The sequence below is a fragment of the Phyllobacterium lublinensis genome, from assembly GCF_020164435.1.
GTDB classification, from domain to species: domain Bacteria; phylum Pseudomonadota; class Alphaproteobacteria; order Rhizobiales; family Rhizobiaceae; genus Phyllobacterium; species Phyllobacterium lublinensis.
The window spans coordinates 57,672-284,759 of sequence record NZ_JAIUDQ010000005.1 but is presented as its reverse complement, the minus strand read 5'-3'; the positions used below and the strand labels follow the sequence as shown (position 1 = coordinate 284,759).

Annotated in this window: 231 protein-coding genes, 2 tRNA genes and 2 pseudogenes (2 of these 235 running past the window's edge); 119 read left to right on the top strand and 116 right to left on the bottom strand. The window is 56.9% G+C overall.

What is annotated here, in order from left to right:
• From tuf to K9U38_RS09285, 29 genes are all read left to right on the top strand, one after another.
• On the top strand, positions 1-1,103 hold the 3' portion of the coding sequence (gene tuf / locus K9U38_RS09425; RefSeq protein ID WP_224494063.1) for an elongation factor Tu. 73 nt of this gene lie to the left of the window's left edge; the window shows 1,103 of its 1,176 coding nt (coding positions 74-1,176); the start codon falls outside the window, past its left edge; it ends in the stop codon at positions 1,101-1,103.
• A gap of 63 nt (positions 1,104-1,166) precedes the next feature.
• Positions 1,167-1,475, top strand: coding sequence for a 30S ribosomal protein S10 (gene rpsJ / locus K9U38_RS09420; protein ID WP_008124902.1), 309 nt, complete (start codon positions 1,167-1,169; stop codon positions 1,473-1,475).
• A gap of 25 nt (positions 1,476-1,500) precedes the next feature.
• Positions 1,501-2,238 carry a 50S ribosomal protein L3 gene (gene rplC / locus K9U38_RS09415; RefSeq protein ID WP_224494062.1) on the top strand — a complete coding sequence of 246 codons (738 nt, stop codon included), beginning with the start codon at positions 1,501-1,503 and terminating at the stop codon, positions 2,236-2,238.
• The gene (gene rplD, locus K9U38_RS09410; RefSeq protein WP_224494061.1) at positions 2,238-2,858 is read left to right on the top strand and encodes a 50S ribosomal protein L4; all 621 of its coding nucleotides are present in this window, start codon (positions 2,238-2,240) and stop codon (positions 2,856-2,858) included. Before rplC ends, rplD begins: the two co-directional genes overlap by 1 nt.
• Complete coding sequence (locus K9U38_RS09405) at positions 2,855-3,148, top strand: 50S ribosomal protein L23 (RefSeq protein WP_106710752.1); 294 nt, start codon at positions 2,855-2,857, stop codon at positions 3,146-3,148. Before rplD ends, K9U38_RS09405 begins: the two co-directional genes overlap by 4 nt.
• Before the next feature lie 20 nt (positions 3,149-3,168).
• The gene (gene rplB, locus K9U38_RS09400) at positions 3,169-4,002 is read left to right on the top strand and encodes a 50S ribosomal protein L2 (RefSeq protein WP_106710751.1); all 834 of its coding nucleotides are present in this window, start codon (positions 3,169-3,171) and stop codon (positions 4,000-4,002) included.
• Between the two features lie 15 nt (positions 4,003-4,017).
• The gene (rpsS, locus tag K9U38_RS09395; RefSeq protein ID WP_008124912.1) at positions 4,018-4,296 is read left to right on the top strand and encodes a 30S ribosomal protein S19; all 279 of its coding nucleotides are present in this window, start codon (positions 4,018-4,020) and stop codon (positions 4,294-4,296) included.
• Between the two features lie 2 nt (positions 4,297-4,298).
• Complete coding sequence (gene rplV, locus K9U38_RS09390; protein WP_106710750.1) at positions 4,299-4,688, top strand: 50S ribosomal protein L22; 390 nt, start codon at positions 4,299-4,301, stop codon at positions 4,686-4,688.
• A complete protein-coding gene (gene rpsC, locus K9U38_RS09385; RefSeq protein ID WP_106710749.1) occupies positions 4,688-5,395 on the top strand; it encodes a 30S ribosomal protein S3 in 708 nt (235 codons plus the stop codon). The genes rplV and rpsC overlap by 1 nt, the downstream gene beginning before the upstream one ends.
• Before the next feature lie 41 nt (positions 5,396-5,436).
• A complete protein-coding gene (gene rplP / locus K9U38_RS09380) occupies positions 5,437-5,850 on the top strand; it encodes a 50S ribosomal protein L16 (RefSeq protein WP_106710748.1) in 414 nt (137 codons plus the stop codon).
• Positions 5,851-5,862: 12 nt separating this feature from the next.
• Positions 5,863-6,063, top strand: coding sequence for a 50S ribosomal protein L29 (gene rpmC / locus K9U38_RS09375; RefSeq protein ID WP_027233168.1), 201 nt, complete (start codon positions 5,863-5,865; stop codon positions 6,061-6,063).
• A gap of 11 nt (positions 6,064-6,074) precedes the next feature.
• Positions 6,075-6,317, top strand: a complete 243-nt coding sequence (gene rpsQ, locus K9U38_RS09370) for a 30S ribosomal protein S17 (protein ID WP_099999158.1) — start codon at positions 6,075-6,077, stop codon at positions 6,315-6,317.
• 79 nt (positions 6,318-6,396) lie between these two features.
• Positions 6,397-6,765 carry a 50S ribosomal protein L14 gene (rplN, locus tag K9U38_RS09365; protein WP_008124924.1) on the top strand — a complete coding sequence of 123 codons (369 nt, stop codon included), beginning with the start codon at positions 6,397-6,399 and terminating at the stop codon, positions 6,763-6,765.
• Positions 6,766-6,775: 10 nt separating this feature from the next.
• Positions 6,776-7,090, top strand: coding sequence for a 50S ribosomal protein L24 (gene rplX / locus K9U38_RS09360; RefSeq protein WP_027233171.1), 315 nt, complete (start codon positions 6,776-6,778; stop codon positions 7,088-7,090).
• Entirely contained in the window at positions 7,083-7,640 is a 558-nt protein-coding gene (gene rplE, locus K9U38_RS09355) for a 50S ribosomal protein L5 (RefSeq protein ID WP_106710746.1), read from the top strand. Before rplX ends, rplE begins: the two co-directional genes overlap by 8 nt.
• A gap of 25 nt (positions 7,641-7,665) precedes the next feature.
• On the top strand, positions 7,666-7,971 hold the full coding sequence (rpsN, locus tag K9U38_RS09350) for a 30S ribosomal protein S14 (protein WP_106710745.1): 306 nt from the start codon (positions 7,666-7,668) through the stop codon (positions 7,969-7,971).
• A 12-nt stretch (positions 7,972-7,983) separates the two neighbouring features.
• A complete protein-coding gene (gene rpsH / locus K9U38_RS09345) occupies positions 7,984-8,382 on the top strand; it encodes a 30S ribosomal protein S8 (RefSeq protein ID WP_099999154.1) in 399 nt (132 codons plus the stop codon).
• Positions 8,383-8,407: 25 nt separating this feature from the next.
• Positions 8,408-8,941 (top strand): 50S ribosomal protein L6, encoded by a 534-nt coding sequence (gene rplF / locus K9U38_RS09340; RefSeq protein ID WP_224494060.1) that lies wholly within the window; start codon positions 8,408-8,410, stop codon positions 8,939-8,941.
• A gap of 12 nt (positions 8,942-8,953) precedes the next feature.
• A complete protein-coding gene (gene rplR / locus K9U38_RS09335) occupies positions 8,954-9,316 on the top strand; it encodes a 50S ribosomal protein L18 (protein WP_106710743.1) in 363 nt (120 codons plus the stop codon).
• 55 nt (positions 9,317-9,371) lie between these two features.
• Positions 9,372-9,935 carry a 30S ribosomal protein S5 gene (gene rpsE / locus K9U38_RS09330; RefSeq protein ID WP_224494059.1) on the top strand — a complete coding sequence of 188 codons (564 nt, stop codon included), beginning with the start codon at positions 9,372-9,374 and terminating at the stop codon, positions 9,933-9,935.
• Positions 9,936-10,000: 65 nt separating this feature from the next.
• Positions 10,001-10,201: a 50S ribosomal protein L30 gene (gene rpmD / locus K9U38_RS09325; RefSeq protein WP_106710741.1), complete on the top strand. Its 201-nt coding sequence runs from the start codon at positions 10,001-10,003 to the stop codon at positions 10,199-10,201.
• A 17-nt stretch (positions 10,202-10,218) separates the two neighbouring features.
• The gene (gene rplO, locus K9U38_RS09320; protein WP_224494058.1) at positions 10,219-10,695 is read left to right on the top strand and encodes a 50S ribosomal protein L15; all 477 of its coding nucleotides are present in this window, start codon (positions 10,219-10,221) and stop codon (positions 10,693-10,695) included.
• A 130-nt stretch (positions 10,696-10,825) separates the two neighbouring features.
• Positions 10,826-12,166, top strand: a complete 1,341-nt coding sequence (gene secY / locus K9U38_RS09315; RefSeq protein ID WP_224494057.1) for a preprotein translocase subunit SecY — start codon at positions 10,826-10,828, stop codon at positions 12,164-12,166.
• Positions 12,163-12,813, top strand: a complete 651-nt coding sequence (locus K9U38_RS09310) for an adenylate kinase (RefSeq protein WP_224494056.1) — start codon at positions 12,163-12,165, stop codon at positions 12,811-12,813. The genes secY and K9U38_RS09310 overlap by 4 nt, the downstream gene beginning before the upstream one ends.
• A gap of 209 nt (positions 12,814-13,022) precedes the next feature.
• Positions 13,023-13,391 carry a 30S ribosomal protein S13 gene (gene rpsM, locus K9U38_RS09305; protein WP_224494055.1) on the top strand — a complete coding sequence of 123 codons (369 nt, stop codon included), beginning with the start codon at positions 13,023-13,025 and terminating at the stop codon, positions 13,389-13,391.
• Positions 13,392-13,521: 130 nt separating this feature from the next.
• Positions 13,522-13,911 carry a 30S ribosomal protein S11 gene (gene rpsK, locus K9U38_RS09300; protein WP_008124952.1) on the top strand — a complete coding sequence of 130 codons (390 nt, stop codon included), beginning with the start codon at positions 13,522-13,524 and terminating at the stop codon, positions 13,909-13,911.
• 110 nt (positions 13,912-14,021) lie between these two features.
• On the top strand, positions 14,022-15,035 hold the full coding sequence (locus tag K9U38_RS09295; RefSeq protein ID WP_099999147.1) for a DNA-directed RNA polymerase subunit alpha: 1,014 nt from the start codon (positions 14,022-14,024) through the stop codon (positions 15,033-15,035).
• A gap of 71 nt (positions 15,036-15,106) precedes the next feature.
• The gene (gene rplQ, locus K9U38_RS09290) at positions 15,107-15,535 is read left to right on the top strand and encodes a 50S ribosomal protein L17 (RefSeq protein WP_027233184.1); all 429 of its coding nucleotides are present in this window, start codon (positions 15,107-15,109) and stop codon (positions 15,533-15,535) included.
• Positions 15,536-15,710: 175 nt separating this feature from the next.
• The gene (locus tag K9U38_RS09285) at positions 15,711-16,247 is read left to right on the top strand and encodes a hypothetical protein (protein ID WP_224494054.1); all 537 of its coding nucleotides are present in this window, start codon (positions 15,711-15,713) and stop codon (positions 16,245-16,247) included.
• 40 nt (positions 16,248-16,287) lie between these two features.
• On the opposite strand, the gene K9U38_RS09280 is transcribed toward K9U38_RS09285, so the two are convergent.
• Together K9U38_RS09280 and K9U38_RS09275 are read right to left on the bottom strand one after the other, a co-directional pair.
• A complete protein-coding gene (locus K9U38_RS09280) occupies positions 16,288-16,899 on the bottom strand; it encodes a LysE family translocator (protein WP_224494053.1) in 612 nt (203 codons plus the stop codon).
• A gap of 152 nt (positions 16,900-17,051) precedes the next feature.
• Positions 17,052-17,855 (bottom strand): AraC family transcriptional regulator, encoded by an 804-nt coding sequence (locus K9U38_RS09275; RefSeq protein ID WP_224494052.1) that lies wholly within the window; start codon positions 17,853-17,855, stop codon positions 17,052-17,054.
• Between the two features lie 183 nt (positions 17,856-18,038).
• On the opposite strand from K9U38_RS09275, the gene K9U38_RS09270 reads away from it, so the two are divergent.
• Together K9U38_RS09270 and K9U38_RS09265 are read left to right on the top strand one after the other, a co-directional pair.
• A complete protein-coding gene (locus tag K9U38_RS09270) occupies positions 18,039-19,463 on the top strand; it encodes a DegQ family serine endoprotease (RefSeq protein ID WP_370631875.1) in 1,425 nt (474 codons plus the stop codon).
• Between the two features lie 157 nt (positions 19,464-19,620).
• Positions 19,621-20,934, top strand: coding sequence for a replication-associated recombination protein A (locus K9U38_RS09265; protein WP_224494051.1), 1,314 nt, complete (start codon positions 19,621-19,623; stop codon positions 20,932-20,934).
• Positions 20,935-21,208: 274 nt separating this feature from the next.
• Here the strand turns inward: K9U38_RS09265 and K9U38_RS09260 are convergent, their stop codons facing one another.
• On the bottom strand, positions 21,209-22,984 hold the full coding sequence (locus tag K9U38_RS09260; RefSeq protein ID WP_224494050.1) for a glucan ABC transporter ATP-binding protein/ permease: 1,776 nt from the start codon (positions 22,982-22,984) through the stop codon (positions 21,209-21,211).
• Between the two features lie 198 nt (positions 22,985-23,182).
• On the opposite strand from K9U38_RS09260, the gene crcB reads away from it, so the two are divergent.
• The 5 genes from crcB to K9U38_RS09235 all read left to right on the top strand — a co-directional run bounded on the left by crcB (position 23,183) and on the right by K9U38_RS09235 (position 28,290).
• A complete protein-coding gene (crcB, locus tag K9U38_RS09255) occupies positions 23,183-23,560 on the top strand; it encodes a fluoride efflux transporter CrcB (protein WP_224494049.1) in 378 nt (125 codons plus the stop codon).
• 36 nt (positions 23,561-23,596) lie between these two features.
• Positions 23,597-24,583: an RluA family pseudouridine synthase gene (locus tag K9U38_RS09250; RefSeq protein WP_224494048.1), complete on the top strand. Its 987-nt coding sequence runs from the start codon at positions 23,597-23,599 to the stop codon at positions 24,581-24,583.
• 41 nt (positions 24,584-24,624) lie between these two features.
• Positions 24,625-25,419, top strand: coding sequence for an ATP12 family chaperone protein (locus K9U38_RS09245; RefSeq protein ID WP_224494047.1), 795 nt, complete (start codon positions 24,625-24,627; stop codon positions 25,417-25,419).
• Between the two features lie 301 nt (positions 25,420-25,720).
• Positions 25,721-26,014: a hypothetical protein gene (locus tag K9U38_RS09240; protein ID WP_224494046.1), complete on the top strand. Its 294-nt coding sequence runs from the start codon at positions 25,721-25,723 to the stop codon at positions 26,012-26,014.
• A gap of 80 nt (positions 26,015-26,094) precedes the next feature.
• Complete coding sequence (locus tag K9U38_RS09235) at positions 26,095-28,290, top strand: M10 family metallopeptidase C-terminal domain-containing protein (protein ID WP_224494045.1); 2,196 nt, start codon at positions 26,095-26,097, stop codon at positions 28,288-28,290.
• Between the two features lie 66 nt (positions 28,291-28,356).
• On the opposite strand, the gene glnA is transcribed toward K9U38_RS09235, so the two are convergent.
• The 4 genes from glnA to uvrA form a co-directional block, all read right to left on the bottom strand.
• On the bottom strand, positions 28,357-29,766 hold the full coding sequence (gene glnA / locus K9U38_RS09230) for a type I glutamate--ammonia ligase (RefSeq protein WP_224494044.1): 1,410 nt from the start codon (positions 29,764-29,766) through the stop codon (positions 28,357-28,359).
• A 76-nt stretch (positions 29,767-29,842) separates the two neighbouring features.
• Positions 29,843-30,181 (bottom strand): P-II family nitrogen regulator, encoded by a 339-nt coding sequence (locus tag K9U38_RS09225; RefSeq protein ID WP_008123000.1) that lies wholly within the window; start codon positions 30,179-30,181, stop codon positions 29,843-29,845.
• 250 nt (positions 30,182-30,431) lie between these two features.
• On the bottom strand, positions 30,432-31,238 hold the full coding sequence (locus tag K9U38_RS09220; RefSeq protein WP_224494043.1) for a DUF72 domain-containing protein: 807 nt from the start codon (positions 31,236-31,238) through the stop codon (positions 30,432-30,434).
• 53 nt (positions 31,239-31,291) lie between these two features.
• Positions 31,292-34,213 (bottom strand): excinuclease ABC subunit UvrA, encoded by a 2,922-nt coding sequence (uvrA, locus tag K9U38_RS09215; RefSeq protein WP_224494042.1) that lies wholly within the window; start codon positions 34,211-34,213, stop codon positions 31,292-31,294.
• A gap of 449 nt (positions 34,214-34,662) precedes the next feature.
• Here uvrA and K9U38_RS09210 point away from each other — a divergent pair, with 449 nt between their 5' ends.
• The 3 genes from K9U38_RS09210 to K9U38_RS09200 all read left to right on the top strand — a co-directional run bounded on the left by K9U38_RS09210 (position 34,663) and on the right by K9U38_RS09200 (position 36,393).
• The gene (locus K9U38_RS09210) at positions 34,663-35,181 is read left to right on the top strand and encodes a single-stranded DNA-binding protein (protein WP_255607076.1); all 519 of its coding nucleotides are present in this window, start codon (positions 34,663-34,665) and stop codon (positions 35,179-35,181) included.
• Positions 35,182-35,230: 49 nt separating this feature from the next.
• On the top strand, positions 35,231-35,674 hold the full coding sequence (locus tag K9U38_RS09205; RefSeq protein ID WP_224494095.1) for a YqaA family protein: 444 nt from the start codon (positions 35,231-35,233) through the stop codon (positions 35,672-35,674).
• 86 nt (positions 35,675-35,760) lie between these two features.
• Positions 35,761-36,393 (top strand): Vat family streptogramin A O-acetyltransferase, encoded by a 633-nt coding sequence (locus K9U38_RS09200; protein ID WP_224494041.1) that lies wholly within the window; start codon positions 35,761-35,763, stop codon positions 36,391-36,393.
• A gap of 11 nt (positions 36,394-36,404) precedes the next feature.
• Here the strand turns inward: K9U38_RS09200 and K9U38_RS09195 are convergent, their stop codons facing one another.
• Entirely contained in the window at positions 36,405-36,812 is a 408-nt protein-coding gene (locus tag K9U38_RS09195) for a DUF2000 family protein (protein WP_224494040.1), read from the bottom strand.
• A 37-nt stretch (positions 36,813-36,849) separates the two neighbouring features.
• Between K9U38_RS09195 and K9U38_RS09190 the strand changes: the two genes are divergently transcribed.
• The 3 genes from K9U38_RS09190 to K9U38_RS09180 all read left to right on the top strand — a co-directional run bounded on the left by K9U38_RS09190 (position 36,850) and on the right by K9U38_RS09180 (position 39,576).
• A complete protein-coding gene (locus tag K9U38_RS09190; RefSeq protein WP_224494039.1) occupies positions 36,850-37,749 on the top strand; it encodes an AraC family transcriptional regulator in 900 nt (299 codons plus the stop codon).
• A 36-nt stretch (positions 37,750-37,785) separates the two neighbouring features.
• Positions 37,786-39,075, top strand: a complete 1,290-nt coding sequence (locus K9U38_RS09185) for an NAD(P)/FAD-dependent oxidoreductase (RefSeq protein ID WP_224494038.1) — start codon at positions 37,786-37,788, stop codon at positions 39,073-39,075.
• Positions 39,076-39,162: 87 nt separating this feature from the next.
• Positions 39,163-39,576, top strand: coding sequence for a UCP034077 family protein (locus K9U38_RS09180; RefSeq protein ID WP_224494037.1), 414 nt, complete (start codon positions 39,163-39,165; stop codon positions 39,574-39,576).
• Positions 39,577-39,599: 23 nt separating this feature from the next.
• Here the strand turns inward: K9U38_RS09180 and K9U38_RS09175 are convergent, their stop codons facing one another.
• A complete protein-coding gene (locus K9U38_RS09175; protein ID WP_370631879.1) occupies positions 39,600-40,187 on the bottom strand; it encodes a MarC family protein in 588 nt (195 codons plus the stop codon).
• Positions 40,188-40,569: 382 nt separating this feature from the next.
• Here K9U38_RS09175 and gyrA point away from each other — a divergent pair, with 382 nt between their 5' ends.
• Positions 40,570-43,287 carry a DNA gyrase subunit A gene (gene gyrA / locus K9U38_RS09170; RefSeq protein ID WP_370631878.1) on the top strand — a complete coding sequence of 906 codons (2,718 nt, stop codon included), beginning with the start codon at positions 40,570-40,572 and terminating at the stop codon, positions 43,285-43,287.
• Between the two features lie 18 nt (positions 43,288-43,305).
• Here gyrA and K9U38_RS09165 read toward each other — a convergent pair whose 3' ends face one another.
• Positions 43,306-43,446 carry a hypothetical protein gene (locus K9U38_RS09165; RefSeq protein WP_224494034.1) on the bottom strand — a complete coding sequence of 47 codons (141 nt, stop codon included), beginning with the start codon at positions 43,444-43,446 and terminating at the stop codon, positions 43,306-43,308.
• Positions 43,447-43,642: 196 nt separating this feature from the next.
• Between K9U38_RS09165 and coaD the strand changes: the two genes are divergently transcribed.
• The 5 genes from coaD to tgt all read left to right on the top strand — a co-directional run bounded on the left by coaD (position 43,643) and on the right by tgt (position 47,548).
• On the top strand, positions 43,643-44,137 hold the full coding sequence (gene coaD / locus K9U38_RS09160; RefSeq protein WP_224494033.1) for a pantetheine-phosphate adenylyltransferase: 495 nt from the start codon (positions 43,643-43,645) through the stop codon (positions 44,135-44,137).
• Between the two features lie 14 nt (positions 44,138-44,151).
• A complete protein-coding gene (locus K9U38_RS09155) occupies positions 44,152-44,730 on the top strand; it encodes a peptidylprolyl isomerase (RefSeq protein ID WP_224494032.1) in 579 nt (192 codons plus the stop codon).
• Between the two features lie 81 nt (positions 44,731-44,811).
• Complete coding sequence (locus K9U38_RS09150) at positions 44,812-45,321, top strand: peptidylprolyl isomerase (protein ID WP_224494031.1); 510 nt, start codon at positions 44,812-44,814, stop codon at positions 45,319-45,321.
• 14 nt (positions 45,322-45,335) lie between these two features.
• Entirely contained in the window at positions 45,336-46,415 is a 1,080-nt protein-coding gene (gene queA / locus K9U38_RS09145) for a tRNA preQ1(34) S-adenosylmethionine ribosyltransferase-isomerase QueA (RefSeq protein ID WP_224494030.1), read from the top strand.
• Complete coding sequence (tgt, locus tag K9U38_RS09140) at positions 46,412-47,548, top strand: tRNA guanosine(34) transglycosylase Tgt (RefSeq protein ID WP_224494029.1); 1,137 nt, start codon at positions 46,412-46,414, stop codon at positions 47,546-47,548. Before queA ends, tgt begins: the two co-directional genes overlap by 4 nt.
• A 6-nt stretch (positions 47,549-47,554) precedes the next feature.
• Here tgt and K9U38_RS09135 read toward each other — a convergent pair whose 3' ends face one another.
• Entirely contained in the window at positions 47,555-48,133 is a 579-nt protein-coding gene (locus K9U38_RS09135) for a TetR/AcrR family transcriptional regulator (protein WP_224494028.1), read from the bottom strand.
• Between the two features lie 167 nt (positions 48,134-48,300).
• Between K9U38_RS09135 and K9U38_RS09130 the strand changes: the two genes are divergently transcribed.
• Both K9U38_RS09130 and K9U38_RS09125 read left to right on the top strand, forming a co-directional pair.
• A complete protein-coding gene (locus K9U38_RS09130) occupies positions 48,301-49,530 on the top strand; it encodes an efflux RND transporter periplasmic adaptor subunit (protein WP_224494027.1) in 1,230 nt (409 codons plus the stop codon).
• On the top strand, positions 49,527-52,616 hold the full coding sequence (locus K9U38_RS09125) for an efflux RND transporter permease subunit (protein ID WP_224494026.1): 3,090 nt from the start codon (positions 49,527-49,529) through the stop codon (positions 52,614-52,616). Before K9U38_RS09130 ends, K9U38_RS09125 begins: the two co-directional genes overlap by 4 nt.
• Before the next feature lie 79 nt (positions 52,617-52,695).
• Here K9U38_RS09125 and K9U38_RS09120 read toward each other — a convergent pair whose 3' ends face one another.
• The 3 genes from K9U38_RS09120 to K9U38_RS09110 all read right to left on the bottom strand — a co-directional run bounded on the left by K9U38_RS09120 (position 52,696) and on the right by K9U38_RS09110 (position 53,738).
• A complete protein-coding gene (locus K9U38_RS09120; RefSeq protein WP_224494025.1) occupies positions 52,696-52,950 on the bottom strand; it encodes a GlsB/YeaQ/YmgE family stress response membrane protein in 255 nt (84 codons plus the stop codon).
• A gap of 230 nt (positions 52,951-53,180) precedes the next feature.
• A complete protein-coding gene (locus K9U38_RS09115; RefSeq protein WP_224494024.1) occupies positions 53,181-53,390 on the bottom strand; it encodes a hypothetical protein in 210 nt (69 codons plus the stop codon).
• 42 nt (positions 53,391-53,432) lie between these two features.
• Positions 53,433-53,738, bottom strand: coding sequence for a hypothetical protein (locus K9U38_RS09110; RefSeq protein WP_224494094.1), 306 nt, complete (start codon positions 53,736-53,738; stop codon positions 53,433-53,435).
• Between the two features lie 228 nt (positions 53,739-53,966).
• On the opposite strand from K9U38_RS09110, the gene K9U38_RS09105 reads away from it, so the two are divergent.
• From K9U38_RS09105 to K9U38_RS09095, 3 genes are all read left to right on the top strand, one after another.
• Entirely contained in the window at positions 53,967-54,683 is a 717-nt protein-coding gene (locus K9U38_RS09105) for a response regulator (protein WP_224494023.1), read from the top strand.
• The gene (locus K9U38_RS09100) at positions 54,680-56,095 is read left to right on the top strand and encodes an ATP-binding protein (RefSeq protein WP_224494022.1); all 1,416 of its coding nucleotides are present in this window, start codon (positions 54,680-54,682) and stop codon (positions 56,093-56,095) included. The genes K9U38_RS09105 and K9U38_RS09100 overlap by 4 nt, the downstream gene beginning before the upstream one ends.
• Positions 56,096-56,352: 257 nt before the next feature.
• Positions 56,353-57,087 carry an MSCRAMM family adhesin SdrC gene (locus K9U38_RS09095; RefSeq protein WP_224494021.1) on the top strand — a complete coding sequence of 245 codons (735 nt, stop codon included), beginning with the start codon at positions 56,353-56,355 and terminating at the stop codon, positions 57,085-57,087.
• Between the two features lie 299 nt (positions 57,088-57,386).
• On the opposite strand, the gene K9U38_RS09090 is transcribed toward K9U38_RS09095, so the two are convergent.
• On the bottom strand, positions 57,387-57,887 hold the full coding sequence (locus K9U38_RS09090; protein ID WP_224494020.1) for a hypothetical protein: 501 nt from the start codon (positions 57,885-57,887) through the stop codon (positions 57,387-57,389).
• Between the two features lie 113 nt (positions 57,888-58,000).
• Here K9U38_RS09090 and K9U38_RS09085 point away from each other — a divergent pair, with 113 nt between their 5' ends.
• The 4 genes from K9U38_RS09085 to K9U38_RS09070 all read left to right on the top strand — a co-directional run bounded on the left by K9U38_RS09085 (position 58,001) and on the right by K9U38_RS09070 (position 63,733).
• Entirely contained in the window at positions 58,001-59,779 is a 1,779-nt protein-coding gene (locus K9U38_RS09085) for a type I secretion system permease/ATPase (protein WP_224494019.1), read from the top strand.
• Positions 59,776-61,557, top strand: a complete 1,782-nt coding sequence (locus tag K9U38_RS09080; protein ID WP_224494018.1) for an HlyD family type I secretion periplasmic adaptor subunit — start codon at positions 59,776-59,778, stop codon at positions 61,555-61,557. Before K9U38_RS09085 ends, K9U38_RS09080 begins: the two co-directional genes overlap by 4 nt.
• Before the next feature lie 70 nt (positions 61,558-61,627).
• A complete protein-coding gene (locus K9U38_RS09075) occupies positions 61,628-62,674 on the top strand; it encodes a hypothetical protein (RefSeq protein ID WP_224494017.1) in 1,047 nt (348 codons plus the stop codon).
• 141 nt (positions 62,675-62,815) lie between these two features.
• Positions 62,816-63,733 carry a helix-turn-helix transcriptional regulator gene (locus K9U38_RS09070; protein ID WP_224494016.1) on the top strand — a complete coding sequence of 306 codons (918 nt, stop codon included), beginning with the start codon at positions 62,816-62,818 and terminating at the stop codon, positions 63,731-63,733.
• Between the two features lie 13 nt (positions 63,734-63,746).
• Here K9U38_RS09070 and K9U38_RS09065 read toward each other — a convergent pair whose 3' ends face one another.
• Positions 63,747-64,466, bottom strand: coding sequence for a DUF2270 domain-containing protein (locus K9U38_RS09065; RefSeq protein ID WP_224494015.1), 720 nt, complete (start codon positions 64,464-64,466; stop codon positions 63,747-63,749).
• Positions 64,467-64,658: 192 nt separating this feature from the next.
• Here K9U38_RS09065 and K9U38_RS09060 point away from each other — a divergent pair, with 192 nt between their 5' ends.
• Entirely contained in the window at positions 64,659-65,597 is a 939-nt protein-coding gene (locus K9U38_RS09060) for a lipid kinase (RefSeq protein ID WP_224494014.1), read from the top strand.
• Positions 65,598-65,974: 377 nt separating this feature from the next.
• Positions 65,975-66,610, top strand: a complete 636-nt coding sequence (locus K9U38_RS09055; RefSeq protein WP_224494013.1) for a class I SAM-dependent methyltransferase — start codon at positions 65,975-65,977, stop codon at positions 66,608-66,610.
• A gap of 30 nt (positions 66,611-66,640) precedes the next feature.
• On the opposite strand, the gene K9U38_RS09050 is transcribed toward K9U38_RS09055, so the two are convergent.
• Entirely contained in the window at positions 66,641-66,850 is a 210-nt protein-coding gene (locus K9U38_RS09050; protein WP_224494012.1) for a hypothetical protein, read from the bottom strand.
• A 673-nt stretch (positions 66,851-67,523) separates the two neighbouring features.
• Here K9U38_RS09050 and K9U38_RS09045 point away from each other — a divergent pair.
• Positions 67,524-67,754 carry a hypothetical protein gene (locus K9U38_RS09045; protein ID WP_224494011.1) on the top strand — a complete coding sequence of 77 codons (231 nt, stop codon included), beginning with the start codon at positions 67,524-67,526 and terminating at the stop codon, positions 67,752-67,754.
• 345 nt (positions 67,755-68,099) lie between these two features.
• On the opposite strand, the gene K9U38_RS09040 is transcribed toward K9U38_RS09045, so the two are convergent.
• Entirely contained in the window at positions 68,100-69,329 is a 1,230-nt protein-coding gene (locus K9U38_RS09040) for an epoxide hydrolase family protein (RefSeq protein WP_370631873.1), read from the bottom strand.
• A 577-nt stretch (positions 69,330-69,906) separates the two neighbouring features.
• Positions 69,907-69,982: transfer RNA gene (locus K9U38_RS09035), tRNA-Lys, on the bottom strand.
• Between the two features lie 279 nt (positions 69,983-70,261).
• Here K9U38_RS09035 and K9U38_RS09030 point away from each other — a divergent pair.
• The 3 genes from K9U38_RS09030 to glmS all read left to right on the top strand — a co-directional run bounded on the left by K9U38_RS09030 (position 70,262) and on the right by glmS (position 74,440).
• Positions 70,262-71,008 carry a cytochrome c biogenesis CcdA family protein gene (locus K9U38_RS09030; RefSeq protein WP_224494009.1) on the top strand — a complete coding sequence of 249 codons (747 nt, stop codon included), beginning with the start codon at positions 70,262-70,264 and terminating at the stop codon, positions 71,006-71,008.
• A gap of 137 nt (positions 71,009-71,145) precedes the next feature.
• The gene (gene glmU, locus K9U38_RS09025) at positions 71,146-72,507 is read left to right on the top strand and encodes a bifunctional UDP-N-acetylglucosamine diphosphorylase/glucosamine-1-phosphate N-acetyltransferase GlmU (RefSeq protein WP_224494008.1); all 1,362 of its coding nucleotides are present in this window, start codon (positions 71,146-71,148) and stop codon (positions 72,505-72,507) included.
• A gap of 109 nt (positions 72,508-72,616) precedes the next feature.
• Positions 72,617-74,440, top strand: a complete 1,824-nt coding sequence (gene glmS, locus K9U38_RS09020; RefSeq protein WP_224494007.1) for a glutamine--fructose-6-phosphate transaminase (isomerizing) — start codon at positions 72,617-72,619, stop codon at positions 74,438-74,440.
• Positions 74,441-74,494: 54 nt separating this feature from the next.
• Here the strand turns inward: glmS and recG are convergent, their stop codons facing one another.
• On the bottom strand, positions 74,495-76,603 hold the full coding sequence (gene recG, locus K9U38_RS09015; RefSeq protein ID WP_224494006.1) for an ATP-dependent DNA helicase RecG: 2,109 nt from the start codon (positions 76,601-76,603) through the stop codon (positions 74,495-74,497).
• A gap of 109 nt (positions 76,604-76,712) precedes the next feature.
• Here recG and K9U38_RS09010 point away from each other — a divergent pair, with 109 nt between their 5' ends.
• Both K9U38_RS09010 and mfd read left to right on the top strand, forming a co-directional pair.
• A complete protein-coding gene (locus tag K9U38_RS09010) occupies positions 76,713-77,000 on the top strand; it encodes a succinate dehydrogenase assembly factor 2 (protein ID WP_224494005.1) in 288 nt (95 codons plus the stop codon).
• Positions 77,001-77,041: 41 nt separating this feature from the next.
• Complete coding sequence (gene mfd, locus K9U38_RS09005; RefSeq protein ID WP_224494004.1) at positions 77,042-80,542, top strand: transcription-repair coupling factor; 3,501 nt, start codon at positions 77,042-77,044, stop codon at positions 80,540-80,542.
• 75 nt (positions 80,543-80,617) lie between these two features.
• Here mfd and K9U38_RS09000 read toward each other — a convergent pair whose 3' ends face one another.
• Both K9U38_RS09000 and K9U38_RS08995 read right to left on the bottom strand, forming a co-directional pair.
• Complete coding sequence (locus K9U38_RS09000; RefSeq protein WP_224494003.1) at positions 80,618-81,283, bottom strand: DsbA family oxidoreductase; 666 nt, start codon at positions 81,281-81,283, stop codon at positions 80,618-80,620.
• A gap of 18 nt (positions 81,284-81,301) precedes the next feature.
• Positions 81,302-83,119: an extracellular solute-binding protein gene (locus K9U38_RS08995; protein WP_370631872.1), complete on the bottom strand. Its 1,818-nt coding sequence runs from the start codon at positions 83,117-83,119 to the stop codon at positions 81,302-81,304.
• Between the two features lie 274 nt (positions 83,120-83,393).
• On the opposite strand from K9U38_RS08995, the gene K9U38_RS08990 reads away from it, so the two are divergent.
• Complete coding sequence (locus K9U38_RS08990; RefSeq protein WP_224494002.1) at positions 83,394-84,014, top strand: invasion associated locus B family protein; 621 nt, start codon at positions 83,394-83,396, stop codon at positions 84,012-84,014.
• 51 nt (positions 84,015-84,065) lie between these two features.
• On the opposite strand, the gene hspQ is transcribed toward K9U38_RS08990, so the two are convergent.
• On the bottom strand, positions 84,066-84,398 hold the full coding sequence (gene hspQ, locus K9U38_RS08985; protein WP_106710689.1) for a heat shock protein HspQ: 333 nt from the start codon (positions 84,396-84,398) through the stop codon (positions 84,066-84,068).
• Between the two features lie 99 nt (positions 84,399-84,497).
• On the opposite strand from hspQ, the gene K9U38_RS08980 reads away from it, so the two are divergent.
• A complete protein-coding gene (locus K9U38_RS08980; RefSeq protein ID WP_224494001.1) occupies positions 84,498-85,442 on the top strand; it encodes an AEC family transporter in 945 nt (314 codons plus the stop codon).
• A gap of 132 nt (positions 85,443-85,574) precedes the next feature.
• Positions 85,575-86,921 carry an Nramp family divalent metal transporter gene (locus K9U38_RS08975; RefSeq protein WP_224494000.1) on the top strand — a complete coding sequence of 449 codons (1,347 nt, stop codon included), beginning with the start codon at positions 85,575-85,577 and terminating at the stop codon, positions 86,919-86,921.
• A 20-nt stretch (positions 86,922-86,941) separates the two neighbouring features.
• On the opposite strand, the gene K9U38_RS08970 is transcribed toward K9U38_RS08975, so the two are convergent.
• The gene (locus tag K9U38_RS08970) at positions 86,942-88,138 is read right to left on the bottom strand and encodes a UbiH/UbiF family hydroxylase (protein WP_224493999.1); all 1,197 of its coding nucleotides are present in this window, start codon (positions 88,136-88,138) and stop codon (positions 86,942-86,944) included.
• A gap of 191 nt (positions 88,139-88,329) precedes the next feature.
• On the opposite strand from K9U38_RS08970, the gene pcsA reads away from it, so the two are divergent.
• The 6 genes from pcsA (at position 88,330) to K9U38_RS08940 (ending at position 94,878) form a co-directional block, all read left to right on the top strand.
• Positions 88,330-89,052, top strand: coding sequence for a phosphatidylcholine synthase (gene pcsA / locus K9U38_RS08965; RefSeq protein WP_224494092.1), 723 nt, complete (start codon positions 88,330-88,332; stop codon positions 89,050-89,052).
• Positions 89,052-90,029, top strand: a complete 978-nt coding sequence (locus K9U38_RS08960; protein WP_224493998.1) for a quinone oxidoreductase family protein — start codon at positions 89,052-89,054, stop codon at positions 90,027-90,029. The genes pcsA and K9U38_RS08960 overlap by 1 nt, the downstream gene beginning before the upstream one ends.
• A gap of 116 nt (positions 90,030-90,145) precedes the next feature.
• Entirely contained in the window at positions 90,146-91,732 is a 1,587-nt protein-coding gene (locus K9U38_RS08955; RefSeq protein ID WP_224493997.1) for an ABC transporter ATP-binding protein, read from the top strand.
• Positions 91,732-92,823 carry an ABC transporter permease gene (locus K9U38_RS08950; protein WP_224493996.1) on the top strand — a complete coding sequence of 364 codons (1,092 nt, stop codon included), beginning with the start codon at positions 91,732-91,734 and terminating at the stop codon, positions 92,821-92,823. The genes K9U38_RS08955 and K9U38_RS08950 overlap by 1 nt, the downstream gene beginning before the upstream one ends.
• Before the next feature lies 1 nt (position 92,824).
• On the top strand, positions 92,825-93,745 hold the full coding sequence (locus tag K9U38_RS08945) for an ABC transporter permease (RefSeq protein WP_224493995.1): 921 nt from the start codon (positions 92,825-92,827) through the stop codon (positions 93,743-93,745).
• A gap of 65 nt (positions 93,746-93,810) precedes the next feature.
• Positions 93,811-94,878, top strand: a complete 1,068-nt coding sequence (locus tag K9U38_RS08940) for a BMP family ABC transporter substrate-binding protein (protein ID WP_224493994.1) — start codon at positions 93,811-93,813, stop codon at positions 94,876-94,878.
• Between the two features lie 63 nt (positions 94,879-94,941).
• Here the strand turns inward: K9U38_RS08940 and bfr are convergent, their stop codons facing one another.
• The 8 genes from bfr to K9U38_RS08900 form a co-directional block, all read right to left on the bottom strand.
• The gene (gene bfr, locus K9U38_RS08935; protein WP_224493993.1) at positions 94,942-95,427 is read right to left on the bottom strand and encodes a bacterioferritin; all 486 of its coding nucleotides are present in this window, start codon (positions 95,425-95,427) and stop codon (positions 94,942-94,944) included.
• Entirely contained in the window at positions 95,393-95,704 is a 312-nt protein-coding gene (locus K9U38_RS08930; protein WP_224493992.1) for a (2Fe-2S)-binding protein, read from the bottom strand. The genes bfr and K9U38_RS08930 overlap by 35 nt, the downstream gene beginning before the upstream one ends.
• A 653-nt stretch (positions 95,705-96,357) precedes the next feature.
• Positions 96,358-96,819: an iron-responsive transcriptional regulator RirA gene (gene rirA / locus K9U38_RS08925; RefSeq protein ID WP_224493991.1), complete on the bottom strand. Its 462-nt coding sequence runs from the start codon at positions 96,817-96,819 to the stop codon at positions 96,358-96,360.
• Between the two features lie 141 nt (positions 96,820-96,960).
• Positions 96,961-97,206, bottom strand: coding sequence for a hypothetical protein (locus tag K9U38_RS08920; protein ID WP_224493990.1), 246 nt, complete (start codon positions 97,204-97,206; stop codon positions 96,961-96,963).
• Between the two features lie 305 nt (positions 97,207-97,511).
• Positions 97,512-97,820, bottom strand: a complete 309-nt coding sequence (locus tag K9U38_RS08915) for a hypothetical protein (protein WP_224493989.1) — start codon at positions 97,818-97,820, stop codon at positions 97,512-97,514.
• A 78-nt stretch (positions 97,821-97,898) separates the two neighbouring features.
• Complete coding sequence (locus K9U38_RS08910) at positions 97,899-98,057, bottom strand: hypothetical protein (protein ID WP_224493988.1); 159 nt, start codon at positions 98,055-98,057, stop codon at positions 97,899-97,901.
• 91 nt (positions 98,058-98,148) lie between these two features.
• Positions 98,149-98,511 (bottom strand): putative quinol monooxygenase, encoded by a 363-nt coding sequence (locus K9U38_RS08905; protein ID WP_224493987.1) that lies wholly within the window; start codon positions 98,509-98,511, stop codon positions 98,149-98,151.
• Between the two features lie 102 nt (positions 98,512-98,613).
• The gene (locus K9U38_RS08900; RefSeq protein ID WP_224493986.1) at positions 98,614-98,790 is read right to left on the bottom strand and encodes a hypothetical protein; all 177 of its coding nucleotides are present in this window, start codon (positions 98,788-98,790) and stop codon (positions 98,614-98,616) included.
• 213 nt (positions 98,791-99,003) lie between these two features.
• Between K9U38_RS08900 and K9U38_RS08895 the strand changes: the two genes are divergently transcribed.
• Complete coding sequence (locus K9U38_RS08895) at positions 99,004-99,480, top strand: host attachment family protein (protein ID WP_224493985.1); 477 nt, start codon at positions 99,004-99,006, stop codon at positions 99,478-99,480.
• Between the two features lie 228 nt (positions 99,481-99,708).
• Here the strand turns inward: K9U38_RS08895 and K9U38_RS08890 are convergent, their stop codons facing one another.
• Positions 99,709-99,861 (bottom strand): hypothetical protein, encoded by a 153-nt coding sequence (locus K9U38_RS08890; protein WP_224493984.1) that lies wholly within the window; start codon positions 99,859-99,861, stop codon positions 99,709-99,711.
• A gap of 817 nt (positions 99,862-100,678) precedes the next feature.
• Between K9U38_RS08890 and K9U38_RS08885 the strand changes: the two genes are divergently transcribed.
• Positions 100,679-101,140, top strand: a complete 462-nt coding sequence (locus tag K9U38_RS08885) for a flavin reductase family protein (RefSeq protein WP_370631877.1) — start codon at positions 100,679-100,681, stop codon at positions 101,138-101,140.
• A 9-nt stretch (positions 101,141-101,149) separates the two neighbouring features.
• Here K9U38_RS08885 and K9U38_RS08880 read toward each other — a convergent pair whose 3' ends face one another.
• Positions 101,150-101,395, bottom strand: a complete 246-nt coding sequence (locus K9U38_RS08880) for a hypothetical protein (protein ID WP_224493982.1) — start codon at positions 101,393-101,395, stop codon at positions 101,150-101,152.
• 531 nt (positions 101,396-101,926) lie between these two features.
• Between K9U38_RS08880 and K9U38_RS08875 the strand changes: the two genes are divergently transcribed.
• Together K9U38_RS08875 and K9U38_RS08870 are read left to right on the top strand one after the other, a co-directional pair.
• Positions 101,927-104,341: an autotransporter family protein gene (locus K9U38_RS08875; RefSeq protein ID WP_224493981.1), complete on the top strand. Its 2,415-nt coding sequence runs from the start codon at positions 101,927-101,929 to the stop codon at positions 104,339-104,341.
• An 82-nt stretch (positions 104,342-104,423) separates the two neighbouring features.
• Positions 104,424-105,272 (top strand): alpha/beta fold hydrolase, encoded by an 849-nt coding sequence (locus tag K9U38_RS08870; RefSeq protein WP_370631869.1) that lies wholly within the window; start codon positions 104,424-104,426, stop codon positions 105,270-105,272.
• Between the two features lie 30 nt (positions 105,273-105,302).
• Here K9U38_RS08870 and K9U38_RS08865 read toward each other — a convergent pair whose 3' ends face one another.
• From K9U38_RS08865 to K9U38_RS08855, 3 genes are read right to left on the bottom strand one after another with little or no spacing between them, the layout of a single operon-like run.
• Positions 105,303-106,103, bottom strand: coding sequence for an anti-sigma factor family protein (locus tag K9U38_RS08865; RefSeq protein WP_224493980.1), 801 nt, complete (start codon positions 106,101-106,103; stop codon positions 105,303-105,305).
• On the bottom strand, positions 106,103-106,729 hold the full coding sequence (locus tag K9U38_RS08860; RefSeq protein WP_224494090.1) for an RNA polymerase sigma factor: 627 nt from the start codon (positions 106,727-106,729) through the stop codon (positions 106,103-106,105). Before K9U38_RS08860 ends, K9U38_RS08865 begins: the two co-directional genes overlap by 1 nt.
• Positions 106,730-106,782: 53 nt before the next feature.
• Complete coding sequence (locus K9U38_RS08855; RefSeq protein WP_224493979.1) at positions 106,783-107,334, bottom strand: tetratricopeptide repeat protein; 552 nt, start codon at positions 107,332-107,334, stop codon at positions 106,783-106,785.
• Between the two features lie 232 nt (positions 107,335-107,566).
• Here K9U38_RS08855 and K9U38_RS08850 point away from each other — a divergent pair, with 232 nt between their 5' ends.
• A complete protein-coding gene (locus K9U38_RS08850; RefSeq protein ID WP_224493978.1) occupies positions 107,567-107,905 on the top strand; it encodes a hypothetical protein in 339 nt (112 codons plus the stop codon).
• A gap of 132 nt (positions 107,906-108,037) precedes the next feature.
• Positions 108,038-108,463, top strand: coding sequence for an OsmC family protein (locus K9U38_RS08845; RefSeq protein WP_224493977.1), 426 nt, complete (start codon positions 108,038-108,040; stop codon positions 108,461-108,463).
• 12 nt (positions 108,464-108,475) lie between these two features.
• Here K9U38_RS08845 and K9U38_RS08840 read toward each other — a convergent pair whose 3' ends face one another.
• The 9 genes from K9U38_RS08840 to K9U38_RS21985 form a co-directional block, all read right to left on the bottom strand.
• Complete coding sequence (locus tag K9U38_RS08840; protein WP_224494089.1) at positions 108,476-109,009, bottom strand: carboxymuconolactone decarboxylase family protein; 534 nt, start codon at positions 109,007-109,009, stop codon at positions 108,476-108,478.
• A gap of 100 nt (positions 109,010-109,109) precedes the next feature.
• On the bottom strand, positions 109,110-109,352 hold the full coding sequence (locus tag K9U38_RS08835) for a DUF6894 family protein (protein WP_224493976.1): 243 nt from the start codon (positions 109,350-109,352) through the stop codon (positions 109,110-109,112).
• Positions 109,353-109,720: 368 nt separating this feature from the next.
• Entirely contained in the window at positions 109,721-110,296 is a 576-nt protein-coding gene (locus tag K9U38_RS08830) for a transglycosylase SLT domain-containing protein (RefSeq protein ID WP_224493975.1), read from the bottom strand.
• Positions 110,297-110,393: 97 nt separating this feature from the next.
• Positions 110,394-110,624: a hypothetical protein gene (locus tag K9U38_RS08825; RefSeq protein WP_224493974.1), complete on the bottom strand. Its 231-nt coding sequence runs from the start codon at positions 110,622-110,624 to the stop codon at positions 110,394-110,396.
• Between the two features lie 334 nt (positions 110,625-110,958).
• Complete coding sequence (locus K9U38_RS08820) at positions 110,959-111,213, bottom strand: hypothetical protein (protein WP_224493973.1); 255 nt, start codon at positions 111,211-111,213, stop codon at positions 110,959-110,961.
• Between the two features lie 228 nt (positions 111,214-111,441).
• A complete protein-coding gene (locus K9U38_RS08815) occupies positions 111,442-111,654 on the bottom strand; it encodes a hypothetical protein (RefSeq protein WP_224493972.1) in 213 nt (70 codons plus the stop codon).
• Between the two features lie 207 nt (positions 111,655-111,861).
• Entirely contained in the window at positions 111,862-112,494 is a 633-nt protein-coding gene (locus tag K9U38_RS08810) for a sulfotransferase family 2 domain-containing protein (RefSeq protein WP_224493971.1), read from the bottom strand.
• 186 nt (positions 112,495-112,680) lie between these two features.
• Complete coding sequence (locus K9U38_RS08805; protein ID WP_224493970.1) at positions 112,681-113,361, bottom strand: hypothetical protein; 681 nt, start codon at positions 113,359-113,361, stop codon at positions 112,681-112,683.
• A gap of 204 nt (positions 113,362-113,565) precedes the next feature.
• The gene (locus K9U38_RS21985; RefSeq protein ID WP_255607071.1) at positions 113,566-113,694 is read right to left on the bottom strand and encodes a hypothetical protein; all 129 of its coding nucleotides are present in this window, start codon (positions 113,692-113,694) and stop codon (positions 113,566-113,568) included.
• A gap of 419 nt (positions 113,695-114,113) precedes the next feature.
• Here K9U38_RS21985 and K9U38_RS08800 point away from each other — a divergent pair, with 419 nt between their 5' ends.
• Together K9U38_RS08800 and K9U38_RS08795 are read left to right on the top strand one after the other, a co-directional pair.
• Positions 114,114-115,211 (top strand): porin, encoded by a 1,098-nt coding sequence (locus tag K9U38_RS08800; protein WP_224493969.1) that lies wholly within the window; start codon positions 114,114-114,116, stop codon positions 115,209-115,211.
• A 96-nt stretch (positions 115,212-115,307) separates the two neighbouring features.
• On the top strand, positions 115,308-115,997 hold the full coding sequence (locus tag K9U38_RS08795; protein WP_224493968.1) for a MarC family protein: 690 nt from the start codon (positions 115,308-115,310) through the stop codon (positions 115,995-115,997).
• A gap of 17 nt (positions 115,998-116,014) precedes the next feature.
• On the opposite strand, the gene aspT (K9U38_RS08790) is transcribed toward K9U38_RS08795, so the two are convergent.
• From aspT (K9U38_RS08790) to aspT (K9U38_RS08780), 3 genes are all read right to left on the bottom strand, one after another.
• Positions 116,015-117,706: an aspartate-alanine antiporter gene (aspT, locus tag K9U38_RS08790; protein ID WP_224493967.1), complete on the bottom strand. Its 1,692-nt coding sequence runs from the start codon at positions 117,704-117,706 to the stop codon at positions 116,015-116,017.
• Positions 117,707-117,772: 66 nt separating this feature from the next.
• On the bottom strand, positions 117,773-120,484 hold the full coding sequence (locus K9U38_RS08785; protein WP_224493966.1) for a decarboxylase: 2,712 nt from the start codon (positions 120,482-120,484) through the stop codon (positions 117,773-117,775).
• A 127-nt stretch (positions 120,485-120,611) separates the two neighbouring features.
• Positions 120,612-122,303, bottom strand: coding sequence for an aspartate-alanine antiporter (gene aspT, locus K9U38_RS08780; RefSeq protein WP_224493965.1), 1,692 nt, complete (start codon positions 122,301-122,303; stop codon positions 120,612-120,614).
• 401 nt (positions 122,304-122,704) lie between these two features.
• Between aspT (K9U38_RS08780) and K9U38_RS08775 the strand changes: the two genes are divergently transcribed.
• A complete protein-coding gene (locus K9U38_RS08775) occupies positions 122,705-124,318 on the top strand; it encodes a bifunctional aspartate transaminase/aspartate 4-decarboxylase (RefSeq protein ID WP_224493964.1) in 1,614 nt (537 codons plus the stop codon).
• Between the two features lie 252 nt (positions 124,319-124,570).
• Here K9U38_RS08775 and K9U38_RS08770 read toward each other — a convergent pair.
• Positions 124,571-124,660 (bottom strand) — tRNA-Ser (locus tag K9U38_RS08770).
• Between the two features lie 326 nt (positions 124,661-124,986).
• On the opposite strand from K9U38_RS08770, the gene K9U38_RS08765 reads away from it, so the two are divergent.
• From K9U38_RS08765 to K9U38_RS08720, 10 genes and pseudogenes are all read left to right on the top strand, one after another.
• Positions 124,987-126,303: a septal ring lytic transglycosylase RlpA family protein gene (locus tag K9U38_RS08765; RefSeq protein WP_224493963.1), complete on the top strand. Its 1,317-nt coding sequence runs from the start codon at positions 124,987-124,989 to the stop codon at positions 126,301-126,303.
• Positions 126,272-127,501 carry a D-alanyl-D-alanine carboxypeptidase family protein gene (locus K9U38_RS08760; RefSeq protein ID WP_255607070.1) on the top strand — a complete coding sequence of 410 codons (1,230 nt, stop codon included), beginning with the start codon at positions 126,272-126,274 and terminating at the stop codon, positions 127,499-127,501. The genes K9U38_RS08765 and K9U38_RS08760 overlap by 32 nt, the downstream gene beginning before the upstream one ends.
• Positions 127,502-127,699: 198 nt before the next feature.
• On the top strand, positions 127,700-128,371 hold the full coding sequence (gene tmk / locus K9U38_RS08755) for a dTMP kinase (protein WP_224493962.1): 672 nt from the start codon (positions 127,700-127,702) through the stop codon (positions 128,369-128,371).
• The gene (locus tag K9U38_RS08750) at positions 128,368-129,411 is read left to right on the top strand and encodes a DNA polymerase III subunit delta' (RefSeq protein ID WP_224493961.1); all 1,044 of its coding nucleotides are present in this window, start codon (positions 128,368-128,370) and stop codon (positions 129,409-129,411) included. The genes tmk and K9U38_RS08750 overlap by 4 nt, the downstream gene beginning before the upstream one ends.
• Before the next feature lie 61 nt (positions 129,412-129,472).
• Positions 129,473-129,700, top strand: a complete 228-nt coding sequence (locus tag K9U38_RS08745) for a type II toxin-antitoxin system Phd/YefM family antitoxin (RefSeq protein ID WP_224493960.1) — start codon at positions 129,473-129,475, stop codon at positions 129,698-129,700.
• A 3-nt stretch (positions 129,701-129,703) separates the two neighbouring features.
• Complete coding sequence (locus tag K9U38_RS08740) at positions 129,704-130,087, top strand: type II toxin-antitoxin system VapC family toxin (RefSeq protein WP_224493959.1); 384 nt, start codon at positions 129,704-129,706, stop codon at positions 130,085-130,087.
• A gap of 85 nt (positions 130,088-130,172) precedes the next feature.
• Positions 130,173-131,738 (top strand): annotated as a pseudogene (gene metG, locus K9U38_RS08735) (methionine--tRNA ligase); the annotation flags it as partial.
• 6 nt (positions 131,739-131,744) lie between these two features.
• A complete protein-coding gene (locus K9U38_RS08730) occupies positions 131,745-132,545 on the top strand; it encodes a TatD family hydrolase (RefSeq protein WP_224493958.1) in 801 nt (266 codons plus the stop codon).
• The gene (locus K9U38_RS08725) at positions 132,538-133,347 is read left to right on the top strand and encodes an MBL fold metallo-hydrolase (RefSeq protein WP_224493957.1); all 810 of its coding nucleotides are present in this window, start codon (positions 132,538-132,540) and stop codon (positions 133,345-133,347) included. The genes K9U38_RS08730 and K9U38_RS08725 overlap by 8 nt, the downstream gene beginning before the upstream one ends.
• Positions 133,344-133,814: a YbaK/EbsC family protein gene (locus K9U38_RS08720; protein ID WP_224493956.1), complete on the top strand. Its 471-nt coding sequence runs from the start codon at positions 133,344-133,346 to the stop codon at positions 133,812-133,814. The genes K9U38_RS08725 and K9U38_RS08720 overlap by 4 nt, the downstream gene beginning before the upstream one ends.
• A 140-nt stretch (positions 133,815-133,954) precedes the next feature.
• Here K9U38_RS08720 and K9U38_RS08715 read toward each other — a convergent pair whose 3' ends face one another.
• Complete coding sequence (locus tag K9U38_RS08715) at positions 133,955-134,542, bottom strand: TetR/AcrR family transcriptional regulator (RefSeq protein ID WP_255607068.1); 588 nt, start codon at positions 134,540-134,542, stop codon at positions 133,955-133,957.
• Between the two features lie 175 nt (positions 134,543-134,717).
• Here K9U38_RS08715 and K9U38_RS08710 point away from each other — a divergent pair, with 175 nt between their 5' ends.
• Positions 134,718-135,116, top strand: coding sequence for a RidA family protein (locus tag K9U38_RS08710; protein ID WP_224493955.1), 399 nt, complete (start codon positions 134,718-134,720; stop codon positions 135,114-135,116).
• A 124-nt stretch (positions 135,117-135,240) separates the two neighbouring features.
• Positions 135,241-136,062: a nucleoside triphosphate pyrophosphohydrolase gene (gene mazG, locus K9U38_RS08705; RefSeq protein WP_224493954.1), complete on the top strand. Its 822-nt coding sequence runs from the start codon at positions 135,241-135,243 to the stop codon at positions 136,060-136,062.
• A gap of 169 nt (positions 136,063-136,231) precedes the next feature.
• Here mazG and hflX read toward each other — a convergent pair whose 3' ends face one another.
• From hflX to K9U38_RS08670, 7 genes are all read right to left on the bottom strand, one after another.
• Positions 136,232-137,644, bottom strand: coding sequence for a GTPase HflX (hflX, locus tag K9U38_RS08700; protein WP_255607067.1), 1,413 nt, complete (start codon positions 137,642-137,644; stop codon positions 136,232-136,234).
• Positions 137,645-137,652: 8 nt separating this feature from the next.
• Positions 137,653-137,892, bottom strand: coding sequence for an RNA chaperone Hfq (gene hfq, locus K9U38_RS08695; RefSeq protein WP_106710642.1), 240 nt, complete (start codon positions 137,890-137,892; stop codon positions 137,653-137,655).
• Between the two features lie 120 nt (positions 137,893-138,012).
• A complete protein-coding gene (locus K9U38_RS08690) occupies positions 138,013-138,879 on the bottom strand; it encodes a D-amino-acid transaminase (protein WP_224493953.1) in 867 nt (288 codons plus the stop codon).
• A gap of 10 nt (positions 138,880-138,889) precedes the next feature.
• A complete protein-coding gene (locus K9U38_RS08685) occupies positions 138,890-139,993 on the bottom strand; it encodes a lactonase family protein (RefSeq protein ID WP_224493952.1) in 1,104 nt (367 codons plus the stop codon).
• A gap of 8 nt (positions 139,994-140,001) precedes the next feature.
• A complete protein-coding gene (locus tag K9U38_RS08680; protein WP_224493951.1) occupies positions 140,002-140,766 on the bottom strand; it encodes an MBL fold metallo-hydrolase in 765 nt (254 codons plus the stop codon).
• A gap of 105 nt (positions 140,767-140,871) precedes the next feature.
• Positions 140,872-142,233 (bottom strand): nitrogen assimilation response regulator NtrX, encoded by a 1,362-nt coding sequence (gene ntrX / locus K9U38_RS08675; protein WP_224493950.1) that lies wholly within the window; start codon positions 142,231-142,233, stop codon positions 140,872-140,874.
• Positions 142,223-144,487 carry a sensor histidine kinase NtrY-like gene (locus K9U38_RS08670; protein WP_224493949.1) on the bottom strand — a complete coding sequence of 755 codons (2,265 nt, stop codon included), beginning with the start codon at positions 144,485-144,487 and terminating at the stop codon, positions 142,223-142,225. The genes ntrX and K9U38_RS08670 overlap by 11 nt, the downstream gene beginning before the upstream one ends.
• A gap of 310 nt (positions 144,488-144,797) precedes the next feature.
• Here K9U38_RS08670 and K9U38_RS08665 point away from each other — a divergent pair, with 310 nt between their 5' ends.
• Complete coding sequence (locus K9U38_RS08665; protein ID WP_224493948.1) at positions 144,798-145,586, top strand: GGDEF domain-containing protein; 789 nt, start codon at positions 144,798-144,800, stop codon at positions 145,584-145,586.
• Between the two features lie 173 nt (positions 145,587-145,759).
• Positions 145,760-146,269 (top strand): DUF1993 domain-containing protein, encoded by a 510-nt coding sequence (locus tag K9U38_RS08660; protein WP_224493947.1) that lies wholly within the window; start codon positions 145,760-145,762, stop codon positions 146,267-146,269.
• Between the two features lie 77 nt (positions 146,270-146,346).
• On the opposite strand, the gene K9U38_RS08655 is transcribed toward K9U38_RS08660, so the two are convergent.
• The 4 genes from K9U38_RS08655 to dusB all read right to left on the bottom strand — a co-directional run bounded on the left by K9U38_RS08655 (position 146,347) and on the right by dusB (position 150,634).
• Complete coding sequence (locus K9U38_RS08655) at positions 146,347-146,820, bottom strand: YfbU family protein (protein WP_224493946.1); 474 nt, start codon at positions 146,818-146,820, stop codon at positions 146,347-146,349.
• 204 nt (positions 146,821-147,024) lie between these two features.
• Positions 147,025-148,485 carry a nitrogen regulation protein NR(I) gene (gene ntrC, locus K9U38_RS08650; protein ID WP_224493945.1) on the bottom strand — a complete coding sequence of 487 codons (1,461 nt, stop codon included), beginning with the start codon at positions 148,483-148,485 and terminating at the stop codon, positions 147,025-147,027.
• Positions 148,486-148,487: 2 nt separating this feature from the next.
• Entirely contained in the window at positions 148,488-149,639 is a 1,152-nt protein-coding gene (locus tag K9U38_RS08645) for a two-component system sensor histidine kinase NtrB (RefSeq protein WP_224493944.1), read from the bottom strand.
• Positions 149,639-150,634, bottom strand: a complete 996-nt coding sequence (gene dusB, locus K9U38_RS08640; RefSeq protein WP_224493943.1) for a tRNA dihydrouridine synthase DusB — start codon at positions 150,632-150,634, stop codon at positions 149,639-149,641. The genes K9U38_RS08645 and dusB overlap by 1 nt, the downstream gene beginning before the upstream one ends.
• A 209-nt stretch (positions 150,635-150,843) precedes the next feature.
• Between dusB and K9U38_RS08635 the strand changes: the two genes are divergently transcribed.
• Both K9U38_RS08635 and K9U38_RS08630 read left to right on the top strand, forming a co-directional pair.
• On the top strand, positions 150,844-152,037 hold the full coding sequence (locus K9U38_RS08635; RefSeq protein ID WP_224494084.1) for a bifunctional 2-C-methyl-D-erythritol 4-phosphate cytidylyltransferase/2-C-methyl-D-erythritol 2,4-cyclodiphosphate synthase: 1,194 nt from the start codon (positions 150,844-150,846) through the stop codon (positions 152,035-152,037).
• Complete coding sequence (locus K9U38_RS08630) at positions 152,034-152,540, top strand: CinA family protein (protein ID WP_224493942.1); 507 nt, start codon at positions 152,034-152,036, stop codon at positions 152,538-152,540. The genes K9U38_RS08635 and K9U38_RS08630 overlap by 4 nt, the downstream gene beginning before the upstream one ends.
• Here K9U38_RS08630 and K9U38_RS08625 read toward each other — a convergent pair.
• The 15 genes from K9U38_RS08625 to K9U38_RS08555 form a co-directional block, all read right to left on the bottom strand.
• On the bottom strand, positions 152,528-152,953 hold the full coding sequence (locus K9U38_RS08625) for a GNAT family N-acetyltransferase (protein ID WP_224493941.1): 426 nt from the start codon (positions 152,951-152,953) through the stop codon (positions 152,528-152,530). The genes K9U38_RS08630 and K9U38_RS08625 overlap by 13 nt on opposite strands.
• Before the next feature lie 14 nt (positions 152,954-152,967).
• Positions 152,968-153,441, bottom strand: coding sequence for a type II toxin-antitoxin system RatA family toxin (locus tag K9U38_RS08620; RefSeq protein WP_224493940.1), 474 nt, complete (start codon positions 153,439-153,441; stop codon positions 152,968-152,970).
• A 3-nt stretch (positions 153,442-153,444) separates the two neighbouring features.
• Positions 153,445-154,410, bottom strand: a complete 966-nt coding sequence (gene lipA / locus K9U38_RS08615; protein WP_224493939.1) for a lipoyl synthase — start codon at positions 154,408-154,410, stop codon at positions 153,445-153,447.
• A 9-nt stretch (positions 154,411-154,419) separates the two neighbouring features.
• Positions 154,420-154,698 (bottom strand): GlsB/YeaQ/YmgE family stress response membrane protein, encoded by a 279-nt coding sequence (locus K9U38_RS08610; protein ID WP_224493938.1) that lies wholly within the window; start codon positions 154,696-154,698, stop codon positions 154,420-154,422.
• A 28-nt stretch (positions 154,699-154,726) separates the two neighbouring features.
• The gene (locus K9U38_RS08605) at positions 154,727-154,990 is read right to left on the bottom strand and encodes a hypothetical protein (protein ID WP_224494098.1); all 264 of its coding nucleotides are present in this window, start codon (positions 154,988-154,990) and stop codon (positions 154,727-154,729) included.
• A gap of 22 nt (positions 154,991-155,012) precedes the next feature.
• Entirely contained in the window at positions 155,013-156,458 is a 1,446-nt protein-coding gene (gene lpdA, locus K9U38_RS08600; RefSeq protein ID WP_224493937.1) for a dihydrolipoyl dehydrogenase, read from the bottom strand.
• An 18-nt stretch (positions 156,459-156,476) separates the two neighbouring features.
• The gene (locus tag K9U38_RS08595) at positions 156,477-157,115 is read right to left on the bottom strand and encodes an SGNH/GDSL hydrolase family protein (protein WP_224493936.1); all 639 of its coding nucleotides are present in this window, start codon (positions 157,113-157,115) and stop codon (positions 156,477-156,479) included.
• Between the two features lie 10 nt (positions 157,116-157,125).
• Positions 157,126-158,472, bottom strand: coding sequence for a pyruvate dehydrogenase complex dihydrolipoamide acetyltransferase (locus K9U38_RS08590; protein WP_224493935.1), 1,347 nt, complete (start codon positions 158,470-158,472; stop codon positions 157,126-157,128).
• Between the two features lie 15 nt (positions 158,473-158,487).
• Complete coding sequence (locus K9U38_RS08585) at positions 158,488-159,879, bottom strand: pyruvate dehydrogenase complex E1 component subunit beta (RefSeq protein WP_224493934.1); 1,392 nt, start codon at positions 159,877-159,879, stop codon at positions 158,488-158,490.
• A gap of 11 nt (positions 159,880-159,890) precedes the next feature.
• On the bottom strand, positions 159,891-160,922 hold the full coding sequence (gene pdhA, locus K9U38_RS08580) for a pyruvate dehydrogenase (acetyl-transferring) E1 component subunit alpha (RefSeq protein WP_224493933.1): 1,032 nt from the start codon (positions 160,920-160,922) through the stop codon (positions 159,891-159,893).
• Positions 160,923-161,050: 128 nt separating this feature from the next.
• Positions 161,051-161,383 (bottom strand): FtsB family cell division protein, encoded by a 333-nt coding sequence (locus tag K9U38_RS08575; RefSeq protein ID WP_224493932.1) that lies wholly within the window; start codon positions 161,381-161,383, stop codon positions 161,051-161,053.
• 159 nt (positions 161,384-161,542) lie between these two features.
• The gene (eno, locus tag K9U38_RS08570) at positions 161,543-162,820 is read right to left on the bottom strand and encodes a phosphopyruvate hydratase (RefSeq protein WP_224493931.1); all 1,278 of its coding nucleotides are present in this window, start codon (positions 162,818-162,820) and stop codon (positions 161,543-161,545) included.
• Between the two features lie 158 nt (positions 162,821-162,978).
• The gene (locus tag K9U38_RS08565) at positions 162,979-163,353 is read right to left on the bottom strand and encodes a PRC-barrel domain-containing protein (RefSeq protein WP_224493930.1); all 375 of its coding nucleotides are present in this window, start codon (positions 163,351-163,353) and stop codon (positions 162,979-162,981) included.
• A 105-nt stretch (positions 163,354-163,458) separates the two neighbouring features.
• Complete coding sequence (gene kdsA / locus K9U38_RS08560; protein WP_224493929.1) at positions 163,459-164,289, bottom strand: 3-deoxy-8-phosphooctulonate synthase; 831 nt, start codon at positions 164,287-164,289, stop codon at positions 163,459-163,461.
• Positions 164,289-165,182, bottom strand: coding sequence for a VOC family protein (locus K9U38_RS08555; protein ID WP_224493928.1), 894 nt, complete (start codon positions 165,180-165,182; stop codon positions 164,289-164,291). The genes kdsA and K9U38_RS08555 overlap by 1 nt, the downstream gene beginning before the upstream one ends.
• Before the next feature lie 297 nt (positions 165,183-165,479).
• Here K9U38_RS08555 and K9U38_RS08550 point away from each other — a divergent pair, with 297 nt between their 5' ends.
• The gene (locus K9U38_RS08550) at positions 165,480-166,013 is read left to right on the top strand and encodes a hypothetical protein (protein WP_224493927.1); all 534 of its coding nucleotides are present in this window, start codon (positions 165,480-165,482) and stop codon (positions 166,011-166,013) included.
• Between the two features lie 103 nt (positions 166,014-166,116).
• Here the strand turns inward: K9U38_RS08550 and K9U38_RS08545 are convergent, their stop codons facing one another.
• On the bottom strand, positions 166,117-166,275 hold the full coding sequence (locus K9U38_RS08545) for a hypothetical protein (RefSeq protein ID WP_224493926.1): 159 nt from the start codon (positions 166,273-166,275) through the stop codon (positions 166,117-166,119).
• Between K9U38_RS08545 and K9U38_RS08540 the strand changes: the two genes are divergently transcribed.
• On the top strand, positions 166,274-166,606 hold the full coding sequence (locus tag K9U38_RS08540; protein ID WP_224493925.1) for a glycosyl hydrolase family 65 domain-containing protein: 333 nt from the start codon (positions 166,274-166,276) through the stop codon (positions 166,604-166,606). The two genes, K9U38_RS08545 and K9U38_RS08540, sit on opposite strands and share 2 nt — an antisense overlap.
• A gap of 65 nt (positions 166,607-166,671) precedes the next feature.
• On the opposite strand, the gene pyrG is transcribed toward K9U38_RS08540, so the two are convergent.
• The 4 genes from pyrG to tpiA all read right to left on the bottom strand — a co-directional run bounded on the left by pyrG (position 166,672) and on the right by tpiA (position 170,714).
• Positions 166,672-168,300, bottom strand: coding sequence for a CTP synthase (gene pyrG / locus K9U38_RS08535; RefSeq protein WP_224493924.1), 1,629 nt, complete (start codon positions 168,298-168,300; stop codon positions 166,672-166,674).
• Between the two features lie 145 nt (positions 168,301-168,445).
• Positions 168,446-169,129 carry a L,D-transpeptidase gene (locus tag K9U38_RS08530; protein ID WP_224493923.1) on the bottom strand — a complete coding sequence of 228 codons (684 nt, stop codon included), beginning with the start codon at positions 169,127-169,129 and terminating at the stop codon, positions 168,446-168,448.
• A 212-nt stretch (positions 169,130-169,341) separates the two neighbouring features.
• A complete protein-coding gene (gene secG / locus K9U38_RS08525) occupies positions 169,342-169,836 on the bottom strand; it encodes a preprotein translocase subunit SecG (RefSeq protein ID WP_224493922.1) in 495 nt (164 codons plus the stop codon).
• Positions 169,837-169,949: 113 nt separating this feature from the next.
• Positions 169,950-170,714, bottom strand: a complete 765-nt coding sequence (gene tpiA / locus K9U38_RS08520; protein ID WP_224493921.1) for a triose-phosphate isomerase — start codon at positions 170,712-170,714, stop codon at positions 169,950-169,952.
• Positions 170,715-170,868: 154 nt separating this feature from the next.
• On the opposite strand from tpiA, the gene K9U38_RS08515 reads away from it, so the two are divergent.
• From K9U38_RS08515 to K9U38_RS08495, 5 genes are read left to right on the top strand one after another with little or no spacing between them, the layout of a single operon-like run.
• Complete coding sequence (locus K9U38_RS08515) at positions 170,869-172,758, top strand: peptidyl-prolyl cis-trans isomerase (RefSeq protein ID WP_224493920.1); 1,890 nt, start codon at positions 170,869-170,871, stop codon at positions 172,756-172,758.
• 15 nt (positions 172,759-172,773) lie between these two features.
• Positions 172,774-173,793 (top strand): anthranilate phosphoribosyltransferase, encoded by a 1,020-nt coding sequence (trpD, locus tag K9U38_RS08510; RefSeq protein ID WP_224493919.1) that lies wholly within the window; start codon positions 172,774-172,776, stop codon positions 173,791-173,793.
• Positions 173,794-173,795: 2 nt separating this feature from the next.
• The gene (gene trpC, locus K9U38_RS08505) at positions 173,796-174,614 is read left to right on the top strand and encodes an indole-3-glycerol phosphate synthase TrpC (RefSeq protein ID WP_224493918.1); all 819 of its coding nucleotides are present in this window, start codon (positions 173,796-173,798) and stop codon (positions 174,612-174,614) included.
• A complete protein-coding gene (moaC, locus tag K9U38_RS08500; RefSeq protein ID WP_224493917.1) occupies positions 174,611-175,096 on the top strand; it encodes a cyclic pyranopterin monophosphate synthase MoaC in 486 nt (161 codons plus the stop codon). The genes trpC and moaC overlap by 4 nt, the downstream gene beginning before the upstream one ends.
• A gap of 2 nt (positions 175,097-175,098) precedes the next feature.
• Positions 175,099-176,307, top strand: a complete 1,209-nt coding sequence (locus K9U38_RS08495) for a molybdopterin molybdotransferase MoeA (RefSeq protein WP_224493916.1) — start codon at positions 175,099-175,101, stop codon at positions 176,305-176,307.
• Positions 176,308-176,343: 36 nt separating this feature from the next.
• Here the strand turns inward: K9U38_RS08495 and K9U38_RS08490 are convergent, their stop codons facing one another.
• The 6 genes from K9U38_RS08490 to K9U38_RS08465 all read right to left on the bottom strand — a co-directional run bounded on the left by K9U38_RS08490 (position 176,344) and on the right by K9U38_RS08465 (position 182,545).
• A complete protein-coding gene (locus K9U38_RS08490; RefSeq protein WP_224493915.1) occupies positions 176,344-177,393 on the bottom strand; it encodes a Gfo/Idh/MocA family protein in 1,050 nt (349 codons plus the stop codon).
• Positions 177,394-177,502: 109 nt separating this feature from the next.
• Entirely contained in the window at positions 177,503-178,285 is a 783-nt protein-coding gene (locus tag K9U38_RS08485; protein ID WP_224493914.1) for a ThuA domain-containing protein, read from the bottom strand.
• Positions 178,286-178,371: 86 nt separating this feature from the next.
• Positions 178,372-179,382 carry an ABC transporter ATP-binding protein gene (locus tag K9U38_RS08480; RefSeq protein WP_224493913.1) on the bottom strand — a complete coding sequence of 337 codons (1,011 nt, stop codon included), beginning with the start codon at positions 179,380-179,382 and terminating at the stop codon, positions 178,372-178,374.
• Positions 179,383-179,393: 11 nt separating this feature from the next.
• Positions 179,394-180,224 (bottom strand): carbohydrate ABC transporter permease, encoded by an 831-nt coding sequence (locus tag K9U38_RS08475; protein ID WP_224493912.1) that lies wholly within the window; start codon positions 180,222-180,224, stop codon positions 179,394-179,396.
• Complete coding sequence (locus K9U38_RS08470) at positions 180,224-181,171, bottom strand: carbohydrate ABC transporter permease (protein ID WP_224493911.1); 948 nt, start codon at positions 181,169-181,171, stop codon at positions 180,224-180,226. The genes K9U38_RS08475 and K9U38_RS08470 overlap by 1 nt, the downstream gene beginning before the upstream one ends.
• Positions 181,172-181,282: 111 nt before the next feature.
• Positions 181,283-182,545, bottom strand: coding sequence for an ABC transporter substrate-binding protein (locus K9U38_RS08465; RefSeq protein WP_224493910.1), 1,263 nt, complete (start codon positions 182,543-182,545; stop codon positions 181,283-181,285).
• A 430-nt stretch (positions 182,546-182,975) separates the two neighbouring features.
• On the opposite strand from K9U38_RS08465, the gene K9U38_RS08460 reads away from it, so the two are divergent.
• The 3 genes from K9U38_RS08460 (at position 182,976) to lexA (ending at position 186,522) form a co-directional block, all read left to right on the top strand.
• Positions 182,976-184,007, top strand: a complete 1,032-nt coding sequence (locus K9U38_RS08460; protein ID WP_224493909.1) for a substrate-binding domain-containing protein — start codon at positions 182,976-182,978, stop codon at positions 184,005-184,007.
• Between the two features lie 253 nt (positions 184,008-184,260).
• Positions 184,261-185,613: an epoxide hydrolase family protein gene (locus K9U38_RS08455; protein ID WP_224493908.1), complete on the top strand. Its 1,353-nt coding sequence runs from the start codon at positions 184,261-184,263 to the stop codon at positions 185,611-185,613.
• 189 nt (positions 185,614-185,802) lie between these two features.
• Positions 185,803-186,522: a transcriptional repressor LexA gene (gene lexA, locus K9U38_RS08450; RefSeq protein WP_224493907.1), complete on the top strand. Its 720-nt coding sequence runs from the start codon at positions 185,803-185,805 to the stop codon at positions 186,520-186,522.
• Here lexA and K9U38_RS08445 read toward each other — a convergent pair.
• Positions 186,516-188,984, bottom strand: a complete 2,469-nt coding sequence (locus K9U38_RS08445) for a ComEC/Rec2 family competence protein (protein WP_224493906.1) — start codon at positions 188,982-188,984, stop codon at positions 186,516-186,518. The genes lexA and K9U38_RS08445 overlap by 7 nt on opposite strands.
• 113 nt (positions 188,985-189,097) lie before the next feature.
• On the opposite strand from K9U38_RS08445, the gene gltX reads away from it, so the two are divergent.
• Both gltX and gltA read left to right on the top strand, forming a co-directional pair.
• Positions 189,098-190,522 (top strand): glutamate--tRNA ligase, encoded by a 1,425-nt coding sequence (gltX, locus tag K9U38_RS08440; protein ID WP_224493905.1) that lies wholly within the window; start codon positions 189,098-189,100, stop codon positions 190,520-190,522.
• 148 nt (positions 190,523-190,670) lie between these two features.
• A complete protein-coding gene (gene gltA / locus K9U38_RS08435) occupies positions 190,671-191,963 on the top strand; it encodes a citrate synthase (protein WP_224493904.1) in 1,293 nt (430 codons plus the stop codon).
• A gap of 56 nt (positions 191,964-192,019) precedes the next feature.
• Here the strand turns inward: gltA and lpxB are convergent, their stop codons facing one another.
• The 14 genes from lpxB to K9U38_RS08365 form a co-directional block, all read right to left on the bottom strand.
• Positions 192,020-193,195: a lipid-A-disaccharide synthase gene (gene lpxB, locus K9U38_RS08430; protein ID WP_224493903.1), complete on the bottom strand. Its 1,176-nt coding sequence runs from the start codon at positions 193,193-193,195 to the stop codon at positions 192,020-192,022.
• Entirely contained in the window at positions 193,185-194,084 is a 900-nt protein-coding gene (locus tag K9U38_RS08425; RefSeq protein ID WP_224493902.1) for an LpxI family protein, read from the bottom strand. The genes lpxB and K9U38_RS08425 overlap by 11 nt, the downstream gene beginning before the upstream one ends.
• On the bottom strand, positions 194,068-194,901 hold the full coding sequence (gene lpxA, locus K9U38_RS08420) for an acyl-ACP--UDP-N-acetylglucosamine O-acyltransferase (RefSeq protein WP_224493901.1): 834 nt from the start codon (positions 194,899-194,901) through the stop codon (positions 194,068-194,070). The genes K9U38_RS08425 and lpxA overlap by 17 nt, the downstream gene beginning before the upstream one ends.
• The gene (fabZ, locus tag K9U38_RS08415; protein WP_224493900.1) at positions 194,901-195,386 is read right to left on the bottom strand and encodes a 3-hydroxyacyl-ACP dehydratase FabZ; all 486 of its coding nucleotides are present in this window, start codon (positions 195,384-195,386) and stop codon (positions 194,901-194,903) included. The genes lpxA and fabZ overlap by 1 nt, the downstream gene beginning before the upstream one ends.
• Positions 195,379-196,434 (bottom strand): UDP-3-O-(3-hydroxymyristoyl)glucosamine N-acyltransferase, encoded by a 1,056-nt coding sequence (gene lpxD, locus K9U38_RS08410; RefSeq protein ID WP_224493899.1) that lies wholly within the window; start codon positions 196,432-196,434, stop codon positions 195,379-195,381. The genes fabZ and lpxD overlap by 8 nt, the downstream gene beginning before the upstream one ends.
• A gap of 54 nt (positions 196,435-196,488) precedes the next feature.
• A complete protein-coding gene (bamA, locus tag K9U38_RS08405; RefSeq protein ID WP_224493898.1) occupies positions 196,489-198,858 on the bottom strand; it encodes an outer membrane protein assembly factor BamA in 2,370 nt (789 codons plus the stop codon).
• Positions 198,859-199,087: 229 nt separating this feature from the next.
• A complete protein-coding gene (gene rseP / locus K9U38_RS08400; protein WP_370631864.1) occupies positions 199,088-200,227 on the bottom strand; it encodes an RIP metalloprotease RseP in 1,140 nt (379 codons plus the stop codon).
• A gap of 51 nt (positions 200,228-200,278) precedes the next feature.
• Positions 200,279-201,085 (bottom strand): phosphatidate cytidylyltransferase, encoded by an 807-nt coding sequence (locus K9U38_RS08395; RefSeq protein ID WP_224494082.1) that lies wholly within the window; start codon positions 201,083-201,085, stop codon positions 200,279-200,281.
• A 17-nt stretch (positions 201,086-201,102) separates the two neighbouring features.
• Entirely contained in the window at positions 201,103-201,822 is a 720-nt protein-coding gene (locus K9U38_RS08390; RefSeq protein ID WP_224493897.1) for an isoprenyl transferase, read from the bottom strand.
• Positions 201,823-201,865: 43 nt separating this feature from the next.
• A complete protein-coding gene (gene frr / locus K9U38_RS08385) occupies positions 201,866-202,426 on the bottom strand; it encodes a ribosome recycling factor (protein WP_224493896.1) in 561 nt (186 codons plus the stop codon).
• A 45-nt stretch (positions 202,427-202,471) separates the two neighbouring features.
• Entirely contained in the window at positions 202,472-203,194 is a 723-nt protein-coding gene (gene pyrH, locus K9U38_RS08380) for a UMP kinase (RefSeq protein ID WP_224493895.1), read from the bottom strand.
• 100 nt (positions 203,195-203,294) lie between these two features.
• Complete coding sequence (gene tsf / locus K9U38_RS08375) at positions 203,295-204,218, bottom strand: translation elongation factor Ts (protein ID WP_224493894.1); 924 nt, start codon at positions 204,216-204,218, stop codon at positions 203,295-203,297.
• 116 nt (positions 204,219-204,334) lie between these two features.
• Positions 204,335-205,129 (bottom strand): 30S ribosomal protein S2, encoded by a 795-nt coding sequence (gene rpsB, locus K9U38_RS08370; protein ID WP_224493893.1) that lies wholly within the window; start codon positions 205,127-205,129, stop codon positions 204,335-204,337.
• Between the two features lie 197 nt (positions 205,130-205,326).
• Positions 205,327-206,151, bottom strand: coding sequence for a cell envelope integrity EipB family protein (locus K9U38_RS08365; RefSeq protein WP_224493892.1), 825 nt, complete (start codon positions 206,149-206,151; stop codon positions 205,327-205,329).
• 118 nt (positions 206,152-206,269) lie between these two features.
• Here K9U38_RS08365 and K9U38_RS08360 point away from each other — a divergent pair, with 118 nt between their 5' ends.
• From K9U38_RS08360 to K9U38_RS08345, 4 genes are all read left to right on the top strand, one after another.
• Positions 206,270-206,734, top strand: coding sequence for a RidA family protein (locus tag K9U38_RS08360; protein WP_224493891.1), 465 nt, complete (start codon positions 206,270-206,272; stop codon positions 206,732-206,734).
• A 3-nt stretch (positions 206,735-206,737) separates the two neighbouring features.
• Positions 206,738-207,457 (top strand): glycerophosphodiester phosphodiesterase, encoded by a 720-nt coding sequence (locus tag K9U38_RS08355; protein WP_224493890.1) that lies wholly within the window; start codon positions 206,738-206,740, stop codon positions 207,455-207,457.
• A gap of 114 nt (positions 207,458-207,571) precedes the next feature.
• Positions 207,572-208,756, top strand: coding sequence for a GNAT family N-acetyltransferase (locus K9U38_RS08350; RefSeq protein ID WP_224493889.1), 1,185 nt, complete (start codon positions 207,572-207,574; stop codon positions 208,754-208,756).
• An 83-nt stretch (positions 208,757-208,839) separates the two neighbouring features.
• A complete protein-coding gene (locus K9U38_RS08345) occupies positions 208,840-209,274 on the top strand; it encodes an HIT family protein (protein WP_224493888.1) in 435 nt (144 codons plus the stop codon).
• Here K9U38_RS08345 and K9U38_RS08340 read toward each other — a convergent pair.
• From K9U38_RS08340 to K9U38_RS08315, 6 genes are all read right to left on the bottom strand, one after another.
• Positions 209,271-210,200, bottom strand: coding sequence for a phosphatase PAP2 family protein (locus K9U38_RS08340; protein ID WP_224493887.1), 930 nt, complete (start codon positions 210,198-210,200; stop codon positions 209,271-209,273). The two genes, K9U38_RS08345 and K9U38_RS08340, sit on opposite strands and share 4 nt — an antisense overlap.
• Positions 210,201-210,279: 79 nt before the next feature.
• A complete protein-coding gene (locus K9U38_RS08335) occupies positions 210,280-210,630 on the bottom strand; it encodes an AzlD domain-containing protein (RefSeq protein WP_224493886.1) in 351 nt (116 codons plus the stop codon).
• Positions 210,627-211,388: an AzlC family ABC transporter permease gene (locus K9U38_RS08330; RefSeq protein WP_224493885.1), complete on the bottom strand. Its 762-nt coding sequence runs from the start codon at positions 211,386-211,388 to the stop codon at positions 210,627-210,629. Before K9U38_RS08330 ends, K9U38_RS08335 begins: the two co-directional genes overlap by 4 nt.
• 66 nt (positions 211,389-211,454) lie before the next feature.
• On the bottom strand, positions 211,455-213,923 hold the full coding sequence (gene clpA / locus K9U38_RS08325; RefSeq protein ID WP_224493884.1) for an ATP-dependent Clp protease ATP-binding subunit ClpA: 2,469 nt from the start codon (positions 213,921-213,923) through the stop codon (positions 211,455-211,457).
• A 6-nt stretch (positions 213,924-213,929) separates the two neighbouring features.
• Complete coding sequence (clpS, locus tag K9U38_RS08320) at positions 213,930-214,283, bottom strand: ATP-dependent Clp protease adapter ClpS (RefSeq protein WP_224494081.1); 354 nt, start codon at positions 214,281-214,283, stop codon at positions 213,930-213,932.
• A gap of 198 nt (positions 214,284-214,481) precedes the next feature.
• Entirely contained in the window at positions 214,482-214,814 is a 333-nt protein-coding gene (locus K9U38_RS08315) for a phasin family protein (RefSeq protein ID WP_224493883.1), read from the bottom strand.
• Positions 214,815-215,059: 245 nt separating this feature from the next.
• Here K9U38_RS08315 and K9U38_RS08310 point away from each other — a divergent pair, with 245 nt between their 5' ends.
• Both K9U38_RS08310 and K9U38_RS08305 read left to right on the top strand, forming a co-directional pair.
• On the top strand, positions 215,060-216,430 hold the full coding sequence (locus tag K9U38_RS08310) for an SPOR domain-containing protein (RefSeq protein ID WP_370631862.1): 1,371 nt from the start codon (positions 215,060-215,062) through the stop codon (positions 216,428-216,430).
• A 49-nt stretch (positions 216,431-216,479) separates the two neighbouring features.
• Positions 216,480-216,749, top strand: a complete 270-nt coding sequence (locus tag K9U38_RS08305) for a hypothetical protein (protein WP_224493881.1) — start codon at positions 216,480-216,482, stop codon at positions 216,747-216,749.
• Between the two features lie 4 nt (positions 216,750-216,753).
• Here K9U38_RS08305 and K9U38_RS08300 read toward each other — a convergent pair whose 3' ends face one another.
• The 3 genes and pseudogenes from K9U38_RS08300 to K9U38_RS08290 form a co-directional block, all read right to left on the bottom strand.
• Entirely contained in the window at positions 216,754-217,191 is a 438-nt protein-coding gene (locus K9U38_RS08300; RefSeq protein WP_224493880.1) for a DUF1489 family protein, read from the bottom strand.
• 161 nt (positions 217,192-217,352) lie between these two features.
• Positions 217,353-218,822: pseudogene (locus K9U38_RS08295) on the bottom strand (nucleobase:cation symporter-2 family protein); the annotation flags it as partial.
• Between the two features lie 154 nt (positions 218,823-218,976).
• The gene (locus K9U38_RS08290) at positions 218,977-220,377 is read right to left on the bottom strand and encodes an L-serine ammonia-lyase (RefSeq protein WP_224493879.1); all 1,401 of its coding nucleotides are present in this window, start codon (positions 220,375-220,377) and stop codon (positions 218,977-218,979) included.
• A 214-nt stretch (positions 220,378-220,591) separates the two neighbouring features.
• Between K9U38_RS08290 and K9U38_RS08285 the strand changes: the two genes are divergently transcribed.
• Positions 220,592-221,311 carry a DUF599 domain-containing protein gene (locus K9U38_RS08285; RefSeq protein ID WP_224493878.1) on the top strand — a complete coding sequence of 240 codons (720 nt, stop codon included), beginning with the start codon at positions 220,592-220,594 and terminating at the stop codon, positions 221,309-221,311.
• Here the strand turns inward: K9U38_RS08285 and K9U38_RS08280 are convergent.
• Positions 221,306-222,505, bottom strand: a complete 1,200-nt coding sequence (locus K9U38_RS08280; protein WP_224493877.1) for an MFS transporter — start codon at positions 222,503-222,505, stop codon at positions 221,306-221,308. The two genes, K9U38_RS08285 and K9U38_RS08280, sit on opposite strands and share 6 nt — an antisense overlap.
• Positions 222,506-222,717: 212 nt before the next feature.
• Here K9U38_RS08280 and K9U38_RS08275 point away from each other — a divergent pair, with 212 nt between their 5' ends.
• A complete protein-coding gene (locus K9U38_RS08275; protein WP_224493876.1) occupies positions 222,718-223,689 on the top strand; it encodes a heparan-alpha-glucosaminide N-acetyltransferase in 972 nt (323 codons plus the stop codon).
• A gap of 3 nt (positions 223,690-223,692) precedes the next feature.
• Here the strand turns inward: K9U38_RS08275 and K9U38_RS08270 are convergent, their stop codons facing one another.
• From K9U38_RS08270 to K9U38_RS08260, 3 genes are all read right to left on the bottom strand, one after another.
• Positions 223,693-224,079 (bottom strand): MerR family transcriptional regulator, encoded by a 387-nt coding sequence (locus tag K9U38_RS08270; RefSeq protein ID WP_224494080.1) that lies wholly within the window; start codon positions 224,077-224,079, stop codon positions 223,693-223,695.
• 123 nt (positions 224,080-224,202) lie between these two features.
• Entirely contained in the window at positions 224,203-225,615 is a 1,413-nt protein-coding gene (gene mgtE / locus K9U38_RS08265; RefSeq protein WP_224493875.1) for a magnesium transporter, read from the bottom strand.
• 107 nt (positions 225,616-225,722) lie between these two features.
• Positions 225,723-227,088: the 3' portion of an aldehyde dehydrogenase family protein gene (locus K9U38_RS08260; RefSeq protein ID WP_224493874.1), read on the bottom strand. Its footprint extends 83 nt past the window's final position; the window shows 1,366 of its 1,449 coding nt (coding positions 84-1,449); the start codon falls outside the window, past its right edge — the gene reads right to left on this strand; the stop codon is at positions 225,723-225,725.

Genomic DNA, 227,088 nt, shown 5'->3' with positions numbered 1-227,088 from the left:
AGACGTCGTTGACGGCCGCGATTACGAAGTATTTTGGTGAGTACAAGGCGTACGACCAGATCGACGCGGCACCGGAAGAAAAGGCGCGCGGCATCACGATCTCGACGGCGCACGTTGAATATGAGACGCCAGCGCGTCACTACGCGCACGTCGATTGCCCCGGCCACGCCGACTATGTGAAGAACATGATCACCGGTGCTGCGCAGATGGACGGCGCGATCCTGGTTGTTTCGGCAGCCGACGGCCCGATGCCGCAGACGCGCGAGCACATCCTGCTTGCCCGTCAGGTTGGCGTTCCGGCGATCGTGGTTTTCCTGAACAAGGTTGACCAGGTTGACGATGCCGAGCTTCTCGAGCTGGTTGAGCTTGAGGTTCGCGAGCTTCTGTCGAAGTACGATTTCCCGGGCGACGACATTCCGATCGTCAAGGGTTCGGCTTTGGCTGCGCTGGAAGACAGCAACAAGGAAATCGGCGAAGACGCGGTTCGTGCGCTGATGGCGGAAGTCGACAAGTACATTCCGACGCCGGAGCGTCCGGTTGACCAGCCGTTCCTGATGCCGATCGAAGACGTTTTCTCGATTTCCGGCCGTGGTACGGTTGTGACGGGCCGCGTCGAGCGCGGGATCGTCAAGGTTGGTGAAGAAGTCGAAATCATCGGCATCAAGCCGACGACGAAGACGACGGTTACCGGCGTTGAAATGTTCCGCAAGCTGCTCGATCAGGGCCAGGCTGGCGACAACATCGGTGCGCTGATCCGCGGCGTTGGCCGTGAAGACGTCGAGCGCGGCCAGATCCTGGCCAAGCCGGGTTCGGTCAAGCCGCACACGAAGTTCAAGGCGGAAGCCTATATCCTGACCAAGGACGAGGGTGGCCGTCATACGCCATTCTTCTCCAACTACCGTCCGCAGTTCTACTTCCGCACGACCGACGTGACGGGTGTTGTGACGCTGCCGGAAGGCACGGAAATGGTCATGCCCGGCGACAACATCGCAGTTGATGTGACGCTGATCGTGCCGATCGCGATGGAAGAGAAGCTGCGCTTCGCTATCCGTGAAGGTGGCCGCACCGTCGGTGCAGGCATCGTATCGTCGATCATTGAGTAATATTAAGGTTTTATGCAGAGGCGCCTGTTATGAGGCGTCTCCGCTAAACAAGGAAAAGATGAAATGAACGGTCAAAACATCCGCATTCGCCTCAAGGCGTTTGATCATCGGATCCTTGACGATTCGACGCGGGAAATCGTGTCGACTGCCAAGCGTACCGGTGCCAACGTGCGCGGACCGATCCCACTTCCCACACGGATCGAGAAGTTCACTGTCAACCGGTCGCCGCACATCGACAAGAAGAGCCGCGAGCAGTTCGAGATGCGCACACATAAGCGTCTTCTCGATATCGTAGACCCAACCCCGCAGACTGTAGACGCGCTGATGAAGCTCGATCTTTCCGCTGGTGTTGATGTCGAGATCAAGCTGTAAAGCTTGAGGACGGAAGGACGAACCGATGCGTTCAGGTGTAATTGCACAGAAGCTGGGCATGACTCGCGTCTACAACGACGCAGGTGAGCATGTGCCGGTGACAGTACTCCGGATGGAGAATTGTCAGGTTGTGGCTCAGCGTACAGTCGAGAAGAATGGCTACACTGCCGTTCAGCTCGGTGTTGGTCTGGCCAAGGTAAAGAATACAACGAAGGGCTTGCGCGGTCATTTCGCGACGGCTTCCGTTGAACCAAAGGCGAAAGTCGCGGAATTCCGCGTCTCTGCCGACAATCTACTTGATGTCGGTGTTGAGATCACAGCCGAACATTACGTTGCCGGCCAGAAGGTCGATGTGACTGGTACTTCAATCGGTAAGGGTTTTGCCGGTTCGATGAAGCGCCACAACTTCGGCGGTCACCGCGCTTCGCACGGTAACTCGGTTACCCACCGCGCACACGGTTCGACCGGTCAGCGTCAGGATCCGGGCAAGGTGTTCAAGGGCAAGAAGATGGCCGGTCACATGGGTCAGACCCGCGTGACGACACAGAACATCGAAGTCGTTTCGACCGACATCGATCGTGGCCTCATTCTGGTTCGTGGTGCGGTTCCCGGTTCAAAGGGTGCTTGGATCCTGGTGCGCGATGCCGTCAAGGTAGCGCTGCCGGAAAATGCTCCCAAGCCAGCCGGTTTGCGCCAGGCAGCTAACGGTACAGCCGCTGTGTCTGATGCAGAAGTGGCGCAGACAACTGAGGGAGCCGAATAATGGAGCTTTCGATTACAACACTTGAAGGCGTCGATGCCGGCAAGGTGAAACTCTCCGAGGAGATTTTCGGTCTTGAGCCGCGCGACGATATCCTTCAGCGCATGGTCCGTTACCAGCTTGCCCGCAAGCAGCAGGGAACGCACAAGGCAAAGGGCCGTTCGGAAATCGCACGTACCGGCGCCAAGATGTACAAGCAGAAGGGTACGGGCCGCGCCCGTCACCATTCGGCCCGTGCACCGCAGTTCCGCGGCGGCGGCAAGGCCCATGGTCCGGTTGTTCACAGCCACGATCATGACCTTCCGAAGAAGGTTCGCGCCCTCGCGCTTCGTCATGCCCTGTCTGCAAAGGTCAAGGCTTCCGACCTGATCATCGTCGATGATCTGGCCGCAGCCGATGCCAAGACAAAGGTACTTGTTTCGCAGTTCGCCAAGCTTGGCCTCGAAAATGCGCTTCTCATCGGCGGTGCCGAGATCGATGCGAATTTCCGTCGCGCAGCGTCGAACATTCCGAACATCGACGTCCTGCCGATCCAGGGCATCAATGTTTACGACATTCTGCGTCGTGGCAAGCTCGTGCTTTCCAAGGCAGCAGTTGAAGCTCTCGAGGAGCGTTTCAAATGACTGATCTTCGCCACTACGACGTGATCGTCAGCCCGGTTATTACGGAAAAGTCGACCCTGGTTTCTGAAAATAACCAGGTCGTCTTCAACGTAGCCAAGAAGGCAACGAAGCCTGAAATCAAGGCCGCAGTCGAAGCGCTGTTCCGCGTGAAGGTTACGGCAGTCAATACAGCTGTGCGCAAGGGCAAGGTGAAGCGGTTCCGCGGCATCGTCGGGCGCCAGAGTGATGTCAAGAAAGCAGTCGTGACGCTCGCCGAAGGGCAGTCGATCGATGTTTCGACTGGTCTCTGAGGGGCCGTGGAGTAAAGACAATGGCACTCAAAAGTTATAATCCAACCACACCAAGCCAGCGCCAGCTGGTGATCGTGGATCGTTCGGAGCTCTACAAGGGCAAGCCCGTCAAGGCTCTCACCGAAGGTCTGACATCCAAGGGTGGTCGCAACAACTCCGGTCGCGTCACTGCACGCTACCAGGGTGGCGGACACAAGCGCACATACCGCTTCGTCGACTTCAAGCGTCGCAAGCATGATGTTGCTGCCAAGGTTGAACGCCTTGAATACGATCCGAACCGGACCGCATTCATTGCGCTCATCCGCTACGAAGATGGCGAACTGAGCTACATCCTGGCTCCCCAGCGTCTGGCCGTTGGCGACAGCGTTATTGCTGGCGCGCAGACAGACGTGAAGCCGGGCAATGCAATGCCATTGGCTTCGATCCCGGTCGGCACCATCATCCACAATGTGGAGATGAAGCCAGGCAAGGGCGGTCAGATCGCTCGCTCCGCCGGTACCTATGCGCAGCTCGTCGGCCGCGATCAGGGCATGGCAATCCTTCGCCTGAATTCAGGTGAACAGCGCCTCGTCCACGGTTCGTGCTTTGCCACGGTCGGTGCAGTGTCCAACCCTGACCATGGCAATATCAGCCTTGGCAAGGCAGGTCGCAGCCGCTGGCTCGGCAAGCGCCCGCACGTTCGCGGTGTTGCCATGAACCCGGTCGATCACCCCCATGGTGGTGGTGAAGGCCGTACGTCTGGTGGACGTCATCCGGTTTCTCCGTGGGGCAAGCCCACGAAGGGCAAGAAGACGCGCTCCAACAAGTCGACGGACAAGTTCATCGCTCGTTCGCGTCATCAGCGCAAGAAGTAAGAGAGGTAGTCTGAAATGGCTCGTTCAGTTTGGAAAGGCCCGTTCATCGATGGCTATCTTCTCAAGAAGGCTGAGAAGGTACGTGAGGGCGGTCGCAGTGAAGTTATCAAGATCTGGAGCCGTCGCTCCACGATCCTGCCGCAGTTCGTCGGTCTGACCTTCGGCGTGTACAACGGCAACAAGCACGTTCCTGTTTCGGTCAACGAAGAGATGATCGGACACAAGTTTGGTGAATTCGCTCCGACGCGTACCTATTACGGGCACGGCGCGGACAAGAAGGCGAAGAGGAAATAAAGATGGGCAAGGCTAAGGCTCCGCGCCAGCTTAAGGACAACGAGGCGAAAGCCGTTGCCCGTACGCTCCGCATCAGCCCTCAGAAGCTTAATCTGGTGGCTGCCATGATCCGTGGCAAGAAGGTCAACGCCGCTCTTGCCGATCTGGAATTTTCGCGCAAGCGGATTGCAGGAACGGTGAAAAAGACACTCGAATCAGCTATCGCCAACGCGGAAAACAACCATGACCTGGATGTTGATGCTCTGGTTGTTGCTGAAGCCTATGTAGGCAAGTCAGTCGTGATGAAGCGTTTCCATGTTCGTGGCCGCGGTCGTGCAAGCCGGATCGAGAAGCCATTCTCGCATCTGACGATCGTTGTTCGCGAAGGTCAGGAAAAAGGGGAGGCCGCATAATGGGCCAGAAGATTAATCCGATTGGCTTCCGCCTCGGCATCAATCGGACCTGGGATTCGCGTTGGTACGCGAACACAGGTGAATACGGCAAGCTGCTGCACGAAGACCTGAAGATCCGCAAGTATCTGATGGACGAACTGAAGCAGGCTGCCATCTCCAAGGTGGTGATCGAGCGTCCGCACAAGAAGTGCCGCGTCACGATCCATGCTGCACGTCCGGGTCTGATCATCGGCAAGAAGGGCGCCGATATCGAGAAGCTGCGCCGCAAGCTGTCAGAAATGACGAATGCCGATGCTGCACTCAATATCGTTGAGGTCCGCAAGCCGGAAACCGACGCGACCCTGGTTGCTCAGTCGATTGCTCAGCAGCTGGAACGCCGTGTCGCATTCCGCCGCGCCATGAAGCGCGCCGTTCAGTCGGCCATGCGTCTTGGTGCAGAAGGCATTCGTATCAATTGCTCGGGCCGTCTCGGCGGTGCGGAAATTGCGCGTATGGAATGGTACCGTGAAGGCCGCGTGCCTCTGCATACCCTTCGTGCCGATATCGATTACGGAACTGCTGAAGCACAAACCGCTTACGGCATTTGCGGCGTCAAAGTCTGGGTCTTCAAGGGCGAAATCCTTGAGCATGATCCAATGGCTTCCGAGCGTCGTGCTGTTGAAGGCGATAGCCATCAGGGTTCGAACCGTCGCCGCGAAAACGCTTAAAATAGCGTCTTTCCGGATCGTGAATTTTGGAGTAGAGAACAATGCTGCAGCCTAAGCGCACAAAGTTCCGCAAGCAGTTCAAGGGTCGCATCAGCGGCGCGTCGAAGGGCGGTACGGATCTTAATTTTGGTGCTTTCGGCCTGAAGGCCCTCGAGCCGAACCGCGTTACGGCGCGTGAGATCGAAGCCGCTCGCCGTGCAATTACCCGTCACATGAAGCGTGCCGGTCGTGTGTGGATCCGGATTTTCCCGGATGTGCCGGTAACATCGAAGCCTACCGAAGTCCGCATGGGTAAAGGTAAGGGTTCAGTTGATTACTGGGCTTCCCGCGTCGCGCCAGGCCGCATCATGTTCGAGCTCGACGGCGTTTCGGAAGAAATCGCTCGTGAGGCACTTCGCCTTGGAGCTGCGAAACTTTCGGTCAGGACGCGCTTTATTCAGCGCATCGCAGAATAAGGGGTGGATGTTATGAAATCCGCAGAAGTCCGGGCGATGAGCCTCGATCAGTTGAATGAAGAATTGGGTTCCCTGAAGAAAGAGCAGTTCAACCTGCGCTTCCAGAAGGCAACCGGCCAGTTGGAAAAAACCGCTCGCGTCCGGCAGATCCGCCGTGATATTGCGCGCATCAAGACTGTCGCCCGCCAGAAAGCGGTCGAGAGCAAGGCTTAAGGAAGAAAACCATGCCTAAACGCATTCTGCAGGGCGTTGTCGTAAGCGACAAAAACGACAAGACCGTTGTGGTCAAGGTCGAGCGGCGCTATTCGCACCCGCTCCTCCAGAAGACCGTGCGCCAGTCCAAAAAGTACAAGGCGCATGATGAGAATAACCAGTTCAAGGTCGGCGATGCCGTTTCCATCCAGGAATCGAAGCCGATCTCGAAAGACAAGCGTTGGGTTGTCGTAACAGACGCCCCGGCGAGCTAAATATCTGTAGGTAAGTACGCAGCAATCGCGAGGGGCAAGGAAAGCCCAGTCCGGTTGAACAAGAAGAAGGCGGCTAGTCATGATTCAGATGCAAACAAACCTCGACGTGGCGGATAATTCCGGCGCACGTCGTGTCATGTGCATCAAGGTGCTGGGCGGTTCGAAGCGGAAATATGCTTCGGTCGGCGACATCATTGTCGTTTCGATCAAGGAAGCAATTCCGCGCGGCCGCGTGAAAAAAGGTGACGTGATGAAGGCAGTGGTTGTTCGCACTGCCAAGGACATCCGTCGCGCGGACGGGAGCGTTATTCGTTTCGACAAGAACGCCGCCGTTTTGATCGACAATAAGAAAGAGCCTATCGGCACGCGTATCTTCGGACCGGTTCCGCGCGAACTTCGCGCAAAGAGCCACATGAAGATCATCTCGCTGGCTCCAGAAGTTTTGTAAGGAGCTGACGATGCAGAAGATCCGTAAAGGCGACCGCGTTGTCGTTCTGGCTGGTAAGGACAAGGGCCGTACCGGCGAAGTAATCAAAGTTTTGCCGAAGGATGAGCAGGCGCTCGTTCGCGGCGTCAATGTTGTCAAGCGTCACCAGAAGCAGACACAGAATCAGGAAGCCGGCATCATTTCGAAAGAAGCGCCGCTCCATCTGTCGAACCTCGCGATCGCCGACCCAAAGGATGGCAAGCCGACCCGTGTTGGCTTCAAAGTCCTCGAAGACGGCAAGAAGGTACGTGTAGCAAAGCGTTCAGGAGATCTGATCGATGGCTGATGCAAAGATCGAACCACGCTTGAAGAAGCAGTACCAGGAAGTGGTACGTAAGGCTCTTCTCGAGCAGTTCAAATATGACAACGAGATGCAGATCCCGCGCATCACCAAAGTTGTTCTCAACATGGGCGTCGGCGAAGCAACCGCTGACTCGAAGAAGCCAACTGTCGCAGCTGAAGATCTGGCATTGATTGCCGGTCAGAAGCCGGTTATTACCCGTGCGCGCAATTCGATCGCTACCTTCAAGGTTCGTGAGAATATGCCGATCGGAACGAAGGTCACCCTTCGTAAAGAGCGCATGTATGAATTCATTGACCGTCTGATCACGATCGCGCTGCCGCGGGTTCGAGATTTCCGCGGTCTGAACCCAAAGAGCTTTGACGGCCGTGGCAATTTCGCCATGGGTATCAAGGAACACATCGTGTTTCCGGAAATCAACTACGACAAGGTTGATCAGATCTGGGGCATGGACATCATCGTTTGTACGACTGCAAAGACGGATGATGAAGCACGCGCATTGCTGCGCGCCTTCAACTTCCCCTTCCGCCAGTAACGGCAAGCGTAGCGAGGTATATGAAATGGCTAAGACGAGCGCAGTCGAAAAGAACAAGCGCCGTGGTCTCCTGGTCAAGCGTTTCGCTGCAAAGCGCGCACGCCTGAAGGCTATCGTGATGAATCAGTCGCTGCCGCTGGACGAGCGCTTCCGCGCCACCATCCAGCTGGCAGAACTGCCACGCAATTCCACCAAGGTGCGTATTCGCAATCGTTGCGAAGTATCGGGCCGTCCGCGCGGTTTCTACCGCAAGCTTAAAATGTCGCGTATCGCATTGCGCCAGCTGGGTTCGCTCGGCCAGGTGCCCGGCGTCGTGAAGTCGAGCTGGTAAGGGAGCAGACACATGTCTATGACAGATCCTCTCGGCGATATGCTGACACGTATCCGTAACGCAACCATGCGCAAGAAGGGCAAGGTTTCGACCCCTGCCTCCAAGCTGCGCGCCCGCGTTCTGGATGTTCTTCAGGCTGAAGGTTATATCCGCGGATACAGCCAGGTTGATTTCGAAAACGGCAAGTCCGAGATCGAAATCGAACTGAAGTATTTTGAGAACGTACCGGTAATTCGCGAGATTACCCGTATTTCGAAGCCCGGCCGTCGCGTTTACGTTTCGGTCAAGTCGATCCCGCAGGTTGCAAACGGTCTTGGTATTTCCATCCTGTCGACGCCGAAGGGCGTCATGGCAGACCACGAGGCACGTGAACAGAATGTCGGCGGCGAACTGCTCTGCCGTATATTCTAAGTAACGGCTTGGAAAGGTTTGAAAAATGTCTCGTATCGGTAAAAAACCAGTGGCAGTCCCGCAGGGCGTAACAGCCAGCGTGGAAGGCCAGACCATCAAGGCCAAAGGCCCGAAGGGTGAACTCTCCTTCGTCGCCAATGACGATGTTGTGGTCAAGTTTGAAGACGGTGCTGTCAGCGTTAATCCGCGTGACAACTCCAAAGTCGCTCGTTCGAAGTGGGGCATGAGCCGCACGATGGTCGTCAACATCTTCACGGGTGTCAAGGACGGCTTCGAGAAGCGTCTTGAGATCAGCGGCGTCGGCTATCGTGCAGCCATGCAGGGCAAGAACCTGCAGCTGTCGCTCGGCTTCAGCCATGAAGTGATCTACCAGGTGCCGGAAGGCATCACTGTTGCTGTGCCGAAGCCGACGGAAATCGTCGTCACCGGCATCGACAAGCAGCAGGTCGGTCAGGTCGCTGCTGAGATCCGCGAATATCGTGGTCCGGAACCCTACAAGGGCAAGGGCGTGAAATATGCGGGCGAGAAGATCGTTCGCAAAGAAGGTAAGAAGAAGTAAGGAATTCGTGTCATGGCATCGCCGAAAGAAATCATTCAGCGTCGCGCTGCGCGTGTTCGCCGCCAGCTCAAGGCGGTTGCCGGTGACCGTCCGCGGCTCAGCGTCCACCGTTCTTCAAAGAATATCTATGCGCAGATCATCGACGATGCGCGTGGACACACGATTGCATCCGCATCCACGCTCGAAGCTGACCTCAAGGGCAAGCTGAAGACCGGTGCAGATTCGGATGCAGCAGCCCTCATCGGCAAGCTCGTTGCAGAGCGCGCCGTCAAGGCTGGCATCAAGGAAGTTGTCTTTGATCGTGGTGCCTATATATACCACGGCCGCGTGAAGGCACTTGCCGAAGCCGCCCGTGAAGCTGGTCTCAGCTTCTAAGGTCGAGCTTTAAAACATCATTCGTGCTACCGGAAAAGAAAAAGGAATTAGGAGCATGGCACAGGAAAAGAGAAGCCGCGAGGATCGCGGCCGCAGTGAAGAGCGTGACAGCGAATTCGTTGACAAGCTCGTCCACATCAACCGTGTCGCCAAGGTCGTCAAGGGCGGCCGGCGTTTTGGCTTTGCTGCACTCGTCGTTGTCGGCGATCAGAAGGGCCGCGTAGGTTTTGGTCATGGTAAGGCACGTGAAGTGCCGGAAGCTATCCGCAAGGCCACTGAATCGGCAAAGCGCGACATGATCTTCGTCCCGCTCCGTTCGGGTCGTACCCTTCATCACGATGTTGAAGGCCGTCATGGCGCAGGCAAGGTGCTGCTCCGTGCTGCTCCAGCCGGTAAGGGCATCATCGCCGGTGGTCCAATGCGCGCCGTCTTCGAGACGCTTGGCGTGCAGGACGTGGTTGCGAAGTCGCTCGGTTCGTCGAACCCGTACAACATGGTTCGCGCGACATTTGATGCCCTGAAGCATCAGATGCATCCGAAGGACATCGCTGCTCAGCGCGGTATCAAGTATTCGACACTGCAGGCTCGCCGCCGCGACGTGGTCGGTTCGGAAGAATAGGCCAGGAGCTGGCGCAGTAGGGCAGGGACTTCGGTTCCGCTGACTGTAGACTAAAGGACAAAGTCATGGTTGAGAAGAAGAAGGGTAAGACGGTTACGGTCGAACAGATCGGTAGCCCTATCCGCCGTCCGGCAGAGCAGCGCGCAACGCTGATCGGCTTGGGCCTCAATAAGATGCATCGCACCCGTACACTGGAAGATACGCCTTCCGTCCGCGGTATGATTGCCAAGGTTCAACATCTCGTCCGCGTTGTGGACGAGGCTTGATACCGGAGATTTGACAAATGAAACTCAATGATCTGAGTGAAAATCCAGGCGCGACCAAAGCACGCAAGCGTGTTGGCCGTGGTATTGGTTCGGGCTCCGGCAAGACTGCCGGTCGTGGTGTCAAGGGTCAGAAGTCGCGTTCGGGCGTTGCTATCAACGGTTTCGAAGGCGGTCAGATGCCGCTTTACCGCCGCTTGCCAAAGCGCGGTTTCACGAACATCTTCTCCAAGAACTTCAACGTCGTATCGGTTGGCCGCATTCAGGCTGCCATCGACGCCAAGAAGCTTGATGCGAAGGCATCGGTCACGATCGAGACCCTCAAGGCTGCCGGTGTTATCCGCCGCCCCAAGGATGGCGTTCGCCTGCTTTCCGACGGCGAGATCACGACCGCAGTAACGTTCGAGGTTTCCGGTGCATCCAAAGCTGCGATCGAAAAGATCGAAAAGGCCGGCGGTACCGTCAAGCTTCCAGCTGCTCCTGCAGCTGCAGAGTAAATATGTCTAATTCAAGCGGCGATCTCCACGATCGCCGCTTGTACCTTTTATCAAGGGCACATATCTGGGTAGAGCCGCCGATTCCCGTTTCGGGTGGCGAGGCCCTGACGGGCACAGACCGGAGACTATAATGGCTTCAGCCGCAGAACAGCTCGCGTCAAATCTCAATTTCTCTGCTTTCTCAAAAGCCGAAGAGCTGAAGAAGCGCATTTGGTTTACACTTGGCGCATTGCTGGTCTACCGGCTAGGCACCTATATCCCGCTGCCGGGAATCAATCTCGAAGCCTATGCGCAGGCGTTCAACCACCAGGCACAGGGCATCCTCGGGATGTTCAACATGTTTGCCGGTGGCGCCGTTGCCCGCATGGCGATCTTCGCTCTGGGCATCATGCCCTATATTTCCGCTTCCATCATCGTACAGCTGATGACCTCCGTCGTTCCGGCGCTGGAACAGCTGAAGAAGGATGGCGAGCAGGGCCGCAAGGTCATCAATCAATATACGAGGTACGGCACCGTGCTTTTGGCCACGGTACAGGCCTATGCGATCGCCGTTGGCCTTCAGGGCAGCCAGGGCATCGTGACCGATCCCGGTCCGTTCTTCCTGTTCTCCACCGTCATCACGCTTGTCGGCGGCACCATGTTCCTGATGTGGCTGGGCGAGCAGATCACCGCGCGCGGCATTGGCAACGGCATTTCGCTGATCATCTTCTCCGGCATCGTCGCCAACTTGCCACAGGCAATTTCCGGCACGCTGGAACTGGGCCGCACCGGCGCCCTTTCGACGGCGATCATCCTGGCCATCATCGTTCTGACGATTGCGGTCATCGCGATCATTGTCTTCGTCGAACGTGCGCAGCGTCGTCTTCTGATCCAGTATCCCAAGCGCCAGGTTGGCAACCGGATGTTCCAGGGCGATACCTCGCACCTGCCGCTGAAGCTGAACACAGCGGGCGTCATTCCGCCGATCTTCGCCTCGTCGCTCCTGCTCCTGCCTGCAACAATCGCCGGCTTCGCGCAGAGCCACGAGCTGCCCGGCTGGGCAACCACGGTGCTGTCGTCTCTCGGCCACGGTCAGCCGCTCTACATGGCTCTCTATGCCGCGATGATCGTGTTCTTCGCATTCTTCTATACGGCACTTGTCTTCAATCCGAAGGACACGGCTGACCAGCTCAAGAAGCATTCCGGCTTCATCCCCGGCATTCGCCCTGGCGAACGTACGGCTGAATATATCGACTACGTCCTGACACGTGTGACGGTTCTTGGCGCGATCTATCTCGTTATCATCTGCTTGCTGCCTGAATTCCTCATCTCGTGGGCTGGTGTTCCTTTCTATCTCGGCGGTACATCGCTGTTGATTGTCGTGAGCGTGACGCTCGATACCGTTGCACAGATCCAGGGTCACCTGATTGCGCACCAGTATGAAGGGCTGATCAAGAAGTCGAAGCTCCGTGGGGGGAAACGCAACAGATGAGATTAATACTTCTCGGACCACCGGGGGCAGGTAAGGGAACTCAGTCTCAGCGCTTGGTAGAAAAACTTGGCATCCCGCAACTCTCCACGGGAGACATGTTGCGTGAGGCCGTGAAAGCCGGAACAGAAGTCGGCCTCAAGGCGAAGGCTGTCATGGATGCCGGCAATCTGGTTTCCGACGAGATCGTCAATGCGATCGTTTCCGAACGCATGGACCAGCCGGATGCAGCAAATGGCTTCATCCTGGACGGCTATCCGCGCACATTGGTTCAGGCGGATGCAGTCGAGGACATGCTGGCGGACAAGGGATTTGATCTCGACTGCGTGATCGAACTCGAAGTCGACGACAATGTTCTGGTGGAGCGTATATCCGGCCGCTATTCCTGTGCGAAGTGCGGTACCGGCTATCACGATACCAACAAGAAGCCCCATGTTGCGGGCGTCTGCGACAAGTGCGGATCGACGGAATTCAAGCGCCGGCCGGACGACAACGCCGAAACGGTGCGCACGCGCCTCGAGGCCTATTACAAGCAGACGTCGCCGCTGATTGGCTATTACTACGCCAAGGGCAAACTCAAGAAGGTCGATGGCATGGCGGACATGGAAGATGTCACCGCCGCGATCGAAAAAATCCTGTCAGATCTTTAGCTCTGACAAATTTCATCGAGGGAGTTGACTTTTTGCAGCGATTCCTTCAAGTACGGCGCAAATTCGCTTGGATTATGAAGCGGTCGGCGCCGATCCGGTAAAGCAGGTTCGGGGCTGATCGTTTGTGTTTGTCCCGAATATAATTTTCATCCCGTCATCTGGCTGCCGCGTTGGCACTCCAGCTCTGCCGGTTAACAAGGAGAACAGACGTGGCTCGTATCGCTGGCGTCAACATCCCGACGAACAAGCGCGTTGTCATTGCGCTTCAGTACATTCACGGGATTGGTCAAAAGTTTGCTCAGGAAATCGTCCAGAAGGTCGGCATTCCTGCAGAGCGTCGCGTCAATCAGTTGACCGATGCGGAAGTGTTGCAGATTCGTGAAACGATCGATCGCGATTACCAGGTTGAAGGTGATCTGCGCCGTGAAGTTTCGATGAACATCAAGCGTCTGATGGATCTGGGCTGCTACCGCGGTCTGCGTCATCGCCGCTCGCTGCCGGTTCGTGGACAGCGCACGCATACCAATGCGCGCACCCGCAAGGGTCCTGCCAAGGCGATTGCCGGCAAGAAGAAGTAAGTTCCTTCCGGCGCGGTCCGCTGCGCCGGTTCTGCTTCGGGCAGAGACAGTGCTGGTTTCGCACTTTAACTGAAACCACGGTGGAGCCTCTGGAAATACGGAGGCGTCGAGATCAATTGAAAGGACTACCATGGCCAAGGAAGCCACGCGCGTTCGCCGTCGCGAGCGCAAGAATATTTCGTCGGGCGTTGCTCACGTTAATTCGACATTCAACAATACGATGATCACCATCACGGACGCTCAGGGCAATGCGATTGCCTGGTCTTCCGCCGGTGCGCAGGGTTTCAAGGGTTCACGTAAATCCACGCCATTCGCTGCACAGATGGCTGCGGAAGACTGTGCCAAGAAGGCACAGGAACATGGCATGCGTTCGCTGGAAGTAGAAGTTTGCGGGCCAGGCTCCGGCCGTGAATCGGCTCTTCGTGCACTCCAGGCTGCCGGTTTCACGATTACGTCGATCCGCGATGTAACGCCGATCCCGCACAATGGCTGCCGTCCGCGCAAGCGTCGCCGCGTCTAATCTTTTGCGACACGATTTGGCCGCATGAGCTGATTTTCAGCTCCTCTGCGGTTTCCACGCCTCAATGCCACGATTGGATGGTGGTAAAGGCAAGGATAGGGAAAAATTAAATGATCCAGAAGAACTGGCAAGAATTGATCAAGCCGAACAAGGTCGAGTTTCAGACCTCCGGCTCGAAGACGAAGGCTACGGTCGTCGCCGAACCGCTGGAACGCGGTTACGGCTTGACGCTCGGCAATGCCTTGCGCCGTGTGCTCCTGTCTTCGCTGCGCGGCGCTGCCGTGACGGCGGTACAGATCGACGGCGTTCTGCATGAATTCTCGTCGATCCCGGGCGTGCGGGAAGATGTGACGGACATTGTCCTCAACATCAAGGAAATCGCGATCCATATGGAAAGCGACGGTCCCAAGCGCATGGTCGTCCGCAAGGAAGGCCCAGGCGTTGTTACGGCTGGCGACATCCAGACGGTTGGCGATATCGAAATCCTCAATCCGGAACACGTGATCTGCACGCTCGACGAAGGCGCTGAAATCCGCATGGAATTCACTGTCAACACCGGCAAGGGCTACGTTCCGGCTGACCGCAACCGTGCGGAAGATGCTCCGATCGGCCTGATCCCGGTCGACAGCCTCTACTCGCCCGTCCGCAAGGTTTCCTACAAGATCGAAAACACCCGTGAAGGTCAGGTTCTCGATTATGACAAGTTGATCCTGCAGATCGAGACCGACGGTTCGATCTCCGGAGAAGATGCGGTTGCCTATGCAGCACGCATTCTTCAGGACCAGCTCGCGATCTTCGTCAACTTCGACGAGCCGCAGAAGGAAGTTCAGCAGGAACAGGTCACTGAACTTGCGTTCAATCCGGCCCTGCTCAAGAAGGTCGATGAACTCGAACTCTCGGTGCGTTCGGCAAACTGCCTGAAGAATGATAACATCGTCTACATTGGCGATCTCATTCAGAAGACGGAAGCAGAAATGCTGCGTACGCCGAACTTCGGTCGCAAGTCGCTAAACGAAATCAAGGAAGTACTGGCTTCCATGGGTCTCCATCTCGGTATGGAAGTTCCTTCATGGCCGCCGGAGAACATCGAAGATCTCGCGAAGCGTTACGAAGACCAGTATTAAGAACCCGGGCTTTGCCCGAAACACAAGCCCGGGCCGTGAGCCCGAAAAAGAGAAATTGAAGGAGAAGGCTCATGCGCCACGGTAATTCAGGCCGCAAGCTTAACCGGACTGCCAGCCATCGCAAGGCGATGTTTGCCAATATGGCTGCATCGTTGATCGAGCATGAGCAGATCGTGACAACGCTGCCCAAGGCCAAGGAAATTCGCCCCATCGTTGAGAAGCTTGTCACGCTCGGCAAGCGCGGTGATCTGCACGCCCGTCGTCAGGCCATTTCGGCCATTCGCGACGCCAAGCTCGTTGCCAAGCTGTTCGACACGCTTGCTCCGCGCTACGGCCAGCGCAATGGCGGCTACATCCGCATCATGAAGGCAGGCTTCCGCACCGGTGACAATGCACCGCTCGCAGTTGTCGAATTTGTCGATCGCGACACCAGCGCCAAGGGTTCGAAGGATCTCGCCCGCGTTGCTGCCGAACAGGCGAACGAAGCCGAAGCAGCGTAAGCAACGCTTCGGACCTGGCATGAATCGAAAAGGGGGCTCGCGCCCCCTTTTCGTGCTTGAGCCGGTATTGGTGCAGATCCTGTTGCTGCACACCCGGCGTAACCGTTACGTACTTGAATTATTCAATTAGCTTGTCAGCCTTTGGCCGGGATCACAATTCCGAAGGAGGGTTCCGATGACCAGCAACGATCCAAATGCGGCGAGTGCAACCAATGATGCGTTGCCAAGACGACGGACCGGCATCCGGGCGAGAAACATATTGTCGGCCGCCTGCATCATAGGCCTTTTTGCAGGCACCGCGCTTGCGCAGCAGCCAACGGCGGCCCAGCAAAACGCAATCAAGTCTGCCTGCCGGAACGACGTCATGGCGCAATGTTCCGGTGTTCAGCCGGGTGGTCAGGCGGCGCTCACCTGTCTTCAACAGCATAGCTCGTCGCTGTCATCCGGATGCCAGCAGGCGCTCAGTGCCATCGGCTCGGGCAAGTCAGCACCAGCAGCAACGACGGCCGCGCCTGCCGCTGCTGCACCCGCCGCAGCACCTTCGTTCACGCCGCGCGAGGAAATGGCCATTGCTCGAGAGGCCTGCGGCCCCGATTTCCGTGCATTCTGCAAGTCGGTCGCGCTCGGTGGCGGGCGGGGCATTGCATGCCTGCGCCAGAATATGAGCCGCCTCTCGGCCGGTTGTCAGAAAGTGCTGTCAGCCGCGCGATAATTTCCGTTTCAGTGGAAGCGGTATCGGCGCCGGTCGTTCATCAACGGTCGGCCAGCGCCAGCTTTACTCCAAGCGCCATGAATGCGGCGGCAAAACTGCGGCGCATCCATGTCAGGATGCGTGGACGCGCGACGACCTGATCGCGAACAGAGGCAGCGAACAAGCCATAACCCACGAATACGATGAACGTCATCAGCATGAAAACGCTGCTCAACGTGAGCATGCGCGAGACCGGATGCGGTTCGCCGGGGTCGATGAACTGCGGCAGGAACGCCAGAAAGAAAATCGAAAGCTTTGGATTGAGGACATTGATCAGGATGGCCGTCATGGCGACCCGCGCCGTTGAACCCGCTTCGGCCTTTTTCTCGATATTGAGCGAACCCTTTTCGCGCAGCGCATTCCAAGCCATATAGAGCAAATAGGCGACGCCGACATATTTGAACGTGTGAAAGGCGAGGGCGCTGGCATGCAGGATCGCTGCCAAACCACCAATGGCGGCCGCAATGTGCGGTACAATTCCGATAGTGCAACCAAATGCTGCGGCAATACTGGCGCGACCACCGCGAGCAAGCCCGGTTGCGAGCGTATAAACCACGCCCGTTCCGGGTGAGACAACGATAATGAAAGATGTAATCAGAAACTCGATTCCCACAGCAATTCTCCCGCTCGGATTGTTGACGAGCATATCTAATCCGGCGGGTAGCAGTCCGTCTTGAACAGGATTGCAGGTAAGATGTGCTCGCCACCTTTCTCGTGGATTGCCATTCGTGAAGCAGAATTGGCCCCAAATAGACAAAACTTGCTCTAGGTCACCGCGGTGGCGTAGGAGCCCGGTGAAACCCCGAATTTGCGAATGAACAGGCGGGTCATATGACTCTGGTCGGCGAACCCGCTTGCTGCCGCGGCATCGGCCAGCGCAGTACCGCCGGCAATCAGACGGCGGGCAAGGTCAATACGCCGTTGCATGAGATAGGCATGAGGGGTAAGCCCGGTTGCCTTGGCAATGCCCCTGACAATCTGGAACTGGCTCATGCCGCTCCTCCCGGAGAGGTCGGCGAGTGTGTGAGTAGCCGTCGGATCATCGTCGATCATGGTGAGCGCCTCGCGGACTGCCGTTGATGCTGGATCGATTGACGGGCTTTCCGAACGCCCAAGGACGAGGCTGTCGAGCAATTGCAATAGGAGTTCCTCGCGCTCAAGGGCAGATGCTGGCGTGCGCCGATCGGTCAGCGCAAGGAACAATCGCTGGAACCACGCTACGACTCGTGGGTCTACGAGCACGGGCAGGGGAAACTCACGGGCAGCTTTCCCGTCCTCCGCGTCGCTGTTGCCTATGATTGCCGGATCGAAATAAAGCATCCGCCACGAACGACCGGCATCGCCTATGGGCACGCCGTCGTGCACTTCGCCCGGATTGACCGTGATGACGTGACCGGGTCCGGCCTCCACCATGCCGCGGCCGCTCAGCGATTTCTGTGCTCCTCGATAGACGACGCCAATTCCATACTGCTCATGCCAATGGCGCGGAAACACATGATCCGTTGCCGCCTCGACGACCTCGATACCGGCGACGTCGCAGGGATAAATTCTGAAGCCGCTCGACGTCATCCCGGTCCTCCGCATCGCAGTGATTCATACGCCATATTGCTGTAATCAAAAAGCTGAACCGGGCGTGGGGCGTACGGAACACAATTGTCTCAAATTTGCTTTGTTTCTTCGCTGGTATCTCCCCAGGAAATCACCACATTGGTCGAGACAGTTTGACTGATTCACCACGTATCGGAGATTGATATGAAATTCAAAGTCGCACGATCCGCGCGGGCGCTTCTCCTGAGCACCGCCTTGCTTTCCGGCATGGTGGCGCCGCTCCACGCGCAAACGGCAACCGATGCGACAAGGCAACTGCCGACGACGCGCGAGCAGATGCAGCTTTCCTTTGCGCCACTCGTGAAAAAGACGGCGGGTGCCGTGGTCAATGTCTATGCGGCGCATGCCGTGCAAAGGAGGTCGCCATTCGCCGGTGACCCCTTCTTCGAGCAATTCTTTGGTGGCCAGTTCAATGGGCCTCCGCGTGTCCAGTCCTCGCTGGGTTCCGGCGTGATCGCCGATGCTTCCGGCATCATCGTTACGAACAATCACGTCATTCGTGACGCGGATACCGTCAAGATTGCCCTCGCGGACGGCCGTGAGTTCGAGTCAAAGGTTCTGTTGAAGGATGAATCGACCGATCTGGCAATTTTGAAGATCGATGCAGGCGAGCCGCTTCCTGCCCTGCCATTGGCAGATTCCGACAAGGTTGAGGTCGGCGATCTTGTCCTTGCGATAGGCAACCCGTTCGGGGTCGGTCAGACAGTGACGAGTGGCATCGTTTCAGCTCAGGCGCGCACCCGCGTTGGCATTTCGGATTTCGATTTCTTTATCCAGACCGATGCGGCGATCAATCCCGGCAATTCAGGCGGTGCCCTGATCGACACGGGTGGTAATCTCATTGGCATCAACACGGCAATCTTTTCCCGTTCCGGCGGATCGATCGGAATTGGATTTGCCATTCCTTCCAATATGGTACGGGCAGTTGTTGAGACGGCGAAAGGCGGCGGCGATACTTTCGAGCGGCCCTATATCGGCGCCACGTTCCAAAACGTGACGCCGGATGTGGCCGAAGGCCTGGGCATGAAACAACCCTATGGCGCGCTCGTGACCAACGTGGGCAAGGGAGGTCCCGCGGAAAAAGGCGGGTTGTTCGTCGGCGACGTTGTTCTTTCAGTGGACGGGGTGCGCATCGAAAACCCCGACGGCCTAGGTTATCGACTGAGCACAGCCGGCATAGGCAAAACAGTGCAGTTACAAGTGCTGAGCCGTTCCAAGGAGAAGACGATTGCGGTTGCACTCGAGAAGCCGGCACCGGATTCGCTGGACAATCAGATGCTCATCCAGGGCCGTAACCCGTTGTCGGGCGCCCATGTCCTGAAACTCTCCCCGAGCAGTGCCGCACGCTTGCGCCTGCCACCGGAGACGGAGGGTGTGGCCGTCGACAAGGTGTTCCCAAATACGCCGGCCGCCCGCATCGGGTTGCAGCCGGGCGACATCGTGCGCGGGATCAATGGCTTGGAAATCGAAACCATGACAGATCTGACCAAGGCGATGTCGAGCAAGCCAGTGCTTTGGCGCTTCGATTTCGAGCGTGGAGGTGACATAATTCGCCAGGTAATTCGCTAAGGCTATGCGGATATTGGCGTTGTGGCGGTTTGCAAACGGCGTTCTTCTCCAATCCGGACCAGGTTAGACACTTCGCTCCGGTTCTCGAGAAACGCCGCTTTCGCCGCGCCATGATCGCGAATCTGAATACAGCCTTGAACAGGACATGGATAAGAGCATGGCGGATTTGTTTTCGGTCAATGACGATCCGGCAACGGATAGAAGCCGGCCACTGGCGGATCGTTTGCGGCCAAGGACGCTTAAAGACGTCACGGGACAGGAACACCTGACCGGCGAGGAAGGCGCGTTGACCCGCATGATCGACGCCGGTTCGCTCGGCTCCATGATCTTCTGGGGACCGCCGGGAACGGGAAAAACCACGGTGGCGCGGCTCCTTGCCAACGAAACCAACCTGGCGTTTGAGCAGATTTCTGCGATCTTTTCCGGTGTCGCTGACCTCAAGAAAGTCTTCGAGATGGCCCGGGCACGCAAGATGTCCGGTCGCCAGACATTATTGTTCGTCGACGAAATTCATCGCTTCAATCGGGCACAGCAGGATTCATTTCTACCGGTGATGGAGGACGGTACCATCGTTCTTGTCGGCGCAACGACTGAGAACCCGTCCTTTGAACTCAACGCCGCTCTCTTGTCGCGGGCGCGCGTCCTTGTGTTCCATCCCCACGAGGAAGCCAGCCTGAAGGCTCTGATGGAGCGCGCAGAAAGCCATGAGGGAAAGGCGTTGCCGCTAACCGAGGAGGCACGCGCCAGCCTTGTACGGATGGCTGACGGAGACGGACGTGCCATTCTGACGCTGGCGGAAGAAGTATGGCGTGCGGCTCGCGATGGCGAGGTCTTCGATGCGGAACGGGTACAGCAGATCGTCCAGCGAAGAGCGCCGGTATATGATAAGGGCCAGGACGGCCACTACAATCTGATCTCGGCCCTGCACAAGTCCGTGCGCGGTTCCGATCCGGACGCCGCACTCTATTATCTTTGTCGGATGTTCGACGCCGGAGAGGATCCGCTTTATATCGGCCGGCGCATGGTGCGCATGGCAAGCGAGGATATTGGCCTGGCAGACCCGCAGGCCCTTGTGATCTGCAATGCCGCCAAGGATGCGTATGACTATCTCGGCTCGCCAGAGGGCGAGCTGGCGCTGGCACAGGCCTGCGTTTATCTCGCGACGGCGCCCAAATCCAATGCCGTCTATACGGCATACAAGGCGGCGATGCAGACTGCGAAACAAAATGGTTCACTCGTACCGCCCAAGCATATCCTCAACGCCCCGACAAAGCTCATGAAGGGCGAGGGCTACGGAAGCGGCTATGCCTACGACCACGACGAGCCGGATGCATTTTCCGGCCAGAACTATTTCCCCGAAGCACTTGGTCGCCAGACTTTTTACAACCCGCCGGATCGTGGTTTCGAGCGGGAAATACGCAAGCGCATCGATTACTGGAACAAGCTTCGCCGGGAACGGGGAGAGGGATAGCTCGCTCGGGCCCGACGAGGTTGAATATCGAGCTGACGCTAATTGCAATGATGCCGTGCGTGGTTGGACAAGCTCAACATGAGGGAGATCGCAGTTCGCAGGGAGCCGAGTGCCTGCAATGTCGCAATTACATTGCGATCGGCCAACTTCCCTCATGGTGAGCTTGTCGAACCATGCAGAAAGGCAACTGCAGGCCTAGCGATGGGAAAACCGTGAAGCTCAATAAAAAGGCCGCTCGCGAGCGGCCTTTTGTCTCAACTAATCGCAATTCCGATCAGGCAGCTTCCGGCTTGCGCGGGAAGGGCGTAACGTTTGCCGTATCGTCGTCGAGCTTCAGGCCACCCGCCTTGAGCAGCGATGTGAAGCGGCCATTCTGGCGGGCCAGTTCCTCGAAGCTGCCGGACTCGACCACCTCGCCCTGATCCATGAAGAGCACGATATCCGCATCGCGAACCGTGGAAAGACGGTGTGCAATGATGAACGTCGTGCGGTTCTGGCACAGCTTGTCAACCGCAACCTTAACGCGAGCTTCGGTTTCGACGTCGAGCGCACTGGTGGCTTCGTCAAGCACGAGGATCGGTGCATCCTTCAGAATGGCCCGGGCGATGGCGACGCGTTGGCGCTCACCGCCGGAAAGCTGCGAACCACGCTCGCCCACGACTGTGCCGTAGCCACCAGACTTGGCGAGGATGAAGTCGCTTGCATCGGCGGCTTCAGCTGCCGCAAGCACATCCTCGGCGCTGGCCTTGGGACGGCCAATGCGGATGTTGTCCTCGATCGAGCGGTTGAACATTCCAGCATCCTGGAACACCGTCGCAATGGCATTGCGCAACGAACGGCGGCTGATGGTACGTGTATCGATGCCGTCAACGAGAATACGACCTTCCTTCGGATCATAGACGCGCTGCAGCAGGTTGATCAGCGTAGTCTTGCCCGCGCCAGTCGGGCCGACGATGGCGACCGTCTGGCCAGCCTTCGCCTTGAACGAGACGTTCTTCAGGCCCTGCGTCGAATTGGCGAACTCGAAGGAAACATTCTCGAATTCAACATCGCCGCTGACATTGTCGATATCGTGGACGGTCTTCGGCTCTACCGCATAGGCAGCCGACGCCTCCATGTCGAAGAAGTCTTCAAGCTTGGCGCGGGCCGCGAAAATCTGGTTCACGAAGGCGCTGAGCTGATCAAGACGACCAATGAGCAGACCGGCAAAGCCGATGAAGGACACGACTTGCCCGACCAGCATTTCACCTTTGATGACGAAATGTGCGCCAAGGGCCAGAACCACGAGGATGGAGATCGTTGATGCCATGCGATTGATGCCGGCGGCCAATGCCCACCAGTTCAATACAGGATATTGAGCGGCAAGCAGCTGCTTCGTGTAAGACTGCAGCGCGCGTGTTTCTTCATCGATACGATTATAGCTCTGCAATACAGAGATATTGCCCAGCGAGTCGGTCACATGGCTGAAAGCCGTGATGTGGTGGCGCTCGACCTGCGCCTGGCCATCCTTGGTCTTCGCCGTTACAAAGCGGCTCACCAGAACATATACGACACCCAGTATCGCCAATACGGAAGCCAGACGCCAGTCCTGCGCGAGTGCCAGGGGAACCAGACCGGCCAGGGCCACCATCGTTGCAAGATGGGTGCGCATGAATTCAAGCCAAAGACCGAACAGGGTCTCGATCGCGCGCAAAAGCGTATGCATCGCATTGGATGTTCCGCGCTGATGATGCCACGACAGCGGCATGCTGATCACGCGGTTGTAGGATTCGGTGAGCACGGCAAGCTTACGCCGGTGCGCAAGGCGGTCTGCCTCTCTTGCAACGAGCACATTGGCGCCGATATGGAACAAGCCAACGGCAGCCAGCTGGGTGAGGGGAACCCATATATTGGTTTTGTCGGCGATTGCCTGGATGACGAGACCCATAAGCAAAGGCTCGAACAGCATCGTCAGAGCCAGCGCGATGTTGACCACGCAGATAAACACGGTCGCGCGCTTTTCAGCGCCCAGGTATTGGAGCGATTTCCAATAGATGTTCAACAATGACACTGTGCCACTCCGCTTGCTTGGGCCGCTTCACGCCGCAGAAGGGACTCTGCATCAGACTCTTGTGCACCGCAATATTCAATGCTCTAAAGTCTTGATAGTTCCTTGTTTCTACAAGGAACATTTTTCTACGCCGCGTAACGTCCCGTGATGATTCAACCAATTGAGTTCACAAAATAAACTGGCCGAGCTGAATGTAAAATGAACGCAATATTACTTGTAGCATCCGGAGGAGCAATCGGCTCAGTCGCCCGATACCTTGTCGGTATTCTTGCAACCCGGATTTTGGGCGCAGCCTTCCCTTTCGGTACGCTGGCGGTCAATGTCATAGGCGGCCTGCTGATGGGACTATTTGTCGAGCTGCTGGCAAGGCGCTTCGACGGATCAGCCGAGCTTCGACTGTTCGTGGCCGTCGGAATACTGGGTGGCTTCACGACATTCTCGTCATTTTCACTCGATGTCGTCGTCCTCTGGCAGCGCGGGGAACTTGGTCTGGCACTGATTTATGTGCTCGCAAGCGTCATCTTGAGCATTGGCGCGCTGTTTTTTGGATTATGGCTCGCACGGTTGGCAGGTTAGTGCTATTCGCTCCTCTGATCCAAAAAGGCAGAGTTGATGGCAGCAGTAGAACAAAAGACAGTCGATACGGGTGAGGCAGAGATGCGCCTCGACCGGTGGTTCAAGGTACACTATCCCGGTCTGGGGTTCGGGCACCTGCAGAAATTGCTGCGATCCGGCCAGATACGCATTGATGGCTCGCGCGCCAAATCCGACACCAGACTGCAGGCGGGGCAGACTGTCCGCATTCCGCCCTTGCCGGTGGATTCGAAAGCCGAGGGTCACCTGACCGGCAAGAGCATTCGCGGCCGCGAGGACGGCGACGTCCTGTCGCAGATGCTGCTTTACGAGGATCCGAAGGTTTTTGTCTTCAACAAACCGGCCGGACTTGCAGTGCAGGGCGGTTCAGGCGTCAATCGGCATGTCGACGACATGCTGGAGGCGTGGCGCAACAAGAAGGGTGAGAAGCCGCGGCTCGTACATCGGCTCGACCGGGATACATCCGGCGTTCTCGTGGTGGCCCGTACGCGGGGGGCTGCGCAGGCTTTGACCGCAGCGTTCCGGGAGCGTGAAACCAAGAAGACCTATTGGGCGCTCGTCAAGGGAATCCCGCGCAAGCGCGAGGACAAGATTACCACGTGGCTGGTCAAGGAGACCACGCCCGATGGAGACCGCATGCGTATTGCCCAACACGGCGAACCCGATTCCGATCACGCCGTGTCCTACTACCGGGTCATCGAATCCGCGGGGCAGGTGCTGACATGGCTGGAAATGGAGCCCTATACGGGCCGCACGCATCAGCTGCGTGTACACGCAGCACATATCGGCTGTCCGATCATCGGCGACCCGAAATATTTCGAGGCAGACACGAATTGGTCGTTTCCGGGCGGTATCCAGAACCGGCTACACCTGCATGCACGCCGCATCCGCGTTCCCAATCCGTCGGGAGGGGTAATTGATGTAACCGCACCACTACCGCCGCATATGGTACAATCATGGAACCTCCTGGGCTTCGATGAGAACGATGCAAATGAAGACGACTGAGATTGTCGCCGGATAAAATCAAAGACATACGGACTTCGAAAATGCGTAACGATATCTTCAATATGGATTCAAAGGACGGCCTTTCCGATCCGGATCCGGTCCGCCGCGCTCAGATCCAGTCGAAGCTTCCCTTGCCAAAGCGTTTCTACAAGGTGGCGGCCGTCGCCGAACGTGACGGCACCTTCACTGTTGAGCTTGATGGCCGTGCCGTCAAAACGCCTGCGAGACAGAACCTTTCCCTGCCGACACGCGCAGCGGCCCAACTGATTGCCGACGAGTTTTCCGCGCAGGACAAGGAGATCGATCCAGCACGCATGCCGGCAACGCGATTGGCAAACACCGCGATCGACGGCATCGTCAACGACCCGCAGGCGGTGCTGGAAGACGTTTTGCGTTTCGCTTCGACAGACATGCTCTGTTACCGTGCCGGTTCGCCGGAGCGGCTCGTGCAACGCCAGGCCGATCTATGGGACCCGTTGATCGACTGGGCGGCATCGGCTCTCGGCGCCCGTTTCGTCCTTGCAGAAGGTGTCATGCATGTGGAACAGCCCCGCGAAGCTCTCGGCGCATTCAGCGTGCATCTTGGTGCGTTCAGCGATCCATTTGCCATTGCCGCCCTTCATACGATCACCACGCTGACAGGTTCGGCAATTCTCGCGCTCGCTGTAGCCAAGGGCGAGGTTTCCGGCACTGAGGCATGGACATTGGCCCATGTGGACGAAGACTGGACAAATGAACACTGGGGCGAGGATGCAGAGGCCGCTGCACGCCGCGCCGTGCGCCAGCGCGAGATGATGGCAGCGGTCGATATACTGAATAGCCTCGCAAGCCGGTAGAGCTGTCGGTACCCCCCGGGGGGCGCCGCCGCATCTACGTATCAGAGTATGTGGGACGGGTTTCTTGGGCACCGGGCATTGTATGCTTCCACCACACTGTATGTTTGGATGTTAGTATATTTTAACAAATAGTTCCGCTGTGATATTTTGTGATTATTCTCAAAAGAGGAATAATCCAATGATGAAAATAGTATCCTATATACATTTCAAGACTTGAAGCAGAGCTGCGGCTGTTCGCACGCTGGCGGGTAAATCGTTCAGCGGCCCAATCCTTGCAAATCAGGTGCAAGGCATTGTCGTAATGATGGGTTCACATGGCAAGCGGGCTGGCCGCGTCACAGGTGCGATCATGCAATTCGGCGCACGTTCTTTGGCTTGGATACTCCTTCTGTCGCCAATGATGGCGGCTGCCGAGGCACCGCCTACGCTTCCACCCGACCCTCAGCGGCCGATACATGCTGCAACCTGCGCCGAAGCTCTTGACCGCGTTGAGGAAGCTGCATCGGGTAGTCCTTTGATATCATCCGAAGAGAACAAGGACATGCTTCGACTTGTCCTGAAGCGGGCGCGCGAGCTCTGTCTGACAAGTAAATAAATTTTCGATCACGATCACCTAAACCCGGCGAACCTGTTTGCCGGCGAGAGGAGGTTTGTCTTTAAAAACAGGAGATTACAATGCCCCGTATTATAGAAACAACCACAGCAACGGCTGATAGCCAGACGTCTCATACCTTCCTGGCAGGAGATACCATAGTTGGCCAGTTCACTTCACTCAGCATAAGCAGGTTCGATGGGCTCGTTGCTTTGGAACCGGACCAATCCGAGACGATTGATGCGGCTGCTTCGACGGAGACAAACTATGCGCTGACTTCCGGACGATCCATCCAAGGCTCGTTGGCCACGGCAGTCGATCACGACTGGTACCGTGTTCAACTGGTCGCCGGGCAGCCCTACACATTCAGTCTCGACGGTGCTGGTGTCCCGGCCGTCTCCGACACCTATCTCAGGCTCCGCGACAGCACGGGTGGGCTCGTTGACTATAATGATGACGGCGGTTCCGGATCGAACTCCCTTATCAAATTCACGCCCAAGGCATCGGGCATCTACTACCTCGATGCTGCCTCCTTCGGAGACCGCTACGCCGGCGATTACACGCTGTCGATGACGGGACCGGCGGAGCCTCCGACACAGGAGCCTCAGCCCCCATTCGAGCCGTTGCCGGCACGGCGCCTCGTGGAGGTGGCTGATGCTGCGGCCAGTACGGCGACCACCTACAATCTCGATATTGGGAAGACGGCGCAAGGGCAACTCGGGTTTGCGAGCGATCGTGACTGGTATCGGGTCAATCTCGTTGCCGGGAAGACCTATACCTTCGCGATGATCGGCACATCGAACAACGCGGTGCGCGCTCCTTATCTGCGGCTCCTTGACGGTGCGGGCACGCAGATTGGGGTCGACAACGATTCTGGTCCGGGAAATGCATCGGCCATCACATTCACCGCGACGACGTCCGGCACCTACTACCTTGGTGCCGGCGCTAATAACGATACAGGTAGCGGGCAATATGGCATCTCCGCCACGCAGGGCCCGAAGGCGAACTATGACGAAGAGATGGCAGTGGGGTCGCTGCTCCGACAGGGCTCGTCCTGGAGTGCAGCTGGAACGCCGGCGCTGGTAAGCTGGGCGGTCCGGGCATCGGATGCGAATGCCGAGGACGCTTCAGGCAATCCGACAGCCTTCATCCCGCTTTCGGCAGCGCAGACCGCAGCTGTCCAGAAAGCGTTTCAAAACTATTCGGACGTCGCCAACATCCGGCTCCAGCAGGTCAATCCGGGTGGCGCCAGCAACAACGCGACGATACTGGTGGGTGCCTACGGTTCCAATGCGGACGGATCAGGAGCCTACACCTATCTTCCTGGCTCAACGGCGACAAACAACGTGGCGGGCGACATCCACCTCAACGATCAATACGTTTCGACCAATCAACTGAACGACGGTAGCTATAGTTCCTCCGCCATTCTCCATGAAATGGGCCATGCCATTGGGCTTGCTCATCCGGGCGATTACAATGCCGCGCCGGGCCAGGACATAATCTATGCCAACGATGCGCAGTTCCTACAGGATGACCAGCAATACTCGGTGATGAGCTATTTCGACGAGTCCAGCACGACTGGCTCGTTTAACAGCTACGCCGATACGCTTCTGCTCTATGACATACTGGCGGTGCAACGCCTCTATGGTGCCAATATGAACACAAGGTCAGGTGATACCGTTTACGGGTTCGGCTCCAATGCCGGCGCGTCGGCCTATGACTTCAGTGTCAATCGCGATCCGGTACTGAGCATCTGGGACGGCGGAGGCAATGACACGCTCGATGCTTCCGGCTTCAACCAGAACCAGGTGCTTGATCTGCACGACGGCTCCTTCTCCGACATCGGCGGATTCCGCGGCAACGTGTCGATTGCCTTTGGCGCGACAATCGAGAATGCCATCGGCGGCCGTGGAGCGGACACATTAACAGGCAACGGGGGCAATAACCGGCTAACGGGCGGGTCCGGGCGCGACGTGTTCAGCTTCAGGGATCCGTTGTCGTCAAACAATATCGATATGATCACTGACTTCTCGGTAGCGGACGACACTATCCGGCTTGATCCTGCCGTATTCGCCGCGCTCGCGCCGGGCGGACCGCTCTCGTCGGACGCATTCAGGGCGGGAAGCGCATCGCTGGATAGTTCAGATCGCATTCTTTACGACGGTGCGACGGGTGCTCTTGCTTACGACCGCGACGGCGCGGGAGGTTACGCCTCAGTGCGTTTTGCAACCTTATCCAGCGGCCTCAATCTGACTGCCGGCAACTTTCAGGTGGCTTGACCCGGGCCACCCAACTGCCCCGGCCTTCCTCCCGGCCGGGGCCTTTTTCTTACAGCGGTGACGCGATCAGACCGAGTAATACATGTCGTATTCGACCGGATGTGGCGTCATTTCAAAACGCATCACTTCGGCCATCTTCAGTTCAATGAAGCTGTCGATCTGGTCATCATCGAACACGCCACCGGCCTTCAGGAAGCCGCGGTCCTTGTCGAGACTCTGGAGAGCTTCGCGCAGGGAACCGCACACGGTCGGGATCTTCTTGAGTTCCTTGGCGGGAAGGTCATAAAGGTCCTTGTCCATCGGCTGGCCCGGATGGATCTTGTTCTTGATGCCGTCGAGGCCTGCCATCAGCATCGCGGCAAAACCGAGATACGGGTTGGCTGTCGGATCCGGGAAGCGAATCTCCACGCGCTTGGACTTTGGAGAGGAACCAAACGGAATACGGCAGGAGGCCGAGCGGTTGCGTGCCGAATAGGCCAGCAGGACCGGAGCCTCGTAGCCTGGAACGAGACGCTTGTAGGAGTTGGTCGACGGGTTGGTGAAGGCATTGATTGCCTTGGCGTGCTTGATGATGCCGCCAATGAAGAACAGGCAGTTTTCGGAAAGGCCGGCATACTCATTGCCGGCAAAGGTCGGCTTGCCATCCTTCCAGATCGACATGTGCACATGCATGCCCGAACCATTGTCGCCGAAGATCGGCTTCGGCATGAAGGTCGCGGTCTTGCCATAGGCGTTGGCAACCTGATGCACGACGTACTTGTAGATCAGCATCTTGTCGGCGTTGCGGGTGAGGGCGTCGAACTTGATACCAAGTTCATGCTGGGCCGCAGCCACTTCGTGGTGGTGCTTTTCTACCCGAACGCCCATTTCGGTGAGAACGGTGAGCATTTCGGACCGCATGTCCTGGGCCGAATCGACTGGTGGGACCGGGAAATATCCACCCTTGACGCGGGGGCGATGGCCAAGGTTGCCGGTTTCGTAATCGGTGTCGTCGTTCGATGGCAGTTCGGTGGAGTCGAGCTTGAAGCCGGTATTGTAGGGATCGGCCTTGTACTTGACGTCGTCAAAAACGAAGAACTCAGCTTCCGGGCCGACGAAGATGGTGTCGCCGATACCTTCGGCCTTCATGTAGGCTTCAGCCTTTTTGGCCGTGCCGCGCGGATCGCGGTTGTAGGCTTCCCCGGAGATTGGATCGAGGATGTCGCAAAGGATCACCATGGTCGACTGCGCGAAGAACGGGTCCATGTGCACCGTGTCGGTATCTGGCATCAGGACCATGTCGGACTCGTTGATGGCCTTCCAGCCCGCGATCGAGGACCCATCGAACATGACGCCGTCGGCGAACATGTCTTCATCTACCTCAGCAACATCCATCGTCACATGCTGCAGTTTTCCCTTGGGATCGGTGAAGCGGAGGTCAAGGAACTTTACGTCGTTGTCCTTGATCTGCTTGAGAATGTCTTTGGCGGTCGTCATGTCAATTTTCCTTGTTCAGCGACGATGATAGGGGCGGCCGGCTCGAACGTGCCAGCGGATGGGTGGGCAGAGAAGATCAGATGGCGTCGATGCCGGACTCACCGGTCCGGATGCGCACGACTTCTTCGATATTGGAAACAAAGATTTTTCCGTCGCCGATGCGCCCGGTTTGCGCTGCCTTGCGGATCGCCTCGATGGCGGCCTCGACAGATTCATCCCCCAGGACGATTTCGACTTTTACCTTCGGCAGAAAGTCGACGACATATTCCGCGCCGCGGTACAGTTCAGTATGGCCCTTCTGCCGGCCGAAGCCTTTGGCTTCCGTAACAGTGATACCCTGAAGCCCCACTTCCTGCAGCGCCTCTTTCACCTCATCGAGTTTGAATGGTTTGATGATGGCCTCGATTTTTTTCATCAGAGAATAATCTCCCTATGCATAGAAACGGACCTCTTGCCCGCTTGTCTCAGGAAAAGCAGGAAGCGTGCCAACCAGCCTATCGTAGACAAATAAATGCCGGAAGCGAGTTTTGCGTCGGGCAAGAGGGCATTTCAGCGAAAGCTGGCGGATTATTCATCGCGGTCGCCAACTCCCGCCTTAAATGGTTGAGTAAAAAATAGGCAAGATGCTTACAGATTAGGCTGCGGCTAGTGCGTTTGGTGGCGCATTATGGCGTCACGCGTTCCTTCAGAGCCTGGGCTGCCTGCGGAGCACGCACTTTGCCCTCATGGATGAAGTAGACGAAAACATCGCGCGGCCTTTTTTCCGGCCGCTGATCGGGCGCTACGAGTGGCAGGTCGGCGGGCACGCCGCCATCTGCCCAGATGGTCGTGCGTTCCGCCCATTTGTCGAGCGCTTCGGCGGGATATGCGGTCTCAATGGTATCATCGCCCTTCTGTAGGCGCGCATAGACAAAATCTGCGGTAACGTCGGCGATTTCCGGATATTCGAGGTGTTCTGCATAAACCACTGCCACGTCCTTTGAGCGTGCCATGGCGATAAAATCGGGATCGATGAAGGTGGGGTTGCGGACTTCCACGGCATGGCGCAAGGCCATGCCCGCCTCCTTCTTCGGCAGGAGATCGAGAAATGCGCCAAAGTCATCGGCGTCGAATTTCTTGGTAGGGGCAAACTGCCAGACCACCGGCCCCAGGCGATCGCCGAGTTCGACAATCCCAGACTTCACGAAATACTGGATCGAATCCGCGGCTTCGGAAAGTACGCGGCGATTGGTGACAAAGCGGTTGCCCTTGACCGAAAAAACAAACCCGTTCGGGACCTGGGAGGCCCATTTGGCAAACGTCGCCGGCTTCTGGGTGCCATAGTAAGTGCTGTTGATCTCGATTGTCTGGAGATGCTGGCCTGCATATTCCAGTTCTTTGGTCTTGGACAATCCTTTCGGGTAGAAGGTTCCGCGCCAGGGTTCAAAGATCCACCCGCCAATGCCTGTCCGTATGGTTCCCTTGTCACTCATTCGGATTTCCTCCCTCCATTATCGAAAAACCCGCCTCGGGGCGGGCTTTTCGCTCATTCTGCCGCAGCTTGCGCCTTGTGTCCGGGACGCCGGCGCAGCAGTTCCTTCAGGAAGTGGCCCGTATAGGAACGGTCGACCTCGACAATATCTTCCGGTCTTCCGACGGCCACGATCTCGCCGCCACCATCGCCGCCTTGCGGCCCGAGGTCGATAACCCAGTCGGCAGTCTTGATGACTTCGAGATTATGCTCGATGACCACGACTGTGTTGCCCTGGTCGACTAGCTCATGCAGTACCTCAAGCAACTTCGCCACATCGTGGAAATGCAGGCCCGTGGTCGGTTCGTCCAGGATATACAGTGTCCGGCCTGTGGCTTTGCGCGACAGTTCCTTGGCGAGCTTGATGCGCTGCGCCTCGCCGCCGGACAGGGTGTTGGCCTGTTGGCCGACATGGATATAGCCGAGCCCGACCTTGGCCAGCGTTTGCAGCTTGTCACGCACGGCGGGGACGGCAGCGAAGAATTCGGCACCTTCCTCAACGGTCATGTCGAGCACATCGGCGATCGACTTGCCCTTGAACAGCACTTCAAGGGTCTCACGGTTGTAGCGCTTGCCATGGCAGACGTCACACGTGACGTAGACGTCGGGCAAGAAGTGCATCTCGATCTTGATGACGCCGTCGCCCTGGCACGCTTCGCAGCGTCCGCCCTTGACGTTGAAGGAGAAGCGGCCCGGTTGATAGCCTCGTGCCTTTGCCTCGGGAAGTCCGGCAAACCAGTCGCGGATCGGCGTGAAGGCACCCGTATAGGTTGCCGGGTTCGAGCGTGGCGTGCGTCCGATTGGTGACTGGTCGATATCGATGACCTTGTCCAGGAACTCCAGCCCTTCGATGCGGTCATGATCCGCCGGATGTTCGCGCGAACCCATGATGCGACGCGACGCTGCCTTGAACAGGGTCTCGATAAGGAATGTAGACTTGCCGCCGCCGGAAACACCGGTGACAGCAGTGAACGTACCGAGAGGAATCTCCGCGGAAACATTCTTCAGGTTGTTCCCACGCGCACCAACAATCTTGATGCGTTTCTTGGTCGTCTTGCGCCGCTCGGGCGGAATGGCGACTTCAATCTGTCCGGACAAATATTTGCCGGTCAGCGATTTGGGGCTCGCCATGATATCGGCCGGACTGCCCTGTGCGATGATCTCGCCGCCGTGGATGCCGGCTGCCGGGCCGATATCGACGACGTAATCCGCCGTGAGGATCGCATCCTCGTCGTGTTCGACGACGATCACGGTATTGCCGAGATCGCGCAGATGGCGAAGCGTCTTGAGCAATTGCTCGTTATCGCGCTGATGCAGGCCGATGGATGGCTCGTCGAGCACATAAAGCACGCCGGTCAGGCCCGAGCCGATCTGCGAGGCAAGGCGGATACGCTGGCTCTCGCCGCCGGACAATGTCCCGGAATTGCGTGACAGGGCCAGGTAGTCGAGCCCCACATCGTTCAGGAAGCGCAGGCGCTCGCGGATTTCCTTGAGAATGCGGGCGGCAATCTCGGTTTGCTTCTCGTTGAACGTCTTGTCGATCTCGCGAAACCAGGCGTCTGCATGACGGATGGATTTCTCCGTGATCTGGCCGATGTGGAGGCCGCCAATCTTCACCGCCAGCGCTTCCGGCTTAAGCCGGTAGCCATTGCAGGCAGGGCAGGGCGTGCCCGACATGAATCGCTCGATCTCCTCGCGCGACCAGGCAGAATCGGTTTCCTTCCAGCGGCGTTCCAGATTGGGGATGACACCTTCGAAAGGCTTCGTCGTGCGGTAGGAACGCAGACCGTCATCATAGGCAAATTGTATTTCGCGGCTCCCGGTTCCGTAGAGAACAGCTTGCCGGGCATCTTCGCCAAGGTCACGCCAACGGTCGCCAAGCTTGAATCCGTAAGCAGCACCCAGCGCGTCCAGCGTCTGGTTGTAGTAGGGCGAACTGGACTTCGCCCAGGGCGCTATGGCGCCGTTCTTCAAGGTCAGGCTTTCGTCAGGCACGATCATCGTCGGGTCGATGGCCTTTTGAGTACCGAGGCCGTCGCAGGTCGGGCAGGCACCGAAGGGATTGTTGAAGGAGAATAGCCGCGGCTCGATTTCAGAGATGGTGAAACCGGAAACCGGGCAGGCGAACTTCTCCGAGAACATCACGCGCTCATGCGTGTCATTCTTGGACTTGTTGGCGGATTCGCTGGCTGTTTCATCGGCCGGCAGCGGTTTGTCGGCAAATTCCGCGACGGCGATCCCGTCCGCTAGCTTCAAGGCAGTTTCGAGGCTGTCCGCCAGACGCGCGGATATGTCGGAACGCACCACGATGCGGTCAACGACCACATCGATGTCGTGCTTGTACTTCTTGTCCAGCGCCGGGACGTCGGCAATCTCGTAGAATGTGCCGTCGACCTTGACGCGCTGGAAGCCGCGCTTCTGCAGGTCCGCAAGTTCCTTGCGATATTCGCCCTTGCGGCCGCGCACAATCGGCGCGAGCAGGAAAAGACGGGTACCTTCTTCCAGTGCAAGCACACGGTCGACCATCTGGCTGACAGTCTGGCTTTCGATCGGGAGCCCGGTTGCCGGTGAATAGGGGATACCGACGCGCGCATAGAGCAGGCGCAGATAGTCATAGATCTCTGTAACGGTACCAACAGTCGACCGGGGATTGCGGCTGGTTGTCTTCTGCTCAATGGAAATCGCAGGCGACAGGCCGTCGATCTGGTCGACATCCGGTTTCTGCATCATCTCGAGAAACTGGCGCGCATAAGCGGACAGGCTCTCGACATAACGCCGCTGTCCCTCGGCGTAGATCGTATCGAACGCCAGTGACGATTTGCCGGAGCCTGAGAGGCCGGTCATGACAATCAGCTTGTCGCGCGGCAGATCGAGGTCAATGTTCTTCAGATTATGTTCGCGTGCGCCGCGAATGGAAATGTACTTCTGGTCGCTCATGTGTATTTGCCTTTGAGAGGGCGCGCTGTTTGGAAGGAGTGATGCCCTCATCGAGAGGCTTAGCTATATGTAGAAAGCATCTTCTCTTTTACGAGGTCAAACCCTGTTGGAATCACCATAGCCATGTTGACATTGTTAGGGCAAGTGATAGAACAAAAAAAGAACAAAATGCGGATGTACTCCTGACATGGTGTTGGCAGCATGTCAAAGCTGCGCTGTTTGAGCATTGGCTGTCAAAAAGCCCAGCCCCGGTTGTTTGTTGTTGCGTCCTGGGCAGCGCAAGTCTCCTGACAAATCTGGCAGGAGGATATTGCAGGGCTGCCGATGAGCGTGACCGGGGACTGTACGGTGATTGTATATTGTGGATAGCGGGAATGAATTGCCCGTCTTGAATGCGGCTTCTGTATGATGGCGCAAATTTTAAAAGCAGACGTTACGGAGTTAGGATCATGGCAGGCAGTGTCAACAAGGTCATTTTGGTAGGAAATCTTGGCGCTGACCCGGAAATCCGGCGTCTGGGTTCAGGAGACCCGGTCGTCAACCTTCGCATTGCGACCTCGGAAAGCTGGCGCGACAAGAACAGCGGCGAGCGCAAGGAAAAGACCGAGTGGCATAGCGTCGTCATTTTCAACGACAACCTGGCCAAGGTCGCCGAGCAGTACCTGAAGAAGGGCATGAAGGTCTATCTGGAAGGAGCGCTGCAGACGCGCAAATGGCAGGATCAGACCGGCAATGACCGCTATACGACGGAAGTCGTGCTGCAGAAGTTCCGTGGTGAATTGCAAATGCTCGATTCACGCGGCGAAAATGCAGGCGGTGGCCGTTCATTCGACAACAATTCCGGCCGCGGACAGGTATCCGACAATGATTACGGTTCGGATTTCGGCCGCTCCAGCGCATCATCAAGCAGTTCCTCCAGTGCAGGCGGAAACTTCTCACGCGATCTCGACGACGAGATCCCATTCTGAGACTTGGGTGCACCAGACATAAAATGAACGAACCCAGCGCCCAGTCATGATCAGTGATCTGGGCGTTTATGCCGGCCTTTTTGCACTTGCCTTTGCTGCGGCGACCGTGCTCCCGATGCAGTCTGAAGCGGCGCTTGCCGGGCTCCTCCTCAGCAATTCCTACTCCACAACGGCGCTGATCGCGGTGGCCAGTGTCGGCAATGTGCTTGGTTCGGTGGTCAACTGGCTGCTTGGCCGCGCCATCGACAGGTTTCGCGGCCGGCGCTGGTTTCCCGCGAGCCCTACACAAATCGACCGTGCTGCTTCCTGGTACCATCGCTACGGCAGGTGGACGCTTTTGTTAAGCTGGGCTCCGGTCATCGGAGATCCGCTGACGGTCGTTGCCGGTGTCCTGCGCGAGCCCTTGCCCAGTTTTCTGATCCTCGTGACAATCGCTAAAACCATGCGTTATCTCGTCGTCCTGTTGATGGCGCGCGGGTGGCAGCTGCTGTGAAAAACGGGGTGTGGTTGGCGTGGCCAAGATTTTGCCATGCACCACCTTACGATGGGCCATAATGCCGACGGCAATCCGGAGTGACCATGAACGGACCCAGTCCTGACAACAAACACCCCATGCAAGGGTATCCGCAGGTGTGTTTCATCAAGAACACGGTCACCAATCCCAACATCATTGTCGGCGACTATACCTACTACGATGATCCGGAAGATTCAGAGGATTTTGAACGAAATGTACTCTATCACTTCCCTTTCATTGGAGACAAACTCGTCATTGGGAAGTTTTGTGCCCTTGCCAGGGGAGTCCGCTTCATCATGAACGGTGCGAACCACAAGCTCTCCGGAATATCGACCTATCCATTTCAAATCTTTGGCAATGGCTGGGAAAAGGTCATGCCCAAACCGGGCGATCTGCCCTATAAGGGCGACACGATCATCGGCAATGACGTATGGATCGGCTATGAGGCGCTGATTATGCCGGGCGTGAAGATCGGCAACGGCGCTGTCATTTCTTCGCGGTCGGTCGTCACCGCCGACATCCCATCCTACATGATAGCCGGCGGCAATCCCGCCAGGCCGATCAAGAGCCGTTTCGAACCGCATGTCGTACGCGAACTGGAGGCGGTAGCCTGGTGGGACTGGCCGATCGACAAGATCAGTCGCAATCTGGAGAAGATTGTGTCGGCGGACGTAGCCGCGCTAAGCGCGTGTCAGTAAGAAGTTGCCCGTTACGGATGCATTTTCGCGCCCTTGGTGATCTTGTCGACCAGCTTTTTATCCGCCCGCATCGCCATGCCGACGACCCTGGCGTCGTCCGGCGCAAACTCTGCAAACACGGCGCGGTTGGCCGCGTCATGGCCGGTTGCGAACATCTCTTCTATATAGAGACAGGTCTTGATATCCCGCTCTAGCGAACGGCGATGGATGGTTGATAAGGTTGCCTGATCCGCTGCCAGAATGATCACCGGTTGAATGGAGAGCGGGTTGTAGACGTTTCCAGCACGGTCGCGGTAAGGCTCGCCGATCACCTCGGGGTGTTGAGCGACGATACCGCTGGTCAGAAACGCGGTCACATTCAGCGCCTGCCAGGAAGGCAGGTCGTTTCGCAGTACGATTGCAATTTTGGTATCGAACATCGATATAATTCTCCGATGGTCATGAAGAGTTGAACCTATGCCGGACGTTCTAGGGGATGAGTCTGCACGCAGTCTTGGACGTTCGTGCGCGCTGTCCACGCAAGATACGATCATGGCTGCACCTTCCAATCCCGGGTTGGAGAGAATAGAGGCACGCTTCGCAGGGGACGGCTATGATCTCCACCGGCATGATACCTATGCGATCGGAGTGACCCTTCAGGGCGTCCAGACGTTCTGGTATCGAGGCGAACGGCGATTTAGCATGCCCGGAAATATCATCGTGCTTCACCCGGATGAGGTGCACGATGGCGGCGCCGGCACCGATGTCGGGCTGCGCTATCGCATGCTTTATCTTGAGCCGGCGCTTATCATGCGTGCCCTGGGAAGCCGCGCCGGTTCGCTGCCATTCGTTGCCGATCCTGTAATTGCCGATCAGACCCTGATAGGGGTGCTGGCAGCGGCGCTCGGCAATCTGGATGCGGAACTGGACGAGTTGCTGGTTGACGATGTCGTATCCCGCCTGACACAGGCCTTGGCCCGGCATTCAAGGCACGCCGTCAAGCCACCCCGAGCGCTGGCAGTGAGGCAGGCCGAATTGGCACGCGACTATCTCGAAGAAAATGCGCTGCGTCTTGTCAAATCAGATGAGCTTGAGGCGGTAAGTGGCCTTGATCGTTACGCATTGTCAAGAAGCTTCAGGGCACTCTATGCGACAAGTCCGCACCGGTTTCTGCTCATGCGCCGCCTGCAACATGCCCGCAACATGATCAAGGCGGGCGAGCCATTGGCGGAAATCGCCGCTGCAACGGGCTTTGCCGATCAGAGCCATCTCAACCGGCAATTCAAGAAGGCCTTCGGTATGACCCCGGGGCGCTGGGCGGAGCTGACGGGGGCCGGGCAGATTGACCGTAAGATTGTCGCAGCCGGTATCGTCTGATAGACGTTGGCGCATATCGCGCACCGGAGCCAAGCCATGACGATCCAGACGCCAGCACAGCCGCCGCATCGTTTGGTCATCGTGGGTGGAGGCTTCGGCGGATTGGAAACCGTCAATAATCTTCGCCATACGGACATCTCGATCACGCTGATCGATCAGCGCAACCACCATCTTTTCCAGCCTTTGCTCTATCAGGTCGCGACTTCGACTCTGGCGACCTCCGAAATTGCCTGGCCGATCAGGCATCTCCTGCGCAAATACAAGAATGTCGAAACTTTGCTGGGCACGGTCGAGGGAGTCGACACGGCTGCCCGCACGGTGTTGACGGCAGACGGGGAAGCGATTGCCTACGATACGCTGGTGCTGGCGACAGGCGCGCGCCACGCCTATTTCGGCCATGACGACTGGGAACCCTACGCTCCCGGTCTGAAGACCCTCGAGGATGCGACGACGATCCGGCGGCGTATTCTTACCGCCTTTGAAAAGGCCGAACGCGAACCGGATCCGGCCCGACGGGCAGAATATCTTACATTTGTCATTATCGGCGGCGGCCCAACCGGCGTCGAGATTGCAGGGACGATTGCCGATCTGGCCCGTGATACACTCAAGGGCGATTTCCGGGTAATCGATCCGGCGACCGCGCGCGTTGTGCTGATCGAGGGCGGTCCGCGGGTCTTGTCGGCGTTCAAGGAGGACATGTCCGCCTATGCGAAGCAAGCGCTCGAGAAGCTTGGCGTAACGGTCCATCTCGGCAACCCGGTCACAGAATGCCACGCGGACGGCGTCGAGTTTGGCGGCAAGTCGCTGCGGGCCAAAACCATCATCTGGGCGGCTGGCGTGCAGGCGTCGCCGGCGGCCAAATGGCTGAATGCACCGGCTGATCGCGCCGGACGCGTGATCGTCAATGCTGACTTGACGGCGCCGGACCATCCGGAGATCTTCGTGATCGGGGACACGGCGACGGTTGCCGACGCGGGCAGGGGCATGGTGCCCGGCATTGCACCGGCAGCAAAGCAGCAGGGCGTGCATGTCGCGAAGACGATCAAGGCAAGGCTTGCCGGCGATCTGGCGATACGACCGTTCACCTACCAGCACGCGGGTGATCTGGCGACGATCGGGAAGCGGGCGGCGGTGACGGATTTCGGCTGGATCAAACTCAAAGGCTATATCGCATGGTGGCTGTGGGGCCTGGCGCATATTTATTTTCTGATCGGGTTGCGCAATCGGTTGGCCGTGGCGCTGAGCTGGCTATGGATATCGATAACCGGCGCCCGCAGCGCACGTCTGATCACCCAAAAAGATGCAGCCGAGGAAGTTGGATCCTGACCCTGATACACCTTAAGAGTGACTTGCTTATTCAGGCAATTGGGTAGCGAATCTGACGTGGAGGGATCAATCCCTGTGGGGGTGATTTTGGGCAGATTTCGCGCTTTCGCGGTTGCGCTTGTTCTATTGTATCCGGTGGTGTCCGCCGGGGCAGGAGAACGGCCGTGTGGGAGCCGTGAGCCGATTGCCTCGGTGTTCGAGCTTGGGCCGGTACTCTATTCCTGTTGGAAGCCTCCGCCGGGGACAGAGAATCTTGAGATTACCCTACGCTTTGCCCTGCGTCGTGACGGCAGCATGATCGGAAATCCGCGCGCTAGCTACGCCAAGCTCGGTCAGGACATGCCTCTCAAGCGGGCGTTCGTGGCTTCGGTGCTGGAAGCACTCTACCAGAACCTGCCGCTGCCAATCACAGATGATTTCGGCGGCGCCATCGCTGGAAGGCCAATCACGCTGCTGTTCAGCACTGCCGCCGAAAGCACAACGGCAGACGCGGCGCTGTAGCGTCAGGACCTGCTTTCCGCTTGTCAGCTGATGATGAGGGTCCGGATGCCATCCGCCACGAACTGGACAGCGAGGGCAGCAAGGATAACGCCGAGCAGGCGGGTCAGGATCGAGCGTCCGGTTTCTCCGAGGAAGCGGTCGACACGCTCGGCAAGCAGGAAGACGACGTAGGATGCTGCGATACAAATCAGGATGATGACAATGAGTGCCAAGCGCGATGTCGCGTCCGACAGCGTGCCTGCAAGGAGAATGGTGGCCGATATTGCACCAGGGCCTGCGATCAGTGGAATGGCGAGCGGGAACGCTGCAATGTTACGGATATGATCCTTGGTTATCGCAACCTCAGCGCTTTTTTCCTTGCGTTCGTTGCGTCGCTCGAAAATCATTTCGAAGGCGATCCAGAACAGCAACAGACCGCCTGCAATGCGAAATGCGCCCAGCGTTATGCCGAAGAGTGCCAGGATTTGTGCCCCGGCGATCGCGAACACCGTCAGCACGATGAAAGCGATGAGGCTTGCGCGCAGGCCAACCTGACTGCGCTCCCTGCGATTCATGCCGCGCGTCAGCGCCAGAAACAGCGGCGCCAGACCTGGTGGGTCGATCGTCACCATGAGGGTCACGAGCGCATTGAGAAGGGTATCGGAATACGCCACGATTTTGCTTTTCTTTTCTGTTTAAAGCTCGGCCAACCTACCGTTTACAGCCTCAGCAACCTATCGGATTCGCTTTCCAACGTCGAGAAACATGGAATTCTGAGCCCAAGTTTTTCACTGCATGAGAAAATCTATTTTATCTAATTGATATTAAAGGGTTTTCATCTGTGCATTATGCCTCCGTTTATTGGCTTTTCAATTCGAAAGCCGCTATAAGATCAAAGATTGATTCTATACGAAAGATGAGTGTCTCGTGTCTGACCTAACCCCACCTTCCGGCCCCGAAGACGATAAATCCGGACCGAATTCCGGCATCGAGCCGATTTCCATTATCGAGGAAATGCAGCGCTCCTATCTCGACTATGCGATGAGCGTCATCGTCAGTCGTGCACTGCCCGATGTCCGCGATGGCCTGAAGCCCGTGCACCGGCGTATCCTGCATGCGATGAACGAAATGGGCCTGTCGTGGAACCGGTCGTATCGCAAGTCGGCGGGTGTCGTCGGTGAGGTGATGGGTAAGTTCCATCCCCATGGCGACGCGTCGATCTATGATGCGCTCGTCCGCATGGCGCAGGACTGGTCACTCCGCAATCCACTCGTCGACGGCCAGGGTAACTTCGGATCCATCGACGGCGACTCCCCCGCGGCCATGCGGTACACGGAATGCCGTCTTGAAAAGGTGTCGGAGTCTCTGCTCGAGGATATCGACAAGGAAACAGTCGATTTCCAGGACAATTATGACGGCCGCGAGCAGGAGCCTGTGGTTCTGCCCGCGCGCTTCCCCAATCTGCTCGTCAACGGTTCGGGCGGCATCGCGGTCGGCATGGCCACGAACGTGCCACCACATAATCTTGCAGAGGTCATCAACGGCTGTATCGCACTGATCGACAACCCGGCCATCGAGTTGCCGGAACTGATGGAGATCATCCCCGGTCCGGATTTCCCTACCGGTGGCATCGTGCTTGGCCGGTCCGGTATCTATTCGGCCTATAGCACCGGTCGCGGCTCGATCCTGATGCGCGGTAAGGTTGCGATAGAGAGCATGAGGGGCGATCGGGAAGCGATCATCATCACCGAGGTGCCCTATCAGGTCAACAAGGCGACGATGATCGAGAAGATGGCCGACCTCGTGCGTGAAAAGCGCATCGAGGGGATTTCGGACATTCGCGATGAATCCGACCGTGACGGTTATCGCGTCGTCGTCGAACTGAAGCGTGATGCGGTGGCAGACGTTATCGTCAACCAGCTTTATCGCTTTACGCCCTTGCAGTCGTCCTTTGGCGCCAACATGGTTGCGTTGAACGGCGGCAAGCCGGGCCTCCTCAATCTTCTCGATATATTGCGGGCCTTTGTCAGTTTCCGCGAGGAAGTGGTCAGCCGGCGCACCAAATTCCTGCTTCGCAAGGCGCGTGATCGTGCGCATGTTTTGGTTGGTCTGGCCATCGCGGTCGCCAATATTGACGAGATCATCGCATTGATCCGGCGCGCGCCAGATCCGGCAACAGCGCGCGACCAGTTGATGGAACGCCGCTGGCCAGCCAATGACGTAGCACCCCTGATCACGCTGATCGCCGATCCGCGCCATACGCTCAATGACGACAACACCTACAACCTCTCGGAAGAGCAGGCGCGTGCTATTCTCGATCTGCGCCTGCAGCGCCTGACTGCCCTTGGCCGCGATGAAATTGCCGATGAGCTCAATAAGATCGGCGTCGAGATCAAGGACTACCTTGAAATCCTCGCGTCGCGCCTGCGGATCATGGGCATCGTCAAGGACGAGTTGGTTGCCATTCGCGATGAATTCGGCACGCCGCGCCGCACGGAGCTCACCGATGGCGGCGCTGATATGGATGATGAAGACCTCATCGCCCGCGAAGACATGGTCGTCACCGTCAGCCACGCCGGGTATATCAAGCGCGTACCGCTGGCGACTTATCGGGCCCAGCGCCGCGGCGGCAAGGGCCGCTCAGGCGTGACGATGAAGGATGAGGACTCTGTCACGCGGTTGTTTGTGGCCAACACGCACACGCCGGTGCTGTTCTTCTCCTCGCGCGGTATCGTGTACAAGGAAAAGGTCTGGCGTCTGCCGATCGGCACGCCGCAATCGCGCGGCAAGGCGCTGATCAACATGCTGCCGCTCGAACAGGGTGAACGCATCACCACGATCATGCCGTTGCCGGAAGACGAGGCGAGCTGGGCCAACCTCGACGTGATGTTTGCCACCACGCGCGGCACCGTCCGGCGCAACAAGCTGTCCGACTTCATTCAGGTCAACCGTAACGGCAAGATTGCGATGAAGCTGGAGGAGGAGGGTGATGAAATCCTCAGCGTCGATACGTGCGATGAGTTCGACGATGTCCTGCTGACGGCCGCGGGCGGTCAGTGCATCCGCTTCCCCGTGACGGACGTACGCGTCTTCGCCGGCCGCAATTCGATCGGCGTGCGCGGCATCAACCTCGCGCCTGGCGACAAGATCATCTCCATGTCCATCCTTGGTCATGTGGAGGCGAGCCCTGCAGAGCGTTCGGCCTACCTCAAGCAGGTGGCCGCCGAACGACGTGCCCAGGGTGCGGACGATGTGGAGGAAATCGCTCTGGTTGGCGAGGAGGCAACCGATGTCACCGATCTTTCGCCGGAGCGTTACGCAGAGTTGCGCGATCGCGAGCAGACGGTTCTCACGGTCAGTGAATACGGCTATGGGAAGCGTTCGTCATCCTACGAATTCCGCGTCTCGGGACGCGGCGGCAAGGGTATTCGCGCAACTGATACGTCGAAAACCGACGAAATCGGCAAGCTCGTCTCCTTGTTCCCAGTCGAGGATTCTGACCAGATCCTTCTCGTGTCGGACGGTGGCCAGCTCATCCGCGTACCGGTAAACGGCATTCGCATTGCCGGTCGCTCGACGAAGGGTGTCACCATTTTCAATACGGCTGACGGTGAGAAGGTTGTCTCCGTTGAACGGATTTCCGAAACCGAAAGCGACGATGTCGAGGCGGCAGCATCCGTGGAGACTGAAGCTACCGCCGCTGATACCACGGACGGAGCCGGAGAGATCTAAAGGGACAGGATCACGCGATCAGAGGTCGCGGCGATGATGATATACGCCAAAGCGGGAAGTTCTTAACGGAGCTTCCCGCTTTTTGTTCTCTTCCAAAATCATGATAATCGCCGAAACTATCATCGCAACCATCATGGCAATGCTCAGAAGAATAAACATAAATCTGTCCCTTCGATCTTGCGCTCTTTCATGGTTAGCAACGTGCCAACTTCGAAATGGTTTCATTCCATAGTTTCACGTCTAGTTGAGCGGGGCTGAATGCTTGCTGATAGGGTTGTTCATCCGCCGTTCATCTGCCGCTCATCTGATCGATTGCGGGCATTGAAAGGGGCGGGCAAAAAGGCTAGGAAACCGCATGACAATCGCGATCTATGCCGGATCATTCGATCCGATCACCAATGGCCATATTGACGTCTTGCAGGGCTCGCTCCGGCTTGCGGACAAGGTGTTCGTCGCCATTGGTATCCATCCTGGCAAGGCACCGTTGTTTTCATTCGAAGAGCGGGTTGATCTGATCAAGCGCGTAGCGGCCGAGGTTTTCGGCAAGGATAGTGTTCGGCTCGACGTGATTGCCTTCGATGGTTTGCTGATCGACGCCGCGCGCAAATGCGGTGCATCACTGATGGTTCGCGGATTGCGAGACGGTACGGATCTCGACTACGAGATGCAAATGGCAGGCATGAACGGAAAGATGGCGCCGGAATTGCAGACAGTGTTTCTGCCTGCCGATCCTTCGGTCCGCACGATTACTGCCACATTGGTTCGCCAGATTGCCGCCATGGGCGGCGACGTCCGGCATTTTGTTCCTGCTCTTGTCGCGGACGCGCTTGAGACGAAATTCAAATCCTGATCCTGGAGATTTTCATGTCCTTTTTCCGCACAGCGCTCGTTGTTGCTGCCGTTTCCTCTCTTTCATTGGCCACGCTAAGCCCGTCCTTCGCCGATGATGCGAACACGATGACGATCAAGCTCAAGGATGGCGACGTCAAGATCGAGCTGCTTCCGGATATTGCACCAAAGCACGTCGAACAGATCAAGGCGCTGGCCAAGGAAGGCGCCTACGACAATGTCGTATTCCACCGGGTTATCCCCGGCTTCATGGCACAGACCGGTGATGTCCAATACGGCAACACCGAAAAAGGCTATAATCAGCAGGCTGCAGGCACCGGAGGCTCAACCCGACCTGACCTGCCGGCCGAGTTTTCCAAGGAGCCTTTCGTGCGCGGCGTCGTGGGCATGGCCCGGGCACAGAACCCCAACTCTGCCAACTCCCAGTTCTTCATCATGTTCACCGAGTATCCTTCGCTGAATGGCGAGTACACTGTCGTCGGCAAGGTGACGAGTGGCATGGACGTAGTCGACAAGATCAAGAAGGGTTCGGAGTCAGACAATGGTGCCGTCGACAATCCTGACAAGATGCTCAAGGTAACTGTCGGAAAATAATCATCGGGCAATTCCAGGAGAGCGCGAAGCGGTTTTCCGTCCGGAATTGCAGCAATATAAGACACAAGGAGATTGCCTAAAATGGCTTACAAAGACCCCGAAAACACGATCCTGCTTGAGACCACGAAGGGCGATGTGGTCATCGAACTTTATCCGGACCTCGCACCTGAACATGTCAACCGGATCAAGGAACTCGCACGCGAAGGCGCCTATGATGGCGTCGTGTTCCATCGCGTGATCGACGGCTTCATGGCCCAGACCGGCGACGTCAAGTTCGGCAAGAAGGGCGGCACATCGTTCAACCCGGCCCGCGCCGGCATGGGCGGTTCGGAAAAGCCGGACCTCAAGGCGGAATTTTCCAATGCCAACCACGGCCGCGGCGCCTGTTCAATGGCGCGTTCGCAGAATCCGAATTCGGCCAATTCGCAGTTTTTCATCTGCTTCGATGATGCCGGTTTCCTCAATCGCCAGTACACGGTATGGGGCCAGGTCATCGAAGGGATGAGCAACGTCGACAAGATCAAGCGCGGAGAGCCCGTGCAGGATCCGGATTCGATTGTTTCCATGCGTGTTGCAGCAGACGTCGAATAATAGCGTCCTGATTGATGCGTGTTGATCTTTTCGATTTCGACCTGCCGGAAGAAAACATCGCATTGAGACCTGCAGAGCCGCGCGATTCAGCGCGGCTTTTGCTTGTCCGGGCGAATTCCTCCAGTTTCGAAGACAGCCAAGTCAGAAATCTCTCTGAATTCCTCCAGCCGGGGGATGCACTTGTCTTCAATGATACCAAGGTGATACCGGCACAGCTGGAAGGGTTTCGTGAACGCGACGGCGTAAAGGCGCAAATCGGCGCCACGCTTCATATGCGGACAGGGCCAGACCGCTGGAAAGCCTTCTTGCGCCCGGCAAAACGGGTCAAGGTAGGCGAGCGCATCGACTTTGGCCATGGCAACAATGCTTGCCTGCTCGGATCGCTGCTGGCGACCGTTGCCGAGAAAGGCGATGCGGGCGAGGCGCTGCTGGTGTTTGACTTCAGTGGCGCGGATCTCGACCAGGCAATTGCCGCCGCCGGCCATATTCCGTTGCCACCCTATATTGCCTCGAAACGTGCTGATGATGCGCGCGACCGCGAGGATTACCAGACCGTTTATGCGAGGGAGGAAGGCGCGGTGGCCGCTCCAACGGCGGGACTGCATTTTACAGCTGAGCTGCTGGAAGATTTGAAACGGCGCGGTGTGGAAGAACACTTCGTCACTTTGCATGTGGGTGCCGGAACGTTTCTGCCGGTCAAGGCCGACGATACCGTTGACCACAAGATGCATGCGGAGATCGGGACAGTGGATCAGGCCACGGCGGACGCCCTCAATGCGGTAAGGGCCCGCGGCAGACGCATCGTCAGTGTAGGCACGACATCATTGCGCTTGCTTGAGAGCGCCACGGACGAAAACGGCACAATCCGGCCATGGTCCGGGCCGACGGATATTTTCATTACACCGGGCTACAGATTCCGCGCGGTCGATATGTTGATGACCAATTTTCACCTGCCGCGTTCAACGCTGTTCATGCTGGTATCTGCCTTCAGTGGGTTCGAGCGGATGCACGCCGCCTATGCTCATGCGATCAAAAATCACTACCGCTTCTATTCCTATGGCGATGCAAGCCTGTTATGGCGATCCGCATCATGACAACAGAGAACTTCGAATTCAAACTGATCGCCACCGAAGGCAAGGCGCGTCGCGGTCAAATCACCATGCCGCGCGGCACCGTGCGGACGCCGGCTTTCATGCCTGTCGGGACCGGCGGTACGGTCAAGGCCATGTATATGGACCAGGTGCGAGAGCTTGGTGCCGATATCATTCTGGGAAACACCTATCACCTGATGTTGCGCCCGAGCGCGGAGCGCGTGGCGAGATTGGGTGGCCTGCATGAGTTCGCGCGATGGCCGGGTCCGATTCTGACGGATTCCGGCGGCTTTCAGGTTATGTCCCTGGCGCAGCTAAGGAAATTGACGGAAAAGGGCGTTACATTCCGTTCGCACATCGATGGAAGCGCCCACGAAATGAGCCCCGAGCGTTCGATCGAGATCCAGGGATTGCTGGACTCCGATATCCAGATGCAGCTCGACGAATGCGTGGCTTTGCCATCAACGCCGAAGGATATCCAACGGGCGATGGAATTGTCGCTGCGATGGGCCGAGCGCTGCAAGGCGGCGTTCGGGGTCCAGCCTGGCAAGGCCATGTTCGGTATCGTGCAGGGCGGCGACGTGGCCGATCTGCGCGTCCGCTCGGCACAGGCTCTCAAGGCGATGGACCTGAAGGGCTATGCGGTTGGTGGACTGGCTGTCGGCGAACCGCAGCACGTGATGCTGGAGATGCTGGACATCACATGTCCTGAGCTGCCGCAGGAAAAACCGCGCTATCTGATGGGTGTTGGTACGCCAGACGATATTCTGAAATCAGTGGCGCGCGGCATCGACATGTTCGATTGTGTGATGCCGACGCGGGCAGGGCGGCACGGTCTCGCTTTCACACGCCGCGGCAAGATCAACCTGCGAAATGCCCGCCATGCCGACGATCCGCGGCCATTGGACGAGGAGTCGCCGTGCCCCGCAGCGCGTGATTACAGCCGCGCCTACCTGCATCATCTCGTCAAGTCAGGTGAGGCGCTGGGCGGAATGCTTTTGACCTGGAATAATCTTTCCTACTACCAGCAGTTGATGCAGGGCGTCCGCGACGCAATTGAAGCCCAGCGATACAGCACCTTCATGGAAGAAACGCAGATTGCCTGGACACGAGGCGATATTCCGGTGTTCGCATAGCGCCAATCAGGCGTCGACCGGTTCGGTAATCGGGATCGGGTCAACTGGATCGAAAAGATTTCTCAACCGGTCGATCGCCTCAATCTGCTCATCCCTGCTTGGGACGTCCATCTCGAAGAGTTTCAGGCTGCGAAGACCTTCGATCGTCAGGTAGGCGATGAGCGCGAGGGTTGGATCCTCCGAATTCTCCTTCATGCGCTGCCATAATTGCCTGTTGTACCGCCGGATGGGGTCGAGGAAACCGGGATCATTGGCAATGGCCGCGAGAATCCCCGACGGTTCCGGCTCGTTACAGACGAACTCGGCGCGATAGACTTCGATACAGGCTTGCACAACACTGTCCGGGCCGTGATTTCGTTTCGCTTCTTCTTCGCGGAGCGATTCGTCAAATTCGCCAACATGCTGTTCGACAAGCGCCTCCAGCAGTTTGGCCTTGGTCGGAAACGTATAAAGCAATCCTCCCTTTGAAAGACCCGCTCGTCGCGCCACAGCGTCGAGTGAAAGGTGCACCGGCCCGACTTCCTTGGCAATTTCGGCCGCGGCCTGCAGTATCTTGTCTTTTGTAGAGAGTATGTCCCCTGTCATGCTTAGCGCTTCCAATTTTAAAGAGAGATGCCAACCCACATATTGACATTACCGTCCGGACGGTACAGTACTTTGCGCGTGGCAATCAAGTCCACGTAATCTTTTTCTCGAAGACAGGGGCTGGCATACGTTTGCTGGCCATTGTTTTGTTCCGGAGTAGTTTCCCGATGATAAAGCGCTATCTCGTCCCCGTTATCGCTCTCGTGTTTGTCATCCTCATCGGCGTCGGATTGGTTGGCTTCAACCTGTTCCGGGATAAGGCAATCCAGGATTTCTTTGCCAATATGCAGCAACCGGCCGCGCCAGTTTCGACTTACACCGTCGAGCCAAGCTCCTGGACCCCCGAGATCGAGGCAATTGGTACGGTCAGCGCCATTCAGGGCGTTGAATTGGCCGTTGAAGTTGCTGGCATCGTCAAGGAAATTCCGTTTGCGTCCAATCAGGAAGTTGAACAGGGCGCTCCCTTGCTGCAACTCGATGATGCAATCGAAAAGGCAGACATCGTGGCTGCCAAGGCGCAGGACGTCCTGATGGACCAGACATTGGCACGCGCACGCACCCTGAGCACCCGCGGCGTCGGTGCAGTCTCCAATGTCGACGAGGCCGAGGCAGCATCCTTGGCCAAGAAGGCCGAGATCGCCAAACTGCAGGCCGTCATGGATCAGAAACTGCTCAAGGCGCCATTCAAGGGTACTGTCGGTATTCCGCGCATCGAGCTCGGTCAGTATCTGTCGCCGGGTACGGTAGTGGTCACGCTGCAGGATCTCGACACGATGCGTGTCGACTTCACCATTCCCGAACAGACCTTGAGCGAAGTCAGGATCGGTCAGCCGATCAAGCTTGGGCTTACGGACAGCGACATCAGTTTTACGGGCGAGATCACGGCTATTGAACCGAGGATCGATCCGGCAACGCGGTTGATTTCGGTTCGTGCGAAGGTGGACAATCCGGACGGCAAGCTGCGGCCCGGTCAGTTCGCCCAGGTCCGCGTCACCCTTCCGAAGGAAGATGAGGTCTACACGCTGCCGCAAACCGCGCTCGTTTCGAGCCTCTATGGCGACTACATCTATGTGGTTCGTCCTGCGGAAAAGAAGGCCGATGCGCCAAATCCGGCAGGAGCCCCGGCGGCCGGAACCGCAAACGCAGCCAACTCCGCAACCCCGCCCGATGCGTCCAAGCCAGCGGAGGCCGCTCCAGAGGAGAAGCTTGTCGCGGTCCAGGTCTTCGTCACGCCAGGGCGCCGCTCGGGACTGTTGGTCGAAATAACCAAGGGCATCAAGAAGGGCGACATCGTTGTCACCGCCGGCCAGAACCGTCTGAGCCCCGGCGCGGCAGTCAAGATCACCAATGACGTAAATCCCGCAACGAAAACAGACGCAGGACTGGCAAAGAAATGAACTTCTCGGAGATTTTTATTCGCCGACCGGTCCTGTCGACCGTCGTTGCCTTGATGATCATTCTTCTTGGCGCGCAGGGCCTGGTGAATCTCGCCGTGCGCCAATATCCCAAGGTGGAAGAAACGGTCATCACGATCAAGACTGCCTATGCGGGTGCGAGCGCCGATCTGATGCAGGGCTTCATTTCGGCGCCCATCGCCAAGGCCGTGACCACAACGGAAAACATTGACTACGTGACATCGTCCTCGGCGCCATCATCCAGCACCGTAACGGTGCAGATGAAGCTTGGTGCCAATCCGGATGCTGCGTTGACGGAGGTGATATCCAAGGTCAATCAGGTCCGCGGCGACCTGCCGGAGGAAGCTGACGACCCGGTCATCACCAAGGGCACCGGCCAGGACTTTGCGACGATGTACCTCGCGGTACAAAACCCGCATATGACCAGCGAGCAGCTCACCGAGTATCTGGAACGCGTCATCCAGCCGCGCATGTCGACAATTGAAGGCGTGGCGGATGCGCAGATCCTCGGTGGACAGGTCTTCTCCATGCGTGTGTGGATCGACCCCATCAAGCTTGCCGCTCGCAAGACGACCGCCTCGGAAGTCCTGGCTGCCATCAATCAGTCGAATTTTCTGTCTGCGCCGGGCAAGGTGGAGAATCTCTACACGGCCTCGCCGATCACGCTGAAGACGACGTTGCAGACGCCCGAGGCCTTTGGTGCGATGCCGATCAAGTCCGACGGTGACAGTATCATCCGCCTGCGTGACGTCGCTCGGGTAGAACTAGGCGCCGTCAGCAAGGATACGATCGTCACGTTCAATGGAGCGGGGGGAACATTCCTGGGTATTTTCCCGACGCCTGCCGCCAACCCCATCGACATGACGGCCGCCGTCCGCAAGGAACTGCCGTTGATTCAGGCAACGCTGCCCGAGGACATGAAGCTATACATGGTCTATGATGCGACCGAGCAGATCAGTTCGTCCATTGAAGAAGTGTTCAAGACGATCGGCGAAGCCATCCTCATCGTCGTGCTGGTGATCCTGCTGTTCCTCGGTTCCTTCCGCTCGGTCATCATTCCGGTCGTCACCATCCCGATTTCACTCGTCGGCGTGTGCTTCTTCCTGTTCCTGCTCGGCTATTCGATCAACCTGCTTTCGCTGCTGGCGATGGTTCTGGCTATTGGTCTCGTGGTCGACGACGCGATTGTGGTGCTTGAAAACATCCATCGGCACATCGAGGAAGGGCTCCGACCGCTCGATGCCGCGCTGAAGGGCATGAGAGAAATCACGGGGCCTATCATTGCGATGACGATCACCCTGGCGGCAGTGTTCGCGCCGCTCGGATTCACCGGTGGTCTCACGGGCTCTCTTTTCCGCGAGTTTGCATTCACTCTAGCGGGCGCCGTCATCATCTCCGGTGTGGCGGCACTGACCGTCTCGCCGATGATGTGCGCGCTCCTGTTGCGTGCAGGTGGACACAGCAGATTCCAGCGGATCGTGGACAAGAGCTTTGGCTGGCTCGAAGGCGCTTATGAGCGGCGGGTTGCCGGCTCACTGAACTTCCGCTTCGTGACATTGTTCATCGTCGTGGCGCTGGTCGCGCTGACTGGCTTCCTCTTTACCAAGACGTCGTCGGAACTCGCGCCTGAGGAAGATTCCGGTGCACTGTTCGCCATTGTGAACGGCCCGCAATATGCCACTTCGCAATATACGAAGCTTTATGCGGACCAGATCGACGCCCTGACCAAGGATTTGCCGGAGCTGAAAACCCGCTTCAACATCCTTGGCTTTGGCACGACGAACTCGGCCTTTGCCATCTGGGTATTCAAGGATTGGTCTGAGCGCACGAAGTCGCAGGCACAGCTAAAGGAAGAGCTCCAGGGCATGATCAGCCCGATTGCCGGTGCGGAAGCGTTCATCTTTGCGCCGCCTGATTTGCCCGGCACCGGCGGCGGCCTGCCGATCTCGGTCGTCATTCAGTCGACGGGACCAGCAGACAAGGTGTTCGAGGTTGCCGAGGAGATCAAGAACAAGGCTCAGGCTTCCGGCCAATTCATCATTGTGCAGAATTCACTGTCGTTTAATGCACCTCAGGTCACGATTACGATCGATCGCGACCGGGCCTCGGCATTGGGCGTGCCAGTGAGTGATATCGGCCAGACCCTGGGACTGCTGGTTGGTGGCGGCAAGATCTCGAAATTCGATCGGGATTCGAACAGCTACGACATCATCCCTCAGGTGCCGCAGGACTTCCGGTCCAATCCGGAAAAGCTGGGTCAGTATTTCGTCAAGAGTGCATCCGGTGAGATGGTTCCGCTTACGGCGGTCATAAAGATCACGGAAAATGCCTCACCTGCTGCCATCGAGCAGTTCAACCAGCTGAACTCGGCGACAATTTCTGCGCTGCCGATGCCAGGTGTCACAACGGGGCAAGGTCTCCAGACCGTTATCGACACGGCGCGTCCGTTGATGCCAGATGGCTTCTTCATGGACTATGCGGGTCAGTCACGCCTCGAAATCGAACAGGGCAGCACCATTCTGATTGCCTTCCTGTTGGCCGTGGTCGTGATCTATCTGGTTCTGGCCGCCCAGTTCGAGAGCTTCCGCGATCCGTTCATCATTATGATGTCGGTGCCACTGTCGATCTTTGGTGCGATTGTGCCGCTCAATCTCGGGCTCGGTACCCTCAACATCTACACGCAGGTGGGATTGATCACCCTGGTCGGACTGATCACGAAACACGGCATCCTGATGGTGGAATTTGCCAACCAGCAGCGTGAATTGCATGGCATTTCGCGACATGATGCCATCATTCTGGCGGCGAAGACCCGGCTGCGGCCAATCCTGATGACAACGGCAGCCATGGCGCTTGGCGTTATTCCGTTGATCACAGCGTCAGGTGCCGGTGCGGCGGCGCGTTATTCGATTGGCCTTGTGATCTTCTCTGGCATTCTCGTCGGTACGATCTTCACGCTCTTCGTCGTGCCGATGTTCTATACGTTCATTTCCAAGAAGGACATACTGGCCGAAACCGGGCAAAGGCCCGCTCCGGATGCAGGTGCTGAACCGGAACTCAGCCACACCTGACATTCGGGATGTCACCATCAAACTGAAAAGCCTCCGCACTTGACTGGTGCGGAGGCTGTTTCATGCGTTGACGGTAAGCTCAGGCGCGTTTGATGGCGCGAAGGATAAAGAGGAGGATTACCGCGCCGATCGTTGCGGATATGATCGCGCCAAGAATGCCGCTGCCAAGGGAAATGCCGAGTCTTGGGAAGAGGAAACCGGCAATAAAGGCGCCGATGACACCAACAATCAGATCACCCACCAGGCCGAACCCGCCACCGCGAACGAGCTGGCTGGCAAGCCAACCCGCAATCAGACCCACCAACAGAAAGATAAGAAGACTTTCTCCACCCATAGTCGATTCTCCATAAACCGGTTTCGCTATGATGTTTCGCCGGCCCCGGATTCCTCAATCCATGCTTGGCAGGAGAATCACCATGCCAATGGTACGACGCCAGGCGCTGTTTGGGTAACGGAACTTGCTATCATGGAAAACGAGGCCTGGGCGTTATCAAAAATGCTATACCGGCCGAGGATCGCCGCGACCGGTATAGTACAACGCCAAGTTACTGTTGATTGAAAGTTCTATTCGGCTGCAGGCTTCTTTACCACCTTCTTGGTGACTGTCTTGTGGACCTGCTTCATATGGTGCTTGGGTGCTACAACCTTCTTGACCGTTGTCGTGGGAGCAGCGGCCGTTGTAGCGGGAGCTGCACTTGCGACCGAGATCAGAGCCGGGGCAGATACAGCCAGGGCAACGGCGAGGCCGAGTGCTGTGGAGAGAGACTTTTTCATGGTTGTGCTTTCCTTGTTGTGGGCATTGGGGGATGCAATCGATCACTCGGTGATCGGCTGCACGCCAAGCAGCTTCAATGCCTGGGCATATGCTCGTATGCCCTGCGCCTGTTTGTTGGCCGCGCAGAACTGTGTTGCCTGCTTTTGAAGTGCTTTCGCCTTGGCCGCCCGTTTTGCCTCGGCGTGTTCAGAGATTGCGTGTTGGGTCTGTAGCTGAAGTTTGCCGCACAATTCCGTGCGCGTCGGTATGGGTTCAATCGCTAGCGACTGGTTGATCGATGCGGTGATGATCCCCACAGCAACCAGGACGATCCTCGAAATGCCGGAAATGTTCGCTCGAAGTGCCATTTTGCTCACGAAGGAATCCCGTTTCAGCCAGCCAAACTGCGTTGACGGGGTCTTTATCGGACATGACTGTTGCGTCAGTCTTTCTGGCTCGTGGTATTTTGTTTCTGGATTGTTTCTGGCGCCATGATCCCGAAAATGTGCGTGGCTTTCGACGCGGGATCGCGTGTAACAACAGGGCGTTGCATTGCGCGTGGGAACCACGCATCAAGGTTGCGCCAGGAAACAAGCATGAAATCCGAAGCCCATATTCTCATTGTCGACGACGACGAGGCCATCCGCAATCTTTTGCACGAATTCCTGAAGAAGCGGGGGCTGCATGTTTCGGTGGCGCGAGACAACGAGGAAATGCAGGGCGTTCTGTCCCGGACGCCGATTGACCTTTTGATCCTGGATGTGATGTTGCCGGGCAAGAGCGGCATGGAGATTTGCCGGGATATCCGGGCATATTCCCGCATCCCGATTATCATGCTGACGGCCATCACGGAGACAACTGACCGCGTCGTCGGGCTTGAGATGGGCGCCGACGATTACATTTCCAAACCGTTCGACCCGAGGGAGCTGTTGGCGCGAATAAAGGCGGTGCTGCGCCGCATCGATCCATCGGGGCAGGACAAACGGCTGCAGCCGCAGATTTACAAGTTTTCCGGCTGGACCATGGATTGCGCACGGCGAAGACTGGTTTCTCCCGACGCGGTTCGCGTTGAATTGACGACCGCCGAGTTCAATCTCCTGGAAACTTTGGTCAAGAGCGGGCAGCGGATGCTGAGCCGGGACCAACTGCAGGAGTTGGCAGGCAGCAGTTCGGCTTACGGATATGATCGCAGTATCGATATTCTCATCAGCCGCCTTCGTCGCAAGATGGAGGACGATTCCCGGTCGCCGAAACTGATCCTCACCATACGCGGCGGGGGCTATCAGTTCGTCCCTGAAGTCATCACGGGATGAAACGGTTTCTACCCCAATCCCTGCCGAGCTGGATTTTACTCATTCTGATCTCCGGTCTCCTGACCATGCAGATCGCGACGCTTTCCATCGTCTCGCGCGATCGCGCGGAAAACAACAACATGCTCGAACTGTTCCGGTTGAGCGAACGTGCCTACACGCTCGCCAAGGTGCTCTATGCGGCACCTGAACCAGAGCGACGGCGCCTTGCAACTGCCCTGTCGAATAGTGCCAGCCCCATCTCGGTTACTGATGAACCCGCGGTCACGACGCCCATCGCCGCTGACGACAGTCTTGCGGAACTTGAGGACGTTCTGGTGGCGCGCCTATCGGAGTTCGGCGTAACAGACGCGCGTATAAGCCGGGTTTCCGCCCGGACAAATAACCGCGGCGGCGGCGACGCTGACGCGGCAGATCCCGATGCGGGCGTCATCGAGCGTCAATTGTCCAATCTGGCGGAGGATTTCAGTCAAAGTGACGGTCTGGCTGCTTCGATCAGGTTCAATGACGGCCAATGGCTGAACCTGGTGACGCCGCTGGCACCCGTCAATCCTGTTTTCACGGCTCAGACGTTGCCGCTTTTCGGCTCGGTTGCCGCTGTCATCATTGCGATGTCGATCTGGGCGATGCGCCGGCTGACCGCACCCTACCGGGCGCTGGAACGGGCGGTCAAGCGCATCGGGGACGATGTCAAATCCCCGCCCTTGCCCGAACACGGCAGCAGTGAATACAAATCGGCGGCGAGGGCGGTCAACGCCATGCAAACACGCTTGCGAGAGTATGTGGCAGATCGCGAACAGCTCGCCGCAGCGCTGGCGCATGACTTGCGAACGCCGTTGACACGCTTCCGATTGCGGCTCGAACTCTTGCGCAATTCCCCGGTGCGACAGTCCCTGATGCAGGATTTGTCCGACATCGAAGCCATTTCCCGGTCGGTGATCGACTTTGCCACCTATGAGATCGCGGAAGAGGAGCCTGAGAAGATCGATTTCTGGTCACTCGTCGATTCGGTTGCAGACAACTATCCGCAAGTTGACCTCGCCAAGAACGGCCAGACACCACGTAGCCTCATTTGTATCGGCCGCCCCATTGCGCTGCGGCGATGTGTTACCAACCTGCTCGATAACGCAGTGACCTATGGCGGCAAAGCACATGTCAGCCTTGCCCAAAGCGGCCATGATATTCTGCTCGTCATCAGGGATGAGGGGCCAGGAATTCCCCAAGACAGGCTCGATGAAGTGTTTCAGCCATTCCGCAGGGTCGAAAACTCCCGCAACCGCCAGACCGGCGGGTTCGGTCTCGGCCTGACGATCGCACGCAATATTGCAAGGCGCAGCGGCGGTGATATCAAGCTTGCAAATGACGTAAAGGGCGGGCTGAGGGTGGAATTGACGATTCCGCTGATGAAAACCTGAGGCGGAAACGCCGAGGGAGCGCTTTGTTGTGGAGCGGAACAGACCCCGGCACGGGCTGCACACATAGGGATTAGGCTTAACCGGTCATACCAAAGGGCACTTGCCGATTTCCACCTACCGCTGAGCTAACACCTCGGACTCCTGCATCCGTTTTCGGGCCGAAACCCATCGCCCGACTTGGCGTCTATGCTTCTCCTTCAAAAAATGGAACCCTGAGTGACCGAGACCAGCCGGTGGCTATGCAATGGAGACGCCCGATGGACCCTGATGAAAATGGCGAGGATGATTCCTTAGTCGATCAAGACCTTGACACGGATGTCGATGCCGAGACCTTGTACGTCGACGACGATGCGGACGAAGACCAAGACGAATTCGAAGACGATGCTGAGCTCGAGGATCTCCAGATCGATCTGGAACAGGACTCCGAAATCGTCGACGATATCGATACGGATGTCTTGATCATTGGTTCGCAGCCCGTGGATGTCAGATTGGATACGGAAGTCGATCAGGATGACGAGCTGGACCAGGATGTCGATGTCAACGACGACACGGGCGGCTCAGGCGGGCAGGCGATAGCTGTTGATGCCGATCAGCGCCCGGAGGTCGATCATCGTCTGGACGTCGATATCGAAGTCAGCAGGGGCCCCGACGGAACCATCGTTGTTGAGATCGATATCGATGAAGAAGACGATATTGAGATCGAAAGTGATCTGGATGTCGATGTGGACGATGATGATGAGGACAGCATCGATGCGGCGATCAACCAGGATACGGAAAGCGATGACAATATAGATGTTGATGTGGAAATCCGTGATGACCTGGACGCAGAAGTCGATGTCGATATCGCTTCGCTTGTCGCCACGCTGGTTGCCGGAATTGTCGAATTGGAAGATGCGGACGACATCACCCGTCTTGGTGTCGAACTTGATGAGGCTGCTACCATCGATAGTGATGTCGATGTCATTGTTGATCTGAGTGAAATAATAGCCTGAACATTGAACCGGCAATGAGAAAGCAAGCTGCCAGGCAGCTTGCTTTCACGCATTTGACCGGCCGAAAAGCATGCCTGTCCATCACCCAAAGAGATTCACCAGTTCCGGTTGGCCTCACCCATTTAGATAAGCCATGCGGCAAGGGGCATTGCCGGTTCGGTCGAATGCCAATTGGCAGCTATTTTCCCACATTTCAAACGGACATGCTCGTCGCATCGATGGGTGTGCTGGGGCCGCATGGATCAGCGTAATGGCCGTCGGTCCGCTCCTGATAATGGGATCGATGGGGCGGCTTTTCTCTAATGTGGGAGTGTAAGCATATGGACGATTTTGAAGACAATGATTTTGACATAGACATCGTCGCTGATATCGATCAGGACCTTGATCAAAGTCAAGACCAGGACGTCGACGTTGATACCGATCAGGACTCTGACGTCGGTATCGATAACGACAATGACTCGGATATCGACAACGATTCCGATCAGGACGCTGACACGGACAATGATGCAGACGCCGACGCGGATGCAGATGCCGATGCTGACGATGACAGCGACGCAGATGCCGATGCAGACGCAGATGCTGACGCCGATGGCGACGCTGACAATGATAACGACACGGACAATGAAGTTGACCAGGCCAACGACAATGACGTGGACGTTGATCAGGAGCAGGACGTCGAAGTCAACGTTGATCAGGATCAATGGGGCGAACAGAACGCCGATATCGACATAGACTTCGATTTCGACATCGCTTGATTGAACGCAGAATCGCAGCGCCCGGATTTCCGGGCGCTGCCACATGCTGTTTCGACAAACTAGGGTGACATGGAGCCAGGCCGGGGCAGGCGCTCCAAAATGTCAAACCCAAATGGGGACACTCCGCCATGGCTCTCTCTTGGATGAAAACTCGTTCAATGACCGAAGTGGAACGGGCGTTTGACCTGTGCAAACCGTCGTTGCTGCTGGTCTTCGTGATCAGCTTTTTCGTGAACCTCCTGGCGCTTACAGTTCCCCTCTACCTGCTCCAGATCTACGACCATGTGCTGTCGAGCCGCAGTCTCGACACGCTGACGATGCTGACCATGATCGTCATCCTGGCGCTGGCGGTTAACGCCGTACTCGATGCTTTGCGGCGCTCCATGCTGAACAGGGTCGGCTCATGGCTTGACGACCGCCTCCAGGCGCCCGTGCTCGTCGCCGCGGTCCAGTCGGCGCTACGCAGCGATTCAGCAGCGGCAGCGCAGGCCTGGCGCGACATCGGCAGCATCAGATCATTCTTCGCCGGCAACGCCTGCACGGCGCTGTTCGACCTTCCATGGACACCAATCTTCATCCTTGCGATGATTCTCGTGCATCCTCTGCTCGGTATGATCGGTCTTGGTGCCTCGATTGTGCTGATCGCATTGGCACTGCTCAACGAAATAGTCACGCGCAAGCTGTTTGCCCGCTCGAGCGCGGCATGGGTCGAGAGCCAGCACCGGTTCGGGCAGTTGATGCGCAATGTGGAGGTGATCAGCGCCATGGGCATGCTGCCTGGCGTTGCCCGACTGTTGCACGACGATCAGAACCGGGCAAAGGAAGCACAACTCGCAGCTGCCGGGCGCGGCACAGTGATTCAGGCGATCGCCCGTTTTGTCCGGCTGCTAGCGCAGGTTACTGTCATGGCCTTTGCCGCCTGGTTGGTCATCCTAAATGACATTAGCCCGGGCGCGATCTTTGCAACCTCCATCCTCCTTGGCAGGTCGCTGGGACCGGTCGAGGGCGCTATCAATACGTGGAAGGCGGTGACCAGCGCCCGCTTGAGCTATGACCGCCTCAGAAAGATACTGGCAGCGGCGCCAAAACACCGCAAGGTGATGCAACTGCCGCGTCCCAACGGACAGCTGTCGATCGAACGCCTGACATTTATGCCGGTTGGAGCCGAAGCTCCCTCCCTCCGGCGTCTCACCTTCGTTATCAATCCGGGCGAGGTTCTCGGCGTCGTCGGTGCATCGGGGGCCGGAAAGTCGACACTGGGACGACTCATTGCCGGAACGGTGCCGCCGACGGCCGGGCACGTCCGCCTGGATGGTGCCGATGTCGGAATCTGGCTCGCTTCCGGTGGCCATCGGCACTTCGGCTATCTTCCGCAGGATATCGAGCTCGTCGGCGGCACTGTCCGGGAGAATATCTCCCGCCTGCAGGATGCTCATCCCGACGATGTTGTCGCGGCGGCGTCCATGGTCGGAATGCACGACATGATCATGCGGCTGCCGAGGGCCTACGAAACGGATATCGGCGATGGCGGGTTGCGGCTGTCCGGCGGGATGCGGCAACGGCTCGGCCTTGCTCGCGCATTCTTCGGCTATCCGCGCCTGATTGTCCTCGATGAACCCAATGCCAGCCTGGATGCCGATGGCGAAGAAGCTTTGCGTCAGGCCATCCAGCAAATGCGGGAACGGGGGTCGACGGTCATCGTGATCGCCCAGCGGCTCGGCATTCTCAATATGGCTGACAAGGTACTCGTCCTCGACAATGGCACTATCAACGCCTTTGGGAACCGCCGCGATATTGCAGAAAAGATCAGAACCGGCCGGACCAGTATTCCGGTCCGTCGGCCGCGGATCACCACCGCTGCAAGGAGCGTCCGGCGGCTGAGCAAGACCTCGGAATCCCAGGAAATTGCCGCAACATCTGGAGGGAATGCACCATGAACACTACCGCCAACGCCATGGTGCGCCAAATAGCTGTCGTTGCCGCCAAACCCCGCATGCGCCCTATCTATCGTCTGCAGCGTCTCGCCAAACGTTCGTGGCTCGCTGTGCATGCGGCAGCGAAAGCGGCGTGTACGGCCCTCTGGAACAGCGCAGCAGGCGTGACAAGGGGGCTGCGCTTGAGCGTTATTGATCCTTTGTACCGGTCCATCGCATTTGCAATGTCCGCCATCGGTACGATTGTACGGCGTTCCTGCGTCGCCTTGAAACACAGCCTGGCCATCACGACTACCGATCTGCGTTTGTGGCTGGGCGGTTTCGGAAACGGGCGACGCCACCGTGCGCTTGCCACGCTGGCACCTGCAGACATGACCAGCAATCGCCTCAATCATTTTCCGAAGAACACATTCTATTCGGTTGGTTCTATTGGAAATAGCCAAGGAGCAGGACCGCGGCGACCAAAAGCAGTTGCAAAGCCAGGCGGAACTCCGTTCGAAACCTTGAAGCTGCTCGCGTTCAGTGCTTTTGCAGTCGTTGCCGTATTCGTTGTCGGGTTCGGTACCTGGGCTAGCTATGCTCCTTTGGAGAGCGCGGCCATTGCGGGGGGAGCCGTCGAGGCAGAAACCAGTCGCAAGACCATCCAGCACCTGGAAGGTGGCATTATCGGGCGCATCCTGGTGAATGACGGCGATGAAGTTTCAGTTGGACAGCCGCTGATCCGTCTTGACGACATGCGGGCGCAGGCCAACGTGTTGGCGCTCCAGATGCAATTGTGGGAGGCCCAGGCATTGGAGGCAAGGCTGCTTGCCGAGCGTGATGGCCGCGCCTCCATCCAGTTCCCCCGCAAGTCTGGCCCCGCCGCCGAGAACGATCCCAGGTTTGCCGAGATCATGGCGGGTCAAATCAAGATCTTCGACGCACGCCGCAATCTCCAGAACTCGCAGATCAATGTCATTCAGCAGCGCAAGGCACAAACGGAACAGGAAATTGCGGGCCTGGAATTTCAGGCCGCTGCCGCGCGGGAACGGACATCAATCATCAAGGACGAGGTCGCCGGTGTCGCGCCTTTGGTTGCCAAGGGTCTGCAAACGAAAGTGCGCCTGCTGCGGCTGAAGCGCGAACAGGCCGAGATCGATGGCCGGGTAGGCGACCTGCAGGCGCAGATCTCGCGGGCGCAACAGGCTATCGGAGAATCGCAGGCGATGATCTTCAAGCTGGAGAGCGATCAAAATAGCGAGGTCGCCCAGAGCCTGCGCGAAACGCAGGCGCTGATTTCCCAACTGGGGGAACGGATCCAGGCTGCGACAGATATTCTGGACCGCACCGTCGTCCGTGCGCCCGAGGCGGGAACAATCACCGACCTGCGCATTCATACCCCCGGCGGTGTCATCGCCGCGGGTGAGCCGCTGCTCGACCTCGTGCCGCGTCAGGACCGTCTTATCGTCCGTGCTCTCGTCAAGCCGGAGGACATTGATCTCGTTCGGCCCGGCCTCGAAGCGCACGTTCGCCTCCTTTCCTACAAACATCGCCGCGTGCCGCCGGTAGACGGTGTCCTCACTTATGTTTCTGCGGATAGCCTGGTCGACAAGGAAACGGAGCGCGCCTACTACACCGCCCGCGTCCGCATCGACGAGGCATCGCTGCGCAATCTTCCCGAGGTGGAGATGATGCCGGGAATGCCGGTAGAAGTCATGATCAAGACAGGTGAATTCACGGTCGCCCATTACATGCTTCGCCCTGTTCTCGATAGTTTCAATAGAGCGTTTCGTGAGGATTAGGGCATGGGTGGCGGTCTGATCAGGATGGAAATCATATGGCTTTCGGCGCTGGGACGGGGGGAGCATTCGCATGTTCTTTACTGACAAAGGCACCCGCGATCTGCTGCCGCTGATCGAACTGCACCTCAATGAAATACCGGTGCCGACGCCAGAATTTGACGGCGATCCAGCGCCTGCGGCCAATGTTCCACAATATGCCATCCCGCAACCGATGCAGCCGGCAACCAATCTGCCGTCGGTGGAAGAAGACGACGACGACAAGCCAGCAGCTTTTCCGAATGACGACCAGGCTCCCGTGTCTACGCAAATTCAGGAGATGCCCGGCGGTAATGCAACAACGGTCGTTCACGAGGTCTCCATTCCGGTCGACCAGAGCTTCCTGTCCGGCAATCCGGTCAGTTTCACCTTCCGGGGCGGTTCCGGAGAGCTAGAGCACCACGGGGGTGGCGGTGCCAGCCCGGCCGGACCCGCAAGCCAGACCATGGAGGAAGGCCCTAGCCCTGCGGCCGTAACGCCGCTCACGACGCTTGACGATGCTCACACCATCAATGTCACGCAGCTTGCAGTGGTTGACCAAGACGCCAGCATCTTCGTCAGTGGCTATATTGGAGAAGTGGTGGCGCGCCTGCACATCGATCAAAGCCTGACGATCGATCAGGATGTGGGCATTTCCTTTACCATCGACGGCGATGGACATTTCTCGGTCCTGCTCGACCAGGACATGCGCATCGATCAGGATATCTGGATCGATATCGACATCTACGATGAGGACGGCGTGCTTTACGTGGAGGTCTACCTGCGTGACGCGATCGAGGTTGAGCAGGACACCTCGATCGATGTCGAGATCACGGACGGACCGCCCGGCGGGACGATCGAGGTGAACCAGGACCTCGAGCTCGATCAGGATGTCCATGTCCAGATTGACATCGAGGATGACCTGGAAGAGCGCTATCTCATTAAGACAAGTGTCGAGGTCGTACAGACGGTAGATGCCGACGAGACGGCGGTCATTGGAGTGACCGGAAAGGATGGTGAGGTCGACGTGGATATCGACGCGGTGCAAACGGCATATGTCGACCAGGAAACGATCGTGCACGCTGATTTCACGCTGGTCTAGGCGTGACTTCGATCACGCGATCGCCTTTTTCGCATGAGGCACAACTGCAAGTAGCTTATCGCCGCCAAATTGCTTATAATAAAAACAAAAATCCACAAAAGTTCGCAGTCTGTAAGGAGTAGTCAAGCGTAGGGGGAAACTATGTCAGTATCATTTGCTGCCGAAGTGCACGGCTTCAATGAAATGCACAGCATTGCCAGCGAACATATTTCCATTGTCGTCATCGATTGCCAAACCTTGTCGCGAAGTTGTCTGATCCGTATTCTCCGGGGGGAGTTACCAGATGTTGCCGTCCACGACATTGCGACATCGGACGAACTAGTCGGAATAATCGAGAAACATATCAATCTGGCGGTCATCAATATTGAGAACTGCTGCATGACCGATGCCTGGGTGGCGGTCAATCTTGCCTATATACATCAGTTGCGGCCTGAAACCGCGCTCATGCTGCTGACGCAACTCGATGAGGCGTCGATAACGGATGCGATCGTTTCGGAAATTTCCAGGCTTGGCGTCAAAGGTTATACGACGAACACGGCGCCGGTCGAAGTCGTCCTTGCAGCTATCCGCCTGATCCTGGCCGGTGGCGCCTACTATCCACGTTCCGTAAATATCGACGACAGCGAGAGTTCTTCGATGTCGGCCGAAACCCCCGGACCGCTGTCGCTGCCCGCCAGCAACAGGGGAGATGAAGCGATGGATGCTCCGGAAACTGCCATGATCGGGTTCACCGAGCGCGAAAGGCAGGTCCTCGCCACCTTGCGGCGCGGTCTTCCCAACAAGATCATAGCCAGCGAGCTGGACCTGTCCGAAAATACGATCAAGGTGCACATCTCCCATATCATGCGAAAGCTCAACGCGACCAATCGCACGGAAGCGGTGGTATTTTCGCAGAAATATGGATCCGGCACCAATGGCAGCAATGGTAGCAACGGCCATGGTGCGGTGTTGCGCCCGCCACCCAGAGTGGGCCGGAATGAAGCCATACTGACATCGCTGGGCTTGCTTTGCGTGACGTTCATGAATGAGCTTTCCACGCTTATTGCCATGGGTATCTGACGGGCAAAAGCCGTCAAACATGAACCTCGCCGTGCTCCTTCTTGTCCGGGTCACCGATAAGGAGCGCGACGTAGGCGAGCCAGCCATAGAAGGCGACGACCAGCAATAAAATGGCCCAGCCGGGTATCGGTCCGAATGCGGCGTTCGCAACGATCTCCTGCAGCGAATGCGCCACGTCGCGCTGCACCTCGCCAGCTTGCAGTTTGGGAGTCGAGATTTTCAGCACCCAGGCCAGCAGCAGGATGAGGAACATCCAGAAGTAGTTGCGTCGCAGCCGCCGTGACATTGCTGCTGCTACAGAGATTGTGAATTGCGGCCTGCGCAAGTCCTGGCCAAGCAGCCGCGCCCAGCCGTTTCCAGGATCGGGCAGGGGCGCCAGGATCTGTGCAAAGTAGTTCTTCTCCAGCCGGCGCACCCTGCCTCGATACACGTCGAAGAACCGGTAACGTCGCGCCTCGATCAGCAGGAGCAGTTGCACCAGTATCATGGCAAAGAGCAGCACGCCGTGATGGGACGTCGGCGTCGACAATGAAAGCGAAAGCATGGCCGCAACACCCGTGATTGCCCAATTGGTGGTCCGGTCGATCCTGTCGCGCCAGCCCGCCATGCGGCCCACCTCCGCGCGGTGATAATGTGCCAGCACGGTGATATATTCGGCCGAGGTGGCGGGGAAGGGTGGTGCCGACCAACCGGGCGCATTGTCGCCACCTTGTTGTTTTTCAGCTTCGTCCATATCCGCCTCCCAGCAGAGCGTTCAGCCTTTTGATTTTACATGAAAATCGGTCGGATTGCTTGGAATTGACGAGGGATTTGCTCAATCCGGAATGGTACTATGATTGAACGCATGGTTGTTGCTCCTTGTATTGCCACAATCACGCGCCCACCTGCCAGACGGAAGCGTTTTGGACACACTAGGTGAGACAGGATGAAAGCTGGGTTGAACAGGCGTGCGCTCTTTATCGTCAATCCCAATGCCCGTAGCGGCAGGAGGCCGATAGCACCGGTACGCGAGATGTTGCAATCCGGCGGCCTGATGCTTGTCGACGCGGCACCTGCGGACGGCGAAACCCTGTCGGATGTCATCTCCCGCAAGCGTGATGCCTGTGATCTCGTCATTGTTGGCGGTGGTGACGGCACGCTGAACGCGGCAGCGGCGGGTCTGGTCGATACGGGCCTCCCGCTAGGGGTGCTTCCGCTTGGCACAGCCAATGACTTTGCCCGCACCATCGGCATTCCAGCCGACCCGCTCGATGCAGCCAGATTGATCCTTTCAAGTACGCCGCAGCCCATTGATCTCGGCGAAGTCAACGGCCACCTTTTCTTCAATGTAGCCAGCATCGGCTTCAGCGCCGAACTGGCCAGCGAATTGACGGAGAAAGCCAAGAAGCGCTGGGGAAAGCTTGGCTATGCCATCGTCGCGGCCCGGCTATTGGCCCGCTCGCGACTGTTTACCGCCTATGTCGAGCATGACGGCTCGGTGGACGAGATCAGGACGATGCAGGTATCCGTCGGCAATGGCCGGCATTATGGCGGTGGCATGACCGTCGAGCAGACGGCGACGGCCGACGATGGCCGGCTGGACTTCTACAGTCTTGAAGTTGACCACTGGTGGCGGCTGCTCACACTTCTGCCCAGCCTGCGCAAGGGGACGCAGGGTCAATGGGACGATGTTCGCGCATTTCGCACGACCGAGGTCATCGTCAAGACGAGCAAGCCGCGGGCGGTCAATACGGACGGGGACCTGACAACCTGGACGCCGGCCCATTTTCGCATCCGTGCGCAGGCAATCCGCGTCTTTGCCCCCGCCAGCAGCAACAGCAATCCAGGCTCGACAAGGAGCCTTCGGGCCGCCAATGCCGTTTGATTTGTCAGGAATGGAAGGCAGGCAAATCGCAGTTGTTTATAAGATTAGTTCTTGCGGCGGCACGGTTTAACCCTCTCCGGGTAAACCCATCGATGGGACAGACCTCCACCTTGTATGTGTGGTATAGTGGTTATGCTGACCGCGAAGGCTCCTAGACCCCTAGCGCCCCCTTTTGCGGTTCGCCATTTGGGAGGAGCATCAATAAGACAAGGGCCTCCCCAGCCTCGTCTGTGCTCCTCCCTCTTTCTCGGCAATGACCCGCAATTGCGGGCGCGCTGGCCTTAATCATCCCAAACGGCACAAAGCGCCATTTTCACGGTTTCGCATGATACTCGGGCGACTGGGTGTTAAACTCGGTCGTCAATGAGGATAGTTTCATGACCGCGACAGATCGACAGGCACACTGGCAGAATGTTTACAGTACCAAGGCAGAGACTGAGCTTAGCTGGTACGAGGACACTCCGGAGTTTTCGTTGTCCCTGCTTCGCGAAGCAGGATTGAATCCCGAATTGTGCGTCATTGATGTGGGTGGCGGTGCGTCGCGATTGGTAGATGCTTTGCTGGCATCCGGTCAAACCCACGTGAGCGTACTTGATCTATCCAGCGCAGCCCTCGCGACCGCGCAATCTCGACTGGAGAATGCCAAGCGGGTTCACTGGATTGTATCGGACGTGACCGTATGGACGCCCGACCGCCAATACGATTTCTGGCATGATCGCGCCGCCTTTCATTTCCTCACTGCGACCGCCGATCAGCAGGCGTATGCTCGTGTGCTGTCACATGCTGTCAAAAAAGGCGGTAAAGTCATCATCGGCACATTTGCCATTGATGGTCCGGAAAAATGCAGCGGCCTGCCGGTTATCCGACATAGTGCCGAAAGCATTCAAGCAGTTCTCGGCGAACACTTCGAGCTTGCCTCGACGCGACGGCACGAACACACAACGCCTTGGGGGGCAGTGCAGAATTTTCAGTTCAGCACGTTTGAAAAGGTTGCGGATGCTGACGCCAGTTAGTTTCGTGAGGATGATCGAGAATATCTGCGATCACTTCGATTTCCCATAATGTGGAGGATTGGACAAAATTGGATCACAGTGCGTTGCAATACCCAACCAAGCCAACCCCAGAATTGACAACAGGACAGCTATAACTGGCCTTAATGGGTGAGCGTTGATGTTCGTCGCGTGATTGTCACTCCACACGGCTTCAAACTCCTTGCCTGCACCTTGTTTGTCTTTGTTTTCGTCCTTGTCCATACGCGTATCCAAGCATATCGACCTTAAAACTTTCACTTATCGCATAGCCTTCGAGCTGCCATGACTAACCAATGCCGCAACTCGGCATACTTTGCTTCTAAGGGGAGGTTTAACTGGAGGATCGATGTGCTTGGCCGCACGACGAAGACAAAAGTTGACCAGCACTACCGCGATGCGTCGTTGGCGATTTGCCTTGAATATTGCTCTCGGCTTACTTCTTGCAAAGTGCACATCCTGAACTCCGGCGTATCTAGCTGATGACCCTGGGCAATGCACGTTCGGTCGATTTGATCCGCGAGTTGCCCCATTTGACTGTAGGACATTTCCTGCAGCGGCGGTCTGGATTGGCAGCCTGTCAAAGCCAATGCACCCAAGAGCAGTGCTTGTTTGGTAAAGATTGCTTTCATAGCGTCAACCATCCGCCAAAGCGGTTGACGATGGATTAATGGCGTGTGCCATCACGCGCAGGATCAATTGACTCTCCTACAGCCGCAATTCGGCATTGGTTCCTTATGCAGGAAAATGTTCGTACATCGGTTATCGTCAAACAACCTTTGCGAGGTGGCCTATGAATGCCTTACGGCATCATAAATCGCCTGAGCTTCTTCTGAACGCTTCGTTAATCGAATCGGTGCAGCCTTTTCTTGTGCGGTCCGCCAATTGGAGGTTCGAGGTGTTTTTTACGCGCATAAGCTATGTGGCAGCATTCTTCTTTGGAATTTTTGGGGCACTGCAATTCCTTGGCGCAATCCTCGTCATGCAAGGTTATTTGCCCGATCAGCCGCTGTCGCGATATACGACCGCGCCAACTCCGGGCGCATGGCTCGATCACGCCGTCTTCATGGTTCTCGTTTCAGTCGCCTTGGGAACGCTCGCCGAAATCAGCCGTTCCCTACAAAAGTGACAAGCGCAGCCGGCTCTCAGGCTGCTGGCCCTTGTAGGTTCTTTGACTTCTGTTGATACGCCTCTGGCTCAATTTGTGTTTTTGGACGAGTCACCTCCCAATCGAAGCTCCGACCAACGGAGACTTCAAAACGTGACAGACAGCCAAATTGCCGGCCTTGCCAGCCAAGGCTTTGGTCTTGCATCAGCCGCCATCCTGTACTGGCAAACGTAGCGGGACGCAAGTTGATCAGAACTAATTCGATGCGTCGCTGGCAATGGATTATTGCAATTCCCGACGACAACCGCGGCAGCAGGTTGCTGCTCCCGGCTGTCAGCAAAACACAGACAGCCGGGTTAGCCGAACTCAGCGCAGCGTTCGGAATGCTGTCCAGAGGTCTTGCGTCAGTAATTTGGGCTGTTCCCAAGCGGCAAAGTGACCGCCTTTATCAACTTTGTTGTAATGGATAAGATTGGAATATGCCTTCTCTGCCCAACTGCGTGGCGTTTGGTAGAGTTCGTCTGGAAATGCGGTCACCGCCACCGGAACCTTCACTCCTTTAGGCGTGAAGAAAGGAAGCTTGTTTTCCCAATAGAGGCGAGCGGCTGAAACACCCGTATTGGTCAACCAGAACAATGTGCAATTGTCGAGCACATCGTCAGGCGTGAGGCCCTCGGCCTCTCCGTCAAACGATCGCGCGATCATCTCCAAACTTCGGGCATCATGGTCGAGCAAAAAGGTTGCCAGGCCGATGGGCGAGTCTGCAAATGCCACGCCCGTCTGCGGTCGAGTTGCCATCCAGAAGGCGTAGTAAACCTTCTTGTAGAAAGTAACGAGTTGGTCGTATGTGCTTTTCTCCTCATCGGATAGACCAGCCGGTGCTGGCGCTCCGCCGAAAGCTGCTCCGTTAATATCTTCAGGGACTGCGCCAGGCATATTGACGTGGATGCCGACCAATTCTGGTGGTGCTCGCACGCCGATCATTTCAGTCACAACCGCGCCCCAATCACCGCCTTGGGCAACGAACTTCGTGTAGCCAAGGCGCTTCATTAAAGTGATCCAAGCGTCCGCGATCCGTTCTGGTCCCCAGCCGGTCGTGGTGGGTTTTCCGGAAAAGCCGTAACCCGGCATCGATGGAATAATCACATGGAAGGCATCCTCGGCACGCCCGCCATGTGCCGTGGGATCTGTCAGCGGCCCGATAATCTTTAACTGCTCCACAATGGAGCCCGGCCACCCGTGGGTGACAATTATTGGAAGAGCATTTTCATGCTTGGAGCGAGCGTGAATAAAATGGATATCCAGCCCATCGATTTCGGTGATGTAGTTTGGCACGGCGTTAAGCCGCGCCTCGGCCTTGCGCCAGTCATACTTATCACGCCAGTGTGTCAAAACCTGTCGAACGGTCTTCAGCGGCACGCCTTGTGAAAAGTCATCGACGGTTTCTTCCTCGGGGAGACGGGCTTTTGACAAGCGCTCGCGCAAGTCCTCCAGTACCGAATCTGGAAAAGCAACCTCAAATGGGCGAATCATACCATCTACTGCTTGGTCTGCCATGGGTATGCTCCTGCTGGTCAGGCCAAGACAAAGAGACATATTCCTCACAATTTGACCCCGTAGCATCTCCTGTGCTCAGTGGACTTGGCCGTGAAGGTGCGCGCCGTGATGCTAGCGTCCGGTCTGAGCGGCGTGGACGCCGCACCATGATCTCGAAACGGCGAAAGAGCAACCTGATATTCGTGAGGCGGCCAGCTCGCGCTTCAACTTAGTTTTCGAAGGCACCGGAGAAAGGAAGAGTTGGCGCGTCAAGCAGACCAGTCAGGGAACATTCAACCGACAGCTCGTCCCCCTCATCGGTGGCGGGCTTTTTCGTTTTGAGGGACTTCACGAGCAGGATCATTTTCATAGCCGGATATTGGCATCACGACGCGCTAAACGAGCGAAAACAAGGTCTGAGAGCTACTGACTGGCGACATTAGATCTACTGATTTTGCGTCAGTTGCCGTGATTTTTGATGACATGAATCGATTCAGAATGACTTTGAAGGTGATTTTTGCGCCCGATACGCGCCCGAAACGGCAAAAACAGGGTGGGGGGAGTCAAAACGTCCCGTTGACGCTTCGTTACGCAGCGTCTAAGTCATTGAATTGCAAGTGATTTTTGTGCTTGGAGATGGTGAGCGCGCAGGGATTCGAACCCTGGACCTACTGATTAAAAGTCAGTTGCTCTACCGGCTGAGCTACGCGCTCCCGAACGAAGCCAGTTCGGTGGCCTCGGGAAGTGCGGCGGAACATAGGGTCGACTTGCCGATCGGTCAACAACTATTGTGCGCAGTTTCCGCAACAAAACGGCTTGTTTGGGCCAACGTTGCTAATTTTTGTTCCAGACAGCGCGAAATCCTACCCCGCCGTTTGACTGAATGGTCCGCTGAACTGCGGATTTCCCGGCGGGCTGGCGAAAAGGTGATTGGAATTCCTTCGAGATTCGGCTTACTCCACGGCCAAACTGAAAAGCATGAAGGAGCGCGAATGGCGCTTGATGTTTCCTACCTGACAGCTGCTGGCGCCGGCGCCCTTTCTTTTCTTTCGCCATGCGTGCTGCCGCTCGTTCCACCCTATCTTTGCTACATGGCCGGCGTGACGGTGGAGGATTTCCGTTCTGACCACACGGCCAAGGCGATCTCGCCGGTGCGGCAGGCATTGCTGATGTCCTCGTTCTGCTTTGTCCTCGGCTTTTCCACCGTGTTTGTGCTGCTCGGGGCCGGAGCGTCGACGATCGGCAGCTTCCTGCGGATGTGGCAGCAGGAGATCGCCATTGTCGCAGGCGTCGTCATTATCCTGATGGGACTCAACTTTCTTGGCGTCTTCAGGCTGGCGTTCCTTTCGCGCGAGGCGAGGTTCCAGACACAGGGAAAGCCGGCCAGTCCGATCGCCGCCTATGTGATGGGACTTGCCTTCGCATTCGGATGGACACCCTGCATCGGACCGGTGCTCGGGCCGATCCTGGCGCTGGCGGGAGCCCGGGATACGGTTGCGGACGGTGCCTTGCTGCTGGCGATCTATTCGCTCGGGCTCGGCGTTCCTTTCATCATTGCAGCCCTGTTTTCCGGCATGTTCATGCGTTTTCTGGCCGGTTTCAGGACCCATCTCGGCAAGGTGGAGAAAATCATGGGCGGATTGCTGGTTCTCACCGGTGTCCTGTTCCTGACGGGCGGCCTGCAGACATTCTCATTCTGGCTTCTCGAAACATTTCCCATCCTCGGACAACTCGGCTAAACAGGCGGAAGTTACCTTGTTGGAAACCAATCTCGTGCCAGTGTCCGGCGCGACATTGCTCCTACGAGCATCTTAACGAGAACTGCAAAGCGGTTTCCGTCCGAAGTAAAATGAACGACTGATCTGGAAGTTTGACGATGGCCCTACGTTCCTGCCTCACGGTTATTCTCGCTGCCGGTGAGGGTACGCGCATGAAATCCTCGCTGCCAAAGGTCCTGCACCCGATTGCCGGTCTGCCGATCGTCGCCCACGTGGCACGGGCAGTGCATGGGGCTGGCGGTAGCGATATCGCACTTGTGGTCGGCCGTGGTGCGGCCAACGTCGAAGCCGCTGTTCGCGCGGTCGTAGCCAACGTCTCGGTACACCAGCAAACGGAGCGGCTCGGTACGGGCCATGCGGTGCTCGCGGCACGGGATGCCATTGGCGCCGGCTATGATGACGTCCTTGTGGTTTTCGGCGACACGCCGCTGGTTGAATCCGCAGCGCTGGAGCAGGCGAGGGCAAAGCTTGCCGGCGGCGCCGACGTGGTTGTCATGGGGTTCCGCCCGGACAATCCCCACGGTTATGGCCGGCTGATCGAGCAGAATGGGCGGCTTATCGCGATCCGCGAAGAGAAAGACGCAAGTGACGCCGAGAAAAGAATAGGTTTCTGCAATGGCGGACTGATGGCCTTGCGCGGCGACGGTGCGCTGGCGCTCCTCGGCCAGATCACCAACAACAACGCCAAGGGTGAATATTATCTCACGGACGTGGTGGAGATTGCCAATGCGCAAGGCAAATCGGTCGTAGCCATCGAAATTTCACCGGACAATGTGATCGGCATCAATACCCGGGCCGAACTCGCAGAGGCTGAGGCAATCTGGCAAAACCGCAAGCGCCGCGCCATGATGCTGGCAGGCGTGACGATGCAGGCGCCTGAGACCGTCTTCTTTGCCCATGACACGCTGATCGAGGCCGATGTGGTGCTCGAGCCGAACATTGTTTTTGGCCCTGGGGTTTCGATTGCCAGCGGAGCAGTGATTCACGCCTTCTCGCATCTGGAGGGCGCAAAGGTTGGAACGAACGCGACCGTCGGACCCTTTGGCCGCCTGCGGCCCGGGGCCGATCTTGCCGCCAAGGCGAAGGTGGGCAATTTCGTTGAAGTGAAGAACGCAAAGATCGGTGTCGGCGCCAAGATCAGTCATTTGACCTATATCGGCGACGCGACGGTCGGGGCGGAAGCCAATGTTGGCGCAGGTACAATCACCTGCAATTACGACGGCTACAACAAGGCCCTGACCGAAATCGGCGCCAATGTCTTCGTAGGGTCGAACAGCTCGCTGGTCGCACCGGTCTCCATTGGCGACAATGCCTATATCGCCTCTGGAAGCGTCATAACAGCCGATGTACCTGCGGATTCCCTGGCCTTTGGTCGTGCGCGGCAGGAGATCAAGGAGGGCCGGGCGGTGCAGTTGCGCGCGCGCTATGCGGCGCAGAAACTAGCCAAGAAGGCGGACTAGATCAGCATCGACAGTTTATGCAAGATTGCGCAATGGAAAGTGACTTTCCGCTGAAGCGAATTTGCCATAGGCGGGAGCAACAAAAGAATATGGGGCATCGGAGTTTTGTATGTGCGGGATCGTAGGAATTATCGGGCGGGAACAGGTTGCGCCATTGCTTGTGGACGCACTCAAGCGGCTGGAATATCGCGGCTATGACTCCGCCGGCGTCGCCACTCTACAAGACGGAGTGCTTGACCGCCGCCGCGCCGAGGGAAAGCTGGTCAACCTCGACAAGCTGCTGAAGGAAAATCCGCTTGGCGGAACGATCGGGATTGGTCATACACGCTGGGCGACCCATGGTGCCCCGACAGTGCGTAACGCGCATCCGCACACGACGCCACGTCTGGCGGTCATCCACAATGGCATCATCGAGAACTTTGCCGAATTGCGTGCCATGCTCGAGAAGGATGGCTACGTCTTCCAGACCGAGACGGATACGGAGACCGTCGCACATCTGGTCACGCGGGCCATGGACGGTGGCCTTGATGCGGTTGAGGCTGTTCGCCAGACATTGCCGCACCTGCGCGGCGCATTTGCCATCGCCATCATGTTCAAGGGCGAGGAGGACCTGCTCGTCGCCGCACGCAATGGCCCCCCGCTTGCCGTGGGATATGGCGATGGCGAGATGTATCTGGGATCCGATGCCATTGCGCTTGCCCCCTTTACCGACAGCCTGTCCTATCTGGAGGATGGCGACTGGGCCGTGCTGACCCGCAGCGGCGTCACCATCTATGACGAGACAGGCGCCAACGTCGACCGCCCCATTCAGAAGTCCGCCGGTACGGCATTTCTGGTCAGCAAGGGCAATCACCGCCACTTCATGGAAAAGGAAATCCATGAACAGCCGGAAGTCATCTCCCACACGCTGGCAAACTACCTTGATTTCTCCAAGGGCACGATCCGCGCCGGAAGCGCACCTGTCGATTTCGCGAGGATCGACCGCATAGCGGCCTCGGCGTGCGGCACGGCCTATTATGCCGGACTGGTCGGTAAATACTGGTTCGAGCGCATTGCCCGGCTACCTGTCGATATCGATGTAGCTTCGGAATTCCGCTATCGGGAAATGCCGCTTTCGAAGGACAGCCTTGCGCTGTTCGTTTCCCAGTCCGGCGAAACGGCCGATACGCTGGCGTCGCTGCGCTACTGCAAGCAGCAGGGACTGGCGATCGGGACGATCGTCAATGTCAGGGAATCGACGATGGCGCGTGAATCCAACACCGTTTTCCCGACTCTCGCCGGACCGGAAGTCGGCGTAGCATCGACCAAGGCCTTCACCTGTCAGCTTGCGGTTCTGGCATCACTGGCTGTTGCCGCTGGCAAGATGCGTGGCACGATCAATGATGAGGAAGAGCGCCAGCTTGTGCGCGAACTTTCCGAAATTCCGCGTTTTGCAAACCAGGCGCTGCGGCTTGAGCCGCAAATCGAGGCGATCAGTCGCGATCTCAGCCAGGTCAAGCATGTGCTTTATCTCGGGCGCGGCACGAGCTTCCCGCTGGCACTGGAGGGCGCGCTGAAGCTGAAGGAAATCTCCTATATCCACGCCGAGGGATATGCAGCCGGCGAACTCAAGCACGGGCCAATTGCCCTGATCGACGAGTCGATGCCCGTCATCGTCATTGCACCCTATGATCACTGGTTTGAAAAAACCGTCTCCAACATGCAGGAGGTGGCCGCGCGCGGTGGCAAGATCATTCTCATCACCGACGAGAAGGGCGCTGCTGCCAGCACGTTGAAAACGATGCACACCATCGTCCTGCCGGACATTCCGGAGATCATTGCCCCGATCATCTACGCCCTACCGATCCAGATGCTGGCCTACTATACGGCCGTGTTCATGGGTACCGATGTCGACCAGCCGCGCAATCTGGCGAAATCGGTAACGGTAGAGTAGAGCAGCTCCAAAAGCGGGAAGTGGTCTCCTTTCCGCAAGGGCGTTGAAAAAAGCTCAACCGGCTCGCAAGAGCCGGACCGCTTCATCTCTTTCAAACAGGTAAAGCAGGATGCGCAGGGCCTCACCGCGCGCGCCCTGCAACTCAGGGTCACGCGTGAGAATATAGCGTGCATCCTTGCGGGCAATTTCCAGCAGATCCTGATGCGCCTCGATACTGGCAAGGCGAAAACCCGGAGTTCCGGACTGGCGTGTTCCCAAAAGTTCGCCTTCGCCACGCAGCTTCAAATCCTCCTCGGCGATGCGGAAACCATCCTCCGTCTCGCGCATGATCTTTAGGCGGGCCTGAGCGACTTCGCCGAGTGGTCCCTTGTAAAGCAGAAGGCAGGTGGACGGCTTGTCACCACGCCCGACACGCCCGCGCAACTGATGCAACTGCGCCAGACCAAAGCGTTCGGCATGCTCGATGACGATGATCGTGGCATCGGGTACATCGACCCCGACCTCGATCACCGTGGTGGCTACGAGCAGCCGTGTCTCGCCGTTCTTGAAGGCAAGCATGGCCGCATCCTTTTCCGGACCGGACATGCGGCCATGCACCAAGCCTATCCGTTGGCCGAGAAGCGGCTGCAGGGATTCAAAGCGGTGTTCCGCCGAGACGAGATCCACCAGCTCGGACTCCTCGACGAGCGGACAAATCCAGTAGATTTTCTGCCCCTCGGCAATGGCCGTGCGCATGCGTTCGACCAGTTCGCTCAGGCGTTCCATGGGAAGAATGGCGGTGGTGATCGGCCTGCGACCGGCTGGCTTCTCCGTGAGCTTGGAGACGTCCATGTCACCGAATGCGGTCAATACCAGTGTGCGCGGAATCGGCGTTGCCGTCATGACCAGCATGTCCGGGGCCGTTCCCTTGGCGGTCAGCAACAGGCGCTGATGAACCCCGAAGCGATGCTGTTCGTCGACGATCACCAGCACCAGATCGTGATAGGTGACCTTTTCCTGGAACAGGGCGTGCGTTCCGACAATGATATGCACGGCACCCGCGCGAAGCCCGTCCAGAATCTCCTCTCGCTCACGGCCCTTTTCGCGGCCGGTGAGCAGCGCAACGCGCAGGCCGGCCTTCTCGGCCAAAGGCGCAATGGTGGCAAAATGCTGGCGCGCCAGCACTTCCGTTGGCACCATCAGCGCCGACTGACCGCCGGATTCTGCAGCGTGAGCCATTGCCATGAGTCCGACGACAGTCTTGCCTGAGCCGACATCGCCCTGGAGCAATCGCAACATGCGCTCGCCCTGTCGCAGATCGGCGATAATTTCCTTGATCGCTTGGCCCTGACTGTTCGTCAGGTAGTAAGGCAATGCCTCGGCAATTTTTGCCCTTATGCGGCCGTCGCCCTCGAGTTTGCGCCCGGAAAGGCGCTTCGTTCTTTGGCGGACAAGCGCCAGCGCCAACTGACCGGCAAGGAATTCATCATAAGCCAGGCGCCGGCGTGCCGGATGATCAAGAGCGATGTCACCCGGATCCTGCGGATTATGCAATATTTGCAATGCCTCGCGATGCGATGGCAGCTTGAACTCGCTGATAACCGGCGCATCGATCCACTCCGGCAATTGCGGGGCCTTGGCCAGCGCTTCCTGAACGCCGCGTGCGAGCACTTTCGGCGAGAGCCCCGCAGTCAGTGGGTAGACCGGCTCGACCAGCGGAAGCGATGCGGCATCCTCGATACTGGTGACGTGATCCGGATGGACCATCGATGGGCGGCCATTGAACCATTCCATGGTTCCGGAAACGATCACCGTTTCGCCTACCGGCATAATTTTTTCGAGCCATGCCTGCTTGGCATGAAAGAATGTCAGGCTGATTTCACCGGTATCATCATGTGCAAAGACACGGTAAGGCACATTGCTGCGTCCGCTCGGCGAGGGCTGGTGACGATCTATCCGCACTTCCAGTGTGACGATTGCACCCTCCGGCGCATAGGCAATGCCGGGTCGATTCCGGCGATCGATCACGCTGTGCGGCGGAAGGTAGACGAGATTGCCCACACGAGGATCGGTTCCTGGCGGCTGGGTGCCAAGGAGTGTGGAAAGCAGACCGGACACTTTCGGACCAATGCCAGAAAGCGAGCGGACGGAAGCGAAAAGGGGATCGAGCAGTGATGGACGCATAAGTAACGTTTAACGGCTTCGATGTGCGTTGCAAGGCTGACAGACGCCGTCAGGCAGGCTATACCGACCCGCACTCACCATAAACACCCAAGGCAAATGGAGCTTGCTCATGACTGGAAGCAGTCGCACCACCGCTGACTTGCAGCCCCGGCAGCGTAAAATACTGTATCGCTCCTGGCATCGCGGCATGCGGGAAATGGACCTGATTCTCGGACAGTTTGCCGATACTCATATTGAGACCTTGTCCGACGACGAACTTGACCAATATGAAGCATTGATGGAAGCACTTGACCGGGACCTGTTGAAATGGGTTACGGGAGAGGCCAATGTTCCCGCTGAATTTGATACGCCGATCTTTCGCAGGATTGTCGCGTCCCGCAATAGCATGAGCTCCTGAGTTCACGCCTGCAGCATTACCGGAAAATCTGAAAACTCAAAATGACAGCGTTCTCCAAACTCGGACTGAAACCTGACACCAATGGTCATGTGGTCATCGACGGCGTCGTCGATGGTTTTGAAGCCTTTGCCTTGGCCAAGGTTGTGGCCGAAGCTGGCGCGGGTGGCCCTGTGCTTTTCATCGCCCGCGACGGCCAACGGGTTGCTGATCTTGAACAGGTCCTGAACTTCGTCCAGCCGAACTTGCCGGTGCTGCAACTTCCCGCGTGGGATTGCCTTCCCTACGACCGGGTGTCTCCAGGGGCCGATACATCCGCACGGCGCCTCGCCGCCCTGGCAGGGCTGGCATCCTTGCGTCAGAACAAGCATCCAGGCGTCATTCTGGCGACTGCCAACGCCATGCTTCAGAAACTGCCGCCGCGAAAGCTTCTCGCCGATCAGCTGTTCCTGGCGAAGCCGGGTAATAGAATTGACATGAATTATCTCGTTCAACGCCTTGAAAATAATGGCTTTGAGCGCGTTCCTACCGTGCGTGACGTGGGCGAATATGCGGTGCGCGGGGGTATTCTGGACCTGTTTGCGCCGGGCGCTGACGAGCCCCTGCGACTGGATTTCTTCGGCGATACGCTCGAGACAATCCGCACCTTCGATCCCGCCTCGCAGCGTACGTCGAGCCAGAAGACCGAATTCTCCATGCAGCCGATGAGCGAAATCACGCTGTCACCGGAGCTAATCAGCCATTTCCGGACGCAGTACGTCTTGAAGTTCGGGGCACCATCCCGCGACGACGCGCTGTATCAGTCGATCTCCGAGGGGCGCCGCTTCGCCGGAATGGAACATTGGCTGCCGCTGTTCTACGAGAGCCTTGAAACCGTCTTCGATCACGCGGGAAACATGCCGGTTGTGTTAGATCATCTTGCACACGAATCGATGGTCGAGCGCCACAAGCTTGTCCTCGATCATTACGAAGCACGCAAACGGCAATCCGACGGCAAGGAACCTGGCGATGCTGTGCCGTACAAGCCCGTCGAGCCTGGGGCTCTGTATCTGACGCCGCAACAGGTCGAGGCGGCTGCGGCAGCCTCCGGCATGCGTATCGATTTCACGCCATTTGATGCCCCGTTCGTATCCGGGCGATCGGTCATTCACGCCGGAGTTCATCGCGGGCGCACCTTCGTCGAGGAGCGTACGCAGAAGGAAACGAACGTCTTCGACAGTGTGGTCAAGCACATCGGCGCGGAACGCGCCGCGGGCAAGAAAGTCTTGCTGGCTGCCTGGAGCGAGGGTACCCGCGACCGGCTTGTACAGGTGCTGAATGAACATGGCCTCGAAAAGATCGAGCTTGTGGACGATCTGCGAACCGTCAAAGCCCTGGCTCGCGACAAGATCACCGCCGGTGTCCTGTCGCTGGAGTCCGGTTTTGATGCGGGTGAACTGGTCGTGGTCGCGGAGCAGGACATCCTCGGAGACCGGCTCATTCGTCACTCGAAACGCCGTAAGCGCGACCGGGACTTCATCAGTGAGGTCGCAGCTCTCAACGCTGGCGATATTGTGGTGCATGTGGACCATGGCATAGGCCGTTTCATCGGCCTGCGCACGATTACCGCTGCCGGCGCCCCCCACGACTGTCTCGAACTGCATTACGCGGGCGATGACAGGCTGTTTCTACCGGTCGAAAATATCGAGCTTTTATCGCGGTTTGGCTCTGAAAGTTCGACTGCTGTCTTAGACAAGTTGGGTGGTGGTGCATGGCAGGCCCGCAAGGCTAAACTCAAGAAGCGGCTGCTCGATATAGCAGGCCATCTTATTCGCGTTGCGGCCGAGCGGCAGATGCGCGGAGCGCCGGTGCTGACGCCCCCGGACGGGCTCTACGGAGAATTTGCGGCGCGGTTCCCTTACGACGAAACAGAGGATCAGGATCGCGCCATTGATGCCGTCATCGATGACCTGGCACAGGGCAGGCCAATGGATCGACTTGTGTGCGGCGACGTCGGTTTTGGCAAGACCGAGGTTGCCCTGCGTGCGGCGTTCGTCGCGGCGCTGAATGGTGTACAGGTCGCGGTCGTTGTCCCGACCACGTTGTTGTCCAGGCAGCATTTCAAGACCTTCTCATCCCGGTTCCAGGGCCTGCCGGTCAATGTGGCGCAAGCGTCGCGCCTTGTTGGATCAAAGGAACTCGCCGATAACAAGAAGGGCATTGCCGAGGGTCAGGTGGACATTGCCGTAGGCACGCATGCCTTGCTCGGGCAGGGCATCAAGTTCAAGAATCTCGGACTTCTGATCATCGATGAGGAGCAGCACTTCGGCGTCAAGCACAAGGAGCGCCTGAAGGAACTGAAGTCAGACGTGCACGTGCTCACCCTGTCGGCGACGCCCATTCCCCGCACTTTGCAGTTGGCATTGACCGGTGTGCGCGAGCTTTCGCTCATAACGACCCCACCTGTGGATCGCATGGCAGTACGCACATTCGTGTCTCCGTTCGATCCTCTCGTGATCCGAGAAACCCTCCTGCGCGAACGCTATCGCGGCGGTCAGAGCTTCTATGTCTGCCCGCGTATTTCCGACTTGACCGAAATCAAGGAATTTCTGGATGCCCAGGTACCGGAACTGAAGGTCGCGGTCGCGCACGGGCAGATGGCTCCGGGCGAACTCGATGACATCATGAATGCCTTCTATGATGGCCAGTATGATGTGCTGCTTTCGACAACGATCGTCGAATCCGGTCTCGACATCCCAACGGCCAATACGATGATCATCCATCGGGCGGATATGTTCGGCCTGTCGCAACTCTATCAGCTGCGCGGACGGGTCGGCCGGTCAAAGCAGCGCGCTTATGCGCTGTTCACGCTGCCCGCCAACAAGCTCCTGACGCAAACCGCCGAACGTCGCCTGAAGGTGCTGCAGTCGCTCGATACACTCGGCGCCGGGTTCCAGTTGGCAAGCCACGACATGGATATCCGTGGCGCGGGCAATTTGCTTGGCGAAGAACAGTCGGGCCATATTCGCGAAGTTGGTTTCGAACTCTATCAGCAGATGCTCGAAGAGGCGGTGGCGGAGATAAAGGGCACCGGCGAGGTCGAGGACGGAAACTGGTCTCCACAGATATCGATCGGGACCGCCGTCATGATCCCCGAAACCTATGTTCCTGATCTGCAGTTGCGTCTCGGCCTCTACCGGCGGCTGGCGGATCTGGAGGAACTGCAGGATATCGACGGTTTTGGCGCCGAACTGATCGATCGCTTTGGTCCATTGCCGGAAGAGGTCCAGCATCTGCTGAAGATCGTTTATATCAAGGCGCTGTGCCGCCGGGCCAATGTCGAGAAACTCGATGCGGGGCCGAAAGGGGTAGTCGTTCAGTTCCGCAACAAGACGTTCAACAATCCGGCTGCCCTGGTCAAGATGATCGGTGAGCAGGGCGCCATGGCCAAGATTCGCCCGGATCAAAGCATTGTGCTGGTGCGTGACTGGCCAACAGCGGAGAAGCGCCTGAACGGTGCAGCCGTCGTGATGACGCAGCTCGCAAAGCTGGCAGAAGCGGCATAGGAAACTTGTAGAGAAAATTCCCCGAACGGCAGTTGCGGTCCGTGCCATCCAGAATGGAACGCCCCAGCAGAGGTCTCAGACCGGACGGGGCTCAAAGCCGTCTGCCGTCTGGCGGATGGCATCGGCGAGAGCATCGGCCGATTGGGCACCCATGACGGCATATTTCTGGTCGAGGATGAAGCAGGGTACGCCCCGGACGCCTATCTGGTTTGCGGTGTCGATTTCCTGGCGCACCCCGACGCTATCGGCGTCGGTTGGCAACAGGCTGGCGACGATCGCAACATCCATTCCAGCCTCTGCGGCGGCCTCCAGCAACACCTGATGGTCGCCGATATTCTTGCCCTGCTCGAAGTAGTACGAGAAAAGAAGACCGACTACGGCATCCTGAACGTTGGGATTGGCCTGGGAGGCCCAGCGTATCAGGCGGTGCGCATCCAGCGTATTCGGGCTGATTTCGATTGCTTCGAAGTCGAATTCGATGCCTTCTTCCTTGCCAAGCGTGATCAATTGCTGGTGGATCTCAAAGACCCGGTCGGAGCTGCCGAATTTCTCCTGCATATAGCGATTGCGATCCTTGCCTTGCCGCGGAATGGTGGGGTCAAGCTGGAACGGACGCCAATTTACGGTCACGTCCAGATCCGGATTGAGCGCTAGTGCATGCTCCAGGCGCTTGCGGCCGAGAAAGCACCAGGGGCAGACAACATCCGACACCACGTCGATCGTAAATTTCTTATCGGTCATGATTTCACTCTGTCTCTTCTATCGTTTGTCCGACCACCATGACGTGAACTGGTAGCCGTTTATGGACGTCTTCTCCGGGTGCTTGATATGGGACCAGCGGGCAACCCATTGCGCCGGTTGGTAATAGATCGGCACGAAGTAGTTTCCGGAGATCAGTACCCTGTCCAATGCACGAACCGTGCTCACATATTCATCCTGCTCGCGCGCCTCGAGCATTTTGCCGATCAGGGCGTCTACCGCAGGATCAGCGACACCAGCATAGTTGAAACTGCCGTTCGAGTCTCGGGACTGGCTGCTCCAGCGCCTGAACTGCTCGAAACCTGGGGAAAGCGTTCCCGAATAAGCGCCAAGGATGACGTCGTAGTCAAAGGTCTCGAGACGCTTCTGATATTGCGCATCATCGACCGTCCGAATGGTTACCCCGATGCCCAGACGCTCGAGCGTCCGCTTGTAGGCAAGTCCCAGCCGCTCTTCGGCGACAGAACGCGTGAGGATTTCGAAGGTCAGGGGCAACCCCTTGGGATCAAGCAAGGTCTCGTCCTTGATCGTATAGCCTTTGCTCATCAGCACGTCATAGGCGCGCTTCATCTCCTTGCGATCCCGCCCGGAACCATCTGTTTTCGCCGGTTGATATGTTCCGTCCATCACGTCCGGCAGGACGGCATCGGGGTAGGGCGCCAACAACGCCCGTTCGGTCGCGTCAGCCGGCTTGCCCAGTGCCGAAAGCTCCGAGCCCTGCCAGTAACTGCCCATCCTCTGATAACGATCTGCGAAGAGATTGCGGTTGGTCCATTCAAAATCGAACATCATGGCGAGAGCGCCACGCACGTCCCTGTCGGCGAACTTTTCACGCCGCGTGTTGAAAGCAAACCCGAACATGTTTGCTGGCGACTTGGTTTCAAATGTCTCCTGCACGACCCGGCCATCCTTGAAGGCGGGAAAGTCGTAGGAGGATGCCCATTTATTGGGATCACCTTCCATGAAGACGTCGAACACACCCTTCTTGAAGGCTTCGAACTGCGACTGCTCAGTGCGGAAGTACTCGACCGTGATCGTGTCGAAATTGTTGAATCCGCGCCGGCTTGGGATGTCAGCCGCCCAATAATCCGGATTTCGCTTGTAGATGATCCGTTGACCAGGCTGGACCTGGGATATGATGTAGGGGCCACTGCCAACCGGAACAGCCAGCGGCGAACCGTCGAACGTGTCGCGGTTGATGGCATGTTTTGGCAAGATCGGCATCAGGGCCAGAATAAGCGGGAACTCGCGATCGGCCTTGTCGTTGAAGACAAAGCGGATACCACGCTCTCCTACCTTCTCCATCGCCGCGATGCGGTCCTTGCGCTGCTTGTATTGCGGAAGACCCTTTTCGGCCAGGATGTCGAACGTGAAAATCACGTCGTCCGGCGTGACGGGCTGTCCGTCGGAAAATCGTGCCTTTGGATTGAGCGTAAACTCAACCCAGGTGCGATCATCATTCGTCTCCACCTTTTCGGCAAGCAGGCCGTACATCGTGAAAGGCTCATCAGCGCTGCGCTGCATGAGGGTTTCATAGACAAGATTGCCGAACTGCGGATCGTTGAAGATTCCGCGCGCCGTTGTTCGCAGGCTCTTCACCAGAAATGGATTCAGACTGTCGAAGGTACCCACCACGCCATAGGTGATCGAACCGCCTTTCGGAGCGTCGGGATTCACATAGGGAAAATACTGATAATCCCCGGGCAGGGCGGGTTCGCCGCGCATGGCGATTCCATAAGTGGGCTCGGCGATTGCGGCGGTCGCACCCAAGCATGCCGCGCTCGCAAGCACCAGAATCTGGAAACTCTTCTTCAACATCGTCTCAACCTTGCGCTCTTAAAGCGGGGATTTAGCCTGATTCGTGCCACAGACTACCATTTGACGACGATTCTGCGGCGGAAGGCGTATAATGATGCCTGCGAAACCGGAAGACAGCCAAAAGTAGTCTGGATTTGCATTAACATGCAGTGTAACACGGCGTTCGATATCAAGGGTCACTCTGTTGCCGCATTTGGTAACCAAAGCCAGACGAGCAAAATCAGGATGATCAAGAAACACTTCGGATAAGTGCGCTGAAAGGAACCAGTTGACCATGTCCACCCCTAAGACTTTCGCTGCAACCGCATCCATCGCGGGTGCCATTGCATTACTCGCCGCCGCGGCAGTACCAGCCACAGCCCAGCAGCAGAGAGCGCCGCAGGGTTGGTTCAAGGTTTGTTCCAAGCAGGAAGAGAACGACATCTGCAACACGCAGAACATCGTGACGGCCGACAGCGGCCAGTTGCTGACCGCCGTCAATCTCATCGAGATCAAGGGCAAGATCAATCGCAAGATCTTCCAGGTATCGGTTCCGACTGGCCGCTTGATTCCTCCAGGTGTTGGTCTCCAGATCAATGGCGGCAAGACCCAGAAGATCGACTACGCGATCTGTTTCCCGGATCGCTGCATCTCGGAAGTTGCGCTGTCCGATGAGCTGCTTGCTTCCTTCAAGAAGGGCAATCAGCTGACTTTGACGTCGGTCAACTTCCAGAACAAGCCCAACCCGATCAATGTCGCTCTGACCGGCTTTACCCAGGCCTATGACGGCCCCGGCATCCAGCAGAACGAACTCGAACAGCGCCAGAAGACACTGCAGGACGAAGTCCAGAAGCGTCAGAAGGAGTTCGAAGACAAGATGAAGGCCGAGCAGGCGAAAGCCAAGGCGGGCCAATAAGCAAAAGGGGACGCGTCAGCGTCCCTTTTTCATTTCACGGGCAGCGGTTTACTAGTTGATGTGCGGACGCTTGACCCGGTACACGCCATTTTCCAGCTTCTCGAACACATTCTTGATCTGCGGATGCCTCAACGGCACACCCGTCGTATCCGGAACCAGGTTTTGCTCCGAGACATACGCGACATACTCACTGTCGGCGTTCTCGGCAAAGAGATGGTAGAAGGGCTGGTCACGGCGCGGCCGGACCTCTTCCGGGATCGATTGATACCATTCTTCCGTATTGTTGAACTCCGGATCGACGTCGAAGATTATGCCGCGGAAGGCGAAAATCCGGTGGCTGACCACCTGACCGATCTGGAATTTTGCATGTCGTATCTGTGTCATACTCGTCATTCGATGTAGATATCTGTTTCTGTCAAATCCCGCGAGTTCGAAAGACCTACTCCCCATCCGCCTTGCTCGTGGCAACCTTCAAAGCCCATCATGCTCGACGTATTCAACCTTGTGCTTCCATTCTTTGGACTGATTTTTCTCGGCTTTTTCGTGGCCAGGATCAATCGCCAGCCTCTGGAAGCATTGGGATGGATGAACACCTTCATCGTATATGTGGCGTTACCGGCCCTGTTTTTCCAGATCCTTTCAAAGACCCCGGTTGCCGAGTTGACGCAGTGGTCGTTCATCATCGGTTGTACCGTATCAACGTTCTGTATCTTTCTGGCAATGTTCCTCGTCGGTTTCGTACGCACCGGAAAGATTGACGAAAGTACAATCCAGGGCCTTGCCGCCGCCTATGGAAACATCGGCTACATGGGACCGGCGCTCGCGATTCTGGCCTTTGGCGCGCCTGCCGCGGTGCCGGTAGCGCTTATCTTCTGTTTTGACAACACGCTGCATTTCGTCATGGCGCCAACGATGATGGCGGTATCCGGCAATGACAACCGCTCCGCACGCGATCTCGCGATAGGCGTTCTGCAGAAGATCTTCGGCCACCCCTTCATCATCGCGACCATTCTTGGAGTAACTTCGGCGATTATTGGCTTCGAGCCGCCCGTTGCCCTAGAAAGGCTCATCGACTTCCTCGCCAGGGCTGCAGCGCCTTGCGCACTGTTTGCCATGGGCGCCACGCTTGCCTTGCGACCGTTGAGGCGCATTCCCAATGAACTTTATCTCATCGTCCCGCTGAAACTTCTCATTCAACCTGCATTGATCTATTGCATCCTCAGCCTGGTGGGCGACTTTCCGCCGATCTGGGTCAGTACGGCCATGCTGATGGCCGCTTTGCCAACGGCAACCAACGTTTTTGTTATAGCGCATCAGTATGGCGTTTGGGTGGAGCGAGCGTCGAGCTGCATCCTGGCAACGACCGTGGCCTCAATCGTCACATTGACACTCTGGCTCTATGTCATGACCCATGGTTGGATTCCGTGACATCGCCATGTGCGCGTGGCATCCGGCTTAATTCGGGAGCACACATTATTTGGTTGTGTTTTGGTACTTGCGGCAGCAAATTATGTCTATATATAGTTGCGAATGATTTGCAATTGCGATTAAGGGAATTTCATGGATCAAATACGGCAGGCGGCCGACACACCTGAGGGTTGGCGGCACGCACAGGGTGAAGCGTCGTTGTCTGACGTTCATCGTTCTATTGCCGTAAGTTCAAGTGGTCCAGGTTGGCGCCGCGCCGCGGCATTCATTGGTCCAGGTTACCTCGTAGCAGTCGGCTATATGGATCCGGGCAATTGGGCAACGTCGCTCGCTGGAGGCTCCAAATTCGGCTACACGCTGCTCGTTGTTGCGCTGGTTTCCAACATCATGGCAATCGTGCTGCAGGCATTGTGTGCCCGCCTCGCAATCGGATCGGGCAGGGACCTTGCGCAGGCCTGCCGCGACGCTTATCCGAAGCCGGTTGCCTACGGACTGTGGTTTCTGGCGGAGATCGCGATCATCGCGACCGATATTGCGGAAGTCATAGGCACGGCCATCGGCCTCAACCTGATTTTCGGCGTACCGCTCGAGATCGGCGTCCTCATCACGGCGCTTGATGTTTTCCTCATCCTTTATCTGCAGAAGCTCGGTTTCCGCTGGGTCGAAGCGTTGATCATCACCCTGCTCGGCGTGATTGCCGTCTGCTTTGCCATCCAGATTTTCCTGGCGGATCCCGAATGGGGCGCCGTCATCAAGGGATTTGCGCCGACAACTGAAATCGTGACCAACCCCGAGATGCTCTATCTGGCACTGGGTATTCTTGGCGCAACGGTCATGCCTCACAATCTTTACCTGCATTCTGGCATTGTGCAGACGCGCAACTACGGCCCGACTCTGCCCGAAAGGCGGCAGGCGCTGAAATACGCCACGATCGATTCGACCATAGCGCTGATGTTTGCCTTGCTGATCAATGCATCGATCCTCATCCTTGCGGCGGCGACATTCCACAAGACCGGTCAGACTGACATTGCGGAACTGGGCGAAGCGCACTCCCTGCTTGCGCCATTGCTAGGACTGGCCATCGCGCCAACATTGTTTGGCATTGCTCTGCTTTGCTGCGGCATAAACTCCACAGTGACGGCGACGCTCGCCGGACAGATCGTCATGGAAGGCTTCCTGCACATCAAGCTGGCGCCTTGGCTGCGGCGGCTTATCACGCGGGGCATTGCCATCATCCCGGCGGCATTGGTGACGATCTGGTACGGTGAAAACGGGACGGCGAAGCTGCTCGTGCTGACACAGGTTGTCCTGAGCCTTCAGCTCTCGTTCGCGGTATTTCCCCTGGTCATGTTTACGGCAAGCAACGCAAAGATGGGCGCGCTTGTCGCACCACGCTGGCTCTCGGCCTTCGCGATGTTCATTGCCGTTGTCATTGCCGGCTTGAACGTGAAGCTCCTGAGCGACTTCGTGCTGGCCTAGCCCCTTTTGGGCTGGAGGGTCTAGTGTACGGCTCTTTTGAGGGGCAAGCGAAAGCCGCTCCCGGGCCGCAAGCCTTCGCGCATGACGAAGCTGCGCAGTGGTGAGAACGTACGCAATAGCTCCAGGCTGCCACTGCGCACCATCTGAACTGGCAGCAGGTCGGACAGCAGCGACCGGTTGAGCGCATCGACGGCTCCGGTTCTCGCAATGATGTCGGGCCTGCGTTTGCGGTTATAGGTTGAGATGACCGACGCAGCGCCAAGGTCGGTGCCATCATTTGGCAGCGTTTCAAGCAGCGTTTCGACATCTCTCACGCCAAGGTTGAGACCCTGTGCGCCGATGGGCGGAAACACATGGGCGGACTCGCCGGCAAGGAACACGCGGTTGCGCGAGAACGATGTCGGGACCAATCCCGAGAGCGGCCAGCTTTGCGGATCGACGTCGATCGTGACCGCACCAAGCATGGACTGCATTCGTTCTTCAACCCGGGTGGCGAGCTGATTGCGATCGAGCTCCAGCAGTTCCACGGCATGAGCCGGCGCCGTAACCCAAACCAGACTTGAGCGCTTACCGGCCAGGGGTACCTGCGTGAACGGTCCTTGCTCGGTGTGAAATTCAGTCGAAATATCATGATGTTCGCGGGAATGGCTAAAACTCAGCACAATGGCTGTCTGATTGTAGCTCCAGGTGCGCGCTGATATGCCGGCTGCCTCCCGCGCGAGCGATGAACGGCCATCGGCGGCGACCACGATATTGGCGGTGTAAAAGGAACCATCACTGGCTTCGACGGCGATCGCCCCATCAGTTGCGTGGTAATGACTGGCCGAAGCGGCGACATGCCTGATGGACGATTGCTTCAAAGCATCGCTGAGGACAGACGTCAAAGTGACGTTCGGAATATTGTATCCAAACGCACTTTCATTGATTTCACTTGCCTCGAAGGTCACAGCGGGACTTCTGATCAGCCGGTTTGTACCATCTAGGATGCGCATGGTCGTGATGGGAGCGGCGTGGGGCTCTATGGCTTCCCATAGGCCGATCTTCTGCAGGAACGTGATCGCCGGCATCATGAGCGCGGTAGTGCGCTTGTCATTGCCCCCCTGAATCGTCCCCAAGCTGATGACGTTGTCAAAGGCCTGGCCAATCGCGATAGCAGCAATCAACCCCACATGGCCAGCCCCCGCAACAACAATCGGATCGGTTCTGGTGTCGGTCATGGTTGCCTCCGTTTCCAAGCTGATCGAGCTTTCAACAGTTTATATCTACTTGATTGCTTGCGCTTTGGGCTATTTTCAACAAAAGCTGATCGCAAATCGCTCGCCGCTGATAGGATATACCAGCGAATGGCGAATTATCATGCAGCAGATTGGCGCGGACCGTGAAAAAACCTACCTTGCCCAAGGGTGTCATGCCCAAGAAAGTGACGGCCCCACAGGCCAAAGCATTCTCGGTCCACCTGCTCACGGCGTCCGGTTCTTTTCTCGCCTTTCTGTCGGTTGTGGCGGCAAGTGAAGAAAGCTGGACAGCGATGTTCTGGTGGCTCGGGCTTGCGCTCTTCGTCGATGGCATCGACGGGCCGATAGCGCGCAAGCTCGAAGTGAAATATGTGCTGCCGAACTGGTCCGGGGAACTCCTCGACAATATCATCGACTATATGACTTACGTGCTCATTCCAGCCTTTGCGCTGTATCAGCGCGGCTTCATGGGCGAAGGATTGTCCTTCCTTGCGGCGGCGATCATCGTGGTTTCGAGCGCCATTTACTATGCCGATACGGGCATGAAGACCAAGGAGAACTTCTTCAAGGGGTTCCCTGTCGTTTGGAACATGATTGTTTTCACGCTGTTCATTGTACGCCCCGGAGAATGGGTGGCCTTCGGCATCGTTCTTGTTGCGGCAATCGTGTCCTTCCTGCCGGTCTATTTCCTGCATCCCGTGCGAGTGCAGCGGTTGCGACCGCTCAATCTCGCCATATTCTTCCTGTGGTGCGGATTCGGCGCAATCTCGCTGTTCCAGGAGCTCGATTCGCCGCTCTGGGTCCGCATTGGCATTTCAGTGACAGGCATCTATCTGTTCTGCATCGGGGCGGTCATGCAGGCATTCCCCAATCTCGGACGTTCGGAGAAAGTATGATGGTCAAAGCTGTTCGTATTCATCAACTCGGCGGGCCGGAAGTACTGACCTATGAGGATATCTCCATCGCTGCGCCGGGACCCGGTGAAGCGCATATCCGCAATGAAGCCATCGGGCTCAATTTTCTCGATGTCTATTACCGGACAGGACTCTATCCATCGCCAAGCGCTCTGCCGCTGATTCCTGGGCATGAAGGGGCCGGTGTCGTGCTGGCGGTTGGCCCGGACGTCAAGGATTTGAAGGCAGGCGACCGCGTGGCCTATACGAATCCCATAGGGGCCTATGCCGAGGAACGGCTGATCCCGGCGGATCGTCTCGTCCAGGTACCGGACGCGGTCAGCTCGCGTCTCGCAGCGTCAATGATGCTCAAGGGGCTCACCGCGCAATACCTGTTGCGGCAGACGTTCCCAGTAAGCAAAGGCGATACCATACTGTTCCATGCGGCTGCCGGGGGCGTTGGCCTGATTGCCGGGCAATGGGCAAAACATCTCGGCGCGACGGTCATTGGTACGGCCGGCTCCGATGAGAAGGTCAAGCTGGCGCTGGACCACGGCTACGATCACGTCATCAATTACAAGACGGAGAATTTTGCCGAACGGGTGAGAGAATTGACCGGCGGTAAAGGCGTCGACGTGGTCTACGATTCCGTTGGCAAGGATACGTTCGACGGCTCGCTGGATTGCCTGCGCCCGCGCGGCATGCTGGTCTGTTTCGGCCAGTCTTCCGGACCGGTTCCACCCTTCGACCTCGGCATATTGTCGCGCAAGGGTTCGCTCTATCTGACAAGGCCGACATTGTTTGTTTATGTAGCGGCGCGTGACGCCCTGGTGGACGGCGCAAAGGAGCTTTTCGATCTGGTCTCAAAAGGGATCATTCGCATCGAAATCGGCCAGACCTACGCTCTGAAGGATGTCGCTGACGCCCACCGCGATCTTGAGGCTCGCAGAACAACCGGCACAACAGTGCTTATTCCTTAAGCCATCGCGATTGATGCCCGAATAATGTGCGTAAATGGCTTCAACCTTACGTTTTACACTTTCCAAGTTTAGTCAGCCTGACATAGGATCGGTAACGGTCTTGGCCGCGGGGAATTATGACAGGCACAACAATAACAAACGGCTCTGATAAACCGCTTCTGGAAGCTAGCAAGCTCACCAAAATCTTCGGGACACTCAAAGCCTGCGACGAAATCAACCTGGCGATCGGAACGGGCGAAATCCACTCGCTGCTCGGTGAGAACGGTGCGGGCAAATCCACGCTCGTCAAAATGCTGTTCGGCGCGTTGCAGCCAACGTCCGGGGATATCGCCTGGAAAGGGCAAAAGGTAACAGTCACCAATCCGGCAATGGGAAGATCGCTCGGTATCGGCATGGTTTTCCAACATTTTTCACTTTTCGATGCGCTGACTGCAGCCGAGAACATCGCCCTGTCACTCGACGAGAGGACACCGCTCGATACGATCGCCACCCGCGCGAGGGAAATCGGTCAAGCCTACGGGTTGCCGGTCGATCCCGAGGCGCTGGTGGGTGATCTTTCCGTGGGTGAGCGCCAGCGCATCGAGATCATCCGCTGCCTGCTGCAAAATCCCGATCTGATCATTCTGGACGAGCCGACTTCAGTACTCACCCCGCAGGAGGCTGATCTCCTCTTCGTGACGCTGGAGCGCCTGCGATCGGAAGGCAAGTCGATCTTGTACATCAGTCACAGGCTGGAGGAGGTCAGGCGGCTATGTGACCGGGCGACCGTGTTGCGCCACGGCAAAGTCGTTGGCCAATGCGATCCACGTTCGCAAACAGCAGCATCGCTGGCACGGATGATGGTTGGCAATGACATTCACGTCATCGACCGCCATCCGGCAGAGGCCGCCGCATCGACGCAAGCCGCACTGCTCGAGGTAAGGGGCCTGTCGCAAAAGCCGCGCGGACCATTCTCGGTCTCGCTGCACGATATCAACCTTTCGGTCCGGGCTGGCGAAATTCTCGGGATTGCCGGCGTCGCGGGCAACGGGCAGGGCGAATTGTTCGAGGCGATTTCTGGCGAAGTCCTGCAGGAGCGCCCGGACATCATTCGCATTCGCGGAACGGATGCCGGCAGGATCGGCATTTCGGGACGGCGAAAACTCGGTGCGGCTTTCGTGCCTGAAGAACGGCTCGGTCATGGTGCAGTGCCGGACATGTCCCTCACCAATAATCTTCTGCTGTCGCGCCATTCTACGGACCGCAAGGTGTTCCTTACCGGCGGCGCGCTTCGCCTCGTGGCGGAGCGAAGTCTGGCCCTCGCGACCAGCCGCATCGTGACCCAAATGGATGTGCGCAAGAGTGCGGAAAATCCAGATGCATCAGCACTTTCCGGCGGAAACCTGCAAAAGTTTCTCATCGGCCGCGAACTCGACAGGAACCCGTCAGTAATGATCGTCAACCAGCCGACATGGGGCGTAGATGCCGGGGCTGCGGCGCATATACGTCAGGCCCTGGTCGATCTTGCCCGCAGCGGTTCGGCGGTGATCGTAATCAGCCAGGACCTCGACGAATTGTTCGATATTTCTGACCGGATAGCAGCCATGGTCCATGGCCACCTATCGGAGTCCGTTCCGATCGAAGCAATGAATCGCGAGCGTGTAGGCCTGATGATGGGCGGCGTGGATCACTCGATTGCCCCAGAAAACGCGGGGACAATTTGATGCGCATCGAGATCGTCAAGCGCCCGCAACACTCAGCTCTGTTTAGCGCCTTGTCGCCGTTCATAGCGCTTTTTCTTACGCTGATTGCAGGCGCCATCCTTTTTTCCATTCTCGGCAAGAACCCCGTTTCTGCGCTGTATTCCTATTTTATCGAACCCTTGACTGAAGTCTGGTCAATCCACGAATTGCTGGTGAAGGCCGCGCCTCTGATCCTGATTGCCGTGGGCCTGTCGGTATGCTTCCTGTCCAACAACTGGAATATCGGGGCTGAGGGCCAATTGATCGCCGGGGGGATCGCCGGATCGATACTGCCGGTCATGTTTCCGGATATGCAGGGCTGGTACGTGCTGCCCGTCATGCTGCTGCTCGGCATGGCAGGTGGCATGGCCTATGCGACGATTCCCGCATTCCTCAAGGTGCGGTTCAACACCAATGAGATCCTGACCAGCCTGATGCTGGTGTACGTAGCACAGCTTTTTCTCGATTGGCTGGTACGCGGTCCCTGGCGCAATCCTCAGGGATATAATTTTCCAGAGACGGTCCAGTTCAACGCGAGCGCGATCCTGCCGGAGATCTCATCCGCCTCGGGGCGCGCGCATTGGGGGTTTATCCTGGCGCTGATCGCCGCATTGCTGGTGTGGTTCATGCTGTCGCGGACTTTGAACGGGTACGAGATCAAGGTTCTTGGCCGCAGTTCAAGGGCAGGGCGCTTTGCCGGTTTCAGCGCCGGACGGCTGACATTCTTCGCCTTTCTGATCTCGGGCGCCCTAGCAGGCCTGGCTGGCATTGCTGAAGTCTCCGGTGCAGTGGGCCAGTTGCGGACCAGTATTTCACCGGGATACGGCTTCACCGCAATCATCGTCGCCTTTCTTGGAAGGCTCAATCCGCTGGGGATAATTGCGGCAGGCCTCGTGCTTGCGCTGTCGTATCTCGGGGGCGAAGCCGCCCAGATTTCATTGGGGATTTCGGAAAAATCGGCTCGCATATTCCAGGGCATCATCCTGTTTTTTGTCCTCGCCAGCGACACCCTGATTTATTATCGCATCCGGATCGTATCGCGCGCAGGTGATGCAGTGGCAAAGGGTGCGTGAAATGACCATGTTCGAAGCCATACTTCTGACGATTGCAACGGCGGCAACGCCTCTGCTGATCGCAGCACTCGGTGAACTTGTCGTCGAGCGTTCTGGCGTTTTGAATCTTGGTGTGGAAGGCATGATGGTCATGGGTGCCGTTGCCGGGTTCGCCATTGCCCAGACGACAGGCTCTGCCTGGCTCGGCATGATCGCGGCCATCCTCGCGGGCGCGGCGTTTTCACTGCTGTTTGGTTTCCTGACGCTGACCCTTGTCACCAATCAGGTGGCGACCGGTCTGGCACTGACTTTGCTGGGCCTTGGAGCGTCGGCGATGATCGGCGAAAGCTTCGTGGGCCTGCCTGGCGTGAAAATGGAAGCACTGAATATTCCGGTTCTTACAGACCTGCCATATGTCGGCAAGTTCCTGTTCGGACAGGATCCGATTTTCTATATCTCCATTCTTCTTACGATCGGCGTTGTGTGGTTCCTGTTCAAGACCCGCGCCGGCCTGACCTTGCGTGCCGTCGGCGACAACCACACGTCAGCGCATTCATTGGGAGTACCCGTCGTTCGCATTCGCTACCTTGCCGTGCTGTTCGGCGGCGCTTGCGCCGGACTGGCCGGCGGACAGCTTTCGCTGGTCTATGTGCCGCAATGGGTGGAAAACATGACAGCGGGCCGGGGCTGGATCGCACTGGCGTTGGTGGTGTTTGCGTCCTGGCGGCCATGGCGTATCCTCGCCGGCGCCTATCTGTTCGGTGCGGTCAGTATAGGTCAGTTGCACGCACAGGCGCTTGGTATCGGCATACCGTCGCAGTTCATGTCGTCACTTCCCTATCTGGCGACGATTATCGTGCTTGTGCTGATTTCCCGCAACAAGCGGCTCACATTGATGAACACGCCGACTTCGCTCGGCAAGCCCTTCGTGCCGGACCGCTAGGCGGCGCACGAAGCCGGTAGGGACCAAAAGACTTCGCAATCGAGTAACAGAGAGGTGAACTTTAGATGAAAAAACTGATATTGGCGCTGACAATGGCGGCCAGTTTCGCCGTCGCAGGAGCAGCGCACGCTCAGGAGAAGCTGAAAGTCGGCTTTATCTACATCGGACCGCCCGGCGATTTCGGCTGGACGTACCAGCATGATCAGGGTCGCAAGGAACTGGAGAAAGCCTTGGGCGACAAGGTGGAAACCACTTTCCTCGAAAACGTCCCGGAAGGTGCCGATGCCGAGCGTTCGATCGAGCGGCTTGCACGAGCGGGCAACAAGCTCATATTCACGACGTCGTTCGGCTACATGGACGCGACAGTCAAGGTGGCGCAGAAATTTCCTGACGTGAAATTCGAGCACGCGACCGGCTACAAGACTGCCGACAACGTTGCCGTCTACAATTCGCGCTTCTATGAGGGCCGTTACGTGCAGGGCGTGATCGCTGCAAAACTGTCGAAGACAGGCGTTGCCGGTTACATCGGTTCGTTCCCCATTCCCGAGGTCGTTCAAGGCATCAACTCCTTCATGCTGGGTGCGCAGTCTGTCAATCCGGACTTCAAGATCAAGGTCATCTGGGCCAACTCCTGGTTTGACCCCGCCAAGGAGGCAGATGCTGCCAAGGCTCTCGTTGACCAGGGCGTCGACATCATCACCCAGCACACGGACTCGACCGCCCCGATGCAGGTTGCAGCCGAGCGCAAGATCAAAGCCTTCGGTCAGGCTTCCGATATGATCAAATTCGGCCCTGAAACGCAGCTGACGTCGATCGTAGACAATTGGGGACCCTATTACATCGAGCGGGCCAAGGCTGTGCTTGATGGGAGCTGGAAAACCCACAACGTCTTCGAGGGCATGCATGAAGGCCTCGTCGTCATGGCGCCTTACACGAACATGCCGGACGACGTGAAAAAGCTTGCTGAGGAGACGCAGGCCAAGATCACCTCGGGAGAACTGAAGCCGTTCACGGGCCCGATCAAGAAGCAGGATGGTTCGGAATGGCTGAAGGCTGGTGAGACAGCCGACGACAAGACCATTCTCGGCATGAACTTCTATGTCGCGGGCGTCGACGACAAGCTTCCGCAATAACAGTTCAACAAAAAGAAAGGGCGCCACTGGCGCCCTTTTTTATAGTCGGAGATGGTTGTTTGATCAGTCGACGTCGTTTGCCGAAGCCGCATTGAGCTGGCCATAGCGTTCGACGCCAATGGCTGTCAGAAGGTCGATCTGCGTCTCGAGGAAGTCGACATGACCTTCCTCGTCCTTCAGCAGTTCGTCAAAGAGTTCCTTGGACACATAGTCGCCGAGCTGATCGCAAATCTCACGCGACTTCTTGTAGGATTTGACCGCGTCGTACTCACCAGCAAGATCCGCCTCGAGCACTTCTTTGATATTCTGGCCGATGCGAAGAGCGCCAATCGACTGCAAATTCGGATGACCTTCCAGGAAGATGATGCGCTGGATGATCTTGTCGGCGTGATGCATTTCCTCAATGGATTCTTCACGCTCTTTCTTGGCGAGCTTTGTATAGCCCCAGTCATCCAGAAGGCGATAGTGCAGCCAATACTGGTTGACGGCCCCCAATTCGAGAAACAGTGCTTCGTTAAGCCGCTCGATGACCTTTTTGTCGCCCTTCATGTCGTGAACTCCCGTATTCGTGACGCAGTGACCGGACACGGTCAATGAACGATACGGCATCCGAATCGTCTGAACCGTGGCGGAGATGATATTCTTCCGTCACCTTTATGATGGTTTCAGCGACATTTGGGAAGCAGCCGCAGCAGCGGCCGCGCTTCTTCATGGCATGGTAAACCTTTGCAGGAACAACGAGTTGCCACGGGTCGGCATCGAGAAGTTCAATGATAGTATTCTCGATCTCTTTTTGGGTAATGATGTTGCAGTGACAAACTAGCATGTTACGCCGACGCCATACTCACGAGCAAAAACACAATAGCCATCCGATGCCAAGCAGGCATCAAATCTTGCATAAACTACTGATATGAAAGCGTTTTCTACGCAAAGACCAAGAGATACTGTCCCGTGATCGGGTGATACTTTCGAACCAACCAATGGTTCCTCCAATCGCAAGGGTTCAAGGCCCTAACATTAAAGGTCATACGTTCCTCAACGCTGACATCATAAAACCGGTTTGTCAGAACGCTGTCAAATCCATATGGGGAGAATATGTCGTGATTTCAAGTAGTTAGAATTATTCTAAACTGGACGAATAACATAACCTTTTCAATCAGGTTTGGTGTTTCAACCGGCGATTTGTTGCCGCAGAAGCCCCTGTGTCAAAACGTCTCATGAAGGTGAAGCCTGCGCAATGGGATCGTGGCGAACCCGCAATCTGCAACCGTACTGATCACATTTACAACGCCGCGTGGAAATTCTTCGGCGAGAATCGCACTTTTTGCTGCGAGATTCGGCAAATCCCGACCGTAAAACGGTCAGGTCTGCTCGAATCACACTGAGGGATCGTCATCATTCGTCTCGATTGCGATCGAATGGACGCGCGTGCTGCAGAAGGGCGGCGCTACCCCGGATTTTACCCATTGTAAGCGATGGTCAGCTGGCCGTCGCGAGACGCTCTTCCAGAACATCGATCCCGAGGAGGGCGCGCACGTCACGCTTGTCGACGATGTCCGCGATCGTATAGTCGGCGAGGACTTCGAAGAATGCATTGAGCGCCTTGCGCAGCGCGGCATTCAAGCCACAGCTGTCGATCAATGGGCAATCGGCCGCGTCATTCTCGAAGCATTCCGCCATGGCAAAATTCTCTTCGGTCACGCGGACGATGTCGAACAGCGTAATGTCCTTGGCTGGCTTGCCGAGCCTTACACCACCGTTGCGCCCGCGTACCGTCTCGATGAAACCGTTTTCGACGAGCGGCTGAAGGATCTTGAAGAGAAAGAGTTCGGATACCGTGTAGGCCTGCGCGATTTCGCCTATGCGGCTCAGATTGCCCTCATTGGCTGCGCAATACATCAGAATCCGAATGGCATAATTGGTCTGTCGTGTCAGTCGCATGGGAATATCTCTTTCAACCCGATATCGGGCATGCACGTTCAATGTGGAGCGCAGTTTAGAATTATTCTTGATAATGTAAACGGATAAATATGAAATACGCTTTCATATTTTAATGCCCATGCTCACCGGTGAATAAGCGGGTCAGCGGACGAGAACAACCACAGAAGCTGTGATGAGAGCGGATGCCATCAGGAGCAGCAAACCATAGAGGCGCGGCTTGTCGAAAAGGACGGCAAACCCTGCCACCCAGACAACAACCGCTGCACCCAGCGCATAGAGAAAGCCCGCCTTGTGTTCCCAAGCAATATGGACGGCCATCAGGCCGCCGATGATAAGGGCCCCGAATACGACCATCAGGGCCAGGGCGTACTTCTCAAAATTGTCCATTCAGGCACTCACTCTCAACATCTGCGCTCTGCAGTGCAGATAATCCCGCACGTGACCTGACTGGGTTTGATCAGGCCGACAGTGAACTCTTCTTAGACCGTTCAAGCCCCTGAAAGCAACCGGAGAGGGCCCATGGGAACACTTGCGTTCGGCAATGTGTGCTATGCGCAACAAAAAAGGCCGGGAATTCCCGACCTTTCCGAATTCGCCTCGACGCCAGTGCCAGTACATCCGTGGTCAAAAGCGGAAACGAATTTCTGATACCCAGATAGGGTTGCGCTCGACCGAATTCAAGGGCAGCGCCATTAACGCCGGTAAGCACCCATGCTGGCAAGCAGCCCGATACCAGCGATTGCGGAGATGATGGCAACCGTGGCAAGCGGATGCTCCCTGGCTTTGTCCGCAGCCAGTTGGGCTTCATCGCCCACAAAGCGGGCGGCCTTCCGGCTCTGGCGCCTGGCGCTGTTATAGGCGGACCTTGCACTATCGGGAACTTCAAATCCCTGGTCGGCAAGGGACTTGCTGATCGCGGAAAGCTCCTCGCGCAGGCTTGCGATCTGGCTCTCCAAACCAACTTCCACCGACTCGCGCACTTTCGATACATCCAATGCCATTTTCAAAGTTCCTTTCCATTTGCATGAGAAAGGTGGAACGTCGGCTATGGCGTTTGGTTCCCGATTTTGGATGCCGGCCTATTTCCAGCAGCCATTGTTCTGGCCGTTGAGATTGTGCGAGTCGATATCAATACCGGCTGAGAAGTCGTTCTTGACCAGATAGACTGCCGTCTCCGGCTTGATGCGAATTTTGTTCCATCCGGAACAGCTGGATGTCCGGGCCGGCTTCTCGCTCATCCATCGCATCGCGCCACAGCTGGACGTTATGGCAATGCAGGGCAGGAGCAAAGCCACGGCCAATCTGTTCAAAGCTCGAACACGCATCGCCTCAATCATCATTGCTGGCGTTCAGTTCTTGCGGTGTCATGCCTTCGGCGGCCTTTGCGCTCAATGACTGGGCGAGGATTAGCCGCCTTGATTTGAGCAGCGGGGCAAATGCATCGCGAACCTTGGCCATGCGCGGATTGTTTTCATGCGCCGTAACCGCCGGCTCGTTGGAATAGAGCTCATTGACCATCACCTTGTTCGGGATGGGCGTTCCGTCGCGTTCGATCGGCTTGATTACCTCGAAGCGCAAGCAACCGGGCTCCTCCTCCAAGGTCTTCCTGGCGTGCTCGCGAATAAGCGTGATGAACTCTTCCTCACAGCCCTGGTGTGTTTCGAATTCAACGATAATCGACAATGCACTCATGAAAACCTCCCAATCCGTCTGACTGTGTCTAACAGCGGTCACACCACAAATCCAGATACGGCAGCAGGGAAAGCAGCGTTCACAGGCACTTTGCCGACCTCATTACTTCCTTGCAAAGAAGAGAAGGCCGATACCGACCGCGATGGTCAGCAATCCGATATAGAGCCAGCGCATCTGACCGACCATGAAACTACCGCCAATGAGGCTAAGTCCCTGCAGGGACCAGATTGCGCCCATGATGATGAGAAGCACTGCGACAATCGACAAGGTTATTTTCATAGCTGGTACAACTCGCGGATTGATAGGAACGCTACACCAGTCTTGCACGCGGTCTGCCCATGTCAAAATAAAAAAGGAACCTGTCATTGGCACGTTCGTTGACCCAATGTCGGCCAAATCGAAGATCGCCGGCATGGAAATGAAAAGATCGCTGCGTTCATACGCGCAATACGATTTCCAACGTTACGAAACTCCAGTAAAAAGGAACTTCAGATGACAACGTACACGCCGGAGTCGGATATGGTAAATGTCATGTTGAACCGTCAGACTTGGGTCTTGGTGGCAGATGGCGAGAAAGCACTATTCCTGCGCAACAAGCACGACATGAACAATGTCCAACTCGGCATCGTCCACCAGTTGCACCACGCCAATCCCGCGACCAGGGAGCAGGGGACTGACAAGCCCGGACGTTCTACCAGCGGACCAGGTCTCGGGCGTAGCGCCGTGGAAGAAACGGATTGGCACGAGATCTCCAAAAAACGGTTTGCGAAGGAAATAGCTGATGCCCTCTATGGGCACGCGCACAACGGCGATTTCGAGCGCCTGATCATCGTCGCTCCACCGCTCATGCTCGGCGAAATGCGCCAGGAGTTTCACAAGGAAGTGTCAGACAAGATCGTCAGCGAAATTCCGAAAACCCTGACAAATCATTCGACGAACGATATTCAGGCGATTGTCGAGGAGAGTTGAGCCCGATATCGCTAACTACCTGATCCCACACATGCAAAACCCCTGCCGGACGGGTAGGGGTTTCGCGAGTTGAGGCTTGATTTGGCTCTAACAAACTGGATTCTGGATAAGGATATCACGCATCGTTTCAGTGCGGCGCAGGCTCAAGGTACCGCTACACTCAACCTGCCGGAATGCTATCACAAGTGACGCCGAATTCAAGGTTAAGATGGCTAACTAACCAATTTTTTACTTGACCTTCAGCCGTTCTACCTCTTCTTCCAGGCGCTTGATTCGCTCTTCCAATGCGTTGATCGCCTTGAACACAGCGACACCCATACCCTTGAAATCGCCACTATGGATTGCTGCTTCGATCGCATGTCTGGCATTTTCAATTGTCATTGTTTCCTCCACGTCACGGTGCCGTATATTCCATGAGGAAAGCCCAATCCTCAAGGGGCATGAGGATTGGGCTGTTTTTGGCTTGTGGGGTTAGCCAAGTCTGGTTTGGGGGAACCAGTTTGACAGAAATGCTTTCACCACGAATTGGTTCCAGCTTTTGAAGTTTTTTTTGAAGGACCGAATAAGGGATGTAGAACGACGCGGCGCGCCCGATCAACTTGGCAATAAATCAAAGAGTATGGCCAGGTGAAACGCAAAAGCCACGCCGAACACCAGAAGGACAAGCCCTCGCTCTGTCTTGCTTTTCAGAGCGCGGCGAACACCACTATCAGCGGTCTCGTGCGTGCCTGTGTAATCGATAGAGACCATTGGAAATCATCTCACTTTGTTGGTGGTCCGATTTTCGGACATTTCATACACGATTAACACGATAGAGATTATAATTATGGACGTCCAGTGGGTTACTTTTTTCGCCGCAGCAGCGTTTGATGGAAATCTATGCTCACGGACAACGCAACCATGTTGGAACTGTTGCTCCAGATCCCTACAGTTCAAGTTGAACTAGACGCGTGATCTGGATAGAAATTCTCCGAAATCGTCATGTTGGCAAAACTTATCGCCAAATGAGGCCGTGTTAAGCAAACCGCAATCTGGCTGGATGCCGTGCCGGCATGTTGCAATGCAATCCAGCATACACACTTCATAGCGACAACATGCGAGCAGCCCAATGAACCAGGAAAGAATATCCGCCTTTGAAACTGGAGCGCTTGTCGTGCGCCAGGAATTGCCTGTCGAAACCGGCCTGTTCAAGGACGCCATGCGGCATCTTGCCGGCGCAGTGAGCGTGATCACAGTCGGCCGTGGCAGCGATCGCTCAGGCTTTACGGCTACGTCGGTGTCGTCATTGGCAATTGATCCGCCATCGTTGGTCGTGTGTCTCAATCGCGTCTCTTCATCCTGGCAGGTGCTGCAGCGCCATGGCAGCTTCTGCGTCAACGTGCTCGCGCACGACCAGCAGCACGTGGCCGACAGCTTTGCCGGACGGGGCGGTCTAAAGGGGGTGGAGCGTTATCAGGATGCCCAGTGGCAAGAACTGGCGACGGGAACCCTAGCACTCGCCGATGCCCTGACCGTGTTTGATTGCGAACTTGATGACGTCATCGAGCGCCACTCCCATGCCATCCTCGTTGGCAAGGTAAGGGCAATTACGCTCCGCCAGCAAGTAGAACCACTTCTCTACTGGCATGGCGCCTACCGCCATATCACGAAGGAAAGGTGAGGCCTCTCGTCAGGTGACGATGGCTGTGACTGAACAGGCAATCAGCGCAATCGACACGAACAGGATAAGACCGTAGAGGCGCGGTTGATCGAAGATGACCGCAAAGCCGAGAAAGAACGCCGCGCAGGCAGAAGCCAAGGCAAACAGAAATGCGGCCTTATCATCCGTTACGATGCCGAACGACATGAGACCGCCAACAATCAACGCACCGAAAACAATGAATATCCACGTTGCGAAGGTCTCGTATCGATCCATTGTCTGCTCCTCTGCCATTCGCGCCATGGCCGGATTACAACGGAATATGCACATGCAGTCAATGAAGGTTGGCCGGTGATTCAACTGACTATCTAACGAAACCTTCCGTCCTTTGCCTTGTAAAAACAGGAATATTGGAAGCAGTCGGAGGATTGCCAAATAGTTAATCGCGAAATGTTCATCGTCACGTTTGTCCACAAGCATAATGCGACATATCTATCACAGTAAGCAAGTTCACGATGTAGTCATTAAACCTTCAGTTGCGAAGCGCCATTTCTGATTCTACTTTATGCTCGAAAATGCGTTGTCTGGTTATCGGAGTTGCAGTCCATCCAAGCAATTCCAGAGCATCTCATCATCGTTGCGGGAGGATACATGAAGTCCCAACGTTTGAGTACGCGAATTCTCTGGCTTTCTTCTGTCTCTCTCCTCCCGCTCATCCTCTCGAACCAAACAGCATCCGCAGCATGTACATTTGCCCCCACGGCGGGAAATGACACCTTTATTTGCGACAGCGGCGTTGGCGGACCCTTGATCGATCCAAGTGGCAGCAACACGCTGACCCTGCCGACAGGCGGGACAGGGACCATCAACGGCGCGGTTATGTTCAACGGCCCCGGTGTGGATACGGTGCTCATGAGCTCGGGAACAATCAACGGCGATGTGACAATGGGCGCCGGCAACGACCGCTTCGAATTGAATGCCGGCACCGTCAACGGCACGATTTTCCAGAATGGCGGCGTCGACACGTTCGTCATGGCGGGCGGTGTCGTGCAGCGCGTGGAGCAGGGGAGCGAACTCGATACGGCGACCATCAGCGGCGGCTGGATTGTCGGGCAGTTCTTTGCCGGTGATTTCCTCACGATGACAGGCGGGCGCATCGGCGAAGTCAACCTTGAACAGGCTAACAACGAGATGCGCATGTCCGGCGGCACGATCGACCGGTTTGTCATCGCAACGCAGGGGCGCGACCTCTTAGTCCTCTCGGGCGGTTCGATCGGTACATTCGTCGATCTGGGCAGTGGCGACAATGTTATCTTTGTCTCGGGCGGCTCGATTGGCAGCACTGTAACAACTGCGGGCGGCAGTGATCAGTTCACATGGAATACGGCTGGCACGATCGGTGGAGCGGTCAATCTCGGCGCAGGCAATGATAGCGGCGCACTGCAGAATCTTACGCAGGCAACGCTGGCGACGTCGCCGTCGCTGAATGGCGATGCGGGGACCGACACGCTGATCTTCAGCAATACAAGCGCCACAACCGCAGGCCGCTACGTGAATTGGGAAAGCGTTGCGCTGACCAATGGCTCTGCGTTCACGCTCGACAGCAACTTTGTACTCGGCGACGGCGGAACGGCGACCGGCAGCTTTGTCATCGATGGCACAAGCACGCTGCTCGCCGGCAATGGTGTCAATGCTGCAATCGCACCATTTGCAGGTGGTCAGCTGGTCAGTGTCACCAATAGCGGAACGATCGATCTGACGAACGGTTCCAGCGGTGCGACCGACACATTCACCGTGCTTGGTAATTATACCGGCGGTGGCGGCGCAATCCTGTTGCAGACCGTGCTCGGCGACGACGCGTCGGCCTCGGACCGCTTTATCATTTCCGGCGGAACAGCTGCCGGAACCACCGGACTGGCCGTCACCAATCTCGGTGGTGCTGGCGCTGCCACCGTCCAGGACGGCATTCTTGTCGTCCAGGCCGTCAATGGCGCCACGACAGCTTCTTCCGCGTTTGGTCTCAGCAATTCCGTTGCGGCGGGTGCGTTCGAATATGCGCTCTTCAGGGGCGGCGTTTCAGCGGGGTCCGGGGAAAACTGGTACTTGCGGTCCTCGATCCTGCCGGGCACCACGCCTGCTCCCCCAATTGATGCCGGGGTCGAGGAACTACCCGGCGCGCTAGAACCATCGATAGAGCCGCCCGGACCCGGCGTTGAACCGCCCAATCCAGGCGCCACGCCGGTTGTGGCTGAACCTGGCGAAGCGATCCCGCTCTATCGCGTCGAAGCTGCAACCTATACCGTTGTCCCGCCGGCTGTACGGGAGGCTATGCTGACAACACTCGGCACGTTTCATGAACGGCGCGGCGAACAGAGCATCACCGCCTCCGTTAGCAACTTCTCCGCGGCCTGGGGACGCGCGTTCGGACAATCGCACGAGCAAAGCTGGAGCGGAACGGTCGACCCTTCCGTCGATGGCAACCTTTATGGCTTCCAGCTCGGGCTCGATATGCTCGGCCGTGAAAGCAATGGCGGGCACAGCGATGTGGCCGGCCTGTTTTTCGCCTATTCCAACTTCAATGCCGATGTCACTGGACAGGCTGTCGGCTGGAACAATGTGAACGTCGGCTCGATGGACCTCGATACGACGAGCTTCGGCGGTTACTGGACTCACTTTGGCCCGTCCGGCTGGTACCTGGATGGTGTCGTCATGGGTTCATGGTTTGGCGGTGATGCAACATCGCAAAGAGGCGTCGGGATCGATCTTGGCGGGTCCGGCTTCACGGCCTCGCTGGAAGGCGGTTATCCGGTCGCGCTGTCGCAAAGCTGGACATTGGAGCCACAGGCACAGCTGATCTGGCAGCACCTTTCGCTCGACGATCAATCGGACGCGTTCTCGGATATCGGATTCGATTCTGATGAGGGCTTCACGGGGCGGCTCGGATTCCGGCTGCAGGGCAAATATCAGACGTCGTCTGGCCTGCTCCAGCCCTATGTCAAAGCCAATCTCTGGCACAATTTCAGTGGCACGGACACTGTGCTCTTTGGCAGCAACGCGATTTCGACGGAACTCGAATCGACCTCCCTCGAATTCGGTGGAGGCGTGACGCATGACTTCACGCAAAATGTGAGCGCATTCCTGGTGGCCGACTATGCGTTCGATGTCGACGGAGGAAATCTCGAGGTATTCGAAGGCAATATAGGACTGCGCGTCAAATGGTAGAAGCAGCCTGTTCCTGAACGCATGCATCCGTCAACCATGCAATCATCGGGAAATGGTCAAATCTGGCGGATAGGAAAAAATCATGTGCCTCAATACGTTGGCATTGTCCATCGCATTCATGTTCGCTCTGGCCGGTTCGGCAGTAAATGCAGCTGAACGCTGGGAGCAACTTCCCGAGCCGGTTCCTTTGCCGGCCGCCGAGAAAAGCGGTACGGCCCCGGTCAACGGTATCGAGATGTACTATGCAGTCTTCGGCAAGGGGCCCCCGGTGCTCCTCATTCACGGGGGACTCGGCTATGCCGATATCTGGGGCGCGCAGGTGGCTGATCTTGCCAAGGATCACACGGTCATCGTTGCAGACAGCCGTGGTCACGGACGCTCGACCCGCAATGCTGACGCCTTCAGCTATGACCTGATGTCCTCGGATTATCTGGCTTTACTGGACTATCTCAAGATCGACCAGACTGCACTGGTCGGATGGAGCGACGGCGGCATCATCGGTCTCGATATTGCCATGAACCATCCCGACAGGCTGACAAAGGTCTTTGCCCATGCTGCGAACTCCAAGGTCGATGGTCTCAAACCCGATGTGATGCAGAACAAGACGTTCGCCGGCTACATCGACAAGGCGGGCGGAGTCTACAGGAAGATATCGCCAACTCCGGCAGAATATGATGCATTTGTCACGCAGATCAGCGGCATGTGGGCCAGTCAGCCGAATTGGAGCGACGACGATCTGAAGAAAATCAATACACCGGTCGCAATCGTAGTGGGAGATCATGACGAAGCCATCACCCGGGAACACACGGATTACCTGGCCAAGACAATTCCTGGAGCGGAACTGATCATCCTCGACAACACCAGTCACTTTGCGATGCTGCAGGACCCTGAAGGCTACAACAAGGCCGTGCGCGATTTCATCGACAAGTAACGCATTACCGGCAACACGCTCCGGTGAACGTCATACGGAGAGCGCGGTCCGAACCTTCTCGGTCAGTGCACTCAACTGCTCAGGGGGATTGTGGCCGATCAGCATGAAGCCATGAGAACCATCGGACCAGAACACGACGTTCATCCCGCGGCGTTGTTCCGTCTGCGGTGGCTTTGCCGCTTTGGAGGATTGAACGATACAGAGGGCAAGCGGCCCGTATTGCGGGTCGAGATAGACGATCTGGCCGAGCGGCTTCGCGTCATATTGCAGTATCTGGGCCCGTTTTAGCGGAATCCCCGGCAGCGTAACGGCTTCGACCGGCAAGGACAGGCCGAGTTTGGAGCCGACGCTGCTGAGCTGGGCCGACAAAAACTCCTCATTGCCAGGCAGGTTGGCCAGCGTATCGGACGTATAAAGCGCCAGATACTCAGCCACGACGCCGCGCCAGCCGAGATCCACAACCTCTGTCGATTCGGGGTCGCGCATCGACAGAAGGGCGCGATCTGCGACGACGCCGGCAAAGACCGCACCGATGGCAGCAGCGATGAAGCCGCGGCGCCTCCAGCCGTTCGCAATCGGCGCCGCGCCGGGGGCAGGCAGGTTATTCAGAATGGACTCAAGGCGTGCCGCCGGCGCATGCTCAAGCAGCGGTTCAAACGCCTCAAAAAATGGCAGTTCGCTGCGTGACAGAAAATCGAATCTCTCGGCAACGTTATCGTTGGTCTTGATCAGGGCATCGATCCGCACACGCTCGACGGCGTCCAGTTCGCCATCGAGAAAGGCGACAAGAAGCTCATCGGAGGGCATTTTGTTCGTGTCCGGATCGACCATCATTTCCCTCCTTTCGACGCGTGTGTGACGGGATCTGCTGCAGCGGTTTCGGCAAGTTTCGCCCTGGCCGCCGCAAGCCGGCTCATCACGGTACCGATCGGCACGCTCAGAACATCCGCAACCTCGCGATAGGAGAGGCCTTCGACATAGGCGAGGAAAACAGCCGTTCTCTGTGCCTCGGGGAGGGCACTTACCTGACGCAGAACCTGATTGGCAAGAACATGGGTTTCGGCATCCCGCTCCCCGTCGAAAACAAGTGCAACATCCGGATCGACGAAACCATGCCCCATGCGGATGCGGCGCGATCGGACCTCGTTGAGCCAGATCGAATGGAGGATTGCGAACAACCACCGATCCAGTCTGGTGCCGGCGGCAAACTGGCTTGCGCGCTCCAATGCACGCACGCAGGTCGCCTGAACGAGATCGTCAGCAACGTCGCGCTGGCGGGACAGCACGACGCCATAGCGCCAGAGCCTGGCAAGATGCTGGGCTAGCCCCGCCCTGATTTCATGTTCGCTCGCGATGGCTGCCTCCGGACCGGCCGCCCCGCAAGGGATAGCCGGGGATGAAGATGAACTGAACCTCGCCCTAATATAAGCACAAAGTCCAATCTGGGCGACAGACACATTGGAGCGAGCTAGGGCCATAACGACACCGTTCTGCCAAACGAACGGGCACGTCAGATCTTGGACGGATTCTCGATCGCTTCATGCAGATCCTCATACTCCTCGCAGGTGGTGCCGCAGATCGATTTGATCGTCATCAACTGTTCCTTGGCGAGATCCATCTGTCCCTTGATGACATAGGCTTCGCCCAGATACTCGCGGACCTTGGCGTATTGCGGGTCGAGAGCAACGGACTTCTTGTAGTAAGAAATGCCTTCATCGGTCCGGCCAAGCTTGCGGGTGGCGTACCCGCGATAGTTCCAGGCCTCCTTGGTATTGGGGTCCTTCAAGGTATCGAGTATCTCGAGCGCCTCTTCATAACGTCCTGCCTCGGCAAGGGCGAAAGCGTATTCAGTGCGATCCTTGTCCGGAACGGCGCTGCTGTTCTTGCTGACGCATTTCTTGCTCCTGGTATCGTAGACCTTTCCCTTTGTGCAGGTCGGGGTCGACGAGCCTCCTTCGCCACCAGCAGAAAATGCGGGATTCGGGAGCGTGGTCACGGCAACGCCCGCGCCGAGCAAAACCAGTGGCAGCAGACGGCGGAACGATGGAACGACATTTCTCATGGCACTTTCTCCGCAGGTTTGGAACTGACGCGAAGAGAACACATGTCGACCGCAATTTATTCGAACCGGCGTGAGTTATTATTACAACGGGGCAAATCAATTCCGGAACAAGGATCGAAACCGGATTTCCGTACTAAATTGCCGTCGGCTTTTGATCGTCCGTGCGTTTCCGCATGCGTGGAAACGCTTTAAATCTGGAGCCAAATCAACAACTCCACCCACGAACACGATAATGAACTGCAGAACGGTTGAACCCATGAACGCCGACATTGCCAGCGGAAAGCTCTTGCAATCATTGCTTGCGGGTACTGACGGGCTATCGTGTCAGGATAGCATGGTGCCTCGGCGGGCCAAGCCGGAATCTGCAATCGAGACGGCAAGGAAGCAGATGGAGCAGGCCAAACGTGCCGCCGACCTCAGTCTCGACCGTGCCAAGGCTGCACCGAAACCGCACGAAATCACCAATCCAGCCTTTGTGGCCCTGTTCGAAGCGCATCAGCGTGACCGTGAAGTGCTTTTTGCTGCCATGCGGGCGCTGGACGCCGCTCGGTCCGCGGCCGAAAAGGGTTGATGCAGACAAGCCTCGGCGCGGACGCGACATGCCCTGCGCCGATCTGGCTATGGCATTTACGCTTGATCTTGAATAGGTTAGCGATATCAACGCGAGATCGATGGCGATCATCGCAATTCCAGGAATCAGGTCATGTCGGAACTCAAGATCAGGACGCGGGCCGTTGGCGCCAGGGCGGTGCTCAGACCTAAGGAGCCGCCTGTCATAACGTCCGAAACAGGTGGAAAGATCAACGTGGCAACCTCGGTTTCGGAGCCCGGATTCAACCCGCTTGACCTGCTCTATGCATCTTTGTCCGCCTGTATCGTTCTCAGCGCGCGCATTGCCGCTAGCCGTTTGGGCGTCGCGGACAAACTGGCTGAGGTGAGGGCGCATGTGACCGGTGAAAAGGCACATGATGAACCGTCGCGGGTGATCCGGTTCGATATCGCCATGGAAATCGACGGGGATCTGGATGAGCAGACACGGCATCAGATCGTTGAGATGGCCGAGGAGATTTGTACCGTCAGCAACACGCTGCGTGGCAACGCGACTTTCGTGACAACGTTGGCAGGATAATAGTAACTGGGCTCACGCGGGAGCGGGCTTTTTGTAGGGCTCCAGCTCCGGATCGAGATCGACCTCGACTACGTTGGTAAATACCGTCGTTGCAATCATGATACCGGCAAAGGCAACAAGGTTGACCAGGGCGGGCTCATCATAGCGCGCCGCAAGGTGCTCCCAGATCGTCTCGGGGATGGCATTGGAATCGGCGACGATCGCCTTGGCAAAATCAACCAGCACCGCCTCGTCAGCATCGAGAACGATGGTTTCCGGCTGCAGGCCGAGTTCGATCAATGCGCGGCGCATGAAGGTTGCCGGCACGTCGGATTTGCTTGCTTCGGACAGGGCGAGCGAAAACAGCAAAAATGCCCGGTCAGGAATCGTTGGACGCAACAACTCCTGCAAGGTGAACCACTCGGCGTAGATGCGGTGGACGGCAGGCGAATGAAGCATGATGCGCTTCATGTTTGTCATCCGCCCGCGTAAAGCCAACTCCTGGTCATGCTCGGCACGGCTCTCGGCCGAGGCGGTGTTGTAGACGATTTGTGATATGCGGCTCATGCGTGCATCCGTGAAGAAATCTTTCTCCACGTATAGCAATGCGGCCACGCCCGTACACCCGGAAAACGCGGCACCATCGTCCAGGGCGAAGCCACAGGCTTCAAGACCGGTATTTTGCAACCGGAACGTCCGAGAAACGGATGACGGCTATTGCATGCGCTTCGTCGGATTGGTTGAAAATCTTGATGGCCCAGTCGGCGCGTTCATCAGCAACACCGTCGAGGAGCATTTCCTCAGCGGTCTGCACTGCTTCGGCGGTGGCTTTCTCGTCATCCTCCAGCTTGATGCCCCGGACCGCATTTGTCCGGAGCGCTTCATGAAACTCAAATCGATATGTTGGCATGGCCCGGCTCCACATCTGCATACGCGTTAGATCGTGAGCTCCTGCAACGTCGGTTGGCGCCGGGTCCCCGAAAGCCACTGTTTGATGAACACCTCCGACAAAATCCCGGACGGGTGTGTCAAACAGAAGATGTTAGCAGCTCCCGGTACATTGGTGTCTCGACTGAAAGTGAGCGCTTCTTCAAAATCCATGGAAGAATTGCGCGGACGCATACGACCCGGCGAAAACAGACGCAAACTACAATCGATGGATACGCAACTGAACAATGGTCAGCGGTTGGGAATGTCAGTTTATTTGAACACGTTTCGCGACTTCGGTCACTTAGGCAAATGGATTGAGACGACCATTGTCGTCATGCGGACATTGTTTCACAGGCCGCACGTCCTGAGCTGGGCAGCGTATGTGTTAGCCATTGCAGCGGTCTTGCGCGCCGTCCGGTCGATAGCCGGCTTATTACGCCACGTGCCGCGAGCATAGTCATTCTGGCCAGCATAATAGGCGACGTAGAGATTATAGGCGTCGTCGAGTGCAATGCCGTTCTTTTGATGGCTCTGGGCATGATACCAGCCAACAAAATGGACCGCGTCGCTGAAGTTGGTCCGCCCGGCGCCAAGCCGGCCTGTATCGCGCTGGTAGTCCGCCCAAGTGCCGTCCAGCGCCTGCGAATAGCCATAGGCGGTCGACGGCCGCTTCCACGGGATAAAGCCCAGCAGCTTGGTTCGCGGCGGCTTGACGCGCGCCTGGAAGCCGGATTCGGTATTGATGGTGGCCATGAGGATGGGCACCGGCACACCGTATTCCGCTTCAACGCTCTTGGCGTCCTTGTACCAACTGGTGAAAAAGCCATCCTTTTGCTCGAACACGGCGCATACATTGCTGGTCTGTGTCGGCGCACTGGCGCAGCCGGTGAGCAACAACAAAGCAAGTATCGTGGCGCGGTGCATGGGCAAGTCCTTGGTCTTGCACCATCACCTAATCGGGAAATCCTAATACAGGGTTACCGATACAATGTCGGGCTCTACTACAGCGCCAATTGCGCGGCTAGGCCGCAGCCGCTGCATAAAAGCGATGGTAGAGTTCGCGTTCCAGACTCGCGAGGTTGGTATCGGTCAGAATGCGATCGCGATGATGGAGCCGAAATACGGCGCCGCTCTTTTCGATGCAACAAATTCCGTCGGCGTAGACATAGCCTTCGCCTTCGCACAGGCCGAGTGCATGAAGGTCATCACAATAGTCGCGCGATTCCAGAAATTCCTCGAAGGTCATGGTCATCTTCGGTCATCCCTTTCAGACGCATAGATACGCCGGCAGTTTGGCCCGATTCGGCCAGTATGGACCAACCTTTTTTAACAAGGCTCCACAGACGCTCCGGTTGGGGCCATGCATCGTCGAGATGGGAAGAGGGCTTGGCCCGCCATTGAGCGACAGGCCAAGCCTCATAAGGTGTGGCCTGATCTGCTTGCCCAGTATGGAAGGCCACGACTGGCTGATGACGGAAATATCAGCTTGGTAAAAACGGCTGGCAGCGCTCAAGGTTCCCGCCAGCAAGCAAAAAGTAACGGTTGCCCCCTTTGCCGGAGACGGGGACGGGCAGTCAGCAGCCGACTCACGTAACTTTGAGCGATCCATCCTTGACGCTCGACGTGGCATCGATAATGGCGCCACGGAAATCATCGAGGCCGCGTACGCCCTTCAGATCCGCTTCGGTGAGATTCATTTGATACTCGGGAACAGGTAACGCCTCATCGCCCTCCAAGGTATGACGCTCTATACCTTGGTACTTCCCGGGCGGTAGTAAGATACCATCAACTTCAGTTTCAGATTTGGCGACAAACGTCACTTTCCTAATCTTAGCTGTCATTCGCAGTTCCTTCGTTCGACTGGACCTTGGCACATTCCAGACGAAAACGAAACTGTCGGATGATGGAAAACCCTCATTGCGGGCGCGGTAGACTGCAATCCGGTTGTCAGCGTTGGCGCATTAGCGCGACGAATCAGCAGATCTCGCCGCCAATTTGAGCGGCCGCTGACGATGTCTTGCAACTGTGTGAGGATCGTTCACCAACCCGCCGTGCAGGTTGCAGCAAGCTCACTTCTTCTTACGGGGCTTCGTCTTTCCCGTCTCGTTACGCGCAACGATTTCAGCATAATGCGAGAGAAGACGCCTGTAGTGGTCGGCTGTCTGGAGCGAAATATCCTCCTTCTCGCCAAACCGGCTTGTACGATGCACTTTCTCTTGGCCCTTCTCAAGCTTTTCGATGGTCTCCTCGTATTCAACGATGACCCTCTTCAGGCGCTCCATAAAGGCGTTTCGACTGCTGCTGATGATCCCGCTCCACGCACCGTTGTAAAAAGAATGATAAGCAATCCCCGGTTGAGTGCAACCGGTCCAGAAGGCTTTTGCTGCTCTGCACACAAACTAGACCAACAATATTACAAATTTTGAACTGACCATTCAGCTCATGGGTGCAGTGCAGGCTAAAAACCGCGATAGGCGGCTACACCCGCGCTAGAACGTATAACCGAACTTATCGAGGTCGCGGCGCCATATCTCCTCAACAAGCCCGCGCTCAACCGGCGTGTAATAATCCTGGTAGGGACCGCGCCGGCTGGCATTTTTGCGGGCCAGTTCCGGTGACACGGGCAGGGCGAGCCGTGTCACGATATCGGTGAACGCCTCTTCCATTGCCTCGAAGCGATAAACCTGGTCGATGAGAAGGTTGCCATTGTAGTCGCACAGCATCGCGCTTTGGTCGCGCGGGCGCCACAGCGCACGCCGACGCTCCATGCGCAGGAAATCGGCGAAGCTCTGGGACTGGGCATCCTTGTGACGATGATGGTCGCCTTCGCCGCGAACGAAGGCATAACGGGAAACAGCAAGATCGTAAGGGTTGCGCACGAGCCCGAATTTGAAGGCACCGTCGAAGAAGCTGCGCGGCAGCTTCAGCCTCGCCCAACGGATCGGGGCGTGCGGTCCAAACTGGGCGTCGAGACCTTCGGGCACCGGCAGATGCGACAGAAGCCGCCGCCATTGGCCGCGTGCCTTGCGGACGGCATAGGGACGCAGTGCCTGCTTCAACGCTTGGCCACCGGTCTTGGCAACATGAACGAAGATGAAATTCTTCTCGGCCGAAACGTACATTCACCACCTTCTCAGAGGGCTGCCGTCTAGCCGATTTAGACCCGTATGTCATCCGGGCTCCGACATTTTCTTAAACTTTAGTAGCAGAGCCAGACCGAACGGGTCGTTGCGCGGCGTGGTAGTCCTGTGCGCCAGCAGTCGCAATAGCGAGCGATGTGCTGAGCCATTGCTTGCGAGAGTCATACCTCATCGATTGACAAATCCGGTCAGCCAACAGGCTCCGGCGAAAACAGAGACGGTCACGACCACCATCAATATATCCGTAGCTTTATTACGGATGGCCGCGCCTGGTTGCCGATAACAGATCGCGGCGGCAATGAGCACGAGTGCCAGGTAACTGGAGCATTCGAATATTTCTTCCTTTATCTGGTTTGGTACCGGTCCGTGAAATATGTCAAAAATCGCGCCGACCAAAAGGAGAATGCCCGCCACGAAGAATGGCCACGCAGATCGACTGAATACAAAACGCACGACGTCTCCAACCTGGCTCCAGCGAAAAACCAGGTAGCCGATGGCTACCACCGCAATCACGATCGCCTCATGGATGCGGATCGATCGGCTTTCAAGATAATCTGTCATTGGGCCAACGGCGTCGACCTCGAGCTCACGGAGGAAAAAAACCATGCAAAGCATTGCCATTGCGATGCAGAACATTCGTTCTGCGCCTGACAATGTCGCTGCCGCGAACAGGAACAATACCGCGCCCCCGGCAAGGTAAACGAGTTGCACAGTCTCGATGGGGCCGGACTCGTCCAGCGAAACAGAGACATCAGCGGGGTTTATTGTGAGCCAGAAATAAAGCGCGTTAATCACTAAAAAAATAGATAAGAACAACGCAAATTTCGGCGTGAATTCAATTCTCGTCATCACGAGTCCATGCAAGCCAACTAATTAAGTTGACCCTAACGAATTGCAGCCCAAATCGCAACCTGCAGCGGGCTCGGCAGGGTGCTCCCGCGAGGACAATTGTGTTCATAGTCTTCCGACGGGGAAAAATGGAAGCATTGAGACCGGAGTGAGTTTGCCGGCACGCGACAGCTGGACCTGTCGCCGTCCCGATCAGGACAGACATCAAACCTTGCCAACCAGAAATCCTACGGCGAACAAGATGGCCACCACAGCAAGAAACATTGCTCCTGCGATCATGTACTGCTTGTCGCTGGGTGGAGGGTCATAATCTTCGTGGTCGACATCGTCCATAAGACATCCGAAAGCTGGAAATGACGGGGATTGGAGCCATCATGGCCTTCGGAAGGACGAATCATTCGCCCCAATAACGCTGTGCAGAATATTGCAAGCGGCAGTCGGGTTTCGGTTTAAAGGACGTTGGCTGCAAAGTCCAACGTGCACTCCTGATGCGGTTAAGAAACAGTGATGAGCGCGGATTTCATCGCGGACGAGATGGGATTCAACTCACGATACGGGCCTGATCGATCGGTTGCGCCTGCGGCTCTGGAGGGTGTCAATATGCGACTCTACTCCGATCAGGTTCGCATTAGAATACTGCGTAGTGTGGCCGTGCGGCGACAGTATTACGCCCCATGCATGCTATCATTTCCTCAGGTTGTTTGGGGTTGCTGCGACTCAATGGTTCAGCAGTACGACCGATGGGGGATACTATGGATTACCGAACTCTTCTTCTCGCCACTGCAGGGATGTTTCTTGTCGTATCGACCGCCCGTTCGGCTGACGCTGTGGTCGTCGCGGAGCCGGACCCTGTAGAATACGTTCGTGTCTGCGATGCGTATGGCACCGGATTCTTCTATATCCCCGGCACGGAAACATGCCTTAAGGTGAGCGGCTATCTGCGTTTTGACGTGGCCGGCGGCGATGACGTCTTCACCGGTGGCCCAGTCGGCGCCGATGAAAACGAGACCTGGTATGCCCGCTCAAGAGCAGAGCTTCGTTTCGATGCCCGCTCAGAGACCGAACTCGGCACGCTGCGCTCCTTTGCCGACACCCGTGTTCAGAACACCAACGGCGATAATGTAGCCTCGCTTCATCAAGGTTACATCCAACTCGGTGGTTTCCAGATCGGTCTCAATGATCTGCTCTTTGGTTCCTGGTTGGGTTATGCCGGAAGCAGTATCATTCAGGATGATGTGATCCAGTACGGCGCGGACAGTATGAACACCAATCAGATCAGCTATACGTTCGACGGCGGCAACGGATTTTCCGGCGTTATCGCCGCTGAACAGGGCGAAATATTCAATGGCACCGACTACATTATTGACGATTACATGCCACACGTCCTTGCCGGCGTGAAACTGAAGCAGGGATGGGGTCAGATCGGTGGAGTCATCGGCTACGATTCCGTGCAGGAGGATGTGGGCATCAAGGCCCGCCTGGACGTTAACCTGACCGACTCCCTGTCGGCCTGGGTGATGGGTGGGTATCAGTCAGACTATGACTCCGATTCCTTTATCACCAACGAGAACCGCAACTGGTATGGCCCGTGGGAAGGCGACTGGGCTGCCTGGGGCGGCTTTGCCTTCAAGGTCACGGAGAAGGCAACGATCAATGGACAGGCTGCCTACGAAGAGCAAGGGACTTTCGCCCTGGCTCTCAACGTGAATTATGAAATTGTTCCCGGTCTCATTATCAGGCCTGAACTCAACTATACCAAGTTCGGAGGAGCGCGAGAGGACGAAGCACTCAGCGAGTTTGGCGATGATGACGCCCTCGGTAGCATTGTCCGCATCCAGCGCAACTTTTAGGAGCGCATGACCTCCGTCCGCGGGCGGTAGCAGCGGTGTTCCGATCGACATATCCTGAGTTCCGGGAACAGGACGCCAATAAAAGGATCGATCCGAATGAACGCGGCCATCAATACGTTCGCTTTGGTGCTTGCATCGATCTTTCCGGTCGTCAATCCGCCCGGTTCCGCACTGGTCTTTCTCGGATTCACAAGTGGCGCTACACCCGAGCTCCGCTCCGTCCTCGCCCGGCGCGTCGCCCTGAACTCATTCATCCTCTTGGTGTGTTCGTTTTTGCTGGGTGCACTCATCCTGCAGTTTTACGGGATTTCCATCCCCATCCTTCGCGTCGGCGGCGGATTCATTGTCGCCGTATCCGGGTGGAAGCTTCTCAACGAGGGAAGCCACAAGGAACTGGAAACACCCACAGACGGAACTCCCGGCACCAGGCTGCTTGATCAGGCCTTCTATCCGCTCACCCTGCCACTTACGACGGGTCCGGGCTCGATGGCAGTGGTTATCAGCATAGGGCTTTCAGAGGCAACGATTTCGAGCCCCGCCGACAGGCTCATATTCGTTGTCGCGAGCGTCGTCGCCATTGCTGTCCTGGCGGCGACGATCCTGCTTTGCTTCAACTACGCGGATCGCATCCAAAGGATTCTCGGGCAAGGCGGTACTGATATCGCCGTGCGGCTCTCTGCCTTCATTTTGTTTTGCCTCGGCCTGCAGATCCTCTGGTCCGGTGGAAGCGATCTTTTGAGATCCGTTTTCGTCGCCGGTCATGCGCCGGCGCCACCAACACTGTAAAGGGAGGGTGAGGCAAGCTATGCGGCAATGATGCCCACGATCACCGTGCCCCAGGTTGTAAGCAGGATATGGCCAATAGGAACTGCCGGCGTATAGCCGAGGACAGCTACCGGACTCCCGGACCGATCCTGAACGGCCGCCATGCCGGCGGTCATGGTCTGCGCTCCTGCCAGCCCACCCAGCAGCAGGATCGGATTCATGCGGAGAAGGTAATGTCCAAAGTAAAGCCCCACAAACATTGGCATCAGGGTAACGACCATGCCGCCGAAAAGCAGGCCAACTCCCGCCTCCGCGATGGCTGTAAAGAAGATGGGGCCGGCATGGAGGCCGGTCATTGCGACGAATGCGGCAAGACCGAGTGCTGTCATCAGAGAGACCGCTCCATCCGGTATGCGACCGAAGAGGGGGAAGCGCGTGCGCAAATGCCCGACCAACAGCCCTGCCAGCAAGGTTCCCACGCTGGTACTCAAGGAAATTCGCATGTCACCGACAGGCAGGGTGACGAGCACGCCGACAAGCCCGCCAAGGAAGATTGCGATCGCGAGGACGACGAAATCGGTCGCAGTCGTCGGCGCGATAATGACGCCTACGCGCTTGGCGGCACTCGCAACCACGGCCTCTGGCCCCACCAGTTGGAGGATATCGCCACGTTGCATTACGATGCCGGGTGCAAGCGGAAGGTCCTGGCTCCCGCGGGTGAGGGATCGCAAGTAGAGGCTCCGCGTCCAATCCTCCTTGGCGGCGTCCTCGATGCTCCTGCCATCCAGAGACGGGCTGGTTACCAGCACGTCCGCAACTGATACCGGGATGTCGAGGAGCTCGCGATCCTCTACTTCCGCGGCGAGGGGACCGAGCACTTGCACAAGACTTTCTCGCCGGCCAGATACTGCAACAACGTCCTCAGGGCTCAAAACGAACTCGGGGGTCGCCTCGAAAACGGACGCCCCGCGCCGCACGCGCTGGATGAAGAGCCGGTGCTCGGGAAGTTTTGCCTCGGCCGCTGCTATGGATAGTCCTGCGACCGGCGAACCTTGCGCGATCCGGTAGGAACGCAATTCAAACTTATGCCACGCAGACGTAACCCCGGCCGTCGTTCGCTTGATTCCCAGTTCCTGCTCCAGCTTCAACGCCTCGGCAGTGAGATCGATGCCAAGCAATCGTGGCCCGACCACGCTACAAAACATGATAACGCCAACAGCACCAAAGACGTAGCAGACAGCATCGGCCACCGCGACGTGCGCCACCAACCGTGCGCGTTCATCCTCCATAAGCGGAAGCGCATTTATGGCCTCGGTGGCCGTGCCCATCGCTGGACTCTCCGTGAGCGCACCCGAAACGAGCCCCGCCGCAAAACCGGGGTCAAGCCCAAGCGCCTTGGCAATGACGATGGCCGTGAGCAGCCCTGTTACACAGACGACCACGGCGAGCATTACAGGCTTCAACCCATCCCGTTGAAGGGCTTGCAGGAATTGCGGTCCGACCGAATAGCCAATGCCGAACAGGAATAGAAGGAACAGAAACGATTTGGCCATGCCTGCAATCGGCACGTGAGCAAACTGTCCGATGAGAATTCCAGCGAAAAGGGAACCGGTCACGGGCCCAAGGCTGAAGCCGCGGACTTTCACGCCACCAATCATGTAGCCAATACCGATGGCAAGAAACACGGCAAGTTCCGGATATTTGATCAGGAATTGCTCAAACCAACCCATTGCTATCCCCTCCGCCCGCGGACACCTTCAAACAACGCCAGCCATTAAGATTTCGCGGCCCGGCGCTCAACGCCTCACTTTTGCGGTGATCGCATCAGGCAGTAGCAGCTTGAGCCCCTTGGCTTTTTCATAGCCGTGGATTTCCTTCACATCGAGTTTCCGCATGAAGTCGATTGTTTCCTGGGTCAGCACTTGGCCCGGCACCATGATTGGAAACCCGGGAGGATAAGGTATGACGAAATTGGCTGAGACCATTTCGGGCCCTTCGCGGAGCCTTCTGTCACATTCTGCCCCAAACAGCGGAACATATTCGCAGATCGCTGGATCATACGCGCCAAAGAACGCGGTACGGATATCACCCTCCGGTGTCGTCGTTCCGGCGTCGCCGCGGAACACATCATGGAAACGGCTGAAATTGGGCAAGTCGGGGACGTCGGTCATCAGCGATTTTACCCGCGCCTTGAATGCGGTCTGCTCTGCCTCTCCACCATCGGCCAGCCGTTTTTCGATCGCATGGCAGATCTCCACCAGAACGCGGACGAGATGAGCGATATCGCTGCGGGTGTTGTTGATGTTCGATTGCAACAGCACACTGTTGCGCGACGTCTTGTTGAGCTGGATGTCGTACGTGCTGGCCAGAAGACCCTTGAACTGCGTTCCGTCAAAACCGGCGGTGCCGCACACGAGCGTCATCCGGGTTGGATCAAGGTAGAATTCGTCCTCACGCATCGCCTTCACTACCGTTGCCCAGGTAGAGCCTGGTGTCAGGTAATCCGTAAATCCAGACTGGCGGTAGGCTTGGGGCATCATCGCGTCTGCACCGAGTACGCGAAAGTACTTTGAAATCAACGGATGCTCGTTGATTGCCCGCCGGATCTTGAGCGCGATCTCGATTGCATTCATGACCAGGCCGTAACCTTCGAGCTCCATCTGCCGGCGCGCTACGTCCAGACTTGCGATCAGCTGCTGGTTGGGGCTGGTCGAAGCGTGGGTGAAGACAGCCTCGTGAAACTGGGCTTCGACGGTAGGAAAGTCGACGTCCTTGACCAGCAGCATTGATCCCTGGCGAATGGCTGACATGGACTTGTGCGTAGAGTTGGTCTGATAGACGCGAAGCCGCACTTTGCGCGGATCGGGGATTAGCCGGGTTGCGAGCAGTACATCGTCGGTTGGTTTTTTGCCCAATGCCTCCTGCTGTTTCTCATATGCCGTGACAGAGGCCGGATCGCGCAACCACTCCTCAATTTCTGCCGCGGCCCCCATCGCTGTACGCGGACGCAGGAAAGGCGAGAATCGGGCAAATCCAGACCACGCCTCGTCCCAGAGAAAAACGAGATTTGGTTTTATCGCAAGACATTCCTCCATGACCCGCCTGACATTGTACATATGTCCGTCGAATGTGCAGTTCGTCAGATCAAGCAGCTTGAGGCGATCCAGCCGACCTTCCGCCCGCAGTGCCAAAAGAGCACGTTTGATAGTGTCGAGCGGAACTGCCCCATACATGGAATATTCAGTCATGGGAAAGGCTTCGACATAGTAGGGCTGAGCACCACTCATCACCATGCCATAATGGTGCGATTTGTGGCAGTTCCGATCCACGACCGCGATATCGCCGGGGGCGAGCAGCGCCTGCACAGCCATCTTGTTTGATGTGGAAGTGCCGTTTGTGACGAAGAAGACGTGATCGGCGCCGAAAGCACGAGCAGCCATCTCCTGTGAGCGCTTGATGTTGCCCGTGGGTTCCAGCAGACTGTCGAGGCCCCCCGTCGTCGCACTGCTTTCCGCCAGGAAGAGATTGATCCCGTAGAAGTCACCCATGTCGCGAATCCAATCGGAATGGAAAACCGATTTTCCTCTGGCAATGGGCAATGCGTGGAACGTGCCAATCGGCCTGCGGGCATAGTTCTTCAAATTGTCGAAAAAGGGTGTCTCATAGCGGGCCTGTACACCCTCCAGGATCGCGAGGTGCAATTCGAGGGGTTCCTCTACAGCGTAGAAGATGCGCCGAATGGCGTCCGCTGCCGAATCGCCGGCAAGCTTTTCCACCTCGCGATCGGACAGCAAGTATAAGTCAAGTTCCGGCCGGATCCTTTTCAGTGTGCGTGCAAGCCGCAGTGCTGACTTGTCGGCTGTTTCCAACTCACCAAGAGGATCAAGCACGGAGCGCAGGACAGGCACTTCATGGCGCGAACGATAGGGAAAGCCCTCAGCAAGTACGACCGAAACGATGTCTGGGTTCACGATAGCTGCACATAGCGCGTCCTCAAATGAGCCAATGAAGATCGGCTCATAGATGAATGCATCCTCCGGCCTACGCAGCCGGCGAATTTCGCTGGCGAGTGCGGGCCACCGGGCCGCCGGCTGACTGTTGACGAAAAGCACTTCGAAGTAGGGGCGGCGAGGTCCCGTTTCACCTGTGGACGTCGGCATGATATCGGCGACTTCGCCGGACGACATCTCATCATGAACATCCCACTCTGCAGGGCGCCCGCGATAAACACGCGTCAGCAGCCCGTTGGAGATGCGCCTTGCAAGTTTGGCGGCGCCTCCAGCGTCGTTGGTAGCGATGCGTTCGGTCAACGTTCCGAGGAGACGGGCACCCGGGTAGGCGTGATATTCCTCACTGGCCGACAAGGCTGTGAGCGCGTCCTCAAGTGCCGCCCGCTCGCCTTGTTTGTTTGCCCAGGCATCGGCCAGCGTCGTGATCTCACGCCAGTTGTCGGCGCGCCCGGAATGGATAAGCAGAAATTGATCATTGCGTTTGGTTTCGCGGGGCACGGTGTACTCCCTTCACGTCTCTGTTCGAGTGGAATCCATCCGTCGATGTCGACGGCTTGCTTCGCATGAAATGCTCCAGGTCGATGTTAAATCGCCGACGAGCTTCGTCGGCGAGTCGGCTTCACACTCACGACATCAGCAACACAAGGACCATGCCCCAGACCGTCAGTAAGGTATTACCCACCGCATAGGTCACCGTGTAGCCAAGCCCGGGAATCTGGCTCTTTGCCCGGTCATTGATCATGCCAAGGGATGCTGTCGTCGTGCGGGCACCAGAGCAGCATCCCAACAGGATCGCGGGGTGAAAGCGGAACACATATTTTCCGACATACATCGCCAGTATCAACGGAACAGTCGTGGCAAAAATGCCCCAGAGGAACAGGCTGAAGCCCAGTTGCTGCAGACCGGCGATAAAGCCCGGGCCGGAGGAAATGCCGACTACCGCGATAAAGATGTTCAGGCCGACGGAATTCATGAACCATACGGTGGATGACGGTATCCGTCCAAAGGTCGGATGGACCGAACGGAGCCAGCCGAACACGAGACCGGAAATGAGCGCGCCGCCGGACGTGGACAGCGTCAGCGGTATATCGCCGACCTTGTAGACAAATGCCCCGACCAATGCGCCGATCGCAATCGCAGCCCCGATGAAGGCCACGTCGGCGATATCGCTGGGGCGGTCGGCAACGCCAAGCGCCTTCGCGGCGGCGGAGGTGTCCTGCGTACGGCCCACCAAAGTCAATATGTCGCCCCGGTGTATCTTCGTGTTGGGCAGGATCGGGATGTCCGTGGCTGTCGCGCCACGAACGATCCTGCGCAGGAAAACCCCGCGCGAGGACGGCATCTGCGCGAGTTCCGCCAGGGTTTTGCCATCGGCGTGCTTGCTGGTGACCAGCACGTCCACGCCTTCGACGGGCACTGCCAGGAGTTCGCGATCATCGACCTCTTCGGCGGCAGCGCCGATCAGACTGACCAGAACTTCGCGGCGCCCGGCGACGGCCACGATATCACCCGCCTGGATTACGGTGTCTTCGGTCGCATCGAGGACCTTGCCACCCCGCCGCACACGTTCGACAAACACCCGCTGCTCGGGGATCAGCGCCTCGGCCTGCCGCGCCGTGAGACCAACAACTCGCCCGCCATCCTTCACGCGGAACGCACGCAATTCGTAATTGTGCCAGGCTGTGCCAGCACCGCCGAGTTCCTTCTTGCCCCCGTGCTCCTCCTCGTAACGCTTGCATTCGGCTTCGAGGTCGATGCCCAGCAATGCGGGGCCCAGCAAGGCCAGAACGATCGCCGAGCCAACTGTGCCGAATATGTAGGTGACGGCATAGGCAACCGGCATGGCATCGAGAAGCCGTTTGGTTTCCTCCGGCGCCAGGCCAAGGCGATTGATTGCGTCGGTCGCCAGACCCATCGAAGCGGAAATCGTTTGCGAACCGGCGTAGAGTCCCGCCGCCGATCCGATATCATAGCCTGCTACCTTGGCGGCAATGAGAGGAGCGCCGAGACAGAACACGCAAACCACTGCGGCAAACAGCGCCTGCGGCACACCATCCTTGGCGATGCCGCGGACAAACTGTGGACCCACGCCATAGCCGACAGCGAACAGGAACATGAGAAAGACGGTGGCTTTGAGCGGAGGGGAAATGGTGATGCCAAGCTGGCCAATGATGACGGCGGCGATAAGAGTTGCCGTTACGGCTCCGAGGCCGAGGCCCTTATATGTAAAAGACCCGAAGTAGTAGCCGAGCGCCAGCGAAAGAAAGATAGCGATCTCGGGATAGCTGCGAAGTGTGTTTGCGAACCAGTCGACCATGATGCCCCCAACATCCGAACGATATGTGGCGACCCGGCAATTTGCGGGTAGCGCAATCGTTCTCCCCAAATACCCTACTGTATTGACAAGTCTACACGGTCGTGTACACGATTCCAAGCGGAAGTATTGGGAGCGAATGGTAAATATCTATCTACGGATGTTACTGGGTAAAGCCGAATTTTTGCTGCGTTGGGACTGCCTGCATGCTTTTGGGACGGAATGACTACAGTCTTTCCGCTGTTGGATTCTTGTTGTTCTTCAGAATGGATAGTGGTGCCAATACTGTCTGCGCGATGTCCTTGTGATTCTCGCCTCTGAGCCTGGCCCCGACCCACACTGAATCAAGAGAGATCCGCACCGTATGATCTAGTGCGAATGTTAACAGGGTGGGAGGAATCGCCATGTCCAAGATCGACTACCGCGACTACGAGAAGATGAGCCCGTTCGAGATCAAGGATGCATTGATCAAGCTAGCCAAACGGAGTTCCCAGAAGTCCACCCAAGTCCTGCTCAATGCGGGACGCGGCAATCCAAACTGGATCGCGACAAGGCCACGCGAAGGCTTCTTCCTGTTCGGACAGTTCGCCCTGTCAGAATCCCGCCGTACGATGGACAATCCAACGGCCGGTGTCGCCGGAATGCCGCAACAAAAAGACATCGCCGAAAGGTTCAAGGTCTGGCTCGACAAGCACGCCGACATGGAAGGCGCGGATTTCCTGTCCAAGATGGTCGATCACGCAGTGACAGCGTTCGGGTTTGATCCCGACGCGTTCGTTTTCGAACTTGCCGATTCGATCATCGGCGACAACTATCCCGTACCCGACCGTATGCTGGTTCATGCCGAACAGGTCGCACATCGGTACCTGATGTGGGCAATGTGCGGCGACAAGGTTCCGCCCGGCAAATTCGACCTCTATGCAGTGGAAGGCGGCACCGCCGCCATGTGCTATATATTCAAGTCACTGATCGCCAATCGCATCCTGAAGAAGGGCGATACGATCGCACTCGGCACGCCGATCTTCACACCTTATATCGAGATTGCAGAGCTTGAGGACTATGCCTTCAAGGCTGTCCATATCAAGGCGAAGCAGGAGCAAAGGTTCCAATATTCCGACGAGGAGATCAAGAAGCTTGAGGATCCGAAGATCAAGGCATTCTTCGTCGTTAACCCAGGCAATCCGACATCGATGGCGATCGACTCCTCTTCACTGAAGAAAATCGTTGATCTTGTGAAGAAAAAGCGGCCAGACCTGCTGCTGCTCACTGACGATGTCTATGGCACCTTCGTGCCGGGCTTCCGCTCCCTGATGGCCGAACTGCCGGAAAACACCATCGGCGTCTACTCCTACTCGAAATATTTCGGGTGCACGGGCTGGCGACTGGGCGTAATTGCAATTCATGAGAAGAACATCCTCGACGAGATGCTCGGCAAGCTTCCGGCCAAGGACCTCGAAGCGCTGGACAAGCGCTATATCTCCATCACGCTTGAACCGCGCAAACTCAAGATGATAGATCGGCTTGTTGCTGATAGCCGTGACGTCGCGCTCAATCATACCGCAGGTCTGTCGCTACCCCAGCAGGTGATGATGACCATGTTCTCCATAAGCGAGTTGATGGACACCGAAAAGCTGTATCAGAAGGCTTGCATGGATATCTGCCACAGCCGCGTGGACAGCCTGCTTGAGGGCTTGCCGCTTGACGTCCAGCCGAATCCGAACTTTGCCTACTATTACGGTACCATCGATTTCGAGTTCTGGCTTCGCCGGTATATCGGCGAAGACATGGTGAAGTGGCTGAAGAAGAACGTTCATCCCCTCGACCTCGTGTTCAAGCTTGCTGAGGACCATGCGATCGTGCTCCTCAACGGCGGCGGATTCGATGCGCCCAACTGGAGCGTAAGGGTCTCCTTCGCCAACCTTACCGACGACGTCTACGACGATATTGGCAGGGCGGTTCGTGCGGTCGGCCGCAGTTATGTCGATGCATTCAATGCGTCGAAGAAGAAGGGTAAATAGCCGCATCCCGAAGCCCGACATCTGGCCGCGGGGGTTCGCACTATCGCAGGAGCACTGGAAGCCGTCCTGGCGGTTGCCAGTGCTCGCGCTATTGCATCGAATCGGCCAGTGGCGAGGTCGATTCTTATGCCGATAAACCTGACGCTTCGTGCTGAAGCGATTGCCCGGGAGGATTTGTTGGCCAGTTTGGCTCTACGGGCAAATTCTCAAGACAATCCCAGACGCCGAGTGCAACTTCTAAGGTGAAAATTGTGGCGGAAGAGGTGAGATTCGAACTCACGGTACGGTTCCCCGCACGACGGTTTTCAAGACCGTTGCCTTAAACCACTCGGCCACTCTTCCGGCGGAGCGTTCTATGCGTGATTGCTCTGTTCATTTCAAGCACTTTTGCACCGGGTGGAAAACTATGGCCGCTTTTTGCCGTTTATGCGACGAACCAACATAAAAAGTGATGCCGCGAGGGCTGATACTGCAGGTATGGCCGATTAGGGCCGATAAACGGGGGTGGCCGCCATATGTTGTTAAGCTGCTATCAATCAATCCATGCCAATAGTGGGGGCGGTGCTGCACCAAGGACGGGTATTGGGGTTGCGCCTCTCTTCTGATCTGTTATCGATACATCGAATGTAAAATTACTGGGGACGGCCAACAACGGCCGGTGGTTTGCATTGTCAAAAGCCAACGCTTATCGAGTTGTGGGGTTGGTCGCCATAGGCGCCCTGGTAGCAGCTTGTGGCTCAGCCCCGGTAAAAGTCGCCAAGCGCACCCACGGCAAGGAATATTTCGCAGAATCCGAATATGGCGTGAAGGCAAGCCCGCGCGTTGTTGCTGACCTTCGCCACATTCCCCGAGGCGGCGGACGCAACCAGATCGGACGGCCCTACCAGGTCGCCGGCAAGTGGTATTACCCCAAGGAAGAACCCGGTTATGTACGCAAGGGCAGGGCATCGTGGTACGGCTCCGCCTTCCACGGTCGTCTGACTGCCAATGGCGAGATATATGATACGACGCGCCTGACCGCAGCACACCCGACAATGCCTTTGCCGAGCTATGCCCGCGTGACCAATCTCGTTAATGGCAGTTCGGTGATCGTGCGCGTCAATGATCGCGGACCCTATCACAGCAACCGCGTCATCGACCTTTCGCAAAAGGCCGCCACGATGCTCGACTACCAGCACACGGGAACGGCCGATGTGAAGGTCGAGTATGTCGGGCGCGCCCCGCTTGAAGGCAGTGACGACCGTTTTCTCATGGCATCCTATCGTGGTCCTGGCGCAGCCGATCCCTGGGGCCAGCCCGCGTCAGGTGTCATGATCGCGATGAATGGCGCGACGCCGACACGGCGTGCTCCCGTTGCCATTCCCGGCATGACACAGCCACAGCCCGCCGGTATCCAGGTGGCGAGCCTTGGCAACCAGCCAGTGTCGTTGGACGACCAGGCCGCTCGTCTCGCCGCTCCGCAACCGATACAGGCGGCAGCACCGATGGAAGACCTCGGACTTTCATTCAATCTTGATATCGTGCCGGTTCTGCCGCTCATCGGACCCTATGTCGATGAGAAGCCGACAATCCTTATCGGCTCGCTCAAGCCCAACAGGGCAGCGCCAGCGTCATCCCTCGTCAGTTCCTATGCCAGCGAGCGCGTTGCCAATGCCAATACGACGCTGCAGGCAGCGAACGGCCTCCTGTCACCCGAGGCTGTTTCCACTTCGTGGAAAGACATGAACAAGCTCCGCAACGGCATCCAGCCGACGGCGGAATATGTCGATGTCGGCCTTTTTGCCGACAAGGCGGAAGCCGCGCGCGTGATGAAGGCACTATCGCCGCTGGGCACCGTCGAGCTTTCGAACGTCGCAAGTCCCGACGGTCCGCGCATCGGCCTTATCGCCCGCGCCACCACCGGCAAGAAGACCGACGACCTGCTCCAGGCCGCATGGAATGCCGGAGCCGGTGATGCATTTGTCGTTCGCGATGACGGTAACTGATTTCCATCGCCTCATCCAATCGTCCATCAGGCCGTTTCGTATCCTCGTACTTGGCGCGGCGCTGACACTCGCCTCTGTGACGACTGCAGGCGCGCAGGCCGCACTCTTCGAAACAAAGGCCAAGCAGGCCTTGATGGTCGAGGACAAGACCGGCACGATTCTCTACGCAAAAGCGCCGGACACGCTGATCGAGCCGGCAGCGCTGGCCAAGCTGATGACCATGGAAGTCGTCTTTCACCTACTGAAGACCGGCAAGATCACGCCCGAGACACAGTATACGGTCAGCGAAAACGCCTGGCGCACAGGCGGTGCGCCGTCTGGTGGCTCGACCATGTTCGCCAAGCTGAAATCGTCGCTTAGCGTTGCCGACCTTATCCAGGGTGTGATCGTACAGTCGGCCAATGATGGCTGTATCATCCTGGCGGAGGGCATTGCGGGATCCGAACCGAAATTTGCGGAGATGATGAACGCCCGGGCCAAAGAAATCGGCCTGAAGAATGCAACCTTCGTCAACTCAACCGGGTTGCCCGACCCGCACCAACGGATTTCACTCACCGACCTCGTGGCCCTGGCACGCCATATCAAGTCCGCGTATCCGGATTATTACCGCACCTATGCGCAGGACAGTTTCACCTGGAACAATATTTTCCAGCGCAACCGCAATCCGCTGCTGCGGCTCGACATCGGCGCGGATGGCATGGGTACCGGTTATACTGAAAAATCCGGCTATGGCATCGTTGGCGCAGCGGAGAGGAGCGGACGACGCTACATCGTCGCGCTGAGCGGACTTGCCAGCGACAAGGAACGCGCCGAGGAAGCCAAGCGCATCTTCGAGTGGGCCTATCAGGCGTTTGAGGAAATGGACATCTTCGCCGAGGGGGAAGCCATAGGCGAGGCGAGTGTTTTCGGTGGAGTAAAGTCGGGCGTTGCGCTGAAGGCGCACGAAAAGGTGAGCCTGCTTGTGCCAGTCGCCAACCGCGATCGTCTGCGGGCCCACGTGGTCTATCGCGGCCCCCTGGTAGCGCCATTGCAGGCGGACCAGGAAGTCGGCACGTTGCGCATCTGGATTGGGGATGCATTGGCGCAGGAGACACCCGTCTACACGGCAGAGGCAGTGGAGAGCGGGGGGCTGAAGAAGCGCTCGTTCGACGCAGTTTTCGAACTGGCAACTGGCTGGATGAGACGCCTTAATTTTTAAATTCTTGGCAATTCCCTTTGAATCTCAGTAGACGTGATTGCAGGCGCGTGGTTCGACAAGTTCACCATCAGGGAAGCCGGGCGCTCGCAAGACAGGAGCTGCAGCATCTTTGCTTTTGTATCTAGCAACTTCCCTCCCTCATGGTGAACTTGTCGAACCACGCACGACCATAGTGCCAGCAGAGAAGAAACCGTAAGCGTGCAAGGACTGTTCATCACGTTCGAAGGAGGCGAGGGCGCCGGCAAATCCACGCAGATAGCGCGGCTTGCGGAGCATTTGCGCGCACAGGGCCACGACGTACTGGTGACGCGCGAGCCGGGCGGCTCGCCGGGCGCCGAAGCAGTCCGCCATGTCATCCTGAGCGGCGCCGCCGAGCCTTTCGGACCGGCCATGGAGGCCCTGTTGTTCGCGGCTGCACGCAATGATCATGTCGAACAGGTGATGCGTCCCGCGCTTCGTTCTGGCCGCATGGTACTCTGCGACCGCTATATCGATTCCAGCCGGGTTTACCAGGGCGTGACGGGGAACCTTGATCCAGACCTTATGCGCGCCATCGAGCGATCAGCAATCAACGGCCTCATGCCGGATCTGACCATCATCCTGGACCTGCCTGCAGAGGTCGGATTGCAACGCGCCAATGCGCGTCGAGGGGAAGGAACCGCCGACCGGTTCGAGAAGGAAACCATCGACATGCATCACAGGCGGCGCGACGCCTATCTCGCCATTGCCAAGGCGGAGCCAGACCGGTGCAGCGTGATCGCCGCTGACCGGCCTGCGGGCGAGATTGCCCGGGAAATAGCTGCTCTGGTCGACAAGCTCAAGGTGGAGCGCAGAGCAATCGCGCAGCAGCCCGCCGAGGTGGCCAGATGAGCGATGCGGTTCTTGACGTACCAGCAACCCATGACACGATAGACGGCATTCCTGCTCCGTCCGCCAATCCGCAGATTTTTGGGCATGCCGGGATACGGGCATTCCTTGCCCAGGCCTACCAGTCGGGGCATATGCATCACGCGTTGCTCCTCGAGGGACCGCAAGGCATTGGCAAGGCCACGCTCGCATTCCACCTTGCCGGGCACATGCTGAAATATCCGGCAGAGCGTGATGCGCCGCTAACGCTGGCGCAGCCGGATTACCGGGTTGCGCCCTACCGGCAGATAGCAACGGGGACGCACCTTGCCCTGCTGCACATCACGCGGCCGGTTGATGCCAAGACGGGAAAATTCAAGACTGGAATAACAGTCGACGAGATAAGGCGCGTCACGCATTTTCTCAATCGTACCGCACATGATGGGTCATGGCGGGTCGTGATTATCGATCCGGCCGATGACATGAATCGTAATGCTGCCAATGCTTTGCTTAAAACTCTTGAAGAACCGCCGCAACGAACACTCTTCATTCTGATCTCCCATTCATCAGGGCGATTGCTCCCGACCATCCGCTCCCGGTGCCAGTCGATCCGTTTCGAGCCACTCGGGCAACAGGATCTCCTTGCTGCGCTGTCTGCCATAAATCTCGACGCCGGAAATGCGGATGCGCTGATCTCCCATGCCGCGGGCAGTGTACGCAGGGCAGCACTGCTGTTGGCATTCGGCGGACTTGAAATCTCTGAAACGGTCGATGCCATTCTTGGCAAACCGGTATTCGATGTGCCAAAGGCGCATGCCCTTGCGACTGCCCTGGCCGGGCGCGACGCTGAAATCCAGTACGAACTCTTCCTCGAGGATCTGTTGACCCGTCTCGCTGCACGAGCGCGCCTCACCGCGGAACAGGGCAACGTTTCCGGGGCCAGCCGTTGGTCCGGGCTCTGGAACGATATGCAGAATGAGGCGAGGGAAGCCGCGGCATTCAATCTCGACCGCAAACAGACGGTCCTGATCTTCCTTGAGCGCGTGCATCGAGCATTTGCTTGACCAACTTGACCAAGCGCAATTTATGTTGTAGGTTTGGTCAAGTTGGTCAAGGACTAATTCGATGGAAAAAGTCAACCTGTACGATGCTAAAACCAATCTTTCCAATCTGGTGGATCGCGCTGCCGCGGGGGAAGAAGTCATAATTGCCAAGAACGGCGTTCCGCTTGCGAAATTGGGACCGCTACCGAAACGAGACGCGCCACGCAAACCCGCCAATGCCCTTCAGGTCACGTATATTGCCGATGACTTTGATGCCGTCGACGCAGAAATTGAAGCCCTGTTCGGATAGCCGATGGACCTCCTGTTGGACACACACGTCGTTCTCTGGTGGGATAGTGGCGCGAGCGAGCTCGGAACAGCAGCGCGCGCGGCGATTGCAGAACCACGAAACCGTATCTATGTGAGCGCGGCCTCCATCTGGGAGATTGCCATCAAGAGTACAAAGGGAAAGCTGCAGTTTGCGGGCGCGCCGAGTGCCTCAATTGACAGAAACGGGTTCTTGCCACTTCCAATCGCGCCTGCCCACGCAGAGTTTGCGGGGATGCTCGAATGGGCTCATCCGGACCCTTTCGATCGAATGCTTATCGCACAAGCACAGTTCGAAAAGATGATTCTTGTGCACGCAGACCGTGTGATCGAGACTTACAAGGCGGTGCCGCAGCTTTGGGCGCGTTGAGCGCGGCTAACAGCGCCGCGGCTATGGCAATCGGACCGCACATGGGTTATGTCAGCCAGACGTTTTCTCCCAAAGATACAAAGACAAAATCAGGTCACGTATGAGCCGCGAAACATTCTACATCACAACCGCCATTTCATATCCGAACGGAAGCCCGCACATCGGCCATGCCTATGAGGTAATCGCGACGGACGCGATTGCGCGCTTCAACCGGCATGACGGCAAGGATGTCCTTTTCCTGAGCGGGACCGACGAACATGGCATCAAGATGCTGCAGACGGCGCGCAAGGAAGGCATTTCACCGCGTGAGCTCGCAGACAGAAATGCCAAGCTTTTCCGTGACATGGGGCATCTTTTGAATGCTTCTTATGATGATTTCATACGCACGACGGAAGAGCGCCACTACAAGGCTTCGCAGGCAATCTGGCAGAAGATGGTCGATGCCGGCGATATCTACAAAGGTGGTTACGCGGGATGGTACTCCGTCCGCGACGAGGCCTATTACCAGGAGGAGGAGACCGAAGTGCGCGCCGACAACGTGCGCTATGGTCCGCAGGGCACGCCCGTCGAGTGGCTGGAGGAGGAGAGCTATTTCTTCCGCCTGTCTGCCTACCAGGACCGCCTGCTCAAGCTTTATGCGGATAATCCGGGTTTCATCGGCCCCGATGAACGGCGCAATGAGGTTGTGTCCTTCGTCAAATCCGGGCTGAAGGATCTGTCGGTCTCGCGCACTACCTTCGACTGGGGCATTCCTGTTCCCGGCGACGAAAAGCATGTCATGTATGTCTGGGTCGATGCCTTGACCAATTACATCACCGCAGCCGGCTATCCTGATGAAAACGCTGAACGCTGGCGCTATTGGCCGGCCGATGTGCACATCATAGGCAAGGATATCATCCGCTTCCATGCGGTCTATTGGCCAGCCTTCCTGCTTTCGGCCGGTATCGAACTGCCCAGGCGCGTATATGGTCATGGCTTCGTGTTCAACCGCGGTGAAAAGATGTCAAAATCCGTTGGCAACGTCATCGATCCGGTTTCACTGGTCGAGCATTACGGGCTGGATCAGCTGCGCTATTTCCTGCTGCGCGAAATCCCGTTCGGCCAGGACGGCAATTACAGCCACGAAGCCATCGTCAATCGCACGAATGCAGACCTTGCAAATGATCTCGGCAATCTGGCGCAGCGTTCATTGTCGATGATTGCGAAGAACTGCGATGCCAAGGTTCCGCAGCCGGGCGCATTTACCGAAGCCGACAAGGCGATCCTCGGCCAGGCAACGCAGGCGCTGGAAACTGCACGCAAGGCTGTTGGAACACAGGCGCTGCACCTGGCGCTGGCCGCCATTTTTGGCGTTGTAGCCGAGGCCAACCGCTATTTCGCTTCACAGGAACCATGGGCGCTGAAAAAGACCGATCCGGCACGCATGGAGACGGTTCTCTATGTGACGGCGGAAGTCATCCGGCGTATCGGCATACTTTGCCAACCGTTCATTCCGGGCTCGGCGGCGAAACTGCTCGACATTCTGGCTGTACCGGCCAACAAACGCGATTTTTCAGATCTTGCCGATGGTGGCGAACTCCGGCCAGGCACCGATCTGCCAGCGCCGCAGGCGGTGTTTCCGCGCTACGTCGAAGCAGACAAAGAAGCCTGATATCCGATGCTTGTCGACAGTCACTGCCATCTGGACTTTGCGGATTTTGCCGAAGAACGTGATGCCATCGTCCAGCGGGCGCTCGATCATGGCATTGGACGGCAGGTGACGATATGTACACGCGTCAAGCGGTTTGCAGAAATCATCAAGATCGCCGAAGCGTATGACAGCGTCTATGCCTCGGTTGGAACGCACCCCAACAATGCACACGAAGAACTCGACGTAACTGCCGACGATCTGATCCGGCTTGCGGCACACCCGAAGGTGGTTGCGATAGGCGAGGCCGGACTTGACTATCACTACGACTACGCGCCGCCAGCCGCCCAGCAGCATGGTTTTCGCACCCACATTGCCGCTTCCCGTGCCACGGGCCTGCCGTTGGTGATCCACGCGCGAAACGCCGATGAAGACATCATCTCGATCCTTAAGGAAGAAACGGGGAAGGGGACCTTCCCTTTCATCCTGCACTGTTTCTCCTCAGGAGCCGAACTCGCACGCGTCGGCGTTGAACTCGGTGGCTATGTCTCTTTCTCCGGTATTCTCACATTCAAGAACTCGCCGGAAATAAGGGAAATTGCCCGCAACGTACCGCGCGACCGGCTTCTGGTCGAAACCGATGCGCCCTATCTTGCGCCGGTGCCCCATCGCGGCAAGCGCAACGAACCAAGCTTCGTCCAGCATACTGCAGCGGTTCTGGCGGAGACCATCGGCGTAAGCGCAGAAGACATCGCTGCCCTCACAACCGACAATGTGTTCCGCCTGTTCACGAAAATGCCAAGACCGGCCACAGGAACCGGAAATGCCTGACCGCCTGCGCTTCACAATCCTTGGATGCGGTTCGTCTCCAGGCGTGCCACGCATCAATGGCGACTGGGGCAACTGCGATCCAGCCAATCCGAAGAATCGCAGACGGCGGGCATCCATGCTCGTGGAACGCATTGCGGAAGCGGGCGGCGTCACCACTGTGATCATCGATACGGGTCCGGACTTTCGATCGCAAATGATCGATTTTGGTTCGGGCAGGCTTGATGCGGTGATCTACACGCATGCACACGCGGATCACATCCACGGGTTGGATGACTTGCGGACATTCGTCATCGATCGGCGTGATCTGGTGGATATCTACGCCGACGCAGTGACGCAGAGGCGCCTCTATGAAGGTTTTCGCTACTGCTTTGAAACGCCAGAGGGCTCGAGTTATCCGCCCATCCTGCGGCCGCACGAAATCGTCCACCACGAGCCCTTTGATATTGAAGGTCCGGGGGGATCAATAGGTTTCGTACCTTTGCCGCAGGTACATGGCGACATCCTGTCCCTCGGATTCCGGATCGCAAACGTAGCCTATTGTTCCGATGTCAGCGCGTTTCCAGACACCACGGCAGCCCAATTGTTCGAGCTCGATACGTTGATCATCGACGCCCTGCAATACAGGCCTCATCCAAGTCATTTTTCTCTCGAAGAATCAATGGAATGGGTAGCAAAGTTAAAGCCGCGTCGAGCAATTTTGACCCATATGCATATTCCTTTGGATTATGGAACTGTCCTGCGCGAAACGCCTGACAATGTCGAACCAGCCTTTGATGGCTTGGCGTTCGAGGTTGAATTATGAGCAAGAGTGTCGAGCGCGTTCGTCAGGCTGCAGAGGCTGCGGGGCTCCATATCGAAATTCGCCAGATGGCCGATTCGACGCATACTGCCGAGGACGCCGCCATCCAGTGTGGCGTGACCGTCGAGCAGATCGTCAAATCCCTGATTTTTCAGGGCGCCGATACGGACAAGCTCTACCTGTTTCTGGTTTCAGGACCACGGAAGCTCGATCTTGAAAAAGCCGCACAGCTGACCGGCGAGAAACTGCATCGTGCCGATCCAAAACACATCCGCAAGGAAACCGGCTTTGCGATTGGCGGCGTTTCACCGCTGGGACATCTGATCGACATCAAAGCCTATGCGGATGAAAGCCTCATGCAATTCGATATTGTCTGGGCGGCCGCCGGCGGCACGAACTTCGTTTTCCCGAGTGAACCAAAGGTTCTGGCAAAGGCGGCAAAGGCCGAGATCGCCGATATTACCAGCTGAACTGGGCGTTTCGGGCATAGGGTTCAGTTCCATAATCTATCTTATGCAACTTCGCTATATGGGTCCGCGGGTTCCAGTTTGAAGTGGGATAATGATGTCTCCTGTCGCCTGGCCGTTCACATTCCGCCCTGGCACCAAAGTCAGATTGGGTTCTTCAGAAATCCGGTCGCCAAGGATTGGAAAGCGCCGATTGCCTTCGGCAAAACCTCTTGCGGATTGCTACTGGCAGCGATCCACAGCGCAGCGTTGAGTGCAGCCCCGTTGAGAAGCCGCGCAGCAGCTTCCGGATCGACTGGCTTGAAAACGCCATCCGAGATGAGCCGGTCCACTGTTCGCGTCGTAGCCTGCAGGCAGCTGCTTTGGCTCGGCCATTGCGACGGATCGCCAAGAACCGCTGGCCCATCGAGCAGAACGATGCGCTGTACCTCCGGATCGAGCGCCATTTCGATATAGGCCGCGCCCTCAGCCAGCAGGCCCAGCCAATCGTCATTTGCCTTCGCCCCGATTGCCTGCGCCCGCGCTGCCATTTCGGAATCGATTTGATCCACAACCGCGGCAAGAAGCCCGCGCTTGTCACCAAAATTATGGTAGAGCGCGCCCCGCGTCAGGCCGGCGGCAGCCGTGAATTCGTCCATCGAAGCGGCCGCATATCCCTTGTCGGCAAACGCCTTGCGCGCTGCCGCGATCAACTTGGCGCGGTTCTGCTCCATCATCTGCAGACGTTTCATGGCAATTCCTATAGGACCGTTGACATACACGGCGTATATGAATTTGACATACGCACTGTATATGATATTTACATACGTGACGTATATCAGAATGTACGGCTATTTGTGAAGAGCATCCAAAGCCCGCGCTTCGGCGCTTCGGATGCAATACGAAGAGAATGAAAGAGATCAAGCTATGACCCAACGCGACGCTATCTTTCCCAAGGGTAGGCACGCCCTCTACGAGGCACATGCCTATTCGGCAGCGATACGATCCGATGACTTACTGTTCGTTTCCGGACAGGTCGGCAGCCGTCCCGACGGCTCCCCCGAACCTGATTTCCGCCAGCAGGTTCAGCTTGCTTTCGACAATCTGCGGGCAACGCTCGAAGCGGGAGGTTGCTCCTTCGACGACATTATTGACATAACGACATTCCACACTGATCCAGAAAACCAGTTCGAGACCGTCATGGAGATCAAGAAACAGATGTTCAGCCAGGCGCCCTACCCGAACTGGACCGCGATTGGCGTGAACTGGCTTGCCGGTTTCGACTTTGAGATCAAGGTCATCGCCCGCATCCCGAAGGACGGGTAGCTACAGTTCCTTACCTGGGCGAGCCACGCTACGCGCGGCTTGCGTGTTGAGATGTTGTGGACAATCATCGAAGCCCAGGCTGTCAATCATGTTCGGCCTTTCCAACTTGGCTTATTGTTGAACCATGAAACCCGCCCGCGACATATCCCGCCTGCTTGACATCATGGCTGCTCTGCGGACGCCCGTAACGGGGTGTCCCTGGGATCTGGAGCAGAATTTCAAATCGATTGCTCCCTATACGCTTGAGGAAGCGTTCGAAGTCATCGATGCCATCGAGCGAAACGATATAGACGATCTGCGCGAGGAACTTGGCGACCTTCTGCTGCAGGTCGTCTTCCACGCCCGCATGGCCGAAGAGCAAAAGTCTTTCGATTTTGGTGACGTCGTTCAGGCCATCACCCACAAGATGATCCGCCGCCATCCGCACGTCTTCGGCGAAGACGCTGCCCGGGGCGCTGGCATGGCCAAGGGCATGTGGGACAAGATCAAGGCAGAAGAAAAGGCCGAGCGCCGCGAGCGTCGCGCCGCACTCAATCTCGGACTAGCCGAAGCGGATGGCTTTCTCGATGACATTCCCCATGGCTTTCCAGCCCTTATGCGGGCGCTGAAGCTGCAGCAGAAGGCCGCCAAGGTCGGTTTCGACTGGTCTGAAGCAGCGCCAATTCTCGACAAGATCGAGGAAGAAATCGGCGAATTGAAACAGGCGATCGCTGGCGGCGACCATAAAGATACGGAGGAAGAGTATGGCGACCTGCTCTTTGCAATCGTCAACCTAGGCCGCCACCTCAAACTCGAGCCGGAGAGCGCACTGCGCGGCACGAACGAGAAATTCCGCAAGCGCTTCCACTACATCGAGCGCAAGCTGAATGAACAGGAACGCTCGCTGCACGGAGCGTCGCTCGAGGAAATGGAAGAGCTCTGGCAGGAAGCCAAGACTGCCAAATAATGGGCTGAACAATGCCTGCAATTTGCAGGTGCTAGGGCTTCAAACTGGATTTCCTGTTCGCAAAAGGTAGCTGTTCAACGCTGCTACCAAGCCAAGCTCCCGGAGAACCGTTCAGTTCATGAAATAAACATTATCGCGGGGTGCAATTTTGCAAACACCCTCGCCCGGACTACCTGTTGCCGGCACTCACCATCTTCTCGTCGAGCATGGCCTGGGAGCCCACTGTCATGTCCATCGTCAGGACAATAGATCCATCATCGAGATCCTTGCGTTTCACATTGCTGGAATGCTGATAGATCCAGTCCATGAGACGCATCTGGTTGTGCTGCAGCGTTACCTTGACCTTCGTCAGCTTGCCCGCGATTCGATCCTCGATTTCCTTCAGCAGGGCATCCACGCCCTCGCCCGTTATCGCCGAGACCGGAATTGGATGTTCGTTGCCAGTTGCCGCCGCGCTCAAGCGTTGCGTTGCCTCGCGGCCGGCATCATCCAGGAGATCGATCTTGTTCCAGACCTCGATGATACGCTTCGAATCACCGCGTTCGATACCGAGGCTTGTCATGATCGCATGGACGTCTTCCGCCTGTGCGGCGGTGTCCGGATCCGAAATATCGCGCACGTGCAGGATAAGATCGGCCTCGACAACCTCTTCTAGCGTTGCGCGAAAGGCAGCGACCAGATGGGTCGGCAGGTTGGAAATGAAACCAACAGTATCCGAGAGGATGATCGTCTCACCATGTTCGAGTTTGATACGGCGAAGCGTCGGGTCGAGCGTAGCGAAGAGCATGTCTTCGGCTATGACGCCAGCTCCAGTCAGGCGATTGAAAAGCGTGGATTTACCCGCATTGGTATAGCCTACGAGAGCAACGACCGGATGCGGTACCTTCTTGCGCTTGGCGCGATGCAATGTGCGCGTGCGTACGACGGTCTCAAGCTCGCGCTTGATGCGCAGGATTTTCTCCTGCAGGGCGCGCCTGTCGGCTTCGATCTGCGTTTCACCGGGACCGCCCAGGAAGCCACCGCCACCGCGCTGGCGCTCCAGGTGGGTCCAGCTGCGTACCAGCCGGCCCTTCTGATAGGTCAGGTGGGCGAGTTCGACCTGGAGGGCGCCCTCTTTCGTCTGGGCGCGGCGGCCGAAGATTTCCAGGATAAGCCCGGTTCGGTCAAGAACTTTCGCGTTCCACTCCTTTTCCAGATTGCGCTGCTGCACCGGCGTCAAGGAGTGGTCGACGATCACGAGTTCCGCATGGGAAGCCTTGATGATATCGGCAATGCTTTCTACCTTGCCGGTGCCGAGCAAGGTGGCCGGACGCGGCGCGGAAACCTGCACAATATCGGAATGGACGATGTCGAGATCGATGGCCCGCGCCAGCCCCTCCGCTTCTTCAAGCCGGGCGTCGTCGCTGCGCTGAAACTCATGCTGGAACTTCGAACGATTGTTCGCGTCACTCTTGCCGCCCTCGGCGAAACGCTGGGGCAAGACCGGGACAATGACTACAGCGCGCGTAGCTTCCCTGGCGGTAGTGCCGTTATCGGCAATTCCGCCAGTATTTGGTGCGTTGCGCGTGGTTTCTCTGGTCAAAAGTAATCTCAGTCAGTCTCTTCTACTTCAAACATCTGCACGGGCTGGCTCGGCATGATGGTCGAGATAGCATGTTTATAGACGAGCTGCGAATGGCCGTCACGGCGTAAAAGCACACAAAAATTGTCGAACGACGTGACAATTCCAGTCAGTTTCACACCATTAATGAGGAAAATTGTCAGAGAAATCTTCTGTTTTCTGACCGAATTCAGAAAAAGATCTTGAAGATTCTGCGATCGTTCAGCCATTTTTTTGTCCTTTTATGCGATCAGCAAACGTGTCTCATACAAAATTCTGCAGCGGAAGCAAATGTTCTCTGCTTCAGCAGGAGGTGAAAATACCGTTCTGTTAGTCCCCTCACTCTCCGGTTAACAGGATGGCGTTTTTTCCGCAATGTCAAAAAACGCTTCGCGCAAGGAAAGTGTAGTCGCTCCAGGATGCCCATTTGCCACCGATTCGCCATCAATCGCAACGATTGGCATGACGACAGTCGTTGCCGCGGTCATAAAAACTTCCTTGGCTTTCCTGGCTTCATCCACTGAAAAGCCCCGTTCCTCGACCTTCAATCCCAACTTTTTTGCGACATCGAAGATTGTGGTGCGGGTGATGCCGCGCAAGATTCCGCTCTCTGCCGGCCGGGTTACCAGAACGCCATCCTTGGTGACAATCCAAGCATTGGTGGCGGCCCCCTCCTTGACCGTGCCATCCGGATCAACGAACCAGGCTTCCTGAGCCCCCTGCTCCTTCGCTGCCTGGCGGGCAAGTACGTTTGGCAACAGTCCGATCGACTTTATGTCGACACGCTCCCAGCGGTTTTCCGGCACGGTGATGACCTTGATACCCTTGGCCGCCCTGGCGGCCGAGGCCTGAGGGTCAGTGCGCTTGGCGGTGATGACGATCGATGCCGGGGTATCAGCCGATGGAAATACATGGTCGCGCCTGGCGACGCCGCGCGTGACCTGCAGGTAGACGAGGCCATTGCGAACCCTGTTTCGGCGCACAACCTCCTTGATCACCGCTATGAGAGCCTTGCGGTCCATCGGCCACAGGATTTTCAGTTCCGTTAGCGAGCGGCCAAGCCGGTCGAGATGGCGGGTCATGTCCATGATGTTGCCACGTGCGATCTCGCACACTTCATAGACGCCGTCGGCAAATTGATAACCGCGATCCTCTATGTGGATTCCGGCTTCCGCGTGCGGAACGTATCGTCCGTTGACGTAGGCGATGCGGGACATGGCCTTCTCCTTAAGCGAACGTGCCGAACACGATGCGCATGGGGGATTGCAGAGCCACGCGTTTGCCTGTGTCCTCAAGCACACCGGTCTCGATGTCGCGCTTGAAAATGGCAACGCCGCCGCCCTTCTGGTTGGCCACCAGCATGAACTTGCCTGAAGGATCGATCGTGAAGTTGCGCGGGCAGATGCCCTGAGACGGCGTCCAGCCCAGCAGAGAAAGCGCACCTGATTCTGAAACGGCATAACGGACAATGCTGTTGTGACCGCGGTTGGAACCGTAAAGGAAACGGCCATCAGCACTCAATGCAATCTCGGCACAAGTATTGGTGTCGCTGAACCCGTCCGGCAGGGTCGGCAAGGTCTGGGAAATCGTAAACTTCGCGCTTTCTGGATGATAATGAAGCACTGAAACAGTAGAATTCAATTCATTGATAACGTAGGCATTTTTGCCGCTCTGGTCGAACGTCATGTGCCGCGGACCTGCCCCCTCCGGCAACTGCGTGAACGGTTCGGGCGCAAGCGTTAGGCCTTCGCCCTGCTTCGGCAGATTGTATGCCATGATACGGTCGAGCCCGAGATCGCAGACGAAGACATAGCGATTATCCGGGCTAACCACAGCGCAGTGACCATGCTGCCGCCGGTTTGTTGGCAGGGCCGCATGTGGGCCCTCGTGGATCGCCGCAGCAAAGGCAGGGTCGAGGCCGCCATTGCTGCGGACGCGGAATGCAGCAACGGCATTTCCCGGATGAGCTCCAAGTTCCGCTACTGTGTAATTGGAGGCAAAGATCAGCCCGCCTGACTGGTCGAAGCCAAGATGACACGTGGTGTTGCCCAGTGTCGGCTGCATGTTGATGTAGGACAAGGCGCCAGTTGCAGGATCGATATCGAAGGCGACCGCCATGTTTTCGTTCCAGGCGGGAATTTCTACGGCAGCATAGAGCCGCTTGCGCTTTTCATCGATGGCCAGATAGCCCGGATTGTCGATTGCGAGATATTCGCTGACAAGCGTCAGATCACCGGAATGATCGTCGAGCTGGAAGACGCTGATACCCTTTCCCTCTCCGGGTATGGCGTTGCGATTCAGATTGCCGACGAAAGCGTATGTTTTTGGCATGGGTTATCTCATGATTTGGCAGCTGTGCGATGGAGCGTCTCTCCATCATCGGGAATTATAAGTCTATGCTTAGCGATGTCGTGAGCATTCGCATAGACCTGCAGGTCGTGACGCGACACGGTGGCATGGTCGAGCGCTTCCATATGTGTCGCAATGACCTTGGCATGACCTGGAGCAATACGGCAGACTTCCACTGTCTGTTCAGCATCCATCACGATGTGGATGTCATCCCATTTTGCGCCGCATGAATGGGTGATGATGATGTCTGGCCGGGTGGTTGTGATCGTGTCGCGAACAGCCGGATAGAGAATGGTATCACCGGCCCAATAGATGGAAGGCTCGCCCTCGGCTTCGATGCTGAAGCCCATGACATGGCCCATCTTCTCAAGAACCGGACCCGAACCATGATTGCCTTCGCGGCGCGTGATCAGGATGCCGTCGACCGTCAGTTCATCGTTCAATGGCGTAACATCGGTAAAACCAAACGATCTTATCTTGTCCTCGTCTCCGGGCTGGCAAATGAGTGGAAGATGTTTGGGAATGATATCCTGAGCCATTTGATCAAAGTGGTCCGCATGAAGATGCGACACCAGGACAAGCTCGACCCCGCCGAGTATTTCATCCGTCGACGCCGGAAGGTCGGTCATTGGATTGGGCGAGCGCCCGGTAAAGGATGTGCGACTGTGCTTTGGTCCGAAATCGGGATCGATGAGGATTGTCAATCCGGCATAATCGAGCTTTAGCGTTGCATTGCGCAGGAGTTGCAGTTTCATGGTTGGTCACGTCTCGCTATTGGAAATACGGGATAACACTGTAGCGGAAAAACGCCAGGCAGTTTGACACCAGGACCTTGGCCTATCCCAGACCAAGCTCAAGAATCAGACACCCAGGGATTTCAGCTTGCGGTGCAATGCCGATCTTTCCATGCCAACAAACTCTGCTGTTCGTGAGATATTGCCGCCGAAACGATTGATCTGTGCAATCAGATATTCCTTCTCAAATCGCTCCCGCGCCTCGCGCAAGGGCAGCGCCATGATGTGCTGGTCTGATTCCGTTGGCGGCTTGGGCAAGGTATCGCCAATCTCGGCCGGCAGCAGATCCGCAGTGATCACCGTTTCCGGGTCATCGCTTCGCGCAAGAATGATCAGGCGCTCGATGTTGTTGCGCAACTGCCGGATATTGCCCGGCCACGAATGGGATTGCAGGACGGCCATGGCATCCGGCCCGATCTTGCGCGGCTTGATGCCCGCCTGGTCGGCTATCTGACCCATGAAAAATTCGACGAGTGCCGGTATGTCGTCGCGGCGATCGGCCAATGGGGGCACGATGACAGGAACGACGGCCAGCCGATGGAAGAGGTCTTCACGAAAACGCCCTTCGGCGATCATTGCTTCAAGGTTCTGGGCTGTGGACGAGATGATGCGGACGTCCACCTTCACCCGCTTGGTACCCCCTACCCGTTCAAACTGCTGATCGACCAGCACGCGCAGGATCTTGTTCTGGGTTTCGCGCGGCATGTCAGCAATTTCGTTGAGGTAAAGAATGCCACCATGGGCTTCTTCCAGCGCACCGACCTTGCGCTCGCCGCCGTCCGACTCGGTGCCGAACAGTTCGATCTCCATGCGTTCCGGAGTGATTGTCGCGGCATTCAGGTTCACGAACGGGCCCTTGGCGCGCGCCGACAAGGCATGAATGGCGCGGGCAGTCAGTTCCTTGCCTGCACCCGACGGCCCCGTGATCATGATACGGCTGTTGGTCGGTGCGACACGCTCTATGGTCTGGCGCAGGTGATTCATGGAAAGCGAGCTTCCGAGAAGTTCGAAGCTCTCGCTGGATCGTTTGCGCAGATCCGATACTTCCCGCCGCAACTTCGACGTCTCAAGCGCGCGCTCGGCAATCAATATCAAACGATCTGCCTTGAACGGTTTTTCTATGAAATCATAGGCTCCGCGGCGGATTGCCGATACAGCCGTCTCGATATTGCCATGACCGGAAATCATGACGACCGGAACATCCGGGTGGCGACTCTTGATTTCGTCCAGCAAGGCCAAACCATCCAGCCTGCTGCCCTGCATCCAGATGTCGAGAAAGATCAGGCGCGGAATTCGATCGTCGATGGCGGCCAGTGCGCTGTCCGCGTCAGACGCGACCCGCGCTTCATAGCCTTCATCGCTGAGGATCCCCGCGACAAGCTCACGAATATCGACTTCATCGTCGACGACAAGAATGTCAGATGCCATTTTTCACCTGTTTTTCGGTATTTGCAGCGACCTGGATATCGGTCTGTGTCGTTGGAAAAATCATTCGGATCATCGCGCCACGGCCTGCGTAGAAGTTCTCCGGCGCGTCATGCAACTCAAGCTGCCCGCCATGCTCCTCCACGATCTTCTTGACGATCGCAAGTCCGAGCCCAGTGCCCTTCTCGCGGGTCGTCATGTAGGGCTCCAGCAGTCGCTGGCGGTGTTCCCGCGGCAGGCCCTTACCATTGTCAAGAATTTCGACCACGAGCGTATCGGCAACCTGTCGGGCGCGGATCAGGATATGCCCATCGGAATGGGCTTCTTTCACAGTGGAATCAATAGATTCCGCAGCATTCTTGATAACATTACCGAAGGCCTGCCCAATCAGACGACCATCAAACTGGCCCAGAAGCGCCACATCACCAAAGTCCCGCTCGAAGCGAATGTCGCTCCGGCTCACCTCGACCAGGAACGACGCTTCCCGCAACGCTTCCCGCAGATCAACGGTCTTGATCTCCGGCTTGGGCATCCGGGCGAATGAAGAAAACTCATCCACCATACGGCCAATATCGCCCACCTGGCGAATGATGGTTTCGGTACATTGCTCAAAGACCTCACGATCTTCGGTAATTACCTTGCCGTAGCGCCTGCGCAGCCTTTCGGCCGAGAGCTGGATGGGAGTCAGCGGATTTTTGATCTCGTGCGCGATGCGACGCGCCACATCGGCCCACGCCGAAGAACGCTGTGCCTCCACAAGGTCGGTGATGTCGTCAACTGTCACGACGTAGGAGTGCTCGAGCGACCCGGCATCTTCGACCGTTATCTGGACATTGAACGTCCTGGCGCTGCCGCGGCGCGACATGGCGACCTGCTCGCGATAGACGGACCGGCCCGTCGCATGAGCCACCTCGAAGACCAAACCTATCTCGGGAACGAGCGCCGTGAGGTTCTTACCCGTCGCGGTTGCGGGATCCAGCGAGAGCATGGCCTCGGCAGAACGATTGATAATGCCTATAACGCCGTCGCCATTAACGCTGATCACGCCCGCAGTCACGCCAGACAGGACGGCCTCAGAAAACCGCCTGCGCTCGTCGATCTGATCCTTGGCGGCAACAAGCTCGCGGCGTTGGCTGCCCAATTGACGAACCATCGTGTTGAATGTCTGTGACAGGGAACCAACATCACCATCGGAACGATGCACCGGAACAGAAACATCAAGATTGCCGGTCGCGACATTGTCTGCCGCGCCGATCAACAACCGGATGGGGCGGACAAGCCGATCGGCAACGGCGATGCCGGTCCATATTGCCGATAGCAGCAGGGTCAGGGTAAGACCGAAATATAACAACGCGAAAAGAATTTTCGTTGTGATTCCGCCGTCGTCGGCCTTTTGCTCCTCGGCGGCTCTTTCTTCCATGACTCGACTGGAACTCAGTATATCCGCATCGACCGGCCGGACCGCATACAGGAACAGTCCCGGTATCTCGCGCATCTTGATGACGGCACTCAGCAGATTGGTCTGTTCCGGCGGTATCAGCACAGGCTTGCCATCGGCCGCTGTATCCAGAACCGACTTTGACACCGCCGGGATACTGACATCGGTCTTGATGTCGGCTCGAATAGCGACATCTCCGTTGGAACGGATCAAGGCTGCACCGAGCAGGCCCCTACCCAGAGTCTGTTGTGTCAATAATCGTGCGAAACCGCTGCGATCCAGATTGTAGAGCGTTCTTTGACTGTCGAGATCATTGACCATTTCCAGCGCCGTGCCCTGCAAATTGCGAGCGCTTTCCTGAATGTAGGAGTTGGCGAGACTGATCGACGAGTTCACGATCGTTGTCGTGCGCATCTCGAACCAGCGATCGAGTCCAAGATCGAGCGTAATCGAGGCGACGATCGCGACGATCAGCGCCGGAACCGCCGCCACCAGCGAAAACAGCACCACGAGTCGGACATGGAGCCTAGACGCTGCCTTCCCGCGATTCCTCGCTTGGGCAATGCGATATATCTCCCGCCCTATCAGGCCGATCAAAGCAAGGATCAGGATGGCAATGATGCTGGTGAGCACCAAGGTCATCTGGCTGCCGGGACGAATGGGCGTCATGCCGGTCAGGATGAAGAACGTGGTGCCTGTCGTAAGCAACGCGAGGACGACGACTGCAATGCCGATCCGCGAATAAAACCTCTGCGCTCCGCCGCTTCCAGCGCCGGACCCTGAACTTCCAAACAGATTCACCGAGTTCGATATCAGCATTGTTTATGCTATCCCAACGACGTGGCACTCATGCAACACATTGTGGCGGAAATGCAACGCTTTGTCCCAGTTGGTGCGCCTAAATGCACAGGGATGTTGAAACACCCGCGGAAAGCGCCTGCAAATACATAAAATTATCGAGAGCCGGCCGCCTAAAACTTGGATGTTCCGTCATGTTGACGACCATGTAGAACGAATCGATCCCGCCAATCTCAACGACCGTTAAAATTTACGATGTTTGCACAGAGCTTTCTTCACCGCTTTCGGATGATTGTTGCCGTGATCTGACCAACCCTGTGCGGCGAAGGCAATGACGACCTACGATTTCTGGATGTCCAAGTTTGGCGATTATACGCCGATAAAACAAATCGCGATCATGGTCGGCATGGCGGTCATGGCCTCGGACGTCCTGGCAGTCTTCTTTTTCCTGCTGATTGGGCTCGATCGCCTCGTCATCGTTCTCGCAGTGACAACTTTCATCGTCGTGATCGTGAGCGTCCCGCTGGGCGCTTTCCTTGTCGGCCTCAACTTCCGATTGAAGAAATCGGCGATGCAGCTTGATGTTGCCTCTCGCAGGGATGGGCTCACCGGCCTTTACAACCGCAATGAATTCTATCTGCAGGCTCAGCGGCAAATCACATTGTGCGACCCTGAAAGGAGTGCCGGGGCCCTCCTCTACATCGACGCCGATCATTTCAAATCCATCAACGACCGCCATGGACATGCTGTGGGTGACAGCGTCCTTCAGGAAATCGGCGGTCTCATTCGCTCCACCATCGGCGACTGGGATTTCGCCGCACGCTTTGGCGGCGAGGAGTTTGCGATCTTCTTGAGAGATGCCGATCTGGAGGAGGCGGACCGGTTGTCGCGGAGGATATTGCGCGGCGTTCGCGATATATCGAAAACGCTGCAGATCGGCGATCTCGACGTTACAGTGAGCGTCGGCATATCGATTCACGAACCGGGGCAATCGCTCGAAGCAGCGCTCGTCGCAGCGGACAAATGCCTTTATGCCGCAAAGAGCCAGGGACGCAACCGCATCGTCCATGCGGATAGCAATCTGACGATTTTGCATGATCCGCAATTGCGCAAGGTCTGAACAATCACTCTCGTGAACGTCCTGGAAGACTGATGCCTGAACAATTATTGCACCAATTGGCGGCTCTACCCTTGAAACGACGCAGCCGCGGCGTATCTGCGGGTGATCCTGGGATGTTGCAAAGACGTTCTGGACCTCGCCATCCGGCCCCACCCTCGTCAAGGAGCACACCCATGTCACTGTCCATGCACGAAATTTCGATCCCGGCATTCATACGCGGCTTCGCGGTGCTTTCATCCTTGATTGAAAAAGCCGAAGCCTATGCAGCCGAGAAGAAAATCGATCCAACGGTATTCGTCAATGCCCGTCTCGCGCCAGACATGCTGCCTTTCGCCGGCCAGATACAGCGTGCAAGCGACACCGCAAAGGCGACTATCGGCAGGTTGACGACCGTCGAAATTCCGAAGTTTGCCGATGAGGAGAAAACATTTGCCGAATTGCGCGAGCGCATTGCCAAGACTGTTGCGTTTCTCGAAGGCCTGGATCTGTCCGCGCTCGACGGTAGCGAAACAAAGGAGGTCACACTTTCCGCTGGCCCGCGGAAAGTTACCTTGGACGGCGCAGGATACATGCTGAAATTTGCCCTGCCCAATTTCTATTTCCACGTAACGACTGCGCAGAACATCCTGCGTCATAACGGCCTCCCTGTCGGGAAGTTGGACTACCTGGGTCCGTTGGGCTGAATACCGACCAACGCATGACCGTGGTTGGCCAGACCTTTTCAGGATTGGGCCAGCCACGGTCAATCGACGAACAGTAATCAGGCGACCAGATGCGCGATCTGATCGGCAGAAAGTTTGTGCCTTCGTCCAATTTCATCCCAGCGCTTCAACATCGTGCGATATTTTTCCAGCTGAAGTTCTGGCCGGTTGTCGGCACCCTTCGAGATTTCCTGTGGGAGCTTGAGCACCCTGCTGAGGAAATCGGCGTAGGAAAAATGCGCGCTTGACTGGCTCGGCCCGAAGCCAACGAACTTGGTCCGGTCCGCAATGTTGTTGCTGACGCCGTTGCTCGACTTCTTGATGGCCTGAAACATCTGAAGAATGTTGCTCACTTCCTCAGCCGTCTCTTCGCTGACGGTGGTTTCGGAAATCCCCAGTTCGCCATACAGGCTCTCTATGCCCTTTTCCACGACCTCCTGATGCCTCGCATACATGGACCACTTCTCGGGGTCGAGCTTCTTCAAGATTTCGTATTGGTTAAACAAAACCAAACGTTCCGCAAAACTGAACATCATTCACCTCCGTATGATCTGACCGCAGTACGACACCTTGCCGATCGCGTATAATTCACAGGATTTCTGGTGAATACTCTGCGCATACTCCTGTTAAGAAGCCGATATTGCACTCGTTACAATTTTATCGATTATAATTATTGGAATAGTGGGGCGCTGCCAAAGGCGTTGTTTAATAACTCTTTAACACCTGACCAACGACTGCTAACGCTCATTCTTGCCGCTCTTGTAAATATTCACGCCGAGCTCGCGTATCTTCTTGCGCAAGGTGTTGCGGTTCAGTCCGAGAAGTTCGGCAGCCTTGATCTGGTTGCCATGCGTTGCGGTCAGGCACGAGAGTATCAGGGGATACTCCATCTCTTCCAGCACGCGCTGGTAAAGACCAGCAGGCGGCAAGTCGTCACCGTAGGAAAGGAAATAGCGCTGCATATTCAATTCTACTGCCTGGGCAATGGTAAGCTCCTCGCTGGCCATGGAACTTGACGGAGATTCCGCAGGTCGCAGGTCGGCTTTCAATTCGGCTTCGATGACCTCGGCATTGATCTCTTCCTGCGGATAGAGTGCCGCCAGGCGGCGGACGAGATTTTCAAGTTCGCGTACATTGCCCGCCCAAGGGTAACGTCGCATCAGATCGAGACCATCGGCGGTTATCCGCTTTTCCGGCAATCCGTCCTTGGCGGCCATTTTAAAGAAGTGCCTGACCAGGTCAGGAATGTCCTCACCGCGTTCGCGCAATGGCGGCAGACGCAGCGGGACAACGTTGAGACGATAATAGAGATCCTCACGAAACAGCCCCTGATTGATCAGGGTCCGCAAATCCTTGTTTGTCGCTGCAACAATGCGCACGTCCGTCTTGATGGGAGTCCGCCCACCGACAGTCATGTACTCCCCCTGCTGCAGTACACGCAGCAGACGGGTTTGGGCCTCCATCGGCATATCGCCGATTTCGTCGAGGAACAGTGTGCCGCCGTCGGCCTGCTCGAAGCGGCCACTCGATCGGTTCTGTGCGCCGGTGAATGCACCGCGCTCGTGCCCGAACAATTCGGACTCTATCAGATCCCGTGGGATCGCCGCCATGTTGATCGCAACGAATGGGCCTTTTCGCCGGCGCCCATATTCATGCAGGGCGCGCGCGACAAGTTCCTTGCCGGTGCCGGACTCGCCGGAAATCATCACCGTCAGATCGGTTTGCATCATGCGCGCGAGCACGCGGTAAATATCCTGCATTGCAGGCGACCGGCCAACCAGCGGCATCGTGTCCGGCTGCTCTTCAGCAGCCCACTTGTCCGGCTTCTTTTTCGGTTCGGCAAGCGCTCGGCCAACAATGCTGACGAGTTCCGTCAGATCGAATGGCTTCGGAAGATATTCATAGGCCCCTGCTTCGGATGCCCGAATTGCGGTCATGAAAGTATTCTGCGCGCTCATGACGATAACGGGAAGGTCCGGCCTGGACTTCTTGATCCGTGGCAAGAGGTCGAATGCGTTCTCATCGGGCATGACCACGTCCGTGATCACCAGATCGCCGTCACCGGCAGAGATCCAACGCCATAGGGTGGCCGCATTCGAGGTAATGCGGACATCGTAGCCCGCACGAGACAGTGCCTGATTGAGGACCGTTCTGATAGCCGCGTCGTCATCTGCGACGAGAATGCTGCCCAAGCTCATGTTCAGGATCCTGCTTTCTTGGAGTATGGTTTTTCGTCTGCGTGCTCATCATCGAGCGGTCCGCTTTGCCACGCAGGCATGAGGATCCTGAACGTGGTCTTGCGCGGCACGGAATCGCATTCGATGACACCACCATGGTCTCCAACAATTTTGGCGACGAGCGCAAGACCAAGTCCCGAACCATTGGGCTTCGTCGTCACGAAGGGATCGAACAGATGCGGCATGATATCAGGCGATACGCCCGGACCCGTGTCCTGGACGATAAATTCAAGCGGCAACGAGACGCGATTGCGCATGCCCGGGACCGATAGGCGGATGCCTGGCCGGAACGCCGTCGAGAGTGTGATTTCGCCGGGCTCGTGACCGATGGATTCCGCTGCATTTTTTACCAGATTGAGAAAAATTTGAACGAGTTGATCGCGATTGGCGAATACGTAAGGAAGCGACGGATCATAGTCCTCATGGAATTTGATGTGACTGGCAAACCCGTTTTTGGCGATGGCCTTGACGTGATCGAGCACCACATGAATGTTCACCGCCTCGCGTTCGATCGGCCGCTCATCGGAGAAAACCTCCATACGATCGACGAGAGAAACGATCCGGTCCGTTTCATCGGTGATCAGCCGCGTTAAAGCCCGGTCGTCATCGTTCAGGCCCGTCTCGAGCAATTGCGCTGCACCGCGAATACCGGACAGTGGATTCTTGATTTCGTGTGCCAGCATGGAAGCAAGGCCGGTGACCGAACGGGCGGCGCCGCGATGTGTCATTTGGCGATCGAGCTTCTCCGCCATCGACCGCTCCTTGAAAAGGATAACGATCGAGCCCGGCGACTCGCTGACCGGTGTGACATAGAGATCGACAATGCGGTCCTGACCGAGCCGCGGAGATGACACATCGACGCGATATTCATTCACAGGGGACGGATTTTCCCGCACCTGTTTGACGAGGGCGAGCAATGGGCTGCCGAATGGCAGCAGCATGTCGAGGGTGTTCCGGCTCAGGATACTGGCACTCGAGCGAAAGAAAGCTTCGGCATCCGCATTCGCATAGGAGATGTGGCCGGCTTCGTCGAGCATGATCACCGGATGCCTGATAGAGTTTAGGACCATGCCTGCCAAACGATCTTCCAGCACAGGCTTCTCTGAAGCGGTCATTACGCTACTTTCTTCAAATCTGCGGCGGAGAACCGCGAAAGGGCTGCATGTAACCGGCGCGCAACCAGCTGCGGATTGGTTTCTGTCATGATCGAACCGCGCTCGGCAGGACCGACGCCGCTGCCATGGACGTCCAGATACCAGCCCAGATGTTTGCGGGCATGACGTATGCCGGTGGGCTCGCCATAATGCGTCAGCATCGCTTCGTAGTGTGCGACGGCGTAGTCTGCGATCACGCCGCCAGCATTCTGCCCGATACCATGAACGATTGTTCCGGGCAGCCAGGGCTGACCGTAGGCTCCGCGCCCGACCATCACCGCGTCGGCGCCCGATGCATTGAGGATCGATATTGCATCATCCCGATCCAGAACATCGCCATTGGCGACAAGCGGGATCGAGACGGCGTTTCTGACCGCACGGATGGCAGGCCAATCCGCCTTGCCCTCATAGAATTGGCAGCGCGTCCGGCCATGGACGGTAACCATTTGGACACCGGCCTCTTCCGCGCGGGCGGCCAACTGCGGAGCATTGATGGTGTCATTGTCCCAGCCCAGGCGCATTTTCAGCGTCACCGGAACACGCACCGCGGCGATCGTGGCCTCGATCAGCGTCAGGGCGTGATCGAGATCGCGCATCAGCGCCGACCCCGAAAGGCCCCCGGTCACCTTCTTGGCGGGGCAACCCATATTGATATCAACGATATGAGCACCCTCGCCTTCAGCAATGCGTGCGGCCTCGGCCATCCACCGCGCTTCCCGGCCGGCGATCTGCACCACATGCGTACCGAGACCATCACCCTTCAGGCGAAGCAAATTACCGCGCTCGCGTGTGCAGAGCTCGGCGCTCGCCACCATTTCCGACACGACCATGCCGGCGCCTGCCTGCCACGCCAGCTGACGGAACGGCAAATCGGAAACCCCAGACATGGGGGCCAGAAATACGCGGTTGCGCAAATGCACTCCGCCTACATCCAGTGGTTGGTTCAGTTGGATCACGACACTCAGTCTGCCTGTTTCGTATGCAATTTCGTAATAGCCTATCCTTTAGACAGGATCGTGCCGCTTCGCAAGGCAAAGAGCGTCGCACCGTGATCAGTTTTCGACCTTGAAGCGACGGAAAGCCTCTAGCCTTTCACCTTGGCACAGGGTAACGCATTGCGACGTGACGGAGAGTAGTATTGGCGGGCAAAACTAACGACAAGCAGATGCGGGTTGCGGCTGTCATCGTGGCAGCGGGGCGCGGTGAGCGCGCGGGCCAAAGCGTTGAAGGACCAAAGCAATATCGCAAGATCGGCGGAGAAGCAGTTCTTGCGCACACGCTGCGTGCATTTCTCGACTGCCCGCTCATTCATCATGTTGTCGTTGTAATACACAAGGAAGACGAGGCATTGTTCGCCCAAGCCACCGCGGGCTTTGAGACAAGCATAACCGCGGTCACGGGTGGACCTACGCGCCAGGAGTCAACGCGGCTCGGGCTCCTCGCCCTCAAGGAGGTATCCCCAGATCACGTTTTGATTCATGATGGTGTCCGCCCATTTATTTCGGCGGACCTCCTGGAACGAGTGATCTTCAATCTCACACCGCATATAGGTGTACTGCCGGTCCTCGCCGTTTCCGATACGCTGAAGTCTGCAGGGCATGACGCCATGGTCAGTGCGACGGTGCCACGTGCTGGCCTCTATGCTGCGCAGACGCCCCAGGCGTTTCCGTTTCTGCCGATTCTGGCTGCCCACGACGCAGCCTTCGCCGCCGGGCGGTCGGATTTTACAGACGACTCAGCCATTGCTGAATGGCATGGCCTGCCGGTGCGCATCGTCGAAGGATCTGCGGACAACACGAAACTGACCTGGGCAAAGGATATCGACATGGCCGACGACCGTTTGTCGCAAAAGCTTCCTGCATATCCGGATGTGCGTACCGGTAACGGTTATGACGTGCACGCCTTCGAACCGGGAAACGGCGTGATGCTTGCGGGCGTATTCATTGCGCATGATCGTAAGCTTTCAGGACATTCCGACGCAGACGTTGCCCTGCATGCCCTGACCGATGCTTTGCTGGCGACACGTGGCGCGGGCGATATCGGCACGCATTTTCCGCCGTCCGATCCGCAGTGGAAGGGCGTCGCCTCGCATGTATTTGTCGAGCACGCGGTCAAAATCGTCAAAGAAGCCGGAGGCCGGATCGCCAATGCTGATATCACGCTGATATGTGAATCGCCGAAGGTTGGCCCGCATCGTCAGGCAATGACGGCTGCCATATCGAAAATGCTGGGCATTACTGCCGATCGCATTTCGATCAAGGCGACGACCAACGAGAAGCTTGGATTCATCGGCCGCGAAGAAGGCATTGCTGCCATTGCCACCGCATCGGTCATCTTTCCCGGAGAACTTCCCGAATGACCGGTCTCATCGCGGAAGCCAAAGCCATTGCCGTGCTAGATGCCTGCCGGCGGAACGGCGTGCTGCTCGCAACGGCTGAGTCATGCACGGGCGGCCTGATTATCGCCTCGCTAACCGACATTGGCGGGTCATCGGACGTCGTCGATCGCGGTTTCGTCACCTACTCCAATGAAGCCAAGCATGAGATGCTGGGCGTGCCGATGCATTTGATCACAACCCATGGCGCCGTTTCGGAAGAAGTAGCAATGGCGATGGCTGCGGGTGCGCTTGCTCGCTCACGGGCGGGCATTGCTGTGTCCGTCACCGGAGTTGCCGGCCCAGGTGGCGGTTCGACGGCCAAGCCCGTAGGGCTTGTCTGGTTTGGCTTGGCACTCCGCCGGAAGCAACCGATCGCGATGCGCCGGCTTTTTCTTGATCATGGCCGGGCATCGATCCGCCGTGCCGCAACCAATACCGCCCTTGAATGGATACTGGAGGCCCTGTCGGCCGATCAGGACCGCTGAACCCGAAACGCCATGCCGATCGATTCCGGCATGACAGGTTCGAAGCCAAACTTTGCGTAAAGGTACCTCGCGGGACCGTCCGCTATCAGGCTCACATAGGCACCGTCGGGCGCCTCAGCGTTCACAAAATCAATGAGGCTGGACACGATGACCTTGCCGAGACCCTTGCCTTGATGCGAAGGATCAACGGCAATGTCGACAATCTGATAGAAACAGCCATTGTCACCGACGACCCGGCCCATTGCGACAGTCGCGCCGGCCTGATGGCGAATGGTTGCTGCATAGAGCGTATTGGGCAGGCCCTTCTCCGCAGCCTGCTGGCTTTTCGGGCTCAATCCGGCAATTTCCCGCAAACGCCGGTAATCTTCGACCGAGGGCGTGCCAATATGAAGCTCATAATCTTGGTGTGTCATCTTCGGAATATCCATCAGACGGCTGGCGGTTTCCCGCCCTTGCCATAGATCGCATCTGCACGCTTTTCGAATGCTTCCGTGAATTTGCGGAAAGCAATATCAAACATGGAACCCATCAAAAAGCCAAGCGTGCGGCTTTTGAACTCGTAATCGATATAGAACTTGACCGTGGAATTCTCGGGATTGGCGTCAGGAACGAACTGCCAGCGGTTATCAAGATAGCGAAACGGGCCGTCAATGTACTTTGTAAGGATGACCTTCTCTTCCGGCTTCAGCAAAACCTGGCTGGTGAAGGTTTCGCGGATCAGCTTGTAGCCCACGGTCATGTCCGCCACCAGCAGCGTCTTGCCGTGGCTTTCCTTGCGGGAGCGAACCTTCAGACTTTCGCACATCGGAAGGAATTGCGGATAGCTCTCGACATCCGCGACCAGATCAAACATCTGCTCGGCCCGGTGAACGACAGGACGGGACGTGTCAAATTTCGGCATGAGCTAGCTACGCGATGTATGCAGCGCCTCGCGTGCAGCCTTCAGCTTGGCAAAATCGTCGCCCGCATGGTGCGACGAGCGGGTCAGCGGACTTGACGCGACAACCAGAAAGCCCTTGGTCTTGGCGATGGTCGCGTAGGATTTGAACTCATCCGGAGTGACATAGTTGAGCACAGGGTGATGCTTGCGCGTCGGCTGCAGATACTGGCCGATCGTCATGAAATCAACGTCCGCAGAGCGCAGATCATCCATCAACTGCAGCACCTCATTTCGCTCTTCTCCAAGCCCGACCATGATGCCGGATTTGGTGAAGATGGTCGGATCGATCTCCTTCACCCGCTGCAACAGGCGAATGGAATGGAAATAACGGGCACCCGGCCGAACCTTGAGATAGTTCGAAGGAACAGTCTCGAGATTGTGGTTGAAGACATCCGGTCGTGCGGCCACAACGATCTCAAGTGCACCTTCCTTGCGCAGGAAGTCTGGCGTCAGGATTTCGATCGTCGTTCCTGGCGATATCCGCCGGATTGCGTGGATCACGTCGGCAAAGTGTTGTGCACCGCCATCGGCGAGGTCGTCGCGGTCCACGGAGGTAATGACCACGTGCGACAGGCCCATCTTCAGGACGGCCTTGCCGACATTTTCCGGCTCATTGGGATCAAGCGCTGTCGGCAGCCCGGTGGCAACGTTGCAGAACGCACAGGCGCGCGTGCAGATCTCGCCCATGATCATGAACGTCGCGTGCTTCTTGTCCCAGCACTCACCGATATTCGGACAACCGGCCTCTTCACAGACGGTGACGAGATTGTGCGAACGCACGATGTCGCGCGTTTCCGAATAACCTTTCGACACCGGGGCCTTGACCCTGATCCAGTCCGGCTTCTTCAGAATTTCCGAATCCGGTCGATGCGCCTTTTCCGGATGCCGGAGGCGCCGCTTCTGATCGATCGTATCGAGTACCGTTACCATGAAAATGTCCTAGTTCGTGGCCCTGGTCTTGCCAAAGACCCAAAGAATGAGGATTGCGCCAGCCGTCGCAACGATCAGATTTCCAAGAAATCCGTAGAAATTGAAGTCCAGCAGGCCTGCCAAAGTACCGCCGACAAAGGATCCGGCGATACCGACAAGAATGTTGGTGAGCAGACCATGATCACGGTTCATCGCCTTTTCGGCGACATAACCGGCTATGAAACCAATTACCAGCATTCCAAAGAAACCAACACCGGGCATGCCCATGATAGCAACCGACTGATCCATGTTCCTGCTCCCTACCCTTGTCTGCGCGCTAGCGCCCGGATGCGATCGCAATTGCCCGCAAGACCAGCGCCCATATAGCACCGAAAAGAAAACCACCCAACCCGCAGGCGAGCGTTACCACCCAGACGCCGGTCCAACCGCCAATCCCGACACCATTGACCGATATGGTGTTACCCGAAGCCATACTCAAGGCGGCAGGCACGAACCCAAGCAGTAGGCCGACGAGGGTCGACCATTTGAGGATCAGCCAGGAAAGGCTGATCCAGGCTCCGCTATCCTTGATCGTGACCAATGAGTCTGGATTTCCTTCTCAATTACGCATTCAGCACGCGACCATAGGCGTCCAATACGCTTTCCTTCATCATCTCCGACAAGGTCGGGTGCGGGAATACCGTATGCATCAACTCTTCTTCGGTCGTTTCGAGGTTCATGGCAACAACAAACCCCTGGATCAGTTCAGTGACCTCCGCGCCGACCATGTGTGCTCCAATCAGCTGGCCGGTTTTCTTGTCGAAGATCGTCTTGATCAAACCCTGGTCTTCGCCAAGAGCGATCGCCTTGCCATTGGCTGCAAATTGGAACCGCCCAACGCGGATCTCGCGTCCGTTTTCCTTGGCCTTCGCTTCCGTCAGACCGACCGAGGCGACCTGCGGCTGGCAATAGGTACAGCCTGGTATCTTGTCCTTTTCCAGCGCATGCACACCCGGAACGTTGGCAATCTTCTCCACGCAGATGACACCCTCGTGCTCTGCCTTGTGCGCGAGCATGGGAGGACCAGCCACGTCGCCGATCGCATAAATCCCTGGCACATTGGTCTTCCCGTATCCATCGGTGACGATGCAACCGCGATCCGTCTTGACGCCCAAACCCTCAAGCCCGAGATTTTCGATGTTCCCCTGAACGCCAACCGCGGAAATCAGGCGCTCGGCGGTGATCTTCTCCACTTTGCCGTCCTTGGTCTCGACATGGGCGGTGATGCTGTTGGCAGCCTTCTCCACCTTAGTTACCTTGGCATCGGTGATGATCTTCATGCCCTGCTTTTCAAACTGCTTGCGGGCGAAGGCAGAAATCTCTGCATCCTCCACGGGCATCACAGTCGGCAACAGCTCAACGACCGTCACTTCCGCGCCCATTGTGCGGTAGAATGAAGCAAATTCGATGCCGATCGCGCCCGATCCCATGACGACAAGAGACTTCGGCATTTCTGGCGGGACCATCGCTTCGAAGTAGGTCCAGATCAGCTTGCCGTCCGGTTCGATACCGGGCAAGGCGCGCGGCCGGGCACCCGTCGCAACGATAATATGCTTAGCCGTATAAGTACCTTCACCCAATGCATTCTTTGGTACCGGGTTCTGCGGCTCCATCGGCTTCTTTGAAGTCTTTGAGACAACGATTTCGCCGGGCTTAGACAGTTTGGCCTCGCCCCAGATCACGTCGACCTTATTCTTCTTCATCAGGAAGCCGACGCCGCCATTCAGCCGAGCCGATACGCCGCGCGAGCGTTGCACGACCGCCTTCACGTCGGCGGAAATCTTTCCTTCGATCGTCAGACCATAATCCTTGGCGTGCTGGCCATAATGAAGGATTTCCGCCGAGCGCAGCAACGCTTTCGTTGGAATACAACCCCAGTTGAGGCAAATGCCGCCGAGATGTTCGCGCTCGACAATCGCCGTCTTGAAGCCAAGTTGAGCGGAACGGATAGCGGTCACGTAGCCGCCTGGGCCCGAACCAATGATGATCACGTCGTAATTATTGGCCAAGACCTTGGTCCTCCTGAATTAAAGATCGAGTATGCCTCGAACAATGGGGGCAATGGCTTTGCCAATTGCCCTCGTATTTTCCGCATCGAGATGTACGCCATCAACAGGCGATGTTGCCGCTACCGAACCTGCGTCAAAGAATGTGCAATCGGCCAGCACGGCGGCATCCTGATAGAAGCCGGCTAACAAGTGTGACTGCCCAACGCCTTCTTCAAAAATCAGTCTGAAATCCTCGCCGCCAGCCGCACCAAGAGGCGGCGGCGACATGATCAGCACGGCAGGCGGCGCAGTATCGAATTGGTACGGCGCCGTGCGAACGATCTCGATAAGGCGCTGCATCCCCCGCTTGGCACCCAAGGCATTGCCGCATAGCACATGCTTCATGTCATTGGTGCCAAGCATGATGATGACGAGGTCGAGCGGGAAATGCGTACCCAACGCCGTCGTAAGCGTTTTTGCGGCGTTACGCTCAAATCCTGACAGGTGGTCATCATAGGCGGTTGTACGCCCGTTCAGGCCATCGGCGATGATATGAACACCTGATCCGAGCTCATCCTGCAGCACCTGCGGCCACCGGTCCCTGAATGCATGGCGACCCGATCCGTCAGGTTTGTAACCCCAGGTGAGCGAGTCGCCGTAGCAAAGGACGGTTTTCATGGTGCGCGTCTCAGACCAGCATACCCATCGGGTTTTCAATGTGCCGCTTGAAAGCCTGAGCCAGTTCGGCTCCGAGGGCGCCATCGACCGCGCGGTGATCAGTCGAGAGAGTCACGGACATGACAGTTGCAACTGTCACCTCACCCTTCTTGACGACAGCTCTCTCCTCGCCGGCACCGACCGCAAGGATGGTCGCGTGCGGCGGGTTGATGATCGCAGCGAAATCCTTGACTCCGAACATGCCGAGGTTGGACACAGCCGTGGTGCCACCCTGGTATTCTTCCGGCTTCAACTTGCGATCACGGGCCCGCTTGGCAAGATCCTTCATTTCGTTTGAAATGGCTGACAGGGTCTTTTGCTCGGCCTTGCGGATAATCGGTGTGATCAGCCCGCCCGGGACCGAAACCGCTACGCCGACATCGGAGTGCTTGTGCTTGACCATGTTGGCGTCAGTCCAGGAAACGTTTGCTTCCGGAACATCGCGCAGCGCTAGCGCCATCGCTTTGATGATCATGTCGTTGACCGACAGCTTGTATGCAGGAACATCGCCCTTTTCCGTCTTGCGCATTGGCGAGGCAGCGTTGATCTGCGCACGCAACGCAAGCAATGCGTCGAGTTCACAATCCAACGTCAGATAGAAATGCGGGACGGTCGTCTTGGCCTCGAGCAGGCGCTTGGCAATGGTCTTGCGCATGCCATCGTGTGGAACGAGATCGTAAGAGCCTTCTTCGAACAATTTGAGGACGGCATCGTCGGACATGGGTTTGGGCGCGGCGGCAGGCGCAGTTGCCGGCGCCGCTGCTCCGGGAGCAGCCTTGGCACCTCCGGCAATCGCCGCTTCCACGTCCTTCTTGATCACCCGGCCATAGGGGCCGGTGCCTGAAACCGCTGCAAGATCAATTCCGGCTTCCTTGGCAATGCGGCGTGCCAAAGGGGAAGAGAACGGGCGATTACCCGTCTGCGCCGGAGCAACTGTCGCTGCCGGAGCCGCCGCGGGTGCGGCTTCTGCAGCTTTTGCCGCAACAGGAGCAGCCTCGGCTTTGGCCTCCTGCTTTGGCGTCTCGGCCTTGGCCGGAGCAGCATCGGCGCCCTTGGCCGCGGCGGCGGCATCTTCGCCCTCGCCGGCCAGAATGGCGATCAGCGCGTTGACCTTGACACCCTCTGTACCCGCAGGGACAACGATCTTGGCGACGGTACCTTCATCCACCGCCTCGACTTCCATCGTCGCCTTGTCGGTCTCGATCTCGGCGATCACGTCGCCAGGTCCAACCTTGTCGCCTTCCTTGACGAGCCATTTGGCAAGGTTGCCCTCTTCCATCGTGGGAGAAAGCGCCGGCATTGTAATATTGATCGGCATTGCGGTTTCCTCCCCTTACGCTGTGTAGGTCACAGCTTTGACGGCATCGACGATTTCCTTGACGCTTGGCAGGGCCAGTTTCTCAAGGTTGGCCGCATAGGGCATCGGTACATCCTTGCCGGCAATCGTCAGAACGGGCGCATCAAGATAGTCAAAGGCCTGCTGCATGACCCGGGTGGCGATTTCCGTACCGACGGAGGACTGCGGATAGCCTTCTTCGATGGTAACGCAACGTCCCGTCTTCTTCACCGATTCAATAACGGTAGGCAGATCCATCGGACGGATCGTACGCAGGTCAATGATCTCGGCATCGATGCCAAGTTTCGACAGTTCCTCGGCCGCTTTGACCGTGTAGTTCATGCCGATACCGAAAGAAACCAGCGTGACGTCATTGCCCTTCTTGTGAATGCGCGCCTTGCCAATCGGCAGAACGAAGTCATCCAGTTTCGGAACATCGAACGAATGGCCGTAGAGGATTTCGTTTTCGAGGAAGATCACCGGGTTCGGATCGCGGATCGCAGCCTTCAGCAGGCCTTTTGCATCGGCCGCTGTGTAGGGCATGACGACCTTCAGTCCCGGAATATGACTGTACCACGCTGCGTAGCACTGGGAGTGCTGGGCCGCAACGCGGGCAGCTGCACCGCTCGGTCCGCGGAATACCATCGGGGCGCCCATCTGGCCGCCAGACATATAGAGTGTCTTGGCGGCAGAATTGATGATCTGATCGATCGCCTGCATGGCAAAGTTGAATGTCATGAACTCAACGATCGGGCGCAGGCCAGTCATTGCGGCACCAACGCCGACGCCGGCAAAGCCGTGTTCGGTAATGGGCGTATCGACCACACGGCGGGGACCAAACTCATCAAGCAACCCTTGAGTGATCTTGTAGGCGCCCTGGTACTCGGCAACTTCCTCGCCCATGATGAAAACATCAGGATCACGGCGCATTTCTTCCGCCATCGCGTCGCGCAATGCTTCACGAACGGTGGTCGACACCATCTCCGTCCCCGCGGGGATATCCGGATCGGCAGCAACTTCGCTTTTCGGCGCCGCAGGAACAGAAGGAGCGGATGGTTCAGGCGCTGCCGCCTGCTTGGGGGCTTCCTCCGACTTGGCTGGCGCTTCGGCGGCTTTCGGCGACGCACTTACGCTATCGGCGCTTTCGCCTTCGCCGAGCAGAACGGCGATAACGGAATTCACCTTCACGCCATCGGTGCCCTCGGGAACGACAATCTTGCCGATCGTGCCTTCGTCGACCGCTTCTACTTCCATTGTCGCCTTGTCAGTTTCGATTTCCGCAAGAACGTCACCGGACGTGACCTTGTCGCCTTCCTTCTTCAGCCATTTCGACAGTTTGCCCTCTTCCATGGTCGGCGAGAGCGCTGGCATCAAAATATCTACAGGCATGTTCGCCTCCCTTAGAGCAGAATATCGGTGTAGAGCTCGGATGCATCCGGCTCCGGATCGGACTGGGCGAAATCGGCGGCGTCAGCCACGATGTCGCGCACGTCCTTGTCGATCTGCTTCAGGTCGTCCTCGGTGGACCATCCCTTTTCGATCAACCGGTTCTTCACCTGCTCGATGGGATCGTAGTCGGACCGCATTTTCTGTACTTCATCCTTGGAGCGGTACTTGGCCGGATCCGACATCGAGTGCCCGCGATACCGGTAAGTCTGCATTTCCAGGATCATCGGCCCTTTGCCTGAACGCGCCCAGGCTGCTGCCTCTTCGCCGGCGGCGTTCACAGCGCGCACATCCATGCCGTCGACCTGGATGCCGGGAATGTTGAACGAAATACCACGCTTGGAGAAATCGGTCTCGGCCGAGGCACGCGACACGGCGGTACCCATCGCGTAGCGGTTGTTCTCAATCACGTAGATCACCGGCAGCTTCCACAGCGAGGCCATGTTGAAGCTTTCATAGACCTGGCCCTGATTGGCGGCACCATCGCCGAAATAAGCCAGCGATACATTCCCGTTATCGCGGTAGCGATTGGCAAATGCGAGGCCGGTTCCAAGCGAAACCTGTGCACCCACGATACCGTGACCGCCGTAGAAATGCTTCTCTTTGGAGAACATGTGCATCGAGCCGCCCTTCCCCTTGGAAAGGCCGCCACGACGTCCGGTGAGTTCGGCCATGACACCGCGCGCACTCATGCCGCAAGCCAGCATGTGGCCGTGATCGCGATAACCGGTAATTACCTGATCGCCCTCTCGCAGAGCCATCTGCATTCCAGTCACTACGGCCTCCTGGCCAATGTAGAGGTGACAGAAGCCGCCGATAAAGCCCATACCATAGAGCTGGCCGGCCTTCTCTTCGAAGCGGCGGATCAACAGCATCTCGCGGTAGGCTTCGAGCTCTTGTTCCTTGGTAAACTGAATTGGTTTTGGTGCTTTGACAGCAGAGGTCTGCGCGGAACGCGCAGGGCTTTTTTTCGCCCTCGTGGCCATATCTCACTCCCTGTGATTTGGTCGCACGACAATAGCAGCAGGGGCAGAACTTACAATATGCAGAATCGAATAAGTGCTATGCAAATAAGACGTTCAAAACACAAAGAAAAACGCTGATTAACCAGAATTCAGTTAACAGCAAGATCCCCGGAGCCACGCATTATCGTGACTTCGTCGTGACGCGATACATTCAATGCTTTACGCGCTTGTTCGTCCAGCATATCCCTCTCAATCGTACCATCATGCATAAGTTGCACCTGTCGTTCAAGCTCCGTGCGCGATGCCGTGACGGCATCGAGCTGTGCCTGGAGCAACTTGGTCTGCTCCTGCAGCTTGATAGCCGAATAAAGCCCATACTCGCCGTGGTAGGCATGAAATCCGAAATAGGCGAAGAACAGGGTCGCCAACAGCGGTACTATCAGCCGTCCGCGATTGGTTTTGCGTCTTTGTTTTGTCCACATTGCGATGGCCCGGAACGTTGCGGAATCGGATCGGGATGGTCCGATTTGTCATCAGCCGATAAGACCATGTTTTGCTTAACGGGCGATTACCGCCCTCATCCAAAAACAAAATGGCGGACACAGGGCCCGCCATTTCATACTGCTTGAATAATCGAATTGTCAGGCGTTGCGGAAGATTCCGCGACCGGCATAGCGGGCCTGCGGTCCCAGTTCTTCCTCGATGCGGATGAGCTGATTGTACTTGGCGACCCGGTCTGAACGGGCGAGAGAGCCGGTCTTGATCTGCCCGCAATTGGTGGCGACAGCCAGATCGGCAATCGTTGAATCTTCGGTTTCACCCGAACGATGCGACATCACGGCCGTGTAGGCAGCGCGGTGTGCGGTATCCACCGCATCAAACGTTTCCGAGAGCGTGCCGATCTGGTTGACCTTGACCAGGATTGAATTGGCGACGCCCATCTTGATACCATCGCGCAGGCGGGCCGAATTGGTGACGAACAGATCGTCACCTACGAGTTGGCACTTGTTGCCGACGAGATCTGTCAGGTACTTCCAGCCTTCCCAATCATCCTCAGCCATGCCGTCTTCAATGGTGATGATCGGGTAGTCAGCTACGAGCTTGGCAAGGTATTTCGCCTGGGTCTTCGGGTCACGCGACTTCTTTTCACCTTCATAAACGTAATTGCCGTCCTTGAAGAATTCGGTCGAGGCGCAGTCGAGGCCAATCGCAATTTCTTCGCCAGGCTTGAAGCCGGCCTTTTCGATGGATTCCACAATGAAGTCCAATGCGGCCTGCGCCGTCTTCAGGTTCGGAGCAAAACCACCCTCGTCACCCACATTGGTGTTATGACCGGCATCCTTGAGACGCTTCTTCAGCGTATGGAAGACTTCAGAACCGTAGCGAACAGCCTCAGCTATCGACGAAGCTCCTACTGGCAGGATCATGAACTCCTGAAAATCAATGGGATTGTCGGCGTGCGCGCCACCATTGATGATGTTCATCATTGGCACCGGCAGAACATGGGCGCTTGGGCCGCCCAGATAGCGATAGAGTGGCAGACCGGAAGCTTCGGCTGCGGCCTTTGCAACCGCCAGAGAAACGCCTAGAATTGCATTGGCACCAAGGCGGCTCTTGTTGGGCGTGCCATCCAGATCGATCATTGTCTGATCGATGTGGATCTGGTTTTCCGCTTCCAGACCACCAACAGCATCGAACAACTCCCCATTGACCGCATCGACAGCCTTCTGAACACCCTTGCCGAGGTAACGGGCACCGCCATCGCGAAGTTCGACTGCTTCGTGCGCGCCGGTCGAGGCGCCGGAAGGCACCGCTGCACGGCCCTTGGAACCGTCTTCGAGAATGACATCGACTTCAACAGTCGGATTCCCGCGACTATCCAGAATTTCACGGCCAATAATATCGACAATAGCAGTCATGGGGTATTTTCCCTTTCAATTAGCATTGTGCAGCTGGCATTGCGCAGCGTTGGGCTGCCACTGCATAGCGAATGAAGATGACAAGGAAAATCCCCACAATGGGTAATTGTGAATCAAAAAACGAAAAAAGGCCGTCTGGTGACGGCCTTTGGTCAGGATCAGTAGAGGTTTTGAGTCGGTGAATCGACCTTGTAGTATGTGAAGGACATGTCGCGCACGCGACGTCCGTCATTTTCCGTAAGCTCGGTAATGCCGTGAGCCGGCGCCTGTTCAAGTTGCTCCTTGGTAAACGGAACAACATAACCGCTGGTGCTCTCGTCATAGTCGAGCAGTTTCCATGGCACTGCATGGTATTTTTCGCCAATACCCAGAAAACCGCCGAAACCAATGACCGCAAACATGATGTTGTCCGCCGTCTTGTCCAGCATCACATCCTCGATTTCACCGATCTTGTCGCCAGTTCCATTGTAGACACTGGTACCGATGACACGGGATGCCCGGATGGCTGTGGTATGTCCTGAATTGGTTGGCATATTGCTCACTCCTCTTGCTGTGTGCATGGAGGGTTAATGAGCAAAGCCGGTGCAGGGTTGCATAAAAATTTTATTTAATCAGTTGGAACCTTGTCGCCCCGGCCTTCACGCCTTCTTGGCGATCCGATCGAATTCCAGTAGCCGTTCGAGAAGCCTTGGCATCTGATCGAGCGGCACCATATTTGGACCATCCGATGGGGCGTTGTCGGGATCCTGGTGCGTTTCAATGAAGACACCGGCGACACCAACCGCAACAGCCGCCCGCGCCAGCGTCTCGACGAATTCTCGTTGGCCGCCTGTCGATCCTCCCTGCCCGCCCGGCTGCTGCACCGAGTGTGTGGCGTCAAAGATCACAGGCGCGCCCATGCCGGCCATGATCGGCAGCGAACGCATATCGGAAACGAGCGTATTATAGCCAAAGGATGCACCCCGCTCGGTCACCATCACATTGGGATTTCCGCTTTCCGTCACCTTTGCAACGACATTCTTCATGTCCCAGGGAGCAAGAAACTGCCCTTTCTTGACATTGACGACCTTGCCCGTCTTCGCCGCAGCAACCAGAAGGTCGGTCTGCCTGCACAGGAAGGCAGGGATCTGCAGCACGTCAACCACCTGGCCCAGAATGATGCACTGCTCTTCTGTATGCACATCGGTTAAAGTCGGAAGCCCGAACTCCTTGCGGATGTCGGCAAATACCGGCAACGAGTTCTCCAGCCCGAAGCCACGCTTTCCGGTCAATGAGGTACGGTTGGCCTTGTCAAAACTCGATTTGTAGACGAGACCTATACCAAGCTTTTTCGTCATTTCCTTCAATGCGCCCGCCATGTCAAACGCATGCTGACGGCTTTCCATCTGGCAGGGACCGGCGATCAGTGAAAATTGCGCGGTGTTTGAAAATGCGACGTTACCGGCAAGAACGGTGGTGTTCAGGGACATTAGAAAGCCTCAAATGCGATGGCAGCGCCCAACCCCGGTGCTTTGTGCACAATCAGGCGGTCGCCGCGCTTTTCAAAGGGAATATTGTTCTGCGCAAGCAGGGATTCAACCATTGCCATGTCACGCACGCCAAGCACGAAGGCCTGCAGGCGCAGGCCACGTTCAAGCGCAGGCGATTCAATGCCAAAGAATGACCTCAAACCTTGCGGCGTCAATACGGTGATATTCGCATTGGCAGCGCGCAAGTCCATGCCAAAGGAATGGGCATTTACGTCCCGCTGATTGATCACGTCCTGCAGCGGGTACTGAAAGTCCGTTGGATTGACTTCAGACAAGACGATCTCACGCAATGCAACAGCGCCGTTGCCATGGTTCTGAAGCGCAGTGCGATCGACTTTGGGCGTATTGACCCGCTCGCAGGTGAAGAAGAACACGTCGGGTGCGCGCAGGTCGGCAGCAAATGCGAGGCGGAAACCGGCGATATCTTCCTTGCCGCCTGGTGTTTTGAACGGCCGTGAGAAGCTCAGCATGGCACCGGCCGATATGCCCGCCTGCACAAATGCATCGTGATCCGCGCTGGCGTCGTGGGTCCCCATGACCAGCGCGGAAAAACCATCCTGACCGTTGCGAAAGCGGTAGGCCTGATCCCGCGCGACGAAGACATTGCCGCTCCGTGCTTCAGCTTCGCACGTCTCCCGCTGGGCAATGGCAAGAAACTCAAGAAAACTGTCGTCGCTCAAGAATACGCAGACATTCTCCGTTCCGAAGGGATGTACGCCCACCGGCGCAACCGTAAAGCCCATGCGCTGCAGTCGCGATTGCGCAACGCTGATATCCGCTGTTGGCAACACCAGATGATCGACAGGACGGGATGTGCGCGGTGCTTTGTTCATGACGGAACAGGATTTGGCCGATGCTCGGCAAAATGGCAAGGTGAAAATCGGATCGCGGCCGCAATTCGTGCCCACCTATGCAACTAAAGTACAATTTCATTTTTTCGATAGTCAAATAAAGAATACCGATCGTGTGAGTGACGGAAAACGGCTCGTCGATATTTTCGACTGACTAAAGGGAAAGCGAATGCAGCCTGGATTGACCAGGCATCGTTAAAAAAGCCAAAATAGAATCCATGGAGGAGTATATGGTTATCCGCACCGCATTGGCTGTGGGGCTGGTTGGTTGTGCCGTGCTTGCCGTTTGCAACGGCTCCGACAACAAGGCCGAGCAGGCATCAAATTCCACAAGAACAGATCATATCGCAAGCGGCTACCATCAAGCAGCTGGAGGGTGACCTGGAAGACTTGCGCCAGGCAAGCACCGAGGAATTACAAAAGCGGGAGTCGATAATCGCGGATCTCAGGACCTCGCTGGCCGGGTTGCCTGCAGGCACCAAAGTCAGCGATATCGTCACTGAAAACGTACTTCTCAGAAACCTGGCAAAGGGTTTGCCGGAGGGGGCGACTGTTGCGGACCTCAACGCCAAGATCAGTGAGATGCAACGCAACCTCGACGAGGACAAGCTCGCATTCGACAAAATCAACGAGTTGCTGGGAAAACCCACAACTGCCAAAGAAGCGGATATTCTAAAAACTATCGAAGAGTTGAATGGGATCCTTTCCAAACTTCAGGAGGAGAACAAGCTTTACAAGGAACGGATTGCAAAGCTTGATCTGCCGGTTGATCCGAAAGCAGCGCCACTGCCGCCAATGATTTCGACCTGGTGACTGGCGCCGACGAGTTTGCCGAGAACAAGTCTACCGAAGACGTTACCAATGGTTCCGCGATAAAAGCCTTGGAAATAGCGACCAATGTCGGAGAAAAACTTGGCTAGGAAATTCCCGAGACCTTGGACGCAGTCCGCAGCGAGATCGTGCCACCGTTGCTCGACAGCCAAGGAATACGCACCGTCAATCTTCGGACTTCCTCCTCGACAATCTGAATAATCGTATCAAGCAGCGGCTTCCTGCAGGGCGTGGGCATGGGCATGACGGGCTATCGCTCCCGAGACGAAGGGATCGTGTTGAAACCATTCCTGCCCGAGACCTTCGAGCGCCAGCCGGCAAACCGCGTCTTCTTCAAAGGTTTGAAATGGCAGGGCCGTGAATTCAATGTCGATATTGGCAGGACAGATACCTGGGTTACCCTGACCAAGGGTGAGCCCGCACCGGTCCAGACCGGCGACGATCCGGCCGTACTGGTTACGTTGACAAAGGAAGCGTTGAAAATCCCAACCCGCCAGCCCGAGCGGCGGGACGCCAATGGCAATGCTTCGCCCTGCGCCGCGCCGCAACAAAGCAGCATTATGCATTTGCAATAGCAACTCGACAAACGCAAAAGGCCCTGCATCGCGCAGGGCCTTTGAGCTCCAGCCAAGTTGGACGCCTAAACCAGCCTGTTTTGTGCCATCGCGGCGTGAATGAACGAGGCGAACAGTGGATGCGGCTCGAACGGACGCGATTTCAGCTCCGGATGATATTGCACGCCGATAAACCAGGGATGATCCGGATATTCTATGGTTTCGGGCAGCACGCCGTCCGGCGACATGCCTGAGAACACCAGCCCGCATTCTTCCAGACGGTCCTTGTAGTCGATGTTCACTTCGTAGCGATGACGATGGCGTTCGGAAATATCGGTCGAACCATAGATATCGGCAATGCGCGTGCCGGATTTCAGCAATGCTTCGTAGGCACCAAGCCGCATGGTGCCGCCAAGGTCGCCCGACTGGGCGCGCTTTTCCAGCATGTTGCCCTTTAGCCATTCGGTCATCAGGCCGACTACCGGTTGTTCTGTCGGGCCGAATTCGGATGATGACGCGTTCTCGACGCCTGCCAGCGAACGCGCTGCCTCCAGCACCGCCATCTGCATGCCGAAACAGATGCCGAAATACGGAACCTTCTTCTCACGAGCAAACTTTGCAGCCAGTATCTTGCCTTCCGACCCACGCTCGCCGAAGCCGCCTGGGACCAGGATGCCATGGACCTTCTGGAGATAGGGCGCCGGATCTTCCTGTTCGAAGATTTCCGATTCGATCCAGTCGAGATTGACCTTTACCCTGTTGGCCATGCCGCCATGGTGGAGGGCTTCGATCAGCGATTTATAGGCATCCTTGAGGCCGGTATATTTGCCAACGATGGCAATGGTAACCTCACCTTCCGGATTGTGGATGCGATGGCTGACCTCATCCCAACGCTCCATGCGCGGTTTCGGGGCAGGATCGATGCCAAAGGCCGCCAGCACTTCCGAATCAAGGCCTTCCTTGTGGTAGGCCATCGGCACGTCATAGATGGTATCGACGTCGAGCGCCTGAATGACCGCTGATGCGCGGACATTGCAGAACAGTGACAGTTTGCGGCGCTCAGATTCCGGGATCTCGCGATCAGCGCGAATGAGCAGGATATCCGGCGCGATGCCGATCGAGCGGAGTTCCTTGACGGAATGCTGCGTCGGCTTGGTCTTGAGTTCTCCTGCTGCCGGAATGTAGGGCATCAGCGTCAAGTGAATATAGACGGCGCTACCGCGCGGCAGATCATTGCCAAGCTGGCGAATGGCTTCGAGGAATGGCATGGCTTCAATGTCGCCAACCGTGCCGCCGATTTCGCACAGGACGAAATCATAGTCTTCATTGCCTTCGACAATGAAATTCTTGATCTCGTCGGTGACGTGAGGAATGACCTGAACCGTCGCACCGAGGTAGTCACCCCGGCGTTCCTTTTCGATAATATTCCGGTAGATGCGCCCCGTTGTAATATTGTCCTGCTTGTTGGCGGGACGTCCGGTAAAGCGCTCATAGTGACCGAGATCAAGGTCAGTCTCAGCACCGTCGTCGGTCACAAAGACCTCGCCGTGCTGATAGGGCGACATCGTACCGGGGTCGACGTTGAGATAGGGGTCGAGCTTGCGAATACGAACACGGTATCCACGAGCCTGCAGGAGTGCCGCCAAAGCGGCAGCAGCGATGCCTTTTCCGAGGGAAGAAACCACGCCGCCAGTGATGAAAACATATCGGGCCATGGGCTTATCTCGTTAGTCCTTTGCAAGTGATTTGGCCACAAAAAAATCGGCATTGACGCCGTTTTTCCCGCTCCAATTGGTTTTACATTCAAACAAAACGGCCAGACGCGAGGCCTGGCCGTTTCAACAAAATCGAAGATATTTGTTACAGAACAATTACTTCCGTGCCAATGCTGACACGATTGTAGAGATCGATAACATGATCATTGACCATACGGAAGCAGCCGTTGGATGCTGAGCTTCCAATGGTCCAGGGCTGGATCGTGCCGTGAATGCGCACATGCGTATCCTTGTTTCCCTGAGAAAGGTACAGGGCACGTGCACCAAGCGGATTGCCCGGTCCACCGTCCATGCCGTTTTCATACTTGGCATAATGGGCCGGCTCGCGCTCGATCATTTCCTTGGTCGGAATCCAGCGCGGCCATTCGCGCTTGGTCTGGATCGTTGCAGTTCCCTTGAACTCCAGCCCTTCCTTGCCAACTGCGATGCCGTAGCGGCGTGCGGAGAATGGCGATTCGACGAGGTAAAGGAACTTGGCCTTCGGGTCGATCACGATCGTTCCCGGCCTGTATCCGGAGAATGCAACATCCTGAGGCATATATTTCGGGTCGATACCATATTTGGTTTTAGGCTTCGCCTTTGCCTGGTTCGCAGGCTTGCGAACTTCAGCCACCTCGATCGGCTTGACCGCCTCATCCGCAGCGACTGCCGGCTCGGCGTTATCTCCACCGAATGGACTCAGTATTTTCTGGAGGATCGGTTCTGCGGATGCCGGGCCGGCCAGGGCCAGGACCGACATTCCAACAAGCAGAGAGCGACGTGATAGCATAGTTTCCATATTTCCCGCATAGACTGCACAACGCCCTCACGGCGTTTGCCCGGCCCCTGAGGCCAACCTGGTATCGCGATATCCGAAGACCGGATTCTTCTCAATGCAAATAGCCGTGAAGAACTAGCCTGTTCGATTCTTCATCGGTAACGGTTGCGGAAGCGCAACACTTATGTTTGCGCCACCACCAAGCATTCTACACGCGAACGTTCTTACTGTGAATTGGGAACTGGATTCGCGGGCTGCGCAGGCGTGACTGGTGCAGTCGGCGCAGGCAGTGTCGATTCGGGCGTTGCCGGGGCAGTCGTGCCAGGCGCAGCCGAACCCGATGCCGGTGGCGTTGCCGGCGCATCCGACGCTGGCGCCGCATTATTCGACGATGAACCACCGAGCTGATTCAGGATGCCACCGCTTGCTGGCGGCTGCTGTCCGGCAGGCTGGTTGCCTGTGGCAGCTGGAATCCGGTTGAGAATATCCGTGGGGCTTTCGCCGTAGCGTGCCATGATGCCAAGGGCCAGAGACGTGATAAAGAAGCCTGTGGCCAGGATGGCAGTCGCGCGCGTCAAGACATTCGCAGCGCCGCGCGCAGTCATGAAGCCGGAGCCGCCGCCAATTCCGAGACCACCGCCTTCAGAGCGCTGCATGAGCACGACGCCAACGAGGGCAAGTACAATCAGAAGGTGAATGACGATAACGACGGTTTGCATGGAATATGTTCTGCTTTCTAGGTGTCGGACGCGGCTCTTTACACCGGATCGGTCAATAAACCAAGCCCGTCAGGCGACAGTTTTCTTGCGGTTCTCGCGGTTTTTCTCGCCATTCAAAGAGAATGATATGCCTCACAGATGGCGAGGAAGTCGGCAGCTTTCAAGCTCGCCCCTCCAACCAGTGCTCCATCCACATTCTCAACGCCCAAGAGTTCGACCGCATTGGACGGCTTGACGGATCCGCCATAGAGGATGCGCATTCTTGCACCATCCGCCGCAAAGCGCTTGTCGAGTGCCGCCCTGATGAAAGCATGTACCTGCTTCACATCGCCCACTGTCGGCGTGAGGCCCGTGCCGATTGCCCATACCGGTTCATAGGCAATGATTGTATTGCGCGCATTGGCGCCATCCGCAACGGAACCGGCAAGCTGCGTTGATATCACGTCGAGTGTGGACCCTGCCTTCCGCTGGGCTTCGGTTTCGCCGACGCATATGATGGCGACGAGTCCCGCATCCCAAGCCGCCTTTGCCTTGGCATTGACGATCGCATCGGTTTCTCCGTGATCGGACCGGCGTTCCGAGTGGCCGACAATAACGTGGGATGCACCGGCATCCTTCAGCATGTCCGCCGATGTATCGCCCGTATGAGCCCCAGACTTCTTGAAATGGCAATCCTGGCCGCCAATGCTCAACGCCTCGCCTTCGACGGATTGCGCCGCCCTGAACACGAGCGTTGCCGGGACGCAGATCAATGCATCGATCTTTTCGCCGATGGCGGAATTGGGCCGGTTGACGATCATGCGCAATTCGTCGAGCGACTCCCCCGTGCCATTCATTTTCCAGTTACCTGCAACGAGCGGGCGGACGTCAGGGGTCATTGGATCTTCCTCAGATAATGATTTTAGCGGTTTTCTTCGATCATTGAGTGCCTGACTACCAAATTCACTGGATAAAGCAATCGACACAAGCCTTGCATCACGCTATTCCCCATTGGATTCAAATTAAGCCTCTTGACTGATACGGTGACTTTATATGCTCGACTCTCTCCGCAATGTTGCACAGACCTGGGTGGTCAAGGTGCTCATGGGCCTTCTCGTGATCAGCTTTGCCGGATGGGGGGTCTCTAACACCATACTTGGCGCTATCGGCGGGAATGCGGCAATTCGCGCCGGCCATTCGGAGGTTTCACCGGTGGACTACCGCCTTGCCTATGATCGTGAGCTGAATGCGCTGTCGCAGCGTTTCGGGCAACGTCTGACGCGTGAACAGGCGGATGCGATCGGGATTGGCAATCGGGTTCAGGCTCACCTGGTCGCCGGTGTTGTTCTGGATGAGCAGGCACGGACCATGTCACTTGGTCTCTCCAAGGACCGGCTGGCGCAGCTTGCAGCAGAGGACCCGGCGTTCCAGGGGGCCGATGGCCGATTCAGCCCTGCCCAGTTCGATGCCGTACTGCGAAACGCAGGCATGACCCCCCAGAACTATCTTGACAACAGTGCGCAGGTGGCCCGCCGGCAGCAGATCGTTGAAGCTGTCGCCGATGGCATCAAGGTGCCTGACACGCTGCTCAAGGCAATCGCCATTTACAAGGGCGAGTCGCGGACCGTCGACTATGTCTCGATGCCGAAAAGCTTTGTTTCCGATATTGCCGATCCCAGCGATGCTGATCTGAAATCCTATTTCGAGGCAAACAAGGAAGCATACAGTGCGCCCCAGTACCGTAAGGTCAGCTTTGTCAAGCTTGAGCCAACGGACATCGCAAATCCGGCAAGCGTAACGCCCGAAGAGATCAAGGCCGAATATGACAAGAATATCGCCCGGTATTCGACACCCGAGACGCGCACGGTCGAACAATTGACGTTCGCCAATGAAGATGCGGCCAAGGCAGCCCACGACAAGATCGTTGCAGGCACAAGCTTCGAGGACATCGTCAAGGCGGAAGGCAAGACACTGGACGACGTTCGGCTCGGCACGTTTCCGAAAACCGCCCTGCCCGACCAATCCATAGCCGATCCGATTTTCGGCCTTCAGGCCAATGGTGTCAGCGATGTGTTGAAGGGCGCTTTTGGTCCCGTTATCGTTCGTGTTTCTGCCATCAACCCGGAAGTAATCAAACCGCTCGCCGAGGTTGAAAAGGACATCCGCGAGACCATCGCCTTGACACAGGCGGCTTCGTCCATTGCCGATGTTCATGATGCTTATGAAAACGCCCGTGCCGAGGGCGCGAGCATGGCCGACGCCGCAGCCAAACAGAATCTCAAACTGGTCACGATCGAGGCAACCGACCAGACGGGGCGCGGCCCGGACGAAAAGGAAATACCAAACCTGCCGTTTGACGATAATCAGCTGGCAGCGATCTTCCAGGCCGACGTCGGCTTTGACAACGAACCGTTCAATCTCGGATCCAACAGCTATCTCTGGTACGACGTTGAAAGCGTAACCCCTGCGCGCGAACGTCCGCTGGACGAGGTTAAGGCTCGCGTCATCGAGCATTGGAAAACTGCCGAACAAGAAAAGCGTCTCAATGAAAAGGCCGAGGAAGTTCGCAAGCGTGTCGCCGATGGCGCCTCGCTCGATGACATCGCTGCCGAGTTCAAGTTTACCAAGGATACGAAACGCGGCATTACCCGTGAAAGCAAGGATGTCGACCTTGGCGAGGGCGGGGTAGCTTCGGTATTCGACGGTCCGCAGGGGCTGGTCGGCGTAACGGAATCTGCATCCGACGGGTCGAAGCTCATTTTCAAGGTTGCCGAATCCATCGAACCAGCGAATGTCGGGCCGGAGTCGCTGACCACGGCTGAACGCGAAGCCTTCTCATCACGGCTCGCCGATGATCTGCTCGACCAGTTGGTCGTGCAATTGCAGACCGTTTATCCTGTGACAGTCAATCAAACCGTCATCAATCAGGCGCTTGCCCGTTAGGCCGGAAGGGAAGCAATGGCAGAGTTGAAAAGTTTCATCGGCATTGCAGCGGCGGGTAAGGCCCTTTCCCGCGAACAAGCTGTTGAGGCCTTCGATATCATGATGTCCGGGCAGGCAACGCCGGCGCAGATCGGTGCCTTGTTGATGGCATTGCGCGTGCGCGGCGAAAACATCGATGAGATCGCAGGTGCGGTCTCCGCCATGCGCTCCAAGATGCTGAAGGTGAATGCTCCGGCTAATGCCGTCGACATTGTGGGGACAGGCGGTGACCAGTCGGGCTCATACAATGTTTCGACGTGCGCCGCCTTCGTCGTGGCGGGTGCTGGCGTTCCTGTAGCCAAGCACGGCAACCGCGCCCTTTCTTCGCGTTCCGGTGCGGCCGACACGCTGGCCGCGCTTGGCATCAACATAGAGATCGGTCCGGAGTTGATTGCGAAGTGTATCAATGAAGCTGGTATCGGCTTCATGTTCGCGCCAATGCACCACCCGGCAATGAAGCACGTGGGTCCCGCCCGTGTCGAACTTGGTACTCGTACCATTTTCAACTTGCTCGGCCCCCTCACCAACCCGGCGGGTGTCAAGCGGCAGCTCGTCGGGGTGTTTGCCCCCGAGTGGGTCGAACCCGTCGCCCACGTGCTGAAAAATCTTGGATCCGAATCCGTGTGGGTGGTCCATGGCGACGGCCTGGATGAAATTACCACGGCAGGCGTGACCAAAGTGGCAGCCCTTGAGAACGGCGCAATCCGCATGTTCGAGATCGATCCGGAATCCTTTGGCTTGCGGCTCGTTGATCCGCAGGACCTGAAGGGCGGTACCGCGGATGAGAACGCCGTCTCGCTGTTGTCTGTCCTTGACGGTGCACACGGCGCTTACCGCGATATCACGCTGTTCAACGCGGGCGCCGGGCTCGTCATTGCCGGCGCTGCGCCAGACCTGAAGACAGGCATAGCAATGGCCGCACATTCGATCGACAGCAATGCAGCACGAAATGTGCTAAGAAAGCTCGTCCACGTGTCCAACAGCGAGGCAAGCTGAGCATGGCTGACATTCTGCGGAAGATTGAAGCCTATAAGCGCGACGAAATCGCCGCGGCAAAGGCAACCGTCAGTATTGATGATCTGAAGGGGCGGGCGCAAGACGTGGAGGCGCCGCGCGGCTTCCTCAAGGCGCTTGAGACAAAGCGCGTGAGTGGACAATTTGCACTCATCGCTGAAATCAAGAAGGCAAGTCCCTCCAAGGGTCTGATCCGGGCTGATTTCAACCCGGCAGAATTGGCCAAGGCGTATGAATTGGGCGGTGCCGCCTGTCTTTCGGTGCTGACAGACGGTCCGTCATTTCAGGGCGCACCGGAGTTCCTGATTGCCGCGCGCGATGCGACGAGCCTACCCGCTTTGCGCAAGGATTTCCTGTTCGATACCTACCAGGTCTTCGAGGCCCGCAGCTGGGGTGCCGATTGCATTCTCATCATCATGGCAAGTGTCACAGATGACATCGCCAGGGCCCTCGAAGAAACCGCCCTATCACTCGGCATGGATGTGCTTGTCGAGGTGCATGATGAGGCGGAGATGGAACGCGCATTGCGCTTGTCATCCCCGTTGCTCGGTATCAACAACCGCGATCTGCGCACTTTCGACGTTAACCTTGCAGTATCGGAGCGCCTGGCAAAAATGGTGCCGCCGGCGAAATTCCTTGTGAGCGAAAGCGGTGTGTTCACAAACAGCGACTGCCTGAGACTCGCCGACTCCGGTATCGGCAGCTTCCTTGTGGGAGAAAGCCTTATGCGGCAGCAGGATGTGACAACTGCGACCAAGACGCTGTTGTATGGCACGGCGGAAGCGCAAACGGACGCCGCATGAGCGCGAGGCTGACGCATCTCGACGAGACGGGTGCAGCCCGCATGGTCGATGTCGGCGACAAGGCTGAAACGGTGCGTATCGCCGTCGCCGAAGGTTCAGTGAAGATGCAACCTGCAACGCTGACGCTCATCAAGTCGGGCAACGCCGCCAAGGGCGACGTCATTGGCGCGGCGCGCATTGCGGGCATCATGGCCGCGAAGAAGACCCATGATCTGATCCCGCTCTGCCATCCCCTGCTCCTGAGCAAGATTTCAGTCGAGATAGAGCCCGACGAAGCCTTGCCCGGATTGCAGGTCGTTGCGACAGTCAAGCTGACCGGCAAGACTGGCGTGGAAATGGAAGCGCTGACGGCGGTTTCGATCGCGTGCCTCACAATTTACGACATGGCCAAAGCGGTCGACAAGGGCATGGTCATTCAAGACATACGTCTCCTGCAAAAGAGCGGCGGCAAGTCCGGTGACTGGTCGGCGAGCGAGAAATAGAAATGGCAGGACTTCTTCCCGTTGATGAGGCGCTGGCGCGAATTCTTGGTGGTGCCCGAAGGGGTGACACCGAGATGGTTCCCCTGGATGAAGCCGGCGGACGCGTTCTCGCTGCGGATTTGCGGGCAACCCGCCAACAGCCGCCCTTTGCTGCGTCGGCCATGGATGGCTATGCCGTGCGGGCCGCTGACGTGACCGAGGTACCGGTCACGTTGAAGCTGATCGGCCAGTCTGCAGCGGGACACGGGTTTGCCGGTGTGGTCGGTGCAGGCGAAGCTGTCCGTATCCTGACCGGAGCGCCATTGCCGCAGGGTACCGATACGGTCGTCATTCAAGAAAACACTGTCCGCAAAGGCGACAGTGTCGAGATCGCCGAGACGGCCCCCCATGGAAAGAACGTTCGACGGGCCGGGCTGGATTTTGATGAAGGCGATTTGCTGCTGAATGCCGGACGTCTACTTGATCCTGCCGCGCTCGCCCTGGCCGCGGCTGCAAATCATCCAACCGTGCCTCTGGTGCGGCGTCCGCGCGTGGCAATTCTGGCGACCGGCGACGAACTGGTCAAACCGGGCGGCAGTTACCGGCCGGACCAGATAATCTCATCCAACAGCTATGGTCTGGCGGAAATCGTCCGAAATTCGGGCGCTCTCCCCGTCGACCTTGGAATCGCTGAAGATCGTCTTGAAGCATTGAGCGAAGCACTCGATCGGGCGATTTCCGCAGAAGCGGACATGCTTGTAACGCTTGGCGGTGCTTCCGTTGGTGATCATGACCTCGTGCAGCCGGCGTTGGCGGCGCGCGGCATGGAACTCGATTTTTGGAAGATCGCGCTTCGACCCGGCAAGCCGCTGATGTTCGGAAGGCTCAACGGGATGCAAATCCTGGGTCTTCCTGGCAATCCTGTCTCAAGCCTGATCTGCGCCCACATTTTCCTGAAACCGCTCATCCGTGCCGTGCTGGGATTGCCGCATGCTCCCAACTTGCGGACTGCCGTTTTGGGAAGCGATATGGGAACCAACGATCTGCGCCAGGATTATGTTCGCGCCCGCGTCGCGATGGATGCGGACGGCACGTTGATTGCAACGCCATTTGCGGTACAGGATTCATCCATGCTCAAATTCATGGCGGATGCCGACGGGCTGATTATCCGCAAGCCGCATGCCGCCGCGAGCAAGGCAGGCTCGACATGCACGGTGCTGATGCTGCGCTAGAGCCGTGAATCTGGCTGACACGGCTTGTATCCCTGATTACCCTTCCAACCGGTGCTCCCTGCGGTCGATCTCCGTAATGTTGGCGAGATCGAGCGCCTTCTGCAGCTTGGCCGCATGCAGGAATGATGGTTCCAATACCTTGCCCTGCCTCACCGCATCGACAAAGCGCTGATAATTTGTAGAAACAGGCTCGGCCTCAATCTCTCTCCATGTAGCAGTCTCGATGTCGTCACCGAGACATGCGAGCAGTTTTGACCCATCGTGGCGATGGACCACCTCGAAGGACCCCTTGTCGCCATATACGCGAAGACGCAATTCGTTGACGTGGCCTGTCGCCCAACGGCTCGAATGGACGACACCCAACGCACCATTGGTAAAGCTGACGGTCATGGTGAAGCTGTCGTTGGCATCCAGTTCATACTCGCCAATACGGTTACCGTCCGCCTTGTCGAAAGCCTTAAGTCGACAAAATATCTCGTCTATCTCCGTGTCCGTGCCGTGGACGACGAAATCGAGAATGTGCACTCCGACGTCGCCCAATGTGCCATTAGACCCATGCTTCTTGGATAGGCGCCAGAGCCACTTGCTTTCCGAGCGCCAGTCCCCCCATTGCTTTGAAACAAGCCAGCTCTGCAGATAGGACGCCTCGACGTGCCTGATCTTGCCGACCTCTCCACCTGTCACCAGTTTGCGGGCGGCCTGCAGCTGCGCGACGTTGCGATAGGTCAGGTTCACCATTCCCACCAGATTGGATGACTCGGCCCTTGCCGCCATTTCCATGGCGTCCTGATAGTTTGTCGCCAACGGTTTTTCGCAGAACACATGCTTGCCGGCGGCCAGGCATTGCAGCGTCGTCGCATGATGTGCGCTATCTGGCGTCACATTGGCGACCGAATCGAATTCTCCCCACGCGACGGCATCGCCTAGTGAAGTGAATGCTCGCTGGATATTGTACTTCTCGCGGAATGCTTCCGCTCGAGAAGGGTCGACGTCGACTGCACCAGCAAGCGTCACACCCTCGATCTCGATAAAATGACGGGCGTGTGTATGGGCCATATGGCCGGTCCCCAAGATTAAAAGGCGCATGGTCCAGTCCTTAGTTAAAGTGCCGCACAAACTCGCAGGCAGGCATCAGAATATGATATCACCGCGACCCCAGCCGGGCTGGCAGCCACAACCAGTGGTAGGGTAACGCTTACTTGAAACCTTCTTCGCCGGCCTCGTGAAGACTGCCACCCCGCGCGGAAATCGGCTCAATGGCCTTCTCGACCGGCACGTTTGGCGCTGTGGTAATGTCGGGGTACCGGTTCGGATTGTTCGCCCAGTTCACTGCATTGCGCAGTACAAGGCCGACTGTCTCGTCATGATAGGTTGGATATGTCTCGTGGCCAGGACGGAAGTAGAACACATTGCCCGCACCCTTCCGATAGGTAAGGCCGGAACGGAACACTTCACCACCCTGAAACCACGATACGAAGATCGTTTCGAGCGGTTCCGGTACGGAGAACGGCTCGCCATACATCTCCTCGTTCTCCAGCTCGAAATAGGCTGGCAAGCCCTTGGCAATAGGATGACCGGGGTTGACCACCCAGAGCCGTTCACGCTCGCCCGCCTCGCGCCAGTGCAGCGCACAGGGCGAACCCATCAAGCGTTTGAAGATCTTCGAGAAGTGCCCGGAGTGCAGGACGATCAGGCCCATTCCCTCCCAGACGCGTTTGGCAACGCGTTCAACGATTTCGTCGCTGACATCGCCATGGGCGCGGTGCCCCCACCAAATGAGAACGTCTGTCTCGCCAAGCGCCTTCTCCGTCAGCCCATGCTCCGGTTCCTGCAAGGTCGTGGTCTTTACGGCAAGGTTATCGTCCGCTGCCAGGAGCTTGGCTATCTGATTGTGCATGCCCTCGGGGTAAATCTCAGCGACTGTCTTGTTCATCTTTTCATGAACGTTTTCGCCCCAGACGAGTGTTCGGATGGTCATTGTCGTATTCCTGTTCATGCTGTGTGCCATAGGGAGGATTTCAAAGGGCAACGGATGACCGGCTCATTCGTTGCCTGATTTTTGTGCTAGTAAGACGCCGCGGGCCGGCCGGTTTGGTCAAAGCGATGGACATTGTCGTTGATTGGCGAAATGTAGAGCCGCTCACCCGGCTGCTGACGTGCAGTGCCGTCCTGTCTGACGACAAGCGGATCCTTGGCGCCGATATCGATGTAAAGGTAGGTCTCAGAGCCGAGGTTTTCGGACAAGATCAGCTTGCCATCCCAGGCTCCATCTTTCTCCTTGATCTCCAAATGCTCCGGCCGGACTCCAACGATATGTGCCTTGTAGGAGTCCGCGTGCCTCTCGGTCAGGAAATTCATCTTCGGCGAACCGATGAAGCCCGCCACAAAGATCGATTGAGGCTTCTCGTAAAGCTCAAGCGGCGTACCCACTTGCTCAACTATGCCGTCACGCAAAACACAGATGCGATCAGCCAGGGTCATGGCTTCAACCTGATCATGCGTCACATAGATCATCGTCGTTTCATGCATTTTAGCGTGCAGTTTGGCAATCTCGAGCCGTGTCTGCACCCGCAGTGCGGCATCGAGATTGGACAGGGGTTCGTCAAACAGAAACACCTTCGGATCGCGGACGATGGCGCGGCCGATGGCAACGCGTTGCCGCTGACCACCGGAGAGCTGCTTCGGCAAGCGATCGAGGTAGGCCGTTATCTGCAGCATTTCTGCCGCTTCGTGCACCCGCCGCTCGATCTCCCCGGCACTACCTTTGGCCAGTTTGAGGCCAAACGCCATATTATCGAAAACAGTCATGTGCGGGTACAGCGCATAGGATTGAAACACCATTGCGATGCCGCGTTGTGATGGCGTCAGGCTGTTGACCACCTTGTCGTCGAAGGCCAGCGTGCCTGACGTAATGTCTTCGAGTCCGGCGATCAGGCGCAGCAAAGTTGACTTGCCGCAACCCGAAGGGCCCACAAAAACCATGAACTCGCCTGGGCTTATTTCGAGATCGACTCCCTTGATCACATCGAAAGTGCCGAACGATTTGCGGACATTGTTGAGATGGATGGATGTCATGTGAGGACTCCTTAGCCCTTGACGCCGCCGGCTGTCAGACCGGAGATAATTTTGCGTTGGAAAATCAGAACGAGAACCACGAGCGGCACGGTCACAATTACCGAAGCAGCCATGATCGTTCCCCATGGAATTTCGTGCGAGCTGGCACCCGACAGGAGCGCAATGGTAACCGGCACTGTTCGTGTTTCGGTGGAAGATGTAAAAGTGAGCGCGAAGAGGAACTCATTCCACGCCGCAATGAAGGCAAGCAGGCCCGTGGTCACCATCGCCGGCCACATGAGCGGCAGGAAAACCCTGGTAATGATGACCCAAGGCGTTGCTCCATCCACGATTGCCGCTTCTTCGATTTCGACGGGAAGGTCCCGCATGAAAGTAGTCAGGACCCATACGGTGAAAGGCAGCGTGAATATTGTATAGGAGAACACCAGGCTCCACAGCGTGTTGTAAAGACCGAGGTAACGAACGACCTCAAAAAGCCCCGCCAATACAGCAATCTGCGGAAACATGGAGACCGACAGGATCGTCAGCAGCAGCATGGAGCGACCACGAAACCGGACGCGTGCCAGGGCAAATGACGCGGTGACTGCTATGAGCAGCGCCAGGAGCACGACCAGGCTGGACACGATCACCGAATTGAGCAGGTTGCGGCTGAAACTGCCGGCGCTGATGACCGATCTGTAGTTGTCCAGCGAGAAAGACGTTGGCAAATATGAAACGGTGAAGAGTGCGCTGCCGGATTTGAAACTGGTGATGATCGCATAATAGAATGGGAACACTGCCAGAACGACAATCAGTCCCACGAGTGCATAGAAAGCAGCCGTCTTGGTGAGGTTCCAAATCATCAGCGGTCTCCTGAATCCATGCGTACGCCGCCAAGCCAGATCGCGACGATGGTCATAAGCGCTATGACGAGGAACAACATCGTTGACTGGGCCGAGCCGTAAGCAAATTTGTCGAACTCGATCAGGTTTTCGCGCGCAAGCACGGACATGGTCTTGGTTTGTGAGCTGTTGGGTGTCAGCACATAGATCAGGTCAAAGATGCGCATGGCGTCGAGCAGCCTGAAGATAATGGCGACCATCAGTGCTGGCTTGATCAAGGGCAGCGTAATGCGGAAGAACTGCCGGACCGGGTGAACACCGTCGATATGGGCGGCCTCGTAGATGTCCTTTGGAACCATCTGCAAACCCGCAAGGATGAGAAGTGCCATGAACGGCGTCGTCTTCCAGACGTCGACAATCAACACGGCTGTCATCGCCGTGTCGGCACTGGCAGTCCAGGCAACAGGCTGACTGATGATGCCGAGCCGCATGAACAGATCATTCAGGATACCGAACTGGTCATTCAGCATCCATCCCCACAGTCGGGCGGATACAATGGTCGGGATCGCCCAGGGTATCAGTATGGCCGCACGCACGATGCCCCTGCCCTTGAACTCGGCATTGAGCACGAGTGCAACGATCATGCCGAAAAACGCCTCAAGCGTTACCGAGATGACACTGAAACGGACGGTGTTCCAGACCGCATTCCACCAGGCAGGGTCGGCCAACAGGCCCGAATAGATCGTGCGACCGCTCTTCAATTGGACCCATGACAGGTAGTTCTTGAATCCCACCCACTTCGCCGCCGCCATGTTGGTCAGGGAAGCGTCGGTGAAGGAAAAATAGATTGTCCGAAGCAACGGCCAGCCTGCAACGATGCCGAGTGCCAGGATCATGGGAATAAGAAACAGCCGCGCTGACCTGGCGCGCTGCCGCAAAAGCTCTGAACGTGCGGAGGAAGGGGTCATAGTTATGCCCGTGATCTTGTTTCAAGTCAGTGATTTGCTCAGGCGAGCGGTGCGGGCCTCATCCGGGAGGTTCAGATTAGCGCCCGCACCGTGCCCTTTGCTGGCAAGGGGCTACCAGCTACCTCCCTGAAGTTCCGTCAGTTTTGCTTCCAACAATTCAAGATTGTCGGCTGCAGTGCCATTGCCCGACAAGGTGTCGTGAACGGCGCTCCAGAACATATTGGACACTTCGTTGTACTTGACCTTTGTGGGCGCAGACGGGCGCGGTACGGAGCTCTCGAAAACCGGCTTCCATTCGGGAATCAGCGGCTGGGCGGCAGCGATGTCCTTGTCGTCGTAAAGCGACTTGATGGTCGGCATGCTGGCAAGCGCGATGGCCCTCTCCTTCTGCTGTTCAGCGGAACCAAGGAAAAGAACCAGCTTGATCGCTTCATCCGGCGCCTTCGAATATTTGGAGACAGCCAGATTCCAGCCGCCCAGGGTTGCCGCCGAACTTTGCCCCTCCTTGCCGCTGGGCAGCGGAGCGACGTCAAACTTGCCCTTGATGGCACTGTCATTGCCGCTCCCGAGAGCATATGCATAAGGCCAGTTGCGCATGAAGACGGAATTGCCCGTCTGCCAGATGCCACGCGCTTCTTCTTCGGTATAAGCCAGTACGCCCTTCGGCGAAATCGTGTCCACCCACCCCTTGGCGCGGTCGATTGCAGCGGCCGCATCTGGATTGTTGATGGAGATCGTTCCATCGGGTTCAATGATCTGACCACCGCCCGAAGATTTGACCCACTCCAGCGCGTTGCAAGTCAGACCTTCATAGGCATTGGCCTGGAAGACATAGCCGTAGACGCTCTTGTTGCCCGCAGCGCGCTCTGCGTCCTGAATTTCCTTTGCTGTCGCCGCCATTTCATCCCAGGTCTTGGGGACGGGCTTCTTGTATTTTTCAAGAAGGTCCTTGCGGTAATAGAGTGCTGGAGCATCAGTGAACATTGGCAGTGCAACAAGTTTGCCTTCGACCGTCTGACTTTCGATGATCGAAGGAATGTGCTGATCGATCACATCCTTGGCAGCTTCTTTCAGGTCGACAAACTGATCCGCCAACTGCGGGGCCCAGATGACATCCGTCCGATAGACGTCAATATCGGTATTTCCTGCAGCGAGCCACAGCCGATACTGGCCGAAATTGTCGGAGCTGTTGGCGGGCATGGCAACGATGGAAACCTTGTTGCCCGTCTCTTTCTCAAAGCGATCGAGCTGCTTGCGCAGGAATTCGCGACCATTGCCCGTATCGCCCGACACGATGGAAAGTTCGGCGGCAAATGCCCCCGAAGCCAGCAACGTTGTAGCCAAAAGGGCTGTAGCAAATGACTTAGCGATCATGGTTCCCTCCCAAAATCTGATGAAAATCAGGCCTTCACCCTCCGGTGACGCCCCTCACATGTCAAAAATTCCTCCGGAAGCGCAATGATCATCCCCGACAATCTGAAATTCAAAGCGCTTTGAATTGAAAAGTGGCAAAGCCTTGGGAGCTTGTCAACCGCAATTTTGCCTTGCCCGTGACCCCGGAAATGCGTGGACGAGGTTTACGTTTGAAAAGCCGCGAATTAACAAGAGTTTAGCCATGGATAGCGGAATATCGCTGCTGGCGCGATGACCTGCCACAGCAATTGTTGACAGTCGTTAAATATGTACTATTGTTCAAAGCGCTTTGAATTTTGATACAATTTGAATATGTTCGGTTGCATAGGATAAGGTTTGAGCGTCGTGCTGCCGAACGGAATTGGCGCACGCAACCATTGGATCGCTTGTTATGAAACTCAAAGAACTGGCCGAACAACTGGGCCTTTCGCAGACGACCGTCAGTCGCGCCCTTAACGGCTATCCCGAAGTAAACAAAGCCACCCGCGAACGTGTCAGCCGGGCCGCGTTGCAATTTGGCTATAGCGCCAATGCCAATGCCCGACGTCTTGCAATTGGACGTGTGGGCGCAATTGGCATTCTCATGCCGAATGATCGCAGCGAACGTTTTGGCCCTCACACCAGCGAATTCTTCTCCGGCCTGGCCGAACGCCTCTCGCAGGACGAATTCGATCTCCTGATGAGCCCGGTAACCAACAATGACGAGATAGCATCCTACCAGCGCCTTATTTCAAGCAAGCGTGTCGACGCAATCATCGTCACGGGTCCTACCCTGATGGATGAACGGGTTACCATGCTGATTGAAGAGAAATTTCCCTTTGTCCTGCATGGACGCACGAACATAGAAGCACCGCACGCATGGCTCGACATCGACAATGCCGGCGCCTTCCGTCAGGCCGCTTCCCATCTGCTCGATCTCGGTCACAGGCACATCGCTATGATCGATGGTTTGAAAGGACATACATTTTCCGAACATCGAGAGCTCGGCTACCGCGAGGCTCTTCAGGGACGCGGCGTGCCAGTGGACCCGCGCTTCATTGTGCACGAACGCTTCTCCGATGAAGTGGCGTTCCGCGAGACACAGCGGCTACTGGCCTGTGATCCGCACCCCACGGCGATTATCGCCGGTTCGATGATGACCGCGCTGGGTGTTTCGCGAGCGATCCGCTCAGAGGGTTATGAAATCGGCAAGGAAGTTTCCATCATCGCCCATGACGACGTATTTCCCTATCTGAATGCCAGCAACATGGTTCCGTCGATGACGACAACGCGTTCGTCGATCCGTTCGGCGGGAATCCGCATTGCGGAGATGCTCGTACGGGTTCTTGATGGCGAGCCGGTGGAGCATATCCACGAGGTTTGGCCCGTTGAGCTCATTCTGCGTCAATCAAGCGGGCCTCCCACAAGCCCCGGCCAGCGCTAGCAGCGTGGCACGACCATCAGAAAACATTCTTCAACGAAAAGAGGCGATGTTACCGTTACGTACTTGCCGCACCCTCATATCCAGAAACAAACTGCGCCGGCTCACGCCCGTCCGATCCTGTTGTTAGCACCACGGCGTGCAGTTTCGCATGGCCAAATTCACTGACGACACGAGATGCTACGGGCATAATGATATCCGTTGCCCGCAGGAACATGTCTCACTGCTTTTGGCCTGACCAACAGGAGGGACAGCAATGGCAGACAAGGCAAATCCAGGCAGGCGCAAGATCGGAAGGGTTGCGCCGGGTACGCGGTCAAGTTCCGAGACGATCGATCAGAACCGACGCCAGCTCTTGAGCGCAGCGGCAGCGGGAATTGTCGCAGCAGGTGCTGCAACCGTTTTCGGGGCGTATCCGGCGCAAGCGGCCGCAAATGATGAAATCCGCCCGTTCCGCGTCAACATTCCGCAAGAGCAACTCGACGATCTGCGCAAACGCGTCGCCGCAACGAAATTTCCTCCACAGGAAGTCGTGCCCGATGCAACACAGGGCGTGCAACTCGCAACGATTCAGGCACTCGCTCAATATTGGGGAACAGATTACGATTGGCGCAAGGTCGAAGCCAGGTTGAACGCGTTGCCGCAATTCACTACCGAGATTGACGGGGTTGAAATCCACTTCATCCACGCGCGCTCAAACCACGACAATGCATTGCCGCTCATCGTCACGCACGGATGGCCGGGATCGATCATCGAGCAATTGAAGATCATCGAGCCACTTGCCAATCCCACGGCGCATGGCGGTAATGAAAAGGACGCCTTTCATGTGGTGGTCCCGTCGATGCCGGGCTACGGTTTTTCCGGCAAGCCGACCACAACCGGCTGGGATGCACCCCGTATCGCCAAGACATGGACCGAGTTGATGAAGCGGCTGGGTTACACAAAATACGTTGCGCAAGGAGGCGATTGGGGCGCGCTCATCGTCGACCAGATGGGCGTTCAGGCAGCGCCGGAACTGATCGGCATTCACACGAACATGGCCGGCGCCGTTCCGCCCGAAATCGATAAGGCCGCTTTCACGGGTTCACCACCCCCAGGCGATCTCTCCGCTGATGAGAAGAACGCCTATGATCAGCTCGCATTTTTCTACAAGCACGGCTTGGCCTACGCCCAGGAAATGGGAAACCGCCCGCAGACGCTCTACGCGATCGAGGACTCGCCTGTCGGACTTGCCGCATGGATACTCGACCACGATATACGCAGTTACGAACTGATTGCGCGTGTGTTTGCCGGCCAATCCGAGGGTCTGACGAAAGATGACATTCTCGATAACATCACACTTTACTGGCTAACGAGCACGGGCGTCTCCTCAGCTCGGCTCTATTGGGAAAACAAGCTCCCCTTCTTCGCGCCGAAGAACGTAACCATCCCGGTTGCGGTGAGCGTCTTTCCGGATGAGATTTATGCGGCACCGAAGAGTTGGGTCGAAAAGGCCTATCCCAAACTCATACACTTCAACAAGGTGGACAAGGGTGGACACTTCGCTGCCTGGGAACAGCCAGAGCTGTTCACAAAGGAACTCAGGACAGGGTTCAAATCACTGCGTTGAGGTTATGAGACTGTGCGGCGCCAAAACGGCGCCGTCCACCGATGATGACCATGAGACGCCGCGACGGGCGCCCAGCCGCGAAGCTGAATCGGCGACATACACCAGATATTAATCCTTGTGGAACACAACTGGAACAGATAGTGTTTGTTCTGGTTTTGTTTTTTCGATTCCGAGTCAAAGGATCGCCCCATGCTCACGCGTAAACAACACGAACTCCTGCTCTTCATTCATGAGCGATTGAAGGAAACGGGCATCCCTCCGTCCTTTGACGAGATGAAGGATGCTCTTGATCTTGCATCAAAGTCCGGCATCCACCGGTTGATCACTGCGCTGGAGGAACGGGGCTTTATTCGTCGGCTCGCAAACAGGGCCAGGGCCTTGGAAGTGTTGCGTCTGCCGGACTCAATAGCGCCCGGATTGAACACGCAGAAGAAGTTCTCACCAAGCGTTATCGAGGGCAGTCTTGGGCGCAACGTTGCCCCTCCCCGGCCCCAGTCGCGCCCAGCCGATGACGTTAACGCGTCCACGATCGTCAGCATTCCCGTTATGGGACGCATCGCCGCTGGTGTGCCGATTTCAGCAATTCAGAACCAGACTCACATGATCGGCCTGCCGCCGGACATGCTTGGCAATGGCGAACACTATGCGCTGGAGGTCAAGGGGGACTCAATGATCGAAGCCGGGATCTTCGACGGCGACACGGTTGTGATAAAGCGAAGCGATACGGCTAATCCTGGCGAGATCGTCGTTGCGCTGGTCGACGACGAGGAAGCAACTTTGAAGCGTTTTCGCCGCAAGGGCGCTTCCATCGCGCTCGAAGCCGCAAATCCCGCCTATGAGACTCGTATTTTTGGTCCGGATCGCGTTCAGGTCCAGGGAAAACTGGTCGGCCTGATCCGCCGCTACTGAGGCTTGTATCGAGTCAGCGGAGCTCCGTTACGCCCATCCGGTCCTTGCTCCCGGCGGGAATCCGCAAGATTGCGTGCGGTTCTCGAATAAATTCTGTAGCTGTTCCAAGGGCGTACAGGTGGCCCGACAGCGTATGTCACGGTAGCCGACAAGACCCGTTGAACATGCTCGGCATTGGCCTTCAGAAGTGGCCCTTGAGCTACGTCATCGCTATCTGCGCTTCTGAAGAAATTGAATGGTTCGCCACTCCATTCATGTAGCCTTAGCTCGGCGCTTCCATGCAATGCGAGATCACGTTTGCTGATGACCAGCAAGTTCTTATCGTTGCACGAGACTTCCGTTCCTGCGAAGGCCAGTATGACGATATCGCCCTCGGCGCAGGCCGCCAGCCGCCGTGAGGGATCATGCGTATAGGCTATGATAAGCCCGCCGCGTTCGCGAGCCGTGCAAAGATTGTCAGTACAGGCAAACTGCATGCCGTCAGGGCTAGCACCGGTCTTGAGCGGATTGACCACTGCGTTTGTTCCATATCCCTCCTGCCAGTTCTCCAGTGTGAATTTACTGCCGGATGATCGGTTGATCGCCAGATCGTTGTCCGTTGTTCGAAGTGCAACAAGTTTGCCATCCTCGGCAATAATGATATCCGGCGCGTGAGCACGCATCATCCAGATGGCAGCAGCCAATACAAGCGGAACGCCGCACAGCCGCAAGCGCGTTGACAGAGCCAGAAGCAAAATCAGCCCCATGCTGGTCAATACGAGTGTTCCCTGTGGCATCAGCCCGAGATTGCCATTGGGAGAGTGGGAAGCAACCATGTGCGCTATGGCAATCACGCCTTCGATTCCGCGCCCCATAATGGCAAATGGCAGCCAGTCGAGGTCAAACGGCATGGCGAGCAGGCCCAGCACGGCAAACGGCATCACAAGCGTCGATATGACCGGGAGTGCGAGGGCATTGCCGATGAGTCCCAAGGGGGCTGTGTTGTTGAAATGATATGCGGCAAAAATTGAGCTGACGGTACCGGCGACGAGCGATGTCATGGCAATGGTGGCAATGTAGTTGGCCGCTTTTATCGGGAGCACTGTTAAAAAAGAACGTCTCGAACAAGGGTTTCGTGTGTTCTGCCGTTTCGACCACCAACCATAGAATGCAATGAGCGCAGCAGTGGCCGAATAGGACATCTGAAAACTGGGACCAAGAATCTCATGCGGCGATAAGGCAATGGTGATAAGCGCGGCGATAGCGAGGTTGCGCATGGAAATGGCCGCGCGGTCGACGGTTACGGCCAAGAGCATGACACTGAGCATAATGAAACTGCGCTGGGCAGCCACATCCGCCCCCGAAATAAGCAAGTAGAAAGCAGAGCCGATCAAAGCGATCAGCGCCGAGTACTTTTTTACTGGTAAGCGCGCCGAGAAGCCGGGCAAAAGCGCGAGCATCGCACGCAATGAACCGATGATCGTTGCGGCGACCAAGGCCATGTGAAAACCGGAAATTGAGAGGATATGTGACAGGCCACTCAATCGCATCGCATTGTTGGTATCGTCGCTGATGCCGTCGCGCTGCCCCGTGATCAAGGATGCGGCGATATCACCGGGCTCGCCTTTAATGTTTTGCAGGATACGGGCAGTGAGCTGCTGCCTAATGTTGGCGACCGCGACCAGCATTGCGGGGCGTGACGCGGCAGGCACGGACAAGACATTAGCCTTTCCCAGCAGGAATCCATTGGCACCGATGCCGCGGTAATAATTGTAGAAGGCGAAGTCATAATTGCCTGGTCGCACAGGCCCTGACTGGGGGCGCAGGTGGACGAGACCGGACAAGCCGTCGCCGATCTTGACCGCGAGCGGCAATGTTTGTGCCGATACTACGACGCGATCAGGTCCGTAACGCAACGCAGGCTGCGTTGTCGAGATAACATCCATCGTCACCCGCCACCCGCCTTTCGCATCCTTCGCCAAGGCTACGACGCGGCCGGTGATGCGTGTGGTGATTTCGGAGCCAAGCATCCTGGTACCAGCCCGGATCGTTTCGAGCTTTGCGCAAAGCATGCCGGCAATGATCGCGATGCCGAGCAGGAGCAGAAGCCGCGCGATGGGGCGCGCGCGTGCAAGTTCGCGCAGCACTGCTAGGACGGTCAGGCCAGCCGTCATGGCGCCGAGCCTCGGTTCCGTGTCCGCCGCAAAATAGAGAATGGCACCACACCCGCCAAAAACCGGCACGAGCAAGAACAGCGTGCCGCGCTCGATTTCGCCGCTCCATACCTCGGCGACTGCACTTGGTATGGATGTGATTTGCAGACGCGCTAGACCTGCGCGCTGCGGCTCGCCTATGGCAGACCGACTTCGGTCAGCGCGTGTAACGTCACTGCTTCCATCACAAGGAGCCAATTCATGGGCGGCGTTTACCCCAACAAAGAACAGCCGCTCGCTCGTCTTCGTCGTAGCAACGGGGCCTTCCATTTGCCTCCTGGCTCCCCAATACTCTTGCACAGCAGCGTTGCTATGCTACATGAACGCCAGATCAATTCGATTGGACGTTCGACTAATGTCGGCGTACCCGCTCCGGAGCACCCATGTCATCTTCAGTCGTCACCCGTTTTGCCCCATCCCCGACCGGATACCTGCACATCGGCGGTGCGCGCACCGCGCTGTTCAACTGGCTCTATGCCAAACATACCGGCGGCAGGATGATGCTTCGCATCGAGGATACGGACCGCGAACGTTCGTCAGATGCTGCAGTTGCCGCCATACTCGATGGTTTGAAGTGGCTTGGCCTGGATTGGGACGGCGAAGCCGTATCGCAGTTCGAACGCGCACCCAGACATCGTGAAGTGGCCGAAGAACTCGTGGCCAAGGGCAAGGCCTATTATTGCTATGCCACACCGGCCGAGCTTGAGGAGATGCGTGAAAAGGCTCGCGCTGAAGGCCGTCCGCCACGCTATGATGGCCGTTGGCGCGATCGCGATCCGAAAGAGGCCCCTGCTGGCGTCAAGCCCGTCATCCGGATCAAGGCGCCGCAGGAAGGTGAAACCCTTGTGCGCGACCAGGTCCAGGGAGATGTGCGTTTTCCCAACAAGGATCTCGATGATTTCATCATTCTGCGTTCGGACGGCAATCCGACCTACATGCACGCGGTTGTTGTCGATGATCATGATATGGGTGTCACACATATCATCCGTGGCGATGACCATTTGACCAATGCCGCGCGCCAAATGGTGATTTACAACGCCATGGGCTGGGATGTTCCGGTCATGGGCCATATACCGCTCATTCACGGCGCCGATGGCGCAAAACTCTCCAAGCGCCACGGCGCCCTCGGTGTTGAGGCATACCGCGCGTTGGGCTACCTTCCCGCGGCGCTGCGAAACTATCTCGTCCGACTGGGCTGGAGCCACGGCGATGACGAGATCATGTCGGACGAACAGATGATCGAGTGGTTTGAAATCTCGGACATCAATCGCGGTGCCTCCCGTTTCGATTTCCAGAAGCTCGAGGCCATCAACGGACATTACATGCGCTTTTCCGGTGACGCCGATCTGGTCCAAGCCATGATCGACATTCTGCCGGAAATCGAAGGCGGAGCCGAGATTCTGGCACGGTTGAACGACAAGACGAAGGCCAAATTACTGGCCGCAATGCCTGGTCTGAAGGAGCGCGCCAAGACGCTGGTGGAACTGGCCGACAGCGCAAAATACCTCTTTGCGCAGCGTCCTCTCGCGTTGGATGAGAAAGCGGCCGGCCTGCTGAACGAGGAAGGCCTGAGCGTACTTTCCGGCGTTCTGCCTGCGCTCTCGGCGGTGGATGAATGGACCGCAGAAGCGCTTGATGCTGCAGTGCGTGTACATGCCGAACAAAGCGGTTTGAAGCTTGGCAAAATCGCACAACCACTACGTGCTGCATTGACTGGAAGAGCAACGTCTCCGGGTGTTTTTGACGTACTGGCAGTCCTTGGAAGGGAGGAATCATTGGGCCGGATAGAGGACCGGATAAAAGGCTAGTTTCGGGCAAAATCGAGTGCATTTTTGCATTGCAACATCGTGCCTTTCGAGTACGGTGTCGTGCCTGAGAAATTCATGAATACGACCTCGCTTGAGGCAAGTGCTTTTGCGCTGGGTCAGCGCAAGCTGAAGCAAGAAAGGAACGGCAATGTCTGAAAACAGCGTCAACATCGATCTGAATGGTCACCAGTTTGCGTTACCTATAAAGAAGGGGACCATCGGACCGGATGTCGTGGACATTGGTACACTCTACAAGAACACCGGCGCATTTACATACGATCCCGGATTTACTTCCACGGCATCCTGCGAGTCGCAAATCACCTATATCGATGGCGATGAAGGTATTCTGCTACACCGCGGCTATCCGATCGAGCAGCTTGCCGAACATGGCGATTTTCTCGAGGCCTGCTACCTGCTCCTTTACGGCGAACTGCCCACCAAGAGCCAGAAGGCGGATTTCGACTATCGTGTCACGCATCACACCATGGTGCATGAGCAAATGTCGCGCTTTTTCAGCGGATTCCGTCGTGACGCGCATCCCATGGCCGTCATGGTCGGCGTCGTAGGCGCTCTGTCGGCATTCTACCACGACTCGACCGACATATCGGATCCGCATCAGCGCATGGTCGCTTCGATCCGCATGATCGCCAAGATCCCGACCCTTGCCGCCATGGCCTACAAATATCATATCGGTCAACCGTTCGTTTATCCGAAGAACAATCTCGATTTCGCAACCAACTTCCTGCATATGTGTTTTGCGGTACCCTGCGAGGATTATGTTCCCAATCCGGTTCTCGCCCGGGCAATGGATCGCATTTTCATCTTGCACGCAGACCATGAGCAGAACGCGTCCACGTCGACCGTTCGCCTGGCAGGATCGTCCGGTGCCAATCCCTTCGCCTGCATCGCCGCCGGTATCGCTTGCCTTTGGGGCCCCGCCCATGGCGGCGCCAATGAAGCTGCCTTGACCATGCTCGGGGAAATCGGAACGGTAGACCGTATTCCGGAATATATTGCCCGCGCCAAGGACAAGAATGATCCGTTCCGCCTGATGGGATTTGGTCACCGTGTCTACAAGAATTACGACCCGCGCGCCAAGATCATGCAGCAGACAACACGTGAAGTCCTCGCCGAACTCGGCATCAAGGACGACCCGCTTCTCGATGTTGCCATGGAGCTTGAGCGTATCGCGCTAACAGACGAATATTTCATCGAAAAGAAGCTCTATCCAAACGTCGACTTCTACTCAGGAATCACCTTGAAGGCCCTAGGCTTCCCAACCACCATGTTCACCGTGCTGTTTGCGGTTGCCCGCACCGTCGGCTGGATCGCCCAGTGGAAAGAGATGATCGAGGATCCGCATCAGAAGATCGGCCGTCCGCGTCAGCTCTATACAGGTGCAACGCAGCGCGACTACGTGAGTGTAGAAAACCGCAAATAGGATCTACATCTTCAAGTAAAGAAAGGCGCCACTCGGCGCCTTTTTTGTTTGTTGCCTTAGCGCTTTTTGGCCAGTTCCAGGACTTTTCCAGCGGCAATTTCGCCGGCTGGCCGACCGGTCTGCATGGCACGTGCAATCTTGTCGAAGCTCTCCAGCTGTGCCCTGCGCCTTAGACCAGGAATCAGCAACTGCTCGAGTTGACGCGCAAGCGGCCCTGCACGCACGAACTGGTTGAAGTATTCCGGCACAACAGGTTCATCCGCGATGATATTGGGCAACGCGGCGCTCCAGACCTTGATGCGCGGAGCCAGAAAAGTGCGAGCCAACCAATCAGGCTTGTACGACAGGACAGTGGGTATCCGGGCAAGCGCCAGTTCCAGTGACACAGTGCCCGAGGCGGCGAGCGCAGCGTCGGCCTCGGCGAAGGCGCGCAGCCTTTCGGCCTCGCCGACCACAATCCGGGGCTGGACCCGCCAGCCAGCAGTCAACTGCCGGACGAGCGGCTCAACCTTCGGCAATGTGGGCAAAGTCACCCTCATCCGGTTACCGCGACCTTCCAGGAGGTCGACGGTCTCACCAAACGGCCCACATAAACTTGCGATTTCGGATCGGCGCGACCCTGGCAAGACCACAAGCTGTTTTTCCCCCCGGTCACCCAAGCCGGCGTTGCGGGCGCGGTTGTGGTTTGCTGCCTCGATGAGGGGGGCGTGCGAAACGAGCCTGTGTCCGACATAGGTTGCCGGTGGTCCGTCGAGATCCTTCAGCGCCTGCACTTCAAACGGTAAGATCGCCAGAACGTGATCGACATAGGCTCGCATGGCTTTGGCGCGTTCCGGTCGCCACGCCCAAACGGACGGGCTGATATAGTTGACGATAGGGATCGACGGATCCGCCGCCCTCACCTTGCGGGCTACGCGATGCGTGAAATCGGGACTATCGATGATCACAAGGCAATCAGGTTTAGCGGCAATGATCGCGTTTGCGAGTTGAGAAATACGGCGGACAAGTTGCGGGAGTTTACGTATGATCGCGCTCAACCCGACCAATGCGATTTCATGCTGGTCAAACAAGCTGTCAAGACCAAGCGCAGAAAGGTGCTCACCACCGACGCCGCTCAGGATTACCTCTCCAGCGTATTGATTTCGAAGCGCCTGAACCAGATCGGCGCCCAGAAGATCGCCGGACTCTTCTCCGGTCACTATCGCAAGGCGCAATGGCTTCTCAGCTTTCATCGGGCTCTCTCTGTTCGAATGTCTCGATGAACAGACCGGCTGCATCCGCGGCTCTAACAGTCTCGTCAAAGCCGAGTATCAATGTGCGACCCGCTTCGATGGCGATACCCTTCAGTCCAGCCCTGTAGGCATTTTCGACCGTGCTGATACCAATGGCCGGCAGGTCGGCCCGAACTTCCTGCTGTGGCTTGGCGCACTTCACGAGAACGCCCCCCTTGCGATTGATGCGTTTGGCCAGGCGAAGCTCAGCCACCCGTTGCAGCATGGCATCGGTCCCTTCGACGCCTTCAAGTGCCACAACGCGCCTGCCGACGGCTATCGCCGCCTGACCGATGTCAAGGGCTCCAATTGTAGTCGCTGCTTCACGCGCAGCCCGCATGTCTGCGATGCTTTCCTTGTCGGCCCGTTTGCGCGTCACGGTTCCTGGCGGTGGCGCAAGGATGTCCGGCACGATCTCATGAGCACCTAAGACGCGGAAACCATAGGATTCGATGGTGGCAATCACCGCGCGCAACAGACCATCATCGCCCAGTCTGAAGGCACGCAGGAAGCGATAAAGCGCGACCAGATTGCCGTTGCCCGGTCGCAGCGCGGCGCGAAATTCCGGCCGGTGCCGAATTCCCCCGGCAAGTACAACGTTCGAAATGCCTTCAGCTTTGAGTATTCTGACGAGCCCACCGAGTTCGACAATGGAGATCTCAGCGTGCTCTCCCTCATAGAGGATTGGTTCGGCTTCACCCCTGATTGCCACAATCAGGGGATTATCACCCTGCTTGCGCAAGCTTTCCGCCACCGCAACCGGCAGCAGGCCATTTCCCGCAATAACTGCAGTGCGACCCGCGATAGAAGCGGGCACCTTTCCGTCCGGCGTTTTAGCTGTTTTCGTCACTGTCACTGATCTCGATTGCGGAATCGAGTGGCGGCGTGCAGTAGGCGCGCTTGGTATCAGTGGTGATGAAATCGATCAGATCCGCGACCGCGGCAGACTGCGGGTATGCAGCCCGTACATCATCCGCACGGCTCTTGATCGACTTCGTCCGGTCAAACAACATTCGAACCGCGTGGCGCAGATTGTGAATTTCCGGACGGGCCATACCCGAACGTTTCATGCCAATGATATTGAGCCCGCCGAGATAGGCGTGATTGCCGATCGCCATGCCGTAGGGCACAAGATCGCTGGCCAGGGCTGCGAGACCGCCGATGAATGCATGATGGCCAACCCGCACGAACTGATGAATGCCGGCCCCACCACCGATAATGACGTTGTTGCCGATGGACACGTGGCCACCAATCATCACGTTGTTGGAGAATGTTACATTATCCCCAATGACGCAGTCATGGGCCACATGCGCATAGGCAAGGAACATACAATTGTCGCCAACCGTCGTCATTCCGCGGCTGCCATCCGTCCCGCGATGCATGGTCACGCCTTCGCGGATAACACAATTCTTGCCGATCAGCAGGGTCGTGCGGCCACCCTTGTGCTTGGTGTTTTGCGGATCGCCGCCAAGCACCGCATTGGGGTAGATTTTCGAGCCACTACCGACAGTCGTTGGACCCATTATCACCACGTGGCTCAAGAGCTCGACATCATCACCGATGACGACTTCAGATCCTATATGGCAGAACGGGCCGATATTTACGTTGTTCCCGATAAGTGCGCCCTGCTCTACGATGGACGTCGGGTGAATTCTGGTTGCAAACATCAGGCTCCGGTCTCATCTTCGTCAGGAAAGCTGACCATGGCCGCCACTTCGGCCTCTGCAACCTTGACTCCATCAACTTCGGCAACACAACTGTATTTGTGGATGTTGCCGCGCTGTTTCAGCTTGGTCACGCGCAACTTCAGTTGATCGCCTGGCACGACAGGCTTCCTGAACTTGGCATTGTCTATGGTCATGAAAAAGACCTTACCGGGCTTGCCGCTTCCATTGTGAAAGAGAACAATGGCTCCAGCTGTCTGCGCCATGGCTTCGACGATCAGAACCCCCGGCATTATAGGAAGTTCAGGAAAATGGCCGGCAAAATGCGGTTCGTTTATGCTGACGTTCTTGATACCCGTCGCAGAGACATCACGATCAATGTCAACGATGCGATCAATCAGCAGGAAAGGATAACGATGCGGGAGATTCGCCAGAATTTTCTGGATGTCCGCGACGCCGAGGCTATCGGCTTGCACATTGTCACTCATCTCCACTGCTCTCCTTCTTGGTTCGGGTCATCGCACGAACACTGGCGATTTCACGGAACCATTGCTTGAATGGCTGCGCAGGCGCACCAGCCCACCTTTCACCATCCGGAATATCGTTCATCACGCCGCTTGCCGCCGCAATCTCGACGCGTGATCCGATGTTGACATGATCCTTGATACCGACGCTTCCCCCGAGCATCGTCATATCGCCAAGGACTACACTGCCCGAAATGCCACATTGCGCAGCAATAACGCAATGGCGCCCGATACGTACATTGTGGGCAATCTGCACGAGATTATCGATTTTCGTGCCTTCGCCGATGATCGTGTCGGCCAGGGCACCGCGGTCGACAGTTGTATTGGCGCCAATCTCGACATTATCCTGGATAATGACGCGGCCAAGCTGTGGCATCTTATCCAGGCCGGCCTTGCCAGACACGTAGCCGAAGCCATCCTGTCCGATCCGGACACCAGGATGCAGCAGGACGCGGTTTCCGAGGAACGAATATTGCAGTGAGGAATTGGGAGCGACATAGCAGTCGCGGCCAATCTTGCAGCCGTTACCGATAACAACATTGGCTGCAATGACAGTACCAGATCCGATCGAGACATGGCTCCCGATGATTGCCCCAGGTTCAATCGTGACGCCGTCTTCGATTTCGGCGGTTGGATGAACGATCGCATGGTCGGAAATACCGCTCTGTCCACTCCACAAATGGGCGTTAACGGCATTGGGATAAAGCGCCCGACCTATCGCAGCGAAATCCTGTTGTGGATGCCGGGTAACGATGATGGCCACGCTTTTTGGAATGTTTACTCTGACTTCTTCAGTGCAAAGCACGCCCGCAGCCTTCAGGCCCTCGAGGTCCTGCGCATGCTTCTTGCCTTCAATGAACACAAGTGCATCCGGCCCCGCATCGGACAGAGACGACAGCCGCGTCACCGGCCGGTTTGCCAGGGAACTGTCCACAAGAACGCCATTGGTCAGACCGGCGATCTGACCAATAGTCACGTTTAGCAGTGGCTCATAAAAGATCGGATCGGCCATCGACTAACTTTCTCCCCCGGGGAAACTTGCTCCCCCCGGGAGGTCAGCAATCTATCAGAACTTGCTCGATATACCGAAGTTGAAATTCTGCACTTGGTCGCCATCAACTTTCTTGACCGGTACAGCGTAGTCGAAGCGCAGAGGACCGAACGGCGATGCCCACATGATACTTCCACCCACGGACGCACGCCACTCCATATCCGTATCGGACGCTTCCGGCAGGTCATTGCCGTAGAGCGTGGCCGCATCGGCAAATACCGCGCCGCGGATGCCAAGACTTTCAGGAATGACTGGCATCGGGAATTGCGCTTCCGTTGACGCGTTGAAATAGGTCGTGCCGCCCAGGAAGCTACCCTTGCTGTCGTCAACGCTAAGATCTCGAGGACCGATACCAGCATACTTAAAGCCACGGATCATTTCCGTATTGTTCTTGAACAGATCGAATACGCGCAGGTCTTCATCGCCGAAGCCAGTGATATGGCCAGCACCAACGCCAATCAGGCCGACGATATCCATCTCTTCAGACAGGGTTTTGTAGTACTGGCCCTTGAACGTCGTCTTCAAGAAATTGGCGTCGCCGCCAATACCGGCATATTCCTGGAAGAATTTACCATAAAGACCATCATGCGGATTCTTCGTGTCGTCGATCGTGTTGTAGGTAAGCGTCCAGCTCACAGACGACTTGATCCAAGGGCTTTCCTCGGCTGCATCGATATATGCTTGCGAGATTTCCGATGGATCCGGAGTGCCGTCGGGAAACTTTGCTTCGTCATCAATCTCGTACTCTTCCTGAGTGAGGTTGTATGCAACGCCGGCAGTCAAAGCTTCCGTGATTGGCAGCCCGAAGCGGATTGTACCGCCCGTCAAATCGGTCTCGTACTTGTCTCTCACACCCGACTGGCGCTTGTAGATATCAAACCCGGCCGAGATTCTCTGACCAAGGAAGTATGGCTCGGTGAACGAAAGTGAATAGGAACGGTTGTTGTCCAGTCCACCACCGGCGGCGATGCGCACATATTGACCACGGCCGAGGAAGTTGCGCTCGGTAATCGAACCCTCCACTGTCGGCCCGGGGGTTTCACCGCCGGTCGTATAGCCGCCACCGATGGAGAATTCACCCGTCGATTTCTCAATTACATCAACGACCAGGATGACCTGGTCCGGCTGGGAGCCGGGAGCAGTCGAAATGTTGACCGTCTGGAAAAAGTCCAGACGTTCCAAGCGGCGCTTGGCGCGCTGGATCAGCACCTGATTGAAGGCGTCGCCTTCGCTGACGTCGAATTCACGGCGAATCACGAAGTCGCGGGTTTTTTCATTGCCGCGAATCTCGATGCGCTCCACATAGGCACGCGGCCCCTGATCGATCGCATAGGTAACCGAAATCGTGTGGTTCTCGAAGTTGCGGTCACCGCGTGGCTCGACCTTGGCGAAGGCATAGCCCTGACCGGCAACCCTCTCGGACACCTTGATGATGGAATCTTCAACTTCCTTCGCGCTATAGGTATCACCTTCGCGCGTCTCGACAAGACCGTTCAATTGCGAAGTATCGACGCCTTCGACCGAGCTCTCGATCGTTACACCGCCGAACTTGTACTTCTCACCCTCTTCCACCGTGATGGTGATGGTGTAATCGTTGGTTGCCGGATCGAGATCGGCCGTCGAAGATATGACGCGGAAATCGGCATAGCCGCGGTTATAATAGAACCGGCGCAGCGTTTCCTCGTCTGCACGCAGCTTATCTTCGCTGTAGACGTCGTTTCGCGTCAGCCATGACAACGGATTGGAACGCTTGGTCGAGATCACGTCCTTCAGGCGGCGATCGCCAAAAGCCTGGTTACCGACGAAATTGATATTGGCAATCTTGGTGCGGTCACCTTCGTTGATCTCGAAGACGACATTAACGCGGCCCTCACCCAGATCCATGGTGCGCGCATTGACGACCGCGTCGCTGCGGCCAATGTTGCGGTAAGCAGCGCGGACGGCCTCGGTATCGGCATCCAGAGTTGCTTGGTCAAATGCAGCGCGCGGCTTCAACTGCACCGCACCCTGTAGCTGCGGATCCTTGATCTTCTTGTTGCCCTGGAAAATCACCTGGTTGACAACCTGGTGTTCAGAAACCTGTACGATCAGCGTTCCGCCTGACTGGCTGATGCGCACGTCACCAAACAGGCCCGTATTGAAGAGGCGCTTCGTTGCTTCGTCGATATCTGCGTTGGTGAAAGGCTTGCCAGGAGTGATTCCAAGATTATCGCGGACAGTCTGAGAATCAACACGCGTGTTTCCGCGTACTTCAATGCGGCTTACTGTTGCTGCTTGTGCCGTGGCTACCCCAGCCACCATCGTGACAATCGCACCCGAACTCACAAGAGCTGCTGATATGGCGAGCGCCGACGCTGCACCAACGAATTTTGAACTTGCCGCCATAGGCCTTCTGAACCTTTGTTTCTCGTTGTCCCCGGGCGAGATCCCGGACTTCGCACTTACTCGCACACCGTCATAGCCGGTTTTTACATACACGCAAGGCTTACGGTTAAAATCTGTTTACTTCACACAAAAGCGTGGCATCCATGCCACGCCAATCGAGGCTTATAGTAAACAGATCATGTCGCTTTGCCAGACCATGCATCGAATTTTCATCAATGTTTAATTGTTGTTACCGGCAAGCAAACAGATCGTTGAACACGACAAATCCCATGAACCCCAGCACCAGCAGGAACCCGGCGCGGAAGAAAATCTCCTGAACGGCCGGTTTTACCGGTCTGCCTATGACGGCTTCTGCGGCATAAAATACGAGGTGCCCACCATCAAGCGGAGGTAATGGAAAGAGGTTGAGCAAACCGATACCGATCGACAACATGGCCGTCAATTGGATCAGCCAGTCGATTCCCTGGCTGGCCGCCTGGCCCGCCATGGTTGCGATCTTGACCGGACCGCCCAGCTGGCATTTGTCTTCGCGTCCCGCAAAAAAGCGGCCGAAAAACTGCCCCGTGCGGGCGATGATAAAGCCACTTTCACGCACCGCCTGCGTGATCGATTCTACAGGGCCGTACTCGATCCGCCGGAAGTTTCCGAGTTCCTGATTGTTGACAACACCGATCACGGCGATCTTGATTGTGTTGCCGAGCGGATCCTTCTGTTCGGTAAGCTCGGGGGTTGCAGTCAGCTCGACTTCCTGCCCATTGCGCTCCACAACGAAATCCAGTGGATCGCCCCCGCGCGATGACACGATGCGCTGCACATCCGAGAACGTTTCAACCTTGTCACCGTCAACGCGGAGAAAGCGATCACCGGGTTGAAAGCCAGCTACCGCCGCCGGTCCTCCGGGACGCACTTCGGCAACCATGGGGTCGGCTACCATTTTGCCGTAGAGGGCGAAAAACACGGCAAAAATGACTATCGTCAACAATATGTTGAACGCAGGGCCCGCGAAAACCGTCGCGGCACGTTTCCAAACGGGTTGTGTGTGGAAGGCAACGGCTCGCTCTTGTGCGCTCATCGCCTCCAGCGGCGACGCTGTCGCGCTTGTCACGCTCTCGTCGCCGGCAAACTTGACGTAGCCGCCCAACGGGATGGCCGACAGCTTCCAACGCGTACCGTGCCTGTCATTAAAACCGATCAGCTCGGGGCCGAAACCTACAGAAAATGCCTTGACGCCTATTCCGCACCATCGACCGACGAGATAGTGACCCAACTCATGAACGAAGACCACGACGGTCAGAACAATCAGAAACGGCAGGATCGTACCGATCAGGACACTTTGAGTACCGAAGAGCGCTTGCAGCATGTCCGTCAAAATATCCTCCCGGCTGATAACCAATCGAACGACCCAATTGCGTTCAGCCGTCTAAAAAAGAATGTCGTAAGGTGTTTCCGGTGTCACCAGAATTGCACCGATGACGTATAGCAATGCCGCAGCAGCCACAAGACCATCAACCCGGTCCATCACACCACCGTGACCAGGAATAAGCTGGCTGGAGTCCTTTACGCCGAATCTCCGCTTCACCCACGACTCGCCGAGATCACCGATCTGGGCGATGATCGATAGCGCGAGCGCGATGAGCGGAATGGAAACACCACCGGCAGGAGCGACAAAAGCGGCGAGGCCCACACCCGCTGCCACGCCGGCTGCGGCGCCGCCAAAAGCGCCGGCCCAGGTCTTGTTCGGAGAAAAGCGTGGCGCTAGTTTTGGCCCGCCCAATGCACGTCCATTGAAATAAGCGAAGATGTCCGTCGCCCAGACAACGGCAAAAAGGAACAGGATCGCGGCAAAACCATCACCGGTATCGCCACGCAACAACGTCAACGCAATCGATGGGAACCCGGCATAGACCAGGCCGAAAGCCGGCCAGTAACCGAACTGCCTGCCGCCAAGCACAGCCACGAGAACAGCGCCCGCAAAGAGTATCCCCAGCATCAATAGGATATGTTGTGACAGCAGGAGCACGGCCAACACGATGATGAGACATACCCACGCAATGCCGCGCGTCACGGAAGTGGACCGGTCGGCAGTGATGAGCTGCCATTCGTAGAACATGCTGAGACCAATGGCGCAGGACAGAATTCCGAATGCAAGGCCGCCAAGCCACGTCAAGACGACAGCAATGGCTATAAGGACAATGGCGCTGAGAATGCGTTTTTGAAGGTTGCTCAAGCCAGCGCCGATCAAGGTCACAGAGCGATTTCCTGCGCTGTTACGCCGCCGAACCGGCGCTCTCGCATCTGGAACGTTTCGATCGCCTCCACCAGGTGGGAGGGGCGAAAGTCCGGCCAGTAGCAGGGCAGGAACATAAATTCCGAATAGGCTGCCTGCCATAGCAGGAAGTTGGATAAGCGCATCTCGCCACTCGTACGGATGATCATATCCGGATCCGGAATGTCGGCTGTGTCGAGCCGTGCCGAGATCGCCTCGGAGGTAATATCTTCGTGTGCAAGCATTCCTGACGACACGTCTGCCATCAGGCGCTGGACTGCTCGGGTAATCTCGTTACGTGAGCCGTAGTTGAAGGCAATAACCACTGTGAGGCCCGTGTTCCCCATCGTCAGCGTCTCTGCTTCGATCAACAGGCCCCGGATGTCCTTTGCCAGACCGTCACGTTCACCAATGATCCGTACCCGAACATTCTCCCGATGCAGATCGGCAAGATCGCGCCTGATAAAAAGCTTGAGCAATCCCATCAAATCCGAGACTTCGGAACGCGGCCTCGACCAGTTTTCCGACGAGAACGCAAACAGCGTCAAGAACGGCACACCCAGATTTCCGGCAGCCCGAATCGTTTCACGCAATGCTTCGACGCCAGCCTTGTGACCGGCCGTACGGGGCAGTCCCCTAGCCTTTGCCCAACGGCCATTTCCATCCATGATGATGGCAATGTGGCGCGGATTGGACATGACTTGGACCTCCAGTGGAAAGAATTGGGCGAAATGTCAGCCCTTAGACCTGCATGATTTCCGCTTCTTTGACCGCAACTACCTTGTCCATCTCCGAGATAGTGTCGTCCGTCAGCTTCTGGACCTTCTCGGACAGCACGCGGTTGTCGTCCTGGCTGATCGCGCCGTCCTTTTCGAGCTTCTTCAACTCGTCCATGCCATCACGGCGCACGTGACGCGCAGCAACCTTGGCATGCTCGACATATTGATGGGCGATTTTGACAAGCTCCTTGCGGCGCTGTTCATTCAGTTCCGGCAGTGGAATGCGCAGGTTATTGCCGTCTGTGATCGGATTCAGGCCGAGTCCGGATTCGCGTATGGCACGCTCGACCTTGCCGACCATGGATTTGTCCCAAACGGACACGGCAAGCATACGGGATTCAGGCACAGTGATATTCGCAACCTGGTTAAGCGGCATTTGCGAACCATAAGCCTCAACCGTGATAGGCTCCAGCAGGCTCGCTGACGCACGGCCGGTACGCAGGCCGTTAAGCTCGTGCCTCAGGGCCTGTACGGCACCATCCATGCGACGCTTCAGGTCGTTGAAATCGAGTGCATCACTCATACTCAATGCTCCTATATTCTAGGCGGGTTCACTGGCGGCAATCACTCAACTGTCAGAGACAACAGTTGCGCGCCCCTTACCCTGCAAAACTTCCGCAAACCCACCTTTTTCGTGGATTGAATAGACGATTATTGGGATATTGTTCTCACGTGCAAGAGCTACAGCAGTTGTATCCATCACGGCGAGCCCGCGATCAAGCACATCTTTGTGGCTCAGCCGGTCGAATCTCACTGCGTTCGGGACTTTTTTGGGATCAGCGGAGTAAATTCCATCCACCTGAGTACCCTTGAACAGTGCGTCTGCGCCGATCTCGGCAGCGCGCAGTGCCGCAGCCGAGTCGGTGGTAAAGAACGGGTTGCCGGTACCACCGGCAAAGATAACCACCTTACCCATGTCCATATAGGCGGTTGCCTGCCGTTGCGAGAATGTCTCGCACAGTTCCGGCATGGCAACAGCCGACAGCACCACAGTATCGATGCCGATTTTCACAAGCGAGGTGCGCAGCGCTAAGGAATTGATGACGGTCGCCAGCATGCCCATATGGTCGCCGGTGACCCGGTCGCCGCCCTTGGATGCTACCGCGACGCCGCGGAAAATATTGCCGCCGCCAATGACGACACCAACTTCCACGCCAAGAGCCCGCGCCTCAGCGATATCGGCGGCAATGCGGTCTGCAACGGCAACATCTATGCCGAACCCCTGATCGCCCATGAGCGCTTCACCGGAGGCCTTGAGCAGAACGCGTTTGTAAACAGCCGTGCCAGCCATGGAACCTCCCTCATCATTGGTTGCAAGATCGTCGCAAATTCCGGATACACGAAGGGCATCACGTTGTCACGCGATGCCCTTTGATTTCAGTCGTGTAAGATTACTTCTTCACAGCTGCAGCAACTTCCGCCGCAAAGTCGCTTTCTTCCTTCTCGATGCCTTCACCAAGAGCGAAGCGAACGAACGCCGTTATCTTGGCCGGTGCACCGATCGTCTTTTCCGCATCCTTGAGAGCAGCTTCGACTGTCAGATCGGGATTGATGACGAAAGCCTGCGAAAGAAGTACGACTTCTTCGTAGAATTTCCGCATACGGCCATCGACCATTTTCTCGATGATGTTCTCTGGCTTGCCGGACTGACGAGCCTGATCGGCAAAGATCGCCTTTTCACGCTCGACTGCAGCCGGATCGACTTCGCCCGAAGTCAATGCCAGCGGATTGGTCGCAGCAACGTGCATTGCGACCTGGCGGCCAAATGCCTGTGCGGCGTCTGCATTGCCGGCGGTCTCGATCGCAACCAGCACGCCGAGTTTGCCAAGGCCGTCGGAAACGCCGTTATGGATGTACGTTGCGACAACACCCTGATTGACCGAGAGGGCTGCCGAACGGCGGAACGACAGGTTTTCACCAATCGTACCAACGGCATCCTTGATAGTGTCGACGATCGACTTGCCCGTCGACGGATAGGTAGCAGCAGCAACGGCTGCGGTCGATCCGTCGGTGGTCAGAGCCACATTGGCAACATTGCGAACGATATCCTGGAAAGCGTCGTTGCGGGCAACGAAGTCGGTCTCGGAATTGACTTCGACCACGACTGACTTTGTACCGCTCGAAGCAACGCCAACCAAACCCTCGGCAGCAGTGCGGCCGGCCTTCTTGTCGGCCTTGGAGATACCCTTCTTGCGCAGCCAGTCAACGGCAGCTTCCATGTCGCCATTGGTTTCAGCCAGTGCGGCCTTGCAATCCATCATGCCGGCGCCAGTAAGATCGCGGAGTTCTTTTACCTGTGATGCAGAAATGCTCATTGTATCGCCTCTTCTCAAAGCGAAGGCATACTGGGGTAACCAGCATGCCAACTTTGCGGCGCATCATGCGCCAATTACTGTGTTTTAATCACCCGATAAGACGGGTGTATGAAGCCTCAAGCGGAGGCTTCACCTTCCTGTGCAGGAGCTTCGGCCGGAGCCTCCAGAGCTGGCTCTGCAGGAGCTTCTTCCTGGGCGCCCAGATCGATGCCGAGCGAGCCCTGCTGACGTGCGATACCGTCAAGAGCAGCCTTGGCAACCAGATCGCAATAAAGCGAGATGGCGCGCGAAGCATCGTCGTTGCCGGGGATCGGGAAATCAATCTGATCCGGATCGCAGTTGGAATCGATCACGGCAACAACCGGAATGCCGAGACGCTTGGCTTCCTGGATGGCGATCGCTTCCTTGTTGGTATCAATGATGAAGATCAGGTCTGGAATCGAACCCATGTTCTTGATACCGCCGAGGGCACGGTTGAGCTTCTCGCGTTCGCGGTCGAGGTTCAGGCGCTCCTTCTTGGTGAAGCCCTGTGCTTCGCCGGAAAGGAGTTCGTCAAGCTTGCGCAGACGCTGAATGGAGTTCGAAATCGTCTTCCAGTTGGTCATCATGCCGCCGAGCCAGCGAGCATTGACGTAATACTGGGCCGAACGCGTTGCCGCATCAGCGATGATGTCCGAAGCCTGGCGCTTCGTACCAACGAACAATACGCGGCCGCCACGGGCAACGGTGTCGGATACCTTCTGCAGCGCGCGGTGAAGCAGCGGAACAGTCTGGGCCAGATCAAGAATATGAATGTTGTTACGGTCGCCGTAAATATACGGTGCCATTTTCGGGTTCCAGCGATGTGTCTGGTGGCCGAAGTGAACGCCAGCTTCTAGGAGCTGACGCATGCTGAAATCAGGCAATGCCATCTCTTAACTTCCTTTTCCGGTTTAACCTCCACGGACATGAGGCGGGATACCCGCCACCGGAGGCCATATCGGATTTCTCCCGATATCAACCCAAAGCCCGTGTGTGGAATGAAGCGGCTGTTAATGGATAATCACGGCAAACGCAAGGGCATCCGCAATAAAACGCGAATTTGAGTGCCAGTTGCGCGACCCTGCCATCATTTCTGGCACTTTGGCATGTCGAATAGCTGGAGATTGACCAGCTTGCCTGTCATGGAGAAATCACCGTAGTCCATTTTCAGGTCCCGGGTGACGCCATTGCGGTACATCTTGAAATTGATCCGGTAACTCGGCAGGCCTTCTGACTTTTCGCTTTCGTCAAAATAGGCAATCGAAACAGGCCACGTGCTTTCCTTTGCAAGCGAGCCCATGTTCTTCACCTCTTCATCCGCATCCGAGACAGCCGACTTGCCTATGACCACAGTCGTTGCCATCACCTTGTCCGCATCTTCCGAACCATCGAACAGTTTAGTCTGGTAGAAAACTTCGCCCGCAAGCGCTTTTTCGATCAGTTGCTGCATATGGCGCGTCGGAAATTGCGACAGCTCAAGGTCTTCCCTGGTCGCTTCCGGCTTGGTCAGCGATATTTCCGTCCTGTCCCGGGACAGCGCCGCATCACCGCGCACTTCCTTTGTCAGGCTTTGGTCAACGAATGTCTTGTTGACGAAACGGAACTTGCCGCCATCACCCGACTCGAATGTGGTGGTCTGCTGATCGGTGACACGTTGCGGCTGCTCCTCCATGTCAACGCGGGTAACGAATCGGAAATTCGTCGTATAGCCCTCACAATCCGAGCCATTGAATTCATAGACCATGCGGCCGGTAAGGCCGGTTATGCCGCTACTGTCCTGCGCACTGTCCAGTTTCAGGTCATAAATCGCGCGATGCGGTACAAGAGTTGCTGTCCCTGCAGCATACGCCATTGTTGAGCCGGCGAAACCCAAGGCGCCGAGCGTGAAAATAAGGACATGTGAAACGCGCATTGACAAGATTCTCCAACATTCGAATGTGCATATTAAAAAAACTCTTGGCGGAAGCGAGGCAAAAATCGCAACTTCTTCACAATCGCATACGATTCCGAAATAGAAGGACACGGATCCCATGAGCAGCGTCATTGAAACACGTCTTAAGGAACTCGGCATCACGCTTCCGGTAGCAGCCGCTCCGGCAGCCAATTATGTGCCGTTTGCCCAAACGGGAAAGCTGCTTCTGACCTCGGGACAATTGCCGCTGGCGGAAGGGAAACTTGTGCATACCGGACTTCTGGGCAGAGAGCTGGGCGTCGAGCAGGGCCAGGAAGCGGCGAAAGCCTGCGCAGTCAACATTTTGGCGCAGGCGAAGGCTGCCCTTGGAGACCTGGAGAAAATTGCTCGCATCGTCAAGATTACGGTTTTTGTCGCGTCGACACCGGAGTTCACGCAACAGCACCTCGTCGCCAACGGCGCCTCTGATCTTCTTGTTGCCGTATTGGGTGATATCGGCCGCCACGCACGTTCTGCCGTCGGCACGGCCGCGCTGCCGCTGAACGCACCGGTCGAAATCGAAGCAATCATCGAGGTTCGCTGACCCATGGCAACAATTGACTGGTTGACGAAGGTTCCGATTGCGCACCGCGGTTTGCATGACCTCAACAGGCAACGCTGGGAAAACACGCTTTCCGCTTTTGACGCGGCCGCCAAGGCGGGCTTTGCCATTGAATGCGACGTACATCTGACTGCTGACGGCAAGGCAATCATATTCCATGACGAAAAGCTGGACCGCTTGACAGGCCAGCAGGGCAAGATTGATGCGTTAACAGCCGCCCAGGCCAAGAGCTTGCGGGTCGGCGGCACGAACGATCATGTGCCGACCCTGGCCGAGGCACTACGGTTGATTGGCGGCCGCGTTCCGATCGTCATTGAACTGAAAGGCATTCCCGGCCGGGATGACGGATTGGTGAAAGCTGTTGCGGACGATCTTTCGGGCTATGATGGCCTGGCTGCGATCATGTCCTTCGATCATCACCTTATTCGGGACTTCGGCAAGGATGCGCCCGGCATACCTGCCGGTCTGACCGCCGAAGGGTTGCGTGACAGGGAGCTGGAGGCGCATTTTGCCATGTTGGCCCATGGGATCGACTTTGTATCCTATAATGTTCATCACCTTGAAAACCGCTTTGTCGAATTCGTTCGCCGCAGACTTGGCCTGCCGGTCATCTCGTGGACCGTACGAAGTCTTGAAGACAAGGCGACCAGCGATCGATATGTCGACCAGATCACATTCGAAGGATTTGATCCGGGGGCAGCCTGAATTGCCGGCTGTCCCTGCCGCCTCTTGTAACGCCGGGAGGAATGCCTAGCTTACATCATAGGTTGCGCGGCTGGCTCATCACCCGCCGCCATAGTCAGGAAGCCGAATTCACCGATGCAGAAAGCTGATCGAGGCGATTTCTCCTTGCGCGTATGCGATGGGATCGGTGCATTCACGCAAGAAGAATGGTCCAGCCTTGGTGGAACTTCGCATAGTTCGCCTGACTACAACCCCTTCCTGTCGCATGCTTTCCTGTCGTCACTCGAAGACTCCGGTTGCGTCGCGCGCAGGGCGGGTTGGCTCCCGCAGTTCTTGCGGCTTGAGGATGACGGTGGAGCCCTGGTCGGAGCCATTCCGTGCTATCTGAAAAGCCACAGTCAGGGCGAATATGTCTTTGATCATGGCTGGGCCGATGCATTCGAGCGTGCAGGCGGACGCTACTATCCGAAACTGCAGGCCAGCATTCCCTTCACCCCGGCGACGGGTCCGCGTCTGCTGGTCAATCGCAATTGGAACGCCATTGCCGCAAGAATTGCACTTGCCAATGGATTGCGGCAACTGACCAACCAGCTCGGAATTTCATCCGCCCACTCAACCTTCGTCGATGATGATGATCTCCCGGCCTTCAAAGGTGCCGGGTTCTTGCACCGAATCGATCAGCAGTTTCATTTCCTCAACGAAGGTTATGCGAGCTACGACGAGTTCCTTGAGACACTCGCTTCACGCAAGCGCAAGGCGTTGAAGCGAGAACGCCGGGAAGCGCTTGCCAATGACATCAGGATCGAGCGCCTGACTGGTGATCAGATCACGACAGCGGTCTGGGACGATTTCTTTGCATTTTACATGGACACCGGGAGCCGCAAATGGGGCCGGCCTTATCTCAATCGCCAGTTTTACAAGCTCATAGGCGAGCGCATGGCTGACGACATCATGCTGGTGATGGCAGGGCGTGACGGGCGCTATATTGCAGGCGCGATCAATTTCATAGGTTCGGATCGGCTGTTTGGACGGCACTGGGGCTGTATCGAAGACCATCGCTTCCTGCATTTCGAAGTCTGCTACCACCAGGCAATCGACTTTGCCATCGAACGCAAGCTAAGCGTCGTCGAAGCCGGCGCCCAAGGCGAACACAAGCTGGCACGGGGCTACGTGCCGGTGACGACCAATTCGGTCCACTACATCGCCCATGAGGGCTTGCGACGCGCGATCGATGATTTTCTGAACCGCGAAAGAACCGATGTGGCGCTAATGGAAGAGATCTTGAACCATCATGCCCCTTTCAAAAAATCGGAACATTGACTGCATTCACCCGCAAACGCTTGACTGCGTAGCCAGCCGTGGCAAACATCGAGCCCGGATTCCAGATTTGACAGGTGCGCGATATGACCCAGCCCTATGACGACGACAACGTATTCGCAAGGATTCTGCGCGGAGAGATCCCGTCTTACAAGCTTTATGAAGATGCTGAAACCTATGCCTTCATGGATGTCATGCCCCAGGGAAAAGGTCATTGCCTGGTCATAACCAAATCACCCTATCGGAATATCCTCGATGCGGACCAAGGCAAACTTGCAGCGGTCATAGCAACGACGCAACGCGTGGCTCAGGCGGTAAAGAAAGCCTTCGATGCCGACGGTGTTACGGTCATGCAGTTCAATGAGCCTGCCTCCGGTCAGACGGTATTTCACTTGCACTTTCACGTCATTCCGCGCTTTGAAGGTATCCAGCTGAGGCCGCATACCGGCCAGATGGAAGATCAGGGCGTGCTTGCGGCAAACGCTGAAAAGATCAGGCAGGCGATGCCGGGAGCCAGCTAAACAGGTAGCTCGATGAGCGTTTTCGATCGTTGAATTGCACGCGGCCTGTAGAGCCACCCGGCAATATACCAGCTTCCACCAGCGACCGCGACGCCTCCAATGACATCCACCAAATGGTGTCCACCTTCCACAGGTGTGGCCAAGAGAATGAGCACGTTCAACGTGAGAATGGGCCCGAACCACCAACCGACTCGAAAGAAAGCAAGTATGAGAAGAGTAGAAAGTGTTCCGTGATAGGATGGAAAGGCAATCAACCCCTTCATGGAATCCAAAGACACAAGCCGCTCTCCTCCAGTACGCAAATCAAAGAAGGTTTGCTTGTAGTCCAGGTCTACGACCGGGTGATGACTTCCCCAGAACGAATCCACAGGCCTAATCGTCGCCAGCGCTCCTGCCGATGGCAGGATACCGGACACGATAATACATGCCAATGCGCCCAGCATGACCGCGGTCACAAATTGTTGGGTGCGCTCGGTCCTGCCTGCAAGGCCAAGAACAATGACTGCCAGAGCCACTTGAGCGAGCGTCGTCAGATAAATCACCGAACATAGCAGACCAAGCAGCGGCCTTTCGCTCACATAGCCAACATAAGCAGACCAGTCAAAGCCAAGAGCAGCATCTAAAGTCACCAGCTGCGCATCGATCAAGGGTCGATCGAGCGACGTTACCAAATAGCTCAAAATCGCAGCCGCTGCGGTAAAAGAGAGAAGAATAGCTGTTTCCGCACACACCAGTTCAAAGGCTTGCATCGGCCGCCAGACTCTGTAGATGACAGCCACTATCCCGAAAAAGGCGGTGACTGCGAAAACTCTGAGAACGCCTTGCCCTTCCAAATGAAAGTCAGTCAAAGCAATCCAAATCGCGTCAATCGCCAATATTCCAATGATGATGGCCACTTTGTAGAAGGTCTGAACATCGGATTTCATCGACGGCTCCCGGATCAAATTAGCGGAAGCCTATCCTGCGCAAATGTGGATCACGTTAAGCGATTGCCTTAATTTAAAACTAAAGGTCTAAGCTGAGGCCGCTTATCAAGATGACCTCAGCCACCAGCACACCAACAATGACGCGTCGTCCGAGGCCGAGATACGCGGCAAAGCCGACGGCAGCAGCGCCAACGCGCAGGAACATCGATGACCCGGCCAGCGATCCGCTGGGATAAAGGATGAGCTGTGCAATAACGCCTGCGACAAGTGCGGTGGCCATAGCACGCACGACAACCAGCGCCTCCGAATCCTCGCGCACGCGCCCGCCGATCAGGACGCCGATCCATCGCCAGATATCGGTTGGCAGCCAGCCCGCAAGAAGGATGAAAACGTAGGGCCACCACCAGGTCGACAGGCTCTGCCAGGTCACGCAGCCCTCCCCCTCGCCTTGGTCAAGCGCAGATAGATCACGGCAACTGCGCCGCCAGCAAATCCGGTAAGAAGCAAATCATAGGCAGGCGCGATGTAGTGGATCGCGGGAAACAGCAGCAGTCCGGACACCATGGCGACATGCACCGTGCGGTCGCGCGCCGAACCCCAGAGCGAGGCCAGAAAGTACATCGGCGTCAGAAAAAACAGGGCCGCGAAAACGAGGGGTGGAAAATCGGTCGAAAAATAATAGACCAGCCCAACGACCAAGGTATTAACCGTCGTGAGTGTTATTCCAAGGCCGGCGAAATAACTTGTACGCATGTTCACGGGAACGTTGCGCAGATGTTCCATTCCGAGCACCCACGCTGTGACAGCGATGAAGTGGGAAAGGAACAGGAGGACGAGTTTGCGCGATTTCGGCCCGCGCAGTTCGGGCACGAAGGCGGCCACCATCGGAACGAACCGGATCGAGGACAGCGCCACGGCGATCGCTGCGCCCAACAACGAATAGCCTCCGGAAATGGCGCCGATCAGGACGATGTTGGCGGGCAATGCCCAGATCATCGCAACCATGAACATGGCTTCGACGACGGTCATACCGCTTTCACTGGCAAGTCCCGCAAAGCCCACATGAGCCGTCATCAGGATCAGCGCGGGAACACTTGAGACCATTGCCGCGCCCGACAGGAACCACGACAGCCGCGTTCTCAGGTCTTCGGTATCCGATCGGGAAGAAGGAAATTCGGAATCAGCCATGCTTCCAGCGATAAAGGGAAGAACGCACGCCAGCAAGAAAAAGGCCGCCCGTGGGCGGCCTTTTGTCTACTTCTTGCGCGGTACTTTCGGCACGGAAGCCTTGCGCGACAGCGGAGTAGATTGTCCGGTGACCACTGTGTCGGCGCCTGCCTTTTCAAGCACCGGCTTCTTGGGTGTCGGCTTCTTTTTAGCCGCAGGTTTCTTTTCTACGGGGATTTCCTTCTTCGGCTTCACCACCACTTCATCGGCGACATAGTCGAGAACAAGTCCCTGAGACCCGTCGGGTTTCGCTGCAACGGAGACACGGACCGTGCCGCCCTTCCTCAGCTTGCCGAACAAAACCTCATCAGCGAGCGGTTTCTTGATGTGCTCCTGAATGACGCGGCCGAGAGGCCGGGCACCCATGCGGTCGTCGTAGCCTTTTTCAGCAAGCCAGGCGATTGCCTCCGGCTGAAGATCGAATGTCACGCCGCGATCGGCCAACTGGGCCTCAAGCTGGATGACAAACTTCTGCACGACCTGGTGGATCACCGGCACGGGCAGCGCACCGAACGGAATGATCGCATCGAGACGGTTGCGGAATTCCGGCGTGAACAGCCGGTTTATCGCTTCCATGTCGTCACCTTCGCGGCGCGATGAACCGAAACCGATGGCGGCTCGTGCCATGTCGGAGGCACCGGCGTTGGTCGTCATGATCAGGATCACATTGCGGAAGTCAATTTGCTTGCCGTTGTGATCCGTCAGCTTGCCGTGGTCCATGACCTGCAACAGGATGTTGAACAGATCAGGATGTGCTTTCTCGATTTCGTCGAGCAGCAGGACACAGTGCGGATGCTGGTCGACGCCATCGGTCAGAAGGCCGCCCTGGTCGAACCCGACATAGCCGGGAGGAGCACCGAGCAGGCGCGATACCGTGTGACGTTCCATGTACTCGGACATGTCGAAACGAAGAAGCTCCACGCCGAGCGACGCTGCCAACTGCTTTGCAACCTCGGTCTTGCCGACGCCGGTCGGGCCAGAGAACAGATAAGAGCCGATGGGCTTTTCCGGTTCGCGCAGGCCGGCCCGTGCTAGCTTGATTGATGACGACAGAGCTTCGATAGCCAGATCCTGGCCGTAGACGACGCGCTTCAACTCCGCTTCAAGATTGGACAGCACGGCTTCATCATCTTTTGAAACTGTCTTCGGCGGAATCCTGGCCATCGTGGCAATAGTTGCCTCGATCTCCTTGACACCAATCGACTTTTTGCGTTTGCCCTCTGGCAACAGCATTTGGCTCGCACCCGTCTCATCGATGACGTCAATTGCCTTGTCTGGCAGTTTGCGATCGTTGATATAGCGGGCAGACAGTTCCACTGCCGATTTGATCGCCTCGACCGTGTACTTGACCTTGTGGAAGTCCTCGAAATAGGGCCGCAATCCCTTCATGATCTCGATCGCATCGGGGATGGAGGGCTCGTTCACATCAATCTTCTGGAATCGGCGCACGAGGGCCCTGTCCTTCTCGAAGAACTGGCGGAACTCCTTGTAAGTTGTTGATCCGATGCAACGAATCGATCCCGACGACAATGCCGGTTTCAGCAGGTTCGACGCATCCATTGCCCCACCAGACGTTGCACCCGCACCGATGATCGTATGAATTTCATCGATGAACAGGATCGCACCAGGAAACTCTTCCAGTTCCTTGATGACCTGCTTCAGGCGCTCCTCGAAATCACCGCGATAGCGGGTCCCAGCAAGCAGGGTGCCCATATCGAGCGAGAAGACGGTAGCATCGTGCAGCACATTAGGCACCTTGCCTTCAACGATTCGCTTGGCAAGTCCCTCGGCGATGGCTGTCTTGCCGACACCCGGATCACCCACGTAAAGCGGGTTATTCTTTGACCGGCGGCACAGTATCTGAATCGTGCGGTTGATCTCCTGGTCACGTCCGATCAGCGGATCGATTTTGCCGGCCTTGGCGCGATCATTGAGGTTGTTGCAATAGGCGGTCAAGGCATCCTGTTTCTTCTTGGTGCCTTCATCCGACTCCGAGACATGGTTGTCTTCGCTATTGTTTTCCGTCCCCAAAGGCGTGCGCGGCTCGGAAGCTCCCGGGCGCTTGGATATGCCGTGGGAAATATAATTGACCGCGTCGTAGCGGGTCATCTGCTGTTCCTGCAGGAAGAACGCCGCATGGCTCTCCCGCTCGGCAAAAATCGCAACGAGGACGTTGGCGCCGGTCACTTCTTCGCGATTGGAAGATTGGACATGAATGACTGCGCGCTGGATCACACGCTGAAAGGCCGCAGTCGGCTTGGAATCCTCGTCGTAGCCTGTGACAAGGTTATCCAGTTCATGATCAACATAGTCAGTCACAGTCCGAGTCAACTGAGCAAGATCGACATTGCAGGCGCGCATGACACTGCTCGCGTCCTGATCATCGATAAGCGCCAGCAGCAAATGCTCCAGCGTTGCATACTCATGATGATGCTCATTCGCGATAGTCAGCGCCTGATGGAGGGCCCGCTCCAGACTAGGTGAGAAAGATGGCATGAAACCTCACTTTTTCTCCATCACGCATTGCAGCGGATGTTGGTTTTGCCGCGCATAATCCATGACTTGGGTCATCTTGGACTCCGCGACCTCATAGGTAAAGACACCACATTCTCCTACTCCATGATTATGCACATGAAGCATGATGCGTGTAGCATCTTCTCTGTTCTTCTGGAAAAACCGCTCCAGAACATGAATGACGAATTCCATGGGAGTGTAATCGTCATTGAGAAGCAACACGCGATATAGGCTAGGTTTTTTCAGTTTGGGTTTGGTCCGGGTAATAACAGCCGTTCCCCGGCCGGGACCGTTGCCGTTACCCTTGTCCTCGTTTTGCATGATGGGTGACAACCGCTTCATCTCATCCGATACCCGCATCCTGATAGTTCTGTGTCGTTCATTGCATTCTATGTAGGTCGCAATAGCTCGATTTTAAGCCCTCTCCTGAAGCTTGCAATATGAAGTTGCAGTTGCACAGTCCGAATTGGCCTTGTGAAATAAAAAAGTCCGGTTGCGCGGGCAACCGGACTTTTGAATGCACTCAGAGAAGAGTTGCCTTTACTTGACAACCTTCGCTACCACGGCTTCGTACGGCTTATATGCTTCTTTGGCCAGGTCTGCATAAAGCTCTCCAAACTTGGCTGCCTGAGCGACAAAAGTCTCATAAGCCTTCTTGGAGAACGCATTATTGGTTTCGAACGCCTGCTCTGGTGACTTCGTCGAAGCGAGCTTTTCAATCAGGGCGGCCCCTTCTTCGAAAGACTTTTTCGAATAGTCCGCAGCCTCATTGGCGATGGTCTGCAACCCTTGAGAAAGGGCCGAAACGCTCTTGATTGCACTGTTGACGAATTCCTTGCTGGAATCGTTCAGGGTTTCGAATGGAGTTGCCATCGTAGTTCCTTCAAAGGTTGAATATTTCTGTTGCCATTCATTTAGTGTGCACTGCACAAAAAGTCAAATTTTTTGTGCAGTGCAGCAATTATATAAATATTAAACAAAACGCCCCGGAAATGATGAACACTCCGGTTACCATAAAGGGTTTAGTAACGCTGTTGCGGCTAAGGTTTCCGCATCCATCCTGATGCATCACGATCGTCAGAAGAAACTCTACGCGCATATTCGAGCAGGTGTTGATTGTGCATTACCAAGCCCGCCAAGGTTCCAAACTCGTACAAAAATTGGCTCATGCATTCGTTGCTCTGGCAATCTTTTCGGGGTTAAGCCTCTCCAGCACGAGTGAGGCCTTGGCGAACGCGAAAGCCGCGGCGATCGTGGTGGATGCCAATACGGGCAAGACCCTGTATTCGTCCAACGCGGACGCCCAGCGCTTTCCAGCGTCGCTGACGAAGATGATGACGTTGTACATGCTGTTCGATGCCATGGCCTCGGGCAAGGTGTCCAAATCGACCCCCATTCCGGTTTCGGCCTACGCCGCCAGTCAGCCGCCTACGAAGATCGGCTTTCGTCCCGGGCAGTCGATCAGTGCCGAAGCAGCAATCCTTTCCTTGATCACGAAGTCGGCCAACGACTCTGCCACAGCCATTGGCGAATACCTTGGCGGTTCGGAACAGCGCTTTGCCGTAATGATGACCAACAAGGCACGCCAGCTCGGCATGCGCAACACAACCTTCCGCAATGCGAACGGTCTGCCAGATCCGCAGCAGCGCTCTTCCGCACGTGATCTGGCGTTGCTTGGCATCGCGCTTCGCGAGCACTTCCCCCAATACTACGACTATTTCTCAACACGTAGCTTCAGCTATCGCGGGCGCCGCATCGTTGGCCACAACCGCCTGCTTGGCAAAGTGCGCGGCGTTGATGGAATCAAGACAGGGTACACCCGCGCCTCTGGCTTCAACCTGGTGAGTTCCGTGCAGGTGGATGGCAAGAAGCTGGTGGCGGTCGTCATGGGCGGATCAAGCGGCGGTGCCCGCGATGCCCAGATGGCAAAGCTGATTGAACAATATCTTCCGGCCGCATCGCGGCGTGACGGCGGCAATCTGATTGCCTCGCGCAAGAACAGCAAGGTCAATGTGGCAGCGCTGGAATTGCCGGACAATAGCGATGCCCCGGTTCCCGTTCAACGCGAAACAGCCGCACCACAGCCTGCCGAGGTGGTCACCGCATACGCCGAGCCGGCACCGGCCCCCTCACCGGCAGCGCAAGTATTGGCCGTTCCCACCCCATCGCCAAAGCTTGAAATCGCCGAGGGGGACACGGCCGAGGTCGACCCTGTGACAACCTCTTCTGCATCTGCCGGTGGCTGGATGGTGCAAATCGCTTCCGTCGGCAGTCCCGAAGAGGCCAAGGCAATGCTGTCCAAAGCAGCGGCCTCGGTTGGTGGACCTATCGCCTCTCTGTCTCCCTATACGGAGAAGTTCCAGAAGGGATCGACCACATATCATCGCGCTCGATTTGCAGGCATCGCCTCTGCCAAGGCAGCCAACAACGCATGCGCCGCGCTCAAGCGCCAGAATTTCAACTGCTTTGCGATTGCACCGCAATCATAAGGCACATGTACCGAAAGACCCAGTTTGTATAGCGTAGAGGGTTTTGCGAATGTCCATGACTACGGAAATACAGCGTCAGACTGGACCGTCTGGCAAGGAAACCAGGACAATTCTTGGTGGGATTCAGGCATTGCAGCAGGCAGCCTTACGGCTGGCAGACCTGCGGCACGGCAATGCCGCCTTCAAGACCATGGATCTCGTCAATGTCCTTCTCTGCCAGGCAGCAAGGACGCGTCGGGCCGCCATGCCGCCGGTCCGGCTGCGCATTCGATCTGACAGCCGCAATGGTGTGAGAGCAGTGCGGTTGCGGGTTTCCTGACGGCTTAGAGCAGCCCCAACGAAGCCAACTCGTTCCGCAGTTCTGGTGGCAACTTGGCGCGGCCATTCTTGCCCTGGCCCTCATCGATCGGCGCATCCTCGCTCGTCAAATAGCGCCACCCCTGAAATGCCCGCCGCGGCTGCCATTCAGTCGGGATGATCCGAGGCTCCAGAACGAGGTGGCAGCGCGAAATGCCCTGATCGTCGGTGAATGTCCTGATATCGGTGAGCCGTTGGCGGCACTGGATATTGCCCTTGATGACCCAATAGAGGGAACCGCCGTCAAGTAGGTCTTCAATACGTTTTGGCACCATGCGGGTCGTATGGAACTGTTCGGCCGACAGGCCGGCGCGCCTCCGCTCGTCGAGCCGAAAATCGATCCATGCAGCGAGATCCTCGATCGCCGTACAGCCGACACACAATTTCACCAGATGAAGCGCCATGACCCAGCATTTACGCTTTCAGGTTGTGGCGTCAACCACAACCCGCCATTTCTCCACAGTCCGGGGCGCCACTGCTTCGCCCTCTGACGCAGCCCTCAGTGAGAATGGCTGGCTGCGACAGCGATCCCAGCCGATCTCCCATGGCCCGTTGCGGAGACGGTATGAGAATCCGGAGCGACCACCGGCACTTCGACACCGTTTGCATCATAAAGCTTGCCGTTGAGGAAATAGTCGCCCTCATGCAGCAGGGCGATATCCTGATAACGCAATGTGCGTTCAGTACCCGCAACAAAGACGGACTGTTGGTCCGAGTTGCCTGTTGTCAGGTGATTGAACACAAGGTTCAGTGTAATGGCCATGATCGCCGCTGAACTGATGCCGGAGTGGAAGATTGTGGCAAACCAGGCCGGGAACTGATCGTAAAAGGTAGGCGAAGCAATCGGGATCATGCCGAAACCGATCGACGTCGCAACGATGATCAGGTTCATGTTGTTGCGATAATCCACCTTGGACAGCGTACGAATACCGCTTGCCGCCACCGTTCCAAACAAAACGATGCCCGCACCACCCAGGACCGATGCGGGAACTGCAGCGACCACCCTACCCATGACAGGTAACAAACCCAGCGTGACGAGAAACAGACCACCGGTTGCGACGACATAGCGGCTTTTGATGCCTGTCACGGCGACCAGGCCAACATTCTGCGCAAAGGCACTTTGCGTGAATGAGCCAAACACGGGTGCAATGAGACTGGAGAGCATATCGGCGCGGAGACCGTCGCCGAGGCGTCGTGAATCAACCTTGGTCTCGATAATCTCGCCCACGGCAAGAATATCCGCCGACGTTTCCACCAACGTGACCATGATGACGATAAACATCGAGATAATCGCTGCCAGCTGAAACGTCGGATAGCCAAAATGGAATACGGTCGGGAATGCCAGAAATGGACCTTCGCTCACCTTGGAGAAGTCGGTCATGCCGAGACAGTAAGCGATGGCGGTGCCGATGATCATCGCCAACAGGATTGAAAGGCGCGAAATCGATGCACGTCCCAGCTTGCTCAACAGCAAGACGATGACGAGCGTCAGTGCCGCCAGTTCGATATTCGCCATGCTGCCAAAATCCGGCGCGTTGCTGTTACCACCCATCGCCCACCGCGCTGCGACAGGCATGAGCGTGAGACCAATGGTTGTAATCACAATTCCAGTGACCAGCGGCGGGAAAAAACGCGTAATTCTTGAGAAAAGCGGTGTGATCAACAGGCCGATCAATGAGGCCGCCATGACAGCGCCCAAGACAGCCCCCATCCCGCCATTACCGACGATCGCAACCATCGTTGCGACCCCCGAAAATGATACGCCCTGAACGAGAGGCAGGCGGCATCCGAAGAAAGGCAGCCCCAAGGTCTGGAGCATGGTCGCCAATCCGCCTGCGAAGAGAGATGCCGTAATCAACAGCCCGATCTCGCTGGACGACAGGCCTGCCGCCTGCCCAAGAATGAGCGGCACAGCGATGATCCCGCCATACATGGTCAGTACGTGTTGCAGGCCGTAGGCCAGGTTGGCTCCAATGCCCAGGTTCTTGTCTTCAGGTCGCTGGTCTGTCGAATTCCCAATTGAGTTTGATGCCAAGGTAGTGTCCTCCCAATACCTTTGTGCAGCCCAACCAGATTTTGCTGATCAGGCGGTACAGAACTATGGCAGTTTTTTTGGCGAGGACTGTATTTGATTTCTTGAAAGTGTTTTCGTCAACGGGCCGGTATTTGCGCCCGCCTCAAAACGGCTCTCAGCACTCGACGACGTTGACCGCCAGACCGCCAAGGCTGGTTTCCTTATAGCGCTCGTTCATGTCGACACCGGTCTGACGCATGGTTTCGATACAGGCGTCAAGCGGCACGAAATGTGTACCGTCCCCTTTGACAGCCAGCGAGGCGGCTGTCACAGCCTTGACCGCGCCAAGCGCATTGCGCTCGATACAGGGAACCTGGACGAGCCCCGCAACGGGGTCACAGGTCATGCCCAAATGATGTTCAAGGGCAATTTCAGCGGCATTTTCGATCTGTTCGGGCGTCCCGCCGAGAACGGCAGCGAGCCCAGCCGCCGCCATTGCCGATGCCGAACCCACCTCACCCTGGCAACCGACTTCCGCGCCGGAGATGGAAGCGTTGTGCTTTATGACGCCGCCGATTGCGGCCGATGTCAGCAGAAAGTCACGAATGCCGTCTTGATCGGCATCGTCATGGAAATGCAGATAATAGCGCAGGACTGCCGGGACGACCCCCGCCGCACCGTTGGTGGGAGCAGTCACAACGCGGCCGCCTGCCGCGTTCTCCTCATTGACCGCCATCGCGTAGACCGACAGCCAATCATTGGCGAGCAGCGGATTGATACGGTTCTGCCGCCATTCTTCCTGAAGCCGGTCGTGCAGATAGCGGGCCCGGCGTTTGACCTTGAGTCCGCCAGGCATGATACCTTCCTGTTCCAGACCGCGATCGATGCAAGACCGCATTGCAGACCAGATACGATCGAGCCCGGCATTCAGCTCGTCACGGCTCATGAACATCTCTTCATTGCGCCGCTTCATCTCAGCGATCGAGAGGCCGCTCTCCCCCGCCATCTTCAGCATCTGGGCAGCATTGGTGAACGGGAACGGGACCTGCGCTTCCACTTTGGGTGCCGTCCTGGTTCTTGCTGTCTCCAGCTCCTCCTCCGTGACGACGAAGCCGCCACCGATTGAATAGAAGATGCGTCGCAACAGGAGCCGGTCGTCGACATCATAGGCTTCGAAAGCCATACCATTGGCGTGTCCGGGCAATGGCGTCCGCCGATCCATGATGAGATCGGTTGCAGGATCAAAGCGATAGGACGGATGGCCTTCGGGTGAAAGACGCTTGTTCTTCGTGACCGTCTCCAGCAACGAATCCATCTCGTTTGGATCGACGGTCGCTGGCAGCAGGCCACAAAGACCAAGGATGACGGCACGGTCGGTGGCATGGCCAACCCCGGTAAAGGCAAGTGAGCCGTGCAAATGGACGCGCAATCTGTCGACCTTGACGCCAGTCGGCCGTGGCCATTGGCCGTTCTTGAGCTCTTCAAGGAACTGCCCGCCTGCAGTCATTGGTCCCATCGTATGGGAACTCGAAGGGCCAATGCCGATTTTATAAAGATCGAAAACCGACAGGAACATCCAATTACCTCAGTTAGGCGAATTTAAATTCATAATGGCCCGTCACCGGCAATCGCCGCAGCCCGAGACCGACCTGGCGTTGCGTTTCTACGACATAGGTCTGCCAGAACAAAAGTCAAAAGAAAACGTACATGCGCCGTTGTTGATGCGATTTGCCAAGAACGGGAATTGACGTACATTCGCAGGCGAAAATTGCGTTTTACCGAGAGAAGACATGGAACCTGTCCCGAACACATCCTATTGGCTCGATGTCCTGGCTCTCGCCTACTTCTTTATCATCTGGATGGTCTACTCGCACACCACGGCAAACGGCTTTGCCGGCAGGAAATCGCTGACATACGAGATGAACGAGGCCCGGCGTCAATGGATGACGACGATGTCGACCCGCGAATTGCGCATGATCGACACCAGCATCATGCTCGGCCTGCAGCAGGGAACCGGCTTTTTTGCATCAACATCAATCCTGGCAATTGGCGGATGTTTCGGATTGCTGAATTCCTCTGGCCGGGTCCTTACCCTCTTTCATGATCTGCCGCTGCTTGGCGAGACCACGCAGCAACTGTTCGAAACAAAAATCCTCGGACTTCTCGTGCTGTTTGCCTATGCGTTCTTCAAATTCGCCTGGTCCTACCGGCTCTTCAACTATTGCTCGATTCTCATTGGCGGCGTTCCAATGGCGCGCGACCGGGGCGCTGACGATCCGCTGGTCGTTGCAGGCGTCAATCGCGCGGCGGGGATCAATATTCAGGCTGGCGAGCATTTCAATAGCGGGCTTCGCGGCATTTTCTTTTCCATTGGCTATCTTGGCTGGTTCCTGCACCCCCTGGTGTTCATGGTCACCACAACGTTGGTCGCGATCGTTCTGTTACGCCGGCAATTCTTCTCCAGGGCACGCGATGTGCTGATGAAAAACAGCGTGAATGCTGGCCTATAGGCCGCGCGGCAAATAACGCCAGACGAAGAGCGAGGTGAAGATCATCAACAACGACAGTGCGATGAAGATGGCGCCGAGCTGGAAAAATGTCAGGATGATTGAATAGAAAAACGCGGGCAATATCTCGGAGAAATCGAGGTAGGTTCTGTAGACGGCGGTCATCTGTGCCCTTTCGTGCGGGTGAACAGCGCGGATGAAGGTTGCAGATCCGAGCGTGTCGATGGCAACGCAAAAAAACGCGCCTACCAACAGCATGATCGCGGCCAGCATTGGGTATGTTTGACCCGCCAGACCCGCACCAATCAGTGCCAAGGCAAGCAGCGTGAACACACCTGATATTGTGCGCATCAGTCCCTTGGACATGCCGACTTTGCCCCAGAATATCGAACCCAGCAGGAACAGGTTGCCGAGGGACACCAACAGACCGCCCGCAAGTGTTCCCTGTCCTGTCGCCACCATCAGGATGGGGCCATATACAAAGAAAGTGCTCCAATAGCAGGATCGTGAAAAGGCGATCAGCCATGCCAGGCGAAGCCGTGGTTGCACGACAAAACGCCGTACATTGGCAATCGGATTGGCTGGACGGCTGGGCCCCTTCTGCAGTGCAGGGTTGTCGCTGAGTCGAAAATACCAGAAGAGTGTCAGCAGCAGCAGCGAAAAGCCGATCGACACAAGAAATGGAGCGATCAACCCAACACGGGTGTAGAGGAAAACACCCAGAAACGGACCGCCAGTCCATGCAAAGGTCGCTGTGGCCATCCGTACGGATTCGGCGCGGACCAGTTCACCCTTCTTGATGTGATCCATGATGTAGAGGCTGAGCGTGATGGAAAGCGTCCCTGCCCCGAAGGTGCGCAGAAACAGCCCGGCAGCCTGCCCGGGAAGAGTGTCGAGCGAAAAGGCACAACAACCAAGGATCAGCGATGCGGTGCCGGCCGTATAGACCCACCTGCGTGGAATGCGCACGATCAGCAACGGGATCGACAAGGTAGAAATGAGGCCCAGCAATGACATGCATGTGTAGAGGATACTGACACTGCGCTCGCTTTGCAGGAGCTCGAAGGTCTGGATCGGCACGACACTCGTGATGATCGCACGCGCCATCGATTCGATACCAAACAGGATCGCAAACACCCGCGCAGTCGGACGCTTGGCTGTCGTAATCCAAATGGGATGGCGTACCTGATTGATCACTTTATTAACTTCGGGGGATGATTCGAGCGTCAAGGAGAGTTTCAGACGCGCAACCACCGATAGCAGTCAATCGAGCGACATAATATGTCTGTTTCATTGAAACTGTTGAAATATGTACGAAAAATCTTCCATGCCCGATCCCTGTGGTCCATGGATTTTACCGGCTAACTCACCTAGCCTGCCGCCACAGCCGCATTGATCGAGATCCTGTCATGAACCAAGCCGAGATTGTGAACACACCTGCGAAAACTCGTCTCGGCAAACTGGACGTGCTGCGCGGAATCGCCCTGTTGGCGATGGCGACGTATCATACGGGCTGGGATTTCGAGTTTTTCGGTTATCTGGAGTCGGGAACCACCGGGCACGGCGCTTGGAGACTCTATGCCCGTATCATCGCTTCGACTTTTCTGGTCCTGGTTGGCTTCAGCCTCGTTCTGGCACATGGGCGTGGAATTCGCTGGCGGCCGTTTGGCATTCGACTCGCCCAGATTGCTGCTGCTGCACTGGCGATCTCGGTTGCCACCTGGTATTTCACACCGGAAAGCTTCGTCTTCTTCGGCATCCTTCACCAGATCGCGGTTGCGAGTGTTCTTGGGCTGCTTTTCGTCAGGCTGCCGGCCCTCGTTATCGCCATGGCCGCAATTGCCGTCATCGTCGCTCCTCATTATCTGACATCGCCGAGATTCGATCCCCCGCTCTTCTGGTGGCTCGGGCTGTCGGAAATGATCATCCGATCAAATGATTATGTGCCTGTCTTCCCGTGGTTCGGTGCTGTGCTCGCCGGAATGGCGGCGGCCAAGGTCATGCAGCGTTATGACATGCTGACGTTGCTCGCGGGCGGCATTGTTCCCACGTGGCTCGATCGCTCATTGCGATTCATTGGACAGCACAGCCTGGCGTTTTATCTTGTTCACCAGCCGGTTCTGATCAGTTGCGTTTTCCTGATTTCGCAGCTTTTCCCGCCTGCCGTGGCAACCCCCCACGAAGTCTTTGGCAAGGCTTGCGTCCAAAGCTGTCAGATCGACAACGAGCCTGCTTTTTGCCGGGCCTTCTGTGATTGTGTGATAGGACAGACGGAAGCCCAAGGCGTTTTCGACGACGTCTTTTCAGGAAGACGCGACCAGAATGATCCGCAAATGCAGGAAATCGCCGGGGTCTGCACACAGGAAAACATGCCGCAGTAAGCGCTATGTGTTGACGCCAAGCTCCGCCAGCCGTTCGATGCATGCTTCCTCAACCTGATCGAGTTCGGCAAGGGTTTCTTCGATGTCCCTGCGCTTCTGGCGCAAGTCCGCCCGTTTCTCTTCAACGCGTTTCATCAAGAGGTGCAGTTGACCCATCTCGCCCGGTGGTTCGTTGTACATCTGGACGATCTCGTGGATTTCGGCGATCGAAAAACCCAGACGTTTGCCGCGCAGGATCTGTTTCAGCAAATGGCGGTCGGAAGGACGGAACAGACGTGTGCGGCCGCGACGGACAGGATGGATCAGGCCCTCATCTTCGTAGAACCGCAATGTGCGTGTAGATACGCCAAACTCCCGTGTCAGTTCCGTGATGGAATAATATTCGCGCATGACTGACACTGCTCTACATCCTGCAATATATCGATCTGATGTTTTGCCCACGCAATTACGTAAAAGTCAATTACACGATTGTGCTGGATTGTGAACTGCCGTCATTTCATCGGTGAATCGCTGCTACTTAAAACCAAACCACCAGGTGGCCAGCCCGAGAAACGACGAAAATCCGACCACGTCCGTCACGGTCGTCACGAATACCGCGGATGCAATCGCAGGATCGGCGCCGAAGCGGTGCAACAACAAGGGAATCAGTATTCCGCCCAGTGCCGCAGCGAGCATGTTGATGATCATTGCGGCGGCGATAATCCCGCCAATATTGCCGTTCTCAAACCAGAGACCTGCAACCGTGCCGATCATGATTGCGAAGATCACACCATTAATCAGGCCGACCGATGCTTCGCGGCGGATGATGCGACCGGCATTGTAGATATCCATGTCGCGTGTAGCGAGCGCCCGGACCGTAACCGTCATAGTCTGCGTCCCGGCATTCCCACCCATGGATGCGACGATGGGCATCAAGACGGCCAGGGCAACCATTTGTTGAATCGTGCCATCAAAAATGCCGATCACCGAAGCAGACAGGAAAGCCGTAAAAAGATTTATGACCAGCCAGGGCGTACGTGAGCGCGACGTGGACAAGACCGAATCCGACAGCTCTTCGTCACCAACACCGCCGAGACGCATGATATCTTCCTCGGCTTCTTCCTGGATGACGTCGACGATGTTTTCGATCGTCAGGACACCGACCAGACGTTCATTCTCGTCCACGACGGCTGCCGACAGAAGGTCGTATTGTTCAAAGATTTGCGCCGCCTCTTCCTGATCCATGGTGGCGGGAATCGCGTGACGCGTCTCATGCATTATCTCCTCGATCTTTTTATCCCGCCGCGTGCGCAGGATGCGATCGAGATCTATGGCGCCTAGCAGTCTGAACATCGGGTCAATGACAAAAATCTGCGAGAACGACTCCGGCAGATCGTCATTGTCGCGCATGTAATCGATCGTTTGCCCCACGGTCCAGAATGGCGGAACGGCGACGAATTCGGTCTGCATGCGACGCCCGGCGGTTTCCTCGGGGTAGCCGAGGGAGCGACGCAGGCGCACCCGCTCGGTAAACGGCAGTTGCGCCAGGATTTCATCGCGGTCTTCCTGGTCGAGATCTTCAAGAATGTAGACCGCGTCGTCGGAATCGAGTTCCTGGACGGCCTCTGCAATCTGCTCATTCGGCATCGCATCGACGATTTCGAGGCGGACGGCTTCGTCGACCTCGGTCAGCGAGGCGAAATCGAATTCATCGCCAAGGAGTTCGACCAGTGCGGCGCGCTGATCGGAATGCAGCGCCTCCAGAACGTGTCCAAGTTCCGACTGATGCAGCTTGCCGACGTGGGAGCGGAGATAGAGCACGTCTCGATCCGCAATGGCGGCACCGACCCGAGCCAGATAGGATGTTTTGACGGCACCGTCTTCACCATAGATGTCAGCGTCCTGCCCGTCAGTTGCGGAGTCTGGTAACCTCTCTGTTTCGTCCATTCTGTCCGCACCCGCCTTCCCGACAAAAGTTACGCAATGTCAGTTAGAGCAAAGGATACCGAAATGGAACTGGCGACATCCTTTGTCTTGCCTTCATTTTTGGTAGTTCAGGCAGCGCTGTCTTCCCAGCCGCTGATGGCTTTCACTTCAAGGAAGTCTTCCAGACCCCAATGACCACCCTCGCGGCCAATCCCGGACTGCTTGTAACCGCCAAACGGAGCATCCGCCGCATGCGACGCGCCGTTGATACGGACCATACCGGCGCGAAGCTGTTTCGACACGCGCCTGATTCGCTCTCGGTCGCCAGACTGGATATAGGCTGCAAGGCCGTAGGGCGTGTCGTTGGCGATCTCGACCGCTTCTTCTTCCGTGTCAAACGGGATCATGGCGAGGACCGGTCCAAAAATCTCCTCGCGTGCAATTGTCATGTCATTGCTGACGTCGGCGAAGACAGTCGGCCGTACGTAATAACCGCGATTGAAGCCTTCCGGACGCCCGGTCCCGCCTGCAATCAATCGAGCACCTTCCTTGATGCCCCGTTCGATCAGACCCTGCACCTTGTTGAACTGCATTTCCGAAACAAGCGGTCCCATGTGATCGCCATCGTCTGATGGATCGCCTACCTTCGTGGCCTTTGCCGCCGCAGCAGCGATCTCTGTCGCCTTGTCATAAACAGAACGCTCTACCAGCATGCGTGTCGGGGCGTTGCAGGACTGACCCGTGTTGTTGAAAACATGCGAGACACCGCGTGTGATGGCAGCCTCCAGGTCGGCATCTGCGAACACGATGTTGGGCGACTTGCCACCAAGCTCGAGCGAAACGCGCTTTACCGTGTCGGCGGCCGCCTTGGTGACTGCAACGCCGGCACGCGTCGAACCTGTAAAGGACATCATGTCGATGCCCGGATGGCGCGACATCGCTTCGCCGACCGTTGGACCATCGCCATTGACCAGATTGAACACACCGGCGGGCAGCCCGGACGCATCCACCATTTCGGCGAAGATAACCGAAGAAATCGGAGCAATTTCCGAAGGCTTCAAAATGACCGTGCAGCCTGCTGCGATTGCAGGAACAACTTTCAGGACTACCTGATTCATCGGCCAGTTCCACGGGGTGATCAGGCCGCAAACACCGATGGGTTCGTAGGCGATACGTGTTGTCCTGTTGCGCTCGTCGAGCGGCCGCTCGAATTCGAAGCTTTTGAGGGCCCGGATAAATGCCTTGATATGTGCCGTGCCCGATGCCGCCTGTTCGTCCAGCGCCATTTTGATTGGCGCGCCCATCTCGGATGAAATGGCTTTGGCCATGTCAGCGATGCGGGCTTCGTATACTGTAAGCAGACGCTCCAGCCACGACAGGCGCTCTTCACGGCTGGTGACGCTCCACGTAGTGAACGCCTTTCGCGCAGCCGTCACCGCCTTGTCGACATCGGCTGCGGAACCAAGCGAAATCACGGCGAAAGCCTGCTCATCG

Excerpts from the sequence above, each read along its gene's own strand:
- rpsJ (WP_008124902.1), top strand. The coding sequence starts at position 1,167 with ATGAACGGTCAAAACATCCGCATTCGCCTCAAGGCGTTTGATCATCGG.
- rplC (WP_224494062.1), top strand. The coding sequence starts at position 1,501 with ATGCGTTCAGGTGTAATTGCACAGAAGCTGGGCATGACTCGCGTCTAC.
- rplD (WP_224494061.1), top strand. The coding sequence starts at position 2,238 with ATGGAGCTTTCGATTACAACACTTGAAGGCGTCGATGCCGGCAAGGTG.
- K9U38_RS09405 (WP_106710752.1), top strand. The coding sequence starts at position 2,855 with ATGACTGATCTTCGCCACTACGACGTGATCGTCAGCCCGGTTATTACG.
- rplB (WP_106710751.1), top strand. The coding sequence starts at position 3,169 with ATGGCACTCAAAAGTTATAATCCAACCACACCAAGCCAGCGCCAGCTG.
- rpsS (WP_008124912.1), top strand. The coding sequence starts at position 4,018 with ATGGCTCGTTCAGTTTGGAAAGGCCCGTTCATCGATGGCTATCTTCTC.
- rplV (WP_106710750.1), top strand. The coding sequence starts at position 4,299 with ATGGGCAAGGCTAAGGCTCCGCGCCAGCTTAAGGACAACGAGGCGAAA.
- rpsC (WP_106710749.1), top strand. The coding sequence starts at position 4,688 with ATGGGCCAGAAGATTAATCCGATTGGCTTCCGCCTCGGCATCAATCGG.
- rplP (WP_106710748.1), top strand. The coding sequence starts at position 5,437 with ATGCTGCAGCCTAAGCGCACAAAGTTCCGCAAGCAGTTCAAGGGTCGC.
- rpmC (WP_027233168.1), top strand. The coding sequence starts at position 5,863 with ATGAAATCCGCAGAAGTCCGGGCGATGAGCCTCGATCAGTTGAATGAA.
- rpsQ (WP_099999158.1), top strand. The coding sequence starts at position 6,075 with ATGCCTAAACGCATTCTGCAGGGCGTTGTCGTAAGCGACAAAAACGAC.
- rplN (WP_008124924.1), top strand. The coding sequence starts at position 6,397 with ATGATTCAGATGCAAACAAACCTCGACGTGGCGGATAATTCCGGCGCA.
- rplX (WP_027233171.1), top strand. The coding sequence starts at position 6,776 with ATGCAGAAGATCCGTAAAGGCGACCGCGTTGTCGTTCTGGCTGGTAAG.
- rplE (WP_106710746.1), top strand. The coding sequence starts at position 7,083 with ATGGCTGATGCAAAGATCGAACCACGCTTGAAGAAGCAGTACCAGGAA.
- rpsN (WP_106710745.1), top strand. The coding sequence starts at position 7,666 with ATGGCTAAGACGAGCGCAGTCGAAAAGAACAAGCGCCGTGGTCTCCTG.
- rpsH (WP_099999154.1), top strand. The coding sequence starts at position 7,984 with ATGTCTATGACAGATCCTCTCGGCGATATGCTGACACGTATCCGTAAC.
- rplF (WP_224494060.1), top strand. The coding sequence starts at position 8,408 with ATGTCTCGTATCGGTAAAAAACCAGTGGCAGTCCCGCAGGGCGTAACA.
- rplR (WP_106710743.1), top strand. The coding sequence starts at position 8,954 with ATGGCATCGCCGAAAGAAATCATTCAGCGTCGCGCTGCGCGTGTTCGC.
- rpsE (WP_224494059.1), top strand. The coding sequence starts at position 9,372 with ATGGCACAGGAAAAGAGAAGCCGCGAGGATCGCGGCCGCAGTGAAGAG.
- rpmD (WP_106710741.1), top strand. The coding sequence starts at position 10,001 with ATGGTTGAGAAGAAGAAGGGTAAGACGGTTACGGTCGAACAGATCGGT.
- rplO (WP_224494058.1), top strand. The coding sequence starts at position 10,219 with ATGAAACTCAATGATCTGAGTGAAAATCCAGGCGCGACCAAAGCACGC.
- secY (WP_224494057.1), top strand. The coding sequence starts at position 10,826 with ATGGCTTCAGCCGCAGAACAGCTCGCGTCAAATCTCAATTTCTCTGCT.
- K9U38_RS09310 (WP_224494056.1), top strand. The coding sequence starts at position 12,163 with ATGAGATTAATACTTCTCGGACCACCGGGGGCAGGTAAGGGAACTCAG.
- rpsK (WP_008124952.1), top strand. The coding sequence starts at position 13,522 with ATGGCCAAGGAAGCCACGCGCGTTCGCCGTCGCGAGCGCAAGAATATT.
- K9U38_RS09295 (WP_099999147.1), top strand. The coding sequence starts at position 14,022 with ATGATCCAGAAGAACTGGCAAGAATTGATCAAGCCGAACAAGGTCGAG.
- rplQ (WP_027233184.1), top strand. The coding sequence starts at position 15,107 with ATGCGCCACGGTAATTCAGGCCGCAAGCTTAACCGGACTGCCAGCCAT.
- K9U38_RS09285 (WP_224494054.1), top strand. The coding sequence starts at position 15,711 with ATGACCAGCAACGATCCAAATGCGGCGAGTGCAACCAATGATGCGTTG.
- K9U38_RS09275 (WP_224494052.1), bottom strand. The coding sequence starts at position 17,855 with ATGACGTCGAGCGGCTTCAGAATTTATCCCTGCGACGTCGCCGGTATC.
- K9U38_RS09270 (WP_370631875.1), top strand. The coding sequence starts at position 18,039 with ATGAAATTCAAAGTCGCACGATCCGCGCGGGCGCTTCTCCTGAGCACC.
- K9U38_RS09265 (WP_224494051.1), top strand. The coding sequence starts at position 19,621 with ATGGCGGATTTGTTTTCGGTCAATGACGATCCGGCAACGGATAGAAGC.
- crcB (WP_224494049.1), top strand. The coding sequence starts at position 23,183 with ATGAACGCAATATTACTTGTAGCATCCGGAGGAGCAATCGGCTCAGTC.
- K9U38_RS09250 (WP_224494048.1), top strand. The coding sequence starts at position 23,597 with ATGGCAGCAGTAGAACAAAAGACAGTCGATACGGGTGAGGCAGAGATG.
- K9U38_RS09245 (WP_224494047.1), top strand. The coding sequence starts at position 24,625 with ATGCGTAACGATATCTTCAATATGGATTCAAAGGACGGCCTTTCCGAT.
- K9U38_RS09240 (WP_224494046.1), top strand. The coding sequence starts at position 25,721 with ATGATGGGTTCACATGGCAAGCGGGCTGGCCGCGTCACAGGTGCGATC.
- K9U38_RS09235 (WP_224494045.1), top strand. The coding sequence starts at position 26,095 with ATGCCCCGTATTATAGAAACAACCACAGCAACGGCTGATAGCCAGACG.
- glnA (WP_224494044.1), bottom strand. The coding sequence starts at position 29,766 with ATGACGACCGCCAAAGACATTCTCAAGCAGATCAAGGACAACGACGTA.
- K9U38_RS09225 (WP_008123000.1), bottom strand. The coding sequence starts at position 30,181 with ATGAAAAAAATCGAGGCCATCATCAAACCATTCAAACTCGATGAGGTG.
- K9U38_RS09220 (WP_224494043.1), bottom strand. The coding sequence starts at position 31,238 with ATGAGTGACAAGGGAACCATACGGACAGGCATTGGCGGGTGGATCTTT.
- uvrA (WP_224494042.1), bottom strand. The coding sequence starts at position 34,213 with ATGAGCGACCAGAAGTACATTTCCATTCGCGGCGCACGCGAACATAAT.
- K9U38_RS09210 (WP_255607076.1), top strand. The coding sequence starts at position 34,663 with ATGGCAGGCAGTGTCAACAAGGTCATTTTGGTAGGAAATCTTGGCGCT.
- K9U38_RS09200 (WP_224494041.1), top strand. The coding sequence starts at position 35,761 with ATGAACGGACCCAGTCCTGACAACAAACACCCCATGCAAGGGTATCCG.
- K9U38_RS09195 (WP_224494040.1), bottom strand. The coding sequence starts at position 36,812 with ATGTTCGATACCAAAATTGCAATCGTACTGCGAAACGACCTGCCTTCC.
- K9U38_RS09190 (WP_224494039.1), top strand. The coding sequence starts at position 36,850 with ATGCCGGACGTTCTAGGGGATGAGTCTGCACGCAGTCTTGGACGTTCG.
- K9U38_RS09185 (WP_224494038.1), top strand. The coding sequence starts at position 37,786 with ATGACGATCCAGACGCCAGCACAGCCGCCGCATCGTTTGGTCATCGTG.
- K9U38_RS09175 (WP_370631879.1), bottom strand. The coding sequence starts at position 40,187 with ATGGTGACGATCGACCCACCAGGTCTGGCGCCGCTGTTTCTGGCGCTG.
- gyrA (WP_370631878.1), top strand. The coding sequence starts at position 40,570 with ATGCAGCGCTCCTATCTCGACTATGCGATGAGCGTCATCGTCAGTCGT.
- K9U38_RS09165 (WP_224494034.1), bottom strand. The coding sequence starts at position 43,446 with ATGTTTATTCTTCTGAGCATTGCCATGATGGTTGCGATGATAGTTTCG.
- coaD (WP_224494033.1), top strand. The coding sequence starts at position 43,643 with ATGACAATCGCGATCTATGCCGGATCATTCGATCCGATCACCAATGGC.
- K9U38_RS09155 (WP_224494032.1), top strand. The coding sequence starts at position 44,152 with ATGTCCTTTTTCCGCACAGCGCTCGTTGTTGCTGCCGTTTCCTCTCTT.
- K9U38_RS09150 (WP_224494031.1), top strand. The coding sequence starts at position 44,812 with ATGGCTTACAAAGACCCCGAAAACACGATCCTGCTTGAGACCACGAAG.
- queA (WP_224494030.1), top strand. The coding sequence starts at position 45,336 with ATGCGTGTTGATCTTTTCGATTTCGACCTGCCGGAAGAAAACATCGCA.
- tgt (WP_224494029.1), top strand. The coding sequence starts at position 46,412 with ATGACAACAGAGAACTTCGAATTCAAACTGATCGCCACCGAAGGCAAG.
- K9U38_RS09135 (WP_224494028.1), bottom strand. The coding sequence starts at position 48,133 with ATGACAGGGGACATACTCTCTACAAAAGACAAGATACTGCAGGCCGCG.
- K9U38_RS09130 (WP_224494027.1), top strand. The coding sequence starts at position 48,301 with ATGATAAAGCGCTATCTCGTCCCCGTTATCGCTCTCGTGTTTGTCATC.
- K9U38_RS09125 (WP_224494026.1), top strand. The coding sequence starts at position 49,527 with ATGAACTTCTCGGAGATTTTTATTCGCCGACCGGTCCTGTCGACCGTC.
- K9U38_RS09120 (WP_224494025.1), bottom strand. The coding sequence starts at position 52,950 with ATGGGTGGAGAAAGTCTTCTTATCTTTCTGTTGGTGGGTCTGATTGCG.
- K9U38_RS09115 (WP_224494024.1), bottom strand. The coding sequence starts at position 53,390 with ATGAAAAAGTCTCTCTCCACAGCACTCGGCCTCGCCGTTGCCCTGGCT.
- K9U38_RS09110 (WP_224494094.1), bottom strand. The coding sequence starts at position 53,738 with ATGGCACTTCGAGCGAACATTTCCGGCATTTCGAGGATCGTCCTGGTT.
- K9U38_RS09105 (WP_224494023.1), top strand. The coding sequence starts at position 53,967 with ATGAAATCCGAAGCCCATATTCTCATTGTCGACGACGACGAGGCCATC.
- K9U38_RS09100 (WP_224494022.1), top strand. The coding sequence starts at position 54,680 with ATGAAACGGTTTCTACCCCAATCCCTGCCGAGCTGGATTTTACTCATT.
- K9U38_RS09095 (WP_224494021.1), top strand. The coding sequence starts at position 56,353 with ATGGACCCTGATGAAAATGGCGAGGATGATTCCTTAGTCGATCAAGAC.
- K9U38_RS09090 (WP_224494020.1), bottom strand. The coding sequence starts at position 57,887 with ATGTGGCAGCGCCCGGAAATCCGGGCGCTGCGATTCTGCGTTCAATCA.
- K9U38_RS09085 (WP_224494019.1), top strand. The coding sequence starts at position 58,001 with ATGACCGAAGTGGAACGGGCGTTTGACCTGTGCAAACCGTCGTTGCTG.
- K9U38_RS09080 (WP_224494018.1), top strand. The coding sequence starts at position 59,776 with ATGAACACTACCGCCAACGCCATGGTGCGCCAAATAGCTGTCGTTGCC.
- K9U38_RS09075 (WP_224494017.1), top strand. The coding sequence starts at position 61,628 with ATGTTCTTTACTGACAAAGGCACCCGCGATCTGCTGCCGCTGATCGAA.
- K9U38_RS09070 (WP_224494016.1), top strand. The coding sequence starts at position 62,816 with ATGTCAGTATCATTTGCTGCCGAAGTGCACGGCTTCAATGAAATGCAC.
- K9U38_RS09065 (WP_224494015.1), bottom strand. The coding sequence starts at position 64,466 with ATGGACGAAGCTGAAAAACAACAAGGTGGCGACAATGCGCCCGGTTGG.
- K9U38_RS09060 (WP_224494014.1), top strand. The coding sequence starts at position 64,659 with ATGAAAGCTGGGTTGAACAGGCGTGCGCTCTTTATCGTCAATCCCAAT.
- K9U38_RS09055 (WP_224494013.1), top strand. The coding sequence starts at position 65,975 with ATGACCGCGACAGATCGACAGGCACACTGGCAGAATGTTTACAGTACC.
- K9U38_RS09050 (WP_224494012.1), bottom strand. The coding sequence starts at position 66,850 with ATGGACAAGGACGAAAACAAAGACAAACAAGGTGCAGGCAAGGAGTTT.
- K9U38_RS09040 (WP_370631873.1), bottom strand. The coding sequence starts at position 69,329 with ATGTCTCTTTGTCTTGGCCTGACCAGCAGGAGCATACCCATGGCAGAC.
- K9U38_RS09030 (WP_224494009.1), top strand. The coding sequence starts at position 70,262 with ATGGCGCTTGATGTTTCCTACCTGACAGCTGCTGGCGCCGGCGCCCTT.
- glmU (WP_224494008.1), top strand. The coding sequence starts at position 71,146 with ATGGCCCTACGTTCCTGCCTCACGGTTATTCTCGCTGCCGGTGAGGGT.
- glmS (WP_224494007.1), top strand. The coding sequence starts at position 72,617 with ATGTGCGGGATCGTAGGAATTATCGGGCGGGAACAGGTTGCGCCATTG.
- recG (WP_224494006.1), bottom strand. The coding sequence starts at position 76,603 with ATGCGTCCATCACTGCTCGATCCCCTTTTCGCTTCCGTCCGCTCGCTT.
- K9U38_RS09010 (WP_224494005.1), top strand. The coding sequence starts at position 76,713 with ATGACTGGAAGCAGTCGCACCACCGCTGACTTGCAGCCCCGGCAGCGT.
- mfd (WP_224494004.1), top strand. The coding sequence starts at position 77,042 with ATGACAGCGTTCTCCAAACTCGGACTGAAACCTGACACCAATGGTCAT.
- K9U38_RS09000 (WP_224494003.1), bottom strand. The coding sequence starts at position 81,283 with ATGACCGATAAGAAATTTACGATCGACGTGGTGTCGGATGTTGTCTGC.
- K9U38_RS08995 (WP_370631872.1), bottom strand. The coding sequence starts at position 83,119 with ATGTTGAAGAAGAGTTTCCAGATTCTGGTGCTTGCGAGCGCGGCATGC.
- K9U38_RS08990 (WP_224494002.1), top strand. The coding sequence starts at position 83,394 with ATGTCCACCCCTAAGACTTTCGCTGCAACCGCATCCATCGCGGGTGCC.
- hspQ (WP_106710689.1), bottom strand. The coding sequence starts at position 84,398 with ATGACACAGATACGACATGCAAAATTCCAGATCGGTCAGGTGGTCAGC.
- K9U38_RS08980 (WP_224494001.1), top strand. The coding sequence starts at position 84,498 with ATGCTCGACGTATTCAACCTTGTGCTTCCATTCTTTGGACTGATTTTT.
- K9U38_RS08975 (WP_224494000.1), top strand. The coding sequence starts at position 85,575 with ATGGATCAAATACGGCAGGCGGCCGACACACCTGAGGGTTGGCGGCAC.
- K9U38_RS08970 (WP_224493999.1), bottom strand. The coding sequence starts at position 88,138 with ATGACCGACACCAGAACCGATCCGATTGTTGTTGCGGGGGCTGGCCAT.
- pcsA (WP_224494092.1), top strand. The coding sequence starts at position 88,330 with ATGCCCAAGAAAGTGACGGCCCCACAGGCCAAAGCATTCTCGGTCCAC.
- K9U38_RS08960 (WP_224493998.1), top strand. The coding sequence starts at position 89,052 with ATGGTCAAAGCTGTTCGTATTCATCAACTCGGCGGGCCGGAAGTACTG.
- K9U38_RS08955 (WP_224493997.1), top strand. The coding sequence starts at position 90,146 with ATGACAGGCACAACAATAACAAACGGCTCTGATAAACCGCTTCTGGAA.
- K9U38_RS08950 (WP_224493996.1), top strand. The coding sequence starts at position 91,732 with ATGCGCATCGAGATCGTCAAGCGCCCGCAACACTCAGCTCTGTTTAGC.
- K9U38_RS08945 (WP_224493995.1), top strand. The coding sequence starts at position 92,825 with ATGACCATGTTCGAAGCCATACTTCTGACGATTGCAACGGCGGCAACG.
- K9U38_RS08940 (WP_224493994.1), top strand. The coding sequence starts at position 93,811 with ATGAAAAAACTGATATTGGCGCTGACAATGGCGGCCAGTTTCGCCGTC.
- bfr (WP_224493993.1), bottom strand. The coding sequence starts at position 95,427 with ATGAAGGGCGACAAAAAGGTCATCGAGCGGCTTAACGAAGCACTGTTT.
- K9U38_RS08930 (WP_224493992.1), bottom strand. The coding sequence starts at position 95,704 with ATGCTAGTTTGTCACTGCAACATCATTACCCAAAAAGAGATCGAGAAT.
- rirA (WP_224493991.1), bottom strand. The coding sequence starts at position 96,819 with ATGCGACTGACACGACAGACCAATTATGCCATTCGGATTCTGATGTAT.
- K9U38_RS08920 (WP_224493990.1), bottom strand. The coding sequence starts at position 97,206 with ATGGACAATTTTGAGAAGTACGCCCTGGCCCTGATGGTCGTATTCGGG.
- K9U38_RS08915 (WP_224493989.1), bottom strand. The coding sequence starts at position 97,820 with ATGGCATTGGATGTATCGAAAGTGCGCGAGTCGGTGGAAGTTGGTTTG.
- K9U38_RS08910 (WP_224493988.1), bottom strand. The coding sequence starts at position 98,057 with ATGAGCGAGAAGCCGGCCCGGACATCCAGCTGTTCCGGATGGAACAAA.
- K9U38_RS08905 (WP_224493987.1), bottom strand. The coding sequence starts at position 98,511 with ATGAGTGCATTGTCGATTATCGTTGAATTCGAAACACACCAGGGCTGT.
- K9U38_RS08900 (WP_224493986.1), bottom strand. The coding sequence starts at position 98,790 with ATGAAAATAACCTTGTCGATTGTCGCAGTGCTTCTCATCATCATGGGC.
- K9U38_RS08895 (WP_224493985.1), top strand. The coding sequence starts at position 99,004 with ATGACAACGTACACGCCGGAGTCGGATATGGTAAATGTCATGTTGAAC.
- K9U38_RS08890 (WP_224493984.1), bottom strand. The coding sequence starts at position 99,861 with ATGACAATTGAAAATGCCAGACATGCGATCGAAGCAGCAATCCATAGT.
- K9U38_RS08885 (WP_370631877.1), top strand. The coding sequence starts at position 100,679 with ATGCGGCATCTTGCCGGCGCAGTGAGCGTGATCACAGTCGGCCGTGGC.
- K9U38_RS08880 (WP_224493982.1), bottom strand. The coding sequence starts at position 101,395 with ATGGATCGATACGAGACCTTCGCAACGTGGATATTCATTGTTTTCGGT.
- K9U38_RS08870 (WP_370631869.1), top strand. The coding sequence starts at position 104,424 with ATGTGCCTCAATACGTTGGCATTGTCCATCGCATTCATGTTCGCTCTG.
- K9U38_RS08865 (WP_224493980.1), bottom strand. The coding sequence starts at position 106,103 with ATGGTCGATCCGGACACGAACAAAATGCCCTCCGATGAGCTTCTTGTC.
- K9U38_RS08855 (WP_224493979.1), bottom strand. The coding sequence starts at position 107,334 with ATGAGAAATGTCGTTCCATCGTTCCGCCGTCTGCTGCCACTGGTTTTG.
- K9U38_RS08850 (WP_224493978.1), top strand. The coding sequence starts at position 107,567 with ATGAACTGCAGAACGGTTGAACCCATGAACGCCGACATTGCCAGCGGA.
- K9U38_RS08845 (WP_224493977.1), top strand. The coding sequence starts at position 108,038 with ATGTCGGAACTCAAGATCAGGACGCGGGCCGTTGGCGCCAGGGCGGTG.
- K9U38_RS08840 (WP_224494089.1), bottom strand. The coding sequence starts at position 109,009 with ATGAGCCGCATATCACAAATCGTCTACAACACCGCCTCGGCCGAGAGC.
- K9U38_RS08835 (WP_224493976.1), bottom strand. The coding sequence starts at position 109,352 with ATGCCAACATATCGATTTGAGTTTCATGAAGCGCTCCGGACAAATGCG.
- K9U38_RS08830 (WP_224493975.1), bottom strand. The coding sequence starts at position 110,296 with ATGCACCGCGCCACGATACTTGCTTTGTTGTTGCTCACCGGCTGCGCC.
- K9U38_RS08825 (WP_224493974.1), bottom strand. The coding sequence starts at position 110,624 with ATGACCATGACCTTCGAGGAATTTCTGGAATCGCGCGACTATTGTGAT.
- K9U38_RS08820 (WP_224493973.1), bottom strand. The coding sequence starts at position 111,213 with ATGACAGCTAAGATTAGGAAAGTGACGTTTGTCGCCAAATCTGAAACT.
- K9U38_RS08815 (WP_224493972.1), bottom strand. The coding sequence starts at position 111,654 with ATGGAGCGCCTGAAGAGGGTCATCGTTGAATACGAGGAGACCATCGAA.
- K9U38_RS08810 (WP_224493971.1), bottom strand. The coding sequence starts at position 112,494 with ATGTACGTTTCGGCCGAGAAGAATTTCATCTTCGTTCATGTTGCCAAG.
- K9U38_RS08805 (WP_224493970.1), bottom strand. The coding sequence starts at position 113,361 with ATGACGAGAATTGAATTCACGCCGAAATTTGCGTTGTTCTTATCTATT.
- K9U38_RS21985 (WP_255607071.1), bottom strand. The coding sequence starts at position 113,694 with ATGGACGATGTCGACCACGAAGATTATGACCCTCCACCCAGCGACAAG.
- K9U38_RS08800 (WP_224493969.1), top strand. The coding sequence starts at position 114,114 with ATGGATTACCGAACTCTTCTTCTCGCCACTGCAGGGATGTTTCTTGTC.
- K9U38_RS08795 (WP_224493968.1), top strand. The coding sequence starts at position 115,308 with ATGAACGCGGCCATCAATACGTTCGCTTTGGTGCTTGCATCGATCTTT.
- aspT (WP_224493967.1), bottom strand. The coding sequence starts at position 117,706 with ATGGGTTGGTTTGAGCAATTCCTGATCAAATATCCGGAACTTGCCGTG.
- aspT (WP_224493965.1), bottom strand. The coding sequence starts at position 122,303 with ATGGTCGACTGGTTCGCAAACACACTTCGCAGCTATCCCGAGATCGCT.
- K9U38_RS08775 (WP_224493964.1), top strand. The coding sequence starts at position 122,705 with ATGTCCAAGATCGACTACCGCGACTACGAGAAGATGAGCCCGTTCGAG.
- K9U38_RS08760 (WP_255607070.1), top strand. The coding sequence starts at position 126,272 with ATGCATTTGTCGTTCGCGATGACGGTAACTGATTTCCATCGCCTCATC.
- K9U38_RS08750 (WP_224493961.1), top strand. The coding sequence starts at position 128,368 with ATGAGCGATGCGGTTCTTGACGTACCAGCAACCCATGACACGATAGAC.
- K9U38_RS08745 (WP_224493960.1), top strand. The coding sequence starts at position 129,473 with ATGGAAAAAGTCAACCTGTACGATGCTAAAACCAATCTTTCCAATCTG.
- K9U38_RS08740 (WP_224493959.1), top strand. The coding sequence starts at position 129,704 with ATGGACCTCCTGTTGGACACACACGTCGTTCTCTGGTGGGATAGTGGC.
- K9U38_RS08730 (WP_224493958.1), top strand. The coding sequence starts at position 131,745 with ATGCTTGTCGACAGTCACTGCCATCTGGACTTTGCGGATTTTGCCGAA.
- K9U38_RS08725 (WP_224493957.1), top strand. The coding sequence starts at position 132,538 with ATGCCTGACCGCCTGCGCTTCACAATCCTTGGATGCGGTTCGTCTCCA.
- K9U38_RS08720 (WP_224493956.1), top strand. The coding sequence starts at position 133,344 with ATGAGCAAGAGTGTCGAGCGCGTTCGTCAGGCTGCAGAGGCTGCGGGG.
- K9U38_RS08715 (WP_255607068.1), bottom strand. The coding sequence starts at position 134,542 with ATGAAACGTCTGCAGATGATGGAGCAGAACCGCGCCAAGTTGATCGCG.
- K9U38_RS08710 (WP_224493955.1), top strand. The coding sequence starts at position 134,718 with ATGACCCAACGCGACGCTATCTTTCCCAAGGGTAGGCACGCCCTCTAC.
- mazG (WP_224493954.1), top strand. The coding sequence starts at position 135,241 with ATGAAACCCGCCCGCGACATATCCCGCCTGCTTGACATCATGGCTGCT.
- hfq (WP_106710642.1), bottom strand. The coding sequence starts at position 137,892 with ATGGCTGAACGATCGCAGAATCTTCAAGATCTTTTTCTGAATTCGGTC.
- K9U38_RS08690 (WP_224493953.1), bottom strand. The coding sequence starts at position 138,879 with ATGTCCCGCATCGCCTACGTCAACGGACGATACGTTCCGCACGCGGAA.
- K9U38_RS08685 (WP_224493952.1), bottom strand. The coding sequence starts at position 139,993 with ATGCCAAAAACATACGCTTTCGTCGGCAATCTGAATCGCAACGCCATA.
- K9U38_RS08680 (WP_224493951.1), bottom strand. The coding sequence starts at position 140,766 with ATGAAACTGCAACTCCTGCGCAATGCAACGCTAAAGCTCGATTATGCC.
- ntrX (WP_224493950.1), bottom strand. The coding sequence starts at position 142,233 with ATGGCATCTGACATTCTTGTCGTCGACGATGAAGTCGATATTCGTGAG.
- K9U38_RS08670 (WP_224493949.1), bottom strand. The coding sequence starts at position 144,487 with ATGCTGATATCGAACTCGGTGAATCTGTTTGGAAGTTCAGGGTCCGGC.
- K9U38_RS08665 (WP_224493948.1), top strand. The coding sequence starts at position 144,798 with ATGACGACCTACGATTTCTGGATGTCCAAGTTTGGCGATTATACGCCG.
- K9U38_RS08660 (WP_224493947.1), top strand. The coding sequence starts at position 145,760 with ATGTCACTGTCCATGCACGAAATTTCGATCCCGGCATTCATACGCGGC.
- K9U38_RS08655 (WP_224493946.1), bottom strand. The coding sequence starts at position 146,820 with ATGTTCAGTTTTGCGGAACGTTTGGTTTTGTTTAACCAATACGAAATC.
- ntrC (WP_224493945.1), bottom strand. The coding sequence starts at position 148,485 with ATGAGCTTGGGCAGCATTCTCGTCGCAGATGACGACGCGGCTATCAGA.
- K9U38_RS08645 (WP_224493944.1), bottom strand. The coding sequence starts at position 149,639 with ATGACCGCTTCAGAGAAGCCTGTGCTGGAAGATCGTTTGGCAGGCATG.
- K9U38_RS08635 (WP_224494084.1), top strand. The coding sequence starts at position 150,844 with ATGCGGGTTGCGGCTGTCATCGTGGCAGCGGGGCGCGGTGAGCGCGCG.
- K9U38_RS08630 (WP_224493942.1), top strand. The coding sequence starts at position 152,034 with ATGACCGGTCTCATCGCGGAAGCCAAAGCCATTGCCGTGCTAGATGCC.
- K9U38_RS08625 (WP_224493941.1), bottom strand. The coding sequence starts at position 152,953 with ATGACACACCAAGATTATGAGCTTCATATTGGCACGCCCTCGGTCGAA.
- K9U38_RS08620 (WP_224493940.1), bottom strand. The coding sequence starts at position 153,441 with ATGCCGAAATTTGACACGTCCCGTCCTGTCGTTCACCGGGCCGAGCAG.
- lipA (WP_224493939.1), bottom strand. The coding sequence starts at position 154,410 with ATGGTAACGGTACTCGATACGATCGATCAGAAGCGGCGCCTCCGGCAT.
- K9U38_RS08610 (WP_224493938.1), bottom strand. The coding sequence starts at position 154,698 with ATGGATCAGTCGGTTGCTATCATGGGCATGCCCGGTGTTGGTTTCTTT.
- K9U38_RS08595 (WP_224493936.1), bottom strand. The coding sequence starts at position 157,115 with ATGAAAACCGTCCTTTGCTACGGCGACTCGCTCACCTGGGGTTACAAA.
- K9U38_RS08590 (WP_224493935.1), bottom strand. The coding sequence starts at position 158,472 with ATGCCGATCAATATTACAATGCCGGCGCTTTCTCCCACGATGGAAGAG.
- K9U38_RS08585 (WP_224493934.1), bottom strand. The coding sequence starts at position 159,879 with ATGCCTGTAGATATTTTGATGCCAGCGCTCTCGCCGACCATGGAAGAG.
- pdhA (WP_224493933.1), bottom strand. The coding sequence starts at position 160,922 with ATGGCCACGAGGGCGAAAAAAAGCCCTGCGCGTTCCGCGCAGACCTCT.
- K9U38_RS08575 (WP_224493932.1), bottom strand. The coding sequence starts at position 161,383 with ATGTGGACAAAACAAAGACGCAAAACCAATCGCGGACGGCTGATAGTA.
- eno (WP_224493931.1), bottom strand. The coding sequence starts at position 162,820 with ATGACTGCTATTGTCGATATTATTGGCCGTGAAATTCTGGATAGTCGC.
- K9U38_RS08565 (WP_224493930.1), bottom strand. The coding sequence starts at position 163,353 with ATGCCAACCAATTCAGGACATACCACAGCCATCCGGGCATCCCGTGTC.
- kdsA (WP_224493929.1), bottom strand. The coding sequence starts at position 164,289 with ATGTCCCTGAACACCACCGTTCTTGCCGGTAACGTCGCATTTTCAAAC.
- K9U38_RS08555 (WP_224493928.1), bottom strand. The coding sequence starts at position 165,182 with ATGAACAAAGCACCGCGCACATCCCGTCCTGTCGATCATCTGGTGTTG.
- K9U38_RS08540 (WP_224493925.1), top strand. The coding sequence starts at position 166,274 with ATGACGGGCTATCGCTCCCGAGACGAAGGGATCGTGTTGAAACCATTC.
- K9U38_RS08545 (WP_224493926.1), bottom strand. The coding sequence starts at position 166,275 with ATGCCCATGCCCACGCCCTGCAGGAAGCCGCTGCTTGATACGATTATT.
- pyrG (WP_224493924.1), bottom strand. The coding sequence starts at position 168,300 with ATGGCCCGATATGTTTTCATCACTGGCGGCGTGGTTTCTTCCCTCGGA.
- K9U38_RS08530 (WP_224493923.1), bottom strand. The coding sequence starts at position 169,129 with ATGCTATCACGTCGCTCTCTGCTTGTTGGAATGTCGGTCCTGGCCCTG.
- secG (WP_224493922.1), bottom strand. The coding sequence starts at position 169,836 with ATGCAAACCGTCGTTATCGTCATTCACCTTCTGATTGTACTTGCCCTC.
- tpiA (WP_224493921.1), bottom strand. The coding sequence starts at position 170,714 with ATGACCCCTGACGTCCGCCCGCTCGTTGCAGGTAACTGGAAAATGAAT.
- K9U38_RS08515 (WP_224493920.1), top strand. The coding sequence starts at position 170,869 with ATGCTCGACTCTCTCCGCAATGTTGCACAGACCTGGGTGGTCAAGGTG.
- trpD (WP_224493919.1), top strand. The coding sequence starts at position 172,774 with ATGGCAGAGTTGAAAAGTTTCATCGGCATTGCAGCGGCGGGTAAGGCC.
- trpC (WP_224493918.1), top strand. The coding sequence starts at position 173,796 with ATGGCTGACATTCTGCGGAAGATTGAAGCCTATAAGCGCGACGAAATC.
- moaC (WP_224493917.1), top strand. The coding sequence starts at position 174,611 with ATGAGCGCGAGGCTGACGCATCTCGACGAGACGGGTGCAGCCCGCATG.
- K9U38_RS08495 (WP_224493916.1), top strand. The coding sequence starts at position 175,099 with ATGGCAGGACTTCTTCCCGTTGATGAGGCGCTGGCGCGAATTCTTGGT.
- K9U38_RS08490 (WP_224493915.1), bottom strand. The coding sequence starts at position 177,393 with ATGCGCCTTTTAATCTTGGGGACCGGCCATATGGCCCATACACACGCC.
- K9U38_RS08485 (WP_224493914.1), bottom strand. The coding sequence starts at position 178,285 with ATGACCATCCGAACACTCGTCTGGGGCGAAAACGTTCATGAAAAGATG.
- K9U38_RS08480 (WP_224493913.1), bottom strand. The coding sequence starts at position 179,382 with ATGACATCCATCCATCTCAACAATGTCCGCAAATCGTTCGGCACTTTC.
- K9U38_RS08475 (WP_224493912.1), bottom strand. The coding sequence starts at position 180,224 with ATGATTTGGAACCTCACCAAGACGGCTGCTTTCTATGCACTCGTGGGA.
- K9U38_RS08470 (WP_224493911.1), bottom strand. The coding sequence starts at position 181,171 with ATGACCCCTTCCTCCGCACGTTCAGAGCTTTTGCGGCAGCGCGCCAGG.
- K9U38_RS08465 (WP_224493910.1), bottom strand. The coding sequence starts at position 182,545 with ATGATCGCTAAGTCATTTGCTACAGCCCTTTTGGCTACAACGTTGCTG.
- K9U38_RS08460 (WP_224493909.1), top strand. The coding sequence starts at position 182,976 with ATGAAACTCAAAGAACTGGCCGAACAACTGGGCCTTTCGCAGACGACC.
- K9U38_RS08455 (WP_224493908.1), top strand. The coding sequence starts at position 184,261 with ATGGCAGACAAGGCAAATCCAGGCAGGCGCAAGATCGGAAGGGTTGCG.
- lexA (WP_224493907.1), top strand. The coding sequence starts at position 185,803 with ATGCTCACGCGTAAACAACACGAACTCCTGCTCTTCATTCATGAGCGA.
- K9U38_RS08445 (WP_224493906.1), bottom strand. The coding sequence starts at position 188,984 with ATGGAAGGCCCCGTTGCTACGACGAAGACGAGCGAGCGGCTGTTCTTT.
- gltX (WP_224493905.1), top strand. The coding sequence starts at position 189,098 with ATGTCATCTTCAGTCGTCACCCGTTTTGCCCCATCCCCGACCGGATAC.
- gltA (WP_224493904.1), top strand. The coding sequence starts at position 190,671 with ATGTCTGAAAACAGCGTCAACATCGATCTGAATGGTCACCAGTTTGCG.
- lpxB (WP_224493903.1), bottom strand. The coding sequence starts at position 193,195 with ATGAAAGCTGAGAAGCCATTGCGCCTTGCGATAGTGACCGGAGAAGAG.
- lpxA (WP_224493901.1), bottom strand. The coding sequence starts at position 194,901 with ATGTTTGCAACCAGAATTCACCCGACGTCCATCGTAGAGCAGGGCGCA.
- fabZ (WP_224493900.1), bottom strand. The coding sequence starts at position 195,386 with ATGAGTGACAATGTGCAAGCCGATAGCCTCGGCGTCGCGGACATCCAG.
- lpxD (WP_224493899.1), bottom strand. The coding sequence starts at position 196,434 with ATGGCCGATCCGATCTTTTATGAGCCACTGCTAAACGTGACTATTGGT.
- bamA (WP_224493898.1), bottom strand. The coding sequence starts at position 198,858 with ATGGCGGCAAGTTCAAAATTCGTTGGTGCAGCGTCGGCGCTCGCCATA.
- K9U38_RS08390 (WP_224493897.1), bottom strand. The coding sequence starts at position 201,822 with ATGTCCAATCCGCGCCACATTGCCATCATCATGGATGGAAATGGCCGT.
- frr (WP_224493896.1), bottom strand. The coding sequence starts at position 202,426 with ATGAGTGATGCACTCGATTTCAACGACCTGAAGCGTCGCATGGATGGT.
- pyrH (WP_224493895.1), bottom strand. The coding sequence starts at position 203,194 with ATGGCTGGCACGGCTGTTTACAAACGCGTTCTGCTCAAGGCCTCCGGT.
- tsf (WP_224493894.1), bottom strand. The coding sequence starts at position 204,218 with ATGAGCATTTCTGCATCACAGGTAAAAGAACTCCGCGATCTTACTGGC.
- rpsB (WP_224493893.1), bottom strand. The coding sequence starts at position 205,129 with ATGGCATTGCCTGATTTCAGCATGCGTCAGCTCCTAGAAGCTGGCGTT.
- K9U38_RS08365 (WP_224493892.1), bottom strand. The coding sequence starts at position 206,151 with ATGCGCGTTTCACATGTCCTTATTTTCACGCTCGGCGCCTTGGGTTTC.
- K9U38_RS08360 (WP_224493891.1), top strand. The coding sequence starts at position 206,270 with ATGAGCAGCGTCATTGAAACACGTCTTAAGGAACTCGGCATCACGCTT.
- K9U38_RS08355 (WP_224493890.1), top strand. The coding sequence starts at position 206,738 with ATGGCAACAATTGACTGGTTGACGAAGGTTCCGATTGCGCACCGCGGT.
- K9U38_RS08350 (WP_224493889.1), top strand. The coding sequence starts at position 207,572 with ATGCAGAAAGCTGATCGAGGCGATTTCTCCTTGCGCGTATGCGATGGG.
- K9U38_RS08345 (WP_224493888.1), top strand. The coding sequence starts at position 208,840 with ATGACCCAGCCCTATGACGACGACAACGTATTCGCAAGGATTCTGCGC.
- K9U38_RS08340 (WP_224493887.1), bottom strand. The coding sequence starts at position 210,200 with ATGAAATCCGATGTTCAGACCTTCTACAAAGTGGCCATCATCATTGGA.
- K9U38_RS08330 (WP_224493885.1), bottom strand. The coding sequence starts at position 211,388 with ATGGCTGATTCCGAATTTCCTTCTTCCCGATCGGATACCGAAGACCTG.
- clpA (WP_224493884.1), bottom strand. The coding sequence starts at position 213,923 with ATGCCATCTTTCTCACCTAGTCTGGAGCGGGCCCTCCATCAGGCGCTG.
- clpS (WP_224494081.1), bottom strand. The coding sequence starts at position 214,283 with ATGAAGCGGTTGTCACCCATCATGCAAAACGAGGACAAGGGTAACGGC.
- K9U38_RS08315 (WP_224493883.1), bottom strand. The coding sequence starts at position 214,814 with ATGGCAACTCCATTCGAAACCCTGAACGATTCCAGCAAGGAATTCGTC.
- K9U38_RS08305 (WP_224493881.1), top strand. The coding sequence starts at position 216,480 with ATGTCCATGACTACGGAAATACAGCGTCAGACTGGACCGTCTGGCAAG.
- K9U38_RS08300 (WP_224493880.1), bottom strand. The coding sequence starts at position 217,191 with ATGGCGCTTCATCTGGTGAAATTGTGTGTCGGCTGTACGGCGATCGAG.
- K9U38_RS08290 (WP_224493879.1), bottom strand. The coding sequence starts at position 220,377 with ATGTTCCTGTCGGTTTTCGATCTTTATAAAATCGGCATTGGCCCTTCG.
- K9U38_RS08285 (WP_224493878.1), top strand. The coding sequence starts at position 220,592 with ATGGAACCTGTCCCGAACACATCCTATTGGCTCGATGTCCTGGCTCTC.
- K9U38_RS08275 (WP_224493876.1), top strand. The coding sequence starts at position 222,718 with ATGAACCAAGCCGAGATTGTGAACACACCTGCGAAAACTCGTCTCGGC.
- K9U38_RS08270 (WP_224494080.1), bottom strand. The coding sequence starts at position 224,079 with ATGCGCGAATATTATTCCATCACGGAACTGACACGGGAGTTTGGCGTA.
- mgtE (WP_224493875.1), bottom strand. The coding sequence starts at position 225,615 with ATGGACGAAACAGAGAGGTTACCAGACTCCGCAACTGACGGGCAGGAC.